The organism is Paraburkholderia sp. UCT70 (genome assembly GCF_050434085.1).
Lineage (GTDB): Bacteria > Pseudomonadota > Gammaproteobacteria > Burkholderiales > Burkholderiaceae > Paraburkholderia > Paraburkholderia tuberum.
In genome coordinates, this window is sequence record NZ_JBNPVZ010000002.1 from 799,940 (window position 1) to 1,029,500 (window position 229,561).

Sequence of the window (229,561 nt, forward strand, 5' to 3'; positions counted from 1 at the left end):
TCGATCGTGGCCCGCAATAGTTCTTCGCGGGTGCTGAAGTAGTGCTGCAAGGTCCTCAGTCGAATCCCTGCCTCGCTGGCAATGCGGCGTTGAGTGAAACCAGCGTTACCTTCGGATGCGAAGACCTCGATCGCCACTTCGATGATGGCGGGCACGCGGGTCGTTCTGTTCCCGCGCCGTTTGGGCCCGTCTGCTGCCGTGTTGCCGAGGTCTGCCGATGAGATGGTCATGTCTTTCATCTGTTGTGGTCTCCTTGGCGTCTGCTGTCCTCTCGCTTGTTGCCAGTCCGGGATGTGTATCTGCGGGCTATACCCGCCTGATACGAGCGGCGTTCGATCCTGATCGGGCAGCGCCGGCATTAATCTGATGATAGTCAGATGACGAATAAATATGTGTCTGCCGACTAATTAGCTTTTAGATAGAGTCTGATCCAGACACTCGCGACATCACATATCCTACACGAATAAAGGGCAGGTTTGTCCATACCAGCATTTCCCCTGGTGTCATCTGGGCTTGATAATGGGTCGGCTGACTACTATTATTTAGTCAACCGACACATTACGCCGGAACCCGACCATTCCCACCGTGTCGCAAGCCGAAGCAGCAGATTCGCAGGGTTTCGGGTTGGCCGGTTAGAGTCGCCAATTTGCGTTCGCGGTTGTGATGCCAGCAGCGCGCACAGGCCGTAGAAGGAGCTGGACATGAAGGTTGCGGAAGGTTCTTTGCGTTCGCTGATCGACAAGTGGATTGCGCCCACTGCAACCACCCCGGTGCACATCACCCGATGTACTTTCGCAAATTCAGGCCAGACGAAATGTGTACTTGCGCGGTCGTCCGCCGCTGAGAACGCTTTCGCGATATTCTTCTTTCGGCACGACGACGGGGCATGGCGCGTGTTCCCGCCTCCTCCCCGCAAACCAGAAAGGCACTTCTACGCAGCAACGGGATAAGGGATTCGTCTGATCGCGGTTCATGACCAGCCTATACAAAAGGACTGCCAAGGAAACTGATCCGATCGCACAAGCGTTTTCGGCTGCTTCCGCGATTCGTCCTGCTTTCGCGCCTGAATAGAAAGACGAAAGACCGGCTCATCGTGGCCTGTACTGGGTACCGGACTAAAGCCGAAGAATCCGGGCTCCGTCCGGCCTGCCTATCGATTCATCATCCGCTCTGACGGTTTTCCGAAAGCCATCCATGGTTTGCATCGCCAATCTGCGCAGTCGAAGCGGACACCTCGCAAATGGAAGCGTCACCACTGTCTCGTCAGCGTCACGCACTCTGCACGCATTGGGCACCGGTGCGATTCTGGCCATGCGCGGACCGCTTCGAGTTCATCACCGAACTCAAATCCACGTTTACCCCGCATTTAGAAAGTCGTTCGGAAAATTGCATCACTTAGGGGTGAGCGAGCGTTGACAGTCGAGTTTCGAGCGTTTATCTTTCCGAACAGCATTCGCATTCTGGTGACGCGGTTGGAAGGATCTGAGGCGATGCTGACGAGGTAGGGAGGCCGGTTTCGCTTCATTGCAAAAGTCTGCGGCAGTCCAACGGCCTGGGCCTTTTCTGCGGCAGCTCGACAAAGACAAGAGGAGACGCATGAAACAGAAGAGTCTAAAGCCAAGTGCGATCAGCCTTGGCGTGCACGCGACCTGCATCGCTGCAGCGTGCGGGTTGTGGAGCGCGAACGCCAACGCCTTCCACTTCGATGTGCCGAACCCGGACATCGACATGGAATGGGACAACACGGTGCGTGCGGACTACGGCATCCGGCTTCAGAACCCGAGCCACTTCTACACGAACAGCCCGACCTACGACGAAGGCGATCTATCGACGCCGAAGTTCAGCACGATCCAGTCGATGCTGAACCTCTACAGCGAATTCGATTTCAAGTACAAGGACACGTCCGGCTTCCGCATCAGTATGGACGCGTGGTACGACCCGACGTTCAAGAATCACAATACGAGCAATCCTGCATTTCCTCCGAACTATCCGAACAACGAGTACACCAGCTACATCAAGAAGTACTACCAGGGGCCGAGCGCCGAGCTGCGTGATGCGTTCGTGTTTCACACTTTTGACCTCGGTGGTCACTCTGTCAACGTCAAGCTCGGCCGGACGGCAGTCACCTGGGGGCAGTCGGCGTTTGCTACGCTGGGTGGCGCGAACTCGGTGGCCATCGGTCAGCAGCCGCTCGACCTGATGAAACTGACGCAGAGCCCGAGCGCTTCGCTCAAGGAAATCGTGTTGCCGACGGCTCAGGCCAACGTGACGACGAACATTACCGACACGTTCTCCCTCGGCGCGCAATACACGTTCGAATGGAATCACGATCGGCTGCCTGAAGGCGGCACATATTTCGGCGGTGCCGATCCTATTCTTTACGGCCCTCCAATCGCCAGCTACCAAAACATTCCGGGGCTGGGCACATTCGCGATTCCGCGCATCGCGCCGACGAAAGGCCAGATCGGCGATATCGGCGTCAACGGCAAGTGGCGCGTCGATTCGCTCGCAACGACCTATGAATTCACGTACCGCCACTTCGCCATGAAGATGCCATGGGCGGCGGTGCTACTCCCGGGTGCCGGACCGGAACTCTTCCCAGGCACCAACCTTCCTGGTGTTACGGCGAAGTACGGCAACGACGTGAACCTGATCGGCGCTGGCTTCAACAGTGCGATCGGCAGCGCGGCAGTGGCAGGCGAGCTGTCATATCGCTGGAACATGCCACTCAATGCCGTCAACACGACGACGGTCAACGATGCGCCGACGGGTCGCACGCTGCACGGTCTGCTGAACGTCACGCAGTCGTTCGGCAAGACGCCCTTGTGGGACAACATGTTCCTGCAGGCGGAATTCGCGTTCAACCAGCTGCTAAGCGTGCAATCGAATGCGCGGAATTTTGCCAACTCCAGTTATGACACCACGGGCCAATGCTCGGCATCGGGCAACTCCGCGTTTAACAACTGCTCGACGCGCTTCTGGGCCGGGATCGGCATTGGTGCGAGCCCGCAGTGGTATCAGGTATTCCCTGGGGTTGATTTGACGATGCCGCTGTTCGTTAATCTGAATCTGAAGGGCTACTCATCTGTCATCGCGCCAGCGGCCGAATCACAGGGGCAGAACACCTTCGTGATCGGGCTTGATTTCACGATCTACAACAAGCATGAGGTGGACATTACCTACACCTACTACCTGAACAAGAAGGGGTACTCAACGGCGGGAGCCGCGACGGCGCTCGGTGCACCGTACAGCGACAAGTCGTGGATCGGCATCACCTATCAGACAACGTTTTGATGACGGAGGCACGTGTGAAAAGATTCCCAAAGCTTCTTAAGGCGCTGGCGATACTCGCCGCGGTTTGGGCCTCGCCGTATACGCTGGCAATCGAGAGTGGGATCACCCCGTTCGGCGCGGAAATTGCCGGCAACAAGGACGGCACGATTCCGGCATACACGGGGGGCATCAAGGACTTTCCGACCGGGTTCAAGGCCGACTCCGGTAAATGGGCGGACCCGTTTCCTGGTGAAAAGCCTGTTCTGCAAATCACCGCTCAGAACTATCAGCAATATACCGACAAACTGAGCGCCGCCTCGATCGAGCTGTTCAAGCGCTATCCGACTTACCGGATGGACGTTTACCCGACGCACCGCTCGGCTTCGTATCCGGACTGGTACCTTCAGAACTCGGAAAAGAACGCGGAAAGTGCCAAGCTCGATAAAAACGGCCTTTATATCGATGGGGCGTTCGGCGGCAAGCCGTTCCCGGTGCCGAAAAACGGTCAGGAGGCGCTGTGGGACTGGGAAATACGCTACGTCGGAACGGCCCAGAAAAACAACGTGAAGACGTGGCTCGTCGATTCGAGCGGCACGCCGATTCTTGCTGCGCAGTTCAAGAGTTCGCTGCTCTATCCGTATTTCGAGCCGAAGTACGAAGCGGAGTTTCGCAAGAAGGGTCCCCTCGCGATCTGGTATCAGGTATATAACGACTACGCGGCACCGGCCCGCCTGATTGGCGACACGTCGCTCTTCTGGTACTTCACGGATTCGGCCGATCACGATCAGCAATCGTGGGAATACAACCCGGGCCAACGCCGCGTGCGCGTGGCGCCCGATCTCGCCTACGACACGCCGAACCCCGGCTATTCCGGCGCGATCACGATGGACGACATCCAGTTGTTTTACGGCAAGATCGATCGCTGGAACGCGAAGCTGGTCGGCAAGAAGGAAATGTACATTCCGTACAACGACTACAAGCAGCAGTACGACACGCCGGCCAGCAAGATCACCACGCCGCATTTCGTGAATCCCGATTATGTCCGGTGGGAGCTGCACCGCGTATGGGTCGTGGAGCTGACGCTCAAGCAGGGTGCGCGTCACATCTACAGCAAGAAGACGCTGTACTTCGACGAGGATGGCGGCGGGGGAATGATGGATGCCTACGACCAGTCCGGCAAGCTCTATCGCGCCGGCTTTGAGACCACGGTTCCCGCGTACGACTACAAGGTGCCGTATTCGCTCGGTAACTGGTTCTACGACTTCAACAGCGGCATTTATATCTTCGGCAGCCATCCGGCGGACTCGCCCGGGATTTTCTTCAACGTGAACTTCCCAAATGACTACTTCACGCCGGAGCGTATGCAATCCGCGGGTGTGCGCTAGTTGCGCGCCGAGTTGAGGATGAGGTATTGAGCGATGCGTCCTGCCCGGCTTGCCTGGCGGGACGCATCACCAGCAGAACGCGAAGCTCGAACAGAATGGCCTGTTCGTTTCCGGCGGATTCGGCGGCAAGCCGTTCCCGGTGCCGAAGGACGGTCAGGAAGCGTTGTGGGATTGGGAACTGCGCTACGTGGGTACGGCGCAGCGCAATAATGTGAAGACGTGGCTGGTTGACTCGAGCGGCACGCCGATCGTCGCTGCCCAATTCAGGAGTTCACTATACTGCTGGCCCAGGCACAAGGAAGGGCGTAGCACGTGCGCCGTGCCGGCTATGGCATGGCGCACAAGGAAGTTTTCATAAAAAGCTCAGGACTGTTCGCGTGATCGATCGCCAGTTACTGTGAAGGAGACACAATGCGCAAGACCCTGTTTCGTTGGCTGGCAATCGTCGCCGCGGCATGCGCCGCGAGCGGGTCGGTCTATGCCGAATTCGCCGACCCGATGCGCTCGCCCGCCGTCATCAACCCGCATGCCGCGTATGAACCGCTGATGGCGCTGGCGCAGGCCGGACAGCGCCTGGTCGCGGTAGGTCCGCGCGGAGCAATTCTCGTATCGGACGACGCCGCCGTGCACTGGCGCCAGGTACCGGTGCCGGTGAGTTCCGATCTGGTGGCCGTTACGTTCAAGTCGGCCGCGCAGGGCTGGGCGGTCGGACACGACGGCGAGGTGCTCCATACCACCGACGGTGGCAATAGCTGGACGCGACAGCTCGACGGCCAGCAGGCGGCCAGGCTGATGAGCGAGTACTACGCGAAGCAACAGGGCGATTCACCTGATCTCAAGGCGTCGCGCGAAGAGGCCGAGCGCTTTGAAGCAGACCAGGGAGGCCGTCCGTTTCTCGACGTCTGGTTCGATGACGAGCGTTCCGGCTGGGTCATCGGTTCGTTCAACATCATTTTTCATACCGACGACGGCGGCAAGAGCTGGGTGCCCTGGTTCGACCGCGTCGACAATCCCAACGCACTGAATCTACATGCGATGCGCCGCATCAACGGGACGCTTTATGTCGCGGGCGAGCAGGGCTTGCTGCTCAGGCTCGATCCCGACAAGCAGCGTTTCGTCGCGGTGCCGACGCCTTCGAAGGGCAGCTTTTTCGGTCTCGCTTCGTCGGGCGACGCGCTGATCGCCTACGGGATGCTCGGCAGCGCCTATCGCTCCACCGACGGCGGCGCGACGTGGGACAAGCTGACGCTGCCAACCGGCGCCAGCGTTCTGGCTTCGGGCGAACTGCCGAACGGTCATCTGATTCTCGCGACGCAGGCGGGCGAACTGCTCGAGAGCGCGGACCACGGAGCAAGCTTTCATACACTTGGCGCGAGCCAGCCAGGCGGCATCTTCGCCATGGCGCTGCGCGGCGACACCGCGGTGCTGGTCGGTGCGGCCGGCCTGTCGCGGATCGCATTGTCGAAGTCGCACTAAGGGGGAGCAGACATGGCTGGCGGCAACAATGCCCAATTCGACAAGATGCCCGTGGTGGCGGATCTTGCCGAGTTCGATACGCGCTCGGGTAACGCGCTCGAGCGGTTGATCTTCAACCGGCGTCCGTGGCTCATCGTCATCTGCGCGATCATCACGGCGGTGCTGGGATTTCAGGCGCTGCGGCTCGATGTGAATGCGAGCTTCGAGAAGATGATTCCGCTGTCGCATCCGTACATCAAAAACTACCTCGCCAACAAGGCGGATCTGAAAGGACTCGGCAATTCGCTGCGGATCGTCGTCGAGAATCCGTCGGGTGACATCTACGATCCGAAATATCTCGCGGCGCTGCGGCGTATCAACGACGCGTTGTTCCTGATTCCGGGCGTCGACCGGCCTGGCGTGAAGTCGCTCTGGATGCCGATCGTGCGCTGGAACGTGGTCACGGAGCGCGGCTTCGCAGGGGGACCGGTGATGCCGGACGGCTTCGACGCGTCCGCGCAGGCAGTCGAACAGCTGCGCACCAACGTTGCGCGCGCCAACATCGTGGGCAGCCTCGTGTCGAACGATCTGCATTCGAGCATGATCCAGCTGCCGCTGCTCGATCATTACGCCGATACCGGCAAGCCGCTCGACTACGCGAAGCTCTCGCACCGGATCGACGAGGTCATCAAAGCGGAGGGCCGCGGCGAGGTGCAGGTTCACGTGGTGGGCTTCGCGAAACTGATCGGCGACCTGATCGACGGACTCAAGCTGGTAGCGATGTACTTCGGCGTGGCCGCGGGGATCGCCCTCGTCGTGATCTTTCTCTATACGCGCTGCTATCGCAGCACGCTGCTGGTGGTGGCGTGTTCGCTGATTGCGGTGGTCTGGCAGCTCGGCATCATTCGCACGCTCGGCTATGTGCTAGACCCGTACTCGGTGCTCGTACCGTTTCTCGTTTTCGCGATCGGCGTCTCGCATGGCGCGCAGAAGATGAACGGGATCACGCAGGACATCGGGCGTGGCACGCATCGCTACGTGGCGGCGCGCTACACGTTCCGGCGGCTTTTCCTCGCCGGTCTCACGGCGTTGCTCGCGGACGTTGTTGGCTTCGCTGTGCTGATGGTGATCGACATTCCGGTAATCAGGGATCTGGCATTTACCGCGAGCGTTGGCGTGGGCGTGCTGGTCTTCACCAACCTGCTGCTGCTGCCGGTACTACTGTCATACATTGGTGTGAGTCCGTCGGCTGCACGACGCAGCGTGCGTGGCGAGCAGAACGACGCACGCGGCACCTCGTCGGCGGGCGCGTTGTGGAATCTGCTTGATCGCTTCACCGAGCGCCGCTGGGCTGTCGGTGCGATCGTTTGTGCGGCGGCGCTAACGGTGTTCGGCTTGTCGATCAGTCAGCACCTGCAGATCGGCGACCTCGATTCGGGCGCGCCGGAACTCAGGCCGGAGTCGCGTTATAACCTCGACAACGCGTACACCAACGCGCACTACGGTCTGTCGAGCGACCTGTTCGTCGTGATCGGCAAGTCGTCGCACGGCACCTGCGACGCCAACAACTTCCCGCTGGTGCTCGAGGCGGACCGGCTCGAAACCGCACTGCGGGGCGTGCCGGGGGTGCAGACCACCACCTCGGTCGGCGGTCTCGCGCGCTGGGTGACGTCCGGGTTCTACGAGGGCTACCCGAAGTGGTACACGATCGACCGCGTGCCTTCGATCGTGAACAAGACGGTGTGGCAGATCCTGCTCGATCATCCTGATCTGCTGAGCCAGACCTGCGGCACCGCACCGGTCATCGCCTATCTGACCGATCACAAAGCGGCGACGCTGTCGCGCGTGATGGAGGCTGCAGAGGCATTCGCGAAAACCCATAGCGACGCCGATCATCAGTTCCTGATGGTCGCCGGGTCGGCGGGCATCGACGCGGTGACGAACGTCGTTGTTGCCAAGGCGAACCGCACGATGCTGTTGATGGTGTATGCAGCGGTGATCCTGCTGTGTTTCATCACGTTCCGCAGCTGGCGCGCGGTCGTGGTGGCGGTCGTGCCGCTCGGGATCACGTCGGTGCTGTGCGAGGCGCTGATGGTCAAGCTCGGCATCGGCGTGAAGGTGGCAACGCTGCCGGTGATCGCGCTGGGCGTGGGCATCGGCGTCGACTATGCGCTCTATCTGCTGAGTGTGCAGCTCGCGTATCAGCGCGCTGGGCAGCCGCTGCGTGTAGCCTATCGGCACGCGGTGCAGTTCACCGGGAAGGTCGTGGCGCTGGTCGGTGTGACGTTGGCTGCCGGCGTCATAACGTGGGCGTTCTCGCCGATCAAGTTCCAGGCCAATATGGGCATCCTGCTCACGTTCATGTTCCTGTGGAACATGATCGGCGCGCTGATCCTCATTCCGGCGCTGTCGCATTTCCTGCTGCAAGGCATTTCGCGCAAAGCAGTGGCGAAGGGCGGCGCCGCCGGTTCCACGAAGGTCGAGGCCTGTAGCGGTGAGGCAACGCTGCGGTCGTAACTGCGGAACGGGTGCCGCTCTTCGCGCGGCACCCTGGCAGGACAAAAGAATTGGCCCACTATCCGTGGAGATAGCGGGCCGGTTTGCCTGCAGGTCACGCGGCGCGTTGGGGCGAACCACTCGTTGCGCTACACCACGGACATCGAGAAGCTCAGGATCTCCGAGACCCCGCCGTCGACCATCAGCATTTGCCCATTCATGTAGGAGCTCGCTTCGGAGGCGAGAAAAACCGCGACGCCGCCGAGTTCCTCGGGGTTCCCCCAGCGTCCCACCGAGATATGCGAGCGCACGATTTCCTTCATCCGCGGGTTGGACGTGACAGGCTCGGCCATTTCGGTGAGGAAGTAGCCGGGGCAGATGCCGTTGCAACGAATGCCGTGTCGGCCCAGTTCCGCGCCGAGCGACTTCGTCAGTCCGGCAATCGCGTGCTTGCTGGCCACGTATGCCTGCAGCTTCTCGCGACCGAGCACCGACACATAAGACCCGACGTTGATGATGCGTCCGTGTCCGCGTTCGATCATCGGGCGCGCAACTTCCTGCGCGAGCACGTAGGCGGCCGTGACGTTGGTATCCATCGTTCTTTGCCACATGTCGAGGTTCGACTGCAGAAAATCACTCCACTCGCAAATGCCGGCATTGTTGAGCAGGACATCGATGCGTCCGTGGCGTGCAAGGACGTTGCGAACGCCGTTTCTGATTGCGCCCTGATCGGTGAGGTCGAACGGTTCGATATCGACGTCGCCGCCCGCTTTACGAATCGATTCCGCAGCGGTTTCGAGGCTCGCGCGCGAACGCGCGCACAGTATCACCGTCGCACCCGCTGCCGCCAGCGCGTTAGCCATGGCGAAGCCGAGGCCGCGCGACGCGCCGGTGACGAGCGCAATCTGTCCTTCCAGTGAAAAGAGTTTCATAGTCTGACTCAGTGGAATCATGCGAAGGCTGGTTACTGGTGGCGAATGACGATCTTGCCGAAATGCTGCTGGCTTTCGAGATGCCGCAGCGCATCCGGTACCCCCGCAAAGTCATAAACCGAGTCGATGACGGGCTTGAGCTTGTGCAGTCCGATCGCGCGGTTCATCGCTTCGAAATCCTGACGGGAGCCGACGCGGATCGGCGCGATCGACAGTCCGCGCGCGAAGAATCCTTCGCCGGGAGAAGGGGCGCCGGTCAGCAGTCCGACCACGCTGATGCGCCCGCTGTCGCGAGTGGCGGCAACGGACTTGCCGAAGGTTTGGGCGCCGCCCACCTCGACGACCAGATCGACCCCAAAGCCATCGGTCAGGCGCAGCACGGCGTCATCCCAATTCGGCGTGTCGCGGTAGTTGATCGTGGCGTCGGCGCCGAGTTCGGCAAGCCGTTTGAGCTTCGCTTCGCTCGACGAAGTCGCGATCACGCGCGCGCCGAACAGACGGGCGAGCTGCAGAGCGAACAGCGATACCCCGCCAGAGCCCTGTACGAGCACGGTTTGGCCCGGCAGCAGCGGCGCATGCTGGCACAGTGCGTTCCACGCGGTGACCGCGGCGCAAGGCAGCGTTGCGGCCTCCTCGTCGGAAAGATGATCCGGAACGCTAACCAGCTCTTCCTCGCTCAGCACCGCCTTGTCGCGCAGCATGCCTTCGACGATAGCGCCGCGGCCCAGCGTATCCGCGTGTTGCGGGCGGGTGCCGCCGTGCCAGTTCTGCGCGAAATTGGCCATCACCCGGTCGCCGGGTCGGAAGCGCCGCACGCCTGGGCCGACGGCAAGCACGACGCCCGCGCCGTCCGAGGCCGGAATGAAGTTAGGCGCCATCCAGTCGCGATACGCACCGTTGATCAGCAGCAACTCGCGGAAATTCAACGAACTCGCATTGACCTGTACCAGTACCTGATGAGCGCCGGGCGGCGCCGGATCGGGTTCCTCGCGCAATGCCAGACCCGCAATACCTTCAAACCGTTCACATCTATAGAGCTTCATTGGTCGTCTCCATGGTGTCGAACGAGGGCGTCGAATTGAGCGACAAGCGACGTTCTCCTCATTCTTCTCGTTGACAGCTACAAAAAGATTAGTTCAGAATATAGAACATTGTTCAACAAAGCGTTCGGAGCGTCAAATTGAAAATACTGGTCGCGGTAAAGCGCGTGATCGACTACAACGTGAAACCCCGGGTGAAATCCGATGGTTCGGGCGTCGATCTGGCCAACGTGAAAATGGCCATGAACCCGTTCGATGAGATCGCGGTGGAGGAGGCGGTGCGCCTCAAGGAAGCGGGCGTGGCGAGTGAAGTCGTCGTGGTGTCGGCGGGAACCGCGCAATCGCAGGAGGTGCTGCGTACGGCGCTCGCGATGGGGGCTGATCGCGCGGTGCTGGTGGAAAGCGATGCGGATCTGCAACCGCTCGCGGTCGCCAAGCTGCTGGCCGCCGTGGCCGCGCGGGAAACTCCGCAACTGGTGCTGCTCGGCAAGCAGGCCATCGACAACGACGCGGGACAAACCGGCCAGAAGCTCGCCGCGTTGCTCGGTTGGCCGCAAGCCACGTTCGCGTTCAAGACGGAGGTGGACGGTCAACAACTACTCGTCACGCGTGAGATCGATGGCGGACTCGAACGTGTCGCGCTCGATCTGCCGGCGGTGGTCACGACGGACTTGCGTCTGAACAGTCCGCGCTACGTGACGCTGCCCAACATCATGAAAGCGAAGAAGAAGCCGCTGGAGACGCTGAGCCCCGACGCGCTGGGGGTCGACGTTGCACCTCGTCTGAAGGTTCTCGAAGTGACCGAGCCGCCGGCGCGTAAGGGCGGCGTGATGGTTCCCGATGTTGCAGCACTGATTGAAAAGCTTCGTAACGAAGCGAAGGTGATCTGATCATGACTATTCTCGTAATCGCCGAACACGACAACGCAAGCCTCAAGCGCGCCACGCTCAACGCCATCACGGCGGCGGGCGCTGCGGGCGGCGACATTCATGTACTGGTCGCAGGCCACGGCGCGTCGGCGGTGGTAGAGCAGGCCGCGAACGTTGCCGGCGTCGCCGAAGTGCTCGTCGCGGATGCACCCGAATACGCGCATGGGCTGCCGGAAAATCTGGCCGCACTCGTCGTTTCGCTGGCTAGCGGTTATACGCACGTGATCGCGGCCTCCACGGCCGTGGGCAAGAACTTCATGCCACGGGTGGCCGCGCTGCTCGACAGTGCGCAGATTTCCGACGTGATCGCTTTCAAGGCCCCCGATGTGTTCGTGCGTCCGATCTACGCCGGCAATGCACTCGCCACGGTCCAATCGTCCGACGCAATCAAGGTCGTCACGATTCGTCCGACCGCCTTCGATGCGGCCGCTACCGGTTCGGCCGCCGCGCCGTCGCGCGCAGTCGCATCGGCAGCGGCTTTCGACAAGGCCCGTTTCGTCGGCCAGGAACTGACGAAATCGAGCCGGCCGGAGCTTGCGGCAGCCAACATCGTGGTGTCGGGCGGCCGAGGCATGCAGAACGGCGACAACTTCAAACTGCTCGACGCGCTCGCGGACAAGCTTGGCGCCGCGGTCGGCGCGTCGCGCGCCGCGGTCGACGCCGGCTTCGTGCCGAACGACTATCAGGTCGGCCAGACCGGCAAGATCGTCGCGCCTCAGTTGTATATCGCGGTGGGTATCTCGGGCGCGATTCAGCATCTCGCCGGTATGAAGGACTCGAAAGTCATCGTCGCGATCAACAAGGACAGCGAGGCGCCGATCTTTCAGGTGGCCGACTACGGTCTGAGCGCCGACCTCTTCGAGGCCGTGCCGGCACTGACCGCGGCGCTCGATTGACGTTCGCCCGGATTGACACTGGCCAGAACGCTGCTCAAGATAATTGAACTGATAGTTGCAATAGGGCCGTCGACTGCGCGGCCGCCACATAAAAAGCCGGAACCGGTGCCTACGCCGGCCATATGACGAAGGAGATAACAATGGGTAACACCAGTCCCGATTCGGGTGAGCACACTGTCCGCCTCGATTTTGTCCCGAAGGACAGTTACCTGTCGAAGCAGTTTCTCGAGCGCGAGAACGAGCGCCTCTGGCCGCGAATCTGGCAGGTCGCCTGCCGTCTGGAAGAGATTCCCAACGTGGGCGACTTCGTGACCTTCGACGTGGCCGGCGAATCGATCATCGTGGTGCGAACCGCGGGAGATCAGATCAAGGCCATCTTCAACGTCTGCCAGCACCGTGGCCGGCGCCTGACCAATGGCTGTGGCAAGGCCGCGAAATTTCACTGCGCCTATCACGGCTGGCAGTGGAATCTGGATGGCAGTCTTGCGCGTGTGCTCGACCGGCAAGATTGGGAAGGTTGCCCGGAAATGGCTGACGGGGACCTTCGTCTCAAGGACGTGCTGGTCGATACGTGGGGCGGGTTCGTGTTCATCAATATGGATCCGGATGCAGAACCGCTCGCGAAATTTCTCGACCCGGTGCCGGAGATCACGAACTGCTTCGAGTTCGAAAAGATGCGCTACCGCTGGTACAAGTCGATTCGTCTGCCGTGCAACTGGAAGGTTGCACTCGAAGCGTTCAACGAGGGTTATCACGTAGCGGCAACCCATCCGCAACTGCTCGACGTCGCCGGCGATGACGTGACGCGCAGTTTCTCCTATGGCCGCCATGGGATGTTTGGTTATTCGACGGCTACGCGGATGATCGGCGCGCCCTCGCCGCGAACCGGCAAGCCGATGCCGGAAGACGTACGCCAGGGGCTCGTGAACTTTTTCCGGGTAATGGAAGAGACTCTGAAGGCGATCAATACCGCGCGCGATTACGAAGCCGCGAAGCGCCTGATGACCGAAATGTCGCCGTCGGGTAACCAGTTCGAAGTCCTCGGGAAGGCGATGGAATTTCAGCGCGAGGCGGCCATCGCCGAGGGTGCGGGCTGGCCCGAGATCTCTTTCGAACAACTGGGTCGCGCGGGAGCGGACTGGCACGTGTTTCCGAATCTGGTGTTCCTGCCGTACCCGGACGGCGCATTGTTCTATCGCGCGCGGCCGGATGGCGACAACCCGGATTCGTGCATCTACGACATCTGGTCGCTGCAGCGCTTCGCGCCTGGGGCGGAGCCGCCGTTGAAGCGCGAGTTCTATTACGGCGTGGACGACTGGAAGGAGAACGCGCAGGAGAACTTCGGCCTGATCCTGTGGCAGGACTTCCAGAACATGACCAACGTTCAGCAGGGCATGAAGTCGCGCGGCTTCAAGGGTTTGCGCACCAATCCGCTGCAGGAATCGTCGGTTTCGAACTTCCATCGCGCGCTGCGCGAATTCATCGCGCGGGATGAGTGATGTCGACAAACTGGGACGCAACCTACGACTTCGTGGTGGTCGGCAGCGGCGGGGGTTCGATGTGTGCGGCGCTTGCCTGCAAGTCGGTGGGCAAAGAAGCACTGATCATCGAGAAGCAGGCGAAGGTCGGTGGCTCGACCGGATATTCGGGCGGGGTCTGGTGGCTTCCGAACAATCATGTGATGAAGCGTCACGGCGTCAGCGATTCCTATGAACGCGCGCGCCAGTACTTCGATGCGGCGGTTACTTATCAAGGGCCGGGGACTTCTGACGCGCGACGCGAGGCTTACTTGCGCACCGGCCCGAAGATGGCCGAGTTTCTCGAGCAGCAGGGGATGCAGTTCGTGTACGCGGACGGCTGGTCCGATTACTACGACACGCTGCCCGGCGGCGAGCCGCGTGGCCGGTCGCTGCTGGCCAGGTTGTTCGACGTGAAGGAACTGGGCGAATGGGCGCCGCGTCTGTCGCGCTACAAGGGCCCGTCGATGCCGGCCAACTCGGACGAGTATCCGCAACTGTTTCTGATGAAGCGGACGTGGGGCGGCAAGCGCAAGGCGATGCAACTGGGTGGCCGGATGCTCTATCAGAAGATCACCGGCAAGGAGCTCGTGGCCAACGGCGCGGCGATTCAAGGGCGCATGCTGCAGATGGCGCTGCGCGCGAACGTGCCGATCTGGACGGACACGCCGGTGCGCGAGTTCATCGTCGAGGACGGACGCGTGACCGGCATCGTCGCGGTACGCAGCGGCCGCGAGTTGCGCGTGCGCGCTCGCGAAGGCGTCCTGATGAATACCGGCGGCTTTTCACACAACGCGGAAATGCGCCGCAGGTACCAGCCACAGCCGTCGTCCGCGGACTGGACCAATGCGAATCCGGGCGATACCGGTGAAATCCTGCAAGCCGCGATTGCGCTCGGCGGCGCAGTGGACTGCATGGAGGAAGCGTGGTGGGTCGTGACGTCGCTCGGTCCCAACGAGGAACTGCCCGAAGGTGCACGCGCGCCGGATGGCTCGCCGCTGCCGTTCATGCATCACCTCGACCTGTCGCTGCCGTTTTCGATCATGGTCGATCAGGACGGCGAGCGCTTTTGCGACGAAGCGGGAGCGTACATGGAAATCGGTCAACGCATGTACCAGCGCCACAAGCAGACGGGTAAGGCCGTTCCCGCGTGGGTCGTGATGGACAGCCGGCAGCGTAAGTACTACCCGTGGGGCACGGCGATGCCGGGCCAGATTCCGCAGAAGTGGCTCGACAGTGGGTACATGATCAAGGCTGACACGCTCGAAGAACTGGCCGCGAAATGCAGTATCGACCGTGCTGGGCTGCTCGAGACCGTCAAGCGCTTCAACGGCTTCTGCGAAACGGGCGTCGACGAAGATTACGGTCGCGGCTCGCGCGCATTCGATCGCTGTCATGGAGACCCGACCATCAAACCGAACCCCAATCTCGGGCCGATCGAGGACGGGCCGTTCTACGCCGTGCGCATGTATCCAGGGGATGTGGGCACGGCAGGCGGTCTCGTGACCGACGAGTTTGGACGTGTGCTGAAGGACGACGGCTCGCAAATCCCTGGACTGTACGCCACCGGCAACTGCACGGCATCCGTGGTTGGCCGGTGTTATCCGGGCGCCGGCAGCAGCATCGGCGCATCGTTCGTGTTCGGTTACATCGCGGCGCTGCATGCGAGCGGCGCGCAAAAGATCTGGTGACACAGGAGAGTGACGAATGAATGCCTATCAGCCGCCCAGCAGCGAAGTCCTGGTCGACATCTACAGGCGCATGGCTCTCATCAAGCAGAACGATGAGCGCTTTCGTGCCGTTATCAAGGCCGGCAAGCTGGTGATGCCGTACTACTCGCCGCGCGGGCAGGAAGTGATTCCGTCGGCGATGTCGGTGTGTCTCACCGACGACGACTACATCTGCACGATCTACCGCGGCGTCCACGACATGATCGCCAAAGGTGTGCCGCTCAAGGAACTCTGGGCCGAGCTCGGAGGGCGAGTGACGGGCACGTGCAAAGGCAAGGGCGGCCCGATGCACGTCACGCATCCCGCGTCGGGCGTCATGGTGACGACCGGAATTGTCGGCAGTTCGATGCCGATCGCAAATGGGCTTGCGCTCGCCGCGCAGATTCGTGGTGAATCGCGCGTGGCCGTGGCCTACTTCGGTGACGGCGCATCAAACATTGGCGCCTTCCACGAGTCGCTGAACATGGCGTCCGTGTGGAAGTTGCCGGTGATTTTCGTCTGCCAGAACAACGGCTATGCCGAGCACACCAAATACGCGTATGGCACGTCCGTGCCGAACATCGCCCAGCGCGCCGTCGCGTACCAGATGCCGGGAATCACGGTGAACGGCAACGATCCGATTCAGATGCACAGGGCGGCGCGTGAAGCGGTCGAGCGCGCGCGCAACGGCGGCGGCCCGACGCTGATCGAAGCGAACACGTTCCGCTTTCAGGGGCACGTGTTCGGCGACCCGGACGCCTATATGGACAAGCACGAAAAGGCCGCCTGGCTCGCGAAGGATCCGGTGCCGCTGTTCCGTCAGTGGCTCATCGATGCGAAGCATGCGACCGAGGAGCAACTGGTTGCGATGGAAGCCGAACACGAGGCGCAGATCGACGCTGCGGTCGAATTCACGCTGTCGAGCGAATATCCCGATGTCGCGGAGCTTCGGCGCGACATCTTCAAGGACGAGGTGCTTGCATGAGCCAGCAGCCAACCAACATCAACACCATCCAGGCGGTCAACTTCGCGCTCGACGACGCGATGGCCGCCGACGCCAACGTAATCGTGCTGGGTGAAGACGTTGCCGACGGCCAGGAGGGTGGCATTGTCGGCGTAACGAAGGGACTGTCGTCGAAATACGGCACGTCGCGGGTGCGTTCGACGCCGATTTCGGAGCAGGCCATCATCGGTGCGGCAATCGGCGCTTCGATGGTCGGGATGCGTCCTGTGGCGGAAATCATGCTGATGAACTTCACGACCGTCGCGATGGACATGATCGTGAATCACGCCGCGAAGCTGCGGTTCATGTCGGGCGGACAGACCAATGTGCCGCTCGTCATCCGCACCATGACGGGCGCGGGCTTCGGCACGGGAGGTCAGCACGCCGACTACCTCGAGGCCTGGTTTGCGCACGTTGCCGGCATCAAGGTCGTCACACCGTCGAATCCTGCCGATGCGTATGGCTTGATGCTGTCCTGCATCCGTGATGACGACCCTTGCCTTTTCATCGAGAACATGCCGACCTACTGGAATCCGGGCAGTGCGCCGGAGCGGGGCGTGGCGATCCCGCTTGGCAAAGCCAACGTGATTCGCGCGGGTACCGACGTGACGGTGATCAGCTACAGCCGCCGCGTGCAGGAAGCCATGGCTGCTGCCGAAGTGCTGGCGAAAGATGGTGTCGCCTGCGAAGTGATCGATTTGCGCACCGTCTCTCCGTTGGACACCGAAACTATCCTGACTTCGGTTGCAAAAACCGGGCGCGCCGTTGTCGTGCACGAAGCCGTCAAACCGTTCGGCGTGGGTGCGGAAATCGCATCCCGTATCTACGAAGCCCTGTTTCGCGAGCTCAAGGCGCCCGTGCAGCGCGTAGGCGCGCAATTCTGCCCCGTGCCGTTCTCCAAGCCACTCGAAGACGCGTTCGTACCGGGCGTGGCCGAAATCGAATCGGCGGTTCGCGCGACGCTGAAATGACAAGCACGAACACCCGGAATTCCATCATCAATAGAGCAAGGTCATGACCACACAAGTTCTGCTTCCCAAACTGGGCTTTTCCATGAACGAAGGCACGCTAGCCGAATGGCTGGCGGACGACGGCGCAACCGTGAGCGAAGGGCAGATTCTCTATGCGCTCGAGAGCGACAAATCGATTCAGGAAGTCGAGTCGCCCGCGTCGGGCACGCTGCGCATCGTTGCCCAGGTTGGCGAGGTGTATCCCGTCGGCACGGTGCTGGCGGAAATCGTCTGATTGGCCGCAGGCCGTCACGCTGTCCAACAGTCGTTCGAAGAGGGATCCGCGATGAGTGTCGAATCCGTTACTACGCGAGCGCAGTCCAATGTGAATACCGGCCCCGGCGAGGCTGCAGTCCCCGCTTTCGGCGCGAATCTGCCGCCTTGGCCGCAGGTCGATTTCGCCGAATTCGGCGAGGTGGAAGTCAAGCCGGTGTCGCGCATCCAGAAGCTCACAGGAGCCTTCCTGTCGCGCAACTGGCTGACGATCCCACATGTGACCCACCACGACGACGCTGATATTACGTCGCTCGAAATCTATCGCAAGGCCCGTAACGAGGCGGGCACGGCGGTTAAGCTGACGCCGCTCGTCTTCCTTATCAAAGCCGTGGTGCGGGCTTTGCAGGAGTTCCCGCAATTCAACGCGTCGCTCGACGGTGACGGCAAAAACATCGTTCTGAAGAAGTACTTCCACATCGGGGTCGCCGTGGACACGCGCTTCGGATTGCTCGTGCCGGTGCTGCGCGATTGCGACAGGAAGAGCGTCGAAGAACTCTCGGTGGAACTTGCAGCAATTTCGCAGAAGGCTCGCGAAAAGGGTTTATCGATGGCAGAGATGTCGGGCGGTTGCTTTTCGATCAGTTCGCTCGGCGGCTTTGGCGGTACTGGTTTTACGCCTATCGTCAATGCGCCGGAGGTGGCGATTCTCGGCGTGACTAAAACGCGGCTGGCGGCCGCGCCGGCGGATGACGGCGGCGTCAGTTGGCGCAACATGCTGCCCCTGTCGCTCAGCTACGACCATCGCGTGATCAACGGAGCCGACGCGGCGCGCTTCGCCGCATTCATTGGAACCGTGCTGGCCGATCCGCAGACGCTCGCTGGCTAACAGTCGATCTGACAAAACAACGACGGGATTGAGATGAGAACCCTTGGCGAGATGATCGAGCGAAACGCCCGCTTGCATGCCGATCACACGGCGCTCGTGTACGCCGACCGGCGTCTGACGCACAGTCAGTTGGCGGAGCGTGCACGCCGCTTTTCGGGAGCGCTATATCAGCGCGGCCTGCGGCGCCAGGACCGGGTTGCGATCCTCGCGATGAATTGCGCGGAGTACTACGAGAGTTACCGTGCATGCGAATGGGCCGGCTTCATTCTGGCAACCGTCAATTTCAGGCTGGCCCCCGCGGAGATTCTTTATATTCTTAAGGACGCGGCCCCTAAGGCGCTCGTATTCGAGGCTCAGTATGCCGATGTCGTGAACGGACTGCGTTCGCAACTGCCCGAAATCGAGCAGTACATCTGCATTGGCGACGCACCGGATTGGGCCGTTTCGTTCGAGGCGGTGATGAAAGCCGGCCCAGTGGAAGGGCCGCCGATCCGTTCGAAACCGGAAGACTACGCGTACCTGATGTACACGAGCGGCACCACGGGGCGTCCCAAGGGCGTCGTGCGCACGCACCATGCCATGTGCGTCACCGCGGAAAGCTGCGCGCTGGTGACGGAGTTTTCGGGCAATACCCGCGTGCTACAGACGACGCCGGCGTTCCACGTCGGCGGGATTGGCTTCGTTAATTCGGTGGCCTGGATGGGCGGCACGACGGTCGTGCATCGCGCCTTCGAGCCGAAGCAAATGCTCGAGACGATCGCCGAAGAACGGATCACCTTCACGTTCATGGTTGCCGCAATGCTTCAGGCGGTCCTCGACGTGCCCGAACTGTCGAGCTATGACGTGTCCAGCATCGAAAACATCGTCACGGCGGCAGCCCCGGTGCCTGCACCGCTGCTGTCGCGCGGCATTCAGGCGCTCGGCCCGGTGTTTTCGGTCCAATACGGCATGACCGAGAGCAACGCCTGCTGGTTGCCCGCGCATGAGGTCAAGCCGCTCGGGTCTCCGGAACAGGTGCGGCGTCTCGCATCGGTGGGGCGCCCGTGCCCCGGCATCGACCTGCGCATCGTCGACGATCAAGGCAACGATCTGCCGCAAGGCCAGACCGGCGAGGTCTGGCTGCGCTCGCAGACGCAGTTGAGTGGCTACTGGAACAACAGCGTGGCGACGGTGGAAGCACTGCGCGATGGCTGGTATCGCTCGGGCGACATGGGCTACCAGGACGAGGACGGCTACATTTTCCTCGTCGACCGCAAGAAGGACATGATCATTTCCGGCGGCGAGAACATCTACAGCCGTGAAGTCGAAGATGCGCTGCTACAGCATCCGGCAGTCATCGACGTGGCGGTGATCGGCGTGCCGCACGAGAAGTGGGGAGAGTGCGTCAAGGCGATCGTCGTTTTGCGCCGTGGCGAGCAAGCGGGCGAAGCCGAATTGATCGAATTCTGTCGCGGCTTGATCGCGAGCTACAAATGTCCGAAAGCCATTGCATTCGTCGACGAATTGCCGAGGCTGCCGACGGGCAAGATCAGCAAGGTGAGTCTGCGCAGGCAGTTTGCCCAGTGAGCGGCAATCGCCTCAATTGGAGAGAATCGACCATGGCCAAATGGCTGAAAACTTCGGAATGCGTGAAGTTTGAAGTGGCGGAACGCATTGCGCGTATCACGCTGAGTCGTCCGGACAAGCGCAACGCCATCAACAATCCGCTTCTGGAGGAACTCAAGGCGGCGTTGCTCGAAGCCGACGACCTCAAATCGGTGAACGTGATCGTGCTGTCGGGAGCTGGCCGCGATTTCTGCGCAGGCTACGATCTAGTGACGACGTATTCGGATCGGGCCGCGGACGCCGCTGATCCGGGGGACTATCGCGGAACGATTCGCAGCTTCGACGACGACTGCTGGTCGATGGAGCGGCAGTCGGAGACGGTCAATCTGATGGCCGATATCCACAAGCCGATCATCGCGCAGGTGCATGGCAACTGTCTTGCGGGCGGCACGGATCTCGCGCTGGCGTGCGACATGGTGATCGCCGCCGACAACGCAAGGATCGGCTTTCCCGCCACGCGCGCGAATGGCTCGCCGCCTGCGCATATGTGGTTCTATCACGTCGGCCCGCAGTGGGCGAAGCGCCTGCTGCTGTCTGGCGACTCGCTGACGGGCCGCGATGCCGCGAAGATCGGGCTCGTCATGGATGCGGTGCCGGCAGAGCAGCTCGAAGCGGAGGTGGGCGAGTTGGCACGCCGACTGTCGTTTGTCGATGCCGATCTGCTTGCGGCCAACAAGCGCATTGTCAACATCGGGCTGGAGCTGGCCGGTTCGCGCACGCTTCAGCGGCTCGCGGTGGAAAACGACTCGCGGGCTCACCAGAGCCTGGGGCCGCGCCGCGCGCAGTTCAAGGCGGACATGGAAGCGGTTGGCCTGAAGGAAGCGCTCAAACGCCGCGACGAGCCGTTCGGCGACGGGATGATCCGCCTGCATGCTCGCGGCAGTTGACCAGACCGTCGAACGGACGAACCAAACTCAAACGAAGATCCGAACATCATGGATGTTGAACTCACATTGAACGGCGCGGTTGCGACGCTGTGTCTGAACCGCCCCGAGAAGCTCAACGCGCTGACGCCGGAAATGCTTGATCTGATTCTCGGCCACCTCGATCGCATCGAAAAGGATCCGGAGATTCGCGCGGTGATTCTCACGGGCGCAGGCCGCGCATTTTGCGCCGGTGCCGACATCAAGGGCAGCGGCGCCGCGCCACCGCAGATGAGTGTGGCGCACGCGCGCGCATCGATGGCGGTGTATCAGAAGATCGCGCTTCGGTTGTACAACCTGAACAAGCCAATGGTCGCGGCGGTACGAGGCGTTGCCGTGGGAATTGCCTGGAGCTTTGCGCTGTGCGCGGACCAGCTCATCGTTTCCGATACGGCGCAGTTCATTCCCGCCTTCCTGATGCGCGCCACCTTGCCTGAAGGCGGCATGGTGCATCTGCTTGCGCGTCATTGCGGCGAGTTTCGCGCCAAGGAAATCATGTATCTGAATCGCCGGCTGAGCGGCAAGGACGCACTCGATATGGGTCTTGCGAGTCATCTCGCAGAGGATGGCGAGCTCGACGCGGCCGCCGAAAAGCTGGCTGGCGAGCTGGCGGCCGGCCCGACTTTCTCGCTCGGGCTGACCAAGCAGTTGTTCAGGTTGAACACCGGTGGCATGGAAGAGTTTCTTGCGCAGGAACTGAACGCGGTGGCGCTCGCGGTGAACTCCGAGGACGCCGCGGAGGGTCGGCTCGCCGCGAGAGAAAAACGCGCCCCAGCTTTCAGAGGCCGCTAGGCGGAGCACCCGCACGAGCTCGGCGCAGTGGCGCGACAGAGCAGACAAACGAGGGCGCAAGAGATTCAGGAGTCAGGCATGCATTTCGGCTATAGCGAGGAAGACGAATCATTTCGTCGGGAAGTCAGAACGTTTTTCAGTGGACATGCGCCGGCCGACATTTCACGCCGCTGGCGTGTCGGCGTGCATCCGCCTGCGCGCGATGACATCCGCAGATGGCAGCGCATTCTGTACGAGCGCGGCTGGGGTGCGCCCCATTGGCCCGTCGAACATGGCGGCACCGGCTGGAGCGCGCTGCGCAAGCATATCTTCATGGAAGAGCTGTACAACGCCGATGCCATGGACTATGGCTGGCAGTCGACGCAGATGGTGGCACCCGTCATCATCGCGTTCGGCTCGGACTGGCAGAGGGAGCGTTTTCTCGGGCCTATTCTGCGTGGCGACGAGTTCTGGTGCCAGGGCTTTTCGGAGCCGAACGCGGGCTCGGATCTGGCTGGACTGAAGACCACGGCCGTGCTCAACGGTGACGAGTACGTGATCAACGGCCAGAAGATCTGGACCAGCGACGCAACGATTGCCGATTGGGGCTTCTTCCTCGTCAAGACCGATACGAGCGTCAAGCCGCAACGAGGCATTTCCTTCCTGCTGGTCAAAATGGACACACCGGGCATCACGGTGCGTCCGATCGTTTCGATCGAGGGCGGCAAGGGCCTGAATGAAGTGTTCCTCGAAAACGTGCGTGTGCCGAAGTCGCATCTCGTGGGCGAGGCCGGCATGGGATGGACCTATGCGAAGTACCTCCTCGAGAAGGAGCGCACGGCGAGCGCGTTCCTGTACTTCAACAAACGCGAGCTGCAACGCGCGAAAGACATCGCGGGGCAGGAGCGGGAGGACGGCGTGCGGCTCATCGATACACCCGGGTTCGCGCGCAAGGTCGCGGAGGTCGAAGCGGACCTGTTGGCGCTCGAATGGTCGGTGCTCCGCATCCTTGCGGAAGAGAAGAGCGAGCGCAATCTCGATGCGGTCGTCTCTGCGCTGAAGATCAGCGGGTCGGAGATGCAACAACGCGTGACGCAGCTGCAAATGGACGCACTCGGTCCCCGCGCGATGCGTTTCGATGACCACGGCGAGCCGCAGGGTGATCTGGCGGTCGACGAAAACTGGCCGGACTACATCGGCGGCCGCACGTCGGGCTATCTGATCGCTCGCGCATCCACGATCTATGGCGGCGCGCGCGAAGTACAGAAGAACATCATTGCCAAGCTGGTTTTTGGACTGTAGCCATGGACTTCAACTTCTCTGAAGAACAATTGATGCTGAAAGACGGCGCGGAGCGCTACGTTCAGCAGGAATATGGATTCGAGGCGCGCACGCGCATCGCGGCGGAGCAAGAGGGCTTCAGCCGCGAACATTGGCGCGCCTATGCCGAACTTGGCTGGCTGGGGCTGACGATGCCGGAAGACGTCGGCGGTCTCGGGTGCTCGTTCGTTGAAACGGCGATCGTGATGGAGGCGCTCGGCCGCGGTATGGCGCTCGAGCCGGTCGTGCAGACGGCGCTGCTTTGCGCCACGATCATCGAACGAGGCGATGCGCGGCGCCGGCGTGAGACGCTGCTGCCCGCCGTCATCGACGGCACGCTGCTGCTGTCGCTCGCGGACAGCGAAGCGGGCAGCCGGTACAAGCTGGGATGCCACGCGCAAACGCACGCGCTCAAGAGCGCCTCGGGTTACCTGATCAGCGGCGCGAAGACACTGGTGATCGCCGGCGCGTCGGCGGACCAGTTGCTCGTGACCGCGCGAGTCGAAGGCGCGTCGCAAGGCGTGGGCGTTTTTATTGTCGATCGCCGGGCCGCGGGCGTGACGTGCCGGTCGTACCGCTTGCTCGATGGATCGCGTGCCGCGGATATCGACCTGCATAACGTCGAGCTCAGTGAAGATGCATTGATCGTCGGACCCGAACGCTCGCTGCAGGTGCTCATGCAGGCAACGGAACTCGCGAGTCTCGCGAGCGTGGCCGAGAGCCTTGGCATGATGGAAGCCGTGATGGCGATCACCTCGGAGTACATCAAGGGACGCTCGCAGTTCGGCCAACCTATCGGCAAGTTCCAGGCGTTGCAGCATCGCATGGCTGAGATGTTCGTCGCCACGCAGGAAGCGCGCTCGATGCTGTACTGCGGGATCGCGCACCTGAACGGCCCGGCGGCCGAACGCAGCCGCGTCATCTCGGCGGCCAAAGCCGTTGCCGCGCGCGCCAATCGCTTCGTTTGCGCGCAGGGCATCCAGTTGCACGGAGGCATGGGGCTCACCGAGGAATATCCGGTAGGGCACTACTTCCGCAAGATGACGATGATGGAGAAGATGTTCGGCGATATCGACTTTCATCTCGACCGCGTTGCAGCAGGCGGCCGGACACCGATAACGGCGTGAGACGGGGAGCAGATCATGCAACGCGTGAAGCAAAAGATTGCCATCGTGACCGGGGCCGCATCCGGTATCGGCGCTGCCTGTGCCGCCAGGCTCGCGCAGGAGGGCGCCTTGCTCGTCGTGGCGGACCTGAATCTCGAAGGCGCGCAGGAACAGGTTCGTCGTATTAACGAAGCGGGGGGCCACGCGGTCCCGGCGCAGGTCGATATCGGCGACGAAAGTTCGATCGATGCATTGTTCGATCTGACGCTCAAGACTTGGGGCGGGCTCGATATCCTGCATAACAACGCCGCGGCCACATCGCTTTCCAGTACTGCCGATGCGGCAGTCGAGGCACTCGACGTCGGGGTCTGGGACGACACGATGCGCATCAATCTTCGCGGCACCATGCTGGCTTCGCGGTGCGCGCTGCCGCTGATGCGCGCACGAGGCGGCGGTTCGATTATCAATACCTCTTCCGGTGCCGCTCAGGCGGGCGCGCTGGGGTACAGCGCGTACGGTGTCTGCAAGGCCGGTATCGAGGCGCTGACGCGCTACGTCGCCGCGCAGCACGGCAAGGAGGGGATACGCTGCAACGCGATCGCTCCGGGCCTGATCGTCACGCCGGTGACCCAGGCGTACTACGCGGGGGAGACCGGAGAGATGATGCTGAGCCACCATCTCACGCCTCGCCTCGGGCAGCCCGAAGACATTGCACACGCGGTGGTGTACCTCGCTTCGGATGAGGCGGCGTTCGTCACGGGCCAGGTGTTCAACGTCGATGGCGGACTTCTTTCACACCAGCCTTACTATGCCGACGAAATCCGCGCGCGCCCGGCCGCGATGGCCAACGCTACGAAGGGGAAGGCATGACGACGGAATCAGCGCTGCTCGCGCGTATCGAGCGCATTGAGGCGCAGCTCGCCATCCAGCAGTTGCCGGTCCGATACGCGCTCGCGGTCGATTCGCGCGATCTGGACAGCCTTGTGCAACTGTTCGCCGAAGACGTCGATTGCGGCCGATGGGGCGTAGGGCGCGCGGCATTGAAGACGTTCTACGGGTCCGAGCATATCCTGCGCGGCTTTTATCGCAGCATTCACCAGATCTGCGGCCACGTCGTCGATTTCATCGATGCCGACCATGCGACGGGAAGCGTCTATTGTCGCGCGGAGCACGAGGACAACGGAGCGTGGGTGGTGATGGCGATCTGCTACTTCGATCACTATGTGCGGCGCGGCGGGCAGTGGTGCTTCGAGCGTCGCGACGAACAGCATTGGTATTCGACGGACTGGCTCGCTCGCCCCGGTGCGCCGCGCTTGCAGAACTGGCCCGGCAAGTATGAAGGCGATCGGTATCAGCCGCGCCTTCCGCAAGGATTTCCCACGTGGGCGGCGTTCTGGAGCGACAGCGAACAGCATGCGATCGACGCGTTGACGAAAGCGCCGTAAGCGCGGTCTCGCCTTCGGCTCCTGGCCCGCCACGTAGCCATTCGTGGGACTGGCGAGGTATGCAAGGAGTGAGGTCCGCGCAAACTTCCGCATCGTGGAGATCGACGCCGATCCCCTGTTCGCCGAGCGTCGTCAGATACCGCGCCAGCCGCGCCGATGCCTGAGGCAGCGTCGGTGATCGGCGTCGTGCGGCAGGCCTCCGTGCTCCTCGCGCTTACGCCGTCAGATCGGGCAGACGCACCACCAGCCCGTCCAGTTCCGGCGTCATGAAGATCTGGCATGTCAGACGGCTGTTTTCGCGCACGTCCATCGCGCAGGTGAGCATGTCGACTTCATAGGATTCCGCCGCTGGCATGTGGTTCCTCCAGGTGTCGTCGACATACGCGTGACAGGTTGCGCAGCTGCAGCTGCCCCCGCAATCGCCGAGAATGCCTGGGATCTGATTGTTCACAGCTGTTTGCATGACTGAATCGCCAACGTTGGCGCTTACGGCGGCCTCGCTGCCGTCCGGCTGGATGAATCGAATGAGCGGCATGGCTTCTGAACCTCTGAAAAATGAATTGGACTAGGGAAGCAGACTTTTCAACGGGATCGATTCGTTGGCGAGATCGGCGGCGCGGACCGGAATTTTCTCGGCAACGAAACGCTTGGCCAGCACGAATTCGGGTACACGGCTGACCGTATCGGCCGCGAGCATGACGCCGTCCTTAAGATAAAACGCCGAAAAAGAGCGGGCTTTGGGATCGCCGCGCAGGACGAACTCGTCGTAGCCGAGGGACAAGCCGACCATCTTGAGCTTCAGATCGTATTGGTCGGACCAGAACCACGGCACGCTGTTGTAGACACGCTCCTTGCCGCACAACGACGCAGCGGCGGTGCGGGCCTGCTCCAGCGCGTTAGGGACCGACTCGAGACGCAGGCGGCGTCCAAGGGAAGGGTTGGGGTGGTTGGTGCAATCCCCGACCGCAAAAATGTCCGGGTCGGACGTGCGCGTGTGTTCGTCGACCATGATGCCGTTGTCGACTGCAAGGCCGGCCGCTTGCGCGAGTTCGGTGGCGGGCTCCAGTCCCACGCCGACGATGACGAGATCCGCGGCGACGCGCGTGCCGTCCGCGCAGCACACGGCGGCAACGGCGTCGCCGGATGCGTCGAGTTCGAAGCCACTCACGATCGCGTTGGTACGGATGTCGACTCCGGCTTCGCGGTGAACTTCCTCGTAGAACCGGGAAAGCTCGGGAGCCGTGACGCGCGCGAGGACGCGCGGCAACGCCTCGAGCACGGTGACGCGCAAGCCGCGCTTCACGGCTACCGCAGCCACTTCCAGCCCGACATATCCACCGCCGATGATCACGAGGCGCGAGCCGGCATGAAACTGGTTTCGAATGCGCGCGACGTGATCGAGCGTGCGAAGGTAGTGAAAATTCTGCAGCTTCTCGGTCGCTTCGATACCCGGCAACGCGAGGCGCCGCGCGCGGCCGCCGGTGGCCAGAACCAGTTTCGTATAGCTGATTTCGCTGCCGTTGGACAGCGTGACCCGTTTCGCGTCACGGTCGATGCGCTGCGCGCGCGTGTTCGGGATGAACTCGACACGCGCTTTGTCGTACGTCGACAGCGGTTTCAGGTACAGCTGCTCGGCGGTCGATTCGCCCGACAGGAATGCCTTGGAGAGCGGCGGCCGTTGGTAGGGCAAATGCGGTTCTTCTCCCACCATCACGATGCGTCCCGTCCATCCCTGTTCGCGGATCGCGGTCGCGCATTCTCCTGCTGCGTGACCCGCCCCGACGATCAGCGCGATGTTCTCTGCGTCTCCAGCTGTCATGAGGCTAACTCCATCTCGCACGGCCGCAGGCTCGCTGCGGCCACAGTAAGTCTGAATAATGTTCTAAATTGTGAACGACGGTCGCTGCGACTGTCAATGCTCATGAACCCCGTTGGGCCGAGGCGGAGCTGACCATCGCCTCGATGCCGCCAACCGCGAAGCGAATCAGATAGGTGCGCATGCGCTCGATATGTGCTGTCGTGAGTGCCTTGGCTCCGGAGCGCGCTTCCTGCGCGTAAAGCTCGTTGAGCACGAGATGAAACACGGACTCGACGAAATGCTGCACCAGTTCGACGGTCTCCCGCGTGACGCGGGGAAGTGCCTTGGCGAAGGCGTCACGGTAGTGCGCGGCCGCAGGCGCGTATTGGTCATAAAACGGCGCCGTGAGATCGGGGCGCTCCAGAAGACAGCCAATCTGGGTTAGCAGGCGCAAGTAATTTCGCCACCCCGGATCGCCGCTCTTCAGATGCGCGAAGGCCGGTGCGGAAAGTGCAGTCACGATTGCTTCCACGTCGGGGCGCTCGCCTTGCAGGGGTGCCAGTTCGACCTCGAGCGATTCGATGACCTGCCGGCTGATCACCGCGGCGCGACGGCCGATCGCCTGCTGAAATAGCGCGTCTTTGCTGCCGAAGTGGTACCGCGCGAGGCTCAGCTCCATGCCACAGCTCTGCATGATGTCGCGAATCGACGTGCCGAAGTAGCCGTGCATCGCGAACAGCCGCTCGGCCGTGTCGAGAATGCGCTCTGGCGTCGTGCTGCGCGCCGTGGCACGCGGCTCATTGATGGCAGTCGCCCGTCTGCTGGCGGCGTGCGTGGTGCTGGACGGCATGGTTTCCCTTTGATTGCGGGCGCGAGCCAGAAAGCGCGCAACATCCCCTTCCGCGAATGATAAATCGATCTTGCACACTTGTGCAAAATAGAACATAGTTCAACTATTGGTACCTCGCGCAAAAGCAGAGGTGCCTGCAAACAAACGATTAATGGAGACAGGAACCATGGCCGGCGCGCTGCGACTTGAGGACTTCGACGATCCTAAGTTCAACCCCTTTTTCGAGGATTCACTCGCTTACGGTGCCGATGCGGACCCTTATCCACGCATTGCGGAACTGAGGGAAAAGGCTGCGGTTCAGGAAGGTGACTACCGTGTGCTGATGGGCGGCGCGGCGGACCTGACCATGTCCGATGTCGCGCACTATTCCGTATTCGGATACGACGAGGTCTCGAAGGTGCTTGGCGACCCGGCAACGTTTTCGAACAAGTCGTACGAGCGCAATCTCGGCATCAGCTTCGGGCGCAGTATCTCGACGATGGATGCGCCCGAGCACCCGCGCTACCGCCGCATCTTCCAGAAGGCCTTTTTGCCGCACACCGTCGCGGCATGGGGCAATACGCTGGTCGACCCAGTGGTGAGCGAGCTGATGTCGAAGTTCATGGATCGCGGACATGCGGATCTCGTCAACGAGTTCACGCTTCACTACCCGTTCAACATCATCTATCGGCAACTGGCATTGCCGCCGGAAGATGTGAAGATCTTTCACAAGCTCGCAATCGCACAGACGCTGGTTTCGATCGATGTCGAGCATGGCGTGGAGGCATCAACGAAGCTGGGCACCTATTTCGCGCGGCTCGTCGACGAGCGCCGCAGTAATCCCGGCGACGATCTGGTGAGCTCGCTGGCCACCGCGGAGGTGGACGGCGAGCGGCTACCGGACGAGGTCGTCATTTCGTTTCTTCGCCAGCTGGTGAATGCGGGCGGCGACACGACCTATCGCGCGACCAGCGTACTGTTGCTTGCGTTGTTGCGCGATCCGGTACAGCTCGAAGCGGTGCGCCAGGATCGCACGCTGGTCGCGGCGGCGATCGAGGAGGCTCTGCGCTGGGACGGCCCCGTGCTGATGCAGTCGCGTATGGCGACGCGTGATGTCACGCTCGGCGGTGTCGAGATTCCTGCCGGCGCATTTCTCGACGTGGTGGCGGGCAGCGCCAATCGCGACCCCAGCCGTTTCGCCGATCCGGACAGGTTCGACATCTATCGCAAGGCGGGTCACCGGCACTTTGCATTCGCCTATGGCCCGCACGTGTGCATCGGCCAGCACCTGGCGCGCGTGGAAATGACGCGCGCGCTCGACGCGATTCTCGATCGCCTGCCCAATCTTCGGCTCGATCCGGCCGCGCCAGCGCCACCGATCAACGGGATCATGATGCGCGTTCCGCATTCGATTCCCGTCATCTTCGGCTAACAGGAACAACGCCGACCTCGCGTGCTATGGATGGGGCTGGCCGACAAGGCACGGACGGTGGAGAACGCATAGATGACCGAGTTTGACTTTATCGTGATTGGCGCGGGTGCGGCGGGTTGCGTGCTAGCCAATCGTCTTTCGGAGAGCGGGCACCATACCGTGCTACTCATCGAGGCAGGTCCAGAAGATCGCAATCCGTTGATCCGGATGCCAAAAGGCTTTGGCAAGCTGCTGGGCGACCCGGCTCATGCCTGGTTCATTCAGGTGCAGCCCGATCATGGCAACGGGCATCGCAACGAAATCTGGCTTCGCGGCAAGATGCTCGGCGGTTCCAGCAGCATCAACGGCATGGTGTATATGCGAGGTCATCCCGAGGACTACGACGGATGGGCCGAATTCGGTGTCGAGGGCTGGAGCTGGCAGAACCTGGCGCCCTGCTTCCGGCGCATCGAAGATCACGCGCTCGGCGCCGATGAGCTGCGAGGAGAGGGCGGCCCGCTGAAAGTGTCACCGTACGCGCAGCGCAATCGTATTGGCGACGCCGTACTCGAGGCGTGCCGGTCGCTCGGCGTGCGGCGCGTGGAAGATATCAACAGGCTCGATCATGAGGGCGTGGCCTATCTGATCTATACGATACGCAACGGTCGTCGGCAAAGCTCGGCCGAAGCCTTTCTGAAGCCTGCGAGGGCGCGCAAGAACCTCACAGTCGCTACCGGCACGCAAGCCGCGCGAATCGTGTTTGACGGCACGCGCGCCGTCGGCGTGCAGTGCGAAAGCGCGGGGCAGCAGATCGCTTACCGTGCGCGTCGCGAGGTCGTGCTCTCGGCGGGCGCGATCGAGTCGCCGCGGCTTTTGCAGTTGTCGGGCGTTGGCGATCCCGGCCATCTGCAGTCGCTTGGCATTCCTGTCGTGGCGGCGAGTCCGGGGGTCGGACGGAACATGCGGGAGCACTATCTATATATGCTGCAGGCCCGCCTGCGGCACTGGCGCGATTCGCAGAACCGGCAGTTCAGCGGCATGCGCTTATGGCGCAACGCGATGCAGTATCTGCTGTTCCGCCGTGGCGTGATGTCGCTCGGCTCGTACCAGGTGGGCGGCTTCGTCAAGACCGCGGCGGATGCGATGCGTCCCGATGTTCAACTGATGATGGCGCCGTACTCGATGGATTTCGGCGCGGCCGGTTACGCGTTCGAGTCGTTCCCAGGCATGCAGCTCTTCAGCTACCCGCTGCGCCCGCGCAGCGAAGGGCACGTCAGGATCCAGTCCGCGGACCCCCGCGTGCCGCCCGAAGTCGTCGCGAACTACCTTGCCGATCCGTACGACCGGCAGATGGCTGTCAACGCATTCCGGTTCATGCGCAGCGTGCTGGCCGCCGAGCCGCTTGCCAGCCTGCTGGCAGGGGAGACACGTCCAGGCCCCGCCGTCCAGACCGATGACGAGATTCTCGACCTCTACCGGCGTGAAGGCCAATCCGGCTATCACGCTTGCGGCACCTGCAAGATGGGATCGGACACGCTTGCCGTGCTCGATTCGCGGCTGCGCGTGCGCGGTGTCGAACGCCTGCGCGTGATGGATCTCTCCATAACACCCACGATGATCTCCGGCAACACGAATGGCCCCATGATGGCGATGGCATGGCGCGCCGCCGGCCTGATCCTGGAGGACGCGCGATGAGCCGCCTTGAAGCCTACAGCGGGCGCTTTACGAACATCGACTTCGAGCGACGCGACGGTGTTTTGCAAGTGCGCCTGCATACCGATGGCGGCCCGCTCAAGTGGGGCGCGCTCGATCGCAGCATTCACAGCCAGCTAGGCGAGGCGTTCTACCAGATCGCACGCGACCTCGATAATCGCGTAGTCATCCTGACCGGCACCGGCGATTCGTTCTGCGACGCGATGAATTACGCCGAGTTGCCGACGGAGCCGCTTGCGAAAGGCTGGCCGCGCCTGCAGCGTGAAGGGCAGGACCTGCTGATGCAACTGCTGGACATTCCGGTTCCGGTTATCGGCGCGATCAACGGGCCGGCACTCATTCATGCCGAGTTGCTCGTGCTGTCGGATATCGTGCTGGCCTCCAGTCGCGCCGAAATCTCGGACCAGGCGCACTTTGTTCACGGCGTCGTGCCGGCGGACGGCGTGCAGATCGTCTGGCCGATGCTGATTGGTCACAACCGCGCCCGCTACTTTCTTCTCAGCGGCGAGCGCATCACGGCGCAGCGCGCGTGGGAGCTTGGCGTCGTCGGCGAAGTCGTCGCGCACGACACCTTGCTCGAACGTGCGTGGCAAATGGCGCACGAACTCGCGGCGAAGCCGATCGAAACGCTGCGATACACGCGCGCGGTCTTCACGCAGCCGTTCAAGCGCCGCATGCTCGACGAACTGGGCTACGGGCTCGCGCTAGAAGGGCTCGCCGGTATTGCCGCGCAGTCCGGCAAGACGTAGTCGGTCAACGCGAATGTTCACGAATGGGAGACACGATATGACCTTGGTAGTGCAAGCATCAACGGAGCGCAACGCGATCGTTCAGCAGGCGCTCGACCGCGCCACACGGGAAGGCGGTGAGATCGGCGTGCAGGTGGCGGCCTATCTGAACGGCAAGCTCATGATCGACGCATGGAGCGGCGTGGCCGATCCGTCCACCGGCCGTCTGGTCGACGGCGAAACGCTGTTCAATGTGTATTCGGTGACGAAGGCGGTTGCTGCAACCGCGTTGCATATCCTGGCCGACCGCGGGCTCATCGAATACGACGCGCCGGTAATGCGCTACTGGCCAGAGTACGGTGCCCGCGGCAAGCAGAAAACGACGGTGCGCGATGTGCTGACTCATCGCGCGTGTGTGCCGCAAATGCCCGAAGGCGTCACGCCGGAGCTGATGTGTGACTGGCAGTGGATGACCAGCGCCATTGCCAACCTTGAGCCGCTTGCGGAGCCGGGGACGAAGACGCTGTACCTCTCGATGACGTTCGGCTGGATCGTTGGCGAGCTGGTGCGGCGCGCCGATCCGAAGAAGCGCTCGCTGGGCCGTTTTGTCCGCGAGGAGATTGCAATGCCACTCGGCATCGACGATCTGTGGATCGGCATTCCCGACGAAGTCGAGCCGCGCATCGCACGTCTCACCGATGCAATGGTGCCGGTTCCCGCGGAATACCTGCCGCCGCTGTTCCTGCGCTCGATGCCGCAACAGGTCGCATTGGCGCCACAAGTGTTCGAGCGCCCGGACGTGCGGCGCGCGGAAGTCGCGGGCGTTGGCGGGATCTTCAACGCGCGCAGCGAGGCGCGCTTCTGGGCAATGCTGGCATGCGGCGGCGAGTTGAACGGCGTGAGGATCCTCTCCAAGGAGCTCGTCGCCACGCTGAACACGCCACGCGCCAATAGCGAGGAGCCCGACCCGGTGATGTTCGGCTTTCCGATTCCAATCACGATCGGTGGCTTCTGGTTCGGCGGCAACCATCCGCCGGTGACGGCGGCACGTTCACCGCGCGCTTTGTGCCATCCGGGGCAGGGCAATTCGATCGGCTGGGCGGACCCGGATACCGGGCTCGCCGTCGCGATCTGCCACAACAAGCTGTTCAACCCGACCACGCCGGAAGAAGATCCGCTGCTTCCGATCGCTGCGGCAATTCGCGACGCACTGGATCTGAAGTGATTGGCACGATGCGCATGGATATCGAGTATCTGCAGCAATGGACTGGGCGCACTGAGGAAGTGCAGGACCAGGTCACCTCCACGCCGATGGCGGCCCTCAGCGCCATGCTTGACCACGATGACGCGCCTTCAGCACGTGGCGATGACTTGCCGCCGTTGTGGCACTGGCTTTATTTTCTGCCGGTTCATCGCCAGTCGATGGTGGGGACGGACGGTCATCCGAAACGCGGCGGCTTTCTGCCGCCAGTCGATTTGCCTCGCCGCATGTGGGCGGGCAGTCAACTCGAGTTTCTACGGCCGCTGAAAGCGGGTAGCGCGATCACGCGTCTTTCATGCATCGAGAGTGTTGCGCACAAGCATGGACGTACCGGCGATCTCGTGTTCGTGAAGGTCAAGCACGAGGTCAGCGACGCTGCTGGCCTTGCCATCGTCGAACGCCAGGATATCGTGTATCGCGGTCATCCGGCTGCCAGCGAAAAGCCTGCAGCACTACAGGCCGCGACCATGGGCGCTCAATGGACACGCGAGGTCAATCCCGATCCGGTGCTGCTGTTTCGCTACTCAGCGCTTACGTTGAATGGTCATCGCATTCACTACGACCGGCCTTACGCGATCGGCGCAGAGGGGTACGAGGGACTCGTCGTGCATGGCCCGCTGCTCGCCACGCTTCTGATGGACTCGCTCGGATCGGAGCTGCCGGGCGCGCGCGTCGGAGCGTTTTCGTTCCGCGCGATCAAACCGGTGGTGGACACTTCGCCTTTCTATGTTTGCGGAAAGCAACACGAATCGGACCAAAGCAAGGTGAGCTTGTGGATCGCCGGCAGCGACGGATCGTTGCGCATGGAAGCCACGGCTGTTCTGATCTGATCGTCGAGCCGGTCCGCTGGCGGGGTCGCCGTAGCCGGACCGGACGCTGGATGGGAGACTTTATGCGTTCGTTTCTTTTTGTGCCGGGCAGCAAGCCTGAACGATTCGCCAAGGCGCTCGCGGCAGGCGCGGATGCGGTGATCGTGGACCTCGAGGACGCTGTTGCAGATGCGGACAAAGCGTCGGCGCGTGCATATGTTGCCGACGCGGTACGTACATTTTTGGCATCGACGGTTCGGGTACTTTTGCGCATCAATGGCGCGGGGACGCAGTGGTTCCAGCGGGACCTCTCGCTCGCAGCGTTCGATGGTATCGATGGCGTGGTGTTGCCCAAGGCAGAGAATCCGGCTGCTTTGACCGCTGTCGCGGCGGCAACGGCGAAACCCATATTGCCGATCATCGAATCTGCCGAGGGCGTCTGGAATGCACTGGACGTGGCGCGCACGCCCGGCGTCGAGCGACTGATATTCGGCTCGGTTGACTTCGAACTCGATCTGGATTGTGACGGTTCATGGGACGCGTTGCTGCTCGCGCGTTCGCGTATCGTGCTGGCCTCCCGCGTAGCGGGCATTCAGTCTCCAGTGGATGGTGTTAGCGTGGCAATCGATGACGAACGACTGCTCGCGCACGACTCGTCGAAGGCGCGATCGCTGGGCTTTGGCGGGAAGCTGTGCATTCATCCGCGCCAGGTTGCAGCGGTCAATGCGGCGTTCAGCCCGAGCGCGAATGAAATTGCCAAGGCGCGGCGAATCGTCGACGCGTATGAGCGGGCAGAAGGCGGGGCGGTGTCCATAGATGGACGGATGGTGGACTTGCCGGTATTGCTCAAGGCAAGACGCATCGTTGGCATGTCTGAAAGCGTGCGAGGTTCAGAGGAAGGGTAAGTGGTGTGGCGGGTGAGCGCCGCACCGCCCGCGCCACCACCGCATCATGTGGCGCGGTCGTGACACGGTATCGCTTACACCGGATCCCAGGGCGTGAGCGCCATGGACGGCACGTTCGGGAAGAAGCTCGATTCGAACGCCGGCATGACCTGCTCGGCAATCGCTTCGGGCGTCCAGCCGCCGTCGCGATGCAGCGAGCGGATCATGCGGATCTGGTTGAAGAAGTAGATCTCGTTGGCGCGCACGCCGAAGATCTGACCCGAAACCTTTGCGGCCTGGTCGGACGCAAGGTAGACCGCGAGCGGCGCGATCTTGCGCGATTCCATGCGCTTGAGAATTTCGACGCGTGCTTTTTGCTCAGGCGTCTCCGAGGGGATCGAGGCCGTCATCGCGGTCCATGCCCACGGCGCGATGCAGTTCGAGCGCACGTTGAATTTCGCCATGTCGAGGGCAATCGACTTCGACAGACCGACGACCCCCATTTTGGCGGCGGAGTAGTTGGCCTGTCCGATGTTGCCGATCAGACCCGAGGTGGAGGTCATGTGAACGAAGCTGCCGCCGTTTTGTGCCTTGAAATGCGGAGCCGCCGCGCGTGCCACGAAAAACGACCCGTTCAGATGCACGTCGACTACGGCCTTCCACTCGTCGAGGCTCATGTTGAAGAACATGCGGTCACGCACGATGCCGGCGTTGTTGACCACACAGTCGATGCGGCCGAACGTGTCCAGCGCGGCCTGCACGATCTTCTGCGCGGAATCCCATTCAGCGACGCTATCCGTCGAGGCAAGCGCTTGCCCGCCGGCCTCCTTGATTTCTTCGACGACGCGCTCTGCGGCGAACTGGCCGGATTCGGCGTTGCGACCAAGGTCGTTGACGATGACCTTTGCGCCGTTCGCCGCGAATTGCAACGCAAAATCGCGCCCGATGCCGGCACCCGCACCCGTTACCACTACCACCTTGTCCTTGACGAAATCGCTCACTCTTGTCTCCGTTCGATAAGCGTTGATGTAAAAAAGCTCGCTTCGGTATAATATCAAAACTGAACGGCGTTGCATAATATGAACGCTGGCACGTTGATGCAAAGTGTGACGATTCATCCATTCGAAGACGACCAAATGATAGGAGACGCGAGATGAACCCTACGAAAGACTGGACCGTGCCGGACCATGTTCCGCGAGAACTCGTGGTCGATTTCGACTATATGAATCCGCCCGGTGCGCAAGACGACGTCCATCTGGCGTGGAAGAGGCTGCATGCCGGGCCCGATATCGTCTGGTCTCCGTACCATGGCGGCCACTGGATCGCCACGCGCGGCGAAGACATCGAGGCGATGCAGAAGGACCACACCCATTTTTCGCATCGCAGTGTCAACATCCCGCCGCTCAACGAAACGCAGCTCGTGCCGCTCGAGCTTGACCCGCCCGAACATACCGCGTACCGCAACCTGATCACGCCCGCTTTCCTGCCGCAAGCTATCTCCTCGCTGGAAAGCGACGTGCGCAGCCTCGCAATCGAGCTGATCGAAAAAATCGCTCCACGAGGCGAATGCGAGTTCGTCTCGGAGTTCTCGAAGATCCTGCCGATCGTGATTTTCCTGCGTCTTGCCGATCTTCCGTTGAGCGATCGAGGACAATTGCTCGAATGGGCGGAATGGGCCGTGCGCGGCAACTTCGAGCAGCGCAACGAATCCCAGCACCGGCTGATTGGCTATATCTCCACCTGGGTGGAGAAGCGCAAGGCAGAGGCGGGCGGCGATCTCGTCAGCCTCATCGCCAACGCGCAGATCGACGGCAAGCCGATCAGCCCCGAGCGCATGTTTGGGATGTTTATCGTCGTGCTGTTCGGAGGCCTCGATACCGTCGCGTCGATGATGGGTTTCATCGCGCGCTTTCTGGCGGAGAATCCGGCGCACCGGAGGCAGCTGATCGAGAATCCCGATCTGATGGTGTCGTCGGTCGATGAGATGATTCGTCGCTTTGGCGTGGCGAACACCGCGCGGCTCATCACGCAGGACATGGAATACAAGGGCATCCAGTTCAGGAAGGGCGACCAGATCCAGCTGCCGAACTCCCTGTTTGGCCTCGACGACCGCAAGTTCAGCGATCCGCTCGCCGTCGACCTGACGCGCAAGCCAGTGCTGCACGCAGCGTTCGGCAACGGCCCGCATCGCTGCCCGGGGTCGTTCCTTGCGCGTACGGAGATCAAGGTTTTCCTCCAGGAGTGGCTCAAACGCATTCCCGATTTTCGCATTCGCGAGGGCGACAAGCCCCGATGCGGCTCGGGCTCCGTCAACGGCATGCTCTATCTGCCGCTCGTCTGGGACGTAGCGCCCTGAAGTATTCCCACCCTCAACGACTCATCGACGATCATGAAAAAGTGGCAATGCATTTTTTGCGGTTTTTACTACGACGAAGCAACGGGACTTCCCGCGGAGGGCATCGCGCCTGGCACTCGCTGGGAAGACATCCCCGATGACTGGGCATGCCCCGAGTGCGGTGCGACCAAGGCCGACTTCGTGATGTTCGAAGTGGAGGCCTGAGCGCGGGCGCGCGCACGGCGCAAGGCCGTGCGCTTCATCGCTCAGGATCAGGCGCGCTCGAACACGGCGGCAATACCCTGGCCACCGCCAATGCACATGGTCTCGAGTGCATAACGTCCTTTCCGGCGCGTCAACTCGTGCAACAGCGTTGTCATGATGCGCACGCCCGTTGCGCCAATCGGGTGGCCCAGCGATATGCCAGAGCCGTTCACGTTGAGCCGGTCGGTATCGTGCCAGTTCCAGCCTTTGAGGACTGCCAGCACCTGACACGCGAATGCTTCGTTTACTTCGACAAGATCCATCTGCTCGAGCGTAAGCCCGATGCGCGTCATCAGCTTCCGCACTGCGGGCACGGGCCCAATGCCCATGCGTGATGGCTCGCATCCGGCTGCGGCCCAGCCGGTCAGCCAGGCCATGGGTTCGAGTCCGAGCGCTTCGAGGCGGTCTTCCGCGACGACGAGGCAGGCGGCAGCGGCATCGTTTTGCTGGCTGGAGTTGCCTGCGGTGACTGTGCCGCCCGGCATCAACGCGCGAAGCTTGCCGAGGCTTTCCATGCTGGCGTCGGCGCGGAATCCTTCATCTTTGGAAAACAGAAGCGGCTGGCCTTTTTTCTGAGGAACGCTGACCGCCACGACCTCTTCGGCCATATGGCCGGACTCCCATGCGGCGGCCGCGCGCTGATGGCTGCGCAGCGCGAACTCGTCGGCGGCTTCGCGGCTGATGCCATAGTCGGTGGCCAGATTTTCCGCGGTCTCGATCATGCCGGAGATAAAGCCGAAGCGCGATTCCGGCTGTGAGCGCTCGCGGCCCCGCGCGAGCCGGTCGTGAAACTGGACGGAGCCCGACCGGGCGCCCCAGCGCATGTCCGTGCTGTAGTACTCGATATTGCTCATACTTTCCACGCCGCCGGCCAACACCACGTCGGCGGCGCCGGTCTGCACCATCATCGCGGCGGTGACGAGCGCCTGCAGGCCGCCGCCGCAACGTCGGTCAAGCTGCATGCCCGGCACCTCCACGGGCAGGCCCGCCTGCAGCGCAATCCAGCGGCCCACGCAAGGTGTTTCGCTGTTGGCGTACGATTGCGCGAAGACGACGTCGTCGATGCGAGCGGGATCGAGTCCTGCGCGCCGGATCGTTTCATTCGCAACGAGCGCGCCGAGATCTTCGACGCAAACGCCGCGCAGGCTACCGCCAAAGGTGCCGACGGGCGTTCGTACAGGGGAGACAATTGCCGCGCGTTTCATCGGACGTTTCCTTGCAAAGTTTGAAAGTTCTGATTCGGCCGGGTTGCAATCAGCCGACGAGCGTCGCGCTTCTTAAGCGATTGGAAGGCGGGACGCCCGCCATCTGATCGAGAGCGCTGCGATGGTCCGGATGGGCGATTGCCAGCATGCGTTCGCGCCTTTGGCGCAGCGTCAGGCCGCGCAGATCGGCCACGCCGTATTCGGTCACCACGATGGCGGCGTCGCTGCGCGGCGTGCTGACCGGTCCGTTCAACGACGCGACGATGCGGGTCGCGCCCTTGCCCGCGGTGGACGGCAATGCGATGACAGGAACGCCGCCACGCGAGCGCCGCGCGCCGCGCAGGAAATCCAGTGCGCCGCCCACCGCGCCCACATACACGCCACCGGCAATTTCGGCGTTGATCTGGCCACTCAGATCGACCTCGACCGCCGAATTGATGGCGACGAAGCGGTCGATGCTTGCGAGCACGTTCGGATCGTGCGTGTAGCGGGTCGAACGAAACTGCACCGCGTCGTTTCGATGCGCGAACTCGTGTATGCGGCGGCCCCCCATCATCACGCCAGCAATGGTCTTGCCCGTGTCGATGGTCTTGCGCACATTGTTGATCACGCCGCTTTCCATCAGATCGGCGACTTTGTCGCCGATCGTGCCGGAATGGATGCCAAGGTCTCGCCGATCGCCGAGGCAAGCGAGGATCGCTTCTGGAATCGCGCCGAGGCCGAGTTGAATGGTGGCGCCGTCTTCGATCAAACCGGCCGTGTGCTGTGCAATCGCCAGCTCCGTCGGGCTGACTGCGCTGGGCGAACTCTCGGGCAAAGCGCGCGACGTCGGGACAATGAAGTCGATGTCGTCGTCGTGAAGATATCGCTCGCCGTAAGTCCAGGGTGCCTGTTCGTTGACTTCCGCAATGATGACGCGCGCGCGCTCGAGCGCCGGGATCAGATACTCATGCGCGACGGACAAGCTGTAGCGGCCGTGCGCGTCGGGTGGCGCCAACTGCAGTAGCAGGACGTCGATCGATAGCTGACCCAACTCCATCATCTCTGGCAACTGCGAATAATGGCAGGGCAGGATATCAAGCGCGCCAGCCTTGGCCAGTGCGCGGTTGGAGCCGCTCCCGCAGTACGAAACGAAATCGATGCAGTCCGCGTGCTCAGGCCGGCACGTGTCGTAGTTGCCGGCGCCGAGAAAGACCCGGAACGCGCCGATGCTGTGCCGCTGCTGAAGTAGAGTGCGCGTGAGCGCAAGGGGCTCGGCGTTCGATTGGCCCCATGCGACGGTATCGCCGGGGCGGATGATGGACGCGAAATCGACGGCGTCCGCCTCTAGCTGTAAGGGCATGGTGTTGTTTGCGTCAGGTGGCGGGTTGCGCAAGGGCCTGGGCTTCGTCGTGCTGCCCACGTACTGCGCCTGTCGCGACGAGTTCCGCAATCCGTTCGTCGCTGTAGCCGATGCTCCGCAGCACGAGTTCTGTGTGCTCGCCAAGGTGTGGAACGGCGAGCGGTGGCGACCCAGGCTCCAAACGGAAGTGAATCGGGCTTGCAACGTGGTTGCGTCCGGACGGATCCCTCTGGACCATCCCGCGCTCGTGCGCATGCGGATGGTCGAGCGCTTCGGCGAGCGAGAGCACCGGCGCCACACTGATGTTTCGGCCTTCGAACCAGCAGAGCCATTCATCGAGTGTGCGAGTCAGGAAGATTTGCGTCAGGAACGCCCGGACGCGTATCTGGCCTTCACCGGCTGGGCCGATCGCGTCGGCGACGAGATCCGGACGGCCGAGTGGTGTAAGCAGGTTGGCTGCGAAGCTGTGTTCCCGGCCGCCAACACAGAGCCACTTCGAATCGGCGGTCTCATAGGTGTCGAGCAACGCGAGCCCGCTGTCGCCTTCAGTCGGCCCTCGCAATTGGCTGTCAGGCGCGTTGAGCAAGCGGCCACTCAGATACGGCTGCGATGTGAGCGCCGCATCGAAAAGCGCCATGTCGATGTAGTCGCCGCGCCCCGTTTCCCGCGCGCGCAGCAGCGCCATCAACACGGCGGACAACGCCGTCAATGAACCGGCCAGCGCGGCGAGCGACGGTCCCGTGGCAATTGGGATTCCCCGGCCATCGCGCGGCAGCGTGCCTGCAAGCGATTGAACTACCGGATCGTGTGCGGGCAAATGAGAGAGCGGGCCGGTTTGGCCGAATGCGGTAATCGCACAATAAACGACTCCCGGGTTCGTCCGGCTGATCGTGTCGTAGTCGATGCCAAGCCGAGCGGCCACGCCCGGCCTCGACGATTCGATCACGACGTCGGCCTCGTTCATCAGCTTGAGCGCGACCTCGCGTGCGTCCGGATGTTTCAGATCGAGCGCGATGCTGCGCTTGCCGCGGTTGATCGCGGCGAAGAACGCGCCGTCGGTGCCGGGTGCGCCGCGGGTGGGGTCGCCGGTGACCGGTTCGATCTTGACGACGTGCGCGCCGTGCTCGGCGAGGTTGGCGGCGAGGAACGGACCCGGCATGAACTGCGACAGGTCCACGACGCGAAGGCCGGTCAGTTTCATGCCAGAGCAGCGCTGAAGCCGAGCTGGCGTTGCGCAATCGCGGCGGCTTCCTTCACGATGCGACCGATCAATTCCGCACAGGTCGGCAGGTCGTGAATGAGGCCGGTCACGATACCGGCGGGGAAGGCGCCGCCTTCCACTTCTCCTGTCACGAATGCGTCCATCCAGCGCTGTGCTCCGGTCAGCGCGTAGAGGTCCGAGCGCGTCACGTTGCCGGCGCGCTCGAGTTCGAGCGCGGCGAGACTCACGCTGTTCCTGACCACCCGGCTTGAATCGCCGATCGAGCGGCCAACCAGCACCGTATCGCGCTCGCTCGCTTCCAGCAGCCGTTGCTTGATCGCAGGGTGGACGGGGGACTCCTGCGTGAGCATGAATCGGGTTCCCATGTTGATGCCGTCCGCGCCGAGCGCGAGAGCCGCCATCAGCCCGCGCCCATCGGCAAAGCCGCCAGACGCGAGAATCGGCACCTTCAGCTTGTCGGCGGCGGCGGGAATCAGGATCAGTCCAGGGATGTCGTCTTCGCCAGGGTGCCCCGCGCATTCGAACCCGTCGATGCTGACGGCGTCCGCGCCGAGCGATTCGGCCTTCACCGCGTGGCGAACCGTCACACACTTGTGCACGACCTTGACGCCCTGCGCCTTGAACTCGGCGATGTATTTCGCCGGATTGCTGCCTGCTGTCTCGACGACCTGGACGCCTTGAGACACGATCGTGCGCACATACCCGTCATAGTCGAGACCGACATTGGCGCCGAGAACGGTCAGGTTGACTCCAAAGGGCTTGTCGGTGAGCGAACGCACCCTGTCGATTTCGCGCGCGAGTGCATCGGCGCTTGCATGGGTGTGCGCGGAGATGAAGCCGAGACCGCCCGCATTGGCCACGGCCGCCGCCAGTTCGGCTCGCGCCACCCAGCGCATGCCGCCTTGAATGATGGGATATTGAATGCCGAGTAATTCAGTAATGCGATTGACATACGGTTTCATCGCGCGCCTGTAGCCTGGATAGGAAGTATGGGTGCCAGAGAAATGCGCGTGACGCGCGTGACCTGGCGGGCTCTGTTCGCCACGACAGCGTGGCGCTTTTTAGCAATTCAACAATCGCGAAACTGGGGTTTGCGCTTTTCGGCGAAGGCTGCCATGCCTTCCTTTCGATCTTCTGTGGCGAAGGTCGAATACGCCATACGCCGCTCGAACAGGATGCCTTCTGCCAGGCTCGATTCGTAGGCGCGGTTGACGCACTCTTTGGCCATCGCTACGACTGGTTGCGAGTATCGCGCGATCTCATCGGCCGTTTTCAGCGCTTCCTCGACGAGCGTGTCGGCGGGCACGATGCGGCTCACGAGGCCGCATCGTTCGGCTTCAATGGCGTCCATCCTGCGGCCGGTGAGGATCATTTCCATCGCCTTCGATTTGCCGAGCGCGCGCGTAAGGCGCTGCGTGCCGCCAGCGCCGGGAATGGTCGCGAGCGTGATTTCGGGCAGGGCGAAACGGGCGTTGTCGGCGGCGAGAATGAAGTCGCACATCATGGCCAGTTCGCAGCCTCCGCCTAACGCAAGACCCGCGACCGCGGCGATGACCGGCTTGCGACAACGCGACGTGCGTTCCCAGTTCGACGTGATGAACTGATTGTTGTACACGTCCATGTACGTCCATTCGTTCATCATCTTGATGTCGGCGCCGGCGGCGAACGCCTTTTCGCTACCGGTCATCACGATGGCGCCGATGGCGGGGTCGGCGTCGAGGTCGTCGAGTGCCGCCGTCAGCTCGTCCATCAGCTGGTTGTTCAGCGCGTTGTAGGCTTGCGGACGGTGCAACTTGATCAAGCCGGTTTTCCCGTGCGTTTCGACGATGATCGTCTCGTAGGCCATGGTTCTTCCTTGAACGAATGAGGGTGAACACCTAGGCCCGGATGGGGCCTGCTCGCCGATGATTTGCGTGTCTGCGGTGCGCCGCTCGGCAGCGTCAGAGCGTATCGTGCGTTGCCAATTTTGTGAACGACGTTTATGATTCTGAATGTGCGACCCAGCTTTGTCAATTGAGCGCGGGGTCAGAATTGCTAACGGAAAACACCGCGAGGAGACACTGCATGACCACTCGTCACGAGGACGGACAGATTCGCGTTGAGCAGCGTGGGAACCTGCTCTTGATGGGCATTGACCGGCCGGAAAAGCGCAATGGTTTCACGCCGAAAATGTTCAGCGAGCTTGCCATGGCTTACACGCAACTCGAGAAGAGCGGCGATATTTTTTGCGGGCTGGTATACGCCGAAGGCGATCACTTTACGGCAGGGCTCGACATGCCAAAGGTCGCGCCGTTGCGCCGCGAAGGGAAACCGCTGCTTCCTGAAGGCGAGGTCGATCCGTTCAACTTGCGCGCGCCGCTGCGTACCAAGCCGGTCGTCATTGCGCTGAAGGGAATCTGCTTCACGGTCGCGGTCGAATTGATGCTTGCATCGGAAGTGGCTGTTGCGGCCGACAACTGCCGTTTCTCCCAGCTTGAAGTCAAGCGGGGAATCATGGCAGGTTGTGGTGCGACGTTCCGCATGGTGCAGCGAGCCGGCTGGGGCAACGCAATGAAGGTACTGCTTACCGGCGACGAATTCACCGCAGACGAGGCGCGGCACATGAACTTCGTGCAGGATGTCGTGCCTGCGGGGCAGGAGTTCGACCGGGCGCTCGCGATCGCCGAGCGAATCGCAGCGCAGGCACCGCTAGCCGTGCAGGCCACGATGCAGAACGCGCGCGTTTCGCTGGGACAAGGCTGGCAGGATGCTTACGCGACGATTCAGTCGACCCAGCAGTTTCTCTACAACACTGAAGACGCGAAGGAAGGCGTTCAGTCCTTCATCGAAAAACGTACGGCGAAGTTCGTCGGACGCTGATGCAAGGCTTCCGGCGCAGCCGGCGTGAATTCAAGGGGATCGTTTGCTATGACAAAAGGCGCGTTGGCGGGTGTTCGCGTACTCGACCTGAGCCGTATTCTCGCGGGGCCTTGGGGGGCTCAGATGCTGGCGGATCTCGGCGCGGAGGTCATCAAGGTCGAGCGTCCGGGCAAGGGCGACGATTCGCGGCAATTCGGCCCCCCGTTCCTGATGGATCGGGAGGGAAAGGCCACGCGCGAGTCGACGTTTTTTATCAGCGCGAACCGAGGCAAGAAGTCGATCACGTGCGATATCTCCACGGCCGAAGGCCAGGCGCTGATCCGCTCGTTGGCGGCGCACTGCGACGTGTTGCTCGAGAACTATAAGGTTGGCGACCTCAAGCGTTACGGGCTCGACTACGACAGCCTCAAGCTGGTCAATCCGCACCTGATCTACTGTTCGATAACCGGATTCGGTCAGACCGGACCGTATAGCCCGCGCCCCGGCTACGACTCGATTTTCCAGGCGATGGGTGGCCTGATGAGCGTGACCGGAAACGGCGACGACGTGCCGGGCGGCGGGCCAATGAAAACCGGGCCCAGTCTTGCGGACATCCTGTGTGGTCAGTACGCCGCTTCGGCGATCATCGCAGCGCTTTATCATCGCGACGCGGCGCAAGGCGGCACCGGGCAGGGACAGTACATCGACCTTGCATTGCTGGACGCGATGATTGCTGCCACATCGCACTATGCAAGCCAGTATCTCGTTTCCGGCCAGATTCCCGTCCGGCGCGGTACCGAGGGTAACGGTGGTATGCCGTCCCGCATGTTCCGCTGCGCCGATCGCGACATCATGATCGTGGCGGGCAACAACGAGCAATACGCGCGATTGTGTAACGTTCTGGGGCACCCCGAGCTCGCTAGCGATCCACGATTCAGCGAGATTGCGCTGCGCGTGAAGAATCGTCGCGCGCTGGGCGAAGTATTCGAGCCGCTGATCCTTCAATGGCGGAGCGATGAACTACTCGCAGCACTCGACGCCGCCGGGGTGCCGGCCGGACCGATCAACAATCTGGAGCAGGTGTTCGCAGATCCGCATGTGCAGGCACGCGCGATGTGCGTCGAAGTTGCGCACCCGCTCACGGATAAGGCGGTTCGGATGGTCGCCAACCCGGTCAAGATGTCGGGCACGCCTATCGATTCGTACGGGGCGCCGCCGATGCTCGGACAACATACGGACGACGTGCTGCGTAATGTGCTGAGTATGTCGCAGTCGGATATCGATATCCTGCGCGAAAAGAAAATTCTATAGAAAGGGCAAAGCCTGCGACGCGCAACCTGGCTGGACGCGCTTTTCGTTCGACGGTTGAATGATTGCCGCATCCCGTAGCGGCCTCGTCGGTATTTTCGTATCACGCTTATGTAATCAGAGGTTCTTTGATGCACATCGGAATACCCGCGGAAACGCGGGCGAACGAAAGCCGTGTGGCCGCGACGCCCGAGACAGTCAAGAAATACGTCGCCCAGGGCCACAGGGTGACGATCCAGGCCGGCGCGGGCGCCGGCGCGAGCTATCCCGACGACGCGTACACCGCCGTGGGCGCGCAACTCGCCAATGCGGCTGAAGCCTTTGGCACGGAGCTCGTGCTCAAGGTTCAGTCGCCAACGATGAGCGAATTGCCGCTCATGAAACGCGGCGCGGTGCTCGTCGGCATGCTCGACCCCTTTAATGCGGAGAACGCCGTCAGACTAGCCGAAGCGGGCGTGACTGCGTTCGCGCTAGAGGCCGCGCCGCGCACCACGCGCGCGCAGAGCCTCGATGTGCTGTCCTCGCAGGCCAACATCGCCGGTTACAAGGCGGTGCTCGTGGCCGCGAACCTCTATCCGCGCTTCATGCCGATGCTGATGACCGCCGCCGGCACCGTGAAGGCCGCGCGTATGCTGATTCTTGGCGCGGGCGTGGCGGGCCTGCAGGCCATCGCCACGGCGCGGCGCCTGGGCGCGGTGATCGAAGCTTCCGATGTCCGCCCTGCGGTCAAGGAGCAGATCGAGTCGCTCGGCGGGAAATTTCTCGACGTGCCCTACGAAAGCGATGAGGAACGCGAGGCAGCCAAAGGCGTGGGCGGCTACGCTCGCCCGATGCCGCCATCGTGGCTCGCGCGCCAGTCGGCGCTGGTGCACGAGCGCGCGAAGCAGGCCGACATCGTCATCTCGACCGCGCTGATTCCGGGCCGCGACGCGCCGACGCTGCTGCCTTCCGAAACCGTGCAGGCGATGAAGCCTGGCTCGGTCGTGATCGACCTCGCGGCAGGACGCGGTCCGGTCGCCGAGCAGGCCACGGGCCGGCGCGGCGGCAACTGCCCGCTCAGCGAGGCCGACAAGGTTGTGACGCATCATGGGGTGCAGATCTGCGGCTACACGAACCTTGCCTCGATGGTCGCCGCCGACGCTTCCGCGCTCTACGCGCGCAATCTATTCGACTTCCTGAAGCTGATCGTCACGAAGGAAGGCACGCTGAACATCGATCTCGCGGACGACATCGTCGCGGCCACGCTGCTGGCCCGCGATGGCCAGGTCACGCGCAAGGCATGACGAGGAGAAAAACAGGAATGGAAGTCATCAACCATACGGTGATCAACCTGATCATTTTCGTGCTGGCCGTGTACGTGGGCTATCACGTGGTCTGGAATGTCACGCCGGCGCTGCATACACCGCTGATGGCCGTGACCAATGCGATCTCGGCGATCGTGATCGTCGGTGCGATGCTCGCCACGGGCCTGACCGTGGGCGGCGCGGGCAAGTTCTTCGGCACGTTCGCCGTGCTGCTCGCGGCCGTCAACGTGTTCGGCGGTTTCCTGGTCACCCGGCGGATGCTGGAGATGTTCCGCAAGAAGGAGCCGAAGAAGCTCACCGGCAAGGAGGGCGCGTAAATGAGCCTGAACGTCGTTACGCTGCTTTATCTGGTCGCGTCGGTCTGCTTCATCCAGGCGCTCAAGGGGCTATCGAATCCGAAGAGCGCGCGCGCCGGCAACGTGTTCGGCATGGTCGGCATGGTTATCGCCATTCTCACCACCCTCATGCTGATCGTGAAAGAGTCCGGTCAGTTTGGCTCGAACCTCGGGCTTGGACTTGCGTTACTGTTCGCGGCGCTCGTGGTCGGCGGCGGTCTGGGCGCCTATGTCGCCGCGCGCGTCGAGATGACGAAGATGCCCGAACTCGTCGCGGCCATGCATTCGCTGATCGGTCTTGCCGCGGTGTGCATTGCGTACGCGGTAGTTTCCGAGCCCGCGGCGTTCGGGCTCGTTGCAGCAGACGCGCCGTATCCGGGCTTCCTGCCGTACGGCAACCGTATCGAGCTGTTCATCGGCACTTTCGTGGGGGCGATCACGTTCAGCGGTTCGGTGATCGCGTTCGGCAAGCTCTCCGGCAAGTACAGGTTCCGCCTGTTTCAGGGCGCGCCGGTGGTCTACCCCGGCCAGCACTTGATCAATCTGATGCTCGCGCTCGGCATGATCGGCTTCGGCATCCTGTTCTTCCTCACGCAGTCGTGGCCGCCGTTCATCATCATGACGCTGATCGCGTTCGCGCTGGGCGTGCTGATCATCATCCCGATCGGCGGCGCGGACATGCCGGTGGTCGTCTCGATGCTGAACTCGTACTCGGGCTGGGCGGCGGCGGGCATCGGCTTCTCGCTGAACAACGCCATGCTGATCATTGCGGGCTCGCTCGTGGGCTCTTCCGGCGCGATTCTGTCGTACATCATGTGCCACGCGATGAACCGCTCGTTCTTCAACGTGATCCTCGGCGGCTTCGGCAACGAGCCGGGCGCGGCCGCGGCGGCTGGTGGACAGGAGCAGCGTCCGGTGAAGCCGGGTTCGGCCGATGATGCCGCGTTCATGCTCGGCAATGCGGAAACGGTCGTGATCGTGCCGGGCTACGGGCTGGCGGTGGCGCGCGCGCAGCATGCTTTGAAAGAGCTGACGGACAAACTGGTCGAAAGGGGCGTGGACGTGCGTTATGCAATTCACCCCGTGGCCGGCCGCATGCCGGGCCACATGAACGTGCTGCTCGCCGAGGCTGAAGTGCCGTACGACATGGTCTACGAGATGGAGGACATCAACAGCGAGTTCGGCCAGACCGACGTGGTGCTGGTGCTCGGCGCGAACGACGTGGTGAATCCGGCCGCGAAGAACGATCCGAAGTCGCCGATCGCGGGCATGCCGATCATCGAGGCGTACAAGGCGCGCACCGTGATCGTCAACAAGCGCTCGATGGCGGCGGGCTACGCCGGGCTCGACAACGACCTGTTCTACATGGACAAGACGATGATGGTGTTCGGCGACGCGAAGAAGGTGATCGAGGAGATGGTGAAAAGTTGCAGCTAAGGGGAGTCATGACGACTGAGAGAAGCAACAGCCGTATCGTATGTACAGACCACGTAGAAGTGGGGTGTATCCACTCCGGTAGGGACGCCCCGAATATCTCGCGTCCGCATCAACGTTCGGACACGCCCGTGCGCAGCGGAAAGTCACCTCATTGGGCTTGGGCGAACTGCCGCAGCGAGTTCGACTGGATGGACGTCCACTTGCCGTTCTTCACGTCGGAATGGTTTTAAGAAATTTCTCAACAGACGCGATCGAGTCCCAAAGGTAACGGCGAAAAAACGCCTTGGCTCGGTATCCCGTAGCCAAGGCCAAACTCCACACGCTCTCGCGAAGTGTGTGAGAGGAGAAACAACTGATCGCTCTTCAAGCTTCGTGGTACGCGCCCGGCGGGAAGCTCACTCCTCGGATCGAGGCTCGCGATAATGCAACTGGACGTTTCATATATTGCACCGTGTTCAAAAAGACGCACTAAAGCATTGACTGTCCGCCGTCCACGCTGATAGTCTGCCCGGTTATGAAATTAGCGTCGTCACTACATAGAAATGCAACTGTTCGTCCAATATCGCGCTGAGGATCGCCGAAGCGGCCAAGCGCAATTTCAGAGAGATAGCGAGTGCGTTCCTGAGGATTGGCTTCGAGGTAGGCTTCGGCGGCAGGCGTGAGCGCTGCCGGGCAAATGACGTTGACGGTAATGCCGTAGACGCCCCATTCGCGCGCGGCAACACGCGAGAGCCCACGAATGCCCTCCTTGGTTGCGGCGTACGCGCCGAATCCCTTGAGGCCTTCGATGCCGGTGCGCGAGCCGAAGTTGATGATGGCGCCGCGGCCCTGCGACTTCATCCGCGGCAATGCGGCCTGCATGAAATACAGCGTGCCGTACAAGCCCGATTCGAGCGTGTTGCTCCAGTCATCGTCGGTAACGGACTCGAGCGGCACCCCCGGGCTGCTGCTTTGTGCATTGTTGATGAGTGCGTCCACACGTCCGAATCGCTCGACGGCAAGCTCGACTGTCCGCACGGCGTCGGCACGATTGCGCGTATCACCGGGCACGACCAGCACTTGCGAACCGAGGGCGCTCAATTCCTCAGCGGCCCGCGTGAGTTTGGCCTCCGTGCGACCAGTGAGGACCAGATTCGCCCCCTCGGTGGCAAGCGCAAGGGCGATGCCGAGTCCTACGCCTTGCCCGCCTCCGGTCACGATGGCGACCTTTTCTGCCAGTTTTTTCGTGTACATGAGTAAATCCAGAAGTGAAGGTTGATGTTGCTGTTCGACACGCGAGCGTATTGCGTAAATGGTCTGGAAGACGATACTTCTTCATTCCAGATTTTCGAACGACGTTCAAATATATCGCAAGCTGTGTGAGAGAGCGCCCTGGCGTATTCCCGAATTCGGGGGTGCAAAGATGTGCCAAACTACGATCGATGTAAAACTATGTGAATAGTTCCCGTATAATCGATACGGTCAATTCATGGGGAAAATCATGTTGAAAGAGACCTCAGCGCCGGCGGATCGGGACGTGAGCGGGCCACGCTCGCTGACCCGACTCCTCGGAATTTTCGATGTGCTGGCGAAGTCTCCGGACGGGATGTCGCTAGCAGAACTGAATGTCGCTCTCGAGTCACCGAAGAGCAGCCTGCTCAATCTGCTGCGACCTCTGGTGGCGGAAGGGTACTTGATGCACGACGTAGGCCGCTATCGCCTGGGGCCGTCGATCTTCCGGTTGTCGGCGGGCGTGATGGCCTCGTGGAATTTTTCGAAGGTGCTGCACCCATTCCTGGTGGATCTCTCGAAGAGCACCAATGAAACCGTGTATGTCGGTGTCCTTGACGCCGAACACAAAGAGATCACCTATGTCGACGTGATCGAGAGCGAGCAATCGGTGCGCTATTCAATGCACATCGGCTTGCGTCGCCCGCTCTACTGCACGGCTGCGGGCCGCGTGCTGCTGGCCCATGCACCGGACGCTTTCGTTACCGACTACATGAAGACGGTCAAATTCGAGCGCCGCACGCCGCAAACGATCGCAACGAAGAAGGCGTTGCGTGACGAACTCGATCACATCCTCGAAAGCGGCCTGTCGGTGAGTCGCGGTGAACTACTGCCGGATTCGGCCGGCGTGTCGTCGCCGATCTTCGGGCCGAATGGCAAGGTCATCGCGGCGATGGCAATTGGTGCGCCGCTCGAACGCTTCGACCGCGAACGTCACCGGCTCGAAGAGAACATGATCAGAGTCGCACAGCGGGCGTCTGCGTTGGGTCAGGCAGAAGAGGAGTGACTCGCCAGTCGGTCGGCGGCGCAGTGAAGCGGGTGCTTCAATGCGCCGCGGTCGCGGTGCGGTCGAAGAAGCGTTGCACCCGCGCGCAACGGATCGGTCGCAACGACCGTCAGTGTGTACGACGCTTCGGCAGCATGGAGGCGACCAGCAGTCCGGCGATCGAACTGCAGGCGATGTAGACGAATACCGAAACATAGCCACTATCGGCCGGAAACGATGCACCGTCGTGTCCCGCCGTCGCGCCGCGCAGCAGCGCAAATACCGCCTGGGCACCTACCGCGAAGAAACACGAGAAGAAAACGTAGAGCATGCCCGTTGCCTCGCCTGTCTGATGTGCAGGCGTCGCCTCCACGATCTGGTTGTACAGCGCCGTGCTTGCGAAGGCGAGGCCGAACGAGCACAGCACCGCACCTGGAAGAAAGAGCAGCAGGCTGCGATGAAGCACGATCAGCGAGGCCCAGCCCAAGGCCAGTATGAGCATGCCAATCAAGGCAGCGGGCCGGGCCTTGTAGCGGGCCGCAACCCGGCCGCTCCACGGGCTCGCGACCAGCGCGACGATGTTGATGCTGAACATCAGTAATCCGGCTGCCGTCGCGCTCAACCCGAATCCGGCGTGCGTGCCGGCAGGTTGCTGGGCGAGCAGCGAGAAGACCTGTCCTAGTTGCATGGCGCCTGCCGCGAGGAATGCCATGCATGCATTGGCCAACACGACTTCGCGCGTCTTCAGCAGACGCACATTGATGAGCGGATGACGCGCCCCGTGTTGATGGCGTGCCCAGAGTCCGAGCACGATCATCCCGCCAGCGATCAAGCCCCACAGCCGCGGATCGCCGAGCCCCCACGTGCGGATTTGCTGCACGGCGAAGAGGATGGCGCAAAGTGCTGGAGCGAACGCGAGACCTCGAATGTAGTCGATCCGTACGCCGGGATTCGGTGGCGACGGCGGTGCCCACGCGCGTACCGCCGCGACGGCCACGATGCAAAGCGCGACTTTGAACCAGAAGCCGCCCTGCCACGAATAGTGATCCACGACAACGCCCGCGCAGATGTAGATCAGCCCCGCCGACACCATGCCTGCCGCGCTGATCAACCCCACCGCGGCAGGCAGCCTGGCGGGTGGCAGATTCTCACGAACCAGACCGATGGAGAGTGGCGTAATGCCTGCCGCGATTGATTGCATCGCACACCCCGCGACGAGCATGCCGACATCGGTCGCGCATGCGGCCACGACTGCGCCCGCCGCAGCGACCGACATCACCACGAGCAGGATGCGGCGGTAGCCCAACAGGTCGCCGAGTCGCCCGCTCACCGCGGCAAAGACGGCCGAGCCGAGCCAGTACGCGGTGACGGTCCAGCTCACGGAGTTCGACGCAGGAAAAGCCTTGTAGAGCGTGACCAGCACGGTGTAGATGACGGTGATGCCGGACGAGGCCGCTACCGCGGCAAGCAGGATCGCCATCGTGAACCCGCGCGGAGGACCCGCCACGGGTTGCGCTCGGTGTGCCGGCTGGGAGAGTACTTCGGCTTGCATAAACGTCTCCGGTTGTGCGTCTTCGTTTCGATTATACTTATATACGAACGGCGTTCGCATTGTCGTTTATCAAAGATTGCGATGAAGGACAAAAGGATCGCGAGGCCACCGCCCGATATCAAATCGATATCGACGTTTTCGAGTTCGATATGAGAGTTTTTTGGTCGATGGCTTGAGCCGATACTTCTCTCAAGGGCGCGCACGTTCAGCAGCGCTCCGCACAATCAGGAGAGAGCTCATGCAAACATATCAAGGGAAGATCTACGACGCCGACACGCACTTCTACGAAGTCGAGGACGCGTTCAACCGTCATTTGCCCGAGAAGTTCAGGAAGGACTGGTCTTTTACCAGCCGCATCACGGCAGACGGCAACCGCTGCATGTATGTGGGCGACCGGAAGGTGGAAATCAGCGAGGGATACACATCGGCCGGGGGACACGTTCCGCCGCCGGGCAAGCTGCATGAATGGCTGCGCGCGATGAAGGATGGAAAGGATAACGTCGATATGCGGGTTTCGCCGACGCCAGACATGTTCAACCGCGACGCGCGCCTGAAGAAGATGGACGATTTCGGTGTTGAAGCCTGCACGATGTACATCGGCGAAATGGTCGCGTGTATTTCCTACCTCAACGAGCCCGTTGCGGCAAATGCGGTGTTGCATGCGTATAACCAGTGGATGCTTGACGACTGGGGCTTCAACTACAAGGATCGCATCTACACGACGCCGGTCGTCACGCTCGACGATCTCGATGCGGCTGTCGCCGAGGCCAGGTGGCTGGTTGCGAACGGTGTGCGGGTGATCCTGATGCCGATGGGGCCGTTCAATGGCCGTGCACCTGCGGATCCGTACTTCGATCCGTTCTGGTCGGTCCTCAACGAAGCGGGCGTGCGAGTCACCTTCCATGTGTCGGAAGCGATCTACATGAAGGATCATATGGCGGTGTGGGGCGAGCCCGTGCAGCAGTCGCGCCAGCGTCAGACCGCCTTTGTCTGGATGCACGGTTACGGCGAGCGGCCGGTCATGGAAACGCTGTCGTCGTTCATCTTCTACAATTTCTTCGAGCGTTTCCCGCGGGTCAAGCTGTGCAGCGCCGAAAACGGTGCCGAGTGGGTGCCTTCGCTGCTCGTCAAAATGGACAAGTGCCGGGGGATGGCGAAGAATGGCTACTGGCCGTGCGGTCAGCTGAAGAAACGCCCGAGCCAGATCTTCAAGGAAAATGTCTTCGTGGTCGCGTATCCGGAGGACGACATCGTCCAGATCATCGCTCAAACGGGATCGTCGGACTTCCTGTTGATGGGCTCCGACTATCCGCACGCGGAAGGCGTGCCCGAACCGAAGGACTTCGCGTCGGAAGCATGCAATGGGCTCTCGGAAGAAGACACGGGCAAGATCATGTACGACAACGGCCGCCGGTTCATTCCGCTGCACGTGTGATCGGCCTTGCACCGGTCGACGGCGGCAGACGGTCTGTCCGTCCCGCGCGATTTCTTCATTATGAACAGGTTAGCCATGAATATTTCGGACTATAAGGCGCTATTGCTCGAACGCGAAGGCGGCGTCTTAACCGTTACGCTCAACCGCCCGGAAACGTTGAACGCGTTCGATGAGCAAATGGACATTGAGATGTCGCGGCTTTTTCTCGATGTCGCCGAGGACGTTGAGACCCGTGTCGTGGTGTTGACGGGCGCAGGGCGGGCTTTTAGCGCGGGCGGCGATATCGAGCATATGCAGCAGGTCATCGACAACCCCACGCTGTTCCTCGAAGGCATGCAGCGTGCAAAGAAAATTGTCTTCTCGATGCTGGATTGTCCGAAGCCGGTCATCGCCAAGATCAACGGTCATGCAATTGGTCTCGGCGCGACGATCGCGCTGTTCTCGGATCTGAGCTACGCGGCCAATCATGCAAAGATTGGCGATCCGCACGTGAAAATCGGCTTCGTGGCGGGCGATGGCGGCGCGGTGATCTGGCCGCAGCTCGTGGGCTATGCGAAGGCCAAGGAATACCTGTTGACGGGGGATCTCGTGACCGCGGAAGAGGCGGCACGACTGGGTCTCATCAATCATGCCGTACCGGCCGACCAGCTGGATGCCGTGGTCGACGCGATGGCGAAGCGTCTCGCAAACGGCGCTTCGCGCGCCATCCAGTGGACCAAGGCGTCGATCAACATCGGCCTGAAGCAACTTGCGCATTCCATTCTCGACGCGTCGATTGCATACGAGGCGCTGTCGAACCTGACGGAAGATCATCAAGAGGCGGTCAACGCGTTTCGCGAGAAACGCGAGCCGGTGTTCAAGGGACGTTGAGCTTTTACAGTGTCCGGCGCTAGCGATACCCGCGGCGCCGGGCGCGGCGAGGGAGCGATGCACATGCAACGGGTAGTGGCGATAACGGGTGGATTCGGCACGCTTGGGCGCACGGTTGGTCGCGTGTTTGCTGAGAACGGCTGGAAGGTCGCGCTGATCGACAAGGCGCTCGAGCCGGAGAAGGCGAGCGCGGAGCAACTGCACGCTTCCTGGTGGCGAGGAGGCGTCGAGCTGACTGATCTCGATGCGGCGCGCTCGGCGCTCTCCGCGGTCGTCGAGCAGCTTGGCAAGCTCGATGCGATCGTTAATGTAGCGGGAGGCTTTCGCTGGGAAACGCTGGCGGACGGCAGTCTCGACACCTGGGATCTGATGTACCGGACGAACGTGCGCACGGCGGCGACTGCGTCGAAAGCGGCACTCGACCATATTGCCGACAGCGCGGAGGGCGGACGCATCATCAATATTGGAGCCGGCGCTGCGCTGAAGGCGGGCGCGGGCATGGGAGCGTATGCGGCCTCGAAGTCGGGGGTGATGCGTTTGACCGAGGCGCTGGCCGAAGAACTCAAAGGCCGTTCCATTACCGTCAACGCTATCTTGCCAGGCGTCATCGATACGCCACAGAACCGCGAGGATATGCCCGACGCTGACTTTTCCCGCTGGGTGCGGCCTGAAGAAATCGCCGAGGTGATTCTCTTTCTCGCGTCTGGCGCCGCGTCGGGGGTGACCGGTGCTTTGATTCCTGTCACCGGGCGTACGTAAAGATCCCGAACCGGAAATAGCAGTTGACGCCCGAGTCAACGGCGCCAACTGCAAATCGCGTTTCAGGTGAGGTGTGCGAGCGAGTCGTTGTTGAACCCGAGGAACGGCTCGCCAAGCCGTGCGCGCCGCGCCCAGTTCGGATCATGTAGGAGCGAGCGTCCCACGCCAACAAGATCGAACTCGCTGCGTGAGAAACGATCGAGCAGGGCGGTGAGGTCGGGCTGCGCCGCTGTCGCGGCCCCGGCCATTGAATCGTAGTAGCCCTTGTTAATGCCGATCCCACCAACAGTCATCGAAAGCTTGCCGGTTACCTTCTTCACCCAACCGGCGAGATTCATCTCTGAGCCCGCGAATTCCGCCCGGTTGAAATAGCGGGTGCTCGCCTCGAAGATGTCGACGCCAGCATCCGCGAGTGGCGCGAGAATGTGCTCGAGTTCGTGCGGGTCGTTGGCGAGACGCGCGCGGAAATCCTGCTGCTTCCACTGGGAGAAGCGGAACGTGATCGGCATCGTCGCGCCGATCGCTTCGCGGATGGCACGGACAACCTCGGCGGCAAAGCGGCTGCGCGCCGTAAGATCCTTGCCCCATCGATCCGTGCGTTGATTGGTTTCCGCCCACAGAAAAGCGTCGATCAGATAGCCGTGAGCTCCGTGAATCGCGATGCCATCGAAGCCGGCGGCCGTCGCATAGCGCGCGCTTCGACCATAGGCTGCAATGACGTCCGCGATCTCGGCATCGGTCATGGGGCGGGTTGGCGGCATGACGCGCTCCATGTAACCTGCGTTCAGCGATGTCGTTCGTCCTTCCGGTCCCCACAGTCCCGATGGGCGCAGTGGCGAGGCGGCCGGGAAGGGGCCCGTATTCGCCTCTTTCATGGGTCCCATATGCCACAACTGAGGAAAGATGATTCCGCCGCTAGCGTGAACTTCGTCCGTCACGCGTCGCCAAGCGGCAACTGATTCCTCTCCGGCGAGCACTGGAATCGAATTTTCTCCGAGTCCGGCTTCGCCGAGCGCCGCCGGGTGATCGACGCCGACGCCTTCCGTGATGATCAGGCCTGTCTCGCCCTGCGCACGCCGCTTGTAGTAGGCGGCGACGTCACTACCGGGCAATCCGTTCGGCGAAAAGCCGCGAGTCATGGGTGACATGACGATACGGTTGGCAAGCGTGACCCCGCGCACGGTGAGAGGCGAAAAGAGCGAAGTGGCATCCATTGGTCATTCGCATAGTTGACTTGTGTGCGGATAATGATACGCTATGTTCTATCGATGAAAAAGCACTATTGGCGCCGTCTCGCAGGCGGCGTTGAACAGGAGGATTGCATTGGAGCAAGCAGACTCATTGGCGGTAGACGCGCTCGAAGAGAGCGGCGCAAAGCTCATCCCGGAGGGCTTTGCATTGATGCCGGAGTTCGGTCCCTTCCATCGGATGTTCGGACCTACCTACTTTCGCAAGAGCGAACGCGGACACGTCGTCGGCATGTACGTTCGCGAAGCGCATCGCAACCTTGGCCAGATGATGCACGGGGGCGCTGTTTGCATGCTGGCAGACACCGCCATCACGTGGGCGAGCAAGTATTCGCGTCAACCGGCCGTCAGGGTGTTGACGACGGGCTTGACGGTCAATTTCATGGGAAACGCGGAGCCCGGCGACTGGGTGGAAGCACACGTCGACGTTCTACGTTCGGGAAAGCGGGTGATTTTCTCCGACTGCCAGATCTGGGCGAATGCGAAATGCATCGCCCAGGCGTCGGGGCAATTCCAGGTGATGGGTGAAATTGACAACTAGTGCGTCGGCGAGACCTGGATGGCCGCGCGAACGTTACGGCATTGACCGGGCTCGAACCTTATCCAGTGCCGCACGGTACCTCCACGCGGTCAACAGAAGCCGATGAATCCGCTCAGCCCGGCGTTTCCGTTCGGAACGGGTGGTCTGAACCGCGAGGTGCACTTCGGGCGCGCCTGTGACCAGTGTGAGAAGATCGCGCGCCGCGTTCGAGGGATCGTCGATGGCGATTACGCCGCTGACCGCGGCGGCTTCCAGAACGCCGGTTAGCGGCTCCAGCATCGTCACCACGAACCGCAGAAACTGCTTTGCGACATCGGGAAAGCGAATCGCTTCGCCAATGACCATGCGTGAAGTGTGCATGCTGTCCGGTATTGCCATGTGTTCGACAAGCGCATCGATAAGGGATGCCAGATTCGTCGAAAAATCGCGGCCCGGTTCCAGGTGCTCCGAGATCTTGCCGCGCAGATCGGCCATCCCGCGCCAGACGATGGAGCGAAAAAGCTCTTCTTTCGTGCCGAACTGGCGATACACGGTCGTTTTGCTGACGCCAGCCAGCGATGCGATTTCCTCGACCCTGGCGGCGCCGAAACCTTCTCTGATGAACACGGATTTGGCGGCGTCGAGCAGCCGCTCGCGCAACTGAACTGCATCGTCGTGGGTGGGCCGGCCAGCCGTTCGAGGTTTGTCCGCCGCAGCGAGCCGCGAGGCTCCGTTGGGAGCCTGAACTGACATAGGTTTGTACATCGGGGAGTGTTTGATGACGGAATCAGGAGATCAGTATACTCATGAGCCCCAGGGGGCGCCAGTAATGGCGCCCCCTGGGGCTCGGACCGCGCGCAGCAGGGTTCAAACGTTGATCATGCCACGTACATACGACTCCATCGTGCCGGCGCACGAGAGCTTGTCTTCGCCTTCTTCGAGATCGGCGTAGCGGCCGACTTGACGGACCAGCGGCCCTTGCAGGCCGTCGGTGTTCCCCGCCGGTGAAAAGTCGGCCACGACCTTGTCGCCGGTGATGAAACCACCCCAGTATCCTTCGGCCAGCAGGTCGAAAAACGCGAAGCGCCCCTCAACGACGCCCAGTCCATCCGCAGGATTCAGCAGTTGCTCTCCCGCCTTGTCGAGGACGAACGGGACGATCCACGGGCAGATTGCATAACCCTGCGCAACTTCCGACCAGGGGCCGGTTCCGATCATCTCGGACATGCCATAACTGTTCTGGACATTCTCGGCACGAATACCGTAGAAGCGGATGATTTGCTCCCGATAGTCGGCGGGGGCCGAGGTGCCCTTCAAGCCGCCACCGGTGGTGATTACCGTATCCGGATGGCAGATGCCATCGGCGATGCCGCGCTGACGGGCGCGCTCGACGAGCGTCCAGTGCAACGACCAGTTGCCCTGGACGAGCACCGGAACTTCGCGCTGCGCGGTTAGCTTGTCGAGAAACCGGTCGATCATCTTGCCGGTATGACGTTGGCGCGCCACCGCCTGCTCCTGAAACGCCGCGACCTCGCTCGGTTTCGCGGAGCCGTCGGCGATTGCGCGGCGCATGCGGCCCATCGAAATCGTTGCGGATGCGAGCACCGGTTCGTCGAACATCAGCGTGGTTTCCGCGCCGAGCCGTCGCGCTGCGTTCAGTACCGGTTCGATATGCCGATGCGCGCCGGCAGGCGGCATCATGAGGAAAGCCGGGCGCTTGCCGAAATCTCTTCGGATCATTGCATTGCCGTAGACGCCCAGCTTCACGCACGACTCGGTGACATTGTCGAGATCGGCTTGCGTCTGACTGATGAAGCTGCACTTGCCGGATGTGCCGCTCGAGCTGAAAACATGGTGTCCCGCTGTGCGCAGACGGTCCATCCATGCGTCGACGTTGCCCGCGCCGTCCAGATCGACTTCGGCTACCCGTTTGCTCGATAGCGTTTGCAGCCATGCCGAAAGATGCTTCCAGCGGCCGTTGTCGATGAATGACTCGGGGTAGCTCTTGTAGATCTGATGCGCGAACAGCAGGGGCACCATATCTTCATGGCGGGTCACCTCGTTGACGCCGACATCTTCCGCTCTGCGACGCAGTAGCCTGATCTGTTCACGGCGCTCGGCGAAGCGCTCTTTCATGGCAGCGAGCTGAAGCTCGCGAAGGTTCTCGGGGTGATTGCGAAACGGGTCGCTTTCACCGCGCAGCATTGCATAGAACGGGTCCAAAGCGGACATGTCGTCTCCAGGGCTATGAGTTGCCAGGCGTCAGTGGTCGAAGTTGGTGGAACTCGACACGTCGAGCCAGGCTTCGAGGTCGTGTTGCACGGACGAAAGTTTCTTCCGAACGATGTCGACGGCGTCCGGACCTAGCGGTAGCCGCAGCGGTGGGACGTCTGCGGAAACCGCGCGCACGATGGCGTCGGCAGCCTTTGCCGGATCGCCCGTTTGCGTGCCGTGGTAGCTGCTCATGTAACGACGCATCTTGCCCACGGTCTCCGTATAGACGGGTGATTCGACCTCGCTCCACTTCAGCGATCCGCCTGCGAAATTGGTGCGGAAGCCACCCGGCTCGACCACGGTCACACGAATCCCGAACGGGCTCAGTTCACGAGCGAGCGATTCCGAAAGCCCTTCGATCGCATGCTTCGAAGCGCAATAGAAACTGCAGCCCGCGATGCCGATCACGCCCGCGACCGACGAGAAGTTCACGATATGACCGCGGTTGCGCTCGCGAAAATGAGGCAGTACGGCGCGTATCACGTTGACCGTCCCAAACACGTTGGTATCGAACAGCTGACGTGCTTCCGCGTCGGAGACCTCTTCGAATGCGCCGAACAGACCGTAGCCGGCATTGTTGACGAGTACGTCGATGGCGCCCGCGCGCTCGATGGCGCGAGGCACCGCTGCCGCGTCGGTCACGTCAAGCAGCACGCCGTGCGCGCGTCCGGGTGCGAGATTTTCGAACGGCGTGATCTGTGCGTCATTCCGAACGGTCCCGACCACTTTGTCGCCACGGGCGAGGACCGCCTGCGCAAGGGAACGGCCGAAGCCGGACGAAACGCCGGTAATGAACCACACGGCTGGGCTTGTCTGTGTTTCAGTCATTGTCGATTGGCCTTCAGATGAGTAGCAAACATCGATTTAGTTGGCGGTGCGGGCCTCGGTCATGTCGGCGATCTCTCCGCGGACGTAGGCGTCGATCGTTCCCGCGCAGGACAGCTTGTCGTCGCCGCCGGGCAAATCCTTGTAGCGCACCACGTCGCGAATGATGGGCGTGCGTACGCCGTCGATGCCGTGACCGAACTCCACGGTGACCTTGTCGCCGCTGATCACGCCGCCCCAGCGCCCATCCGCGAGCAGGTCGATCATGGCGAGCCGTCCCTCGACGATGCCTTTCCCGTCCGCAGGATTAAGCAGTTGTTCGCCGGTCGAGTCGAGCACCAGCGGGACGAGCCAGGGCGGGACCGCCCACGCCTTCGCTTCGTGAAACCACGGGCAAAAGCCCGATACTTCGCCCATGCCGTAGCCGTCGTTGAAGTTGGTCGCGTTGAAGTTGAAGAAGCGCTCGCACTGTTGCTGGAAATCTTCTGGCAGGTTCGCACCTTTCTTGCCGCCGCCGATGCTAATGATCGTGTCGGGGTGAAAGTCGGCGTCGGGAATGCCACGCTGGCGTGCCGTGGCGACGATCTGATAAAGCATGCCCATCATGCCCATGATGAACATGCGCTCGTGACGCCGTTCGAGCAGTTGGTCGATGAACTGCCGGAAATCGGCTTGTACGCGTTCGCTGCGTTCTCGACTTTCGTTCTGGAAGGCTTCGATTCCACTCGGGAGCACGGTGCCGTCCGCGATGGCCCGTCGCATGCGCGCCATGCGCGTGGTGTGCGCGGCGCTTTGCGGTACATCCGACATGTAATGAAGGTCGCCCGGCATCGCAATCGATTCGGCGAATTTCGCCATGCGCTCCGTTCCGGTGTAAGAGCCGGAGGAGGGCGTCAGAAGGAACACGGGATAGCGACGCGACGGATCGCGCATGCCGCTCGCCGCCCAGCGAATGCCTTGGGAGAGGAGGCGCCAGCCGAGTTCGCGGTCGGCTTCGCTCTGGTAAATGAAGGACTGCTTGCCCGAGGTTCCGCTCGAGCTCATCACGTAGTGGCCGTTTCGACGCAGCGCATGGATCCAGTCGTCGAGATCGGCGATCGTGCCATAGTCGAGTCCGTCGATTCTGCGGGTTGTGAGCGTTTGAAGCCACGCCGTGAGGTGGCGCCATTTTCCCTGCTCGATGAACGAATCGGGATAGCTCTTGTAGACGGAGTCCGCAAAAAGCAATGGCACGGCGTCGCTCATGCTCTTCACTTCCGTCACTCCGGCCTCGCTGGCTCGCTTGTCGAGAATGCGAATCTGCTGCCGGCGCTGCGCGAAGCGCTCGCGCACGGCTTGCAGTTGCGCGGCATGGAGGCTTTCCGGCGCATTGCGGAAGGGGTCTCGAAGATCCGTGAGTTGAAGCAGCGTGGAAAGGGCTTGCATTATTGCGTCTCCTCCGGATTCGGGCCCGATTCCTCCGAGACCCATTTCATGAATCGATGGATCGGGAACATGCCGTCATGCGGATAGCCGCCAACCCCATCTGAAATCGACTCGCCCAGCGCCACGATGCGTTGGACGCCAGCGCACGCGAGCGCGTCGCGCACCTCTGTGACCCGGTGCGGCGGATAGATGCCGACCGTTTGCGTGGCGACGGTCGCATAGCGCGCACCGTCGCGCAGGCTTGCCACGGGAACGACGTTGACGGTCTTGCAAATGGGATGAAAATCGACCATTTCTTCCGAGCGAATGACGAGCCCCTTGCCGTCGTATCCGCCGAACACCCGGTAGAGCGGCTCCATCTCACGCAGCACATCAACCGCTTCGCGAATGTCGCTGGGCACCAGCGGGCCCTGGCCGTCGCCATAGCGAAAGTCCTGGCCGAGTGCCTGCGCCAGTTGCTCGGCGTAGCGGTCGGCGTCGTCTTCGTCGCCTTCGATGAATTGATACCGGCTCGCATTGCACGCGTCCTGGTTGAACGACAGCACATCGGCTGCGCCGGCACGCGCGACGTCGCGCAGCACCTCGTCGGATGCAAAGGCTTCACGGCCGACCAGCGAGATAGATACCTTCGGATCGAACGCGACCAGCTCGAGCCCGGGGCCGGCGTAGCGCATTACGTGCCGGACCGCGCTGTCGCCGCCCCATACGACAATCTTGTCGAAGTACTGCGGACGATAAAGAATCGACTCGACATTTTCGTCTCCACCGCGCCAATACGCAGCCGAAAACGACTGGGTGACGGGATGATCCGGGTCGATGTCGGCCATCGTGCGCAGAACCGCAGTGGCCGTGAAAAGATCGTTCGAAGGCAGCTTGAGCAGGTGGACGCCTTTCGTCAGCGCCGCGCGCATGACCGTCATGGCAGCCACCATCGGCGAGTTGCCGGCGAGCACATGTACGAGGCGCGGTGGAAACGCGCGCAGACGACTCGGGCGCCCGCGCAGCGTGCGTGCCACCCAACCGTCGACGAGGCGCGCGTCGCCAAGACTTACGCGCAACTCGTCCTCGATCACCTCGCGTGCGAAAAGATTGGGAATGTCGCGATAGCAGTTTTCGAGAATCCGTCGCCCGAGCGGACTCACTTTGATCATTGACTCGAGCGCGGCCTGCATCAGCGGATTGACGTCCAGATGCAAACGCGGCCCCAGCTCGACAAGAAAGTCGATAACCTTCGCAATCGGCATATCGAAGGCGGGGCCTGACTCAGCTCGCGGCCACACGAGGTCATCAAGGTCGATCCTGGGCGTGCAGAAACCTTGGCCAAGATCACGCGACACGTGCCTGATGGCGCTTCCGGTGACAGTGCGACCGCGGTATACGTGAGGAACCGGCAGCGGCACGAGGCTGGGCTCCTGCGTCGGGTTCCCGCGTTGCCTTTCTGTTGTTTCGGGGTGCTCCATAAAAGCTCCTTTTCAAATATCGATACGCGTTGACTTGGGGCGCAGACGCTGGTCCATTCCGAGCTTGCTATCGCTAGTCAGCTCAGATTGACGATCATCCGATCGAGTAAATGTTTGACGGTTCGGACTTCTTCGACCGTGAAGCCGCGAAGCTGCCGATTGCTTGCATCGACGATGTGCGGCAGGGTTCCGCGCAACAACTGGCGGCCGTTTGCAGTCAGTGTGAGCTCGACACAGCGTCGGTCGGAAGTGCTGCGAATTCGTTCAATCAATCCTCTTTTTTCAAGCGAATCGAGCTTGCGGGTCATGATGCTGCTGTCAGCGAGCAGCACCCGGCACAAGGCAGTAGGTGTGCGAGCACGTCGGTCGTACAGTGCTTTCAGGATTCCCCACTGTATTGCTGAAAGCTCGCTCGCAGCGAGCTTTCCGTCGATTTCCGCCCCAAGTAGAAGATGAACCAGGTTCATCTTGAACGCGACACTATCTTCAGTACGGTATTCCTCTGGCGCAAGTCTCTGTGCGAGTTCGGCGCCAGCCGGTTCTCGCTCGAGCGTGACGGAGTCGGGTAGATTCATCGATTTCCTGCCAAAAAAGTAGCTGCATTTGCAAGCAACTATATGCACGCCATTCGAAATATGCAACGATAGGCGAGGTGTGGTTTTCCCCATGTTGCGACGGGGAGCAGGTATGCGCGACGATGCGCACGCGTCTTTTTGTTTGCAATCTTCGGGAGGGACCATGTCGGAATCTGGTGTGGTAAGTGACATGGCGATGCCTGTCGCTGTTGAGGAAGTGACCGCAAAGTGGCTGACCTCCGCGATCGCGTTCCGATTTCCCGGCGCCGAAGTAACTTCGTGCAGGCACGTGGAGGTATTGCCGGGTACGTCGACCAAGGTACGCGTCGCACTCGAGTACAACGAGGCGGGACAGGCAATGGCGCTGCCGGCGCGCATGATCGTCAAGGGCGGTTTCGAGGATCACAGTCCTTCGATGAGAGACATGTACCGCAACGAAATGCGTTTTTATCGCGACGTCCTACCGTTCATTAATATGAACGCGCCTGGATGCTTTTTTGCAGGCACGGATCCTGACGCCTGGCAATCAGTCGTAGTGATGGAAGACCTGAGCGAGCGTAACGTTCAGTTTTGCCGTGCTCAGCAATCGCAGGGCTACGAACAAGTCGCCCTACGGTTGAGTGCGATGGCGCGCTATCACGCGCAAACATGGAACAGCCGGGAGTTCGACAAGGGCGGTCGGCTCGAATGGGTCGGAGAGCGTTTTTCGGACTGGTCGCTGGAATACCAGAACCGATACCTCGAACCGGACGTCTGGGCCCACTACATATCGCTGCCGAGAGGAGCGGCAGTAAGTCGGTATCTGCACGATCGGGACTGGATGATGGCATCTCTCGCGCGCATTGCGCGCGAACATAAGAGCAAACCGGTATGCCTCATTCACGGCGATACGCATCTGGGAAATCTGTACGTCGAAGCTGACGGGACGCCAGGTTTTTTCGATGCCCAGGTCAGTCGGGCGCCTTGGAGCCTCGAGGTCGCCTATCACATAGGGTGCGCACTCGATATCGAGGACCGTCGCTCATGGGAGCGGTCGCTGCTCGAACACTATCTTTCGCAGCTGGCGATTGGCGGGGTCGAGGCGCCCGATTTCGACGAAGCGTGGAACGACTATCGACGCGATCTCGCGTATGGATACTTCATCTTTGCGATTAACGAAACCCGCTTCCAGACCGAAGCAGTGAACACCGCGTATGCGGCACGCTTTGGCGCGGCGTTGGTGGATCACGGCACGGTGGGCGAATCGACATGATCTAAGCCAATAATGCAACCGTACGTTGCATTATTGGCTTCGGGAGACTAAGCTCGACCATCGGCAGCCTCCTGGCGAGTTATGGCTTGAACGTGAACGTGCAGGTGCTCGCTCGAACGTTCAAGATGACAATCGAATTTCATCAACCGATAACAGCATGCCTGTTTCCGAAAATCTTTCATCAACGTTTAAGCGGCAAGATCGCGATCGTGACCGGCGCAGGATCGCTCGGTCAGGGTTTTGGCACGGGCAAGGCCATTGCCTGTCTTTTTGCGGCGGAGGGCGCGTCCGTCTGTCTCGTCGATCAGCAGTACGAGCGGGCGGCGGAAACGCTCGCGCTGATCACGGGAGCGGGCGGCAGAGCGTTCGTATCGACCGGCGATATCACGGACGGCGCTGTCTGTGCGCGCATTGTCCAAGAGACCATTCAGCGGTATGGAGGTCTGGACATTCTCATCAACAACGTCGGTATCTCAGGCGCGCCGGGGAGATTGCAGGACGTCGACGAAGCGTCCTGGGACCGTGTGATCGACGTCAATCTGAAAAGTGCGTTTTTGATGAGCCGAAGTGCGGTGCCGAAGATCGTGGCGCGCGGGGGCGGGGCCATCGTCAACATCGGTTCGGTCGCAGGCATCCGCAGCCACGGGTCGGCCGCGTATGGCTCGTCAAAGGCGGGAATGGTCGGCTTTACGCGTGAACTCGCGGTGATGTACGGCCGCGATCAGGTTCGTGCCAACGCGATTGCTCCGGGGCATATTTTTACGCCAATGGTGGAAAGCATGCTTGACGATAAGGCTCGCGAACGTCGCCGCAAGATCGCGCCCCTCCCATTGGAGGGAGATGCATGGGACGTCGCGGCCGCCGCGCTGTTTCTCGCCAGCGACGAATCGCGATTCATTACTGGCACGTGCTTACCCGTGGACGGTGGCGTGACACAGATTGCGGCGCTTGCGGCGTACGATCTGGTCCAGCAATAGCCACCGTATCATTGCGGCCTGAGGTGCAGATCGTTGCTCACGGATTGCACCCCCGGCACGCCGCGCGTCACGGCAAGCGCTTTCTGAATCTGTGCCTCCGAATCCACGTATCCTGACAACTGCACGACGCCTCGGTACGTCGCGACGCTCATCGGCAAGGGTCTCAGTTCCGGGGTCGCGACGAGCGCCTGCTTCACCCGGGCGGCGAGCGCAGCGTCATCAGTGGCGATCTTCCCCGCCGCGGTCAAGGGCGGCGTCACCGTGGACTTACAGCCGCTGGTGAACACGAACGCTGGCAATGCGAACGCCGCGACGATCAGCAATCGGCTTTTGATGTATGGCGCGTTTCGCATGTCGGCTATGAAATCCTGATTCGATAAGCGCTAAATGGTCGGCTGAAAAGCGGGCCGAGTGGCGAAGGGATACGGCGCATCTCGGCTTACAAGCTACCTGTATTGGCAGGGCAACCCTTCGCGTCGATTTGGCGAGGCGAATCAGGCGTAGCAATTGCGCAGGTACGAGAGAACGAGTATCTGACTATCGCCATTGCAGTTTCCCACGAACTGCATACGTTAGCCGAGGACGGTATCTGAAGAAGTTTTCCCATGTCTGAGCCTGTCAATCCTCCCAATACCCGGGCGAGCGGGTTTCAAGGTGTCACGCGGACGGTGCTTGAACGCATACCAATGTCTGGCAGTGATCGCGAACTTGTGCTGTCCGAGGTGACCTATCCACCGGGTAGCGCAGCCCCGCTGAACCACCTGCGATCACACGCTCGGCAGGCTGAGCCGAATGACCGCAGCGCGTCAGGCTGCTTCGGGGCACGGGGTACCGCACTGTCATCGGTCCGCTGGTCAAAGCGCCGCACGGGGGCAACGAAGACCCTTGAAGCGCTCCACCAGAAGTCTGATGTCCCGGCATAAAGTTTATCTGCATGCCCATTTTCTAAAGAGATCGCGGAATCTGCCGATAAAGAGGTCATCGTACAACACCGGGTTGAAAAGCGGCATGAGAAACGTATCGGTTCGAAATAGTCTCCTGACTGTCTTCCTGATCTTTGCGGCGATGATTTTGCTGGGCGGCGTGATCGGTGTCGCCACGCTCAGCCGCGCGAATGCCAATCTCAACCGCATCCATCAGATTGCGACGCAGGAAATTCTCGTCAACGACGCATACAAGGACTCCACACGCACTCGAGCCGCGTTGACACGAGCCTACTCAGCTCTAAAGGAGCGCAACGACGAGACGACGCGAGACTCGGCATTGAAGAGCGCCGAAACGACGATGAACCGGGCGGCTGCGGAAACCGAGTCGTTTCGAAGCGCCGCCGTTTTTCGTGGCCAGGACGACGGGTTGAAGCAGCAGTTGATCGAATCGTCAGTCAACCTCGCCGCGATTCTGAAGAAAGCCTCCGATGCTCTGCGTGCCGGCGATACGAACGCCTACGCCGCTATCAACGATCACGACATTACGTCAACCGGTGTGGCGTATTCGGTGAATGTCGAGAAATTCCAGAGCATGGCTAACACGTTGTCGAACGATGCCATCGCGCAGGTCGATCGCGAATATACGTGGGTCGTCAGCCTGGTCATTTTCGGAGTGAGCGCGGCGTTGGTCCTGATCGTCGCTGCGCATTTCGCGCTGCGGCGCATCGTAACAACTCCGCTGAACGACGCCGCCAATCTGCTCGATCGAATCGCGGCGAATGATCTGACAGCGCGCATCCCCGAGGCGAGCGGCAACGAGATCGGTCAGCTATTCGCGGCGATGCAGCGGATGCAGCGTGGTTTGGCTCAGACAGTGGCGAACGTGCGCAACAGTTGCGAGGCCATTCACGGCGGCGCGCGCGAGATTGCCGCGGGCAATGTGGATCTGTCGAGCCGCACAGAGCAGCAATCAGCGGCACTGGAAGAAACCGCGGCCAGCATGGAGCAATTGACGTCCACCGTCAAACAGAACGCGGATAACGCGCAGCAGGCAAGTGCACAGGCTTCGAGCGCAGCCGATGTCGCCGAGCATGGCGGCGAAGTGGTCGAGCGCGCCATCCAGACAATGAATTCAATCAGCCAGAGTTCGCGGAGGATCGCCGAGATCACCGGGATGATCGACAGCATCGCGTTTCAGACCAATATCCTTGCGCTGAATGCGGCGGTCGAATCGGCACGGGCCGGTGAGCAGGGACGCGGCTTCGCCGTGGTCGCAAGCGAAGTTCGCAGTCTAGCTCTGCGCAGCGCGGACGCCGCCCGAGAGATCAAGGCCTTGATCGGCGCCTCGGTCGAGGACGTGGCTAACGGCAATAGTCTGGTCGCGCAGGCGGGTCAGTCGATGAAGGAGATTGTTAGCGCCGTGCGCGGCGTGGCCACCATCATGAATGAAATCAAGGCAGCAACGATCGAGCAGAGCACGGGCATCGAACAGGTCGGCCAGGCGGTTACGCAGATGGACCAGGTGACTCAACAGAATGCGGCACTCGTCGAAGAAGCCGCCGCTGCCGCGAGCGCGCTCGAACAGCAGGCGCAGTCAATGACGAATGCAGTCTCGGCATTCCGCCTCGCCGCGCAATAGAAGCTCCGATTGACCGACGCAAAACGCTGGTCGATTCAGACAATCTAAACCGTTTCTAGCTGGGGTATGAACATGAACGTTAAAGGCGTGCTGGGCGCCACCGCAATTCTGATTTTCGGTGCTTCCGTCTCCGGCATGTCACAGGCCGCGACGTATGCATATGTATCGAATGCAGATAGTCAGGATATCTCGGTTTTCAGTCTCGACAAGTCGAACGGCTCGCTTGCGCCCGTGGAGACTGTGTCTGTCGGTGCAACGGTGATGCCGATGGCGTTTTCGCCGGATCACCTTCGGCTCTACGCAGGACTGCGCTCGAAGCCTTATCGCGTGGTGAGCTTTGCGGTCAATCCGCTCGATGGCCGGCTGATCGAACTCGGCAGGGCGCCGCTTGCGGATAGCATGGCGTATATCTCGACGGACGCAAACGGCCGTTACCTCTTTTCCGCGTCATATGGCGGCAATCTTCTGGCGGTGAACCAGGTCGGCGCGGATGGTGTGGTCGGCAACGTACAGCAGACCGTCAAGACCGGCCCGATGGCTCATGCGATCCGCAACGCTCCGGACAACCGTTTCGTATTCGCGTCGGTTCTCGGCGCGGATGCCTGGCTTCGTCTCAAGTTCGACGCCTCGAATGGGCAGTTGACGGAGGACACCGCGCCCGCCTATTCGTTGCCGCCGAAATCGGGACCACGTCACTTCGTATTCTCGCCGGATCATCGCTTCACGTACCTGATTGATGAACTCGACGGCAAGCTGCACGTACTCGCCTTCGATAGCACCCGCGACACCGTCAAGCCGGTCGAAACAGTCTCGATCCTGCCGCCCGATTTTTCCGGCGGCAATCCGTGGGGGGCCGATCTCCACCTGACCCCGGACGGGCGATTCCTGTTTGCATCGGAGCGCACATCGAGCACGCTCGCGGCGTACCAGGTGAACGCTGCCTCTGGCAAGCTGACGCGTATCGGTACATATCAGACCGAAAAGCAACCGCGTGGATTCAATATCGATCCGTCCGGCAAGTACTTGCTGGCTGTCGGGCAATTATCGACGAGCCTTAGCGTTTACAACATCGATCGTAAGACTGGCAAGTTGAGTGCGATCGGACAGTATCCGGTCGGCAAGGGCGCGAACTGGGTTGAACTCGTGGAGTTTGATGGCACAAACGCCGATTGAGGGTTGATTCCCGGATCGCCGTGCGGTGAGCATGGCGTTCCTGATTCGGCTTTCACTGGGCGCCACAATTTGCGTTTTGTCGGCGGTGATGCGTCCGCGACGTTCCAAGAGCTTCGAGCTACAGCTGATTTCACAAAGCCCGGCAAAAATACGCATAACTTCGACGGCTCCGAAATTCGAGGGCTTTGATTAGCCGTCTGACGTCAGCTTCGATCGCGGTACCGGCTACGACAGACACCGCGATTATGCAAAGCATACGAGGCCAGTTAGTCGAACCGCCTCGGCAGATTTCGCGGCTTTCCGAGGCAACTTTGCATAATCACGAGCTTTGCATAGTCGGCCAATCCGGCCATTCGAGAAGCCATGATTTTGCGTGGCAGCGAACGGCCGCTATAGAGAAGGTCGACCCTCCACTTACGGCCACTCTGAACCACTCGAACCGGATTTGCCAGCGGTCTGCTTGCGGGCCGACAGGATGACAATCCGAGCCGTCCGGAATGGCTTGCCAGGACCATGACTGTGCCGCATGGTTCCGGGCGACGGGAGGGCATGCCCGCGATGAGGATCATTAGCCGCGGTCACGCACCACATCGCTGCGGTTCCACCATCCGCCGCCGACAGCCTGAAAGAGTGCGACGGTATCGGAATACCGGGTGGCCTGAGTCTGGACGAGGCTGATGCGGGCCTGCTGGTACGTCCGCTGCGCGTCGAGCAGCGCAAGATAGCTGATCGCGCCAACGTGGAACTCGCGCTGGGACACAGCGAGGCTGTCCGCCGCCACCCGCTCGGCTGCTGCCTCGGCCACCACTGCGTCCGCATCTGATTGCAGCGCTCGCAACGCATCAGCCACGTTCTGAAACGCCGAGATGACGGTGTTGCGATACTGCGCCGCTGCTGCATCGAAAGCGTCAATTGCGGCGCGGCGCCGGTGCAGCAACGTTCCACCTTCGAAGAGGGGCTGCGTGAGTCCCGCTCCCAGGTTCCAGATCGCGCTTCCCGGCGAAAACAGCGCATCGTTGGTCTCGCTGCCATAGGCGGCGCTGAGCGTGAGTTGCGGCAACATATTGGCGGTGGCGACGCCGATCTCTGCGCTTGCGGCGTGCAGTTGCGCTTTCGACGCGCGAATGTCCGGACGCTGCTCGACGAGTGTCGACGGCAGGCTGACCGGCAACGTGTCGGGCAACTGCAGCGACGCGAGATCAAACGTCTCGACCAGCTCGTCACTCGGGAAGCGGCCAAGATAGGCCGTGAGCTGATTGCGGGTCAGCGCCAGTTGCTTTTGCAGCGGCGGCAACTGCGCGCGTGTTTGCGCCAGCGTGGCCGCCTGCGCGAGTACCGCCGCATTGGCGACGGCGCCGATCGCGAATTGCCGTTTCAATCCCGCGAGTTGCTGCGTCTCGATGTCGACGATCTCCTCTGTGGCTGCAATCTGCGCCCGCAACGAAGCCTCCTGTACGGCGGCCGTGGCGACGTTCGACGTCAAGCTCAGATAGCTCGCCTCGAGTTCGAAGCGTTCGTACTCGGCTTGCGCGGCGAGCGATTCGATCTGCCGGCGCGTACCGCCCCAGATATCGAGCAGGTAGGTGACGCTCACCGAGGCGTTGTTGAGCCTGAAGACCGGCACCGTGGTCGAGATCCCGAACGGCGAGCCCGAAATCCTCTCGCGAGCAGTCGAGATGTCCGCACTCACCGTCGGGAACAGCGCCCCTTGTGCTGCGTAAAGCGCTTCGTTGGCCTCGCGAAGGGTGGCCTGCGCCGCCTGCAGGCTCGGGTTGGCCTCAAGCGCACGTTCTACGAGTGCGTTCAGCGCAGCCGAGTGGAATAGCGTCCACCATTGCCCCGGAATGTCGAGAGCTTGCACGAAACGCTGCGCCTCGCCGCCGTGGACGTCCGACGCGACGGTTCGCTCCGGCAGCGGCTCCCGCGTATAGCCGCTGACCTGCGGCGGCCCGGGTGGCGCGAAGTCAGGTCCGACTTCGCAGCCGCCAAGCAGCGTCGCCGCCGAAAGCGCCGCGCAGGCGGCGCTGCGGCAACATGCTGCCCGGGGGTGACGCGCAAAGCCGGGGTTCGATGTCATTGCTGCGCGCTCCTCATGTTACGGGCCGTTTACGAAGGCTTCGCCGCAACCGGTTTCACGGCCATGCCGGGGCTGAGCTTGAGGAGATTGCCGACAACGACCGAATCGTCCCGAACGACGCCCTTCCTGACCGCAACAAGTGGCCCGTAGTCCGAGCCGAGGGTCACGTAGCGCTGCTCGACCCGCTTGTCTGCGCCGACGACGTAGACGTATTTGCCAAGCTGGTTGGAGCCGACGGCCACTTGTGGCACCAGCAGCGTGTTGGGTGCGTCCGCGACGTGCAGGCGCACGCGGATGAATTGCCCCGGCAGCAACGTGTGATCCGGGTTCTCGACGGTCGCGCGCGCGGTGATGGTGCCGCTGCTGCGCCCCACGTTGTTGTCGAGAAACGTGAGCCTGCCACGGTACTGCGGGCTCGCGCCCTGACCGACGATGACCTCGGCCGCGATGGTCCCCTTCGCCTGATCCTGCTGGATAGTGGCGAGATCGGTGTCCGGCGGATTGAAGGTGGCATAGATCGGGTCGAGCTGCACGAGGGTGTTGAGCTGGGTCCCCGTGCTGCTGATGAGCGCACCTTCATGCACCTGACTCAGGCTGAGACGCCCGGAGAACGGCGCGCGGATCTTCGTAAAGTCGAGATTGAGCAGCGCCGTCTCGATGAGCGCACGATCCGCCGCGAGTGCGGCCAGGTCCTGATGCTCGGTGCTCGCGGACTGCTGCAGCGTATCGATCGACACGTCTCCCGTCTCGCTCATCAGCGTATTGCGGCGATGGCTGGCGATGGCATATTCGAGCGCCGCCGCATCCTTTGCCGCCTGCGCCCTCGCCTGATCGAGCGCCGCCTGATAACTGCGCGGATCGATCTCATACAGGAGTGTGCCCTTGCTCACGTCCGAGCCATCGGACACCCCCTGCTTCGCGAGGTAGCCGGTCACCTGCGCCTGAAGCGTGACGGTGCGGATCGCGTCCGTGGTGCCGACATATTCGAGGTAAACCGGCACGGTATGCTCGACCACCTGGGTTACGGGCACCTCGGTGGGGGCGGCCGGGTCCGGCGCGGGCGGGCTGCCGGTAGCCTGTCGCGCTCCCCCACCTGTGAACGACAGGACGCAGACGACTACGGCGATCGCCAGGCCTGTGGCTACAAGGCGAAGTTTGCCGACTCTCATTGCGCCGTTGCTCCCCGATCAATCCCCGGACGCCGCCTCGCCGCCATCGCGAGGCGCGCGACCGATACGTTTGAGCACGGCCTCACGCAAGTGCTCGATCACCGTGTAGAAGATCGGCACGAATCCCAGGCTGAGCAGGGTGGCGGCGAGCATGCCGCCTACCACCGTCGTCCCGATCGACCGGCGGCTCGCGGCGCCCGCGCCGGCGGCGATCATCAATGGGACGGCGCCAAAGATGAACGCGAACGCGGTCATGAGGATCGGGCGCAGACGCAGGCGGGCCGCCTCGGTCACCGCCGCGACGATATCGAGGCCGGCTTCGCGGCGCCGCTTGGCAAATTCGACGATCAGGATCGCGTTCTTCGCCGCCAGCCCGATCAGCAGGACGAAACCAATCTGCGCATAGATGTCGACCTGCATGTGGCGCAGCCACAGCAGCCCCAGCGCGCCGAACAGGGCTAGCGGCACCGTGAGGATGATGGTGAACGGCAACGTCCAGCTCTCGTATTGCGCGGCGAGGAACAGGAACACGAAGGACAGCGCGAGCGCGAAGACCATGCCCGCGACCGAGCCGGCCTGCAGCTCCTGATAGGTAATGCCCGTCCAGTCATAGCCGAAATCCGCCGGCAAAACGCGCGCCGCGCGCTCCATCGCCGCGATCGCCTGGCCCGAACTGTAGCCCGGCGCCGCACTGCCGGTGATCTCCGCGGCACCGTAGAGGTTGTAATGAGGCACCGTGTCCGGCCCCACCGTCGGTTCGAGCCGGCCGAGCGTGCCCAGCGGCACCATGCTTCCCGCGGCGTTGCGCACGTAGAGCCGTGACAGGTCGCTGCGGTTCCCGCGGGCGTTGTCGTCGGCCTCGAGCAACACCTCGAAGGTGCGGCCGAACAGCGTCACATTGTTCACGTACAGCGAGCCGAGATAGATCTGCATCGTATTGAACACATCGCTCAGGTTGAGCCCGAGCAGCTTCGCCTTCACGCGGTCGAGATTGAAATCGTATTGCGGCGTCGACGTGTTGTAGCTGGTGAGCAGGGTGCGCCGCTCGAGTTCAGGCTGTTGCCGCGCCTGGGCGAGAAAGGCCTGGGTCGCCTCGCCGAGTGCGGCACTGCCCCGGCCGCTCAGGTCCTCGATTTCGAAATCGAAGCCGCCGAAGGTGCCGAGGCCGGCAATAGTCGGTGGAATCAGTGCAAGCGCCACCGCCTCCGGAATCTGATTGAGCTTCGGCTGTACCGTGGCGATGAGGTTGGCGACGCTCTGCTTCGCACCTCGCTCGTCCCACGGCTTCAGGATCACGAACTGGGCCGCACTGTTCGACGTCGTGCTGCGAGTGATGAAATTCAGACCGCTGATGGACAGCACGTTCGCCACGCCGGGCGTCGCCCTCAGGATCGCGCGGGTCTTCTCCACCACGGCTTCGGTGCGTTGCAGCGAAGCGCCGTTCGGGAGTTGCGTAATCACATAGAAATAGCCGGGATCTTCAACCGGCAAAAAGGCGGAAGGGATCGTCGAATGGAGCAGCCAGGTCACACCCAGGCCACACGCGAAGACCGCCAGCGCGAGCCAGCGCAGCCGGATCAAGCCGCGCAGCGAATTCGCGTAGTGGTTGCGCGCCCAGTTAAAGCCTTGATTGAACTTGCGAAACAGGATGAACCGTGGCGGCCTGTCCCGTCGCAACAGCAACGCGCAGAGCGCCGGACTGAGCGTCAGGGAATTGAACGCCGAGAGCGCCACCGAAATGGCGATGGTCAACGCAAACTGATTGTAGAGACGGCCCGTCACGCCCGGCAGGAAGGCGATCGGCACGAACACGGCGCCGAGCACTGCCGAGGTGGCAACGATCGGCCCCGTCACTTCCCGCATCGCCGCCTTGGCCGCGGCCATGGGCGTAAGCCCGCTCTCGAGTTGGCGTTCGACATTCTCGACCACGACGATCGCATCGTCGACGACGAGGCCGATAGCGAGGACCATGCCGAGCAGGCTGACCGTGTTCAGCGAAAAGTCGAGCACCAGCATGATCGCGAGGGTGCCGATGAGCGCCACTGGAATGGCGATCATCGGAATGAACGTGGTCCGCCAGCTCTGCAGGAACAGGAACACGACGCCCAGCACCAGCAGCAGCGCAAAGGTCAGCGTCTTCATCACCTCGACCATCGAGGCGGACACGAACATGGTGGTGTCGTAGGTGATGCCCCACGCCATCCCTTTCGGGAAGCGCTTTGCAAGCGTCTGCATCGTGGCCTTGACACGCTGGTCGAGGTCGAGCGCATTAGCGCTCGGCAACTGGAAGACGGCGAGCAGCGCCGCCGGGTGTTCGTTCACAGAGGCGCTAGAGGTGTACTGAAGTGCGCCCAGATCGATGCGCGCCACGTCGCGCAGATACACAGTTGCGTCGCTCGCCGTGCCGGCGCGCAGCACGATATTGCCGAATTGCTGCGCGTCCGCCAACTGGCCGTGGGTGTTGATCTGGTATTGAAACGTCGTGCCCGACGGCGCCGGCGCCTCGCCGAACTTGCCTGCGGCGACCTGCACATTCTGCTCGGCGATCGCATGCTGGACATCGGTGGCTGTCATGCCGAGCGCGGCGAGCTTGTTGGGGTCGAGCCAGATGCGCATCGAGTAGCGGCGTTCGCCGAAGATCGTGACATCGCTCACGCCGGGCAGGCGCTTGAGCGAGTCGACGAGCTGGAGATAAGCGTAGTTGCTGAGGGTGACAGGATCGATCGAGCCGTCTGGCGAATAGAGATTCACCGCCAGAACAAAGTTCGGGTTCTGCTTCTGAATGGTGATGCCGGCCTGATTGACGATGCTGGGAAGTTGCGCTGTCGCCTGCGAGATGCGGTTCTGCACGTCGACCGCGCCGATGTCGACGTTGTAGCCGACGTTGAACGTGACGGTGATCGTGGACGTGCCATCGTTGGCACTCACCGACGACAGGTAGCTCATACCCGGCACGCCGTTGATCTGCTCTTCGAGCGGCGCGGTGACGGTGTCCGCCACGACCTGCGCGCTCGCACCCGTATAGGTCGACTTGACCAGAACCTGTGGCGGCGTGATCTGCGGAAACCGCTCCACCGGCAGGTTGAACCAGGCAATGAGCCCCGCGAGCACCATGATGATGGCGATCGACGATGCGAAGATCGGACGCTCGATAAAGAAATCGACCATTGACCTCGCCCCGAGTCCCAGGTAGCTTGACGGAAACGCGCCGGTATAGTTTCCGCCGTCGGTAGACATTGTCAATAGGCCTGGATCGTGACGCGCGAAACACAGACTCAACCTATCCGATCAGGCGGGCGTCCTACGCTGCGAGAGTCCGAAATTCGTCTGCAGCGCCTGCTCAATGTTGCGCAGCGCCATTTTCTTGCCGCTGGATATCGCGAGACCAGCCTTGAAGCCATCGCGCGAGAGGCGGGTATTGCAAAAAAAACGCTGTACGATCGATTCGGCAGCAAGGCAGGCCTGTTCAGCGCAATCGTCGAGACGCTGCGTCGTTCATGGATCACGCAGCTCGGCGATATCGTGCTCGATGCGCGCCGTCCAGAGCACGTCCTCGAGAAGGTCGCGCTCCATCTGCTGGATGTGTGCACGCGGCCTGACATGATCGCATTGCATCGCCTGCTTCTGATCGAGGCCTATCGTTTTCCCGAACTCATCAGCGGGTATTACAACAAGGCGGGTGGACTACGCGGCATGGAGCCGCTTTCGGACTATCTTCGTTCGGCAGTCGCCGATGGCGCATTGCAACTCGATGACGTTGCGCTGGCTACCGAGCAGTTTCTACACCTGGTACTCGGCGGGGTCCGCGCGCGACTGCTGCTTGGCGCCACCAGGAGGCGCCCCAGCGCATCGGAGCGCAACAGAATCGCGCGTGAGGCGGTCCGCATCTTCCTCGCTGGATGCAAGGTGCTCTGAGCGAGCGCGTTCCGGTCTTCGTCCGATTCTGCCCGGCCGATATTCGCCTGGAGCGGCCGCGGCCGGCGGGATGCCGGCCCAATTCCCGTCTGCTTCCGGGGCCGCGCAACCGGCCACCCGCTGCTGCATTGCGACAATCGGGCGTTCGTATTCCTGGTTGCCGTGCTGCGTGTGGTTGAGGCCGCGAGGAATTGGCCCCCCGTACGTGTTTCCCTTGCCTAAACTCAAGTTGGTACGCGCCGAACTCTGACGGCACAAGCGCGGTAGCGCTCGCGCGCGAACTCCGGCACGTATTTGAAATCTGAAAGAACATGGGGGGCGGACATGACGACGGCTGTCAGCTTTCATATCGGCTATACGCAATACCTTGGCCCCGATGGCGAGCCTGTCCAGTCATTGCCAGCCTTCGCACGTGACCCGGCGGCGCTGATTCCGCTCTATCGCGCGATGGTGCTGACACGGGCGTTCGACACGAAGGCGGTCGCCCTGCAGCGTACCGGCAAGCTCGGCACCTTTGCGTCGTCGGTTGGCCAGGAGGCGATCGGTGTCGGTGTCGCCAGCGCGATGCAGCCCGACGACGTGCTGTTCCCTTCGTATCGCGATCACGCCGCGCAATTGCTGCGCGGCGTCACGATGACGGAAAGTCTCCTGTATTGGGGCGGCGACGAGCGCGGCAGCGATTTCAGCGTGCCCCGTAACGATTTTCCGAACTGTGTGCCGATCGGCACACAGGTGTGCCATGCGGCCGGCGCAGCCTACGCGTTCCTGCTGCGTCACGAGCCGCGCGTTGCGGTGGCGATCTTCGGCGACGGCGGCACATCCAAGGGCGATTTCTACGAGGCGATGAACATGGCCGGCGTCTGGCAGGCGCCGCTTGTGCTCGTCGTCAATAACAACCAGTGGGCGATTTCGGTACCACGCAACCACCAGAGCGCTGCGCAAACGCTCGCGCAAAAAGCGATCGCTGCAGGAATAGAGGGGCTGCAGGTCGACGGCAACGACGTGATCGCCGTGCATCACGTTGTCCACGCGGCGCTCGCCAAGGCTCGCCGAGGCGATGGCCCGACGCTGATCGAGGCGCTCAGCTATCGCCTTGGTGATCACACGACGGCCGATGACGCGACGCGCTATCGCGACGCCGAGGTCATCGGCAAGCAATGGGAATACGAACCGCTGCTTCGTTTGCGCACCTACCTGATGCACGTGAACGTCTGGACCAAGGCGCATGACGAGGAACTCGGGAAGGCGTGCCGTGCGCAGGTCGAGCAGGCCGTCGACGCGTACCTTGCGATACCGCCTCCGGGCCCATCCGCGATGTTCGATCACCTGTATGAGGCGTTGCCCCCAGCGATGCGTGAGCAACTGGCGATGGCGCAACGTTTCGCGCCGGCTAAGGGGAGCGGCGATGGCTGACCTCAACATGGTCGACGCCCTCAATCAGGCGCTCGCATATGAACTGGCGCACGACCCTGCCGTTGTGCTGCTCGGAGAGGACATTGGCGTGAACGGCGGCGTATTTCGCGCGACCGTCGGGTTGCAGACGCGCTTTGGCGCTCAGCGGGTGATCGACACGCCGCTGGCCGAAACCGCCCTCGCCGGCTGCGCGATCGGCATGGCGGCGATGGGCGTTAAGCCCGTTGTGGAGATCCAGTTCGCCGGGTTTGTCTATCCGACCATCGATCACATCCTGAATCATGCGTCGCGTCTGCGGCATCGAACGCGCGGACGATTGACGTGTCCGCTCGTGATCCGTGCGCCATGCGGCGCAGGCATTCACGCACCAGAGCACCATTCCGAAAGCCCTGAAGCGCTGTTCACCCACATACCCGGGCTGCGCGTCGTGACGCCGTCGTCGCCAGCACGCGCGTACGGCTTGCTGCTGGCGGCGATCCGGGACCCGGACCCGGTGATCTTCTTCGAGCCGACGCGGCTGTACCGGCTCTTCAGGCAGCCGGTGGAGGATGACGGCGAAGCGCTGCCACTCGACAGTTGCTTTACGTTGCGCGATGGGGCAGACGTCACACTGGTGGGCTGGGGAGGCGCGTTGCAAGACGTGCAGGCCGCGGCCGATCTGCTCGCGCAGGAAGGCGTAATGGCCGAGGTGATCGACGTGGCGACGCTCAAGCCGCTCGACATGAACACCATTCTCGCGTCGGTGGCGAAAACCGGACGCTGCGTGATCGTGCATGAGGGCTCGCATGCCGGAGGGGTCGGCGCGGAGATCGCCGCCAACATCGCCGAGCGCGGACTGTACTCGCTGCTCGCACCGGTGCAGCGCGTCACCGGTTACGACGTGGTGGTGCCGCTGTACAGACTCGAGAATCAATACATGCCAGGCACTGAGCGCATCGTTGGCGCGGTCAGGCAGGCGCTGGAAGCGTAGGGATGCCATGAAAATCTTCAAACTGCCTGATCTCGGCGAAGGTTTGCAGGAAGCGGAGATCGTCGAGTGGCACGTCAGGAGCGGCGACGACATTCGCGCGGATCAACGGCTGCTGTCGGTGGAAACGGCGAAGGCAATCGTCGATATTCCGTCGCCTCAATCCGGCCGAGTCGCGAAGCTGTTCGGCCAGCCCGGCGATATCGTGCATCTGGGGGCGCCGCTCGTCGCATTCGAAGGAGCGGCCGACGAAGCCGATGCCGGTACCGTGGTCGGTCATATGGAGGTCGGCCAGCATGTGGTGCACGAAGCGCCGGCGGCGCTCGGCGGCAGCCCGGGCACGGGTGTCGGCACAATCAAGGCGATCCCGGCGGTGCGGGCGCTCGCGCGTAAGCTTGATGTCGATCTTGCGATGGTGACACCGTCGGGGGCGGAGGGTGTCATCACGGCGGCTGACGTGCAGCGCGTCGCGAAGATACTCGCTCAGCTCGGTCCGCCCGAAGTGCTGCGCGGCGTGCGGCGCGCGATGGCGCAGAACATGGCGCGCGCGCAGAGCGAAGTGGCGGCCGCGACCGTCATCGACGACGCCGACATTCATGAGTGGCCGCCACATACCGATGTGACGATCCGCCTGATCCGTGCGCTGGTAGCAGGATGCAGCGCCGAACCCGGGCTCAACGCATGGTTCGACGGACATGCGGGACGGCGCCACGTACTGGAAAAGATCGACCTCGGCATCGCCGTCGATCTACCGGATGGCCTCTTTGTACCGGTATTGCGCGACGTTGCGCACCGCAACGCAGCGGATCTGCGCGGCGGCCTCGACCGGATGCGTGTCGACATCCAGGCACGCAAGATTCCACCGGAGGAACTGCGCGGCAATACGATCACGTTGTCGAACTTCGGCATGATCGCCGGCAAATACGCAGCTCCCGTGGTCGTGCCGCCCACTGTCGCGATCCTCGGAGCGGGGCGCATTCACGAGCAGGTCGTGGCGGTAAGTGGCGTTCCGGCCGTGCATCGGATCTTGCCGCTTAGTCTGACGTTCGACCATCGGGTCGTCACGGGCGGCGAAGCAGCACGGTTTCTCGCCGCGGCGATCGTGGATCTGCAGATGGCGCAGTAGCTGTGACTGCGCGAATTCAAAAATTCAGAAGGTGTATGCGTTGTGTCCAGCTTGGGACGTTCGCAGATTTCTGCTGCCAAGCCGTAACGGGTGGGGGGGACAGGACAGCCCTTCAACGATAGCGCCTGTTCAATTTGCTCGGGAGCGTGTCTCGTGCTAACTGCGATTGCGACAACATGGCGTCCGTTCTGCATATGGAGCATGTCGGCCATACAGGCACAGCGAAATCGTATGCCAATCCGTAAATCGATCGAGGCGTGCCGGTTCGCAGCTTCGAGCAGCGCCCCCGGTCTTTGGATCGCTTCGTCTGCAAAACGGCCCCGCCTCGTGAAACAGTTACAAGATAAGTATTGACGCTGGTACCACTTGGCGGTTAGTGTGTCGCATGAAGTTCAAGAAGTTCGATTGCTGTTCATCAATTGCTCGCTCCTCAGCGGTATTCGTTGTCCTCTCCCTCCTTGACGCTTCATACGCTCTTCAACGGAGCACATTTTCCCGTTTTTTCTCAAGGATTCTTCATGGATACCGGTACCGTTAAGTGGTTCAACGATAGCAAAGGTTTTGGCTTCATCACCCCGGACAAGGGCGGTGACGACCTTTTCGCTCACTTCTCCGAAATCAGCGGCGACGGCTTCAAGACGCTGGCTGAAAATCAGAAGGTGAGCTTCGAAACGAAGCAAGGCCCGAAGGGTCTGCAGGCAGCTAACATCAAGCCGCTGTAAAGTTTGAAGAGCCCGGCGTTCCGCGACGGACGCCGGGTTGCAGGGACATCCTTACGGAGCGTTGTTTCCTGAAGTGGCGCGTTCCCTCCTGGCTGCATCGGTTTCGCCGGCAGCTTGCCAAGCGCCATACGTCTCATTGCGCTCATTTTCCCCTCTGGCATTAGCGCCACGTCTTCGCTTTCCGACTGCTTCAGATTCGGCCTGAGATGCCTTTGAATCGGCGTACCTGTGCACATTTCGCAAGGCGCGCGCGCACTCGACATTATTAAAACTAAAATGCAGAACAAACAAATTCAACAATACAACGGCTATGCCGTCCAGCCCTCGGCGCATCGTTTGCCCGACGGCAGTTTTTCCTCCAACCTGCTGCTAGAACGCGCCGATAGCGAGCGCGCGGACGGCCGATACCAGTTCTATTCGCTCGATTACTTCACGAGTGAGGAGCAGGCGTTGCAGCACTCGACACGCTGGGCACGCAACTGGGTCGACACGCGCGGTTAACGGAGACGCGCCAGTTCTGCACGCTCAACGCATCTTAGGTGTCAGGACGCGTGCAATTAGGCGCCCGCAACCATCACGCGCGATCGATCGGTTACCTTCCGGTTTGAGCCGGGCGCTCAGTGCGAACTTCTGGATTTTCTCTATCGACGTCTTCGGCATTCTACACACGGCATCGAAGTCGACGACGCTCTTGAGCTTTCAGAATGGGTCGAAGTGTGAACGCAGGCGCGGGCGGACGGCAATCACCCATCGGTCACTATGCGGCCGAGATGGAATGGACATGGTTTCCCTTCGGGCATGACGGTATCTACTTCGTGGTCGACGCCTGAGGAGGCGATGACCGGAACTGGCAGCAATGCGGTCGCACTGGCATAGCCTGCCGAGCATGTGGCGACTGACGATCAGAAGGTCAACTTCTTTATCACACACATTGTTGATGGCGTGCCGCTGGCGCGCGCGAACACGGGTACCTTCTGCATAGACTCGGGTTCTGGCTCTAGCGCTCAGGGGGATTCCAGGATGGCGCGATCAAAGCCGTCAGTATCAATCAGCATTTCGGCGTAGGCCACCGACGCGCGCCTTGCGTCGCCGGCATTCACGAAGGGCCTCTTGCCGGGCACACGGAATAAGCGACTTCGCGGGTTGTCCGTCATGGAATCCGGGTCGCTGATGCGAATCGACGCATCGAATCCTTCCTCGTAATTGTGACCATATCCTGGTTGAGTCGTGCGATGCGGATACACGAGTAAGGAAATATCGAGACCGCGATAATGGCGAATGGTTGTCATCAGGTCACTCCTTTTGGCCGCAGCAAGCAGCACGTTTTTGATCGTTGTGCAGGTTTGGCCGAAGGAGATACGCCCCCGAGCCACACCGACGAGGCGACCGGAACGAAGTTTCCTGGCTAGCTGTCCGGTACGCGGATACCCGAGCTTCGTGCTTAACATCCGCAAGCGTTCCTTCACCCGGCATTCCGCTCACGTTTGTCCGATCGGGCACCGCACTGTCCCGAACTCACGAAGTGGGTCGCTCCCGTATCCTTGGCCAGCCTCATCGCGCAGGGCAAGCAGACGCTGTTGAACCTGGTGTTCTTGAGGAGTTTGCAACGTAAGCGTGGAGGTGGAACTAGGCAGACAGCCGTCGCCGGCCATCTAAGCCAGCGCTATGACAATCCGGGCAGTGCCCCGCTTTGCCAACCCCGCGTTTCAAGGTACGCGCGACAGTACTATCGGTCAATACAATTCTGGTAACAGTCTCTGCGTCTGCGCCGCCCGATGTAACCCGTTCCAGCGTATAGTGAGCCATACCCTGTGGAGTGACCAACATGTCGACACACCCGATTCTTCTCTACAAGGGGTACGAACTTCATCCCCTTGTCTTTCCCCGCACATTCAGTCGCTTTGACGGACATTCCCGTTACGCGGAAGGTTACGAAATTGCGGTGCGGATATGTCGTCCGGCGGCGACAGCAATTCCCTCCGCAAGCCGGGTCTTCAGGCTGAACCAAACGCATACATTCTCTGACTTCGGTACGGCAAGGCGAGCCGCCCGGCAGCAGGGAAAGGACATCGTCGATGGAAAGGTGAGCGGCGCTTCGGTCATCGACATATGAAAACGCCGCTGACGGACAGCATTCATCGATGTGCTCGATCGTGCGACGAATTGCTGTCTGCCTGATGGCTGATCTGACCGTCGCTCCCACATAAAAGGCGGCCAGCGCCTCCAGCTTTTGGCGACCGGTATGGCCGCATTCCGCTGCGCAACGGACCCTTTACCCGGCGGTGAGCATACCTCATTGCCGGAATAGCGGGACAGGGCTGCGATCGACATGCTACTCGGGACGCTCGCCGGCGATCACCCTCCCGAACGATTCGCGATTTTGCCTTCCCCGAAGATTCGATGTGGCCGGCTGCAAAAACGTACCGCAGACCTGCAAGTCGAGCAGCCATTGGCGTCGCTGGCTCACGCCGTCTCGTCGCCCAATCGGGCCACGCGTTCCCGGCTGTTCCGCGACGAACACATACCCCCGAAATGAAGTCGGTCCGGATAGCCGTTGCGTGTCACGCTCGGCAATCGCGTGGTCACGGGTGCGTCCGCGTCGAGCCAGAGGCGCAAACACCGCATTGGTCTCCTCGCAGGCGGTCGGGTAACGCTGGAACTCCTTATGACCTGACGAAAGGGTGAATCGATTTCCGCCAAAAAGGGCGAACGGGGCTGCAATGCAGTTTCGCGCGCTTCGTTTCGCCGTCGTTGAATTGTTGACGTCGAGACTGCTTGCCGCGCATGTCGGAGGCGCACTCTGCGTCGCCACATGATGAACCGGAGAAGAGAGGCAGTCCGATGTGGATCTTCGGATCGCCGTCGCCTACCGGCGCTGCGGTACGTAAGTGCCGGGTTGACTTGCATGTTCCCTGTGCTTCTCTGACGGCGCCTGGAGCACGGGTTTTTCTGTACAAATCCATCAATGGGCGTAGCATGAAATCGTCACTCGACCTGCGACCGGTCCTCGCGTCCCTAAGTTGCTTACCCGACGGAACCGGAGATCCGCTTTCACCAAAACCGAAACGTGGCCGACTTCCTGAAGGGCAGCGGACGCAGTGGCACACGTCGCTACGCTCCGTCTTTTCCGCTACACAATGAGACAGCCTCAAAGGTACCGATCACGACCGGTTCCCGTCTCTACCGCAGGCTCGAACTTCATCCGCTGGTGGTTGACTCAGAGCCGTTGCAAACATTGGAGTTTGGTATGGAAAGAAACGACCTGCTGAAATGGATTCGGTGCAATGGTGATGACATCGTCGATCGGTTTCTGCCGCCCGGCGCGCAGGGCGAACTGGATAGCCTCATCCATGACCGCCGTCACGAGATCGATGCGGGCGCGTTTCTGATGTTCATGTCGATTCGTGCGCTTCTATGCGAACGCGGCATGGCAAGCTGCGATTCGGATCGCGAGGCCGGACAAATCATGGCCATGCTGAGCACCTAGGTCGCGCTTTTCAACGCCCCTCTGAGACAGTCGCAATCGAGCGATAACCCCAAAGGAACACCATGCGCTTCAATTCCACCCTGATCGTTATCGACCCCACCCCCCGGCGGGCCGACGGCGAGTACATGGCCCACGCACGCATCAGCGGCAGCCGTGCCGACGGCACCGGGTACGAGATTCATTCGAGTGGCGATCTGGCAGGCTTCGACGCACGCGAGGACGCGATCGCCTATGCGAAGAACTGGGCGCAGGACTGGTTGCACGCGTGCTTCGGGTGACAGACGTCTCACCTACGGACGCAACGAGAGAGGGATTGGCGTGCAGGCCGGCCATTCGCCATCAGAGGAAGATGCAGCGGGATGTTGGTCACGCGTTTCGATCCAATCGCTTGCCCATCGGTTCTGGTAAACCGGTGCCTCTGCTTGACGACCACAGTACCCGAGAGAGTAGAACTCGAATAGCAGGGGGCCGTACGGACATCGGATCACCTAAGCGTCAGGTCTAAAGAGAAAGAGCCGTCGGAAAGAGAGCGAGCACACAGCGTATCGGCGGGACTGCGTGGGCCGCATTGTCGGACGAGCACCCTTTGCGCGACATCGACCGAATCAGCTTCGCGTCGCGCATACGTGAGAGCCACCCCGGCCAGCAACGTCTTCTCCCGGTCGGTCAGGAGCTGCAGGTTGACGCCTAGGTCTCCTTTAGCAATTGATTGGTCTTCTCCAGGATGTCGTGTTCAAGCTGCAATTGGCGGATATCGCGTCGAAGCGATTCGACCTGCCGCTCCAGTTCTCCCCGCTCAGGGGCGTGCGGCGAATCGTTGTGGCGTTTCATGAAAGGCCGGACACGAACGCTCACCACTGTCCAGAAAATCCAGGCGGTTCATTACGAGTACATGGACTACCTCGAAGTAGTCCAAGACGGTGTAAACCCGATGGATCCCGCGACCAACTGGCGCGTAATATCGGTTCGGCTAAAAATCTCCTCAATTTCTTCGCCGGAGTAGGCATGCGACTGTCCGATTTTATCGTGCAGGAAATGGAGCCCATTCTGGCGCAGTGGGAGGCGTTTGCCGCCACGCTGCTGCCAGCCGCTGGCAACATGGGCTCCCTCGCGTTGCGCGACCACGCGCAGCAGATTCTGGAAGCAGTAGCCAGGGATTTGCAGACTTCGCAGACCAGGGAAGCGCAGCACGAAAAATCCTTGGGGAGGGCACCCCGGCTGACGGATGCGCCGGAGACAGCTGCGCAATCCCATGCGGTCCTGCGCGCTCGAGGCGGTTTCAACATCAACCAGCTGGCTGCGGAATACCGCGCTTTGCGTGCAAGCGTGCTGCGTTTGTGGATGGATGAGTGTCAGCCCGATGCGCCTCATCTGGATGACATCATCCGCTTCAACGAGGCCATCGATCAGGCGCTGGCCGAATCACTCGGTTTTTTCAGCACACAAGTCGATCAGGCTCGCAATCTGTTGCTTGGGATGCTCGGACACGACATGCGGAGCCCGCTGCAGACGATCCAGGTGACAGCTTCATATCTGTCCGCGCTCAATGCGGGGGAGCGCGTTTCAGAAGCTGCAGCCCGTCTGGTGCGCAGCGGCGCCCGGATGCAGGCACTTCTGGATGATCTGTGCGATTTCAACCGAACAAGGCTCGGGCTAGGTATTAACGTCATACCTGCTCCCGTTGATCTGACGAACGTGTTCACTGATGAGCTGGACCAGTTGCGCGCAGTCCATCCAGACCGGCAGATCGAGCTTGAGGTGCACGGTGACGTTCAGGGTGTCTGGGACGGTCCGCGTCTGCAGCAACTGCTCGGCAATCTCGTTCTGAATGCGCTCAGATATGGCGCGCGCGACGCGCCCGTTCGCGTCGTGGTGACTGGCGAGGAGGCCGAGGTGCGCTTCGAAGTCTGCAATAGCGGACCAGCCATCGAGGGACTGTTGCTGGAGCGCATCTTTGATCCTCTTCAGCGAGGTCCAGAGCGAAAAATCAACGAGGACGCGCAAGGCAGCCTTGGACTCGGGCTGTATATCGCGAGCGAAATCGCCAAGGCGCATCACGGCGCGATCGAGGCGCGGTCAGATAAAGAAGAGACCGCATTCGCCGTACGTCTGCCGCGCCGGGCGTAGCAGGCGAGCCAGGCTTGGTAACGGGCATGCCACGAATTATGTGGGGATCTGCTGGTGGTTTTACACCTGCCGAGACGCGCCTATTCCATCGCCGGTCCTCACAGACCGACCACGACCGCATGAAGCAAATCCGCAGCATCGTGGCAATAGCAAGGGTGCGCGCCCCGATTACCTATTCGGTTCGTGCTGCTCCATGCGCGCGATCAGCCGCGATCATTAAAACCCGGTCAGATCTCATCGAGAAAACGCGCTCGTGCACGCTTCGCCGTCATATCAGACCAGGATGGAGTTGCGCGGACGAACTCCGGCTCACGGCATTCGGCCTGGAAGTGCCCGACCGCGCAGCAAGGATCGCAACGGCTGAAGCGGGAAGACCAAGGTGTCAGTCGCCGCCAACGGGGTCTTGCGTCGCCATTATTGTTTCATCGCGCCAGTTGCGTTCGAGTTTGACGCGCCTTGAGGCGACATCGCGTGCTCACGCTTCTGCATCAATGTGCCACTGGCGGGCTTGCTGTTGCCGGCGTCCGCAGCACGGCCCATGCTCTGGCCAGCGGCACCCGGCTGCGCGTTTTGAGTATCACGGTGTGCTGGCGCAGCGTTGCCGGTGTTGGTCTGCGCAAATGCGCAAGTGCTAGCGATGATGGAAATTGCGCTGATTCCTGCCATTATCAACTTCATGATCGTCTCCCGTTCGGGACCTGCTTTTCCATCTCTGACCTGCGTGCAGCATGACGCATGCCCGGAGGAAGTGGCGAACAATAAGCGTGCGCTGTTGCCGCCCGCGAGAAGGGGATCGAAATCTCTTGCCGTCTTTTACCTTGTGTCAGCGTGCAGGCGCTGCTCTGTAGCGACGGTTCCTGTTCGGGCTCATTGCTGACGACGTGATGGGTCGCGACCGTTGCATCATTCCAGTCAGATCTGAAAAACCAGGTGGATGGCTCAACCCGGGTTTCAGCAATCTCGCCGCTTTGCAGGCCATCCGCCAAGAACGGGACCGGCCGTCCAGCAAACACCGCCTGGCTGCATGTGTAACCTGTGGCTTCGCATTCCGACAGCTTGGGCTTAGGGCCAGCATCGCGAATCGATGGCTCGCCAGCGCGCCGCGGCGGGGTACTCGGAGTCGCGTGGCGCCCGCGCATAGGTCAGGCGCGCTGCAATGAACCTGTCGACAGCGTCAAGCAACGCCGCTATCGAGACCGGCTTTCGCAGGAACGCTGTCCAGCAGCGAATCTCTTCCGTAGGTTCCGGCATAGCCGACAGCAGCACCACCGGTAAGCCGGAAAATACCGCCTGACACTTCAGACGCCGGCAAAGCTCCTTGCCGTCCATTTCCGGCATCTCCAAATCGGTGATAACGAGTTCCGGAAAATCCGTGTGGGCCTTCTGCAGTGCGTCCCATCCGTTCTCCGCGAGCACAACACGGTGTCCGCGACTCTCCAACGCCAGTTGCAGCGCGCATCGGTTTTCAAGGTCATCGTCGATGAGCAGTACGGTGGACATGACACGACATGGTGGAAGGATCCTACTGGGTTGCGCAAGCGGCATACCTAGGTAGCGCTCGCTGCCGGTTCGACTACCCTCTGCGTCCAACACGTGGGCGGGTCGGGCGACATGGTTGCGGCATTGCGCTCGCCCGCTTTGCTCTTACCAAAGCAGCAGCGCAAGTCCGCCGCACCCCGTTGGCTATATTGGATACGTCGACCGGTGAGAGTCATCGACTTGAACCGGATAATCATAAAACTTCCGTCTGGAAGTTAATCGATTTGGTGTTTTGGTGACGGCTTTGGTCATGTCAGCGATCACGGGAGTTCCTCGCTGCGAACGCGGATGCGCCGCCGACAAAATTCGCGGGACGGCCGATTAACCCAATCCGGCCGCTTTATGCCAAATGAATCGCGCCATTAAAACCGGCCAGTTGTTACTGGCCGGAACGATTGGCGAGTTCGAGTTTTTCTGCCGCCGCGGATCATTGAAAATGGAATTTCACTGACCTGGAATTTTGCGGTTACCCGATGGATATTCACTTGGTGAACAAAACGGCCGTTTTTTCTCGAATTAGTGTCGGATTCTTCCGTCGTTGTTCTGTCTATGCGGGTAGACCCACACAATCAGCGCACAGTTAATTAACGAAAAACCATAATCCTTGCAAGGCATGAATAACCACGATCGGTTATGAAAATTTGAAACCTCGGCTGGGTTGTGTAGGGGCGGCAAGCCTTGGACTTGCAGTCGGAAGGGACGCTGACACAGGCCGCGGGCGGTACCGGCAACGAAGGGGTGGGCCGCTCGGCGTGGGCGCGACTATTCGGCCAGCAGATCGACAATCGGTACCAGACCTTCACCGATGCGCGCGCTAACGGCCATGTGCTCGGCGTTCAGGCAGGCGTCGATCTCTGGCGCGGCAGCTTCATGTCCGGCCATCACGATGCAGCGGGCGTCTACTTCGCCTACGGCAACAGTAACGCCGACGTGGACGGCCTCGTCACCAATGCGGCTGCGACTGGCTATGTGCTGAATCACACCGGCTCGGTCAATCTCAATGGATATTCCGGCGGCGCGTACTGGACACATTACGGCCCGGGCGGATGGTATATCGACGCGGTACTGCAGGGCACCTATTACGACGGGGATGCGACGACACAGTACGCCCGGTTGCCCGTCTCGGGTTCGGGGTTCGCCACTTCGCTGGAAGCTGGCTATCCGTTCCCCTTGCCGCTTGGACCGGGCTTCGTGCTTGAACCTCAGATGCAGGTTATCTGGCAGCACGTCGGGTTGAACGAAGCCAATGACGGGCTGGGTCCGGTCGATCCCGGCTCCACGTCAGGCGTGACCGGGCGGCTCGGGCTGCGTGGTCAGTGGACCATCGAACGCGCCGGCGGAGACGTATGGCAGCCGTACGTGCGCACCAATCTCTGGCGGGACTGGGGGGCTCAGGCTGCGACGACATACTCCGGCGCCGAGCAGGTGCCACTCAGACAGCAGTTCACGCGTATGGACTTCGCCGCAGGCGTGACGGCGAAGCTCAACACGCGTATGAGCCTGTATGGACAGTTCGGCTATCAGTTCTCGATCAACGATTCGGTCAGTGGCAGCCAAAAGGGCGTCTGGGGCGACGTCGGTTTTCGCTACGCCTGGTGAGCTGCCGTTGACTGCAGGTCTCGCGCTGAGGGAGAGTAGGTACGGCAGCCTGTAACCGCAGGCGGGATGTTCGGCACGAATTCTGCAATTCTTCACGCAGCGACGATTCTTTCCTATGCTTGAAGCAACGGCGAGCCCGCCGGAGCTGCCATTGCCGAGTCGCAGGACCGAGGGCCGCACGCCTGCGCCGTGACATCGAATCAAAGCAGCCGTTCGCGCATGTTTCGATGATTCACCGGCTACCGGGCGGTCTGGATGGCAACGTTTGGGCTACCCAGCAAACGAACGGAGCGTGGCGATGAAGCGGAGCGGGTCACCCCAGCCGGTCACGATGCTCGAAGCACTGATACCGATCGCTGGCCTCGTCTTTCTCGTCAGTCTGTCCTTCTACCTGTTCGGCGATGGTGGTGCGAACGGGCCGAACCAGGTGGCACTCGTCGTGGCGACCATGCTGGCCGTATTTGTCGGTTGGCGTCGCGGTCATTCGCTCGCTTCGCTGGGCGAGGCCGCGAATGCCAGTGTCAGTTCCGGTATTGGCGCGATTCTCATCCTGTTCGCAGTCGGCGCGCTGATCGGCACGTGGGCGCTCAGCGGCACGATCGTCGCCATGGTGTATTACGGGCTGAAATTGCTGAGCCCGGACTACTTTTACGTCACGGCGGCTGGAATCTGCGCGGTGATCTCGTTCGCCATTGGGACCTCGTGGACTGTCGCGGGTACGATCGGAATCGGCCTGATGGGCATTGCGCACAGCATGGGCCTGAGCCCCGCCATAACGGCCGGTGCAGTGATTTCCGGCGCTTATTTCGGCGACAAGTCTTCGCCGCTCTCGGACACCGCGAATCTTGCGGCCGCTGCCGCGGGTGTCGATCTGTATCAACACGTGCGCGAGACGCTGCTGACATCACTCGTCGCGATTGTCATCACGCTGGCCGTGTTTTATCTGCTTGGCCGCCCGGGCGCCTTCGATGCGAGCGCGGAGGTTGCTGCAATGCAGAGCGCATTCTACATATCGCCCGTGCTGTTCCTGCCGCTCATTCTTGTCGTCGTGCTGACGCTGTTCCGGCTTCCACCATTTACCACCATCTTTCTTGGCGCATTGGCGGGTGGCGTGGTTGCCGTTTTCGTCGAGCCAGCGCGAGTCCTCGCATTTGCCGCCGCGCGAGAGGGCGTGCCGATCCCGATTGCGATGCTCAAAGGCGTATGGCTTGCGCTTGGGAGCGGCTACAAGTCCACGACTGGAAATCCAGTGCTTGATACGCTCCTCACTCGCGGCGGTATGGACAGCATGTTGAATACTATCTGGCTGATCATCACGGCACTGGCATTCGGAGGGGTGGTCGAGAAGTGCGGTGCGATAGAACGCCTCATTGCCCCAGTAGTCGATTGGGCCAGGAGCGGTGGGGCGCTGGTCGGCTCCCTGGTCCTGGCGACCATCGCGACGAACATCGTTACGGCAGACCAGTTCATCGCAGCCGTGCTGCCGGCCCGGATGTTCAGGAGTGCATTCGCGGCACGCGGCTACGCGCCCATCGTGTTATCGCGTTCCGTGGGTGATTCGGCCACGACGACAGGCGCGCTGATCCCCTGGAACAGTTGCGGCGCGTTTATGGCAGTGACCCTTGGCGTGCCGACGCTCAGCTACGCACCCTTTGCCGTATTTTGCGTGGTAAGTCCGCTGCTGACGGTGGCGATCGCCTACGCGGGTATCCGCATGCCACGCGTCCCTCCTGCCCAAGCCGGGACCTCAACGGCAGGCGGCCCCCCAACTCCGGTCCATGAAGACGCCAAACAGAATTGACGGGTATTCTTACTCGAATCGTGAGGCACCCTCGCTCGTGGCCGATACCCGGCGCGCATTGCGTTTCCAACCTATTGCAAGCGTTCTTCCGTCCGACGAACCGTCGGCAATACTGTAAGGAGCAGTCAAGATGAAAATGCAACGAAACGCTCCCCGGATCGCGTCCATGATGCTCGCCGCGGCGTTCACACTGGCTCAGGCAGGCGTCGCAGTGTCGCAGACGGCTGCTCCGCAGAGCGCCAGCGAGATCCATAGGACCGGCATGCCAGAGACGCAGCAGCAGGGCGACATATCGTTCGTGACCGGCGGAGTCGGTCGCGACGAGTCGACTGCGCTGCGGCAGGCACGAAGGCAGTGGCCGTTGTCTCTGCAGTTCACCGGTCCCGGGTCGAGCTATGTGGCCGACGTCCAGGTGAAGATTGCCAAAGCTGGCGGCGCGAGCGTGTTCGAGGCCACGTCGAAGGGGCCGTACATGCTCGTGCGGCTGCCTCAAGGGCGCTATACGGTCAACGCCACTTACGGCAGCGTGACCAGAAGGGAGACCGTGAACGTCCGCGGCAATGGCAGCGCACGTGCGACGTTCGCGTTTCCGTCCACCCACTGAACGCGGTCCCGACGCCGCGCCGAAGGTCGCGAGCGTCGCGTTCGTTTGACAAGGGGCCTGGACCCAGCCATAGGCTTATTTGGCTTTTACACACCAGTATCTGTACTTTTGCGGAACGAAAGCCTCATGCCTTGAGCACGTTCTTCCCCTTCGTCCCGAGCAACGGCAAGTCGCGGATCCGCACACCGGTCGCGTCGTCGATCGCATTCGCGAGCGCCGCGGCGGCCGGGCCTTGCGCCGCTTCTCCGACCCCGAGGAATGGCAGGCCCGGCCGGTCGATCAATAGCACGTCCACGCGTTTGGGTACGGACGAGAAGCGCATGATCGGATAAGTGCTCCAGTCATAGCTCGTGATGCGTTGCGGGTCGAAATGCGTTTCTTCATAGAGCGTCCAGCTCGTGGTTTGCAAAATGCCGCCTTCGATCTGGTTGCGCACGCCGTCCGGAGTCACGATCTGTCCGCAATCGACGGCTGCTACGACACGCTCGATGCTGAGCTCGCCGGTATCGCGCATGACCGTCACGTCCATCGCGACGGCAAGGTAGGCCATCAGGTTCTTGTATTGGGCAAAAGCAAAGCCGGTACCGTGCGAGCGCGGGCTCGAGTCGCCCGTTCGCGCGCTGCGGGCTCGCCAGCCGAATTGATCGACTACGGCGCCAATGACGCCATGCGCGCGCGGATCAACGAGATGTTTGAGGCGAAACGCCACGGGGTCGGCGTGCGCGGCTCTGGCGAGTTCGTCGATGAAGCTCTCGATCGCGAACACGTTCATGTGCGCGCCGAGCGAGCGCATGGCAGAGACGCGTATCGGCATCGTGGGCACGAAGTGATGCTGCACGTGCAGGCCGGGCACGCGGTAAAGCGGAATGCTGTTGCGGTCGCCTCCGCCTTCCGGCATCGGAATCGGCTTCGGCGGCGCGGGGGTGAACGGTTGCGCAAGGAGCTGCGCGGGCAACAGGCGGCCCGCATTCTCGATGCGGTTGTTATGCGTGTTGCTCCATAGCTCGTAACGCCAGTCGGCAATCTTGCCTGCCGAATCGAGCGTTGCATTCGCCTCGACTGTCATGGCCGGGCCGAACGGCTCCCACATGTGTTCCTGTTCGCGCATCAATTGCACGCGCACCGGGCGGCCAGGCAGCTCGCGTGCAACGAGGGCGGCGTCGGCCGCGACATCGTCCGCGCCGTTGTGTCCGTAGCAGCCCGAACCTTCCACATGCACGCAGCGCACCTTGTCGGGTGGCATCGCGAGCATTTCGGCGATGCCCGCACGCAGCGGATAGACGCCTTGCGTGTGCGTCCACACGGTCATCACATCGTTGTCGAGCTGCGCGACAGCGCACGATGGCCCAATCGAGCCATGCGTCAGATACGGCCTCGAATAGCGCGCCCGCAGCGTCGCCACAGGCGCGGCCGCGCCCGTCACTGCGCCCTGATCGGCCACCGCGATTTCCTGTGAAGGCAGACTCATCAGCAGCGCGTGAACGTTCGCCGGATCGGGCAGCGGCGGCCCGGCCTGCCATTGCGCGGCGAGCGCAAGCTCACGCATCGCGAGGATCGCGCGCCATTCGTCGTCGGCGACCACCGCGAGGTAGTTGCCGTTGCGCACGACCTTGATGACGCCGGGCAGCGCCTCGACGCGCCCTCTATCGACTGCGACGAGGCTCGCGCCATAAGACGGCGGCCGCACGACGCGGGCATGCAGCATGCCGTGCGGCCGGAGATCCTGGACATAGCTCGCGCCGCCCGTCACCTTGCCCGGTATATCCACGCGAGGCAGCATATGGCCAATCAGCGCGTAGGCCGATGGCGGCTTTTTCGGCGCGTCGGGCTGCGCGTTCTGATGGAGGTCCGCGTATCGCACGGCTTCGCCATAGCTCACGCGTCTTCCGTCGGCGGCAATGACGGCGCCGTCGCGGGTCGTGAGGGCCGCTGCGTCGACGCCCAGTTGCGACGCCGCGCTCGCGACCAGCAGCGCGCGTACCTGAGCGGCGGCGTTGAGGATCGCGGTGCCGCTGTCCGCCATCGTGTGACTGCCTGCGGTGTAGCCTTCGTTCGGCGTTGCGGCGGTGTCGGCGGTGATCAGCTCGATCGCATGAGGCGCGAGATCCAGCTCTTCCGCGGCGACCTGCAGCAGCGCGGTGCGAATGCCCGTGCCAAGCTCCGCCTTGCCCGTGAATACGCTCACCTGGCCGTCACGGGCGACCTTGATCCACGCATCGAGCAACGGCGTGCTCTTGAGACTGCCCGGCAGCTTCGGGGCGCTCGCGTTGAGGGTGCCCGCTTCGGTGGTGGTTTGCGCAAGCGCGGCCATGCCTGGCACGATCGCGAAGCTCACCATCAGCGAGCCGCCAACGAGGAAGCGGCGCCGCGCGGGGTCATCGGGGCCGCTGCCGTGAGCGACGGAGGACGGGTGGCCGTCGCTCACGACTGCGCTCCCTCGTCCGTTCGCGGCGAACCCGTCGCGGCTTGCCGGATCGCCGCGAGAATGCGCATGTGCGTGCCGCAGCGGCACAGGTTCGGCTGCATGTAGCGGCGGATCTGTTCATCGCCTGGGTGCGGGATTCGCTCCAGCAGCGTGTGCGCGCGCATGATCATGCCGGCGATGCAATAGCCGCATTGCGCGGCTTGCTCGTCAATGAAGGCTTGCTGAAGTGGTCCCGGATGTTCCGCGCTGCCAAGTCCTTCGACGGTTCGCACTGGCCGGTCGCCAACGGCCACGACCGGCATGAGGCACGAGAACACCGGTTCGCCGCCGACGCTGACCGTGCATGCGCCGCATTGACCGAGACCGCAGCCGAACTTCGCGCCATCGAGCTGCAACTGGTTGCGCAGCACGTAGAGCAGCGGCGTTGACGGGTCGACATCGACCGTATGACTGACTCCGTTGACGTTGAGCGTGATCATCGTGGCAGGCCGTCCTTGCGAAAATGAGCGACCGCGCCGGCGTCGAGCGAAGGCCACGCGTCGCGTGCGGTGAAGCGTTCGCGCGTGTAGTTGGCGAGCTCCGCTATCTGGGCATCCGTGAATGTGTTGGCGAATGATGGCATGAAGGGCGCGCTATCGCTTTCGTGCCAGTCGATTCCATCGAGGATGATACGGACCATGTTGCGCGGGCTGTCGGCGTTGACGGCCGTGGAAAGGGACAGCGACGGTCGAGCATCCCCGCTCGACATCGGCGCGCCTTCGGCATGGCACGATGCACAGGCCGCGGCGAATAGATTCGCGCCGCCGCCGGGCGCGGTGGACACGGGCGCGGCGGAAGCGGAGGGCGAGGCGACCGGATGCTCCGGCATGCCTGGGCCCCCGGACGTCAACGCCAGCAGATACGCGGCAATTGCCTCTACGTCGGAGGCGGATGCGTCGGCGAGCATGCGCGTGACGGGGCGCATCGGACCCGCCGCCGCCCCATGGGCGCTCGCGAGGCCCGTGCGCAGATAGCTGACGAGCTGTGCCTGCGTCCAGGGCGTGGGGCGTGAAGCGAGGTCCGTCAGCGCGGGCGCATCCCATCCGTCGATCGTGCCGCCTTGCAGCCTGCGGTCGCGGCGCTCGGCACCGAGGCGGTCGAGCGGCGTGTGGCACGCACCGCAATGACCGAGGCTTTCGACCAGGTAACGCCCGCGTGCGACGTCCGGCGCTTCGGGCAGGGCCGGCGCTGCTTCGGTACCGGTATGCAGGTAAAAAAGATTCCACACGGCGATGAGGGGCCTGAAGCCGAGCGGGAAGATCAGCTCGTTGTGCGGCGCAGGCGCCTTGACGGGAGCGCGGCTCATCAGCCACGCATACAGCGAGCCGATATCGGCAACGCTCATGTGCGTGAAGTGCGGATAGGGGAACGCGGGATAGAGCAGATGGCCGTCGCTGGACACGCCGCGCCGCATCGCGCGCGCGAACGCGTCGAGCGACCAGCCCCCGATACCCGTCTCGTTGTCGGGGGTGATGTTGGTCGAGTAAATGATGCCGAAGGGTGTATGCAGTGGCAGTCCGCCCGCGAGGGGCAGGCCGCCCGTCGCGGTGTGGCACGCGACGCAATTGCCAACGGCCGCGAGCTTCGCGCCGCGCGCCGCGGCCGCGGTATCGCTGCCGGCCGCGAAGGGAGCGGTCACGGCGGCCGGCGCGGGCTCCCCAGCATGCACGGTGGGTCCGCCGTATGCGGCCATGAGGGCAACCAGAACAACGGCCACGCCTGCACTCGCCACCCGTCCTTTCATCTAGCCTCCATCGCCGAGCCGTCCGCATCATGGTTCCAGACTACGTCGCGCGGCTCCAGGTGGCGCAAGCGGCGTTCCTGATATTCACGGAAGTCTGCGGCTGTCCGCCGCTCCGCGGTTGGCCGCTGTCTACGAGGACGGAAGCGTTAGGGTCGAACAGCGGCAGGTCGCGATAACGGTCTCGCCTAGCCGGCTGCGATCGCGATGGCGATCTGCACGAAAAGCACCTTGACGATGGTCATCGACGGAAAAATCATCGCGTACATGACGTCGGGCTGATCCGTCGGCGCGATGCGGTTGGCGAAGGCGAGAATCGCGGGATTGCCGGTGGCCCCGCAGATCACGCCGACCGATGTATCGAAAGACAGTCTGAAGACCCACAGGCAGCACACAGCCGTGACGCCGACGAGCACCAGCAGCGTGATCACGCCATAAAGCAGCAGCAGCGGTCCGGCGGTGCCGACGGTCGCGACGAACTTCGGTCCGCAAGACAGGCCCACCTGCGCGAGAAAAATCGTCAGCCCGAGATTGCGCAGCACGAGATTTGCAGAGAGCGGCATCACCCACACGAACGGTCCGTTGCGGCGCGCCTTGCCGAGGCACAGCGCGACCAGTAGCAACGCCGCGAGACCCAGGCTGAACGCGCCGAGACCGGGCGCGCGCAGCGGGATCGCGCCGACCAGCAGCCCCGCTGCCGCGCCGATGCCCAGACAGATGAAACTGAGGTCGGCCGTGCCCTTGATCGAATCGCCGAAAAACGCGCGGACCCTCGCGCGATGCGCGTTACTGACGAGCAGGCCGACGCGGTCGCCTGCTTCGAGAATGAGGTCTGGCGTCGACAGTAGATCGGCGTCGCCGCGCCGCACGTGCGCGACCGCGCAGTTCACGCCATCCGGAAAGCGCAGATTGCCGAGCGCCGTGCCGACGACTGACGGACTCGACGCGAACACGCGCATATAGTCCAGGTCTTCCCGATGACTCGAGATACGCCCGGGCTGTAGCTCGCCGCATAGCGCCGTTGCTTCGTCGAGCGGGCGGCGCTCGGTGGCGGTGGCAAGGAGGACGTCGTCGGCGCGCAGCGTGAAGTCGTCGCTGGGCAACTGATTGTGATGCGCGCGCCGCACGGCCGCGATCACTACGCCGGCCGGCAGGCGAGTCGAGAGCTCCGACAGCTTCAGACCGAACAGACTGGCATTGCGCAGCGCGATTTCGGCGGTCTCCAGCACCTTCGCGGGCGGTTTCGGTATTTTGGCTTTCAGGACCGAGTTCAGCACATAGAGGAATAGGATCGGCCCGGCCACGCCGAACGGATAGGTGACGCTATAAGCCACGGCGGCATTGCTGCTTTTCATCGATGCGATGGCAACCTGCAGGCTCGCCGTGCTGGTGCCGCTGCCGGCGAACATGCCGAGCGCATCGGCGAGCGTGATGCCGAAATGGATCAAGGCGCACGCCACGAGACCCGAAGCGATCACGCCCAGACATGCGGCCGCGTTGGCCTTCACGCCTTCCCGGCTCGTGAGTCCGCGGAAGAACTGCGCGCCGTACTGAATGCCGATGCCATACAGAAACAGCAGCAGACCGAGCGTGCCCAGCAACGCCGGCGGCGCGGATTTCGGCGCGAACGCGCCGAGCGCCAGTCCAACGAACAGGACGGCCCCCGAGCCTAGAGCCACGCCCTTGATAGTGATTTCGCCGACCAGGTAGCCGAGCGCGATGGTCAGAAAAAGCGCGAACAGCGGCTGAGTTTCGAGGAAAGTTCTGACTGCTTCCATGCCGCCCCCTATAGGTGGACAAAGCAACGCGACTGAGCGCTTCCACCGGGCAGGCCTCGCGTTCGACGCGCGGCAGTTGCTGACGATACTCGTTGCTGCTATCGCATTGCGCCTGCGAGGTTGCCCGAGCCGAGACCTACGATCAGATCGAGTGCGCCGTTCTTCAACGCTTGCGTCGCGACCACGCCCGCCGCTTTCAATGCGGCCGCGTCGATGCGCGACGCGTCCGATAGCTCGACACGCAACCGCGTGGCCGCCAGCGCGTCGAGCTTCCTGATGTTGGCCGCGCCGCCCAGCGCCGCACGAATCTTTTCCGCGCGCTCCGTTTCTTGCGGCGAGTTTTGCACCGAGGCGGCCACACCCGCTGGAGCCGCCGCCGCTGCGCCTTCCACACCAGGCACCCCGGCCGCCGGCAAATCCGCTTCGGCGCCCGCTGTCTTCAGATAGTCCTGCATGTCGGTTTTCATGTTCTCCGACAACGGCCCGAAGATTGCCTGCACGCCGTTGCCCACGCGCACCACACCCGCGGCACCGAGCGCCTTGAGCTTGTGTTCGTCAACGCGCGCCGGGTCCTTCACGGAGATGCGCAGGCGCGTGATGCAAGCGTCGAGACTCGTGATATTGGAGCGGCCGCCAAAGGCGAGCACGACTTCGCGCGAACGTCCTCCCGCGCCGCTCGCGGCAACCGCCGCTGTTTCCGCCGCATCGTCCTCGCGACCGGGTGTCTTGAGGTTGAAGCGCGTGATGACGAAGCGGAACACGCCGTAATAGATCACCGCGTAAATTGGACCAAGGATGAAAACGTACCACGCGTGCGTGGCCTTCCCGCCGATCAGGTTGAACATCAGAAAATCGATGCCGCCTTGCGAAAACGTGAAGCCCATGCGCATGCCCAGTGTGTTCGCCACGAACTGCGCCGACGCCGCGAGGCATGCGTGAATCAGGTAAAGCACCGGCGCGACGAACAGGAACGCGAATTCGATCGGCTCGGTGATGCCGGTGAGGAAAGAAGTCAGCGCGGCCGAAACCATCATGCCGCCGACGGCCACCTTCTTCTCCGGCTTCGCGCAATGCCAGATCGCGATTGCCGCGGCCGGCAGGCCGAACATCTTGAACAGGAACGCGCCCGCCAGGATGCCCGCGGTCCGGTCGCCTGCGAAATAACGGGTGATGTCGCCGTGAACCGTCTTGCCGGTCGTCGGGTCGAGGTAGCTGCCCATTTCGAAGAAGAACGGCACGTTCCAGATGTGATGCAGGCCGAACGGAATCAGCAGACGTTCTACGAAACCGTAGACCGTCGCGGCGGTGCGCGGGTCGGAAACCGCCGCCCAATGCGAAAAAGCCTTGATTGCGCTGCCGACCGGCGGCCACACGAAAGACAGGATCGCGCCGAGCACGATCGAGCCGATCGCGGTCACGATCGGCACGAAGCGCTTGCCGGCGAAGAAGCCGAGATAGGCCGGCAACGTGATCCGGTAGTAGCGGTTGAACATCCATGCCGCAAGACCACCGGCGAGGATGCCGCCGAACACGCCGGTCTGGATCGACGGTATGCCCATGATCGTGTCGGTTTCGACGCCCTGGAGCTTGCCGATCACACCCAACGTGGCCGTCATCACCAGATATCCGATCGTTGCGGCGATGCCCGAGACGCCATCGTTCTCGGTGAAGCCGAGCGCGACGCCGATCGCGAAGATCAGCGGCAGGTTGCCGAAGATCACGTCGCCCGCGTTCTTCATCAGCGCGAGCACGACGACCGGCACGTAACCGTGAAAGTCGGTGGCGCCGAGACCGAGCAGCAGGCCGGCCACCGGGAGCACGGCGACGGGCAGCATCAGCGATTTGCCGATCTTCTGCAAGACTCCGAAGGCATGCGAGAACATGGCTGATCTCCTGTTGATCCGCTCACTCGGCAAAGCGCGACAGATGCGCGCGGACTTCCGCGGCGGTGCCCAGACACAGCACCTCGGCGGCGAGCTTCCTGGCTTCTTCGGTCGTCACGCGTGCAAGCTGAGCCTTGATCGAACCGACCGCCGGAATGCTCACCGACAGCTCGTCAATGCCAAGGCCGACGAGCACCGGCACCGCCATCGCATCCGACGCGATGCCGCCGCAAATGCCGACCCATTTGCCATGCTTGTGCGCACCGTCGACCGTCATGCCGATCAGACGCAACACCGCCGGGTGCAGCGCGTCGGCCTGCTTCGCGAGTTGCGGATGGCCGCGGTCCATCGCGAGCGTGTATTGCGTGAGATCGTTCGTGCCGATCGAGAAGAAGTCGACTTCGCGTGCGAGCGGCTCGGCGATCAGCGCGGCCGCGGGGACTTCGATCATGACGCCGACTTTCACGCTCGCCGCGCGATCGCCGGCTTCTTCGAGCAGGATCTTGCGCGCTGCCCGCACCTCCTCGATCGCGGCGATCATCGGGAACATCACGTGCAGATGCCCAAGCGGCGCCGCGCGCAGGATCGCGCGCAGTTGCGTGCGGAAGATGTCGGGACGCTCCAGGCTCACGCGCACACCGCGCAGGCCGAGAAACGGGTTGTCTTCCTTCGGCAGCGGCAGATACGACAGCGGTTTGTCGCCGCCGACGTCGAGCGTGCGGACCACGAGCGGCCGCTCGCGGCCAAGCGCTTCGGCGACGGCGCAATATTCGGCGGCCTGTTCGTCTTCGGTTGGCGCGGTGTCTCGCGCGTCGAACAGGAACTCGGAGCGCAACAGGCCCACGCCTTCGGCGCCGGCCGCGACCGCGTCGCGTGCTTCCTGCGCATTCCGGATGTTCGCGACGACTTCGACGCGGTGGCCGTCGGCCGTCATTGCGAGTTTGGTTGCCGCGAGTTTTTCGTCTTCGCGTTTGGCGGCCTGGCGGCTGATGCGTTCGCGCGCCTTCTCGAGTTCCTCGGCGCTCGGGTTGCGCCGCAAGCTGCCGCGCGAACCGTCGAGCACGACGGGCGTGCCGTCGGCGAGTTGCAGCGCGCGCGCGTCGATACCGCAGATCGCCGGAATGCCGAGCGAGCGCGCGAGGATCGCGACATGGCTCGTCGCGCCGCCGCTCGTCGTGCAAAAGCCGAGCACCTTGCTGCGATCGAGCGACGTGGTGTCGGATGGCGAGAGCTCCTCGGCAATCAGGATCGATTCGTCCGGCACGTCGATCTGCGCCTGCTTCACGCCGGCGAGCAGCGCGAGTACACGGCGGCCGACGTCGCGGATATCGCCGGCGCGTTCGCGCAGCAGCGGATTGTCGAGCCTTTCGAGCGTGCTTGCCTGGTTCTGGAACGCATCGCGCCACGCGAACCCCGCGCCCTTTCCCGCGCTGATGCTGCTGATCGCGGCGTCGTTGAGGTCAGGATCGTCCAGCAGTTCGAGATGCGCGTCGAGAATCTGCGCTTTCGACGGATCGGTGAGCGTCGCCTTGAGCGCCTCGATCTGCTGACGCGCCTGATGCTGGGCCGCTTCGAGTTGCGCCCGTTCGCGTTGCGGCGACTCGCCCGCTTCGTTCACCTCGATGACCTGCTGGCGGAACTGCACGATCCTGCCGACCGAAAGCCCTGGCGAAGCGGATACGCCGATGAATTCGTTGGTGTCGGCGGGAGCCGCTTCGGTCGGCGCTGGCACCGGCGCAGCCGGTGCGGTTGGCGCAGCCGCCGCGGGTGCGGGCGCATCGCCGGGCTTTTCGCCCGATCCCTCGGCAAGCAGACGCGCGACGGTGCTGGCCGCCTCCGCCGCGTCGGGACCGCGGGCCTCGACGCGCAGCTTGTCGCCGAACTTCGTTGCGAGCCCCATGATCGCGACGACGGACTTGGCATTGGCGCTGGCATCGCCTCGCAGCAGCCGGATCTCGGACTTGAATTTCTTCGCCTCGACCGCGACGACCGCGGCGGGCCGTGCATGCAGGCCCACTGGATTCGGCAGCGTGATCTCGTCGGAGAGGATCGCGCCGGTGGCGCTCGCCGTGTCCTTGTCCTCCATGCTGCCGACCAGCTCGACGTACAGCGCGACGTCGGTGCCGGCGACGACGAGCCCTTTCGCGGGAACGTAGCGCGTGACGAGATCGCCATTGGCGATCACCATTTGCGTGAGCAGGCTGGTTGCTCTTGCGCCGACCGCGATTGGGTCGAAGCGGATCAGCGGCGTGCCCGTCGCGACGGCGTCGCCTTCCTTGACCAACGGCATGAAGCCCTCGCCGCGCAGCAACACGGTGTCGAGCCCGATGTGCAGCAGCACTTGCAGACCGTTGTCGCCGGTGATCGTCGTGGCGTGGCCAGAGCCATGGAGTTGCGTGACCTTGCCGGCAAGCGGCGACAGCAGTTCGTCCGAGGTCGGATCGATCGACACGCCATCGCCGACCATCTTCTGGGCGAAGACCGGATCGGGCACGCTCTCGAGAGGAACCAGTACGCCCGACAGTGGCGCCATCAACCCGATGCGCTGAGGACGCTGAGGAGCTTTCATCGCCAAGACTCCTTGTACATTGACGCTCGCCTGAGGTGGCTCGACTCGAGCCGCGTGAGCGCAACATTCACACGTGCGGTCGGCACCATTGCCGCTCACGCCGCTCACCCACTTGTGAGCGGCGCACGTTACAAAAGCGTCGGTGACAGAAACTCAGGAAAGCCAAATAAGGTCGCGCTCGTCACCGGTATGCGCAAAACGGGTTTAGTTGCGCGTGACATCTCGGCTCTCAAAATGGTGCCGCCCACACAGCATCGACCCGGGGTGAACGGAGAAACGTCAGGTGCGCTGCGACGGCGCTGTTTTGCTTTGTCGGACCGCCTCGCGCCTGTGGACGACCGTTTGCACCGTGGCCCCGGAAAAAGGACCTGAAAAGCGCTCTGACAAGGAGCATATGTTACTGAGCGCAGATTGCAAGACGAGACGATTTCGCAGATGAGCGTCTGAATTTTCCGATTTCTCGACACGAGACGGACATGGTCTTTACTAAATTGCTGTGACTTTTTCTCTGCAGCTGTGTTTTATTCGCTTAGCGAAAGTTGACGTCTGGATTGCATTGGCATGAGTACGGAACTTCCGCGCGGCCTCCGCGCCCGGCAATCTCAGGAGTGAGCGAAAAACGGCCCTGTACTTCACGCGGTCGTCGCAATGCCGCTGTCATGTTGGCCCGGAACATGCGAGGGTTTGCGCCGGGCGACGAAGTAGTTCATGGTCGAGTCTTGCGTGAATCCTCTTACTGCTTGCTACTCCATGCACGACACGATTACCCGACTGAGGAGGTCGACCATGCGTGATACCGTCGCCAGCACCGAGTCCCGCTCCCGCAGCAATTCCCACAGTTCGAGTTTCGCCCTCGTCGATCATTACGCGCGCGCCGCCCAGCGCAGGCTCAGCAACTTAAGCGTGCTGAACGTGCTGCGCACCTTCCCGCAGTTCATTCCGTACAGCGAAGGCAGCTAGAAGGCCCGATCGAAGCTCACGGTCCAAGCCATCAACGAGACGATTCCCCTGTTGAGCGAGCTGGCGGCCTCCGTCGGAAAGCCAAAGACGCCCGTCACGGAAATCGTCGACTTTCCGGCCAACGACGAACAACGGCAGGCCGCCAACGCGCTCAAGCAGCACTTCGACGCTCAAGGCAGCGACAAGTCGAACCACCACAGCTACCACCACCTGTACGGCGCGATCCTTGCGAATCGCGAAGCCATGCGCTCGGTGATCGAAATCGGCATCGGGACCCAACATTCCGACACCGTTTCGTATATGGTCGCGGGCAAGCCCGGCGGATCGCTCAGGGCGTTCAGGGACTTTCTGCCTTTCGCGCGGATCTATGGAGCGGACATCGACCGCCGGGTCCTCTTCAAGGAGGAGCGCATCGAGACGTTCTTCGTCGACCAGACCGAGCCCGCCACTTTCGAGCAGCTCGCACGATCGGTGGACGGCGAATGCGATCTGATCATCGACGACGGTCTGCATTCTCCGAATGCCAACATCCAGACGCTGATCTTCGGGCTGAAAAATGTGAGGCGCGGCGGTTGGGTCGTGGTGGAAGACATCGGGCATCATGCACTGCCCGTCTGGCAAGCCGTCAGCGCGTTGCTTCCCGAACGCTATCGGCGGCACATCGTCAACGAGGAGCACGGGCTCGTGTTCGCGGTGCAGCGCCTCGAATGATGCGCGCGGCTTCCCGCTTCGCTCAACGCTGATGGCGCGGCACGTTACCCGCGCCAACGCTCCTGGTGGCGACATGAATTGCTGAAGTCACGAGACGACGCGGCCGTGACCCTCTGCGCATTGTTCAGCCACGTTAGCTAGTCTTTTCAGCGGACGACTCTTTTTCCGACGTGAGACCCCGTCTAAAGTGTCAGACTTCAACCTGGCATCAGGGTCATCATGCACATCGATACACCTACTAATCCAGCATCCCTGGAAGCAAATTCAACGTCGGCGGCCCAGTGGCTATCCGTCATCGCTGTAGCGGTAAGCGCATTCGCCTTCGTCACGGCCGAGTTTTTGCCTGTCGGGCTGTTGCCACAAATCGCACACGACCTCGGCGTGTCGACCGGTGTCGCCGGCCTCATGGTCACCACGCCCGGCGTGATGGCCGCGATATTGGCGCCTACGCTGATAGTCAGCGCGGGCCGCATGGACCGCCGGTACGTTTTCCTGCTCCTCACTGCGGTACTGTTGATCGCGAACGTCGTGTGTGCGATCGCACCGAACCTCGCGATCATGCTCGTAGGACGGGCTCTGCTTGGCGGCGCGCTGGGTGGGTTCTGGACTCTGGCGACGGCGGCGGCTCCTCGACTCGTGCAAGCAAAGGATGCCGCCAAAGCGACCGCGACCATTCTGACCGGCGTGACCTGCGCAACCGTGATCGGCGTGCCGCTCGGGACGTTCATCGCGTCGTTTGCATCGTGGCGCATGGCGTTCGCCGCCACCGCGGGCCTCGTGTCGCTCGCCTTACTGGCGCAGGCGTTCCTCGTGCCTTCGTTGCCGTCGGCATCGGCGTTGCGGATCGCCGATTTCAAAACCCTGCTTGGCCGGCCTCATACGAGGTTGAGCATGGTGATGGTCGCGCTCGTCTTCGGCGCGCATTTCTCGACCTATACGTATATTGCGCCGCTGCTCGAACACGACTTCTCGTTGAGCGCCATCACGCTGCTGCTGTTCGGATTCGGTCTGATCGGCTTCTTCTCCAATGCGTTGACATCGATGGTGATTTCGGACCATCTAAAGAAATCCGTCGCCGCGATGGTTCTGCTCCTATTGGGCGCGATGTCGTCGATGTTGCTGCTCGAACATTCGCCGATCGGCGAGACCGCGGGGATGCTGCTGTGGGGAATCGCGTTCGGAGCGCTTCCGCTTTGCTTCAGCGTGTGGATTCAGCGCGGCACGACAGACCTGCCCGAAGCGGGGTCGGCCATGTTCGTCAGCATCATCCAGGTGGCGATTGCGGTGGGCTCGGCAGTGGGGGGCACCATTGTCGACCGTGCGGGCGTTCACGCTGACTTCACGCTGGGACTTGGACTCGCGCTACTGGGCCTCGTGACACTGCAACGGCTTGCTGTATTGGAACGACCGGCCACGGCGGCTTCTCTTGATTGCGCCTGCGATGCGTCGGTTGACTGACGCGTCGAGACAGTACGTCGCGTGACTGGAGCCCACCGCGCTAGCCAGCCGTGGCGACGGCCAGGCGACGGAATCCGTCAAACAGCCGTCTTCACGACTCTGGGTTGAAACGGGGCGTTGAGCGGCACGTCGCCAGCGGCCTCGTTGCGGGCGGCGCTCGTCGATAGATAGCGCAAACAGCACACGCGCAAAAAAGACGCGAAATTCAACGGCTCTTCGCCGCGCAAGGCGACCAGTTCGTCGTGAAGCTTCACGACGAACTGGGTCGTCGTCACGTTCTCGCGGTTGGCGATTTCCCGAAGCACGTCCCAGAAGAGATTTTCGAGCCTCACCGTGGTCACGACGCCATGAATGCGCAGCGCGCGCGTACGCGACTCGTAGAGGATCGGATCAGCGTTGACATAGACGTTGCACATACGTTCAGCCTTTCTCGCGAATGATGACGCAGGACGCGAAGCGCGCGGCGCGGGCGCTCATGCCGTCGTGATCGAGCGTAACACGGTTGGTCGCCCGCGATGCCGCGCCTCGGTCGAGGCGCGCTCCGTCAATGCGCGATGCGCGTGCCCAGCAGCGCAAGGAACTGCGCAAGCCAATTCACGTGCGAGGTCCATGCGGGCGCGGTGACGAAGTTCTCGTCCGTGATCGCGTCAGGCCAGTCGAGCGCCACGTACTCCGCGCCCGCGAGCTTCACTTCGGGCGCGCAGGCCGGATACGCCGAGATGCGCCGGCCTTCGATCACACCCGCCGCAGCCAGTAGTTGCGCGCCGTGGCAGACCGCGGCAATCGGCTTCTTCGCTTCGGCGAATTGGCGCACCCAGCCGATCACCTCGTCGTTGAGCCGCAGATATTCGGGGGCGCGGCCGCCGGGCACGAGCAGCGCGTCATATTGCGCGGGGTTCACCGACGCGAAATCGGCGTTCAGCGTGAAGTTATGGCCACGCTTTTCGGTGTAGGTCTGATCGCCTTCGAAGTCGTGGATTGCGGTGCGAATCGCGTCGCCCGCACGCTTGTCGGGCGCGACGACGTCCACCGAATGCCCGACTGCCGCCAGTGCCTGAAACGGCACCATCAGCTCATAATCTTCGACGAAATCGCCGGCGATGATAAGAATGCGCTTTGACATGCTTCGTCTCCTGTCAAATAGGGTGGGAAATGGCGAGGCGGACGCGCTATCGCGGTGTGGAGGCGGCGGCCGTTGAGAAGCAATATAGCGATCGACGCAGTGGGCCAGGTAATACGCGGCTAAATGCCGACCAGGGATTTCACTGAGCTGAACGGAATTCAGCCCGAATGCGGCAGACGATCGCGGTAGGTGGAGCGATCGGTGTCGCCATGATCTGGCCGAACAGCCTCGGCATCGCGGTTTTCACGGTGGTTGCGGCGCTGGCGGCCATCGTGATTCTGCGCTCGGTAAGGGAAACCAAAGGCCTGCGTCTCAGCGAGATCGACGCTGGCGGTCACTGAGTTTTTCCTACTTCCATCAGGCGAAAGAAAAAGAGTCGCGCTCCATTCGAGTGCGACTCTTTTGTCATTGGGAAGATCCATTCAACCGCGCAGATTCGACACGCATCGCTGCAGCACCTTGCGCAGCGTATCGACCGGGATCTCCGTTACTCCGTCCAGCATGGACGCTTCGAGCGCGTCGATCGCCGAATCGCATTCCTGCAGTACCCGACGCCCTTCGTCGGTCAGAAACAGATGAATCAGTCGACCGTGGGTAGGATGTCCCACGCGTCCGACCCAACCGTTGGCTTCCATCGTCTTGACAACTTCGTTGGCCGACTGCGGCGTGATGAACGAGCGTTCGGCGAGTTTCGCATTGGTCATCGCGCCGCTGGCGCTGATCACGGAGAGCGCGGTGAACTGAGGCAAGGTCAGCCCGAATTCACCCAGTACATCGATCAAACTGCGTTTGAGCAGGCGGTCGAGTTGGCCGACCACATAGGAAACGCGGGCAGGTGGCGCACCGGTTTTCGTTGAACCGGCCTGTTTGGCAAGGGGCGTTCGCCGCTTCTCCATTGTCTTGATCATTATCAGGTTTGCCTTAGGTGTTTCTACCAGGCATATCATATTCTACTTTCAATATCAGGCCTCCTGAGACTAGACTCATCATCAATTCCGGGGGCGCTGTGGGAAGGATTCTGATAAGTGGCGCGAGATCATTGTCAGAAATCTTCTCCTTCCTATGGCCGCTTCGTCGAAGAACGAAGCGTGGCTCGCCTCTGGCAATTCAATCAAAGGTGAAGGAGACGTCATGTCAAGTGTTGCTAATCGGTCGAGTGCGGTGGGCTCCAGTACTGCACTAACGTTGGCATTGTGCTTTCTCGTCGCGGTGCTGGAGGGTATCGACCTGCAGTCCACTGGCGTTGCGGCGCCTCGAATGGCGCACGAGTTCGGCTTGTCGGTCAGCCAGTTGGGGCTCGCTTTTAGCGCCGGCATGTTGGGGCTTTTGCCGGGCGCGATGATAGGTGGCAGACTCGCCGACCGGATCGGCCGCAAGCGCGTTCTGATGATCTCGATGGCGATATTCGGCATCTTCTCGATTGCGACCGCGCAAGTCTGGAGTTTCGAAAGTCTGCTGATTGCTCGCGTGCTGACGGGCATCGGGCTCGGCGGCGCGATGCCGAACCTGATCGCGTTGTCGTCCGAGGCGGTCGATCCGCGTCACCGCAACACCGCGGTTAGCGTCATGTATTGCGGTATGCCGCTCGGCGGCGCGCTTGCCGCACTGATCGCCGTACTGAGCGCGGGTGCTACCGCGTGGCGTCATATCTTCTACGTGGGCGGAGCCGGACCGCTGATCATCATTCCGCTGCTGATGGCATTGCTGCCTGAGTCGCGCGAATTCGCCGCCGAATCGCGAGAATTCACGACGGCGGACAAACCGCTCCTTTCGACGCGTGAAGTCCTGTTCGGCGAGGGGCGCGCCGCCGCGACGATCGGTATCTGGATCAGCTTCTTCTGCACGCTGATCGTTCTTTACTTCCTGCTGAACTGGCTGCCTTCATTGACCGTGGGGCGCGGCATGAGCCGTTCGCAGGCGGGGATTGCCCAGATCTTTTTCAACGTCGGCAGTGTGATCGGCGTACTCGGCATCGGTCTGCTGATGGACCGCTTCAGACAAGGCCTGTCAGTCACGGCAATCTATGCGTGCATCGTCGGTGCATTGGTCGCGCTTTCGCAAGTCGCCAGCATCGAGACGCTGTCCGTTGCCGTGCTGTTTGCCGGGATGGGCATCGTCGGTGCGCAGTCGATGCTGTATTCGCTGTCCGCCGCCAGCTATCCGACCAGCGTGCGTGGTACGGGAGTCGGCGCCGCGGTGGCGGTGGGACGCGTCGGCTCGATTGTCGGCCCCGTAGCCGCCGGGCAATTGCTTGCGATGGGAAAGAGCTCGGCGCTCGTCATCGGCGCGAGCGTGCCGGTGACGATCATCGCGGCGATTACAGCATTGCTCGTTATTCGCTCCAACGCCGCGAAACGCTAACTCTTCGTTGATGGACACAGCTGGCCCGGCGTTTTCGCGCCGGGCCATTTTCATGAGTCATTCGTGATTCGTCGTGCCTCGGGCCCGCAGATCAAGCAACCTGACGGCGTTCTCCTTCAGAACGAGCGGCTTTACTTCGGGCTTGATGTCGAGCGTATCGAAGTCTTCGAGCCAGCGGTCCGGGCGGATCAGTGGGAAGTCGGACGCGAACAGCACCTTGTTGCGCAACAGGGTGTTCGCATACTTGACCAGCTCGGGCGAAAAGTACTTCGGCGACCAGCCCGACAGATCGATATACACGTTCGGCTTGTGCAGCGCGATCGACAGCGCCTGCTCCTGCCATGGCCAGGAGGGATGCGCGATCACGATCTTCATGTCGGGGAAGTCGGCGGCGACATCGTCGAGGTAGATCGGCTCCGAATACTTGAGGCGCAAACCGCCGCCGCCGCGCATGCCCGAGCCCATGCCCGAGTGTCCACTGTGAAAAATCGCCGGCAGCCGGTACTCGGCAATCACTTCGTATAGCGGGTATGCCATGCGGTCGTTGGCGAAAAAACCCTGCATCGTGGGGTGAAACTTGAAACCGCGCACGCCGTGCTCCTCGATGAGCCGCCGCGCTTCGCGCGCGCCGAACTTGCCTTTGTGCGGATCGATGCTCGCGAACGCGATCATGATGTCGGAGTTTTTCTGCGCGAACTCCGCGACCTCTTCGTTCGAAATGCGACGGCGCCCGATGTTCGCTTCGCAGTCGACGGTAAACATCACGAAGCCGATATTGCGCTCCCGATAGTGTTCGATCGTTTCGGGAATGGTCGGGCGGCGCCCCTGTTTGAGCACGGTGCCGAAGTATTTGTCGGCGGCTTCGTCGAATTCTTTTGCAAACAGGTCCGGTGGTTGGCAGCACGACACCTCGGCATGCACGTGGGTGTCGATGGCCTTCAGTTGATCGATGTTCAATGGTGTCTCCTATGTGTAAATAAAGCTGATGCGTCAGGCTGCGCGAAGATTGCGCACGCACGTCGACAGCAGGTTTTTCAGCATCTGTGAACCGTGTTCATCGATTTCGCCTAGCATCGATTGCTCGACCCTGTCAGCGGCACCGTCGCACTGAGCCAGCAATGTTTCGCCGGCCTTCGTCAGCGACAGCAGCCCGACGCGACGGTTGATCGGATCGGCCACACGCGTCACCCATCCATTCGCTTCCATCGATTTGACGACCGCGCTGGCCGCTTGCGGCGTGATCAACGAGCGCTGCGCGAGCTGTGCGTTCGACGAACGTGCGCGCGCCCGCAGCACCGACAGCGCGGTGTATTGCGGCAACGTCAGACCATGCGAGGCAAGCGCTTCGGAAAGCTGCCGCGTGAGAATCTTGTCGAGCTGCCCGGCCAGGTAGCTGAGACGTACCGGAGCGGCAGCGTGCCTTCGATCGCGCAGGTTGCGCCGCGCCGCGGCGCGCGGTGTCGTTTCAGACCCTGACGGCTTACTCGTGATCGTCGGCATAGGCGGTTAGGGGTTTGTACCAAGACTTCAATATTGTACTTTACTTATCAGGGCACCTGATATTAAATTGAGCTCAGGCCGCGAGGGCGGCATTGATACGGAGAAGCAGATGAGTTACGAAGGACGCTGGAAAACGGTCAAGGTCGCGGTGGAAGGCGGAATCGCCTGGGTCACGTTCAATCGTCCGGACAAGCGCAACGCGATGAGCCCGACGCTGAACAAGGAAATGATCGACGTTCTCGAGACGCTCGAACTCGACGCCGAAGCCCAGGTTCTCGTGCTGACCGGCGAAGGCAGTGCATGGACGGCCGGCATGGACCTGAAGGAATATTTCCGCGAAGTGGACGCGGGCCCGGACGTGCTGCAGGAGCGGATTCGCCGCGACGCGAGCCGCTGGCAATGGCAATTGCTGCGCATGTACTCGAAGCCGACCATCGCCATGGTCAACGGCTGGTGCTTCGGCGGCGGCTTCTCTCCGCTCGTCGCCTGCGATCTCGCGATCGCCGCGGACGAAGCCGTGTTCGGCCTGTCCGAAATCAACTGGGGGATTCCGCCGGGCAACCTCGTGAGCAAGGCGATGGCAGATACCGTCGGTCATCGTGAAGCGCTGTACTACATCATGACGGGTGACACCTTCACGGGTCCGCAAGCCGCGAAGATGGGTCTGGTGAACAAAAGCGTGCCGCTCGCGCAACTGCGCGACGAAACGATCGCTCTCGCGGCGAAGCTGCTGAACAAGAACCCGGTCGTGCTGCGCAACGCGAAGCATGGCTTCAAGCGTTCGCGCGAACTCACGTGGGAGCAGAACGAAGACTACCTGTACGCGAAGCTCGACCAGGCGAACTATCGCGATCCGGAAGGCGGCCGGGAACAGGGCCTCAAGCAGTTCCTCGACGACAAGAGCATCAAGCCGGGCTTGCAGACCTATAAGCGCTAAGCGGCGCACTTCAGCGGGACGACCGAGGAGACGAACACATGCATCAAACGAACCTGTTGATTGGCGGCGCGAAACGTGCCGCGTCGAACGGCAAGACCTTCGAGCGCATCAATCCCGCGACGGGGGCGGTTGCCACCCGCGCCGCGGCGGCCACCGTCGAGGATGCCGATGCGGCCGTCGCCGCGGCGGCGCGCGCGTTCCCGGCATGGGCGGCGCTCACGCCCACGGAGCGCCGCAAACGCCTGCTCGCCGCCGCCGACCGCATGGACGCGCGTACCGCCGGATTCATCGAGATCGGCGCGGCCGAAACGGGTGCGATGGCGAACTGGTACGGCTTTAACGTCATGCTCGCGGCCAACATGCTGCGCGAAGCCGCGGCGATGACGACGCAGATCGACGGCGCGGTGATTCCGTCCGACGTGCCGGGCAGCCTCGCAATGGCCGTGCGCCAGCCGTGCGGCGTCGTGCTTGGCATGGCGCCGTGGAACGCGCCCGTGATTCTCGCGACGCGCGCGCTCGCCATGCCGCTCGCGTGTGGCAACACGGTCGTGCTGAAGGCATCGGAAGGTTGTCCCGGCGTGCATGCGCTGATCGGCGAAGCGCTGAACGACGCGGGTCTCGGCGAAGGCGTCGTCAACGTGCTCACGCATGCGCCGGAAGACGCGCCCGCGATCGTCGAGCGTCTGGTCGCGAATCCTGCCGTGAAGCGTGTGAATTTCACCGGTTCGACGCGTGTCGGCCGCATCGTCGCCGAGCTGTCCGCGCGCCATCTGAAACCCGCGTTGCTCGAACTGGGCGGCAAGGCGCCGGTGCTCGTGCTCGACGACGCGGACCTCGACGCTGCCGTCGAGGGCATCGCGTTCGGCGCGTTCTTCAATCAAGGGCAGATCTGCATGTCGACGGAACGCGTGATCGTCGATCGCAAGGTTGCCGATGCGTTCGTCGAAAAGCTCGTCGCGAAAGCGCGCACGCTGAAGGCAGGCGATCCGACACAGCCGGGCTCGATCCTCGGCACGCTCGAGAGCGAAGCCGCCGCGCGGCGCATTCGCGCGCTGGTCGAAGACGCCCGCGAAAAGGGTGCGAAGCTGCCGCTCGGTTGCGAGGTGAAAGGCGCGATCATGCAGCCGGTGATCGTCGAGAACGTGACGCGCGAGATGAAGCTTTATGCCGATGAATCGTTCGGCCCCGTGGTGACCGTGCAGCGCGTGGACGGCGACGAAGAGGCGCTGGCGGTCGCGAACGACAGCGAGTACGGACTTTCCGCGGCAGTGTTCAGCCGCGATATCGCGCGCGCGATGAACGTCGCGAAACGCATCGAGTCGGGCATCTGCCACATCAACGGCCCGACCGTGCACGACGAGGCGCAGATGCCGTTCGGCGGCGTGAAGGCGAGTGGTTATGGACGCTTCGGCAGCAAGGCGTCGATTCCCGAGTTCACCGAGTTGCGCTGGATCACGGTGCAGACGAGTCCGCGTCATTATCCGATCTAGGCGTCGGCTCCCGGCCGCAACGATTGCGGCCACCCCATCCTTGCATGAGAAAGCGACGCCGTTTCCCCTTGCTCCACAGCGCGGGAGAAAGGGAATACAAGCAACATGGGACCAGAGTAAGCGCTAAAGCGCTAACTCTGGTCGACACAGGAGACAGGTTTTGGAATCGGAGCACAGCCACGCAAGCTCTCTGGCGACCGGATACCGGAGCGTCGCCATCGGAGCGCCTTCAGCGCGGATCGAGAAACGCGGCGACTGCTGGTACCTCGAGACACTTGAACCTCTGGGTCCGTTTCCGGAGCGCTTTACGGACCGCCTGCTGAGCGGCGCACGCGCGCATCCCGACCGGCTGCTCGTCGCACGACGCGATGCCGCAGGCGCGTGGCAGGGCATCACGTATGCGCAGATGCTCGAGCGCGCACGTGCGATCGGGCAGGCGCTGCTCGATCGCGATCTCAGCGCGGAACGCCCGTTGGTGATCCTGTCGGGCAACAGCGTCGAACATATGCAGCTCGCGCTCGGCGCGATGTGGGCGGGTATCGCTTATGCACCCGTTTCGCCGGCCTATTCGTTGATGTCGGGCGATTACGGAAAGCTGCGCCATGTCCTCGAACTGCTCAAACCGGGTCTGGTCTACGCGGACGATATCGGCGCATACACAGCGGCGCTCGATGCCGCGCTGGGAAGCGACGTCGAACGTGTCAGCGCGGTGCCCGCGCCAAACGCGTCGAGAGTGACGCGCTTCGACGCATTGCTCGACACGGCCCCGCGCGACGTCGATGCTGCCAACGCGCGCGTGAACGGCGACACGATTGCGAAGTTCCTGTTCACGTCCGGCTCGACGAACCTGCCGAAAGCCGTGCCGACGACGCATCGCATGCTGGGCGCAAACCAGCAGATGCTGCTCGAAACCTTTCCGCAGTTCGGCATCGAGCCGCCGGTCCTCGTCGACTGGCTGCCGTGGAATCACACGTTCGGTGGCAGCCACAACGTCGGCATCGTGCTGTACAACGGCGGCACGCTCTATATCGACGACGGCAAACCCGTGGCCGGCAAATTCGACGAGACGCTGCGCAATCTGCGTGAGGTCGCGCCGACCATCTACTTCAACGTGCCGAAGGGTTGGGAAGAACTGACCATCGCGCTGGAAAAGGATGCGGCGCTGCGCGAGCGGTTTTTCTCGCGCGTGAAGATGTATTTCTTCGCGGGCGCTGGTCTGTCGCAGGCGGCGTGGGAGCGTCTCGAGCGCGTAACGCTCGAACATTGCGGAGAACGCATCCGCATCATGGCCGGGCTCGGCATGACCGAGACCGCGCCGTCGTGTCTGTTCACGACGGGACCAGTATCGTGCGCCGGCTATATCGGCTTGCCGCCGCCCGGGTGCCAGGCCAAGGTCGCGCCCGTCGATGGCAAATTCGAAGCGCGCTTTCGCGGCCCTCACGTGATGGGCGGTTACTGGCGAGCATCGCCGGCGCTTCAGAGCAGCGTGTTCGACGATGAAGGCTACTACCGCACAGGAGACGCCGTGCGTTTCGTCGACCCGCAACGTCCCGAACTGGGCCTGATGTTCGATGGCCGCATTGCGGAGGACTTCAAGCTTGCGTCGGGAACGTTCGTCAGCGTCGGGCCGATGCGCGCGCGCATCATCAGCCAAGGGGCGCCCTACGTTCAGGATGCCGTCATTACGGGGATGAATCGCGACGAAGTGGGCGCGATGATTTTTCCGCGCCTCGACGCGTGTCGCTCGTTGGCGGGCTCGCCCGCGGATGCGAGCGCCGAGGACGTGCTCAACACGGCCGCCGTGCGCGCTTTCTTCAGCGAGCTCGTCGCGCGGCTGAATCGGAGTGCGACGGGCAGTGCCTCGTTCATTGCCCGCATGCACCTGCTGAGCGTGCCACCGTCGCTCGACCTCGGCGAGATCACCGACAAAGGCTCGATCAATCAGCGCGCCGTGCTCCAGCACCGGGCCGCGCTCGTGGAAGCGATGCACGAAGCCGACGCCGCCGACGCGACCGTGATCCATGCGCGCAGAGGCAGGTAATCCAGGGACAGGAAGAAATGACGTTGACTTATAAGGCGCCGCTACGCGACATGCGCTTCGTGATGGACGAGTGGCTCGACGCCACTTCGTGGTGGCGCGACGTGCCCGACTGGCAAGACCTCGACTCGCAGACCGCGCAGCAGGTGCTGGAGGAAGCGGCGCGCTTCGTCGAGGAGCGCATCGCGCCGCTCAACGCGAGCGCCGATCTCGAAGGATGTCGTTTCGACACGGGCAAGGTGACGACGCCCGCGGGCTTTCGCGAGTCCTACGCGGAATTCGTCGAAGCGGGTTGGCCGACATTATCGCTCGACACCAGGCACGGCGGACAGGGCTTGCCCCAGCTTCTCGACGTCGCACTTCAGGAAATGCTCGCGGGCGCCAACCATGCATGGTTGATGTCGCCCGGGCTCACACACGGCGCGACGGCATGCTTGCAGACGTATGGCAGCGAACGCGTGAAAAAGGCATTGCTGCCGAAAGTCGCGAGTGGTGAGTGGCTATCGACGATGTGTCTGACCGAGCCCCAGGCCGGCAGCGATGTCGGCCTGATCCGTTCGCGCGCGACTGAAGCACCGGGCACCGACGGGTATTTCATCGACGGCAGCAAGATCTTTATCAGCGGCGGCGCGCACGATCTGACGGAGAACATCGTTCATCTGGTGCTCGCTCGAGTGCCCGATGCGCCGCCCGGCACGAAAGGGTTGTCGCTGTTCGTCGTGCCGGAATGGCTGGAAGACGGCGACGGTGGGCGCTCGTGCAATGGTGTCTATTGCGAAGGCATCGAAAAGAAAATGGGCCTGAAGGGCAGCCCGACCTGCACGATGCGCTTCGAACGCGCATTCGGTTGGCTCGTCGGTGAAGCGCATCGCGGTCTCGCGTGCCTGTTCGTGATGATGAACGCGGCGCGGCTGCAGGTTGCGATGCAGGGCCTCGGGCATGCGCACACCGCGTGGCAACGCGCGCACGCTTACGCGCAGGAACGCGCGCAGATGCGTGCAGTGAGCGTGCCGTCCGGTGCGAACGTCGCACCGGGGAAGGCTGCGCCGATTGCGTTTCATCCGGCCATGCGGCGGATTCTGATGGAGCTGCGCGCGATCGTCGAAGGCGAGCGCGCGATCGGTTACTGGACCGCGCATTGGCTCGACATCGCCGCACGTCATGCCGATGCCGCCGAACGGGAACAGGCGGCGCAGCTCGCATCGCTGTTGACTCCGATTGCAAAGGCGTTTTTTACCGCCAACGGTTTTGGCGCTGCATCGAACGCGCTGCAGGTGTTCGGCGGTTACGGCTACATCCACGAGTACGGCATTGAACAGACGTTGCGCGATAGTCGCGTGTCGATGTTGTACGAAGGCACCAACGAAATTCAGGCGATCGATCTGCTGATTCGGAAGGTGCTGCCCGATGGGGCGGTGGCGTTCGATGTGCTGCTTCGCCACGTGCGCGCGGAAGCGCGGCTGTGTCAGGAGTCCGATCCGCCGGTTCGTGCCGCCGGCGCGAAGCTCGCAGAGCTCGCACAGACAGTGGAGAGCACGACACGGTCGATCAAGGCACGCCACGCGCAAGACCCGGAGACGGCATACCGGGTCGCGGACGACTATCTGGCGATGCTTGGGTGGACGCTGCTGGCGTTCGCATGGGCGCGCACGCTGCGAATTGCGACGCCGCAATGCGAGGCGGAAACGTTCTATGTGGAGAAGCGGGAGACGGGCCGCTTCTTCTTCGACTACCCGCTCGCGGCCTTCGCTTATCGCCGCAGCCTAGTTGAAGCCGGGTGCGAGGCAACGCTGCCGTACGTTTGAAGCCAGCTCGAGCAACACCTGCCAGATCAATACCGCTCGGGCACGTATTTAAACGGATAGTCTGGTTCCTTATAACCGTCGGGCTTTTGCCGTTTCGGCAGTGAGACCTTCTTGCGGGCAGGCTGCTTGTACGGAATCCTCTGAAGCATGTCGCTGATGATGTTCAGTCGCGCGCGCCGCTTGTCGTTTGAATTCGCTATGAACCACGAAGCATAGTCGGTGTCCGACGCCGCGAGCATCTCATCGCGGGCACGCGAGTAGTCATACCATCGGCTATAGGATTTCAGGTCCATCTCGGTCAGTTTCCAGATCTTGCGACCGTCGTGGATGCGTGCCTCGAGACGCCGGGTCTGTTCCTCGGGGCTGACCTCGAGCCAGTACTTGAGCAGGATGATCCCGGATTCGACGATCGCCCGCTCGACGAGCGGCACGGCCTTGAAGAACGTCTGCACGTCCTCCTCGGAGCAGAAACCCATCACGCGCTCGACGCCCGCGCGGTTGTACCAGCTGCGGTCGAAAATGACGATCTCGCCCGCGGCCGGCAAGTGCGGCACGTAGCGCTGCACATACATCTGGCTTTTTTCACGTTCGCTAGGCGCGGGCAATGCAACGACGCGGAAGACGCGCGGACTGACGCGCTCGGTCATCGCCTTGATCGTGCCGCCTTTGCCCGCGCCGTCACGTCCCTCGAAGACGACGCAGACCTTGCTTCCCGTTTGCACGACCCATTCCTGCAGCTTGACGAGCTCGACATGCAGATCGAAAAGCGCCTTGCGATATTCCTTGTACGACAGCGCCCTGTCTTGCTCCGGCTGCTCGTTTTCCGACTTCGTTTTGGCCATTATCTTCTCCCCAGCGCGGACTGTTCCAGCGTACTCCGCAATGATCCATTCCCACGGTAGAGCGCGACGCGAAGCAGGGCCATACGACCTTGGTCCAATATCGTCGGTACAGGGCGCGCTGTATGCTGCGGGCGTCTGCTCGCGCCTGCCCGATCCGACTGTCCTCGTCGCACCTCATCCGTATGCCAGCAACGGGCGGGTTCGGTTCACGTCATCGCCATGGGAGGCCTCATGGATGCCACGGGTCACACGGAGCAGGAAAACTTCGGCGATAGGGAGCCGGTTCTCGATGTCGTCGATCGAGTGTGCGAGTTATGTTTCGGCCTCTTCATGGCGCTGACGTTCGTCGGAACCGTCTCGGCCGTCGGCGCGGGTGCCGACGCGGGGCACAAGATGTTCTACACGGCGCTCGGCTGCAATCTCGCATGGGGCCTCGCGGACGCGGTGATGTTCCTCGTGCGTACGCTGGTGGCTCGCGGCAGGCGTGTGACGCTTGCGCATTCCGTGCGAAGCCAGCCGAATGCGGCCGCGGGCGTTCGGACGCTTCGCGACGCAATGGCCGCGTGGCTCAGACCGTTGATCGGCGATACGGAGCTCGAGTCCATCCGCAGGCGTGTTGCGGCGCGGCCGGATCTGCCGCAGCAAGCAGTATTCGTGCGCGACGATTTCATCGCCGCCGCGGCTATCTTTGTGCTCGTAGTAGCCGCAACATTCCCGGTCGCGTTGCCCTTCGTGCTGTTCGCGAAACGTTCCGACGGCGCTGATCGTCTCCCGTGTCCTGACCATCGCGATGCTATTCTGCAGCGGCATGGCGCTGGGGCATTACGCGGGATTTCGCGGCTGGCAGGCCGGCCTTGCGATGGCGGCGGTCGGCGTCCTGCTCACCGTGGCGATCATCGCGCTCGGCGGATGATCGAGGCCGGCCCGGCCAATCAGCTTCGCTGGCTTCGCGTTTCGTTCATCATCGACACCGCGCTACCTGTAAGACCAAGGTCCGATTCCGCGGCGGTTTCAGCGTGACATCATGTATCTGCAAGCGTTGTAGTCGTCGCATCCGTATACCGAAGAAAATCGACGGGCGGCGATGGCATTGATGGTTCCTTGGGCGGCTATGCCGCTTCACGGCGGAGAAAAAAGATCGAGGCTTCCAGCCATCAGGACTGGCGACTCGGATCGTAACCAGAACGGAGTCGATAGTGAACAGACGGAACTTTGTGCACACGCTCGCGCTTACATCCATGGCCGCGAGTCTGGCTTTGGCGGGTTGCACGACGACCGGAGGCAGTGGCGAGAGCGCCACTACCGACGCCGCCAAACGGCAGGAGATCGACGCGGCCGTGAACGGTGCGCTGTCGAAATTGTTCGATACGGTGCAAGGCTCGCACGAACTCGTATCGAAGGCGCAGGGCGTGCTGGTGTTTCCTTCGGTGAGGAAGGCGGCGTTCATCGTCGGTGGCGAGTACGGTGAAGGGGCATTGCGCGTCGGCGGAGCGACGGTCGGCTTTTACAGCACCGCCGCGGCATCGTTCGGATTGCAGGCCGGCGCGCAGTCGACCGCCGTGTTCTTCCTGTTCATGACGAAAGATTCGCTCGAGAAATTCCGCAACGCGAAGGGCTGGTCGGTGGGCGCCGATGCTACGGTTTCACTGCTGAAAGTCGGAGCTACCGGCACGGTCGATACCTCGTCGGCGACCGCCGAGGTCGTCGCGATGGTCTTGACCAATACGGGCTTGATGGCCGACCTGTCGCTGGCCGGCACCAAGGTTACACCCATGAATCTGTAGCAGGGCGAGGCAAGCAGGGCATTCGATCGATTGTCATGGCGCTGTCACACGGTGGCGCGTCTATCGCGTGTTGCGCGGTTTCGTTACAGCGAGGCCGCGCGACACGCTACGCGTGCCTTGGCACGGCGACGCGCAGCGGATAGTTTTTGGCGGACTCACCCCTTAGCCTCCCTATCATCCCTCCCGTTGTTCCCACGAAACGCTGCGAGCCAGATTCGCTCGCGACTCGCAGCGACGCTGCCTGTAATCTGCACTGACCGTCCTGTTTATTCAATACCGGTAGAAAAGACGAAGCCGAAATACGCGTTCTCGCCGCGGTGCTGTGTTTAGTCATCTGCCTGGCATAATTTTATTTTTTGTGGTCGATGAATGCAAATGATTCGCACTGGAATAGCGGGCGATAAAAGCGTTGACTTGCGTTAAAAAACCGATCGCCGACCAATTAATTAAATTGGAGAAATAGCGTTGGGTATACCCGCTGACTCTGCGATTCGCAATGCATGAAAGCTTTACGGTTGGAAGTTTTCATCTGAAAGCGCTATCTCGCCGGGCTTCACGGGCTAGTGCAAATCCGTCACGGCGCAGGAGAACATTGCGGCTCCTAGTGCGACGTTGCCAGTTTGCTAACTTTCCTGTGCGTGCAAACGGACGGCACGGACACTGCCTCGCCCGGCAATAATTAACTGCCTAACAAACTCTGTCGCCATTTTCCGATTGATGGCGGACAACGCAGAACACTATTGAGTAGTTTCCCGAGTAAGCGGCATAAATTAAGGTAACCCTTCGGTAAGTGATTCTGGATAGCCTATACTGACTTCCAGCCACCAGACGTGCGAAGTAACGATTGTGAAGTCAATTATGTGGTTCGAAGCCCAAAGATAAAGACATCGCAGTTGTACGGAATCCGTTCGCACTGGACCCGGAGGTGCCAATGATTAATCTGATCGTGTACGGCAGACACCTGGCGATCGGGGTAGCAGGATTTCTCACGGCGCTGCACGCGCAACCGCGCCACATGGGTCAAAGCGTGCCGTCACAGATCGACAATGCGCGCAACGACGGTGCTCCACTATCCGGGCACGACCGTTCCAGACAGATTTCACCCAGGCATCACCGGTTTCAGCGCGCTCGCAGTATCTCCGGCGTGTCGAGCCGACAGAGTACCCGCGATACCCGCGAGCCGCCGTACGCGTTGCCGGCATGGCGGCGCCATGTCGCCGCTTGCGCGTCGTGGCTGCGAGGCGAAGGCGATAGCAGCACGCGGCGCATGCTCGACACGAGAATGCCGCTGTGCGAGACGCTCGAAATGTTGCCGGTTCCGATCGTCACGGTCGATCAGTGGGACCAGATCATCTTCGCGAACGCGCGGGCGGCGCAACTGTTCGGCTACACGAGGGAAGAGCTGATCGGCGCGCCCGCCGCCAAGCTGTTTCCGATCGACGGCATCAATGCCGATCGGTCGGGCCCAGGCAATCGCGGCGCGAAGATGCAAATCTCCGGCGTCACGACCACGCAGGTTCTGATCGCGCGGCGGCGCGATGGCGGTGGCTTTCACGCGGAGGCGGAAACCACGCGATGCCGCGTGCACAATCAGGAATTGCGGATCACCGCGATATCGGAATGCAGTGCGTGCGGCGAAGTCGATGGAAGTACGAGGGATCTCGCGCATCTCGCGCGCGTTTCTTCATTGGGCGAACTCGCCGGATCGCTCGCGCACGAGTTGAAGCAGCCGCTTACCGCGATCCTGTTCAACGCGCAAGCCGCACGCAAATTCATGGATGCGGAGACGACCAACGTAGTGGAGCTGCGCGAAGCGCTCGAAGACATCGTGGCCGACAATTGCCGCGCGAACGAGGTGCTGCAAAGGATTCGCGCATTGGTGCGCAAAGGCGATGTCCAGTTGCAGTTGCTGGACGTCGGCAACGTCGTGCGCGACATCGCGATCCTCGTGCACAGCGATGCGTTGACGCGCAGCGTGCGCACGAGCTTCGACATTCCGCAGAATCTGGCGCTGATTTGCGGCGACAAGGTTCAGCTTCAGCAGGTGATCCTGAACCTGCTGCTCAACGCTTTCGACGCGGTCAAGGATTGCCCTGCCGCGGACCGCCTCGTCGAAACGACAGCGCGTGAGGAATCGGACGGACTGATACGGATAACGGTAAAAGACCGCGGCCAGGGCCTCGACGTCGACAGCATGGAAAGGATTTTCCGGCCATTTTTCACCACCAAACCGCAGGGACTCGGACTGGGTCTTTCGATCAGCCGCACGATCGTCACGGCGCACCGCGGCCGGCTATGGGCGGAAAACAACGAGGGCAAAGGGGCATCGTTTCACGTCACGCTTCCCGTCGCGACCGATATCCGACAGAGACTCGTGCCCTGATCATCATGAACCAGACCAACACTCGCGTCTTCATCGTCGACGACGACGACAGCGTGCGCAGCGCGCTCGCCCGCTTGCTGCGCGCCTCCGGCTACCAGGTCGAATGCTTCGACAGTCCTGAGGCCTTTCTCGAACGAGCCGATTTGACGAGCATGCCAGCCTGCCTCGTTCTCGATCTGCAGATGCCGGGCATGACGGGACTCGAAGTGCAGCGCAAGCTCGACCAGCTGCTGCCGATCGTATTCCTGACCGGGCACGGCGACATCGGCTCGAGCGTCGACGCGATGAAAGGCGGAGCGGTCGACTTTCTGCCCAAACCGGTGCGCGACTCGCTGTTGCTCGCCGCGGTGGATCGCGCGCTCGCGCGCGCGTGTGTGGAAAGCAGGCGGCGCCACGAACGCGAGGAAATAGAAGAGCGGATGCGGCATCTGACCCGCCGCGAACGCGAAGTCATGGAACTCGTCGTGACTGGCCGCCTGAACAAACAGGTTGCGAGCGATCTGGGCGCGGCCGAAAAAACCATCAAGATTCATCGGGCCCGCGTGATGGAGAAGATGAAGGCCCGATCGATCGTCGACCTCGTTCATCTGGTGCGAAAGGGCGGCGTTTGTACGGCCGACGAAGAATAATCGCCCGAACCAGGCGCCGACTCCCGCGTTGCGCCGCTGCTTTCAGCGGTGCTGGCCGACACCGCTAGTGGACCAAAGTCTTATATCTCATCGGGGTTTCAACCAGTACGCTAAGGCATCAGTGGTCCACTTTCCGGAGCGACTGCGCGTTCGCGCTGTCATATGGTCAACCCTAACCAATTCGTTGCGGTGGTCGACGATGACCAGTCGGTGTGCCGAGCCATCAAGCGTTTGCTGCATTCCGAAGGTATCAGGGCGGAGACGTTTTGCAGCGGTGACGAGTTCTTGAATGCGCTTGTGGCAATTCCGTCGTATCGGCCTGCCTGCGTGATTCTGGATGTCCAGATGCCGGGAACCAACGGCCTGGAAGTCCAGCGTCAGCTCGCGCAAATGGGCGTGCCGGTCATCGTGATTACCGCCTATGACGATCTTTCCGTCCGCCAGACCGCGCTCGCGGCCGGTGCGGCCGCGTATCTGCGCAAGCCTTTCACCAGCGCGATTCTGTTCAAGGCGGTCGAGGTGGCCATCGGCGGTCCGCCGACACCCTGAACGCGCGTCTTCGCGCCGGATGATATGAGACCAAGGTCCGATTGTCGCCGTTTCTTCGGACCACCAAACTGAACTCAGTCAACGCGTCGAACCGAACGCCGGCTGCGCCGCACCGAACTCGAAACCGGACAGGTTGCGGCGCGTGCGTGCCTTTGCGCGTGCGATGCGCCGCGCGGAGTGCGGCAGCGTTCAAGGATAAAAGCGGGAGCGCACGTGATGAAATCAATTTCGGTTTGTCTCGCGATTCTTCTCGGTACCGCTGCGATGCAGGTGGGCGCGGCGGACTTCGACGGGAGCAAGCGGCTGATCTGCGCGACGATCGACGCGCACGCCTGCGATCCGGGCATCGCCTGCACGCGCGCGTTGCCCGCGGATCTCGGTCTGCCGAAATTCCTGACTCTCGACTTCGACAAACGCGCGGTCGTCGGTCCCGCGCGCACGACGCCGATGCTGTCGGTCACCAAGGAGGCGGATCAGCTCCTGATCCTCGGCAATGAGTTGGGCTTTGGCTGGACGCTGGTCGTCGATTCGACGGACGGCGAGATGACGCTGACGATTGCCAACAGAAATGATGCCTTCGTGCTGTTCGGCAATTGCACGCCTTTGTGATCAGACGGAGTGCGCGATGAAAACCGTACCCGTGTCCCTGGCCTCGCCGCGGCCACATTCTCGCGGCCCTCTCCCATTGCTCGCCATCATCGCGGCGCTGACGCTGCTCACGTGGCTCGCGTCGTGCAAGAAGGCGCCACCGCCGCCGGTCGTCGCCGCGCCGGAAGTGACCGTGATGACGGTGACGCAGCAGGACACGCCGGTCGACTTCGAATTTACCGCGCAAACGCAGAGTTCGCGTGAAGTCGAGATCCGCTCGCGGGTGGACGGCTTCCTCGACAAGCGCATGTACACCGAAGGCGCGTTGGTCAAGACGGGACAAACGATGTTCCAGATGGACCGTAAGCCATTCGAGGCCGCGCTGCGGACCGCGAAAGGGCAACTGGCCCAGCAGGAGGCGCGTCTCGAAGTCGCCAAGGCCAATCTCGGGCGCGTGCAGCCGCTGGCGGCGCAGAACGCGTTGAGCAAGAAGGATCTCGACGACGCGGTCGGCAACGAGAAGCAGAGCGCCGCCGCGGTGATCGCCGCCCAGGGCGAAGTCGACACCGCACTGCTGAACCTCGGCTACACGACGATCAAGTCTCCGCTGAACGGCCTGTCGAGCTTCGCGCGTCTACAGGATGGCAGCTACGTGACGGCCACCTCGAACGGCTTGCTGACCTACGTGTATCAGCTCGATCCGATGTGGGTGAACTTCAGCATCTCCGAGAACGAAATGCTGAAGTACCGCGACGACATCGCGGCAGGACTATTGAGGTTTCCCGCGCACAACGAATTCGTCGTGCATCTGATTCTCGCCGATGGCTCGCCCTATGCCGAGCAAGGCCAGATCGACTTCGCGAACCCGGCGTTCAATACCGAAACGGGAACCTTCCTCGTGCGCGCGACCTTCGAAAACCCGAAGGGCACGTTGCGCCCCGGCCAGTTCGTGCGGGCCCGCGTTTCCGGCGCGATCCGGCCCCATGCGACGCTCGTGCCGCAGCGCGCGGTGTTGCAGGGCGCGAAGAGCCACTTCGTGTGGGTCGTCGATAGCGACTCGAAGGCGCATCAGCGCGTCGTCGAAGTCGGCGACTGGCAGGGCGATAACTGGTTTGTTTCCGACGGACTCAAGGCGGGCGAGCGCATCGTCGTGGACGGCGCGCAGCGCGTTACCGCGGATTCGCAGCTGAAAATCATCAAAACCCTCGCGGCCGGCGGGAAAAGCCAGGCGGCGGTGGCGACGGCTGCATCGCAAGGCGCCGCGGCAGCGCCCGCCGCCGAGTGACGGGGCAGCCGCCATGAACATTTCGCGCTACTGCATCGACCGGCCGATTTTCGCGTCAGTCATTTCGATCGTCATCACGCTCGGCGGCGCATTGGCGATGTTCTCGCTGCCGATCGCGCAATACCCCGACATCACGCCGCCGCAGATCACGGTGTCCGCCACCTATCCGGGCGCCAGCGCCGAGGTCGTCGCGAACAACGTCGCCGCACCGATCGAGCAGCAGGTCAATGGCGCGGACAACATGATCTACATGAACTCGTCGAGTTCGTCGACCGGCAGTATGACGCTCAACGTGTACTTCCAGATCGGCACGAACCCCGAACTGGCCCAGGTCGACGTGCAGAACCGCGTGAATCTCGCGCTGCCGCAACTGCCGCAATCGGTACAGGCGCAGGGCATTCAGGTACAGAAAAAGTCGCAGGCGTTCATGATGGTGATCGCGATCTATTCGCCCACCAACCGCTACGATGCGACGTATATCGCGAACTTTACAAACATCTACGTGCTTGACGCGATCAAGCGGATTCCGGGCGCGAACCAGTCGAGTATCTTCGGCACGCCAGACTACGCGATGCGGATCTGGCTGAAGCCCGACCGGATGGCGCAGCTGGGCGTGACGGCCGCCGACGTGCAACGGGTCGTCGCGAACCAGAACCAGCAGTTCGCGGTGGGCAGTATCGGACAGTCGCCGACCAGCGGAGCGGTCCAGCAATCGTTCGCGGTCACGACCACGGGGCGCCTCGCCGAGCCTTCGCAGTTCGACAACATCATCGTGCGCGCCGCGAGCGGCGGCGCGGCGATCGTGCGGCTCAAGGACATCGGCCGCGCCGAGCTCGGCCAGAAAGACTACTCCATTCGCAGCCGCTTCCAGGGCAAGCCGGCCACCGTGCTCGCCGTGTATCAGCAGCCGGGCGCCAACGCGCTCGACGTGGCGAAGCAGGTGCGCACGACACTCGCGGAACTGAAAAAGTCGTTTCCGGAAGGCATGACCTACGAAATCGCGATGGACACGACCGAGTTCACGCGAGCGTCGATCTCGGACGTGATCCATACGTTCTTCGAAGCGCTGGTGCTCGTCGTGATCGTCGTGTTCGTATTCCTGCAAAGCCTTCGCGCGACGCTGATTCCGATCATCGCGGTGCCGGTGTCGATCGTCGGCACCTGCATGTTCATGCTGCCGCTGGGCTTTTCGATCAACATGCTGACCTTGTTCGGCATGGTGCTCGCGATCGGTATCGTCGTCGACGATGCGATCGTCGTGATTGAGAACGTTGAACGCAACATAACGGTGCACAAGCTCTCGCCGAAAGAGGCCTCGAAACGGGCGATGGACGAAGTCGCCGGGCCTGTCGTGGCGATCGTGCTGGTGTTGTGCGCGGTGTTCGTGCCGGTCGCGTTTCTCGGCGGCATCACCGGTCAGATGTACAAGCAGTTCGCGATCACGATTGCGATTTCGGTGGTGCTGTCCGGCATCGTCGCACTGACCTTGTCACCGGCGCTCGCCGCATTGCTGCTGAAAAGCGCGCACCACGAGAAGAAGGGTTTTTTCCGCTGGTTCGACAATCAGTTCGCCCGCATGACGTCGGGCTATTCACGCGCGGTCAAGCTCATCATCAAGCGCTTTGTCATGGGGCTCGTGTTCTTCGCGGCGATGATCGTGCTGGCGGTGCTGATGATGCGCTCGATTCCGTCGGCGTTCCTGCCGCCTGAAGACCAGGGTTATCTGCTCGGCGCGGTCATCATGCCGGACGCGGCTAGCCTCGACCGCACCGGCCAGGTGTCGCAAGTCATCACTGACTATTTCATGAAACAGGAGGCGGTCGGCAGTATCACCACGGTCGATGGTTTCAGCCTGCTCGACAGCCAGAACAAGAACAATGCCGGCACCTTCTTCGTCGGTCTGAAGAGCTTCGACGAACGCTATACGCGCGCCAACCGCGCGACGCAGAACGCGCGCCAGGTGCTGCTCGACGCGTATCGCCACTTCGCGAACGTCCAGGAAGGCATTATTGTGCCGGTCAACCCGCCGTCGATTCCGGGGCTCGGCACGACAGGCGGCACGGAGGTGTGGATTCAGAGCAAGGGGGACGCTTCCATCGCACAGCTCGCGGGCGTGGCCGACCAGTTCGTGCAGAAAGCGCGGGCGCGCAAGGAGCTGACCGGCGTCACGATGACCTTCAATGCGGCGTCGCGGCAACTGCTGGTCGACGTGGATCGCGACAAGTCGGAGACGCTCGGCGTGCCGGTCGAAGACGTCTATAGCTCGATGCAGACGATGTTCGGCTCGCTGTACGTATCGCAATTCAACCGCTCGAGCCGGCTGTGGCAGGTGATCCTGCAGGCGGACCCGCGGTATCGCCTGAAGCCTACTGATCTCGATCAGATCTTCGTGCGCAGCACGAACGGCACGATGGTGCCGATCAAGTCGGTGGCAAGCTACCGTTTTACGACGGGCCCAGACCTCGTCACGCGATTCAATAATTTCCCGGCCATCAAGGTCACGGCGAATGCCGCGCCGGGCTACAGCTCCGGACAGGTGATCTCGACGCTGGAACAGATCGCCGCGCAGATGCCGGAAGGCTACGACGTGGCATGGAGCGGCGAAGCATTCGAGGAACGGCAGTCGGGCGGCACGTCCGGGCTCGTCTTCGTATTCGGTCTCGTGATGGTGTTCCTGATCCTCGCCGCGCAGTACGAGAAGTGGACGCTGCCGTTCGGCGTGCTGATGGCGGTGCCGTTCGCGCTGTTCGGCGCGTTGCTCGCGATCATGCTGCGCGGCCTGTCCAACGACGTCTACTTCCAGATCGGGCTGACGATGCTGGTCGCGCTCGCCGCGAAGAACGCGATCCTGATCTTCGAATTCGCGGTGCTCAATCGCGAGACCGGCGCCTCGGTGTTCGACGCGACGATGACCGCGGCGGAAGAACGGCTGCGCCCGATCGTGATGACCTCGCTCGCGTTCATTCTGGGCTGCGTGCCGCTCGCGATCGCCACGGGCGCGTCGGCGAACAGCCGCCATTCGATCGGCACCGGTGTGATCGGCGGCATGTTGGGCGCGACGGCGATCGCCGTATTCTTCATCCCGATGTTCTATTACCTGCTCGAAACCATGTCGTCGCGCTCGAAAGGAGGCAAAAAGCCGACGCCGGGCGTGGAGCCCAGCGGTGGCGCAGGACGCGAACCCTCGGCGGTGCCGGGGCCCGGTGCGTCGAGCGAGGCGCCGTCCGCGCCGCGGGAAGGTGAATGACATGCACGGCACGGCACCGGCGCGTTTGCTCGCATCCGTCATGCTGCTCGCGCTGAGCGGATGCCTGCTAGGCCCCAACTATCAGCGCCCGGCGGTCGACGTGCCGGCCACTTATCGTTTCGCCCAGGGCGAGGCCGCGGGCATCGCCAACGCCGTGTGGTGGGAGCAGTTTCAGGACCCGGTGCTCGATCAGCTGATCGCCGCCGCGCTGCAGGACAATCGCGACGTGAAGATCGCGGCCGCGCGGGTCGACGAGTTTCGCGGGCAGTTCGTGACCACGCGCTCCGGGCTGTTCCCGCAGCTTTCGGCAGGGGCCGACGCGTCGCGTCAACGGGTCTCGCAGGACGAAGGCGTGCCGGTGCCGAAGGGCGTGAGCCCCGTCTACAACCAGTTCGACGCGACGCTGGCGGTGTCCTGGGAAGTCGATCTGTTCGGCAAGGTGCGCCGGCAAACCGAGGCGGCACGCGCGAATCTGCTCGCAAGCGAAGAGGGCCGCCACGCCACGATTCTGACGCTGGTGAGCTCGGTCGCGTCGGCCTACATCAATCTGCGCAGTCTGGACCGGCAGCTAGTGATCGCGAAGGAGACCGTGCAAAGCCGCGCGGAATCGGTGCGCGTGTTCGAGGCGCGCTTCCGCTACGGCGAGGTCTCGCAGATGGAACTCGCGCAAAGCCAGTCGGAGTATCAAGCCGCGCAAGTCACGATTCCGCAGCTCGAAGCGCAGATCGCCCAGCAGGAAGACGCGTTGTCCGTGTTGATCGGCAGGAATCCCGGCGCGATACTGCGCGGCCGTGAGCTGTCGCAGATGGGCACGCCGCCGATTCCCGAGGGGCTGCCGTCCGATCTGCTCGAACGCCGTCCCGACCTGCTGGAGGCCGAGCAGACGCTGGTCGCGCAAAATGCGCTGATCGGGGCGGCGCGCGCGCTGTACTTCCCGTCGATTTCGCTGACCGGGCTGTTCGGTTCGGTCAGCGCGCAGTTCTCGAATCTGTTCACCGGCCCGGCGCGCGTGTGGTCGTTTGCCGGTAGCGTCACGCAGCCGATCTTCACGGCGGGCAACATCACCGGCCAGGTGCACCAGGCCGAAGCGCGCCAGCAGGAATCGCTGTACTCGTACGAAAAGGCGATCCAGGTAGCGTTCCAGGAGGTCGAGGACGCGCTCATCTCCGTGCAGAAGACGCATCAGGCACTCGATGCGCAAAACCTCCAGGTCGAGGCGCTGCACACCTATGCGCACCTCGCGCGGCAGCGCTACGAAGGCGGCTATACGAGCTACATCGAAGTGCTCGATGCAGAGCGCAGCCTGTTCAACGCGCAACTGAACTATGCGCAAACTCAAGGCGCGGTGCTGACCTCGTACGTCACGCTCTACAAGGCGACGGGCGGTGGCTGGGTGGCCGAGGCGGAAAAACTGACGGCGCCGCCGCCCGCGCCGCAAAACTCGCCGGCGATCGCGCCGGTCTCGCAGAACGCGCCCGCGCCGGCTGGAACGTCGGGTGCAGTGGAGGCGAGATGACGGGCAACGAGCTGATGGCGTGCGAAGAGTGCGACCTGCTTCAGCTCGGCGCGCCGCCCGCCGCCGGCAATGCGTTGCGCTGCCAGCGTTGCCGCGCGGAGCTCAGGCGCGGACGCTCGAACGGGCCGGAGTATGCGCTCGCATTCTCGTGCGCGTCCGCGGTGCTGCTCGTGATTTCGAACGTGTTTCCGATCGTCGGTCTGTCGCTGAACGGCCATGTCGTGCAGACGACGCTCGCGGGTTCGGTGCGCATGCTGTACAGCCACGGCTCGTGGCCGCTCGCCTTGCTGGTCGGCCTTACGACGATCGTCACGCCGGTGCTGCAAACCGCGGCGATGCTGTGGCTGCTGCTGCCGCTGCGCTTCGGGCGCGTGCCGTGGCGGCCGGCCGAGTGCTTTCGTCTGTTTCAGCTCGCGCGGCCGTGGGGCATGACCGAGGTGCTGATCCTCGGCTTGCTGGTCGCGCTCGTCAAGCTCGCGCATATCGCCAAGGTGGTGCCGGGCACTGCGCTGTGGTCGTTCATCGCGCTAATGCTGCTGCTCGCGGCCGCGGCGGCGACGTTCGATCCGCGCGAGGTGTGGGCGCGCATCACGGCAGCGCGTGGCGCGCAGCCATGGCCATTACCGCCGATCCGCGCGCGCCGCGACGCCATCACGGCGTCTGCCTACGGGCTCGTGCTGTGCGAAGAATGCGGCCTGCTGCTCAAGCAGCCCAGCGGCGCGGTCAAGCACGTCTGTCCGCGCTGCAGGGCGCCGTTGCACCAGCGCAAGCCCGCGAGCCTGTCGCGCACGTGGGCGTATCTGGTGGCCGCGATGGTGCTCTACATCCCGGCCAACGTGCTGCCCGTGATGGACACGAGTTCGCTGTTCGGCACGCAGAAGGACACGATCCTGAGCGGCGTGGTGTATCTGTGGGTATCGGGCTCGTGGCCGCTCGCAGTGCTCGTATTCATCGCGAGCATCGTCGTGCCGATGCTGAAGATTCTCGGCATCGGGTATCTCGCGCTGTCGACCCAGCTTCGTTGGCAATGGCTGCCCGCGCAGCGCACGCGGATCTATCGCCTGATCGAGCTGATCGGTCGCTGGTCGATGCTCGACATCTACGTGATCACGATGCTGGTCGCGCTGGTGCAGTTCCAGGCGCTGGCGACGATCAAGGCGGGGCCGGCGGCGATCGCGTTCGGCGCGGTCGTCGTGCTGACCTTGCTCGCCGCGATGGCGTTCGATCCACGCCTGATGTGGGACGCTTTGGAGACCGAACGTGTCCACTCCGACTGAAGAGCCCGAGCTGCCCGCCGCGGAGCCGGTGCCGCGCTCGCGCTGGCGGATGCAACTGGTCTGGCTCGTGCCGATCGTGGCGATACTGATCGGCGGTTGGCTGGCGGTGAAGGCGGTGATGGAGCGCGGCGAGCAGATCAGCATCAGCTTCAAGACCGGTGACGGTCTCGAAGCGGGCAAGACGAAGCTCAAGTTCAAGGACGTCGATATCGGCGTGGTCGAAGCGGTTTCGCTGACGCCGGACCACAAGCGCGTGGTGGCCAAGGCCGAGGTGACGCGCGACGTGTCGGACCTGCTCGTCGACAACACGCGCTTCTGGGTCGTGCGTCCGCGCATTTCGGGCGGTACGGTGTCGGGGCTCGGCACGCTGCTGTCGGGCTCGTATATCGACGTCGACGTCGGCAATTCGCCAAAAGCGCGCCGCAGTTTCGTTGGCCTCGAGGAGCCTCCTGTGATCGCGAGCGACGTGCCGGGGCACGAGTACACGTTGCACGGCACGGAACTCGGCTCGCTCGACGTGGGTACGCCCGTGTTTTTCCGCAGAATTCAGGTGGGCCAGGTCGCGTCGTACCAGTTGGACCCGGACGGCCACGGCGTGACGGTGAAGGTGTTCGTCAACGAGCCGTATGACCGCTTCGTCAGAACCGACACGCGCTTCTGGCACGCCAGCGGTGTCGACATGGCGTTCGACAGCAGCGGCTTGCGCGTCGAAACGCAGTCGATCGTGTCGATCATCATCGGCGGGATCGCGTTCGAATCGCCGCCCGATTCGCGGGTAGAGACGAGCGCCGATACCAGCACCCGGTTCGAGCTGTACACCACGCGCGCCGACGCGATGAAGATGCACGATCGCATCGTCGTCAAATACGTGGTGGACTTCACGGATTCGGTGCGCGGTCTGGCAGTGGGCGCGCCCGTCGATTTCCGCGGCGTCGAGATCGGCGAAGTCACGGCGATCTACACGCGCTTTGACCCGCAGACGCGCCGCTTCAGCATTCCGGTCCAGATCAATATCTATCCGGAGCGGTTCACGTCGCGCTATCAGAACGACGGCGCCGGCGGACACCTCACCGACGACCCGCGCGCTCTCGCGAACTATCTGGTCGAGCACGGCTTCCGCTTCCAGTTGAGAAGCGGCAATCTGCTGACCGGCCAGCAGTATCTCGCGCTCGACTATTTCCCCGACGCGCCGAAGGCGTCGATCGACTGGAGCAAGACGCCGCCCGAAATGCCCGCGATTCCGCGCACGCTGCAATCGCTGCAGGAATCGGTCACGCGACTGCTCGCCAAGATCAACAACATACCGTTCGACGATATCGGCAAAGACGCGCGCTCGACGCTGCGCACCACCAACGCGATGCTCGGGCAGCTCAACACGCAGGTCGTGCCGAAAGCGCGCGACACGCTGCTGTCCGCGCAATCGACGCTCGATTCCGCGAATGCCGCGCTGCAGCCGGACTCGTCGCTGCAGCAATCCACGGAGGACGCAATGCGTGAATTGACTCGCACCGCTGCCTCGCTGCGCACGCTGGCCGACTATCTGGCGCAGCATCCGGAATCGCTCGTGCGCGGCAAGTCCGAGGACAAGAAGCCATGACAGATGCGATGGGCCGCTTCGCGGCCGGCCTGATGCTCGCGCTCGCCGGCGCTCTGCTCGGCGCCTGCAAGTCGCCGGCGACGAACTTCTACACGCTGAGCCCCGACGAGTCGTTGAGCAGCACCGGCGCGAGCCGGCCGATCGCGGCGGTGATCGGTCCGGTCACGATACCCGAGATCGTGGACCGGCCGCAGATCGTCACGCGGATCGCTAACAACGAGGTCGCGGTCAACGAATTCGACCGCTGGGCGCAGCCGCTCGGTGGCGACATCGGCCGCGTGATCGCGGCTGATCTCGGCGCGCTGCTGAACTCGCAGCAGATTTCGGTATTCGATGCGGTACGCGATCCGTCCGTCGTCTGGCGCGTGCGGATCGACGTGATGCGCTTCGAGTCCGTGCCGGGGCGCGACGTCACCGTCGACGTGCTGTGGGCCGTGCGGCCGCCCGGCAAGGTCCGCGCCGTCACCGGCCGCTCGGTCGCGCGCGAGAGCGTGTCCGGTCCCGGATTCGAGCCGATCATCGCCGCCCACGATCGCGCGCTCGCCTCGGTGAGCCGCGATATCGCCGCAGCGGTGCAGGCGAAACCCGATCAATGAGACGTCGCGCTGCGTCACGTCGACACGCGCCGCGCCCAAACCCGTGCGCTGCACCGGGTCGCGCGCATAATAAGACCTTGGTCCGATTGCTAGAGCTCTGGGTCAACTCCACGATTCAATCGATGCACGGCGCGTGCCTCGGCACCGATCGTGACGCGCACCTTTCAGGAGTCTCCCGATGGACGCTGAAACGTTGTTGTCACAAAGCCAGGACATTGCCTCGAAAATCACCCACGTGCTGCAGAAGCGCACGCAAATCGCCCAGCGGCATCTGAGTGAACGGGTCACCGAAACGCTGGGGCTCGATCACGATGGCGCGCCGATCGCAAGCGCGATGCCCGCGCCGTTCGATCCGCTCAGTGCGTGGCAATACACGGTAGATGCCGCGCAGCGCTCGCTGCTGTTCTGGGACACGCTGTACCGGCGCGGCAACGAGTTCGTCGAACGCAGCGTCAGCGGCCCCACGCCGGTGCTGCATTTCGAGTACGACATGGTGCTGGACGGCCGCAAGTTCGAGCGGCCGGTCAACTATGCGCTGCTGCAACTTCGTCCGCTCGAAGGCGTGGGCGTGGACGTGCGCAAACGTCCGTATCTGATCATCGATCCGCGCGCGGGGCACGGCCCCGGCATTGGCGGCTTCAAGGACGATTCGCAGGCGGGCATCGCGCTGCGCGCGGGCTATCCCGTCTACTTCGTGGTGTTCTTTCGCGACCCCGAGCCCGGTCAGACCCTGCTCGACGTGTGCAACGCCGAGCAGCTATTCGTGCGCAAGGTGCGCGCGCTGCATCCCGACAGTCCGAAGCCCGCGATCATCGGCAATTGCCAGGGCGGCTGGGCGGCCATGATGCTCGCCAGCTCCGACCCCGAGGAGACCGGCCCGATCGTCATCAACGGTGCGCCGATGTCTTACTGGAGCGCGGCCTGGAGCGAAGGCGAGGGCGACAACCCGATGCGTTACGCGGGCGGCATGCTGGGCGGCGCGTGGCTCGCGTCGTACGCGGCGGATCTCGGCAACGGCAAGTTCGACGGCGCGTATCTGGTGGAGAACTTCGAGAACCTGAATCCCGCCAACACGTTCTGGGACAAGTACTACCACCTGTTCTCGAACGTCGATACCGAGCCGCCACGCTTTCTGGAATTCGAGCGCTGGTGGGGCAGCTACTACCTGATGAATCGCGAGGAGATCGAATGGATCACGCGCAACCTGTTCGTCGGCAACAAGCTGTGGTCGGGCGGAGTGACGAACAGCAGCGGCCAGGCTTTCGATCTGCGTGAAATCCGCTCGCCGATCATCCTGTTCGCGTCGATGGGGGACAACATCACGCCGCCTCAACAGGCGTTCAACTGGGTGGCGGACCTGTACGGCAGCACCGAGGAGATCAAGGCGCGCGGCCAGGTGATCGTCGGTCTGACGCACCAGAACATCGGGCATCTGGGCATTTTCGTGTCCGGGAAAGTCGCGAAGAAAGAGCACAAGCAGATCATGTCCGTGCTCGAGACCATCGAAACCTTTCCGCCGGGACTCTACGGCATGACCATCAACGAGGCCAGGAACGCGGCCGGAGAGATCGAATACGAAGTCGAATTTCATGAGCGGCGGCTCGAGGAGATTTCCGCGCATTACAACCGCTTCGGCCGCATCGACGAAAAGCCGTTCGAAGCGGTCGCCGCGGTGTCCAATCTGAATCAGCGCATGTATGAACTGCTCGCGCAGCCGCTCGTGCAGGCGATGTCGAACGAAACGAGCGCCCGCCTGCTGCGCCAGTTTCATCCGCTGCGCTGGCAGCGCTGGGCCGTTTCCGCGATGAACCCGTGGCTCGGCTGGCTGCCGGCGGCCGCGCAATCGGTCCGTGAGAATCGCCAGCGGGCCGCCGCCGATAACCCGTGGAGCAAGCTCGAACACAACGGCTCGCAAATGATCAGCGCGTCGCTGGAGTATTACCGCGCGATGCGCGACGCGGCGACCGAGGCCAGCTTCTTCAGCGTGTACGCGAATCTGTATGCGACGTATCTGAGCAAGCCGGCCGCCGATGGCGTGGCCGCGCAAGCCGGTGCGGTCGATCCGCGCGAGCTGCCGTTCGTGCGCACGGCGTTGCAGGCGATCGGCGACGGCGGCTACACGGAGGCACTCGCGCGCGCGGCCTATCTGTTGTCGCGCAAGGGCGGGTCATTGCCGCTCGCGCGCCTGGAGATGCGCAAGGAGATCGCCGAAAGTTACGCGGAGTACCTGCCCGACATCAGCCCCGATCACTGGCGGCGGATCCGGGGCGAGCAGGAAATCATCGTCAGCTTCGAACCGGACGAGGCGATAGCCACGCTGCCGAAGCTGCTTTCCCACAGCGAGGACCGCGAGCGCTTTCTACAACTGCTCGACAAGCTGGCGAGCGACGAGCGCGTGTTGAACACCGCGCCCGACGCCGCGCAAAAGGAGGCGTTCGAACGCATCCGCGCGGTGCTGGATTCGCGCGTGAGCCGCAAGCGCAACGCACGTTTGCCTGACTCCGCTCGCACGTGAGCAACCGGCGCGATGCGCGGCACGACGCAAGTGTGGCGGAACCGTGTGCACGGCGCCCGTCAGCATGGCGTGCCACGCGTCACGAATCCAACGCACCGTACACACGAGGAATACGCCGATGGAAAAGCACGCGAAGTATCAACGTCTGATCGATTTCTGCCGGACGCTGCCGGCGATGCCGACAGCGGTCGCGCATCCGTGCGACCACAGTTCGCTGAATGGCGCGGTCGAAGCAGCCGGGATGGGACTGATGGCGCCGCTGCTGGTCGGGCCGCGCGCGCGCATCGAAGCGATTGCCGCCGAACACGGCATCGACATTTCGAACTTCACGATCGTCGATGCGCCGCATAGCCATGCCGCCGCGGCAGCAGCCGTGCAACTGGTGCGCGAAGGCAAGGCGGAGGCCCTGATGAAAGGCAGCCTGCATACGGACGAGCTGATGGCCGAGGTGATTCGCCGTGACACCGGCCTGCGCACCGAGCGGCGCATCAGCCATTGCTTCGTGATGGACGTGCCCGGGTACGAGAACGCGCTGATCATCACCGACGCCGCGATCAACATCTTGCCGACGCTCGAAGAGAAGGTCGACATCCTGCAGAACGCGATCGATCTCGGGCACGCGCTGAAATTTGACGAAGTCCGCGTGGCGATCCTGTCCGCGACCGAGAGCGTCAATCCGAAAATTCCATCGACGGTGGAAGCGGCGGCGCTGTGCAAGATGGTGGACCGCGGGCAGATCACCGGCGGGCTCGTCGACGGTCCGCTCGCACTCGACAACGCGATCAGCATCGAAGCCATGCGCATCAAGCAGATCGAGTCGCGGGTGGCCGGTCGCGCCAATGTATTGATGGTGCCGGACCTCGAGGCGGGCAACATGCTCGCGAAAAGCCTGTCGTTTCTCGCCGGCGCGGACGCGGCGGGCATCGTGCTCGGCGCGCGCGTGCCGATCATTCTGACGAGCCGCGCGGATTCGCTGTCGACGCGTCTCGCGTCGTGCGCGGTCGCCGCGTTGGTGGCCAAGGCACGGCGCGAGGCCGGCAAGGTGATCGGGTGACGTCATGGCGGATGTGATCCTCGTATTGAACGCAGGTTCGTCGAGCCTCAAGTTCAGCGCCTTCGACGCGCAACAAGCGCAACTCGAGCTCATTTTGCGCGGTCAGATCGAAGCGCTCTACACGAGCCCGCGTTTTCGCGTGACGGACCGCGACGGTAATGCCAGCTCGCACGAATGGGGCGATGGCCATCGGCTCGGCCATCAGGGCGCGATCGAATATCTGGGCGGTTTTTTGCGCGACCACGGCGGCGGCAATCAACTGAAGGCGGTCGGGCATCGCGTCGTGCACGGCGGGCAGCGCTTTACCGGCCCCGTCCTCGCGACCTCCGAGGTGATCGACCAGCTGGACAGCCTGAGCCCGCTCGCGCCGCTGCATCAGCCGCATAACCTGACCCCGATCCGCATCCTCGCGCAGCTGCGTCCCGACCTTCCACAGGTCGCGTGCTTCGACACCACGTTTCATCGCACGCAGACCGAGACCGCGCAGGCCTATGCGCTGCCCCCCTCGATTACCGACCACGGCGTGCGGCGCTACGGTTTTCACGGGCTCTCGTACGAATACATTGCGAGCGTGCTGCCGGAGATCGCGCCGGCCGCGGCGGCGGGGCGCACCGTCGTCGCGCATCTGGGCAACGGCGCGAGCATGTGCGCGATGGTAGCGGGCAAGAGCGTGGCGAGCACGATGGGCTTCACGGCGGTGGAAGGCCTGCCGATGGGCACGCGTTGCGGCAGCCTCGACCCCGGCGTAATGCTCTATCTGCTCGACGAGCTGAAGATGGATACGCAGTCGATCGCGGACCTCATTTACAAGGGCTCGGGGCTGCTCGGCATGTCGGGCATCTCGGGGGACATGCGCGTGCTGCTCGACAGCAACGACCCGCGTGCCCGCTTTGCGATCGACGTCTACATCTACCGCATCGGGCGCGAACTCGGCAGTCTCGCCGCGGCGATGCAAGGTCTCGACGCACTGGTGCTGACGGCCGGCATCGGCGAGCACGCCGTCGCGATCCGCGAGCGCATCGTGAGCGATGCCGCGTGGCTCGGCGCCGAACTCGACGAAGCGGCCAATCGGGCGGGCGGCCCGCTGATCACCCGCGCCTCGAGCAGGCTGCCGGTCTGGGTCGTGCCCACCAACGAGGAACTGATGATCGCCCGCCATACGCGCGCTGTCGCCCCATAGAGGAGTTTCACCATGTCTGTCGAGCAACCGCGTTTGATTCTGCGAGGAGCGAAGGCCCTCGTGACCGGCGTCGCCAACGAGCATTCGATTGCGTACGGATGCGCGAAGGCGTTTCACGACCTCGGCGCGAGCGTTGCGCTCACCTATGCCAACGCCAAGGCGGCTCCTTATGTGGAACCGATCGCCAAAGCACTCGATGCCGAGATCTTCATGCCGCTCGACGTAACGGGCGAGGACGAAATGGAGGCCGTGTTCGACCGGATCGAGAAGACATGGGGAAGCCTCGATATTCTCGTTCACGCCGTTGCATGGGCGCCGAAAGCGGATCTGCAGGGCGGCTTGCTGCAATCGTCGCGCGAGGGCTTCCTGAGCGCGATGGACATCTCCTGCCATTCGTTCGTGCGGATGGCGCGCCTTGCCGCGCCGCTAATGAAAGACGGCGGCACCATGCTGACGATGAGCTATTACGGCGCAAACAAGGTCGTGCCGAACTACAACCTGATGGGCCCCGTCAAGGCGGCGCTCGAAGCCTGCGCGCGCTATCTGGCGTTCGAGCTGGGACCGAGGGGCATCCGCGTGCACGCGATTTCTCCCGGGCCGCTGCAGACCCGCGCCGCTTCGGGCCTGAAGGATTTCGAGCTGCTGCTCAACCAGGCGGTGCAGCGCGCGCCGCTCGGCGAACTCGTCGACATCATGGATGTCGGCTATACCTGTGCGTTTCTGGCCACGCCGTATGCCCGGCGGGTGTCCGGTTCCACCTTGTATATCGACGGCGGATTGAACATCGTGGCCTAGTATCTGGAGGAGTAAGCATCATGGCTGAACTGTTTCTTGGAAACGTCGAGGAAAGCGTCTCCGACGAAGAGATCGGCGAGTTTCTGATTCGCTACGGGTTCCCGCGCTTCAGCTCGATCCAGCGGGTGCACGGCACGGGCTCGCGGCCAGGCGCGGTGGTCGTCTTCGACGACGTGCCCACGGACGGGCTGCGCATACTGCAAAACCGCGTCCATAACCTGTTCTGGAAGAACCACACGATCGTCGCGCAGTTGCTGCCGGAGCGCGACGAATCGTGACGGGCGACGGGAGCCGGGCATGGGTCTGCTGTCGCGGTGGCTGACCAGGCGCACCGCTTCCGAAGAGAGCGACGATCAGCAGACGAAGGAAATCGTCGAGCGGATCGTCGGGCTCTGTCCGTCGTTGCGGCTCGCGCGCAATTATGCGTCGCGCCTGCGGCCCGCCGTGCAACACACGACCGCCTATCTGCTCCGGCTCGCCGATGAAGTGCCGCCGACGCGCGAAGCGAACGCGGCGGCGTGGGCGACAGACCCGTATATCCACGCCTTTTTCGCCACACCCGACGACGTCTGCCCGGTCTTCAACCGCTCACACGAGCTGAACACGTTCTTTAGCGACCATCCCGCTGCCGATCAGGTATTCGCGGTGCTCGGCATGGCCATGGACGAGCGGCGTATTTTCGGCGTCGGGCAACACGGCGAGACGACGCAAACCGATCTCGCGCAGACGACCATCAACTTCAGCGATCACCAGGTGCGCGTGTGCGAAGAATCCGAAGCCGCGTTGCGGCGCCAAATCGTGTTGCGGATCGTCGATCAGCTCGTGCTCGAAGCCCTCGGCAAGATCGAGGCCGACACCTCGCGGCAGGACGAATTGCAACGCGAAAGGGCGCTGCTGAAAACGCGCCTGACGATTCTCGAACGGCAAGGGGCGGGCGTGCGCTCGCTGCTTGGTAGCGACGCGACGTCGAATTACGCGGAAGTGGCGAAGCTGCAGGCGCAGATCGAAGAGAACGATCAGGCTCTGGCGCAGTTGGGCCTGAAGACAGAGGCGCTGGAGCGGCATCTCGACGTGATGTGCGGTGTACTGGGGGCGCCGGATGCGCATTTCTACGTGCGCAAAAGCATGTACCGGCTCGACCGGATGAACGTCGTCCTGGAAGAGGGAGATACGCGGCCCGCGCACGAAATCGAGTTTCGCCTTGCGCGTCTGCCGGCGAGTCCCAATGCGATACGGGTTTTCTCGACGGTGCGTTTTCGACGCGCGGACTTTACGCCTCCCCTCAGCGGCCTCGCGCAAGCGCACCGCCTGATCTGACGCGAGCCATGCCCGCTATTTGCCGGCGACCGGCTCCACGGAGATGGCCACGGCCTCGGTATAGACCGCTTGCATCTGGTCGCCTTTTTTGATCCGCTTGAGCTGTTCGGGATCCTGCACGATCAGATCCACCGTATTGCCTTGCGGGCCTTTCAGCGTGACCACGCCGCTCTGGTGATTGACCGCGATGACGTTAGCCATGATCGTGACTTCGCGCGAGGCCGAGCCGCCGGGTTTCGCGCCCGCCGGTGTGCGATCGAGCGTCTGCGTTTCGTTGGCGGTCAGCGGCGCGTTGCCTTTTTTCAGCATGATGGTCAGAGCCTGCGAATACTCGGCCTTGACCACGTCGCCGACCTTGATCTGATCGAAGTTGCGCGCTTCCTCTCCGACCACGACCTGCACGACCTTGCCCTTCGGGTCCTTGAGCAAGACGGTGCGCGTTGCCGGCTCGATGCCGACGACCGTCGCGGTCGTTTTGACCGTGCCCGACACGGTGACTTTGCCGGGCTCGCTCTTGACCGTGACTTGTGGTGACTCCGTCTGAGCGAACCCCGTATTCGCGAGACACACGAGCGCCCCCGCGATGATCAGTTTGCGGTTAATCATGCTGCTCTCCTTCGCGATCAATTGACCGTGTAACCCCGCCCTGACATGCAGGCGGCGAAAGCGCGATTGAACGTGTCCATCGAGCCCTGCGTTTGCGACTGCGATTGTGCCGCGGCCGCGCGCCGGTTCTGCCGCGCGCGCGACCCGCCGACCATCGTGCCGGTCGCCGCGCCGATCGCCGCGCCCTTGCCGGCGTCGCCCGCAATCGCGCCGATGACCGCGCCGCCCGCCGCGCCGCGCGCGGCGCCCTGCACGCGCTCGCCGCCTCCCACCGCGGGGCCGGAAGGCGGGGGCGGGGCATTGGCGACCATGGTCGGGTCGATGCCAGTATTGCTCTTCGCCCACGAATAGCAGGCGCCTTCGTCCTGCTGCTGTTGCTGCGGGCTTTGCCCTTTGGCCGGATAGGCAATCGGCCTCGATTGCGCCAGGCCTTCCAGCGATAGCGACGCGCTCAACGCGGCGATAACGGCATATTTCGTAGACTTGTTCACGACAGCTCCTTGCGTGGGCACACGCGGGTGCGAGTCGCCGGCTGCCTGTTTGCTCAGGCGTGAGGGCGCAACCGGCACCCGTGAATGGGAATTCTGGTGGGACCGGTTGCCGCGCGGTGGATGCGCAGCAATGGCAGGTTCGCTTTCATCATGGTGTCGCGGGCCTGTCGCGCGCAATCGGACCAAGGTCGTATTTGCAATATCGTCCATGGTTTCCAAACTGTATCCATGCAACAGGTGCAGGTCGTTTTCATTGCTTCGGACAACTGTCTGTCAAAGATCATGGCCGTGGACTGCCGCCTGGCCATGCAGCCCGGGGCCGCTGACGAAGCGCAAGGGGAAGCATCGATGGACCGCGATTCGCGTGCTCGTACACGCATCATCCCGTTTGCAACGGCGCTCGACAGGCGCTGGCGCATGCCGGCGCTCGACGACGAGGCGAAGCGCGCGCGACGCGTCAGCCATGTACTGGGTGCCGCGCTTCTGGCGTGCTGCGGCGCGTTCTCCACTGCGGTGTCGCTGGCGCAGGCGCCGGCCGCGAACGCCCCGGCGAACGCGGCCCCGAACGCACCCGTTTCCGCGGCGACGCTCGACAAGCTCGTCGGACCGATCGCGCTATATCCGGACGACCTGATCGCGATCATTCTTCCGGCCTCAACCTATCCCGTGGAAGTCGTGCAGGCCGATCGCTTTCTCGATCAGTACAAAAACAACAAGTCGCTGAAGCTCAACGACGCGTGGCACGATCCGGTGAAGGCGCTGCTGAATTACCCCGACATCGTCAAGAACATGAGCACCGATCTCGACTGGACGATCGATCTCGGCGAGGCCGTCGTTGCCGATCAGGGCTCGGTGCTCGAAGCGATTCAGCGCTTCCGGCGGCAAACGCAGTCGGCGGGGCATCTGAAATCCGACGACAAGCAGGTCGTGGTCGTCGAGAAGGAAGTGATCAAGATCCAGCCGGCCGATCCGCAGGTGATCTACGTGCCGCAGTACAACCCGCAGACCATCGTGGTGGCCAGTGCGCCCGTGACCTACGCCTACGCGCCCACGCCATATCCGGCCTACTACTATCCGTACGCGCCCGGCGCCGCGCTCGCGACGGGGCTGATCTGGGGCGCGGCGATTACCGCCGCCTGGAACGGCGGGCACTATGAAACGAATTACGGAGGCGGCGGCAACAACAACATCAACATCAACCGCGAAAGAAACGTCGAGCGCGGCGATAGAAACGTCGAGCGGGGCGATAGAAACGTCGAGCGCGGCAATATCAACACGGGCGACATCAACCGCGGCGGTGGTCGCGGGCAGGGAGGGGGCACCTCCGCGTGGACCTCGGACAAGAAGCCGGGCCAGGTCAGCGGTATCTCGGATCGCTCGGCGCGCACGCAACGGGTCGGCGATCCGCCGTCGCGCGGCGGCGGCGCGGGTGCAGGCGCGGGCGGTGGGTTGGCGGGCGGCAACCGCGGCGGCGCGGGCGGCGGCGCAAACTATGCAGGTGGCGGCGCGGGTGGCGGCGCCGGCGCAAACTTCGCAGGCGGCGGTGCTGGCGCGCAAGGGCGGCCGCAGCCGTCCCAGCGTCCGACGGCGTCGGCGGGCACGCGAGACGTGAGTCAGCGCGCGGCGCCTGCGGGCGGCGGCGATGCGTTCAGCGGCTACGGCTCGGCGCGCGACGCGCAAGCCAATAGCGCGCGCGGCGCGGCGAGCCGCCAATCGACGCGTGGCGGCGGATACTCCGGTGGCGGCGGTGGTGGCGGATTTTCCGGCGGTGGCGGTGGTGGATTCTCGCCGCGGGCGGGCGGTGGCGGTGGCGGTGGCGGCCGCGGCGGCGGACGGCGATAAGGAGCAGCCATGAGCGGGCAAAGCATCACCGGAAAGCGCGCACGCGACGATTCGCGGCGACGTGTGGCCAGATCGCGCCGGCTGTGCGCGATGGTGCTCGCGCTGTCGGTTCCGTTGGCCGCGCTCGCCGCGGGGCAGCGCACTTTCGCCACCCCGGAAGACGCGGTCGCCGCGCTGTCCAGCGCACTAAAGACCGACGACGAAGCGTCGCTCGTGGCGATCTTCGGCGAAGCGCACAAGAGCCTCGTGGTATCGCCGGATCAGGCGGAGAACGAGGCGAACTGGGCCAAGGCGAGCAAGGAGCTCGAGGCCTATCACGTGCTCGACGACAGGGGACCGAACCGGCGGATTCTGCTGGTCGGCGACGAGGCGTGGCCGATGCCGATACCGATCGTCAAAGCGGACGGCACCTGGCGCTTCGCCACCGAGCAGGGCGAAGAAGAACTGATCAATCGACGGATCGGCGCCAACGAACTCGAAGCGATCAAGGTGCTGCACGCTTATATCGACGCGCAGCGTCAATACGCGTCGCGCGACCGGAACCACGACGGCCTGCTCGAATACGCGCAGAAGCTGGCCAGCACACCCGGCAAGCAGGACGGTCTCTACTGGCACTCCGACGAAAACAGCGCCGAAGAAGAGAGTCCGTTCGGCCCGCTCGTCGCCGCGAGTTCCGAATATCTGAAAGGCCACGCGGCGGGCGATCCTTACCGGGGCTACCATTTCCACATCCTGACGCGGCAGGGCAAGAACGCGCCGGGCGGCGCGTTCAGCTACGTGATCAACGGCCACATGATCGCCGGTTTCGCGATGGTCGCTTATCCGGCGCAGTACGGCACGAGCGGCGTGATGACCTTCGTGGTCAGCAACAACGGCGTCATCTACCAGAAGGACCGTGGCGCGCACGCGCCGCCTGTGACCGAATTCAATCCGGATCACACGTGGCAGCGCGTCAAGGATTCGCTCTGAGCCGCTCCGGGTTGGCTGAGGCGATGGCCGTACAGCGCCCCCGTGCTTCCGTCAGGTCCGCTTCCGTACTCGAGGCGCCAAGTTGAACCATCCACCCAGCGTCACCGGCCGCGCGTCTTCCACGCCACCCGCGCGCGGGTGGCGCTCCGCGTTTCCTCCCGCGCAGTGGCTGCGAAGCTATCAGCCTCGATGGCTCGCGAAGGACGCGGTCGCCGGCGTGACGCTCGCGGCTTATGGCATTCCGGTATCGCTCGCCTATGCGTCGCTCGCGGGCTTGCCGCCGCAATACGGCATCTACGGCTATCTGGTCGGCGGCCTCTGTTATGCGCTGTTCGGCTCGTCGCGCCAGCTCGCGATCGGCCCGACCTCGGCGATCTCGATGCTCGTCGGCATGACGCTCGTGCCGATGGCCGGGGGCGACCCGTCGCGCTGGGCTTCGATCGCGGCGCTCACGTCCGTGCTGATCGCGTGCATGTGCATGATCGGCTGGCTGCTGCGCTTGAGTTCGCTCGTCAGCTTCATCAGCGAGACGATCCTGCTCGGCTTCAAGGCGGGCGCCGCGCTGACGATCGCGATGACCCAGCTGCCGAAGCTGTTCGGGGTGAAAGGCGGCGGCGAATTCTTCTTCGAACGGATCGCCGTGCTGTGGGGGCAGCTTCCGCTGACCAACCTCGGCGTGCTCGGTTTCGGCCTCGTTTGCATCGCGTTGCTGCTGCTCGGCGAAAAGTTTTTGCCGGGGCGTCCGGTGGCGCTCGCCGTCGTCGCTGCCTCGATCGTCGTGTTGTCCGTCACGCCGCTGGCCAGCCGCGGCTTCACGCTCGTGGGCGCGCTGCCTCAGGGCTTGCCTGAATTCCGTCTGCCCGCGCTGCGGCTGCGCGATGTCGACGGCATCGTTCCGCTCGCGTTCGCGTGCCTGTTGCTGGCATACGTCGAGAGCGTTTCGGCCGCGCGCGCGCTCGCGCAGGCACATGGTTACGAGATCGACGCCCGCCAGGAATTGCTGGGTCTTGGCGCAGCCAATCTGGCCACGGGATTGTTCCAGGCCTTCCCGGTCGCGGGAGGGCTTTCGCAATCGTCGGTGAACGACAAGGCCGGCGCGAAAAGCGCGCTTGCGCTGGTATTCGCGTCGCTCGCGATCGGCTTCTGTCTGATGTTCCTCACCGGACTGCTCGCGAATCTGCCCAACGTCGTGCTGGCAGCGATCGTGCTCGTGGCCGTGAAGGGCCTCGTCGACGTCGGCGAACTGCGTCATGTGTGGCGCGTGAGCCGCTTCGAATTCGCGATTTCGATGGTGGCTCTCGCGGCGGTGCTGTTGTTGGGCATCCTGAAGGGCGTCATCGTCGCGGTGCTCGTGTCGATGCTGCTGATCATCCGCCGCGCCGCGCATCCGCACGTCGCGATGCTCGGGCGTATTCCCGGCACGCGCTATTTCTCGGATCTCGAACGTCATGCCGAGAACGAGACGATTGCGCATGTGCTGGCGGTGCGTGTCGAGGCGTCGTTGCTGTACTTCAACGTCGAGCACGTGCGCGAGACGATCTGGCGCATGATCCACACCGCACCCGAACCGGTCCGGCTCGTGATTTGCGATCTGTCCGCATCGGCGGTCGTCGATCTGGCGGGCGCGCGCATGCTCGAAGCGATGCACGGCGCGCTGAAGGCCGCGGGCGCCGCGATGAAGGTCGTCGGCGCGCACGCGGACGTGCGCGACATGCTGCGCGCCGAGGGGCTCGAAGTTCGTGTCGGCCATATCGGCCGGCGCGGTTCGGTGGCGGACGTCGTCGACGCGTTCCAGCAAAACGGCGATCTCGCGGACGACGCGGGGCGCAGATGAAATCGAGGAGATACCCATGTCATGCCAATTTCGTCCCGGCGCGCGTGCGCTCACGCGGTGGCTCGCGGCGGCGCTGCTAGCCGGCCCCGTTTTGGGTCATGCATCGAACCTGAACTTTCTGAAAGACACGCCCATTACGTACATGCGCGACGCCGACCGTAAAGCGCTCAACAATGCGGCGCAAAAGGCACTCGACACAAAAAAGGATGGCGAATCGCTCGACTGGAGCAATGCGGGGACCGGCAATCCCGTTTCGATCACGGGCACGGTGACGCCGCGGGATACGACGAAGGAAGGCGATCGAACCTGCCGGACCGCGACGCTCGTCGCGGTCGCGAAAGGGCAGACCCAGAGCTGGACGCCGGTCGCCTGCAAGACTGGCAATGGGCCGTGGAAGGTTCTCAAGAAATAAGGACGCGCGCGTAATCAGTGCGTAAATTTTCGTGAGACCAAGGTCGTATTGTTTTGCCTCGCCGGAAGAACCATTGTATTCACCGGAAGAGACGTATTCACCGGAAGAGACGTATTCACCGGAAGAGACGTATTCACCGGAAGAGACGTATTCACCGGAAGAGACGTATTCACCGGAAGAGACCGATTCCGGAGGTCGACTGACCTCTGAAGAAAACCGGGCGGCCGCTACCCATTTACGACACACCCGCTCTCACGTCGGTGTGCGCGGGCTCGAGAACGACGACCGCGGCGCTCGGCACGGTCTGCGATGCCGCGCAAAGCCAGGTCCCAGGACTCGGCTATACCGTGACCTACGCGGTGGGCAATACGCTGCTGACGATCTGGGGCATGGTCGTCGTGATGATGCTGGCTTGACCCCCGGGGCGTCGCTGCCGGCGATGCTCTATCGGCGAACTGCGCGCGGAACACGGCGCGCAAAACATGGTTCAGGAGGAGACATGAGCAAGCGGGACAAGCAGGACGCCGACAAGGCGAAGCTGGCGGCACTCAGTCCGTTCGAACTGAAAGACGAGTTGATCAAGGCGGCGGGCGGCGGTGCGGTCGAGCGGCCCGCGAACCTTGCGATGCTCAACGCCGGACGCGGCAATCCCAACTTCGTCGCGACGATCCCGCGCCACGGGTTCTGGCAACTCGGCCTCTTTGCGATGCGCGAATCCGAGCGCTCGTTTGCCTATATGCCCGAAGGCGTCGGCGGCTTTCCGAAGCGTGACGGGCTCGTCGAGAGGTTGGACCTGTTCCTGCGCGAGAACAAGGGCGTGCCGGGCATCGCCTTTCTCGCGAGCGCCGTCTCGTACGTGCGCGATCAGCTCGGGTTGTCCGCGAGCGACTTTCTGTACGAGATGTGCGAGGGCATTCTCGCGTCGAACTACCCGGTGCCCGACCGGATGCTGAAGCTGTCGGAAATCATCGTCGGGCAGTATTTGCGCCGCGAGATGGTCGGCAAGCATCCGTTCATCGGCGAGTTCGATATTTTCGCGGTCGAAGGCGGCACCGCCGCGATGACCTACATCTTCAACACGATGCGCCAGAACCACCTGATCAAGGCGGGCGATACGATCGCGCTTGGCATGCCGATCTTCACCCCCTACATCGAGATCCCGGCGCTGAACGACTACCAGCTCAAAGTCGTCGAGGTGAATGCCGACGTCGAAAATAACTGGCAGTACTCGAAGAAGGAACTCGACAAGCTGCGCGACCCGGCCGTGAAGGCGTTTTTCCTCGTCAATCCGAGCAATCCGCCTTCGGTGCGGATCAGCGACGAGAGCCTTGAGTATGTCGCCAAAATCGTGAAGGAGCGGCCCGATCTGATCCTGCTCACCGACGACGTGTATGGCACGTTCGCCGACGGTTTCGTGTCGCTATTCGCGCTGGCGCCGAAGAACACGATTCTCGTGTATTCGTATTCGAAGTACTTCGGCGCGACCGGCTGGCGTCTCGGCACGATCGCCACGCACCGCGACAATATCTTCGATCGGCTGATCGCCGAGTTGCCGAAGGACGTGAAGAAGGAACTGCATCACCGTTACGAGTCGATCACGACGGAGCCCGACAAGCTCAAGTTCATCGATCGGCTCGTGGCCGATAGCCGCAGCGTGGCGCTCAATCACACCGCAGGGCTCTCGACGCCGCAGCAGGTGCAGATGGTGCTGTTTTCGCTGTTCTCGCTGATGGATACGCCGGACGCGTACAAGAATGCGCTGAAGCGTCTGATTCGCAGCCGTAAGCGCGCTCTGTACGACGGGATGGGCGTTACGTTCGACGACATCGACATCAACCAGGTCGACTACTACACAATTCTGGACATGGAATATCTTGGCGAGCGCGCGTACGGACGCGATTTCGTCGAGTGGCTGCTGAAGAATACGGAGCCGTCCGAGCTGCTGTTCAGACTCGCGCGGGAAGCGCGCGTGGTCTTGCTGCCGGGACGCGGATTCGGCACGCAGCATCCGTCCGGCCGCGTATCGCTCGCGAATCTGAACGAGTCGGACTACCGCGCGATCGGCCAGGCGATCCGCGCACTGCTCGGCGATTACGTCGAACGCTACAACGCGGCGACCGGCAGCACCCTCGACAAGAACAAAGTCCTGTAGATCTCGAACCGGAGCCAGCCGGGCAATCACGCGAGCCACTCCGGCGTTCGCATGAAACGCCCGCGAACTGAGGAGCAGAAGATCACCACGTCAATCGAAAAGATTACGCCGTATGACGAGTTCAACTACGCAATTGCAGAAAACGAATTCCCCAAGGACGGAATGTCCGCGCGCGCGGCGGCCGCCATCGCGATCAGCTCGGAATGGACCGACGCCAATCCGATGCTGAACATGTCGTCGTTCGTCACGACGTGGGCCGAACCCGAAGCGGCGGAGACCGCGAAGCGCAACATCTTCAAGAACTATATCGACCATGACATATACCGGCAGGTGTTCGCGATGGAAGCGCGCATGGTCAAATGGCTGCATCAGCTATGGAACGGACCGCAAGGCGTCGAGCCGTATGGCACCGCGACGGTGGGTTCCTCGGAGGCCTGCATGCTGGCTGGTCTCGCGCACAAATGGAACTGGCGCAAGAACCGGGAAGCGCAGGGCAATGACGGCAGCAAACCGAACATGGTGACGGGCGGCAACGTGCAGATCGTATGGAAGAAATTCCTTCGTCATTTCGATGTCGAGCCGCGCATCGTGCCGTTGATGCCAGCGCAACTACCGGTTGACGGCCGAACATCTCGACAAGTACGTGGATGAAAACAAGATTGCCGTCGTGGCAATCGCGGGGCAAACGTTCACCGGTGAGGACGACGATATCCAGGGCATTCACGACTGGCTCGACGACTAGGAGAAGCGCACCCGCATTTCGATTCCGATGCATATCGACGGCGCATCGGGAGGATTCGTCAATCCGTTCCTTTATCCCGACTACAAATGGGATTTCCGGCTGCCGCGCGTGCAGTCCATCAACGCATCGGGGCATAAATACGGGCTCGTGCCGCCGGGCCTCGGCTGGGTCGTGTTTCGCGAACGCAAAGTGTTCAATGAAGAGCTGGTTTTCTACGTGAACTATCTGGGCGGCGAAATGCCGACCGCGACGTTGAACTTCAGCCGTAACGCGTTTCAGGTCGCCGTGCAGTACTACATGTTCCTCAGGCACGGTTTCGAAGGCTATCGAAGGATCATGCAGCACACGCTCGATAACGCGATCGCGTTGCGGGCGGTTCTCGTCGAAAGCGGATACTTCACGATGATGAACGAAACGCAGCGGATTCCGGTCGTGGCCGTGACGCTCGACAGCAAGATCAAAAATTTCAACGAGTTCGACGTTTCGAACAAGGTGCGCGAAAAAGGCTGGGTGCTCTCGGCCTATTCGATGCCGCCCGACGCGGAATCGGTCAACAGTCTGCGGGTCGTGGTGGGGCCGCACGTCAACCGGACCGTGGAAGGACTGCTTGCCAACGACATCGTCAGCGCGTGCCAATACCTCGAACAACATGGCGGCAACGCGACGCCGCCCGAGTTGCACAGGCATGCGGCGGGGCAGGAGACGCCGAGCAAGTGCTGAGCGTGACAGACGGGACGTCCGGGGCTATCGCGAAGACTGAGGTGGAAGGCAGCATCGTGCCCCGGCGGCGATTGCCGTGTTTGTTGCATTGAGTGGCACCCGCCAACGCATGCACGCCGTCATGCAATGGGCGTGGGCACATGGCCATATTGCGGCCAACACGGTTAGCGTGGTCGATCACATCCTGCCGAAGCTCCACACGCGTCACGATGTGCATTCCCACGCGGACAAATGTTGACATTTCGCTGATCGCAGCGAGACCCTAAAATCATCCATCGCCCATTCCATACCCCTGTGGTCGCCTGCTAGTTTGGCAGGCCCAACAGCTACAGAGGAGTTCGGAATGTCGTATCAACAGGATTCGGACGGCGTGCGCGTGGTGCTCAGTGCGCCGCAACTGGCGGCGGTACTCTCCCGCCAGTCGATCAGCCCCACCGAGATGCTTTCCAACCGGCTATGGGGCGGTTTGCAGGTTGTGGGCGGGGTGCTGGAAATGGTCGGGGCGGCGGCTCTATGTGTGCTGCCGGAACCGACGATGGCGAGCAAGGCCGGATGTGTCGTGTTCGGCGTGCATGGCTCAGATACGGCGTCGGCAGGTGTGCGTCAAATCTGGACGGGCCGGGATACGGCCACGCTGACCCAGCAAGGTACGACGAAACTGGCCGAGGCGATGAAGGCCAGTCCTGACATGGCGAACAATATCGGCCTGTCAGTTGATATGATCGTGCCGTTCGGCTTCGCTGGCTCGATCAAGGCTGCACGCGTGGCCAGCGTCACGATGGGCCGAATCAATCTGCAAATGCATGAGGCAAAGGCCATTAATCCAAGGCTTGGTGGGCATACGATTCTGAAACACGTTGAGAAGGATGAGGCATGGCTACGGGAGCGCCTCGAACGGGAACCCCAAAAAAGGGTTGCTTCATCGTTTCATAGTCTTCAGGTGGCAGAATTGGCGATATCTGATGTAATGAATTCAAATACTTTGAAAATTCAGAGCTGGGTACAATCTCCGAGAAACCGCATCCCTCTTACATTAGTCAAGAAAGTTTCTGGCGATATAAGGATACGGGGTAACAAGAAAAACCAATAAACTGACTAAGATGAACGAAGTAACCGTAATTCTGAAGTTTCAGGTATATAACAATATGCCGTACTACATATTGACCGCCCACGTCGGCTAAGGATAACCAATGTTATCAGAGCGCTACCCTAGAATGTACGAGCTTTTCGGCGCGTATTTCAATGAGGATTACGATTTGTGGGGAAACACGATCCCTGAAATTGTCTCATGCTATAAAAGTGTTATCCCACTGGAATATCGAAAAGAAATAATTGATGAAATAAATTCGTTCATCAATGAACATCCGTCCGACCTGGATTCTGCGTTCGAAAGAGATTACGGTTCAGGGTTTGATCCTAATCTGTGGGGCCACACTGCAGCCTCATTCCTTGACGAGTTGAAGCGCCTTCTGAGCGAGTAATCCCCTGGTCGCCGCGCGAGGGTGGTCCGATGCCACCCGGCGCATGCACGCCGCGGCGATGTTCGCGGAAAAGCTGGAACACAACGTGCGATGCAAGAGCAAGCTCAATTAGCTTGTCGGAGCGTTGCTCGTATTCGAGCTGGCGCAACAGGGCAAGGAAATGCACAGCTGCTATCGGCCAACGCGGGCCGCCGCATTAGTGAGTCGTGAGCGACGGCGCACTGCGAGCTGTCCCCGAAATGCCTGCCAGGTTGATGCATAATTGTCCAGCGTTTCGCGGCTCATGCACAAGGCAAACACATGGAAAACTCTTACGCTAACGACGATACCGGCAATCTGATCCTGCTCGAGCACGTGAACCTGAAGATTCCCAACCAGATACTCGCGACCGCCTTCTACGTCACCGGACTCGGGCTCACGCGCGACCCGTTCGTGATGACCGGTATCGACAATATGTGGATCAACATTGGCCGGTCGCAGATTCACCTGCCGCACGGGGTGGCGCAACGTCTGCGCGGCAGTGTCGGTCTTGTGGTGGGCGAACTCGAAGCGCTCGTGATGCGTCTGCGCTCGGTCGAGCCACTGCTGGCCGGCACCGGGTTCGGATGGACAGAGCGCGCCGGCAGCATAGAAGTCACCTGTCCGTGGGGCAACCGTTACGAGTGTCTCAATCCCTCCAGTCGATCCGCGTCGGACCCCTGGTCGGAAATCGATCTTGGCATCGCGTTCGTGAAGATCGATGTACCGGTCGGCAGCGCGTTGCCGATCGCGCGCTTCTACCGCGATATGTTCGATGCGACCGTCGACATCGAAGAGAAGCATGGATTGCACCGCGCGGTGATCGACATCGGCACGCATCAGCAGCTGCTGTATGCGGAAACGACCGAGCCCATTCCTGAATACGACGGACACCACATCGCCATTTACACCGCTGCTTTTTCGGAGCCGTTCAAGCGCCTCAACGCAAAAGGCCTCGTATATGGAGAAGAGCCACACCAATACCGGTTTGCCGACCTCGTCGATCTGTCGTCCGGAGAGCGTTGCTTCAGGCTCGAGCACGAAGTGCGGAGCCTGCATCATCCGCTCTATGCGCGAGCGCTGGTGAACCGGAATCCGGAACAGACCAACCGGTACTATCTGAAGGGTGCCGATTCGCGCGGCGGCCGTTTCTGATGTCGCCCGGCGCACTGCCGGGCCAGGCTTGATTCGCGGGCAACCTCGTGATGAACCCGCTGGTGCACGCTGGTCGATTCCCATTCCTTAACGATTTAATCTAGAAAATCCACAACACATCGCCTACCCTTAATCGAGCCGGTTTTCCGCGGACCCGTGCATTGCTTCTCCCCACTCTGCGAAGCCGACCCGTCCTGACAAAGCTAACAACGATTCGAAGTCGTACGCTTTTGTTGTCTGCGAGGGTTGCGCCATCGTGCTCTTTCACGCTGTCGTCCGCGTGGATCCATGTCGCACTCCAGCGCTGCAATTCATAGGAACAATAAAAAGCTAGGAGACGCTCATGCCATTCAACCGTATTCAGGGAATTGTCGGCCTGCCACTGCTCGCCATCGCGTTCGGCTTGCCTGCGGCTCATGCCGCCGACGAAGTACAGAACAGCTCGACCACCACCGCCGCGCCGGTGCCATCGACGCTTCAGCCCGTGACCCAGGATCAGCTCGATCGCGCCGGCAGCATGACGGCGGTCTGGCTCCATTCGAACGGCTCGTACGCGCAGACGCGCTATTACCCCGGCTCGCAGATCAACCGGACGAACGTCGCGAAGCTCAGGCCGGCGTTCATCTTCCAGACGGCCGTCAACGAGTCGATGGAAACGGCGCCGATCGTGAAGGACGGCGTGATGTTCCTGACCACGTCGTTCAATCACGTATACGCGATCGATGCGACGACGGGCAAAGAGTTCTGGCATTACAAGCACAAGATGGGTCCGGTCACGACGTTCTGTTGCGGGCCGAACAATCGTGGCGTCGCGATTTCGGGTGACCGGCTCTATATGGGCACGCTCGACTCCAAGCTCGTCGCGCTCGACGCCAAAACCGGCAACGTGCTGTGGCAAAGCCAGATCGCCAATCCCGACGAGGGCTACTCGGAAACGATGGCGCCGACGGTCGTCGACGGCAAGGTGCTGATCGGCACGAACGGCGGCGAGTACGGCATTCGCGGCTTCGTGAAGGCGTACGACGCGAATTCCGGCCAGTTGCTGTGGACCTTCTACACGATTCCGGAAACCGGCCAGGAAGGCGTGTGGGCCCCCAAAGACGCGACCGGCCGCGACGAGAAGCGCGACATCGACGCGGAGAAGAAGCAGTTGGCCGACAAGGGCGGCGACTTCTACAAGACGCTCGGCGGCGGTGTGTGGATGACGCCGGCGGTCGACCGGAAAACGCACACGGTGTACTTCGTGGTCGGCAACCCGTCGCCGGACCTGTATGGCGCGATCCGGCCGGGAGACAACCTCTATACGGATTCGCTCGTCGCGATCGATCTCGACACCGGCAAGTACAAATGGCACTACCAGTACGTGCCGCACGACGTCTGGGACCTCGACGCAGTGAGCCCGCCGGTGCTGATCGACGTGCGCGACAACGACGGCAAGATGATCCCCGGCATCGTGCATGCGGGCAAGACCGGTCACGTGTACGTGCATGATCGTGCGACCGGCCGTCTGATCCGCTTCTCGCAGGCGATGATTCCGCAGGAAAACATGTGGACCCTGCCGACAGCAGCCGGCGCGCGCATGCTGCCGGGCGCGAACGGCGGCGTCGAGTGGTCGCCGATCGCGTTCGATCCGCAAACGCGCCTCGTCTACGCGGCCAACCTGCATCAGCCGATGACGTACCAGGTCGAGGACGCCGCCTATCCGGGCGGCAGCAAGCTGTGGCTCGGCGGCGCCTTCAAGGTGATTCCGTCCGAGGCGCAATGGGGCAAGCTGTCGGCCGTCAACGTCGACACCGGCAAGGTCGCGTGGGACTACAAGACCGACCAGCCGCTGATCGGCGGCGTGCTCGCGACCGCGGGCGGTCTCGTGTTCAACGGCGAGGGCAACGGCCTGTTCCGCGCGTTCGATGCCGCCACCGGCAAGAAGCTGTGGGAGTTCCAGTGCGGCGCGGGCGTCAACGCGCCGGCCGTGTCGTACACGGTCAACGGCAAGCAGTACATCGCGGTCGCAGCGGGCGGCAACACCCAGATCGACTTCAAGCGCGGCAATAGCGTCGTCGTGTTCGCGGTGCCATGAGGCGGCCGGCGCTGCGGGGAGCGCCGGGTGGGGCGCGCGCTGCAAGGGTGGCGCTGCTGTGCGGCGGATTGATCGCCGCATGGCTGCCGTCGGGCGCGCGCGCCGACGCCGAGGCGGGCAAGACGAAAGCGCAGGTGTGCGTGGCCTGTCACGGGCCGATGGGCAATTCGACCAGTCCGGACTATCCGATTCTGGCCGGGCAAACCGCGCGCTATCTGTATCTGGAGCTGAAGGACTTCAAGCAGGGACGGCGCAGCGATCCGCGCATGTCGCCGATGGCGGCGAACCTGTCGAGCGAGGACATGCTGGACCTCGCCGACTACTTCGCCGCGCAGAAGCCCGTATCGGTGCCGTTCAACGCGGATGGCGCGAGCATCGAGGCGGGCAGCAAGAAGGCGGCCGAGGTGCTGTGCACGATGTGTCATCTGGGCGGCTTTTCCGGGCAGAACGAGATTCCGCGCGTCGCGGGCCAGCATTATCAGTACATCGTCAAGCAGTTGCAGGACTTTCGCTCGCACACGCGCACCAACGATGCGGGCAACATGACCAGCGTGACGCGTAATCTGACCGACGATGACATCCATCATCTGGCCGCTTATATCAACAATCTGCAGTAGCACGGGGAAGACACCATGACAGACATGTTCGCTCGGCCGCTTGCGGCCGCCGTTCTGCTCGCCACCGCATTCGGCGCGTGGGTGCCGGTGCTCGCGCAGGACCAGGGGGAAATCAACCGCCAACTGCTCGCGGCCGCGAAGGACGACGATCAGCAGTCGGTCGTCAAGGCGCTGCAGCGCGGCGCGTCGGTCGATGCGATGAACCGGATCGGCGACACCGCGCTCGTCACCGCGTGCAAGAAGGGCGATACGGCGATGGCGCGCACGCTGATCGAGCGCGGCGCGAACGTGCAGCATGCGAACGCACCGGGCGATACACCGCTGATGGCCGCTGCCTACGGCGGCTTCGACGAGATCGTCGCGCTGCTGCTCGCGCATGGCGCCGATCCGCTCGCGACCGATCGCGTCGGCAAGACCGCGATGGAATACGCAGCGGGCCAGGGACAAACGAAGGTCGTCGGTCAGTTGCTCGATGCGGGCGTCGACGTGAACCGGACCTACAAGAACGATCTGACCGCGCTGATGTGGGCGGCGGGATACGATCGCGCGGAGACCGCCCAGCTGTTGCTCGCGCGCGGCGCGAACCGGTCGTTGAAGGACAATCGCGGGATGACCGCGAAAGATATCGCGGTGCAGACGAAGTCGGAGCGCGTCGCGGGGTTGTTGTCGGCGGGTTAGCGGCTCGAATCACGCGCGCAATGCCGGCCGCGCTTGCGCCAGAATCGCCGGCAATGCCTCGAACGAATCGATCAGCGCGTCGCAGCGCGGCAGGTCGGCGCCGCTCGCGCTGCCATAGCCGTAGCTGACGATGAAGACCGGCAGACCGGCCGCGCGCGCCGCCGCGACATCGACCGATGAATCGCCGACCAGCACGCAACGTTCGGGCTCGACGTCGAGCAGCCGGCACGCGTGCCGAAGCGGCTCGGGCGACGGCTTCATGCTCGCCACGGTGTCGCCCCCGACCAGCACGTCCAGAAAAGCGGCAAGCCCAGTTTTGTCGAGCAGCGCCGCCGCCAGCGCCTGCGGCTTGTTGGTCACGCACGCGCAGCGGTACCCGTGCTGCCGCAACGCGCGCAGCCCGGTCATCACGCCAGGAAAAACCCGACCCAGCTCCGCGTTGGTCACCGCGTAATGCCGCTCGAACACGGCCTGCGCATGGTTCAGTTCGACGCGCTCGCGGAGGCCCGCCGCATCCAGCGAGCGCTGCACGAGCTTGCGCACGCCGTTGCCGATGAAGCCGGTCACCCTGTCGTAAGGCAGCGGCGTGGCGCCGAAGTCCGTCAGCATCAGGCCGGCAGCCGCGACGATGTCCGGCGCGGTATCGACCATCGTACCGTCGAGATCGATCAGGACAGCGTGGTAGTCGCGGTTCATTGCCATGACGCGCTCGCGTTCGCCTGGTCCGCGTTCAGTGCGCCGTGCGCGGCCGAATCGGGACGACGCGTGGCGTCTTGATGCCAGCGGCGCAGTGTCGCCAGGTCCACCCAGCGATGCCATTCGCCGCGCACCATCGGAACGATCGGCGCGTGCGGATCGCCGAGATGAGGCAGCACGGCCAGCGCGCCGTCGAAGTCCTCGTGCGCGGTAAAAGCGCTCGGCGTGACGACGACGGGCACGCGCGCGGCGCGCGCCGCCAGCAGGCCGTTGCGCGAGTCCTCGAAGGCGAGACAGGCCGCGGGCTGCAAGCCGAGCTGTTCGAGCACGTGGCGATAGACGTCGGGGGCGGGCTTTTTCGCCGGCGTGGTGCCGGCGTCGCCGATTGCCGCGAAGCGATGGCGCCAACTGGCGCCGAAATGCGCTTGCAGCAGCGCGTCAAGGTTGGCGGGAGTCGTGGTCGTCGCGATCGCCACGCGTAGACCGGCCTCGTTCGCCTCGTCGATCAGACGCGCGATGCCGGGTCGTAGCGGCACGCCGCGCTCGCGCATGCGCTCGGTGTAGTGGCGCGTCTTCAGCGCGTGCAGCGCGTCGACGGCCTCTCGCGCTCGCGGGCCCCCGGCTTCCTCGCACTCGACCGTGCGCCAGTAATGCAGCAGACGCTCCTTGCCGCCCGCCACTTTCAGCAAGCTGGAATAGAGCGCTTCGTCCCAGAACCAGTCGAGGCCCGCTTCCGCGAACGCGGCGTTGAATGCGTGCAGATGAGCAGTCTCGGTGTCGGCGAGCGTGCCGTCGACGTCGAAGATGAGGGCTTGCATCGTGCGGTCCTCGCGAGGGTGGGGTGCCGTTCAGACACGCACCACGATAGCCGAGCCGTCCGCCGATTCATATTCAGAGATTCTTTCGCCGCCGATAAGCGGGACTTTATGTGCCGGCACGCACCGAACACGCACGCCGCGCCGCGTCAGTTGCCCAACTGCGGATCGGTCACGAAGCCCAGCTTCGTCAGCCCGCCACGCTGCGCCGCCGACATCACGATCGCCACCCGCTCGTACGGCACCTTGCGATCGGCGCGCAAATGCAGCTCCGGCTGCGGCGTCGCGAGGGCGGCTTGCGCGATGCGCGCGCGCAAGGCGTCGTCGGTCACGGGCTGACCGTCCCACAGCACCGTGCCGTCCGCCTGCACCACGACGTCCACGTGCGCGGGCTTGAGCGCTTCCGGCTGACTGCTCGCGTGCGGCAGATCGATCCTGACCACGTGTTGCAGCGCCGGAATCGTGACGAGAAAAATGATCAGCAGCACCAGCATCACGTCGACGAGCGGCGTCATGTTGATCTCGCTCATCAGACCTTGTTCGTCGTCGTCGGAGAAAGGGCTCATTGCCATTCGAGGTCTCCGTCGCGCGTTGCGTTCGTCGCGTTGGTGCCGCGCGGCACCACGCGCATCTGCGGCCCGGCGCTCGAGGGCAACTGCGAGCCGGTCACGAAGTACGCGTGCAAGCCGTGCGCGAAGCGCTTCAGGCGCGCGACGATCGAGCGGTTCGCGCGCGTCAGACCGTTGTAGCCGAGCACGGCGGGAATTGCGACGAAGAGCCCGAACGCCGTCATGATCAGCGACTCGCCGACCGGGCCGGCGACATGATCGATCGAGGTCTGACCGGTCTCGCCGATCACGATCAGCGCATGGTAGATGCCCCAAACCGTGCCGAAGAGCCCGACGAAAGGCGCGGTGCTGCCGATCGACGCGAGAATCGCAAGGCCGCTTTGCAGGCGCGCGATCGTCTCGTCCATCGTGTCCTGCAGACGCCGGGTGATCCAGTCGGACACGTCGATACGGTCGTGCAGATGCTGCTGCGTCTGCCGATGGTGCGTCGCGGCTTCATGGCCCGCCAGCGCGAGCGCGAGCAGCGGGTTGTCGTGCGCGCCCGATTCCGGATGGCCGAGGCTGCGCAGCCCGTCGTCGAAGCGGTCCGCGCTCCAGAAGCGCGCGTCGCTCTGGCGGGTTGCGCGCCTGAGGCGGATCAGTTGCCACAGCTTCACGATGATCACCGTCCACGACAGCACCGACATGATCACGAGCACGCTCAGAATGCCGCGCGTGACGATATCACCTGAATCCCAGACGTTTGCGAGTCCGTAGTGTTGCATGGCGAGTTCCTTCGTTTGGTGTCCCTGGTCTGTTTGGCGGTGTGCTCACCCTGTTGCGTCACTCGGTCAGTCCGAACACGAACGACTGCGAGTACGCGGCGCGCACCGGCGTGCCGTTTTCGGTGTACGGCTGGCAGGCGCCCGCATGGACGGCGGCGAGCGCCGCGTCGTCGAGCCGCGCGGAGCCGCTGCTGGTTTGCAGTTGCGCCGTTTCGATATGCCCGCTCAGCCCGACGACGAAACGCACGATCGCTGTGCCATGCTCGCCACGCCGCTTCGCGATGTCCGGATAGTCGGGCTTCGGAATCGAGCAGTCGACGTGCGACACGTTGCGCGGCTCGGTCGACGCGGGCACCGCCGGACGGACGGCGGCAGCCGATGCCGCCGACGGCGCGGCGGCTGTTGGCACGGCGGCCTGCGGTGCCGCCGATGGCGCGGCGGCTTGCGTGACGGGCTGCGCGGTGCTTTCGCGTGTCGGAGGCGGTGTCGGCAGAGGCTTTTCCACCCTGCGCGGCACCTGCGCGCGAGGCTGCGGCGCCGGTTTGACGCGCACGGCGGGGTGCGTGACCGGCGGCGTTGGCGCCGTCGGAACGACAGCGGCGGGTGGGGGCGGCGCGGGAGGTGAAACAACCGGAGCGGGAGGCTCGGGGCTCAGCAGCGACGCGGTGATCGTGCGCGGCTCGACCGGACGCTCGACGATCCGGTTACGCGCGCTCAACGCGATGGCGAGCAGCACCAGATGCGCGACGATCACGGCGCCCAGCACGATGGCCGCGCGACGGTAGCCGGCCGCGGCATGGGTAGGACTTCTTGGGTTCGCCATGGCAACTTGCAGCATCATCGCCACCTCCGCGCTCATTGTCCCCCGCCGACCCCGCTTTTCAAACCCGCGACGGCGGGCGCGAAGCAATTCGGGAAAATCTCCCGCCGATCCGCGTTGTCAAACAATCGCCCGGTGGGCTACCTTGAAACGATGACGCGAACCATCGCGGCGCCGCCATATCAACCCGGAGTACAACGATGCTGGAGACATGGATTTTCCCCCGACCGCCACGCCGTTCCCTCGCGCTGGCCTGCGCGCTCGTGCTGGCCGCGAGCGCCGCGCATGCCGCGGCCGCGCCGCTCGCCTACGTGACGAGCGAGAAGGCCGGCGTCGGCGTGATAGATCTCGACCAGATGACGCTCACGCAGACCTTTCCGGTCGGCGCCGGTGGCCCGCGCGGCCTGAGCCTGAACGCCGACGGCACGCGTCTGCTGGTCGCCAACAAGAACACCAACGATCTCGCGGTGATCGACACCGCCACGGGCAAGGTCGTCCAGCGCGTGAAGATCGGCAAAAACCCTGAATATGTGCGGGTGCGCAACGGCTACGCGTACGTGACCTACGAGCCCGGCGAGGACGGCGGGCCGCCGGGAGCCAAACCCGACGCGAAGGGGGACAATAAGCCCGAAGCGAACGCGGGCAACAAGCCCGGCGCGGACGACGACGCGAACAAGCCGCCCGCCGAAATCGCGATCATCGATATGAAAAACTGGCACGTGATCCGTTCGGTCACGAGCGGCCACGAAACCGAAGGCATCGAATTCTCGCGCGACGGCCAGATGATGCTGGTCACCAACGAAGGCGACGATACGGTGTCGATCTATCACGCACGAACCGGCGCGCCGATCCGAACCGTGAAGCTCGCGGCGGGCGGGCGGCCGCGCGGCATCCGGCTGTCGCCTGACGGCAAGCATTATGTTGTCACGCTGGAGTCGCTCAGCAAGTTCGTCGTGATCGACGCGCACACGTTCGAGGTAGTCAACACCGTCGACACCAGGCTTGGCCCCTATGGCGTGGCGTTCGGCCCGAACGGTCAGCGGCTTTTCGTGGCCGCCGCGCGCGACAAGGTGGTGCAGGTGTTCGACGGCCACACGTACGAACATGTCGCCGATGTGCCGGTCGGCCAGCGCTGCTGGCATTTCAGCTTCACGCCGGACGGCTCGAAGCTGATGGTCGCGTGCGGTCGCTCCGACGCGGTCTACGTGCTCGACGCGAAGAGCTATCAGCCGCTCAAGCAGATCGGTGAGCTGCCGCTCGCGTGGGGCATCGTCACGTATCCGCACAGCGACGGCTCGATCGAATCGCATTGAGCGGGGCGGGCGAAGATGCTGTTGCAGATCCGGGGTCCGTTAGCTTTGCCGAGTTGCTATTAACTTCCTGTCTTGTACCGCTGTACAAGAATGGGCACAAAGAAGCCGCCTTGGAAGGGCGGCTTTCTCACGAATGCCGAGCATGCTCAACAGCTCGGTTCCTTCGTCTAGCCAGTTTGGGACAAGTCTGGAAGCGGGTTATAAGGAAACAAAAAGACTGCTAAAACGCGATTACTTCTCCACGACGCCCAGTAACGTCTGTCTGCCTCCAACATATTTGTACAGCGAAATTACGCCGTGCCGCAGATCGCCTTTCGAATCGAACTGCGTTTCACCGAGCACACCGTGGTAGTCGGTGGCCGGCATCGCGGCGAGAATCTTCGCGGAGTCGGTCGATTGCGCACGCTTCATCGCAGCGACGATAACGCCCACCGCGTCGTATGCGAACGGTGAGTTCAAGACCGGAGCATAGCCAAAACGCTTCTTGTAACGTTCGACAAAATCTGGTCCTTCGGCCATGTTCAGCAGCGGCGCGCCGGCAATCGAGCAGATCACGTTGTCGGATGCGTCGCCGGCAAGTTTCGCGAGATCGTCGGCACATAAGCCGTCGCCGGCCAGTACTTTCACCGTAATGCCGAGTTGCTTCGCCTGCTTCGCGAACGGGCCGCCCGTGCCGTCAAGTCCACCGTACATGATCGCGTCGGGCTTTTCGCCTTTAATTTTCGTGAGAATCGCGCGAAAATCGACCGCCTTGTCGGTGCTCGCGTCATGTGACAACACCGTGATGCCGTCCGCCTTCGCCTGCTTCTCGAATTCGACGGCAAGTCCCTGACCGTAGGCGGTCGAGTCGTCGACGATCGCAACCGTTTTCACCTTCAGCGTTTTTGCCGCGTAGTCGGCAAGCGTCGGACCTTGCTGAGCGTCCGTCGCGACGACACGATACGCAGTTTTGAATCCCTGCAGGGTGTACGCCGGATTCGTCGCGGATGGCGAGACCTGCACGATACCCGCATCGTTGTAGATCTTTGAAGCGGGAATGGTCGAGCCCGACTGCATGTGCCCGACCACCGCGACAACCTTGTCGTCCGCCAGTTTCTGGGCAACCTGAGTCGCCTGACGCGGGTCGCCGGCATCATCCTGTGCGTCGAACACCAGCGTCACCTTGCGTCCACCAATCATGAGGCCGCTCTGGTTGATTTCCTCGATCGCGAGGCGCGCGCCGTTTTCGGTGTCCTTGCCCAGGTACGAAGCCGGTCCGGTCACGGGCGCGGCTTCGCCGATTTTCACCATCTCGTCGGCACGGGCGACGCCCATTGCAGCGGCCGCCAACGTTCCCAGAATGCCGACAGTCGCCATGACGCGACCCAAGGCTGTGCTTTTGCTCATGCTTCACCCGAAAAAGTAGTTGTGGTTGGCCGGGACGAGCGGCCAGCGCCGTCCGTCGACCGGACGCACAAACCGCACGCGTCTCAATGCGGCCGGTATGCCTGCCTTCGCTGGAGCGAGCCGCACCTCGGGGCGCGGCGTCGTTCGTTAGCGGTTACAAATTTATGCAGCCAGAATGCCGCGGCATTGAATCGATCTGCCGGAAAATAGAAGAATTGCGGCAAGTGCCAGCCACACCGATTCGCAACCCGTCACCGTATAATCCGAACGAACCGCCCACGAGTTCGCGCATGCCGACTGCTGACCCTCCTTCTAGCGTTTCCCAGCCCCATACGCAGGCGGCTCACGAACTGGTCGAGCAGTTGGACGCGTTGCCGCGTACGCTCCAGAAACGCGCAAGCCGCTCCGAAGCGGAATTGAGCGTTGGCATCCTCTTATGGCCGCGCTTTCCCATGCTGTCGCTCGCCGGCCTGTGCGATGCGCTGCGCCATGCCGCGGATCGCGGCGACCAGAGCCGTCAGTTGCGCTGCCTGTGGACGATCGTCGGCGTGCAAGGCGAATCGGTCGAGGCGAGCTGCGGTATTCCGGTGCAGGTGCAGTCCGCGTTTCCCGACGTCGCGCAATTCGACTATCTGGTCGTGATAGGCGGCCTGCTGCCGCATCTCGATCACGTCGACCGTCGCTACTGGGACTATCTGAAACAGGCCGTCCACGCGGGCGTTCCGCTAGTCGGCATGTGCACCGGCAGCTTCGTGCTGGCGCGTGCGGGCCTGCTCGAAGATCGCGTCGCCTGTGTGCACAGCTTCCATCTCGACGACTACCGGCGCATGTTTCCGGCCTTGCGTGTCATCACGCACGCCGACTATCTGATTGACGGCGACCGCATCACCTGTGCGGGCGGGATTTCCGTGGTCGAACTGGCCGCGCGCCTGATCAGCCTGCACTGCGGGCCGGATCGCGCGTCGAAGGTGATTCATCAGATGACAGTGAGCCGTCAGGGCGGCTCCTCGTTTGTCGAGCGGCGCGCGGCGCTCGGCTACCTTTCCGTCGACGATGCCACGGTCCGTCACGCGGTGCTGCTGATGGAAGAGAACCTCGAAGCACCGCTGAACATTGCGGTCATCGCGAAGATGATCGGCACCAGCGTGCGCAATCTCGAACGCGCGTTCATGGCGGAGATGGACACATCGCCGAACGAGTTCTATCGGCGCATGCGCCTGCGCTACGCGCGCTGGATGCTCGTCAACACGGCACGCAAGATTACTGACATTGCGTACGAGTGCGGCTTCGCGGACTCCGCACATTTCATCCGCGTGTTCCGCGAGGCTTATGGCGTGACGCCGGGCAAGCTACGCGCGTCGCGGAGCGTCGCCACGGCCTGACCCTCGCGGGCCGCGCGCGGCGCATTTCGTCTCGTCCCTCAGGCATCTGTCGCGTTTCTTCTATTTTCCGGCAGATCGGTGCAATTCCTCTGCATCGATGCCACCGTACAGTGTAGTTATCGGGCAAGCCATGCATCGCGTGGCACACGCCCAACGCAAATCACCCCAGAGAGCGAGTACGACAGCATGCGGATATTGATCGTCGGTGCAGGCGTCATCGGCTTGTCGAGCGCGTATTACCTGAGTCGCGCGGGCCACGACGTGACGGTCGCCGACCGGCACGCGGACGTCGCGGGCGAGACCAGTTCCGGCAACGGCGGCCAACTGTCGTACAGCTATGTCGCGCCGCTCGCCGGCCCTGGCGTCGTCTCGAAGCTGCCGCGCTGGCTGACGCAGCGCGATTCGCCTGTGCGTCTGCGGCCCAAGCTGAGCCTCGAGCAATGGCGCTGGTGCTTCGAATTTCTCTCAGCATGCACTCGCGAACGCTGCGAACTGACGACACGAAGTCTGCTGTCGCTCTCGTTCCTGAGTCGAACGCTCATGCACGAGCTGATCGGCACAGAACCCACGCTCGACTTCGACTTCGTTCGCTCGGGCAAGCTCGTGGTGCACCGTGACGCGAACGCCATGCAAAATGCCCTGAGTCTGCTCGAATTCCAGCGCGCGCTCGGTTGTGAACAGCAGGCGCTGAGCGTTGACGCCTGCGTCGAACTCGAACCGGCGCTGTCACACGTCAAGCCGCTTCTCGCGGGCGGCATTCATACACCGAGCGAGGAAACCGCCGATTGTTTGCGCTTCTGCGAAGGCCTCGCGGCCGTGCTGCGCGAACGCGGCGTTCGCTTGCTGATGAATACGCCGATCGACACTTTGAGACTCAACGCGAACGGCGACGTGGAAGCTCTCCAGAAAGGCGCGCCGCTCGCGACGGATCATATCGTCGTCGCATCGGGCGCCGGGGCGGCCCACCTTCTGAAGGCGCTGCATATCCGTGTGCCGGTCTATCCGCTCAAGGGCTACAGCCTCACGTTCGATCTGCAACCGGAGACGGTCGCGCCGCGCCTCAGCGTCACGGATTTCAGCCGCAAAGTCGTTTATGCGCGACTGGGTGATCGATTACGCGTTGCGGGCATTGCCGACATTGAAGGCTATTCGCTCGAAGCCGATCCCATCCGGCTGGGGACACTGCATACCGAGACAGCCGCCTTGCTCCCTGATTTGACCGGGTCCATCACTGCCCGCGAATGGACCGGCCTACGCCCGGCTACCCCGCGCGGCACGCCGATTGTCGGACCGACACGTTACCGCAACCTGTGGCTCAACGTCGGCCACGGCGCGCTCGGATTCACGCTCGCGACGGGTTCCGCCGCGCTGCTCGCTGACTGGCTGGCAAGCAGTGCCGGCCACGAACTGCGTCGCACGTTCGCCCGTTCAAATTAATGCCGCGATGCGATGCGTTTCGCGAGCGCGTTCCCCTTACCCGATCGAATCCGCATGACAGCCAAGCCCAACATCCTGGTAATCGGCACCGGCGGCACCATTGCCGGCCAGGGCAAAGCCGCCGTCAACACGTCTGCCTACCTGTGCTCGGTGCTTGGCATCGACGAGGTTCTCGATACCATCCCTCATGCCCTGGCGCTGGCCAATCTGCGCTCGGAGCAGTTGCTGCAAACGGGCTCCGAGAACTTCAATAACGAACATCTGCTCGCAATCGGCAAGCGCGTTGACAATGTGCTTGCCCAGCAGGATGTGGACGGTGTGGTAATCACCCACGGCACCGACACGATCGAAGAAACCGCATATTTTCTGCATCTGACGCTCAAAAGCGTAAAACCGGTCGTCGTAGTCGGATCGATGCGTCCACCGTCGGCGATGAGTTCCGATGCGGCGCTTAATCTTTACGATGCAATCGCGGTCGCGGCGCACCCGTCGTCGCGCGGCATCGGCACGCTGGTCGTCGCCAATAGCGAAATACACACTGCGCGCGATGTCGTGAAGAGCAACAGCTTCAAGCTCGAAGCGTTTCGTTCGCCTTATGGTGCGCTTGGATATGTGATCGAAGGCGTGCCGCACTACTATCGCCGCCCATCGCGCGCGCATACGGTCGACACGCCGTGGTCGCTCGACAGGCTTGCCTGCCTGCCCAAAGTCGACATCGCCTACGGATACGGCGCACTCGAGTCCGATGCGCTCGCGTCAATCGCCGCGAACGCGCGCGGGCTGATCTTTGTAGGCACCGGCAACGGCAACGTCGCCAGCCATCTGCTCACGACACTTCGGGCAGCAGCACGGCGCGGCGTGCACGTGGTTCGGGCATCGCGCACCGGCAACGGCATCGTGCTGCGCAACGGCGCGCAACCCGACGACGAGTATGGCTGGCTGACCGTCGACGACCAGGTTCCGCAGAAAGCCCGACTGCTTCTCACGTTGGCACTCACGCAAGGCTGCGACACGAAGACGTTGCAGGCCGCGTTCGAGCGCTATTGAAACCGCCGTTCCTGACGACCAACTCTCATCTGAGCCGACACAACATCATGCATTTCATTACCGACGACCATGTGCGCCGTCTGATCACCATGCGCGACGCAATTGCCGAACTACGCCTTGCGCTGATCGAACACGGCGCGGGCCGTGCATCGGTTCAGCCGCGCGTCAGAACGAAGGGCGAGCATGTATCGATCAGTGCGATGGGTGCAATCCTGCCGAGCGCGGGTGTGTGCGGCGCGAAGATCTATTCGACGCATCGCGGCCGGTTCGATTTCGTCGTTCCGCTCTTCTCGAGCGAAGACGGACAATTGACGTCGATCGTCCACGGCGATGTCTGCTGATGGCCGCGCCGGGTGTTGTCGACTGGGACCGCGTCGTCGAACTCGGCGTGGTACTCACGAATCCCCAGATTGCGGATCGCGCACGAGGCGACGTGACAATATTTAAGTCGCTCGGCTTCGGTCTTGCGGACGTTGCGCTAGCCGGCCTGATCACACGCCGTATGACCCGCGAAGAGTAGTGGCACGCCTTCCAGATCATGTATTAACTCGACAACCCAGTACCGTACGAGCCATCTGCCGCCACAGCCAGTCCCTGCTGATCGAGGATTGTTCAATCAGTGCCGTATTGAGGTGACCGTGGCCCGTAAAGCAGCCCGTTCGGCGGCCCGGCATGCAGAAGCCGATAGCTCGTCACTCCGGCAATATCGTGCCCCCTGTCCGTCAGCGAATTCGCAACCTGCTTGATCGCCGCCATGACCAGCATGCCGATCAGGCCACCGCCAGCATTGTTGTTGCCCTCATTGCTGTTGGCGCTCGCACTGCCCTGCCATAGCACGTCACCGGTCTTGAGATCGACCAGCCTGGCGGACGCCGTTACTACTGTTGCACTGTCGACGATGTGGTACACGGAGCCGTACTGTGTGATCTTCGAATACAGGGCCGTGTCGGCACCGAAGATTTCGCGCAGCTTCGCGGGTGAGGTCGCCTCGATCTCGGCCGCCATCGTCAGGCCGTTCTGTTTGAACGTTTCGTCCATCACCGCGACCGGTACCACGTAGTAGCCGGATTCGGCGAGCGGCATCGTCATCTGCGAGAGCATGCTGTTGGTCGCCTGAACGTCCGCCGTTTCGTTGGTCGGCGGCAGCACGAGGATCGAGCGCGGCCGGCTGTTCTTGAATGCGGTGTAGTCGGCGTGCTTCACAGGTTGCGCGCACGCGGACAGCAGTGCAACAGTCGATAGCGCAAACCAGAGTTTGAAGGAAAGGATCTTGGACATGGCGGCTCGCTCAGGGCTGTTTCGGTTTCTTCATCAGGAAGTCCATGTAGGTCGAGGACTCCGGAAACAGCTGTTTCTCGGACTCGAACTCCTGCATGGCCTGGGTGTCGTTCCCGACACTCGCGTACAGCATGCCCAGTTGCGCATGAAATCCCGGCGGCGGCGTGTGCCCCTTGCCGCTGATGTCCTGGAGGGCCTTTTCCAGCGCATCGATCTGCTCCTGCGGAGCCTTTTCTCCCTGAGATAGTCGTACACGGCCGGCTGGTAGCCGGTCCACTGGTAAAGCGGCTGGGTGCGGTTCGCCGCGCATCCCGTGAGGAGCATGGCTGTCGCCATCACTGGCAGACAGAGTCCCCGCATCATGCGGCTATGATTCATCGTGAATCGCGTCATTATGTTTATTGCAGCTACGGTTGAAAGTGGATGGCCGCAATGGCCCGGCGCACTTACTGTGCGGCCTTGAGCGTGCCTGCATCGACCTGCTCGACCAGATGATTGACGGCCTCCTGGATCGCCAGATCGAGCACCTTGCCGTTCAGTGTCGAGTCGTAGCCGGCGGTGCCGCCAAAGCCGATGACTTCACGGTTCGAAAGACTGAACTCGCCCGCTCCCTGGCTCGACGCCACGACTTCCGATGTCATCGTGTCGACGACGTTCAGGCTGACCTTTGCGTAGGCCACCTGACTCTTGCCACGGCCGAGGATGCCAAATAGCTGCCGGTCGCCAACCTCCTTGCGACCGAACTCCGTTACGTCCCCGGTGATGACGAAGCGCGCCCCCTTGATCGATTGTGCTTTTTTGAGGAAGCCTGCTTCCTGGCGGATTTCGTCGAGGTTGTCGCGATCGAGCACATTGAAACGCCCTGTCTGCTGGATTGCCGTAATCAGGATGGTCTTGGACTGCCCACCGAGACGGTCAGCGCCATCCGAGAAGATGCCGCGCATATAGCTCGACCGGTTGTCGAACTTGCCGACTGAAATGCCGATGGGCTGGCTCACCGTTGGCTTCTGCGCACTGGCGACGGGGGGCACCGGCAGTGAGTGCGACGACTCAGTTGCACAGCCGCTCAGTGCCACGGCAACGGCAACAGCAACGGCTCCAAGCCCATAAGTTTTCGATAACTTCATTTTGTTTTCCTCTTTGTTGAAACGCCGAAAACCCGGATAGCGTCGACGGGGTGAATTTCAGAATTGAGCGGTCAACTGGAAACCGATCGTCACGCGCGCAGTGGGAAAATCTGACGGCTTGTAGATTGGCGTCCCGGCGAACAGGTCATAGGCGAGCGCGCCTGCCTTTGCTGATCCACTACCGCGCACACCGATCACCGTACCTGCCAGCTGTGTCCCGGCGAGATATGCGGCGTTCGGTCCGAATACGTGCCCGTAGTCGATGCCGGCGTAAAGTGACTGTCCCGTCGATCCAACCGGTAGCTGCAACTCGTTGCGCCAGAAGAAACCGCGCTCGGCCGCGAGCATCGTTTCGCCGTCGAAGCCGCGCACCGTGTAGCGGCTGCCGATGGTCAGGTCATCGATATAGTTCAGCGTGTTGTTCGTGAACTGGCCGTGCACGCTCGTCACGTAACGCAATGGCTGGCTTGCGACCTTGAACGGCACCGACAGGTTCGCGTCGAAGATGGCCATGCGGAAGCGGTAAGTCGGGCCATTCTCGTAGAAGTCTGGTGTCGCCCCTAGTCCGCCCACGCCCTGACGGTACGCGAGGCTGCCGTCGAACTGCGACGCGCCGAAGTAGTGGCGATCGGTAAGTCCCGCCTCGATGAACGTGTTGTTGCGCCGCTGCTGCGGGATAGCGGTGTCTTCAATGAAGCTTTCACCGAAGCGCTTCGTCAGGCGGAACTGCGCGCCAAGTACGTTGTTCTGGCTGCGCATCAGCACCCGTTGCAGTTTGAAGTCAACGGTCTGCGCGTTGCCACTCGACACGAACGTCTGATTCGCGCCCGCAATCTGCTGGTAGTACGTGTTCGTGTAGGCCGATAGCGTGCCGGTCCAGTAGCCCCATGGAACCGAATAGAAGCCGTTCCAGCCGTGCGAACCGAGACCTTTGTCGTCGAATTCGAGGTCCTGACTCACACCGACGTTGAAAATGTCGTTCAGCCCGAGCGGATTGTCTATGCCGAGGCTCAGGTTGCCTTGCAGCTTGCCGGTGGCCCGCGTGCCTGAGTTGTCCACCGAGGCGACCACCGTCCATGGCTTCGCGCGCTTTACCGTGACGACCACATCGCTTTCGCCGGGTACGTCAGTGGGTTCGATTTTCATGTCCACGTCCTGGCTGCTGACGCGCTTCATCTGTTCCAGTCCCTGTTCGAGGTCGCGCAGGTTCAGCATGTCACCCTCGCGGGTCGGGAAGGCCGTTTTCCATACGCCGCGCGTGGCGGGGTCGGCGAAGCGGATCGTTCGCAACACGCCCGGCACCAGTGCAAACTTCAGCGTGCCGGTTGACAGGTCCTGTTCGGGTAACAGTACGCGTGTGGTGATATAGCCGCGACCGAGAATAGCCTGCTGCAATCCCTTGGTGAGCGTGTCGAGTCCTGCCTTGCCGACGCATTGCCCCCGGTAATGGTCGAGCCATTCGCGGGCGAACGCGAAGCGGTCGAGCGGCAACGCGGATGCACCCTGTTTGCGCACGGCATCAGGTAACGTGGCAGGTACGTCGAGCAAAAACCATTCGATGTGAAAGCATGGCGTTTCAGCAGGCAGTTCCGGCCAGACGCTGGCCTTCGGCGCGCTCGAGCGTACCGAAGGCGCGTTGACGGTCTTCTCACGCTGCTGCGCGTCGCGTTGCTGCTGGAGCTGCTGGTTCTGTTCGGCATTGGCGCGCGCCGCTGCGGCTGTATCTGCCGGAGTTGGCGCCTGCTGCGCGAGTGAAGTCGAACTACCTGGCGCAAAGAGCGCTGCCGCCAACGGAAGGACAGACAGCGCCGCCCTGCTGACCTGCAGAGATTGTTGTTTTGTCATGCCGGCCTTGTAACTAACCACACACCACCAAGAATCACTACCGCGCCGACCAGCTGAGTCGGCTTTAACACCTGCTCATGCAGCGCCGTGAACGCCAGTACGACCAGGATCGAGACAGCGACCATCAACGGATAGGCGACGCCCAGACTGGCCTTGCGAAGCGCAAGCGCATAGAGAACAAATCCGACTCCGTAAGAGCCTATTGCGGCCACGCGGAGCAGAAGCGGCACCCATTCACCTACTGACGGTGTCGCCGCCCGAAGTGCGGCGAGCCGCAGCAGAACACTTGCCAGTCCGCTCAACATACCGCTGGCAATCATCGCGATCAACGACATGACTAGCCCGCCACGTTGGAACACACGCGCGTCTCAACGTGCGCCTGATCGCTTTCTGCGTTCGAGAAGATCTGCCCGAAACGGCTCGCGCCATTCAATGCGAGGAGCACGATCGCGGGGAAAGCAAGGGAAAGGTTGCGGATCTCGTCGGTATAGCCGAAGAGCACGAACAGAACGAGGAGCGGCAGGAACGCGGCAAGGAAGTATCGTCTGTCGCTCACACTGGTCTCCAGCCACGCACGGCGAAAGAACACAATCGTGGGCACAAGGATCAGCGGATTCTGAAGGCTCGGGGTCAGGATGCCCTTGGCAACCAGGTTATAGAAACGAACGTATGAAGCCGGGTTAAGCCAGAACAGCAGGTTTTCCTTCGCGTGAAACTCGATGAAACCGCCGCTGTTCGCTTCGTAGCCGTTCATGAGGAAATCCCGGCTGACGAAACAGCATACCAACTGGAGCGCCAGCCAGCCGAACCGGCTGCGCATCGGGACGTCCCGCTGGTGCAGGAAGAACAACGCAAGTGGCACAAGAAAGAACGTTTCCTTGTTGAACGAGAAAAACGCAATCGCCAGCGTGCAGGGGATCATCCAGCGCTTTAGCATGAAATAGCATGCGCTGAACACGCCCAGTATTTCGATGAAGTCGTAGTAGTACGCGCCCGCCTGGAACGTAAGTGGGTAGATGAAGCTGAAGCCAGCCAGAAACCCGAGTGCCTGCCCGAACGACAGGCCACGCATCCGCGCCAGCTTGTAGATCAGTAATAGCGCAAGCGCCATCGACAGCACCACGAAGAAATAGACGATGTGGTACGTGATGGCGACTATCGGCGTCCAGTACGTGTCCGGGACGCCGCTGAAGTAGCTATGGTGCAGCGAATCATAGCGACTGATGGACTTGAACAGTTTCTGCTGGAGCGCAGGGTTCAATTGCCCGGCCATGTACTTCGCCGCTTTGGCAAACGTGGAGCGGTAGACGTACGGCCGCGGAGCCGTCCCCTCGATCATGCTGACTGTTCGTGATGTTTCCTGCGCACACGAGCAGCAGGACGAATACGATCGAGAACCGGCAGAACGCCAGCATCCTGTTTCTGTTTTTCAAATTCATTTTGCCGGGACCTGTCAAAGCTGCACAAAGTGGGCCGTCATCATGGTGGCGACCATGATCAGAATGGTAAGGAGGCTGCCGTGATCTTCGATCAGATGGACTAACGGGTCGTCATCCATTACGCCGCGCACGGTCTTGATCCACAGGCGCGCGAACAGGGCGATCAGGCCGATTGCGACAAACCACAGCAGTCCGGGTACCGCATACCGGTCGATCGTCTCCGGCGCGTTGATAGAAAGGCCGAAGACAATCACTGCCGCGAAGGACGAGCCGATACCCAGCGGCCACAGCACTTCAAGATCCGCAACACGATAGTCGCGCCCCACCGTGACGGCGTCGGCGCTCATGCGCAGGGACACCAGTTCGGCGCAGCGCTTGACGAGCGCGAGACTCAGGAATGTCAAGACGGAAAACGCGAGTAGCCAGTGACTCGTGCTGATGTTTACCGCCACCGATCCCGCGAAGATTCGCAGCGTATACAGCAGTGAGAGCGCGATGACGTCGATCATCACGCGCCTTTTTAGAAACAGGCTGTAGGCGGTGGTCAAGATCAGGTAGAACAAGAGCATCACCGCAAACGCTGCCGATGTTGATAACGCCAGCGCGAGCGACGTGACGAGTAGCGCAACCGCACACAGGATGCCGCTCGATATCGATAGTGCCCCGCTCGCGAAGGGCCGCTGCCGCTTGCGGGGAGGCCGTCGGTCGCTATCCAGATCCCAGAGATCGTTCGCGATGTAGGTCGCTGATGCGCCCAGCGACATCGAGACAAATGCTAGCGCGAGCGTCACCAGCTTGCCTGTATCAAAGAAGGAAAATGCCGTCAGCAAGGGTACAAAAAGCAACAGGTTCTTGAGCCACTGGTGAACGCGCAGCGCCTTCAGCCAGAGCGAAAGGTCGGCTTTGCTGTTTGGGAACTCCCGCTCAACAGGGACATTCGTGCGAACCAGATTGGCAAGACGTGGCGAAACGCCAGCGAGAACGGCCGCCTGGGAACCGAGCCATACTGGCAGGTCAGCACGACTGTCGCCGGCGTAGACGAACCGCTCGCCGACGCATAGGCGCGCTTTCTCAAGCTTCGTCCGTCCTCTCAGGTTGGTGTCGCCCTCCGTGGCCAGCACCGCGTCGAAGAGTTCCAGATGCGCGGACACGCGTTCCGCAATCGAACTGTGCGCGGCAGTGGCGAGAACGATCTTACGGCCACGCTTTTTTTCGGCAATCAGATAGTCGACTAACGCTTTGCGATACGGCAGGTGCTCGGCTGCAATAGTGGAGCGGGCGGCAATCTCTCGCTTGAATGCCAAACGTCCTTTCAACAGCCATATTGGCAAACGGATGAGATTCAATGGATTCTGCTTCACGACCTTGATGACGGACTCAGCCAGCGTGTCGGTCAATGTCAGCGTTCCGTCCAGGTCTACAATCAGCGGAAAATCGGTATTCTTTTGCACAAACAACCCGTCCTATTCTGCAGTGCAGTTGAGCGCATGCCGGACGCGCGTACACCCTGGTCTTGCGTTCCAGTGCACTGCGCGCTACAGGTGCACCTGCTGGTTCTGTTCTGCGTTGGCGCGTGCCGCTGCTGCGGCGTCCGCTGGTGTTGGCGTCGGCGTTTGTTGCGCGAAGGCGAGCGATGCCAAGGACGTGAGGGGCAGGGCCACCAGCCTTTTTCTGATTTTCATACTTTCATACATCTATATTGTTTCGACTACTTACGTGTGCGTGAACGTTCGACGCGATCAGCGAACGCCGCCCCCAAGAGACACAGGCCAACCCCCGGTGCGAGAATCGTTAGGTCTGGCTGACGCGTTCCAAATATTCCGAATCCCATTACGACAATCGACATGAGTAGAACCATCGGACGAGCCAGCAGCTTTGCCAACTCATGCGGCATCGAGGGGCGACCAATCAAACATGCACAGATTACAAAGAATAACGACAAGCCAGCTTGGAATTCCGCCTTTGATGCATCCACGGAGTAGACGACGCAAAACGCGATCGCATAGATTACTGCAAGCTCGACCCAATAGACGACTAGGTGAAGGGCGCGTGGTTTCATTGTTTGCGTCCAAAAATGTCATTGATTGACGGAACAACGAACGTTGATGAAGTGGATTTCCCTGCGCCGATACCAGCACCGAAACCGACTCCATGGAACTTTCATTTTGGTTCAAGCGTGAATTCTGCTAGTCACATGGCGGCGAAAAGCTGGCTGACTTTGCGTTTCATTCATTATTCTTGTCGTGCTTCGTCTTGTAACTCGTGCGCGCCTTCTTGTAGCTGTTGTCAAAGGGCTTTAGACCTAACGCTTTCGCGCGTGAGGCGTATCCGCCTACCGCGGCAACTGGCAAGCCTAAGATCACCAATGCAAGGGCTATAACGCGTGGAAGAAAGTCAAGCGCAAGACCACAGGCAAACATTCCGATGCCCAAAACTATGAGGCTAATTCGTCCCCATTCCGCGATGTTTCCGTCGACGATCAATCTAATCTTGCTCACTGAAACTTCCCTTTTAGCTTAGACCACTGCGTATTCACCCAGTCCTGCGCGCTCTGTGCTTGTCCACTATTGCCGGTTATGTTGCCGAACTCGTTAATTACTGGCGCAGCTAACGGGTAACGTCCAGTCATTGCGCCGGTTACTTGGCCAATTGCCGTTGAAACCGCATAGTTCCCGAAGTTCGGGGAGGCCGCCTGCTGAATACCATTAAGCAACCATGAACCGACCGAGGCTCCGACTGCAATGCCTTCGGCCGGAATCGACAGGTAGGGAATCGACGAGCCCGCAGCCGCCAAGGTAGTCGCAATTGCCGACGTGCGGTCAAGTTGAGTTGCACCGAAACCAGCCATGGCGCCGGTCGTATCCCGCATAAATTGCGCATCCGATTGGTCGAACTTTGTAAACGGTCCCGTTATATTGACAGAGCTGCTACCGCTCTGTTGATAGCTGAATTGACTCGGCACGCCACCCGGCGACGCAGAGTTGTAGTTCGCAAGAATGTACGATTGCAATTGCGAATCTGCTTGCGCAGTCTTCTGCGTGAGAACCGTCTGTCCGTCACTCGTTGCGGGAGCCCCAATCCACTGAGCCCCCGAATCAGTGGGGACTTGCCCTACTAACGTGGTAGCTGTGCCCGTTTCGTAGGTACCATTTACCGTCACCCCCATGATACGCATCTGGTCTTCGATCTGCGCTTCGGTGTACTTACCGCCGCTCTTGTCCGCAAGCTGTTTGGCGAGAGTCTTTTCTTCAGGGTGCAGTTGCCGGTTAAACCGATCCACGTTGTACCCCGAGACTGCACCTGCATTTCCGCCCACCGCTGCGCCTGCGCCCGTGGCAATCGCATTGGCCACGATGTTCCCGAGAGCTTCATCCATTGCCGCATTGCCAGTCGGATTCGAACCGGCAATCGCATCGCTCAGGTTGTTCAACTGTCCGGCCGCAATCGACGCAATCGCAGCGCCGGCAGCGCCACCGATGGCATTGCCACCTGCCAGGCCGGTCACAAGGGCCGCGCCCGCCGCCTGCATCATCGCGCGATCTGTGCCACCTTCCTTCCACGCGTCCATGCCTGCCTGATCGCCTGCGGCGGCTGCCTCGTCATACTTCGTTTTCGCATAGTCGCCAATCCGCCGGGAAACGGCTTCGCCCGCTGCGCTCGCTGCCGCCATTATGTCGGACTGCCTGTCGAGAAGGTCGTTCACGTCCGGCAATTTCGTCACCGTGCCGTTCGTGTTCGATGTGCCCCGGTTCAGGCTTGCAATGTCCTGGGTCTGCTTCGCCGTATCGGTCGTGATGATCGTTCCCGCGCTGATCGCGCTTTTCGTCGTCGCGCTGTCGCTTCCGCTGTCGTTCTGGCTTAGCATCGGCGCGACGCCGCCCCCGTTGATGCCTGACGTGCTGCCGTGCGTGCTGTAGTTCGCGCCACCATCGCCCGCCGTGATGCCCCCGCCGATTCCGCTGGAATGTGCGTCATAGCTGGATGAATTCTGAACGTCAGAGAACGTCAGCGTACCTGTCGAAAGCGTGTTTTTCGACGGATCGGCCTCGCTGGCGATCAGGCCGCCCTTGAGTTCGGTGTTACCCACGACACTGATGTTGAATCCGCCGTCACCGGCCGAGATTCCAGCCTGTTCATTGACACCCGCATAGCTGCCGCTGGCGCTCGCGTCGGTGTGACTGAAGCTCGCACTGCCGCCGCCCTGGCTGATGCTGAATCCGCCGCCCGTACTTTCCTGATGCGCGGCGCTCGTCATCGTGTCCTGCACGCTTGCGATATTGAGATTACCGCCAACGCTGGCATTCACCTGCTGGCCGCTTACGTTGGACCCGATGATGTTCGTATCGCCGCCCGAAATGATTGTCGCCGTATTAGCGGCCGTCACATGCGTGTTGTTCTGCGTGGCCGCATCGGTATTGCCGTCGCCGTGCGCCTTCGACATGGCGGCATCGACGCCGAAACCGCTGCTGCCATAGGATATGCCGACGCTGCCGCTGCTCGACTGGTTCGTGCTGCGCGTCGAATCGGTGTCGGTCGTATTGACGAGATTCACCTGATTCTGCGCCGCGAGAATCACGTCGCTGGCATTCACGTTCGAACCGGCGATGGTCACGTTGCCGCTGCCGGGCGTGGCGTTACCCGTTGCGACAAACGCCGCTGTTCCGCCAGCCGTCACGTTCGACCCTACGTTTGTGGTGGAGTCCTCCGCGTAGGTGCTTTTCGAGCTACTGGAGCCGAAACTGAGTTCGACCTTCATCTGAGGCGTGGTGCCCGTCGCAAGATCGCTGGCCAGGCCGCCGGCGGCCATATTCGCGTCCCACGCGGCGCTCGCTGCCGCCATGCCGTGCAATGCCGCCGCCCGATCATCCTTGCTGTTGCTGGCCGCATGTGTCTGGTCAACCGCATTCGATATGGCATCGATGACCGGCGCTTTCACGGCAAGAGTGAACCCGCTCTGTTTGACCGCATGCGATTCGTCATAGTGCGTGGTGTCGGTGGCGGCGTCGATGATCACGTTCGTGCCCGTACCGGTGACGTTCTTCGCAGCAATGAGATCACTGCCTGTCACATGCAGATCATTGCCCGCGGCGATGCTCAGATTGCCCGCGAGCGAGCCAACTGTGCTGCCCGTGTTCGTCACCTGCGACGTGTTGGTGGTATCGGTCTGCGTCTTGCTGCCGACCGAGATACCGACGCCGCCGCTCGTACCGAATCCCGACTCATGTTTCTGGTAGTACGTGGACGTAGTCTGCGTATCCTGCGAGGTCGTAATGTTGATGTTGCCAGCCGCTGCGAGATTCACGTCGTTCGTGCCTGCCACCGTCGAGCCTTTCACGGTCAGGTCCTTGCCCGCGCTGATGTTGACGGTATCGCCTGCCACTATACTTGCCACGCCGATATTTGCCTGCGTGCTCTGTGTCGTGTCCGTGGTCGAGCCGTGAAACGCGCTACCGCGCTTCGATTCGGTCGCCACGTAGCTGTCATGTTCCTCGCGGGCTTCGTTCAGCGTGACGTCGCCGCTTGCGGCAATCGTCGCTGCCCCCGTACCCGCCGCGAGTGTCGATCCGGTCAGCGTCACATTGCCCTTGCCCGCGTCGGTGCTGACCGCGCCAAGCGTCGCATTGCCGCCCGCGGTAAAGGTCGTGCCGACCGCCCGCTCGTCGTACGTATCGTCAACCTCCTTGCGGGAGGGACCGTCGGTGGCAACGTTGTTGAAAGTGGCGGTGTCCGTCACCGTGGTAGCCGTCAGGTTGCCGCCCGCGACCACCGCCATGTCGGCGCCCGCCGCAACGGTCGCGCCCCTGAGCGTCGTGTCGTTGCCGCTCTGCATCGCAAGACTGCCGCCTGCCGTGATTGCACCCGTCTCATTGACGGTGCTGCTGGCCTCCCAATGGTGCTGCGGGTTCTGCATCCCGGACTGCGACGTTGTGGACTGCACCGCGTCAACTGTGATGTCATGTCCTGCCGTGATCTGCGCGTCACCGCCTGCGGTGATATTCGCGCCGTGCATGGTCAGGTCATTGCCCGCTGCAATCACCATGTCGCCGGTCGAGGCAATCGTGCCGTGTGCGCCAAGCAGCGTGGTGTTCATCCTGCTGTCGCTGGCCGCGTTGCTGACGCCCACCGTGTCGACCAGCGTCGTATTGATGATGTTGTTGCCCGCCAGCACCGCAACGCGGTTGCCGCCGATCATCCCAGACGCATTGACCACATCGTTCGTCGCGGCCACAACCGTGGTGCCGTTCGTTCCGCTGCTGCCGATGGTGCCGCCACGGTTCAGGATATCGGTGGCGCTGACGACCGTCTGCGTACCGCCTTTGATCACGCCGCTGTTCGTGGCGCTGCCGGTCGCATGAATCTCGACGTCATCGGCGGAAATCAGCGCGCCGGTCGGTTGCAGGTCGTTCGCATGGGTCTGCGCGAGATAGACAACGGGCGCAAGGACCTGCTGCGTGCTGCCATCCGGCAGTGTGACGGTCTGGTTGACCAGCCAGACAATATCGCTCGTCAGTGCATCCATCTGCGCGGCCGTGAGCGCGATACCGGGCTCAAGCCCGAACTGTTGCGCAACGTTTACGCCGTTCGTCATCAGCGCCTGATACTCGTCGAGGTTGTTCGTATAGCCCTGGAGGTACACGCGGCCCGTCAGTTGGGTGATCTGGTCGCGGACAAGCTGTTCCTCATACATGCCGTCGCCCAGGCGCTTCTCGACGCTCTGCGGATTCAGCCCCAACTGGCCGAGCATGTAGTCGCTTGAAATGAAGCTGGTGTAGCTGGTCAGGCGAGGGTCGGTCACCACCAGATACGATGCGCCGGGCGCGGTCTGATACGTGTAAAGACCACTCTTTGGCAACGTGACGTTCAGCGCGCCGGTGCTGCTCGCGACCGTCTGTGGGGCCTTGGCCTGCTGGCCCGTCAGCGCCTGATTCGCGCCGAGCGTGCCGCCTGTCGCGCCCGTGGCCGAATTCGCCGCTGCAACATTCGTATTGTTGATGTCGGTGCCGCTGATCTGGACAGCGTCATTCGCGATGATCGTGCCGCCCGTGCCTCCGATCGCCACAGGCGTCAGGACGATTGACGGTTCCGTCACCGTCTGCCGGTCCTGGCTGGTGTCCACGTTCCACGCATAGGTGGAAACGATGTCCTGACGCTGGTACTGGTACAGCGTCTGTCCAGTATTGTTCACCAGCGTGCCGCCGTAATTGCCGCTCCCGTTGGCAATCTCGCCGTCCTGCTGGCTGGAACCGATCTGGATCGAGCCGCCCGCTGCGATAGCACTATAGCTGTTGTTGAGCGTACCGACGTTCGCCAGCGTCATGTTGCCGCCCGCAAGCAGTTGCGCCTGCTGGCCCTGCGGACCGGTTACCTGGTCCCGCTGCGTGGTGGTCGTCGTGTCTCTCGCGACCTCGACGACCTGATAACCATTATGTCCACCGCTGAACGTCGGGTATTCGGTCGATGGCAGGTAGTTGATGTTCGGGTCGTAGTCGTCCCAGTAGTTGACGGTGACCGAACCGTCAGCGTTCTTCGTCAGCGTGTTGTACCAGATCGTCTGTTGCTGGCCGTTGACGTTGACGACCAGCACGTTGTCGGTCGCATTCGGCCCCGAGGTCTGTGACACGATCTGCGAGGCGCTGAACGTTGCGTCGAGCGGATTCTTGTAGCCATCGCTCCAGGTGGGATTGGAACAGGCCGGAATCGGACCACCGGTCGGACAGATGATGTACTTGCCGCGCTTGGTCTGGTGTTCAGTCTCAACATCGGTGGTCACTGTCTCGACCGTGGGCGCGGGCCGCGAGTTCGTCAGCGTCTGCGTCGCGACTTCGATATTGCCCTGCGCCTCGATGGTGGACTGGTCGTTGGTGACTGAATTACTACGGTTCGCGAGCAGGCCGTTACCGTCGCGCGTCGCATCGGCGGCGATGTTGATATCGCCCAGGCTGAACATGTTTGCGCCGCCCGTGTTCGAGATATCGCCGGGCGAGTGCAGGTTCAGTTGCGAAGCAGCGGCCATGATGGCGGCGGGGCCGGTGTTCACAATGGACTGGCTGGCGTTCGCCGTGACGGTATTGCCAATGATGGTGGCGGTGTTGGTCAGCGTGGCGCTATTCGTCGTAACGGTGTCGCCCTCGATGCGGCCTTCATTGGTGATCGCGTTCGCCGCGTTGACGGTGGTGCTGGCCGAATTGAGGTCCGCGCCCGCCTGGTTGTCCACGTTCGCCGCATTGACCGTCAGCGCGTTGACCGCGCCGAGCGTCCCCTGGTTCGTGAAGCTGCCTGCTGTGGTGAAGCTCAGATCGTGATTCGCCTGGATCAGGTTGGCGGTGTCGAGCGTGTAGTCGCCATTGATGGTTACTGCGCCGTCGCGGCCCGCCACGATGCGGCCGTCACCGGTCAGCTGGTTCGTCGCGACGCTCAGGTCCTGGTCGCTGCCGATTGCGCCGCCCTGATTTGCCAGCGTGCCAGCCGTGATGGCAACGCTGCCACCACTACCGTTGTCATTGCCGATCCGTCCCGACGTGTTGTCGAGCGTCGCCACGTTCAGACCGAGCGCACCGTTGGCGTGGATCGAACCATTCTGGTTCACCAGCGTCGCGCCTGCCTGGTCGAGCGTGAGGTTATTCGCACCCGAGAGTGTGCCGCCCGTGTTACTCACCGACTGCGTCGCGTCAAGCGTCAGGTCGTGACCTGACACAATCTGTGCGCCGTCTGTGTTCGACAGCGTCTGCGCGTTCACAGTCACGTCACCGTTGCCGCCGATCGTGCCGGCACCGCTCAAGCCGCCCGTGTTGGCGTTCGTGATGGTTGCCGCGCTGATGGTCGTCGCGCCTGTGCCGACATTGGCGATACGGCCATTCGTGTTGTCCACCGATGCGCCCGACACCTGCAATGTCGTAGCCGGGCCGTCCGATTCGATCTGGCCGCCGGTATTGACGAGCGCGCCGGATGCCGCGGCCGATACACTGCCGTTGCCCTGGATCAGACCCGCTGAATTGTCGAGCGTGCTGCCGGACTGGACAGTTGTCGCGGCGGACGCGGTGAGCGTGCCGCCCGCATTGTTGACGCTGCCTCCCGCGACGGACACGTCACCGTTGCCGCCGATCAGACCGTTGCCGGTGTTCGTGAGTGCACCGCTGGCGCTCACCGTCGTAGCCCCGGTGCCGCCGTTCGCTATCGTGCCGCCGTCGTTCGCAACGCTCTGCGCTGACACGTCAAGCACGTCGTCGGCCTGCACCGTGCCGCCCTCGTTGTTCAGTGTGCCCGTGCCGCTTATCGATACGTCGCGTGCGCCGACATAGCCGCCTGCGCTGTTATCGAGCGAGGCCACCTGAAACGTCGCGGACGATTGCCCCGCCAGCGTCCCGCCCCGGTTCGATACCACGCCCCCGTGGACATCCAGCGAGCCATTCGTGGCGATGGTGCCCGCGTTGTTCGACAGCGAACCGGTGGCAATGGACAGGGTGCCGGTCCCGGAATCCGTAATCCTGCCGCCGTCGTTGATGAGCGCAGCGGGCGTGAGCGTGAGGCTGGAACTGTTTGTCGCCAGCGATCCGTTCGTGTTGTCGAACGTACCGGATACATTGACGGTTGTCGGCCCGGTGCCGGTCTGCGTTAGCGTGCCGCCGTGGTTGGTGAGGTTCGCTGCCGCAAGAGATAGCTGCGTCGCGTTGAGCGTTGCCGCACTGGTGTCAAGCATCTGCGCGGCGGAAACAGTGAGCGCGCCGTTAGCAGCGCTCTGGCTGCCCGCAAGCGTTACGTTGTTGCCCTGAAGCGTGGCATTGCCACCCGCGATGTTCTGGCCGGTTGCGGAAAGGGTATCTGCCGCGCTCAGATTCAGATCGCCGCTCTGGCCAACGCTGCCATCCGCATTGATGCCCGCGCCGAGGGTGCCGGTTGACGTGACGTTCTCCGCACTGATGGTCAGGTTCTGCTGCGCGTAGGTCGAGCCGCCGTTGTCTACATCGCCCGCCGCTGACACCGCAAGATTGCCGCTCGCGGTTGTCTTGCCGGTGAGAACCAGCTTCCCCTGCGTCGTGAGCGTCAGGTCACCCGCCTGAGCGGCGATGACGCCCGCATTCGATACGCCGACACCGTTCTCGGTGCCCACCAGCAGGATACGGTTGGCGTACATGCCGCCAAGCTGGCTCACGTCGATGGACACACCTGGCGCTGCGCCGCGGCCTGCGATGGGCGTCGCGGCCAGCGTGTCGTGACTGACCTGATTTGCGCCGGCGATAACATTCAGGCCGTTGGCACGGATGGCCGCGTTAGCCTCCACCGCGCGGGAGATCAGGTCCACCTGATCAATATTGGTCGCATCCAGGCCCGCGCCCTGGACGGTAATCATGCCGCCAGTTACGTTAAAACCGCTCAGGTTGCCGCCCGCGTCGAGCATCGGCGTACCGGTGGTGAGAATGCCGCGCGTGGTATTGATGAAGCCGCCGCCATCGACCACGATCCCGGAACCGTTTGCCACGACGACTTCGGCCCTGTTGCCCGCCACTTCGAGATAGCCGCGCAACTGGCTGGGCGAATTGCTGTTGACCTGGTTGAGAATGATCCGCGCGGACTGGCCTGGCGAAAGATTCGGGTTACCACTCACCTGTCCTGCGAGTTGCGTGTTCGTGATAACGGGCGAGTTGTTCAGGATCGCGCCGTTCTTCTGCACATCGAACTGCGAATACGTATTGACCGAAACACCCGCATTCGACGCCTTGTTGATATCGACCTGCGGCAGGCCATTGCGCGTCTGGATGACATTCGGCGCGTGCGCGCCCGAGGGCACGATCTGCGCATCCGCGAGAACAGGTGCGAGCCCGCACAGAACCAGCGCGGCGAATGCTGCGTGACGCACGGCGAACAGTGTGATCGGGCGCCGTGAGGCCGATGAATGGGTCTCGCCCTGACTTGCGTTGCCGTGGGCAATGGCGGTTTCCGCAACAGCGACGAGCATACTCCGGCATCGGCTGAAAACCAGCCTGAACATGTTCTTATTCATTCTGCGAAGCGTATTTTTTTAACCTGCCGAAAAATACCTCATACCACCGCTCGGGTAAGTTAAATATTGTCAATGCAGTGCGAAGCAACAACAGAAATCAAAAACAGGAATTGTCTGATGGACGCAAAGCGCCACTATGCGAAGACGAGATATGCAAACGAATAAACGTCTGCTGCTCGCCGTGTAATTGAAAAAGGCGCCATCAAGCCACCTTCATTGGAATGCCGACAGAACCGGTTAGGGTTTTGTCGTGGTAAAGCCGGGAGTCACAAGTCTGTCATTTTTTTTAACGTTTATTGTCAATTTCTGTAAAAACGGATCTATCTTAAATTAAAACTGTTGACCGTGACTCCTTCGGATGGTTAATTCGTCGGGTGTTTTCTGGAAAATCATAAGAGGTCAAATGGAACAAAAGAAACAGGGCGGCACTGGGGACGAGGAAGAATGCCTGCTTTGCCGTATCACCTATTCGATCTACTCGAACTTTCCGCCAATGCCATCCGCAATGGCACTGAACGCCGAAACCGGCGAATGGTTTCCGTTCGATAGGTTGAAGTCGTATTCAAACGGTTACGAGATGGCCGTAGCCCTGGGCACCGCATGGGCGTGCGATTGTCGCGGGCGCTCACGACAAGCGGACGACGCGAGCATGGCAAGCTCGCTCTATGGCAGCAGCCCGCGCATGCCGGAGAATCTCGGCAATGCTCAGTCGTTCGTCTATCAGCCCGACATGCCGGACGGCGACGCTGTGCAGCTCGCCGGCGCCGATGGTCGTCCCGGTAACAATCAGGCGCAGAACAAGCAATTTAAGGCGGTGGTCAAAGCACTTGGACTAAGCAAGAATCAAGCACGCCGCCTTCACTACGATATTCAGATGGACGATCTTGAGTATCACGGCATGATGGAGCGCGCCCTGGACCTGTTTGGAGACAAATTGGAATGATCGATACGAAAGAGCAGGTAGGACTTCACCTTTCCGCCTTGATCGGGCTTGACGTTAGCGGAGTGGCGCACGCGGCCGACATGCTTACGTTGCAGTTCGGTCCGCTTCGGGAGGTAAAGACCAGCAGAGGAACCATCAAGTATCTGGGCGATTGGGCGCTCCATATTCAGTGCGACTGGCGCATCGAGCAGGGACACGCGATCGTTGCGTCCTATTCGGACTTCGCAGCGTCTGAAGAGAGTACGAGAGTGACAACGGAACGAATCCGCGATCTCCTTGTGGCACATGGCCCAACGGCTGTTTTGAATATCGAGGCGGGCGAGAACGGTGATGCCGTCATTTTGCTGGCGAGAGATATGCGACTAGTCATTCTTGCGGATGCGATACCTGATGATGAGGACTGGCGCCTATTCCCCTCGAATCCCGATGCGAAGCATTTCGTGATTGAGGGTGGCAAGGTCGATCCCTGGTCCTTGTCGTAAGGAGAGACTGGACATTGAGCGTCCCCTCATTACCGGTATTCCTGGTAATCGTCAGGTGATGCTCGACATGGCAGAGGTATCGACATTGAATAAATTTTGGAGGTGCTTCTTGCTAGTCATGGCGCTTTGTAGCTTTCGGTCGATATTTGCCGATGAGGTGATCAACGATTCAAATTGCATGCAGTACCTGGGCGGTGGCGGATTTGGAGATCTTGATTGCTATGAGCATCATGCAAAATCCCTTGAAGTCGACAACAGGAAATTGGCAAATTCAATTAAATCCGCACGTGGCATCAAAGGCGCGAGCAAGGCTGAGCTCGACCGGTACATGCGCGCACAAGATGAATCGGCAAAGGCTTGCGATCTAGCCCCTAAACTAGCTTACGATTGGAATATTGAAGAACCGCCAAAAACACATGTGGATATGTACGATGTCATGGGGGCGCGTTGCCATTATTCAATTCGCAAGCAGCAAAACGAATTCCTGCGCGACCTCTATTCGATCAAAACGGATTGAAGGTCATAGCTATGCACACACCAACCATGCCTCACTTCGGCGGGGCACCGCAAAGCCGGGTCACGAAGCGACCTGGCACCACCACGACTGAGCATAGGCCACGTCGCTCATGAACTCGATCCTGTGAGACGTCGGGCTTACGGGTGCCGCGACGAGGCGTACATATTCCTCAAAATCCGCGCCGCGTTCCCCGGCATTGCGCTCGTGACGAAGCCTCAGGCGGCGGAAAGAGCGAAGCCATGCGATCCGCCACGCCAGACGCCACTACTTCCACGCATACCTCATCCCCACCCAGAACCCCCTCGGCGCACCCGGCCCGACGAACTGTTCGTTGACCGGCGCCGCGCCGTTGAACGTATTGCCGGGTCCGGTAAAGAAGTTCTCCCCGAGCGCGCCGAAGCTCGCATAGCGCTTGTCGAGCAGGTTCGACACCGACGCGAACACCTGCAACTGTTTCGTCACCTGGTAGCTGGTGTCCATATCGATCAACAGATAGCCGGAGATCTTGCCGTTCACGTCCTGGTTGTTTTCGTCGCCCTGCGCGTAGATGCTGCCGCGCCACGTCAGATTCGTGCCGATTCGCCATTTCGCGGTGGCCGCGTAATCGAGCCGCAGCTTGACGGTCGTCGCCGGAATGCTCGGGATGTGGTCGCCGGGATGCACGGTGATGTTGCCGTTCGCGTCGGCGCTCGAGTTGCTGGGGCTGCTTTCGACCCATGTCGACTGGTAGGTCGCATTGACGTAGCTATAGCTGCCGGTCACCGTGAGCGGCCCATATTTCGTCTGCCCAGCCAGTTCGACGCCTTGCCGGCGCGTGCGCCCGACGTTCTGGAAAAAGCCCTGCGAGCTACCCGCGCCGTTGCTGCTGATGAACTCGATGTCGTTGTCGAGCGTCGTGCTGTAGGCAGCCGCGCTCCATGTCGTGTTGCCGCCGATCCTGCCGCGCGCGCCGACTTCATAGGTCTTCGAAATGACCGGCTGCAACGACGGATCGGAGATGAAGTTGTTCGGCAGCGAACACGGCGCGTTCGGATCGGCGCAGGCCAGCTCGATCGCGGTCGGCGAGCGCATGCCCTCGTTGTAGGTCGCGTAGGCGGTGAGCGCTGGCGTCGGATTCCAGTTGATGCCGACCGCCGGATTGAAGCGCGAGAACGTATGGTGGCCGTCGAGCTGCGGCTGCGTGCCGGATTCGTCGCCGATCGTCGCATCGGCCCAGTTGTAGCGGCCCGACAGCGTCAGCGACCACTGCGGCGTCAGCGAAAGCGTGTCGGTCAGGTAGATGCCGTAGTTCGTGTTGTGCGTGTTCGCGTTGGTCTGCTGTGCGAAATTCCCGATGCCGACCGTCGCGCGCGAATCGGTAAACGCCGCGTCCTGCGACGACTGCGTGAAGCGCGAGTCGGCGGCATCGACGGCCATGCCCGCGATGAACTGGTTCTGCATGCCGCCGAGCTTGCCGAGCAGCGTCAGTTGCAGGCTCGCGCCGTAGCTGTCGGTCGTCACGGTGGACTGTACGTTGGTCGCCTGCAACGTATCGACGGTGCCGTCGTCGCCGATCTTGCCGTAGTCGTTGTTGACGTTGCTGCTGGTGTTGGCATTGCGAAAGTGCCGGTAGTACGCGTTGCCGCTCAGTTCGACGTTGTCGTTGAAGTAATGATCGCCCGACAGCGTCAGGTAGCCGGCGCTGTTCTGATTCTGATCGGGATACGTGTACGGTTGCCTGGGGTTACCGAGGAACGAGCGCGGAATGGTTTGCGCGCCGTGCAGATCGTTGTCCGCGCCGCCGGCCGATAACGACAGCGTCGTGTCGGCGTCGGTATAGCGCAGCTTGCCGAACACCTGGCGGATGCGGCTCTCGTTCTGCTCGGCCCAGCCGTTGTCGTTCGCGGCGTTGGCGGTGAAGTAGTAGTCGAGGTTCTGGCCGATCGTGCCGCCCTGTTCGATCTGCGCGGCCTTGCGTCCCCACGAGCCGCCCTGTATTTCGGCCTCGCCGACCGGGTTGTCCTTGCCGTTTTTCGTCGTGATCGACAGCGCGCCGCCGAGCGTATTGAAGCCGAAAGTCGGATTGGAGCCGGGGATCAGCTGCATCGTGTCGATCGCCTGTTGCGGCAGCAGGTCCCAGTTCACGACGTCGCCGAACGGTTCGTTCACGCGCACGCCGTCGACGAATACCGACAAACCTTGCGGCGTGCCCAGCAGCGGCGACGCGGTGAAGCCGCGATAGAACAGGTTCATCTGATACGGGTTGCCCTGCGCGTCGGAGATCGTGACGCTAGGCAGATTCGCCGCGAGGTAGTCGCTAAGTGTCTGGCGGCCCTGCCGTTGGATATCGGCCGCGTGGACCGTCTGCACGTTGGCCGGCACCAGCGTGAGCGGTGTGCCGATGCCGAGCAGCGGCGTGGTGCCTACGACGACGATCGGCGCGAGGGTCGTGGTAGGTGTCGTGTTGCTGTTGGCGTTGCCGTCGGCTGTGCCGGAAGAGGCAGCGGAAGACGCCGAGGACGGCGCCGACGCCGCGACTGGCGGCTCCGCCTGCGCCCATACGCTCGTGGACAGACCGGCGAGCGCGCCGCCGACGCAGAAGGTGATGCCGGCACGCCGCTGAAGCCGGCGTTTGCGGCGTGCTTGTGATCGCATGCTCATCGTTATTGTCTCCTGCCGGCTTGATTTGTACGCGTGTCGCGCGTTGTTTGACGTTGGTGTAAAGCTTCGCATACGCGTCTGTAAGACGCGCGGGAGCTTTTCCCGATCTGCCGGGGAAGCGTTCCCAAACTCGCGCAAAACCCGCTGCGTGTGCCGGCGCTGAGTAGAATGCAAGCGTCATGTCAAGCGAACCGATCCATTCCTCTTCCGCTGACCGAGCGCCGCCATCGTCGCCGATATGGCGCGACCTCGGCTGGGTCGTCGCCGTGACCGTGCTCGCGGCGGTGCTCGGCGCCGCCTTCGATCTCAGCGAGAAGGTCTACCGGTTCACGCGTGGCATGGAGCGCTTCCAGCTCGACGAGTTGCCGGGCGCGCTGTTCGTGCTGTCGATCGCGCTCGCGTGGTTCGCGTGGCGCCGCTATCGCGATGCGCGCCGCGAACTGCGCCATCGCCGCATGCTCGAGGAACAGGCCGAACGACTGCTCGCCGACAACCGGCGCCTTGCCAGTCAGGCGCTGCAGGCGCAGGAACTGGAGCGTCGCCATATGGCGCGCGAGCTGCACGACGAGCTGGGTCAATACCTGAACGCGATCTCGCTCGACGCGGCGCGCATCCGCGATCTATCGGGCGAGCGCGAGCCGGAAATTCATCGCATCGCGCTTGGGCTGATGCAGAGCGCGACGCATGTGTACCGCGAGATCGGCGGCATGATCCGCCGCCTGCGGCCGATCGGTCTCGACGAATTCGGCTTGCCGACCGCGCTCGAACATTGCGTCGACGGCTGGCGCGAGCGCTTGCCCGAGGCGTCGTTCTCGATGACGATCGAAGGGGATTTCAGCGGCCTCAGCGATGCGTTGACGATCACGCTGTACCGGCTCGTGCAGGAAGGACTGACGAACGTGTCGAAGTTCGCGCGCCGCTCGCGCGTCGAACTGTTCATGGTGCGCGCGCCGCGCGAACACAACGGCACGCAGATCGACGAGATCGTCGTCACGATGGCCGACGACGGCCCCGGCACCGATCTGACCAGGCCGCGCAGCGGGCTCGGGCTCATCGGTATGCGCGAACGCGTCGAGGCGCTCGGCGGCGAATTTCACATCGCGAGCGAGCCGCAGCGCGGTTTTCTGTTCTGCGCGCGCGTGCCCGCTCAGGCGGGGCTGGCCGAGCCCGTGAACTGAAGCCCGAGGCGGCTTGCCATCTGCGCGAGCTGTACGCCGTTGTCGGCGCCGAACTTCTGCCGGATCACCGATTGGTGGTTGGCCACCGTTTTCTGACTCAAGCCCAGCTTTTCGGCGATGCTCGGCAGCGTATAGCCCTGCACGAGCAGCCGCAGCACCTCGAACTCGCGCGCCGACAACTGACGCCCCGGCGGCCCTTCGTTGAACGCGGTGCGCAGCGCGAGCGCCTGCGAGATGTCCGGGCTCAGGTAGCCGGCACGCCGTGCAATCGAGCGCACCGCTTCGACCAGCACGTCGGGCGCGCTTGCCTTGGTCACGTAGCCGAGCGCGCCCGCGTCGAGCGCGCGCCGCACGAAGATCGATTCCTCGTGCACGCTGAAGATCAGCACGCGCGCGTCCGGTTCGCGCGCGAGCATGCGCCGCATCGCTTCGATGCCGGCTTGCGCCCGGCAGCGACACATCCATCACGACCACGTCGGGCCGCAGCGCGCAAAAACGCTGGTAGGCCTGCGCGGCGTCGCCCGCTTCGCCGCACACCTCGACGTCGGCATTCAGTTCGAGCAGACGCCGGTAACCTTCGCGCACGACCGCATGGTCGTCGACGAGCAGAACGGAGATGGTGTCGGCACTCATGATTGGACTCCGGGTGACGCCCGGTTATCGCCGCCGGCGTCGGGCTCGCGGGCAGCGGCCGCGAACTTGCGTGAGTTGGCGTCGTTGCGGAACAGGATCGGCTGTTCGCGGGCCGCTGCTGTCGCCTCGGTCGCGGATGCCGCGTGCCGCACGATCTGGACGACGGTGTCGTGAAACGGCGACTTGTCGCAGACCGGGTCGGCGTTGGCCGCGTCGCCGGTCAGCAGGTAGGCCTGGCAGCGGCAGCCGCCGAGGTCGCGGTCCTTTTCATCGCAGCTGCGGCACGGCTCCTTCATCCACTGCAAACCCCGAAAGCGGTTGAACGCGTCGCTGTCGTACCAGATCTCGCGCAACGGCATGTCCTTCACGTTCGGCAGCGTCAGGCCGGGCAGGCCGCGCGCCGCGTGACACGGCAGCGCGGCGCCGTCGGGCGCGACGCCGAGGAACACCGCGCCCCAGCCGTTCATGCAGCGCTTCGGGCGGCGCTCGAAGTAGTCGGGCACGACGAAGAAGATCTTGCAGCGCTCGCCATGCGTGCGGCGATAGCGCGCGACCACCGCTTCGGCTTCTTCGAGCTGCTGTTGCGTCGGCATCAGTTGCGCCTGGTTCTCGCGCGCCCAGCCGTAGAACTGCGTGTTCGCCAGCTCCAGATATTCGGCGCCGAGAGCCAATGCCATCTCGATGATCTTGTCGACATGCGGCAGGTTGTAGCGATGCAGCACGCAGTTCATCACCATCGGAAAGCCGTGCCGCTTGAGCGCAACGGCGACGCGCTGCTTCAGCTCGAAGGTGCGCGTGCTGCTCAGGAAGTCGTTCAACTGCTGCGTCGAATCCTGGAAGGACAGCTGGATGTGATCGAGCCCGGCGGCCTTCAGATCGCCGAGGCGCTGATCGGTGAGACCGACGCCCGACGTGATCAGGTTCGTGTAGAAGCCGAGCCTGTGCGCTTCTTCGACCAGTACTTCGACGTCGTCGCGCACCAGCGGCTCGCCGCCCGAAAAGCCGAGCTGCACCGCGCCGAGCGCGCGCGCCTCGCGCAGCACGTCGAGCCATTGCCCGGTGGTCAGTTCGCGGTTGTGATCGGTGTAGTCGAGCGGGTTGTAGCAGAACGCGCAATGCAGCGGACAGCGATAGGTCAGCTCCGCGAGCAGCCACAGCGGCGGCGGCACGACGGCGGCCGCGTCGCTTTGCACTTGCGCGCCGGGTTGAGAGCCAGGTTGAGAAAGATCGGTCATCGCGCTACTCCAGCCAGCCGCGCCCATGCGCGTCGGCGATGAAGGCCCGCACCTCGCTGCCGATGCCGGTCGTGTTGAACGCCTGTTCGAGGTCGGCGATCAGCGTATCGATGTCGCGTGTGCCGTCGCAGCGCTTGAGGATTTCTCCCGCGCTTTGATTGAGCTTCACCATGCCCTCGGGGTACAGCAGCACGTGCGCGTTCTGCGCGGGCTCCCATTGCAGGCGAAATGGCTTCGCAATCGCGAGCGGCGTGGCGGGGTCGGCGCGTGTCGAGTCGTTCATTGCGGAAACGCCTTCTCGATCGCGTCGAGCATGGTCCACAGAATGTCGAGCTTGAACTGCAGGATGTCGAGCGCCCGTTCCTGCTGATCGCGTCGCGTGAAATGGGCAAGCGTGACCTCGAGTCCGTGCTGCACATCGCGCTGCGCGAGCGAAATGCGTGAGCGGAAGTACGCGAGGCCCTCGGGTTCGATCCACGGATAGTGCTCGGGCCAGCTCGCGAGCCGGTCGCGATGTACCTGCGGCGCGAACATTTCGGTCAGCGACGAGCACACCGCTTCCTGCCACGGCGCGCGGCGTGCGAAATTCACATACGCATCGACGGCGAAGCGCACGCCCGGCGTCACGTGTTCGAGCGACCACAGTTCGTCGCGTGTGAGGCCGACCGCATCCGCGAGACGCGCCCAGGTTTCGATGCCGCCTTGCGCGCCATCGTAGCCGTCGTGATCGAGAATGCGCAGCACCCAGCGGCGGCGCGTCTCGCGGTCCGGACAGTTCGACAGCACGGCCGCATCCTTCAGCGGAATGTTGATCTGGTAGTAGAAGCGGTTCGCGACCCAGCCGCGAATCTGTTCGCGCGAGCAGCCGCCGCTATTCATCTTCACGTTGAACGGATGGTGGATGTGATAGGCGGTGCCCTTCGCGCGCAACTGCGCTTCGAATTCTTCACGGCTCCAGGCGGGTCGGTCGATGCCTTGAGTTCCCGTTGTACTCGCGTCGCGTGTTGGTGTCGTGTCCTGAATGTCTTTCGCGTTCATGCCGTCTCCGTTTTATCGTCGTTCACAGCCGCGCCTCGTTACCGCATCGCTCCGTACTCTTCACTGCGCGCCTCAAAGCTCGAAGCTCATTCCGTCGTACGCGACCTCGATGCCATGCTCGACTAGCATGCGCCGCTCGGGGCCGTCTTCGATCAGGATCGGATTCGTGTTGTTGATATGGATCAGCACTTTGCGTTTCGCGCCGAGCGAATCGAGCGTTTCGATCATGCCGCCCGCGCCGCTCTGCGGCAGATGGCCCATATCCGCCGAGGTCTTCTTCGACAGGCCGAGGCGGATCATTTCGTCGCCGGTCCACAGCGTGCCGTCGACGAGTAGCAGATCGGCCTCGCGCATCGCCGCCAGCACGTGCGGCTCGATCGCGCCGAGCCCCGGCGCGTAGAACACGCGCCGGCCCGATTGCAGGTTCGTCAGCACGAGTCCGATGTTGTCGCCGCGCTCCGGCGCATCGCGATGCGGCGAGTACGGCGGCGCCTTGCTCGACAGCGGCAGCGCGTCGATGCGGATGCCGGGCAGCGCGTCGACGGCGAGCGGCGCGCCGTCGAGCGCGATACGGCGGTGCTCGACTCCGCAGTAGTGCGACAGGATCGGCGCGACCGGAAAGCCGGAGCGGAGGTCTTGCCAGACCGCATCGGTCGCGTATAGCGGCAGCGGGGTGTCGCGTTCGCGCAGCATCAAGAGGCCGGTCACGTGGTCGATCTGCGCGTCGATCACGAGCACCGCGGCGATGCCGCTGTCGCGCGCGCGCCGCGCTGGTTGAAGTTCGGGATGCGCGGCGATCTGCGCGAGCAGATCGGGCGATGCATTGACGAGCAGCCAGTCCTCGCCGTTCGCGCTGACCGCGATCGACGACTGCGTGCGGCGCGTCGCCTTCACCGTGTCGCGACGCACTCCGTCGCAATTGCGGCAATTGCAGTTCCACTGCGGAAAGCCGCCGCCCGCCGACGAGCCGAGTACCTTGATCTTCATGCCGCGCGACGCATGCTGCTGCGCCCCTCTTCGACGGTGGGAGTGAACATCGCGGCGAGCACGTGCGCGACGCATGCATGCAGCGCGGGGTCGCTCGTCAGATGACCCGCCGCACTGACAGACTCGACGCGCGCCGACGGAACCGCGCGCGACAGACGTCGCAGATTGCCGAGCGGACACACCGGATCGCGCCCACCATGCACGGCCGCAATCGATACCCCGGCCGCCGCCGCGCGGCGCGCGAGCGACAGCAAACGCGTCTCGCCGAGCCAGCAGCGATGCGCGAGGTAGTGCGCCTGAATCCGGTATTTGCCGATCAGCTTGCGCGCGTGGCGTTGGGGTTCGCGTGGGTTTCGCAGGTTCGCACGTCGTTGTGCGGCGCCTCGCGGCGATGCGCTCGCGAGCACCGCGTTTTCATAGCCGCGCCAGGCCAGCGCGAGCGCGCGTTGCCGCGCTTTATTCGCGCCGTATTGCAAGGTGTCGCCGCAACGCGCGGCCAGTGTCGCGGGCTGCTCGCAGCGAGCAGCGGCACGCAGTCTCGACCACGCACGCGGCGCACGCTTGCGTGACCCGATGAACAAACCGTGCACTTCGCGCGCGGACGTCAGGAACAGGCCGCGCAGCACGACGCCCGTCACCGACCGCGGACACCGCCCCGCATACGCGAGCGCGAGCGCCGCGCCCCACGATCCGCCGAGCACGCCCCAGCGCGCGAAGCCGAGCCGCGCGCGAATCGCTTCGAGATCGGCGATCAGATAGTCGGTGCGGTTGTGGCGCACGCTGCCGTGCGGCGTCGAGGCACCGGTGCCGCGCTGGTCGATCAGCACGACGCGAAAGCGCTGCAGATCGAACAGCCGCAGCACGCCGGGCTGACTGCCGCTGCCCGGGCCGCCGTGCAGCACCGCGACCGGCACGCCGTCGCGCGCGCCGGCGAGCGCGTACCACACGCGATGGCCGTCGCGCGTGCGCAGCGTATGGACTTCGAGTGCGGCGGCCGCCTGTGTGTGGCGCGATAAGCTTCGCATCGTCATGGCAGCATCCTCGCGAGCAGGTTGTCGCGATCGATCCACTGATGCTTGAACGCGCCCGCCACGTGCAGCACGATCAGCACGATCAGCGCGAAGCCGATGGCGTGGTGAAGGCCGAAGAACAGCGCGCGCAGATGCGCGTCGTCCCAGCCCCACTTCGGCAGCAGGATGCCCCAGAAGCGCGTGCCGTAGGTGTTGAACGACGAGCCGAGATACCCGGCAAGGGGCATCGCCACCATGCCGACATATAAAAGACCCTGCGTAGTGCGCGCGGCGGCGCGTTGCCACGGTGGCATCGGCGGCAGCGGAGGCCGGTGAAGGACCATCCGCGCGCCGATGCGCAAAAGCACCAGCAGGAAAACCGTCAGTCCGAGCGACTTGTGCAGATTGATCAGCGTCGCCTTGACGGGCAAGCCTTTCGGCAAGCCGACCATATAAAGCCCGAGCGCGAGCAGCCCGACGATGCCGAGCGCGATCAGCCAGTGCAGCGCGATCAGCAGCCCGGCATAGCGCGGGCCGCCGGCGCTGGCATTTGCGTTGACGTCGATATCAGGCTTCGCGTTTGCAGAATCCGCTGTCGTCATGCCCTGTCTCCATGCAACATCGTTGCGGGACGTTTCTTTTTGCCGAACACCGTTTCAGTCCTGGCTGACATAGCGCTGCGTCAGCCGACGATCAGTATTTCACCGCGGCCGTCGACCGCGAGGTCGCCCGTGAAGCGGACCGGCAGACGGTCCGCGCGCCACTGCGAAAACGGCGCGATTTCGGCCGCGAGACTGCGTATGAGCAATGACCAGAATACGTCGAAACCGTGTCCGCCGCCGGTGAAAGTAGGGGGCGGCAGTGGCTCTGGCCGTTGCGCGAGCAGCAGCGTGCCACGCCTCATTGCATAGGCATAATGCGCGCCCAGTTGCCCCGCCACGCCGACGGTCCCCGCCACCAGCCGCGACGCCGCGAAGTCGCCCGCGTTGCCGCCGACCAGCACGAGGCCGCGGCGCATCCGGTCGGCGAGCCGCGCGCCGGCGTTGCCGTGGATCGTCAGCGCGCCGCCGCTCATGCCTTCCATATCGCCCGTCAGTGCGCCGGCGGCGAAGTCGCCGCTGTCGCCGCGCACCGTCACGCGTCCGCCGCGCATTTCGCAGCCGGTGAAGTGCCCCGCGTCGCCGTCGATTTCAAGCAAGCCGCCGCTCATTCTGAAGCCGCTGTAGTCGCCGACCGAGCCGCGCGCGACGAGCCGTCCGCCATCCATCTGCGCGCCGAGCCGGTCGAGCCACCGCGCGGCGTCGTCGATCAGCAGCGTGGCCATGTCGTCGCCGGACGCAGGCGCGTCGTCGCGCGAAACCTCGAAGACGTCGCCGACCACGCAGCGCTCGTTGCCGGCCGGCAGCACGATGCGCTCGATCTCGGCCACGCTCATGCTGGCCAGCGCCGAGGGTGACAGCGCTGCGGCATCGACGCGAAAGCCTGGTGGTGTCTTCACGCGCAACGTGGTCGTGCTCATGCGTGACTCCCGTTGAGCCCCGCCGCCAGTTCGTGCAGATGAAAGTGGTACGGCCCGAGCTTGCCGCCGTAGTTGCCCGCCGAAATGCGCAGCACGCCGGCCGCGCGGCCGAGTCCGGCGGCCGCGCCGATCCCGGCCGTCATCGCCGCGCCGACGTCGGCGTCGGTCAGACCGTCGATGACGATCTCCAGCACGCAGCCAACGTCCGCGCTCAACTCGCTGCGCCGCGCGAGGCCGATCAGGCTCGGGCAGAACGCGTCGTTGGTCGACGCGGTCGCGCCCGCATACTTCGAGCCGATCTTCGAGCCCGAGCGCACGATGCCGCCGGGAAACGGCATGATCACGTTCGGCAGCCGGCGCATCGCGTCGACCGCGGCTTCGGCGGCCGCGAGCGCGGCGCCCAGGTCGCGCGCGAGCAGCAGCAGGTTGCCGCCGCCGACGGCCTTGACCGTCGCCGCCGTGTCTTCGCAGACGAACTCGCCGTCCATCACCGGCACGCGCCAGTAACGGGTGGGTCCGTTCCCCGCGTCGATCATCTTCGCGATCTGCCAGCCGTCGCCGAAAAAGCGCAGCCCGCTGCCAAGCGGCGCCGGCTCCGACAGCGGCGCGCGGCTCGTGGCCGGATCGATGCCGCCGTAGACGGCCGTGCTCGGACAGGTGAGCACGCACTGTCCGACGCGCCGCCCGATCTGCTTCGCGAGCTCCTTCGACGACACCGCGAACAACAGCACCGCGACGCCGGGCCGGCCGTCGGGCGTGGCATCGGGCGCGAGCGTGCGCTCGACGCCCGCCTCGCAGCCGCAACCGATCACCGAGGTCGCGAAGCCCGCCAGCGAGTTCGCCGCGTGCATCGCCCACGTCGCCGTGTGCGCGGTGATCACGAGCCGGGTCGCCTTCATCGGAAAGGCTTCGGCGAAGGTCGCGTCGATCGCGGTGCCGTTGATGTCGAGCGGGGCGGGAGCGTTCATCGTGGACGCGTCAGGTTAGACATTCGACGGGCAATAGTCGTCCGCCGCGGCAGCAGCGGCAGGCTTCGTCGTCGCTGATCGCGGCATGCGCGAAGTTGCTCGCGAGGTTCGCGTCGCTATACGCGCGCAGCGTTGTCTCGATGCCGCGATCGAATTGCGGCGCGACGAAATGGATGCCGCCCGTCGGCGTCGCGACCAGCGTACCGTCGCGCGCGACCAGTTCGCCGTCCTTGAACACATAGGCCGGCGACGTGAACATCCGCTCGCGGTCCGGCTCGTCGCGATAGACGGCGATGTCCGCCGCCGCGCCCGCGCCGAGATGGCCGCGATCGCGCAGACCGAGCAGCCGCGCGGGACCGGCGCGCGTGATGATCGCGATCTCGTACAGCGAGAATTCGCGTTTGAGTTCCGGCAGCGCGCTGGCGACCTGCGCCTCGGGATGCAGCTTCGCAAGCTGCTCATCGCGAAACGGCTTGTCCATCAGCAGGCGAATCAGATGCGGATAGCTCGTGAACGGGCCGCCGTTCGGATGATCGGTGGTCATCGCGACGCGCCACGGGTCGTCGACGAGCAGGAAGATTTCGAGGCCGATGATCCATTGCAGCGCGTTCACGTAGCTCTGTTCGCGATAACGGAACGGCAGCACGCCGCAGCCCGCGTCGCACTCGATATCGCCCACCACCCACTTGTGCGGCCGCGCGAGCGGCGCGTTGCGGAACTGCATCATCGTGTCACCGGAGGCCGTGACGGTCTGTCCGAAGATGATCTGGCCGACGTCGATCGACACGTTCGGCCGCGCGTTCACGGCCTCGGCAATCTGCCGCGCGCCCGACGAAAACTTGCGCGAACCCTCGGTGCCATAGCTGTGAAACTGAATATGCGTCAGATGGATCGGCAGGCCGTCGGCGGCGTCCATCGTCGCGATGGTCGAGGCGAGGTTGCCGGGCACGCCGAGGTTGCTCGTGTGCACGTGCAGCGGATGCGGCACGCGCAGCTCGGTCAGCGCGCGCGTCAGCGTGCGCAGCACGTCGCGCGGCGTGATGCCGTAGTGCGCGTGCGGCTCGTCGACGTTTAGCGAGCGCTGGTTGAACTTGAACGCCGAGATGCCGCCGGGGTTCACCACCTTGACGCCGAGCGCCTTGCTCGCGTCGATCGTCCAGCCGACGTAGTCGCGCAGACGTTCGAAGTCGTCGCGCGCGGCGAGCATCCGCAGGAACAGCTCGTCGTTGCCGAGCATCACGTACGCGCCGTGATCGATGATCGGCGTGTCGCCCATTTCGAGGTGCGTGTGGCGCGCGTTGGACGGCATCATCGCCGGCTCGAACGCGGCCGTGTAGCCCATTTCGGCGTAGCGGTAGCCGGTCGCGAGCGTGCCCGGCGTGCAGACGCCGCACGACGGCAGGCGCAGGTAGCGGCCGTTGCCGTCGCGCGCGGCTTCGTAGGCGGCCTCGCGCGGCGCATCGGCGCGATGGTCCTCGGGCAGCAGCAGGCGCGACAGATTGGTCTTGCCGCCGCCGATATGCGAATGCAGGTCGATGCCGCCCGCCATCACGATCATGCCGGTCGCGTCGTATTCACGATCGACGGGCGTGGTGGCGGGCACGTCGACGATGCGGCCGTCGCGGAACGTCAGGTCGCGGCGCTCGCCGTTGACGTTGTGGATCGGGTCGAACAACGTGCCGCCCTTGAGCCGGACGAGAGTCATGGCTGATCCTCGCGCATACTCAAGCGTTCGCTCAATCGCCCGCTCAACTTCGCGGCAATCGACGCCACCGACTCCAGCGCGGCACCACGCGCGGCGGTGAGCTGCATCACGACCGTGCCGTCGATGCGAAACAGATGCCCGCCGCTATCGACGCCAGGTGTCGCGACCGGCACGAACACGGTGTTCGCGCCGCGTGCCCTGGCGGCATCGGCGAGCGCCGGATGACCGAGCACGATCAGGGGAAGCGCGGGATCGAGCGACGCGGGCCACGCGTGCGGCGCGAAGCCCGCGATCCACAGCAGCGCATCGACTTCGCGTTCGGCGAGCAGCCGAGCCGTCCGATAGCGGTACGGATCGTGATCGAGCGGCGCGGTGCCCGCGGCGTCCGCCGGCATCGACACGCGCGTGCGCAGCGGCAAGCCGGACAGCCACGTGACGGTCTGATTGACCGTCAACGCGCCGTCGTCGCCGCCGAGCGCGAGACATGCCGCGCGCGTCGTGCGATTCACGGCCTTCACGATCCGGTTCAGCGCTTCGATCAGCAGCGCCGCGTGCGGCGCGGGCAGTGCGGCCGGTTCGTAGACGACCACCGTATAGCGCGCGCCGGCGATCCGTGCGTGCAACGACGCGAGCGCGGTTGCCACGTTGGCTGCGCTGCCATCGCCGTGGCTCAGCGCGGCGGCGTCGCGTCCTTCCGCGAGCGCTGACCACAGCGCGAGCGTGTCGTACGGATCGGTGTCCGGCAGAAGCGTGTCGATGCGCGTTTGCGCGAAGCCGGCTGCGGCCGGGTCCGCTTCGCAGCCGACGAAGACCAGCTCGCGCGCGAGTTCGGTGCCCGCCAGCGCGCGCGTGAAAAAGCGCGGATAGCGCCGCGACGGCTGACAGTCGAAGAACACCAGCAGGTCAGCGCGGGCGCGCACTTCGGAGAGCGTCGTAAAGAACGAGCCGCGGTCTTGCAAAGCGAGCGTCGCGGGCGTCAGCGCATCGCCGTGCAGATGATCGAGGATCGCGCCGCAGGCGGCGGCAAGCGGATACAGCGCGCGGATGCCGGCGACATCGGTGGCGAGGCCGCCGAATAACGGGCGGCGCGCGTTCGCGAGCAACTGCGCGGCGCTCGCCAGCGCGGCATCCTTGTCCACTTCGTTGCCATCGACGGTGCAAGCGCATTGCGCGTCCGTCACGCCGTACTGCGCGAGCGCGTGAGCGAGCCGCGAACATTCGGTGTCCGGCACATCGAGCGTGCCGTCGTCGTGGGCAGCGGCGACCAGGTCGTCGCACAACAAAGGGCAGAACGGACAGATCCAGTCGCGTGTGAGCGCCGCGGCGCGCGTTGCGCTCGGGCTGGGGGTCGATGGATCGATGGAGGGGCTATGCATGGGGCAGGTTTAGCAAGCTCCATGCCGATCTTTCGACACGCCTCGGCGGGCAAGCGCCGCGTTGAAGCGGGCCGCGCCTACGGGCGTACTGCTTTGCATTCAGCGGATGAACCTGCGCGGGGTCCCTGCGGCAAGCGTGCCTGATCCTGCGTCGGCGCGCGCGTCAAAGGCCCACTGCGCCATACAAAATGTGTGCCGTTCTGGAGCAGAGTGTCAAGCAGAGTGTCACACGCGAACAGTCCGGCTTGCGTTGCGTTTACCGACAGCGCTGTCGGAACGCGTGGCATGGAAATTGTATGGAAGGCCTACGCGGAATCGGAATGCGCGTAGTCGATCTGTCGATCGTGCAGCGCGGACGCCACCAGCCAGGCGCTTGCGCCGGTGCCGGCCGCGGCGGCCAGATCGTCGCGATTGCGGATGCCGCCCGCGCCGATCAGCGTGGTGTGCACGGCGGCCTCCGCGCGCACGCGCTCGAACGTCGCGAGATCGGGGCCGGCGTAGCTGCCGACCTGGTCGAGCGTCATCGCGATCACGCGCGACGGCCACCACGCCGACGAGCGGTCGAGCGCGGCCGCGGCGAGCAGTTCGCCCGCGCGATGATCGAGCGACAGGATCGGCGCGAGACCGGCGCGCTGAGCCGCGTGCAGTGCGTGGATATCGCGCAGCGTCTCCGAGCCGAAGACAGGCACGAGAGTCGCGAGATGGGAAGCGGCAGCAGGGCTGTCGTGTTGATCGATGGCGTCGTCGATGCGCTCGAATAGCGCGCGCATTGACGCGTAGTCCGCGAAACCCGCGTCGAGCCACAGTTCGATGCCGGGCAGCGCGGCCCGCAATGCGGCGAGCGTCGAAGCATGCGCGCCGCGCTGCAGGATGGCGCCGAGATCGGCGATATAGAGCGTGCGCGCGCCGCTGGCTTCGAGCAGCGCGCGGGCGGTGGCAAGTGGGTCGCTCGTCGCGACGAGGCGGGACTGGATGGGCCGATAGGCGCTCCGCTCGCCGCGCACCGCGCGTACGACCTGGCCGTTGAGCAGATCGAGAACAGGTATCACCTGCATAGGGGCGCTTTCCTTTGACCAGAATCTTTGTCTACGAGTATCTCACCGGCGGCGGCATCGACCCCCAGCTCGCCGGCCCGGGCAGTCTCGCCGATTTGAGCGCGCTGATCGTCGAAGGACGCGTGATGCGCGACGCGCTGGTCGGCGCTCTGCGTGAACTCGACGGCGTGCAGGTCACGTTTGCGACCTCGCGCTTCGAAACGCCAGGGGCGGGCGAGGCCCATTGTATGGCCGCGCCCGGCGAATCGATGACGGCGTTCGTCGCGCGCGCGGCGCGTGAGCACGATTACGCGTGGGTCGTCGCGCCGGAATGCGACGGGCTGCTGCTGCGCTTTCACGATGCGGTCGGTACCGCGCGCTGGCTCGGCTGCGCGAAGGAAGCGATCCGCGTCGCGTCGAGCAAGAGCGCGACAGCGGCGTGTCTTGCCGCGCATGGCATTGCGACCACGCCGGCGCTCGAACCCGGCGATTCAGCCGCGCAGCAGGACGGCCGGTGGGTGGTCAAACCGGACGACGGCGCGGGCGGCCTCGACACGATCGTGTACGAGCGCTTCGCCGATGCCTGCGCCGAGTACGAGGCGCGCGCGGCGGCGGCGCGCAATCCGGTGCTGCAGGCGTGGGTCGATGGCGAGCCGTTGAGCCTGTCGCTGATCTGCCGCGGCGACGCTACCAAGCTCCTCAGCATCAACCGTCAGCAGATCGGGCTGAGCGGCGGCGACGCGTCGGGTGATGTTGCGCGGATCGTCGAGTTCGACGGCGTGCTGGTCGATCAGATCGACCAGCACAGCGACATGGGCCGCGCGCTCGACACGCTCGCGCATCGCGTCGCGCGGGCCATCCCGGGTTTGCGCGGCTTCGTCGGCATCGATGTCGTGTGGCATCCGCAACTCGGGCCGGTCGTGATCGAAGTGAATCCGCGTTTGACGGTCGCTTATGCGGGGCTGTCGGCGGCGCGCGGCAGCGGCCTGACGCGCGCGCTGCTGGCCGCGCATGGCGTGCGCATCGAGCGCTGCGGCGCGGCGCGCGCCATTTCGCCGACGTACGAGGTGCGCCCTTGAGCCCGGCCCGTTCGAACCCGGCGGCGCGGTTCGGCTGGGACGTCGGCGGCGCGCACGTGAAGGTGTCGCTCGTCGACGGCAGCGACGCCGTGCTGGACGTCGTGCAATGGCCGTGTCCGCTTTGGCAGGGGCTCGACCATCTGCACCGCACGATCGACCTCGTCTTCGAGCGCTGGCCGCAGGCCCGCACGGACGCCGCGCAGCATGCGGTGACGATGACCGGCGAGATGGTCGACCTGTTCGCGGATCGCGCCGAAGGCGTGCGCGCGATCGTGGCCGCGCTCGCGCAGCGGCTCGGCCCATCACTGCGTTTCTACGCCGGCGACGCCGGCTGGCTCGCCGCCGCCGACTGCGCGGCCGGCTGGCGTCACGTCGCGTCGGCGAACTGGCTCGCGACCGCGGGCTGGGTCGCTACCTGCATCGCGAACGCGCTGCTGATCGACATCGGCAGCACCACCACCGACATCATTCCGATCGTCGACGGCCGCGTCGTCGCGCGTGCCGCGACCGATGCGGGCCGGCTCGCGACCGGCGAACTCGTGTATCACGGCGTCGTGCGCACGCCGTTGTGCGGCGTCGCGCATCGGATCGAATTCGGCGGCGCCATGCTGAACGTGATGAACGAATGGTTTGCGACGACCGCCGACGTCTACCGGCTGACGGGCGAACTGGACCCGCTGCACGACGTGCAGCCGAGCGCCGACCAGGGGCCGAAGACACAGGCGGCGAGCCGCGCGCGGCTCGCGCGCATGATCGGGCACGACGCGCACGATGCGTCGGACGTCGAATGGCTGCACTTTGCGCGGCGCTGGCGCGCGCTGCAGGTGCGCGAAATCGGCGCGAACCTGATGCGGGTGGTCGCCGCGCAGCCGGCGCTCGCGGCCGCGCCGCTGGTGGGCGCCGGCTGCGGCCGCTTCCTCGTCGCCGCATTGGCGCGCGACGAGGCGCGCGGCTATATCGACTTCGGCGCGCTGGCGGGCGTGCCCGATGCTTGCGCGGCATGGGCGGCGACCTGCGCGCCGAGCGTGGCGGTCGCGCTGCTCGCGGCGCGCGAGCCGGGCGCCCAACGGCGCGGCGCGCGTGGTATCGCGGCGCGCGCGGCATGAGTTGAGAGGCGCGGCGCGCAATCCGGGGACGCGGCGCGCCGGCGCACGAGTAGCGCAAAGAGGGGCAGGGGACACGATAAGGCGAGCGGGACAAGTTCGGTGATGAACGAGGTTGCGAAACGACGCGACCCGGCCGGGCACTCAACTGGACGCGAGGGCAACAGTCATGTGGGTGGTCAAGATCGGAGGCAGCCTGAGTCACGACCCGGCACTGCGCCACTGGCTCAGTGAGCTATGCGAAGTCGGCGGCGGACGGGTCGTGATCGTGCCCGGCGGCGGCGATTTCGCGGACAAGGTCCGCCAGTACCAGGGTGAGTGGAACTTCGACGATCTGGCCGCGCACAACATGTGTCTGCTCGCGATGACGCAATATGCGCTGCTGATGCAAGGCGTTTCGCCCGAACTGGTGATCGCGTCGAGCGAGGCGAAGATTCGCCGCACCCTGCGTGACGGTCATGTCGCCGTGTGGGCGCCGACCGCGCTGATGCGTGATACGCCCGACGCGATGAGCAACTGGGACACGACCTCGGACAGCCTCGCCGCCTGGCTATCGACGATGCTCAACGCGGAGCGGCTGGTCGTCGTCAAATCCTGTCCGATCGCCGTCGACGATCCGCTCGAAACGCTGGCCGCGTCGGGGGTGATCGACCGCAAGTTCGTCGACTACGTGAACGATGCGAACTATGTGGTCGAATTGCTCGACAAGAGCAACGTCGCGCTGATGCGCGACCGTTTGCTGAATATTCCGGTGATGTGATCGGCTGCTACAGCCGCGTCGCGTTGGTCGAGCCCGGCAACGGCGCCGCGCCATCGACGCGAATCTCTCCAGCCGGCCGATGCAATGCGCTCGCCCATTGCGCGACGCGCTCGGGGTCGAGCCGCGAGCGGCGCCCGTCGGCGCACAGCGCGGTGCGAAAACCGGCCACGTCGGGCGCCAGCGCGCGGATCTGCGGCAGTTGCGCCCAGCAAAGCGCACCGGCGATGCCCGCCATCGCGCCGCGCTGACGCGCGAGCCGCAACCAGCGCGCGAGCGAGTCGACATCGACGTGATCGAACAGCGTGCCGCCGTCCTTGCTCGCGGTATCGAACATCAAGCCGGCGAAGCCGAGCGCCGCGGTGTGGCTGACCAGTTCGTCGTCCATGCCGCCGTCGCATAGCAGCACCGGCACGACGCTAGCCGGCAGATTCGCGAGCTGCTCGATGCAGCGGCGCGCGGCCGGTCCGCGCGCGACGCCGACCTTCACATAGTCGACGCCGGCATCGCTGACGTCGATCACGCGCGCGGCGATCTCGTCGAACGCGTCGGCCGGCACGTCGCCGATCGCCGCGCTGATCGGCTTGACCGGGTAGCGCGCGCGAAGTTGTTGCGCGATGTTCGTGATGGCGCCGATCGACAGGCCGCCGAGCGCGCCGTCGTCCGGCTCTTTCAGGTCGATCAGCTCGGCGCCGGCGCGGGAGGCGTCGAATGCTTCGTCAGCCGAGCGGACGCTCGCGAGCAATGCGGTCATCGGGGTTCTCCGCGGAGGAAAGGGTTTTCAGTGATGGGCCGAAGCGGCGGCCTGATGCGCCGCGTCTTCGAGGCTCGCGCGATATCGCGCGATCGCGGCGACGAGCCAGCTCCATGCGGTGCGCTCGTTGTCGCCGGCGGTTTTGTCGATCGCGATCTGCAGATACGCCATTTCTCGATCGACCTTGTCGGCCGGCAGCATGAAGAGCCGGCTCACCAGAATCGCGCCTTCCACGACCGCCGACTGCGCGCGATTGAAGCCCGCGAACGGCGCGTGGTTTTCACGGTGCACGCATTTCATCACCAGCACCGGGCGCTCGGCGTCGTCGCGCAGCTCGTCGAGTTCGAGCTCGGCGTGGGCCAGCGACTCGGCCAGACGTACGCTCGGCACGCGGCTCGCGGCCACGGTCGGCCAATCGGTTGCGCAGTGCGTGACGCAGCCCGCGAAGATACGCACGTCGGTGGTGAAGTTCAGCACCGCCGCGCGCGTCGCGATCACGTTGTCGAGCGTGACCGACGGGCGGAAAGGCGCGAGGATGATGCGCTCGCCCTCGTAGCGCGCGCCCATCGGCGCGATGTGTGGACGGCCATCGCACGCTGCCGTGGTGACGATCGTTTCGTGGATCATGGCTGGGAACGTGTGTCCCGACAGCGCCGGAAGGCCGGCCGTCAGCAGAAGTCAAACACAAACGGGAACCGCAAAGGGGCCGCGGCGTGCGGCCCGGTTGCGGGCTTAACGCGTAGCGACATACATCACGATTTCAAAACCGAGGCGTACGTCGGTGTAGCTCGGAGTCGTCCATTGCATACGTGCTTTCTCCTTCGGTTGAAACAGCGGGTGGAACAGCGTTGCGCCGCCGGCCCCGCGTAATGCCCGGTGTCGACGGCAGCCGGCATCACGCAAGCTTTATGCCTGTTCGGGTACCGGCCGGTCAGGCGGGCGTGCGTTCGTTCGAGGGCTAATACAGCGCTCGGCGAATTGCGCCACGCCGTGGCGCTCGCGCGGGTTGCAAGACGCAAAGAGCCGCGCGGTGTGGCGAAAACGAAGCAAAGTGTGCCATCGCGATTCCCTGGTTCGATTGCGCTGTCACGCCGCGCCCGCCTCGCTCACCAACACATTCTGCTCCCATTCGCGTCGCACGGCTCGAAAATGAACCCCACGATGTGGTAGCGATAACCGATCCGTTAAGTCTGCCAAATAAAATCGTGAATTCACCTTGGGCGTGTCCGTGCCTACAGTGCAACTCAAGCGCTTCGTTCTTCCGGCAGTGCGCTTGCCACCTTCGAGGACACGTCATGAACGATTTCAGTCAACCGCCGATCCAGCCCGAACCTCAAGCGCGCGATCCGCACAATCCGCGCGAGCGGTACGCGGCGGGCGTGATGAAATACCGCGAGATGGGGTACTGGCAACCGGACTACGAACCGAAAGACACCGACGTGATCGCGCTGTTTCGCATCACGCCGCAACCCGGTGTCGAACCCGAGGAAGCGGCCGCCGCGGTGGCCGGCGAATCGTCGACCGCGACGTGGACGGTGGTGTGGACCGACCGGCTCACTGCCTGCGACATGTATCGCGCGAAGGCGTATCGCGTCGAGCCGGTGCCGGTGTCTCGCGCCGACGAGCCGCAGTACTTCGCGTATATCGCTTATGAACTCGATCTGTTCGAAGAGGGCTCGGTCGCGAACCTGACCGCGTCGATCATCGGCAACGTGTTCGGCTTCAAGCCGCTGAAGGCATTGCGGCTCGAAGACATGCGCATCCCCGTCGCGTATCTGAAGACGTTTCAGGGGCCGCCGACCGGTATCGTCGTCGAGCGCGAACGGCTCGACAAGTATGGTCGGCCGTTGCTCGGCGCCACGGTCAAGCCGAAGCTCGGTCTGTCGGGCAAAAACTATGGGCGGGTGGTCTACGAAGGCCTGCGCGGCGGCCTCGATTTCCTGAAGGACGACGAGAACATCAACTCCCAGGCGTTCATGCATTGGCGCGACCGCTTCCTGTTCGCGATGGAGGCGGTGAGCCGCGCCCAGGCGGAGACCGGCGAGCTCAAGGGTCACTACCTGAACGTGACGGCCGGCACGATGGAGGACATGTACGAGCGAGCCGAATTCGCGAAGGAGCTCGGCTCGTGCATCGTGATGATCGACCTCGTGATCGGCTGGACCGCGATCCAGTCGATGTCGCGCTGGGCCCGCAGGCACGACATGATCCTGCATCTGCATCGCGCGGGGCATGGCACCTACACGCGGCAACGCAGCCACGGCATCTCGTTTCGCGTGATCGCCAAATGGCTGCGCATGGCGGGCGTCGATCACGCGCATGCGGGCACCGCGGTCGGCAAGCTCGAAGGCGATCCGCTGTCGGTGCAGGGCTACTACAACGTGTGCCGCGACGCGCACAACGCGGTCGATCTGTCTCGCGGCATTTTCTTCGACCAGCCGTGGGCCGGCTTGCGCAAGGTGATGCCGGTCGCCTCGGGCGGGATTCACGCGGGGCAGATGCATCAGCTGCTCGATCTGTTCGGCGACGACGCGATCCTGCAGTTCGGCGGTGGCACGATCGGCCATCCGGCCGGCATCCAGGCCGGCGCGACCGCGAACCGCGTCGCACTCGAAGCGATGGTGAAGGCGCGCAACGAGGGCCGCGACCTTCTGCGCGAAGGGCCCGACGTGCTCGAAGCCGCCGCGCGCTGGTGCACGCCGCTCAAGCAGGCGCTCGATACGTGGCGCGACGTGAGCTTCAACTACGCATCGACCGATACGCCCGATTTCGCCGCCACGCCGACGGCGGCCTAGCAACGCCGAGCTTTTTCCGCGAGCGCCTCACGAGCGCATCCGCAACGCGGTGCAACGGCACCGCGCGGGGCACCGTTGACGCCGTTCCGAACGCGACATCCATCCACGAGGTTCGTCATGCGTATTACTCAAGGAACGTTTTCTTTTCTGCCCGAGCTGACCGACGAGGAAATCGGCCTGCAGATCGACTACGCGCTGCGCCAGGGCTGGGCCTGTTCGGTCGAATTCACCGACGACCCGCATCCGCGCAACACCTACTGGGAAATGTGGGGTCTGCCGATGTTCGACCTGCACGACGCGGCCGGCGTGTTGCAGGAGGTCAGGGCTTGCCGCGAGGCGCGGCCGCAGCACTACATCAAGGTCAACGCGTTCGATTCGGTGCGTAGCTTCGAGACGATGCGCCTGTCGTTCATCGTCAACCGGCCGGACGTGGAGCCGGGCTTCCGGCTGTTGCGGCAGGACGCGCAGGGGCGCACGCAGCGCTACAGCATGACGGGCTACGCGGGCGACCGGCCAGCGGGCGAGCGTTATGGCGCGGCGGGCTGACGCCGCTGATCGCGCAACAACGCGCACGACGACCCGCAGCGAGGAGGAACCATGACAGACGCCGCCATCGTGGACGCACTGCCCGCGTCCACCGCGCACAGCGACGCCGCCGCGCCCCATATCGACCTCGCGGCGCTCTACCGCGACTCCGGCATCGGCGACGTGCTCGGCGAACTCGATCGCGATCTGGTCGGGCTCGCGCCCGTGAAAACCCGCATTCGCGAAGTCGCCGCACATCTGCTGGTCGAGCGCGCGCGGGCTTCGCTGGGTCTCGCGGGCGGCGCGCCGACCTTGCATATGTGCTTCTCCGGCAACCCCGGCACCGGCAAGACGACGGTTGCGCTGCGCATGGCGGAAGTGTTGCACCGGCTCGGCTACATTCGCCGCAATCATCTGGTGTCGGTCACACGCGACGATCTGGTCGGCCAGTACATCGGCCACACTGCGCCGAAAACGCGCGATGTGCTCAAGCGCGCGATGGGCGGCGTGCTGTTCATCGACGAAGCGTATTACCTGTATCGCCCGGAGAACGAGCGCGACTACGGGCAGGAAGCGATCGAAATTCTGTTGCAGACGATGGAGAACCAGCGCAGCGACCTGGTCGTGATTCTGGCCGGCTACGCGTCGCGAATGGAAGTGTTCTTCGAGAGCAATCCGGGTTTCCGCTCGCGCATCGCGCATCACATTACGTTTCCCGATTACGAGGAAACGGAGTTGCTCGAAATCGCCGAACGGATGCTCGGCACCATGCATTACCGCTTCGATGCCGCGTCGCGCCGCGCGTTCGCCGACTATCTGGCGCGCCGCATCCGCCAGCCGAATTTCGCCAACGCGCGCTCGGTGCGCAACGCGCTTGACCGCGCGCGGCTGCGCCAGGCGAACCGCCTGTTCGCGAGCGCCTTGCAAGGCGGCGAGCCGATCGACGCCGCCACGCTGACGCTGATCGATGCCGCCGACGTGCGCGCGAGCCGCGTGTTCGACGAGCCGCCGCAGTCCTCGCAATCGCCTTCCAACGCGCGCGCCGTCACGGCGCCGCCGGGCTGAATCACGACACCATCGACGGAGAACGCCATGCAGGACGGACGCACGACACTTTCGAAGTTCCTGATCGACACGCTCGATCGCCCGCCGTGTACGGACGACACGCGCGACACTGCAGGACTCTCCGCGCTGCTGATCGACGTAGCGGCGGCCATCAAGTCGATCTCGGCGATGCTGACCAAGGGCGCGCTAGGCGGCAACTACGGTTCCGCGCAAACGCTCAACACGCACGGCGAGCAACAGAAGAAGCTCGACGTCTCGACCAACGAGATCTTCGTGCAGCAATGCGAGTGGGACGGCTTGCTGGCCGCGATGGTGTCCGAGGAAATGGAGCACGTCTACGCGATTCCGCTGGACTATCCGCGCGGCGAGTATCTGCTCGCGTTCGATCCACTCGACGGCTCGTCGAATATCGACATCAACGGCGTGGTCGGCTCGATCTTCTCGGTGCTGCGCACGCGCGACCCGGCAGAGGATGCAACCAGCGAAGCCGCGTTCCTGCGGCCGGGCTGCGAACAGGTCGCGGCCGGCTATGCCGTGTATGGACCGTCGACGATGCTGGTGCTGTCGGTCGGCAATGGCACGCATGGCTTCACACTGGAGCGCGACATCGGCAACTTCGTGCTCACGCATTCGAACATCCGGATTCCGGAGGAAACCGGCGAGTTCGCGATCAACGCATCGAACGAGCGCTTCTGGGAGCCGCCCGTGCGCCGCTACGTGCAGGAGTGCAAGGACGGCCGCAGCGGTTGCCGCGCGCGCGACTTCAACATGCGCTGGATCGCGTCGATGGTCGCGGAAGTGCATCGCATCCTGATGCGCGGCGGCGTGTTCATGTATCCGCGCGACTCGAAAACCGCCGGCGATGGAAGGGCGCCTGCGCCTGCTCTACGAAGCGAACCCGATGAGCTTCCTGGTCGAGCAGGCGGGCGGCCTCGCGATCACCGGCCGCGAACGCATTCTCGACGTCGCGCCGCGCGCGCTGCATGGCCGCGTGCCGGTGATTCTCGGCTCGAAGAACGAGGTCGAGCGCATTGCGCGCTATCACGGCGAATACGACCGCGGCGAGGACAAGCCGTTCACGTCGCCGCTGTTCGGCACGCGCTCGTTGTTCCTGCCGGATTTCACTGCGTGATCAGCGACTGACGGCGCGCTCAGCGCACAGAACACAGTCATCCGGAGACAAACACATGTCAGTCAAACATCCGATCATCGCGGTGACCGGCTCGAGCGGCGCCGGCACCACCACCGTCATGAAGAGTTTCACGCATATCTTCAGACGCGAGCACATCAATGCGCAGATCGTCGAAGGCGACGCGTTCCATCGCTACGACCGCAACGGCATGCGCGCGGCGATGCAGGAGCGCGAACGCGACGGTGTGCCGAATTTCAGCCACTTCGGGCCGGAAGCGAATCTGCTCGAAGAACTCGAAACGCTGTTCACGCGCTACGGCGAAAACGGCAGCGGGCAGTTTCGCCACTACGTGCACGACGCGGGCGAAGCGCAACTGTACAAGCAGGACGGCGGCACCTTCACGCCGTGGGAGGAGGTCGCGCCCAATACCGACCTGATGTTCTACGAAGGGCTGCATGGCGCGGCGGTGACCGAGAAGGTCGATATCGCGCGGCATGCGGATCTGCTGATCGGCGTCGTGCCGATCATCAACCTCGAATGGATCCAGAAGCTGCACCGCGATCAGACGATGCGCGGCTACACGCACGAAGCGGTGGTCGACACGATCCTGCGGCGCATGCCCGACTACGTGAACTACATCTGCCCGCAGTTCTCGCGCACGCATGTGAACTTCCAGCGCGTGCCGACCGTGGACACGTCGAATCCGTTTACCGCCCGCGAGATTCCGCAACCGGACGAGAGCTTCGTCGTGATCCGCTTCGCGCGGCCGAAGGGTATCGATTTCCAGTATCTGCTGACGATGCTGCACGACTCGTTCATGTCGCGCCCGAACGTGATCGTCGTGCCGGGCGGCAAGATGGGACTCGCGATGCAGCTGATCTTCACGCCGATGATCCTGCAACTGATCGACCGACGGTCGCGCGCCTGAGCGGTACCAGACGGATACCGAGGTTCATTTCGCAAGGAGAGATTCGATGAGTGCAGTCGCGCAACCGCTTGACGCATCCGCCACGCGCTCGATGGCCGACGCGCTGCGCATGCTCGCGATCGATGCGATCGCGCCGCTCGCGGCCGCCGGTATTGCCGCGCGCGTCGTATCGATGCCATCGACCACCGCGTTCGATCGGCAACCGCGCGCCTGGCGCGACGTCGTGCTGCCGCCGGGCGTGCCGCGTGTCGCGATCGAGGCGGGCGTGCGCGCGTTCTGGCGGCAATACGTCGGGCTCGAGGGTGGCGTGGTCGGCATCGATACGTTCGGCGAATCGGCCCCGGCCGCCGCGTTGTTCGAGCATTTCGGGCTGAACGCGCAGACGGTGATCGACGAAGCGCGGCGCGTCGCGGACCGCGCGCGTTGAGCCCGCCGTTCGCCAGGATTTCATTTCATATCGAGGAGCACGCAATGGCCTTCATCACCCTGCGGCAACTGCTGGATCACGCGGCCGAACATGACTACGGCGTGCCCGCGTTCAACGTCAACAACATGGAGCAGATTCACGCGATCATGCGCGCGGCCGAGGCCACCGATAGCCCGGTGATCCTGCAGGCGTCGGCCGGCGCGCGCAAGTACGCGGGCGAGCCGTATCTGCGCCATCTGGTGCTCGCCGCGCTCGAAGCGCACCCGGACATTCCGCTCGTGCTGCATCAGGATCACGGCGCGAGCCCCGCGGTGTGTCAGCAGGCGATCCGCTCGGGCTTCACGTCGGTGATGATGGACGGCTCGCTGCTGCCCGATCAGAAAACCCCCGCCGCGTACGACTACAACGTCGAGGTGAGCCGGCGCGTGGTGGACGCCGCGCATGCGGTCGGCGTGTCGGTGGAAGGCGAGCTCGGCTGTCTCGGTTCGCTCGAAACCGGCACGGCAGGCGAAGAGGACGGCGTCGGCGCACAAGGCAAGCTCACACGCGAGCACCTGCTGACCGATCCGGACGAAGCGCGGCGCTTCGTCGACGCGACCGGCGTCGATGCGCTCGCGATCGCGATCGGGACTTCGCACGGCGCGTACAAGTTCAGCCGCGAGCCGACCGGCGACATCCTCGCGATCGACCGGATCGCCGATATCCATGCGCGCATTCCGAACACGCATCTGGTGATGCACGGTTCGTCGTCGGTGCCGCAGGAATGGCTCGCGGTGATCCGCGAATATGGCGGCGAGATTCCGACCACCTACGGCGTGCCCGTCGACGAAATCCGCCGCGGCATCGCCCAGGGCGTGCGCAAGGTCAACATCGACACCGACATCCGTCTCGCGATGAGCGGCGCGATGCGCAAGTCGCTCGCCAATGCCCGCGCGGAGTTCGATCCGCGCGCGGCATTGAAGGCCGCCACCGCCGCGGCGAGCGCGATCTGCGTCGAGCGATTCGAGGCGTTCGGTTGCGCGGGGCAGGCGGCGCGCATCAAGCCGCTGCCGCTCGACGCGATGGCGAGCCGCTACCACTAACGCCACTGGACGGAGAACGCAATGCGCGAATTCCTGATTGCGCCGTCGCTGTTGTCGGCGGATTTCGCCCGGCTCGCCGACGAGATTCGCGACGTGACGGCGGCCGGCGCGGACTGGATTCATCTGGACGTGATGGACAACCACTACGTGCCGAACCTGACGGTCGGCCCACTCGTGTGCTCGGCGATCCGGCCGTACACGACGCTGCCGTTCGACGTGCATCTGATGACCACGCCCGTCGATCCGCTGGTGTCGGCGTTTGCCGAGGCCGGCGCGAACCTGATCAGTTTTCATCCGGAGGCGACGCTGCACGTGCATCGGACCATCGAACTGATCCGCTCGCACGGTGCGCGCGCGGGGCTGGCGCTGAATCCGGCCACGCCGCTCGCGGCGCTCGATCACGTGCTGGAGATGCTCGACGTAGTGCTGGTGATGTCGGTGAATCCAGGCTTCGGCGGCCAGGCATTCATCGCCGAAACGCTCGACAAGTTGCGGCTGCTGCGCGAGCGTGTCGACACGACGATGCAGCGCACCGGGCGGCCCTTGCTGATCGAAGTGGACGGCGGCGTGAAGGCGTCGAACATCGCGCGTGTCGCCACGGCGGGCGCGGACGTGTTCGTTGCCGGGTCGGCCGTGTTCGGTGCGGGCGATCGCGCGCAGGCGATCCGCGGCATGCGCGGCGAACTGGCTACTGTCGACGAACACGCGCGGGTGGCCGCCATGCAGTGATGGCGCTGCTGTTTCAGCGCTTTTTCATCGTCTCGCCCGGCGCGCACCATGCGCTGAGATCTTCTTCAGGCCGGTCGACCGCGCAGCCCCAGTCGAGCGGCTGGTCCTGATCGAAGCGCTTGCCGAGCCGCCATGCAATCTCGGCGCGCGCAAGCTGCACGCCCATATAGAACGCGTGGCCGCCGTCTGTTTCGAGGTTCAATTGCGGGTACAGCGCGAACGGATCGTCGCCGCGACGATGGCCGTCGCGGTTGTACACGTGAATGCCATCGGCGCTGATCTGCACGCGGAAATTCGGGTCACGCACGCCGCGCGCGAATTCGTCGATTTCTTCGGCGCTGTACGGAAACGGCCGTTTCGCGTGGACCGTCGCGAGTTCGGTGCTGATGCCCTTCGGCAGCACCTGAGCATCGCGCGCGGCATGCATCACGCGGCGCGCGACATCGGCTTCGCGCAACGCGCGCCGCGCATGCTGGCTCACCGACGTCGCCAGCACCGCGCCAACGCGCAATTCAGCCGCCATGCCAAGCAGCACCGCGTTGATGCCGCTCGTGTCGGCCTCGGTGAGTTCGGTCACGTTGCCGATGCCCATCATGATCGCGATGTCGGGATAGCGCTCGCGCAAGCGCACATAGCGCGCAATCGACGCGGCCAGCCCGAACGGAATCGGATCGAGAATCGGATCGGCGAGAAACGCGCGGTTGCGCGCGGACAGCGCGTCGATCGCGGCGTCGAGCGAAGCGGGGTCGGCCGGTTCGCGCGCGACGAGGATCGGCGTCGACGGCACTTCGTCGGCGATCCATAGCGTATCGAGGTTCAGGCTCATCAGATAGTCGGCGCCCGCGCGGCCGCCGCGCAGCAGTTCGTCGTTGCGCATCGAATCGACGCTGACGCGATAGCCTTCGGCCTTCAGCCGCCGCACCGCGTCTTCGAGATGCGGAAACGGCGTGTCCGGCAGACAGCCGATGTCGATCACGTCCGCGCCTTGGGCCTCATACTCGCGCGCCCTTGCCGCGATGCCGTCGAGGTCGAGGCGCGGCGCATCGACGATCTCCGCGAAAATCTCCGTGTCGTAGCGGCTCAGATCGAACGGCTTCGCCTTGCGGCCGAAAAATTGCGGCAAGTCCTTGACCTCCTCGGGACCGCGTTCGAACGGCACGCCGTAGTGCGCGCTCAGCGCGTCGAGATCGCCACGGCAGCGGCCCGGCACGATCACGCGCTGCGCGGCGAGCGGCGCGCTCACGCGGCGCTGGATCAGGTCGGCGGTCATCAACGCGGCCACTTGCAGGCCGATTTCGCGCACCTCCCAACTGAACGGCGTCGGCGCCATGCCGTCGAGCACGCGCCGCAGGCTCGGTTCGGCAAGCCGGCCGGTCAGGAAGAGGAGGTGGTCCATGCGAGGTCGAGGGTCGCGAGGCGTTGGGTGAGCGCCGCTTCGAGTTCGTCGAGCGAGCGCGCGAGCGTCGTGTATTCGAAGCGCGCCAGACGCTCGACGTTGTCGAGTTCGATCGCCCGTGGCCGCAGTTCGACCCATTCGTCCGGGCTATGCGTGATCACGCTCGATTCGGTGTCGCACGCAAAGACGATGCCGGGGATGCATTGCTTGCCGGCCTGCGCGTACATATTGGTCGGCAGCGTATCCGAGATGCCGTAAGCACATTTGGCGACCGTGTTGCTGGTGGCGGGTGCGATCACGACCGTGTGATAGACGCCGTGATACAGCATGCCGACCGGCACGCCGCTCGCGCTGTTGTCGCGCAGTACGCGAAAGTGTTCGCGCAGCTTGTCGAGCGACCAGCCATAGAGCGGCAGCACTTCCTCGGCCGCCGCGGACAGAAACAGATCGACGCGCGGCAAGCGCCGCGCGAGCGCGATCGATTCTTCCAGCATATGACCGGAGCCGGTCACGCACCACGCGAAGTGCGCATCCGGCTTGAAGTCGGCGAGATCGCGGGCGCCCTTGCGAGCAGACTCGCTGGGGGACCTGAGGGACGACCCGGTCATGCGTCGAGATCGAACGGCATGCCGTCGGGCGGCGAGCCTTCATGCGACAGCCGGATGTGCAGCCGGCGCATCTTGCGATACAGCGTATTGCGGCTGATGCCGAGCGCCTTCGCGACGTTGCTGACGTTCCAGCGGTGTTCGTCGAGCAGCGACAGCACCGTTTCGCGCTCGTTCAGCTGGATCGCGTTCAGCGAAGAAATGTCTGCTTCGTCGGCGAGATGCCCGTCCATGTCCGCGTTCGCGAGGCGCAGCGCGATCGGCAGGTCGACCGCCGACGTGCGTTGCGTGACCTCGGGCGGCAGATGCTCGCAGCGGATCGGCTCGCCGTCGGACAGCGCGATGGCCATCTGCAACACGTGACGTAGCTGACGGATGTTGCCGGGCCACGCGTAGGTGAGCAGCGCGTGTTCGGCTTCCGGCGTCAGATCGGGCGGATCGTCGGTTTCGTTCGCGAGCAGATGATGGATCAGCGGCAGCTTGTCGACGCGCTCGCGCAGCGCCGGCAGATTCAGCTCGACGCCCTTGAGCCGGTAGTACAGATCCTCGCGGAATTGCCCGCTTTGCACGAGTTCGAGCAGATTGCGGTGGCTCGCGCTGATCAGCTGGAAATTGACCTTGACGGTGGTCTCGGCGCCGAGCGGCGTGACCTCGTGTTCCTCGATCACGCGCAGCAGGCGAGCCTGCAACACGAGCGGCATGTCGCCGATCTCGTCGAGAAACAGCGTACCGCCGTTGGCCTGCACGATCTTGCCGCGCCGTCCTTCGCGCTGCGCGCCGGTAAACGCGCCCGCGCGGTAGCCGAACAGCTCGCTCTCGATCAGGTTCTCCGGCAGCGACGCGCAGTTGACCGGCACGAACAGACCGTCGGCGTGCGGGCTGATGCTATGCAACGCCTGCGCGAAGACTTCCTTGCCGGTGCCGGTCTGGCCGCGCAGCACGATCGGGATCTTGCGCTGGATCACGCGCGCGGCCAACTGGATCTGCGAGGCCATGCGCGGGTCGCCGAATTCGAGGTGCGCGATCTCGTCGAGCTTCGGCACCGGCGGATGTTTCTGGTGTTTTTCGGAGGCGTTGGCGCGCATGGCGGAGTCGGGGACGAGCACGCGCGTCACGCGCCCCGTGGCGTTTTGCGGCGTCTGCGCGACGAGGAAAAAGCGGTTCGTCGCGTTTGCGCTGTAGACGGTGACCGGATGGAACGAGCCGCGAATGCTGCGCGCGATCATGTCTTCGAGCGACGCGTTGAATGCTTCCTCGATGCGCCGGCCGCGCAGCTCGCTCAGCGAGCGGAAGCCCAGCTGGAACAGCGCGCTGCGATTCGCGGCGAGCACGGTGCTGTCGTCGCCGACCGCGAGCTTGCCGCCGTGCAGCGTGCCGACGAATTCCGGGCGGCTGTGGAAATGGATCATGTTGGCGTGCCGGTAGCGCGCATCGAGCAGACGGTTTTCGATCATCTGACGCGACATGCCGACCAGCACCAGCGAGTGCTGCTGCAGCAGCTTCGAGCGGCTCGTGACGTCGAGCACGCCGGCGATTTCGCCGCCGTCGTCGAAGATCGGTGCGGCTGAGCACGTCAGCGACGTATAACGCGGATAGAAATGCTCGTGCTGACAGACGGCGATGCAGTCGCGCTCCGCGAGGCAGGTGCCCATGCCGTTGGTGCCGGCTTCGCGTTCGCTCCACAGCGCGCCGACGCGAAAGCCGTCGACGGCGACCGCCTCGGCGAACGGCACGGACGACACCTGATGCACGATCACGCCGCCAGAATCGACGAGCACGACCGCGAGCTCGGGATCGGCCAGTTGCTGATAGAGCGTCGTCATCTCGAGCTTCGAACACGCGATCAGATCGCCGAGCGCCTCACGGCGCGCGCTGAGTTCGTACTCGGTGAGCACCGGCGGCGGCACGAAACGCGCGGGGTCCAGCTGGAATTCGTTGATGCAGCGCGTCCACGACTGAGCGACGGGTTCGCTTGTCGGGCGCGTGGTCAACTGATGGTTGACCACCTTCAGAACTTCCCGGACGTGCGTACTGCTGTCAGCGAGCAACGACATGGGATTTGTCTCCGTTGCGTCATTTCGGAAGCGTGACTGCTTCGCACGCCGCGAATGCCGCTTTATCAAGCCTGCCTGCCCCTGACGCGGCGGAATCTCGGTTCGCCTGCGCCCTCGCGACCGGCCCTACTACGAGGCGGGTGTTTAAAACTGTACGCCCGATGCAGGATTGGTTCAACAGAAAGTCACACTGGGTTTACCTCACTGTGCCCGGAATTTGCTTTTCTCGATGCGCGACGCGTTAAACGGTTTGCAGGTTGCATGCCTGTCGCAGCTTCGGCACAGAGTGTGCCGCGCGTCGTTCAGTTCTACTGTTCTACTGTTGCATCGTTTCGCTCGTCATCACTGGCTGTTCAATCCTGGGCCGCGCCGCGGCGGAGAGCAAATCATGGATCGTTTCGATACTATTCGCCTTGCCGCATTTTCCAGCCTCGGCGCCAATCCCGGCCCGCAAGTCGGCGCGTTGCCCGAGCGCCTCGACATCGTATTCATCGAGAATTTCATCGGCCAGACGGTCATCGGTATCGATAGCAGTGAGTTGCATGTTGCGCAACCGGTGCGTGTGAACCTGGCTATCGGCGTGCCAGCGATCCGCGCCTGCGCGACGGACCGGATCGAAGATACGGTCAACTACGCGGCCGTGCGCGGGGCGCTGCTCGAGCTGTTCGCGTCGCATCGCGTGCGGCTGCTGGAGGCGCTTGCCGAGACGATCGCGCAACTGCTGATCGCCGACTTCGGCGCGCACTGGGTGCGCGTGTCACTCGCGAAGCCGGCCAAGTTCGCCGACCTCGCGGCCGTCGGCGTGCAGATCGAGCGGCGTCGCGGCGATGGCTCGGCGGCGGCCGTGGGTCTCGCGCGGTACGCGTCGCTGGGCGAGGGGCTGGTGCCGAATTGAGGGGCGCGCCGAGCGGGGGGCACCGAGCCGGGCGCGCCGAGCGGGGGGCGCCGAGCCGGGCGCGCCGAGCGGGGCGCGCAGAACGCCCGGCGCGTTTCAGGCCGTGGTCATTTCGCCACGGTCGACGTTTTCTGCGGACCGAGTCCGCACGCCTGATATGCGCTGGTTTGCAGCGCGCGGAAGTGCTTGGTTTGCGCCTTAGCGTGGTCGACGCGGAATTCCGCGCCGCCTTCGCCGCCTAGCGTCGCGTACTTCGAGAAGGTCGACTGGTCGACGAATTCGTCGTACGGCAACGACGCGGCCATCTTGTCGATCACGCACGAGCACTTGTAGACGTTCGCGAAATCGTGGCCGTTATCGTCCATGCAGCTGAGCACGTATTCGACGCGACCCTCGGTCGGATAGTTGTAGCCGCCCGCCCACGCGAGCGGCGCGACGAGCAGGAGCGAGGTAAAGGCGAGAAGCGCGCGACATCTATTGGTCATTGAATGCCTCTGCGAGAGCATTGAACCTGCTTCGCGAACCGCTGCGCGAGATGCGTGCCTTGCGGCCGCGAGGCGACGGGATGCGCGAGGAGGCGGGGACGGCAACGGCGCCGCGTCTCCTGCGCTTGCATGCGCCGTCAGTTCGGCGCGAACGGATGCGCGACGCTGCCCTTCTTCGCCATCACTTCAGCCGCGCTCGGGTCGCCGCTGACCGCGCGCTTGATGGCCTCGCGCGTCGCCTGATAGTTGAACTGCTGGATCTTCTTGTCGTCCTCGGCCTGCCAGTGAATGAACACGCCGACGCAGAGGAACAGATCGTCGGCTTCTTCCTGCGGGATCGTGCCGTCCTCGACACTGTCGGCCACCGCGAGCGCGACCGCGTGCTGCGCCGGGCCGAACATCTGCACGGCCTGCTTGGCGCCTTTGATCGTCACCTTGTTGAACAGGATCGTATTGGGCTTCGTGATGAGATTGGGCGCGACGACGGCGAGCAGCGACGTGAAGCCGTCCTTGTTGTTGGTGAGGGCGTTGCAGAACGCGGTTTCCGCAGCCGAACCTCGCGGTCCGATCAGCAAGTCGATGTGCGCGACCTCGTTGCCGTCGCCGACGAGCGATTCACCGATCATGACGCGGTTGATCTTGGCCATTCTGTTCCTCCAATGAGTAGGTATGGACCTGCTGACGAGGCGCCGCCCGCGATCGTCCAGATCAGCATCGCGAGAGCGGTGCGGGAATGCACGGCGGTACTAACTAACAGGTTCCGTGCCAGTTGTCGCTAAGGGCCTGCTGACGCGGCTGTTCGGGTCTTCTTCAGTCCAGACGATTCAGGGTTAACCGCGCCCTTCGACGCAGCGCGCAAGAAACAGCGTGGCCACCGCGAGGTCCGCGCTGGTGCCGGGATTGATCGCGCGGGCCTTCAATTCGGCATCCCAGGCATCGAGTTGCGGATCGCCCGCCGGGCGGCGCGCGGCGGGTTGCGCCTGGCGCCAGCGCGCGTGCTGTTCGCGTGCCACGAGCGTGACACTCTGCGCCAGCGCGAGGCCGTGCTTGCGCACAATGTGAGAGTCGGGCCAGCCGCCGAGGAACGTGAGAAACACGTTGAGCATCGCGATTTCGCCTGGTTCGGCGGGCGCGGGTTCGGGCGTTGGTCTCGAGGCTTCGAAGTAAGCGGCGAGGCCGGTGTCGAACAGGTCGGCGAAACCGTTCGCGTACTGCCGCGCGATGCTGTCGCGCTGGCTGGCAAGCCGCATCGCGTCGCGCAGGCCGATCGTCGGCGGTGCGTGGACCGATTGCTCGGGCGCGTCGCCGAGGCCGCCGGGATTGGCGAGCGCGATCGCGCGGTAAGCAAGCCGAGCGTCTTCGACGTCGAGCCGGCTCAGCACGTCGCCAACGGCCGCGCGCCACGCTTGCGCCGACACCGGCGGTTCGCCGGTTTCGTCGAGGGCCGCGGCGAGCGGCGCGACCAGCAGCACGATGCCGAGATTCGTATTGCAGCCGACGGCCGCGCGCGTGCGCGTGACCGCGTCGAGAATGCGCTGTCCGACGCGCTCGCCGCGCGCGAATAGCGCGTCGACCGACGCGTCCGCGCTGGCGAGGAACTGGGCCGCGTGCATGCCGTGGCCAGGGCTTTGGGTGCTGACGTTGCCGGGTTTCGGCGTGGTGACGTCGAGCGCGCAGGCTTCGAGGAAGGCCGCGCGCGCGTGCTCGACGGGAATCGCATGAGTGTCGGGCATCGCGCTCAAGCCCGGCGCTGCGCAGACTGCTCAGGCAACCCGGCGCTAGCGGCTTGCTCGGCCAGCCTGCGATCCAGCAGATCGTCGACGAGCGCCGCCGCGACATCGAGCGGCACGACCGACTGCAAACCGCGCCACGCGGCCACGCCGTTGACTTCGAGCACGAGGGGCAGCGCGGCGTCGTCGGCATTCGGGATCAGGTCCACGCCCGCGTAGTCGAGCCCGAGCGCGGCGGTTGCGCGCACTGCCGTCTGCGCGAGCGGGACCGTCAGCTCTGCGGGCTCGCAGCGCGCGCCTTGCGCGACGTTGTGAATCCAGCCCTTGCCGCCGCTGCGCCGCATCGCCGCGATCGCCTTGCCGCCGATCACCAGCACGCGCCAGTCGAAACCGGGCCGGTTGCTCGCGACGAAGCGCTGCAGATAAGCGACCTGCCGATAACGCGCGAGCGACGGCAACGGCGCGAGCAGCCCGCCGCGCACGCCGAGCCGTTTGAGCCCGTGGCCTTGCGAGCCGAACAGCGGCTTGAGCACGACCTGACGGCCGGCGGCCGCTTCGCGCATCAGTACGCGTTGCGCGAACGCGGCGGATTCGCCGGCCCAGGTGGCCGGTGTCGGCACGCCCGCGCGATGCAGCAGGAAGCTCGTCATCGACTTGTCGACGCTGCGCTCGATCGCGCGCGCGTCGTTGTACACCGGCACGCCCGATTCGCGCAGCGCGTGCAGGATGCCGAGCCGCAGCGTCACCTGCTCGAAGCTGCCGCCGGCGATGCCGCGTACGAACACCGCGTCCGGCAGCGTGCGGCCGAAGCCCGGGATCGCGAGGCCGTGCGGCAGCCACGTGGTGTCGATGCGGCAATCGGCGAGATCGACGCAACGCGCTTCGGCGCCGCGCGCGCGGAACGCCTTTTTCAGCCGGCCGGTGTGCCAGCCGGTTTCGTCGGTCATGATCGCGATGCGCACGCCTGATGTGATCATCATCGCGCGACGGACTCGCCGCCCCACTGTTTGCGCAGCAGGCCGCCGTCGAGCCGGCCGCCATGATAGGTCGCGCCGCTTTCGAGGCTGCTGACCCACACCTCGGCGGGCGCGAACAGCGCGGGATCGATCTGATAGAAGTCGAAGTTGACGGCCGTGAAGACGTCCGCGAACGGCCGGCCGTAGTCGCGCGAATTGGCGGAGGGGAGGGTGTCGGCGAGACGTTGCGCGATCTCGTCGTGCTGGACGGTCAGGTGCACGCGGCCGCCGTACAGGATCGCGTCGTTGGTGCGGCCCATCGCCTGAATGCCGTCGGGCGCGGGCGGCGGCAGCGGCGCCGAGCCCGTCCCCGCGACGATCTCATCGAGCGGTACGCCGAGCACGTGCACCTTGTGCAGCGCAACTTCGACGACGCGGGCGACGACCTGTACCGTTCCCGCGACAGAGTGTGTCGGCGTGACGATCAGCGTCAGGTGTTCGGGCGCGAGGCCGCAATCGTGCAGCACCTTGTCGATCACGACCTGCGGCGGCAGGCGGTCCACTTCGAGCACCAGCGCGCCGCGCTCGTGGCGGTCGCGATAGCCGAGTTCGTCGAATAGCGGCTCCTTGACCGCGAGCGCGCGCGCGGGCCCCGAGCCGAGCGAAAAGAATTTCTTGCCGCCGGTTTGCTCGCTGGTCGCTGACAGGCTCCAGCCCGCGTACTGGCTGCCGAGACAGGCGAGCACCGGCGACGACGTGCTGACCTCGAGCATCGTCGGCCACAGCGGCCCAGCGTCGAAGTTCGCGCGTACCGCGACGCGGCCGAGACCGCCCATGCAGATGCGCGCGATCAGCACGCCGGCGTCGATGCCGCCGCGCGCGTCGACGCCGGCGTCGGCGATCACGGTGCCATCGCGCGTGCGCGTCAGTGCGACGCCGAGCTGTGCCGCTTGATCGACGAGCCGTGCTACGAGGCGCTCTGAAAGCGCGTTCACGCTCGGCAACGCGGCGGACGGGGAAGTCTCAGCTGTGGGCGTGGAGGCAGGCATGGTCGGGTTCATCGCAGGTTTCGATTCGTTGGACGACGCGTTCGTGCTGCGCGTCGAGCGCGGTGAGCACCGCGTCCACCGATGCCGCTCGCGCGTGCAGCGTGCAGACCGGCTGCCCTGCGTCGATGCGGGTGCCCGGCATCGGCACGTCGCGGCATTGCGGATCGCGCAGGCAGGCGTCCGAGAACGCGGCCGAGACGCTGAACGGCCGCTGCGCGAACAGCACGCGCTGACCGGCGCGCCAGCGCGGCGCGCGGGCGAGCGCGAGGCTCGCGGCCGACGGCGCGCGGCCGTGGCGGCACGCGTCGAGGTGGCAGGCGAGCAGGCCGGCCGGCCATGCATCGGGCGACGCGGTTTCGTAGAGCGCCATCGTCGACGAAGGGCGCGGGTTGATTTCGAGCACGTCGAACGAGGTGCCGTCCGACAGGAAGTCGCAGCTGTTGATGCCGACGAGGCCGGTGTTTGCGCACAGCGCGTCGAGCGCTTGCTGCACGCGCGCGATGAACGCTGGCGGCAAGGCGATCGGCCCGATCGAGCCCGCATGCACGAAGCGCAGATCGCCGATCGCGCAGGTGAATTGCTCGGCGAAACCGATCAGATGCGCGCTGCCGTGCGCGCCGATGAAAAGCGCCGACAGCGAGCGGCCTTGGCCAATGCGCTGGAAGTAGCCGTGCGCGGAGTCGGTCGTTAAATGGAACGAGTCGGCCGTCTCGATATGCGTACCGCCACAACCATCCGCCTGCTTGAACAGCCAGCCCTCGGCCGTCGCGGGCCGCTCGAACGATACAGCCGGATGCGCAATCCGCAACGCGTCGAGCAGCGCGAAGAAACGCCGCGGCTCGCGCACGGCCGCGATCGCCTCGGCAGCGTTGCCGAGAAAGCGCGGCAAGCCGGATTCGCGGCACAACTGAGGCATCAAAGGTTCGAGCCCGCTGCCGCCGATCCAGCCAAGCAAACCCGGCAAGCGCGCGAGACGCGCAAGCGCATCGACGAGCCGCGCCCGGTCGATCCCGAGCGCGCCATCACCACGGCCGATGTCGAACCATAACTCGGCGGCCTCGCGCGTGTCGCGGTCGCCGAAGATATCGAGCGCGGCGACATGCAGGCCGGCGCGCGCCGCGGACTGCGCGAGCAAGCGCGCGGACTGCCCGACGACCGCGACCAACGGCGCATGCATGAGCGGGCGGTGCGACTTCATGACGACCGCGCTCAGCCGAGACCGGCCGCGACCGCGCGGGCCTCGTCGTAGGCTTCAGGGAAGCCCAGGTAGACCGGCTTACCACCCGTGCGCATGCGCATGAAGAGGCGATGCTCGACCTGATATTTGACGTTGCCGATCGCCAGCGCGCCGATGCCGACCGCGCCCGCGTTCGGCACGCCGTCGATCGGCTTGCCGTCGTTCATCACGTTCACGCCGGCGATCCCTTCGGGCGGCACCGCGTTGACGTCGGCGGCGACGAGTAGGCGCTTCGCATGCACGAGGTCGTCCCTGCCGACCACCTGCGCACCCGCGACGGCGGTGGCGAGCACGATTTCCGCGTCGGCGAGCGCGCCGCGCAGTTCGTCGGGCGTCGTGGCGCCGATGCCGTTCGTGAAGATGCCGAAGCGCTTGTTGACTTCGGCCGAGGCCCCGAGCGCGCGATTGCGGTCGTGGTGGCTCGCGATCGTCACGTCGGCGCCGCGCGACGCGGCGATCGCCGCCGCGATGCGCCCGACCGCGCCCGTTCCGCCGAGAATCAGCACGCGCTTGCCGCCCAGCTCCACGCCGTGCTGTTTGCCCAGATGCCGCTCGACCAGCGCGACGAGCGCGGCCGCGGTCGTGTACGAACCGCTCGGATCGGCGAACACCGAGACCTCGAACGGCGGGACCATCGCGCGGCGCGCGGTGTCGAGCATGTCGGCGGCCTGCATCACGTCCCGTCCGCCGATGAAGATGCCGGTGCGAGACACCCCTTTCGGGCCGCGCGAGAAGATCGCGTCCTGCGTCAGATTCGCGACCATGCCCGCTTCGACGTTGCAATACGGCACGATGACCTGATAGCCGGCGTCGGCGGCCATGTTGACGTCGAACGGACTCATCTGCGGCGTGGCCGTGAACATGTGCAGGATGTAGGGCCTTTCAATGGTTTCTGACATGGCAGGGCTCGTTTTAGTGGCAATCTCGGGGACGGCGCAAGACAAAGCCGCGCCGCTCGTGGCAGCGCCTTACGTAAGCGGCGGCCTGAGCGGTGCAGCGCATCATGCGGCGTCGATGTGCGGCGCGCGCGCCTCGGCGCCGCTGATCGCCGCGCCGCTGTTGCGGCCCGCGGCGACGCTGCATTCAATATGCGGCAGCGCGCTCGCGACGGCGCGCGCGGTCGCGAGCGCGCGGTCGGCCTCGCGCGCGCTCGCGAGCACCGCGAAGCCAGTCGGGCCCCACGAGGTTTGGCCGATGCCGGCGGTGCGTTCGGCGGCGACCGCGCGCAGCACGCGCTCGACGTCGGGACTCGCGAACACGCCGCCTTGCGCGCTCGCGAAATATTCGCCGATGGTCTGCTGCAGCTCGGTGAGGCCGTGCGCGAACGGCGCGAAGTTATGTTCGGCGGCGCCGGGCAGGATCTGCATCAGCACCAGATGGCACAGATGCGCGGCGAGCCGCTGCGGAAACGGCGCGAGCGATGCGAGCGCGCTGCGTTCCTCGGTACCGTGCAAGCCCTCGCGGCTGTTGTCGCTGACGAGCAGCACGCGCCACGGCTGCGGAAACGGCTGGCGCGACAGCAGCGGCGGCATGCTCTGGCGCAGATCGCGGGGCGGGCCGCCATCGAGCAGCAGGCCGCCGCACTCGAAGCCGAGTATGCCGATGCCGGAGCGGGCGCCGCGACCGAGCAGACTCGCGAGCTCGGCGCTCCTCGCCGGCTGGCCGACGAGGCGCGCGAACGCGGTGCCGACCGCCAGCGCCAGCTGCGTGCCGGAGCCGAGGCCGGTGTGTGCGCGTGGCGCCTCCAGCACGTCGATCGCGAGTGTCGCCGGTCCATAGGCAGCCTGCAGCCGCGCGAGACTCAGCGCGATGCGCTCGCGCTCGGCCTCGCTGGCCACGCCGCCGATCTGCTCGCGTTCGGCGAGCCGAGCTTCGATCCGCGTGCCGTGCGTATCGATGACGAGCCCCAGGCTGCCGAACGCACGCCCGAGCGACGCGTTCGGATCGAGAAAGCCCAGATGCAGCCGCGCGGGCGCATCGATCGTGATGGGGGCGCGTGGCGGCAGGCGGCGGAGCTGAAGCGGCATCTCGAGTGTCCTCAGGTGTCCTTGCGGGTGCACAAGACCGGGTTCGGCCGCGAGGCGTCCGCAACGCGTCGCGGGTTCCAGCGATAGTGCGCCCGGCGACGTCAAGCGAAAGCCGTACCAGGCACGCGCAACGGCGCCGCCGCGGGTTCGGCCCATTGGAACCTCTAAACGGGCACGCCTCGCCCCACGCGGTTTCGCCGCCGCATGGACGCTGTGTGACGCCGAAGGCGCACTGTGTCACGCGCTGTTTCATCCGGCGACAGGAACGCGTGTCAACTGCCTTGTGCGGGTTTGGGCGCGTCGTACTTGATATAGCGGAAGCGCTGATCGTCGGCGGGCGTGCCTTCGAGCGGGCCGTCCTCGAGCCCGGGCTGCCAGTGGACCACCGATTCGATCTTCGTCGCGAGCGCGAAGTCCTTGTCGGTGATGCCCTTGGCGCTGTGCGTCTTCAGCTTCACGGTCACGAATGCGTACGAGACCGTCAGATCGGGGTGGTGCCAGGCGGCTTCCGCGAGGTGGCCGACGGTGTTGACCACCATCAGCGTTCCCTTCCAGCCCTCGGTGCGGTATTTGCGCCGCAGCCAGCCATCTTCCAGATACCAGTGCTGCAGCGGACCGACGAGGCGCTGCTGGATCTCTTCGTCGGTATAGACGTGCTCGGTGTTTGCCATGGCTGTTGCTCCTCGAATGCGCGAATCGATCGCCGAACGAAGCATCGTTGCAAGTGACAGGCCCGTGCCGCGGCGTGTGATTCGCAAAGGACACGATTCGTATCACGCAAGTGACACAGTATGTGCCGCATCGCGTGACGCAGGGCCCTTCAGCTTACCGCCATGCAAGCATCGGCGTGCAACGCCCGAGTGCCGCGACACGTCGCGCGTGCCGAGTCGCCGGGCCAGCGCAGCCAATAGCGGCGAACGTTGCCGCTATTCCGGCATGGAATATGCGTCGGCCGTTCATGCGTCGCGAAGCCCGACATCGAATCGGGATAGCGCGTTAATCGTTACCTGCACTCGAGAAGGCGCGCACGATGCGATGAGGTAGCGTGGGTCATTCGTGAGTTGAACAGCAGGACAATTCTGGAGGGGACATGAACTTACGCACTGTAGTTCTTGGGCTCGCGATCCTCGCATCCGCAGCCTTTGGCTCTCTGGCTGCGCAGGCCGATTCGCAGCTCGACGGACTGATGAAAAACCCAGCCAACTGGGCGACCCAGGCGGGCGATTATGCGAATCACCGCTACAGCCCGCTCAAGCAGATCAACGAGAACAACGTCGGCAAACTGCAGGTCGCATGGACCATGTCGACCGGCGTGCTGCGCGGCCATGAAGGCGCGCCGCTCGTGATCGGCGACACGATGTATATCCACTCCCCGTTTCCGAACAAGGTTATTGCGGTCAACCTGAAGGATCAGACATTCCTCTGGCAGTATCAGCCGAAGCAGGATGAACAGGTCGTCTCCGTGATGTGCTGCGACACCGTCAATCGCGGTCTCGCATATGGCGACGGCAAGATCTTCCTGCAGCAGGCCGACACCAAGCTCGTCGCGCTGAACGCGAAGACGGGCGAGGTGGTGTGGAGCGCGCAGAACGGCAATCCGAAAGCCGGTGAAACCAACACCAACGCGCCGCACGTATTCGGCGACAAGGTGCTGACCGGCATCTCGGGCGGCGAGTTCGGCGTGCGTGGACGTCTGATCGCGTACGACATCAAGACCGGCAAACCGGTCTGGACCGCGTACAGCACGGGCCCCGACAACGACATGCTGCTCGACCCGCAAAAGACGATGACGTACTCCAATGGCCAGATGGTGCCGGTGGGCGCGGATTCGTCGGTGAAGTCGTGGAAGGGGGACCAGTGGAAGCTTGGCGGCGGCACCACGTGGGGCTGGTATGCGTGGGATCCGAAACTCAACCTTGTCTACTACGGTACTGGCAATCCGGGCACATGGAACCCGACGCAACGTCCGGGCGACAACAAATGGTCGATGTCGATCTTCGCGCGCGACCTGAATACCGGCACGGCTAAATGGGTCTACCAGATGACGCCGCACGACGAATGGGACTATGACGGCGTCAACGAAATGATCCTGTCCGATCTGACGATCAATGGCAAGCAGGTGCCCGCGATCGTGCACTTCGACCGGAACGGCTTCGGCTATACGCTCAATCGCGTAACCGGAGAGCTGCTGGTCGCGCAGAAGTACGACCCGGCGGTGAACTGGGCCGACCGTGTCGATCTGAAAAGCGGCCTGCCGATCCGCAACGCGGCGTACTCGACGCAGGCGGCCGGGTCCGATCACAACGTGAAGGGCATCTGCCCGGCGGCACTCGGTTCGAAGGACCAGCAACCGGCGGCGTACGATCCGAACTCGCACCTGTTTCTCGTGCCGACCAACCACGTCTGTATGGACTATGAGCCGTTCGATGTCGACTACGTGTCGGGACAGCCGTATGTCGGCGCCACGCTGTCGATGTATCCGGGCCCGAACGAGGGCAACTCGATGGGCAACTTCATCGCGTGGGATGCGAGCAAGGGCAAGATCGTCTACTCGAAGCCGGAGAGGTTCTCGGTGTGGTCGGGTGTGCTGGCGACCGCGGGCGGCATCGCGTTCTACGGCACGCTGGAAGGCTACCTGAAGGCGGTGCGCATCAAGGACGGCAAGGAATTGTGGCGCTTCAAGACGCCGTCGGGAATCATCGGCAACGTCTTCACGTATGAGTATCAGGGCAAGCAGTACGTCGGCGTGTATTCGGGCATCGGCGGCTGGGCCGGCATCGGCATGGCGGCAGGTCTGGAGAAGCCGACCGAAGGTCTGGGTGCGGTCGGCGGCTACAAAGATCTCGCGAAGTACACCGCGCTCGGCGGCACGCTGTTCGTGTTCGCGATTCCTGGCGAAAAGAGCTGAACGAACGGCTGAAATGAAAGGCTGAACGAGCGGGGCGGCTTGAACAGGCACGGCCGCCCCGTCAGCCTCGCGCAAGCATTGAATCACCCCCAGATCGCGCCCGTTGATGGATGCGTCGATGACACGCATCGGGGCGCGGCTTATTCCCAGATGGAGACATGTGCATGAAAGGCCGATCTATCCTGTTGCTCACCGTGTTGCCCGCAGCGCTCGTCGCGCTGCCCGTCGGATACGCGCAGAACAATCCTTCGATTGCGCAGGTCGCGTACAAGGTGGTCGACGGCACCAAGGTGGACAGTAATACGCTGCAGGGCTGGAAGACGTGGCGAGCGCTCGCTTGCGAACGCTGCCACGGCGCGCAGCAGCAGGGCATGGTCGGGCCGTCGCTGATCGACGCGTTCAAGACGCTGGACAAGACCGAGTTTCATCGCACGGTGTTCGGCGGCCGGGTGGACAAGGGCATGCCCGATTTCAGCACGAGCCAGATGATGCAGAAGAACTGGGAAAACCTCTACGCGTACCTGAAAGGGCGCTCCGATGGACAGATCAAGCCGGGCGATCTGCAGGCCATCGACGCCAAATAACGCCGTGTCGTCATTCTTCCGGAGGCTCACGATGCGTGATAAGAGAAGCATGTCCGTGCATGTCAGCGTGATCGCGGCCGCGTTGTGTGGCGCGGCGCTCGCGAGCGCCGCGGTCCGGGCGGACGGCCCCGCGCTGCCGAACAACGACGGCGCGGACGGCGTGCTCAGGGTGTGCGCGGACCCGAACAACATGCCGTTGTCGAACGACAAGGGCGAGGGCTACGAGAACCGCATCGCGGCCCAGATGGCGAGCGACTTCGGCTACAAGCTCGAATACACGTACTTTCCGCAGCGCATGGGCTTCGTGCGCCACACACTGCGCGAGAAGGAGGACGGCAGCGAGCGCTATCGCTGCGACCTGATCATCGGCGTGCCGAAGGGCTATGACATGACGTCGACGACGCAGCCGTATCTGCGCTCGACCTACGCAATGGTGCTGCCGAACCGCCCCGAGTTCGCGAGCATCAAGACGCCCGACGACCTGCTGAAGCTGCCGCCCGATCAACTGCACAAGCTGCGCTTCGGCATCTTTTCGCAAACCCCCGCGGTGGACTGGCTGCTCGGCCACAACCTGATCGACCAGGCGGTGTCGTACCAGGTGCAAAGCGGCGATCCGGCCGTGTACCCGGGCCAGATGATCGAACACGACCTGCACGCGGGCA

The 229,561-nt window shown here is 63.2% G+C and carries 198 protein-coding genes and 10 pseudogenes (2 of these 208 cut by a window edge); 121 read left to right on the forward strand and 87 right to left on the reverse strand.

Annotated features, from left to right (window positions below; genetic code table 11):
* Nucleotides 1-239 carry the 5' portion of a TetR/AcrR family transcriptional regulator gene (locus tag OKW41_RS05950; protein ID WP_429571851.1) on the reverse strand. The gene continues 421 nt to the left of window position 1, outside the view, so only the first 239 of its 660 coding nucleotides appear in the window; it begins with the start codon at nt 237-239; its stop codon lies off the left edge, out of view.
* A 1,357-nt stretch (nt 240-1,596) separates the two neighbouring features.
* On the opposite strand from OKW41_RS05950, the gene OKW41_RS05955 reads away from it, so the two are divergent.
* The 5 genes from OKW41_RS05955 to OKW41_RS05975 are packed head-to-tail and all read left to right on the forward strand — an operon-like array spanning nt 1,597 to nt 8,630.
* A complete protein-coding gene (locus tag OKW41_RS05955) occupies nt 1,597-3,294 on the forward strand; it encodes a DUF1302 domain-containing protein (RefSeq protein WP_429571852.1) in 1,698 nt (565 codons plus the stop codon).
* A gap of 14 nt (nt 3,295-3,308) precedes the next feature.
* On the forward strand, nt 3,309-4,658 hold the full coding sequence (locus OKW41_RS05960) for a DUF1329 domain-containing protein (RefSeq protein ID WP_429571853.1): 1,350 nt from the start codon (nt 3,309-3,311) through the stop codon (nt 4,656-4,658).
* Nucleotides 4,659-4,707: 49 nt separating this feature from the next.
* On the forward strand, nt 4,708-5,016 hold the full coding sequence (locus OKW41_RS05965; RefSeq protein ID WP_429571854.1) for a DUF1329 domain-containing protein: 309 nt from the start codon (nt 4,708-4,710) through the stop codon (nt 5,014-5,016).
* A gap of 53 nt (nt 5,017-5,069) precedes the next feature.
* The gene (locus tag OKW41_RS05970) at nt 5,070-6,134 is read left to right on the forward strand and encodes a WD40/YVTN/BNR-like repeat-containing protein (protein WP_429571855.1); all 1,065 of its coding nucleotides are present in this window, start codon (nt 5,070-5,072) and stop codon (nt 6,132-6,134) included.
* Between the two features lie 12 nt (nt 6,135-6,146).
* Nucleotides 6,147-8,630, forward strand: a complete 2,484-nt coding sequence (locus tag OKW41_RS05975; protein ID WP_429571856.1) for an efflux RND transporter permease subunit — start codon at nt 6,147-6,149, stop codon at nt 8,628-8,630.
* A gap of 128 nt (nt 8,631-8,758) precedes the next feature.
* Here OKW41_RS05975 and OKW41_RS05980 read toward each other — a convergent pair whose 3' ends face one another.
* Both OKW41_RS05980 and OKW41_RS05985 read right to left on the reverse strand, forming a co-directional pair.
* Complete coding sequence (locus OKW41_RS05980) at nt 8,759-9,541, reverse strand: SDR family oxidoreductase (protein WP_018425505.1); 783 nt, start codon at nt 9,539-9,541, stop codon at nt 8,759-8,761.
* 32 nt (nt 9,542-9,573) lie between these two features.
* Nucleotides 9,574-10,584: a zinc-dependent alcohol dehydrogenase family protein gene (locus OKW41_RS05985; protein WP_429571857.1), complete on the reverse strand. Its 1,011-nt coding sequence runs from the start codon at nt 10,582-10,584 to the stop codon at nt 9,574-9,576.
* 137 nt (nt 10,585-10,721) lie between these two features.
* Between OKW41_RS05985 and OKW41_RS05990 the strand changes: the two genes are divergently transcribed.
* The 15 genes from OKW41_RS05990 (at nt 10,722) to OKW41_RS06060 (ending at nt 25,917) form a co-directional block, all read left to right on the forward strand.
* Nucleotides 10,722-11,471 (forward strand): electron transfer flavoprotein subunit beta/FixA family protein, encoded by a 750-nt coding sequence (locus OKW41_RS05990; RefSeq protein ID WP_184050247.1) that lies wholly within the window; start codon nt 10,722-10,724, stop codon nt 11,469-11,471.
* Nucleotides 11,472-11,473: 2 nt separating this feature from the next.
* Nucleotides 11,474-12,406: an electron transfer flavoprotein subunit alpha/FixB family protein gene (locus OKW41_RS05995; RefSeq protein ID WP_429445429.1), complete on the forward strand. Its 933-nt coding sequence runs from the start codon at nt 11,474-11,476 to the stop codon at nt 12,404-12,406.
* A 140-nt stretch (nt 12,407-12,546) separates the two neighbouring features.
* Complete coding sequence (locus tag OKW41_RS06000; protein WP_429571858.1) at nt 12,547-13,905, forward strand: aromatic ring-hydroxylating oxygenase subunit alpha; 1,359 nt, start codon at nt 12,547-12,549, stop codon at nt 13,903-13,905.
* Nucleotides 13,905-15,614 carry an FAD-binding protein gene (locus OKW41_RS06005; RefSeq protein ID WP_429571859.1) on the forward strand — a complete coding sequence of 570 codons (1,710 nt, stop codon included), beginning with the start codon at nt 13,905-13,907 and terminating at the stop codon, nt 15,612-15,614. Before OKW41_RS06000 ends, OKW41_RS06005 begins: the two co-directional genes overlap by 1 nt.
* Nucleotides 15,615-15,630: 16 nt before the next feature.
* Nucleotides 15,631-16,617, forward strand: a complete 987-nt coding sequence (locus OKW41_RS06010; protein WP_429445434.1) for a thiamine pyrophosphate-dependent dehydrogenase E1 component subunit alpha — start codon at nt 15,631-15,633, stop codon at nt 16,615-16,617.
* Nucleotides 16,614-17,606 (forward strand): alpha-ketoacid dehydrogenase subunit beta, encoded by a 993-nt coding sequence (locus OKW41_RS06015; protein WP_429571860.1) that lies wholly within the window; start codon nt 16,614-16,616, stop codon nt 17,604-17,606. Before OKW41_RS06010 ends, OKW41_RS06015 begins: the two co-directional genes overlap by 4 nt.
* A 43-nt stretch (nt 17,607-17,649) precedes the next feature.
* Nucleotides 17,650-17,880 carry a biotin/lipoyl-containing protein gene (locus OKW41_RS06020; protein ID WP_018425497.1) on the forward strand — a complete coding sequence of 77 codons (231 nt, stop codon included), beginning with the start codon at nt 17,650-17,652 and terminating at the stop codon, nt 17,878-17,880.
* 180 nt (nt 17,881-18,060) lie between these two features.
* Nucleotides 18,061-18,747, forward strand: coding sequence for a 2-oxo acid dehydrogenase subunit E2 (locus OKW41_RS06025; RefSeq protein WP_429571861.1), 687 nt, complete (start codon nt 18,061-18,063; stop codon nt 18,745-18,747).
* A 33-nt stretch (nt 18,748-18,780) separates the two neighbouring features.
* The gene (locus OKW41_RS06030) at nt 18,781-20,313 is read left to right on the forward strand and encodes a class I adenylate-forming enzyme family protein (protein WP_429571862.1); all 1,533 of its coding nucleotides are present in this window, start codon (nt 18,781-18,783) and stop codon (nt 20,311-20,313) included.
* Between the two features lie 32 nt (nt 20,314-20,345).
* Nucleotides 20,346-21,239: a crotonase/enoyl-CoA hydratase family protein gene (locus OKW41_RS06035; protein WP_429571863.1), complete on the forward strand. Its 894-nt coding sequence runs from the start codon at nt 20,346-20,348 to the stop codon at nt 21,237-21,239.
* Between the two features lie 48 nt (nt 21,240-21,287).
* Nucleotides 21,288-22,067: an enoyl-CoA hydratase/isomerase family protein gene (locus OKW41_RS06040; protein WP_429571864.1), complete on the forward strand. Its 780-nt coding sequence runs from the start codon at nt 21,288-21,290 to the stop codon at nt 22,065-22,067.
* 78 nt (nt 22,068-22,145) lie between these two features.
* Nucleotides 22,146-23,348, forward strand: coding sequence for an acyl-CoA dehydrogenase family protein (locus OKW41_RS06045; RefSeq protein ID WP_429571865.1), 1,203 nt, complete (start codon nt 22,146-22,148; stop codon nt 23,346-23,348).
* A 2-nt stretch (nt 23,349-23,350) separates the two neighbouring features.
* On the forward strand, nt 23,351-24,493 hold the full coding sequence (locus OKW41_RS06050) for an acyl-CoA dehydrogenase family protein (RefSeq protein ID WP_429571866.1): 1,143 nt from the start codon (nt 23,351-23,353) through the stop codon (nt 24,491-24,493).
* A 15-nt stretch (nt 24,494-24,508) separates the two neighbouring features.
* Nucleotides 24,509-25,342, forward strand: coding sequence for an SDR family oxidoreductase (locus tag OKW41_RS06055; RefSeq protein ID WP_429292152.1), 834 nt, complete (start codon nt 24,509-24,511; stop codon nt 25,340-25,342).
* On the forward strand, nt 25,339-25,917 hold the full coding sequence (locus tag OKW41_RS06060; RefSeq protein ID WP_429571867.1) for a nuclear transport factor 2 family protein: 579 nt from the start codon (nt 25,339-25,341) through the stop codon (nt 25,915-25,917). The genes OKW41_RS06055 and OKW41_RS06060 overlap by 4 nt, the downstream gene beginning before the upstream one ends.
* A 214-nt stretch (nt 25,918-26,131) precedes the next feature.
* Here OKW41_RS06060 and OKW41_RS06065 read toward each other — a convergent pair whose 3' ends face one another.
* From OKW41_RS06065 to OKW41_RS06075, 3 genes are all read right to left on the reverse strand, one after another.
* The gene (locus OKW41_RS06065) at nt 26,132-26,452 is read right to left on the reverse strand and encodes a 2Fe-2S iron-sulfur cluster-binding protein (protein WP_429571868.1); all 321 of its coding nucleotides are present in this window, start codon (nt 26,450-26,452) and stop codon (nt 26,132-26,134) included.
* Nucleotides 26,453-26,482: 30 nt separating this feature from the next.
* The gene (locus tag OKW41_RS06070; protein ID WP_429571869.1) at nt 26,483-27,736 is read right to left on the reverse strand and encodes an NAD(P)/FAD-dependent oxidoreductase; all 1,254 of its coding nucleotides are present in this window, start codon (nt 27,734-27,736) and stop codon (nt 26,483-26,485) included.
* Nucleotides 27,737-27,836: 100 nt separating this feature from the next.
* Nucleotides 27,837-28,643, reverse strand: a complete 807-nt coding sequence (locus tag OKW41_RS06075; RefSeq protein WP_429571870.1) for a TetR/AcrR family transcriptional regulator — start codon at nt 28,641-28,643, stop codon at nt 27,837-27,839.
* An 88-nt stretch (nt 28,644-28,731) separates the two neighbouring features.
* Between OKW41_RS06075 and OKW41_RS06080 the strand changes: the two genes are divergently transcribed.
* From OKW41_RS06080 to OKW41_RS06105, 6 genes are all read left to right on the forward strand, one after another.
* Entirely contained in the window at nt 28,732-29,976 is a 1,245-nt protein-coding gene (locus tag OKW41_RS06080) for a cytochrome P450 (RefSeq protein ID WP_429571871.1), read from the forward strand.
* A gap of 72 nt (nt 29,977-30,048) precedes the next feature.
* Entirely contained in the window at nt 30,049-31,650 is a 1,602-nt protein-coding gene (locus OKW41_RS06085) for a GMC family oxidoreductase (RefSeq protein WP_429571872.1), read from the forward strand.
* A complete protein-coding gene (locus tag OKW41_RS06090) occupies nt 31,647-32,417 on the forward strand; it encodes an enoyl-CoA hydratase/isomerase family protein (protein ID WP_429445455.1) in 771 nt (256 codons plus the stop codon). Before OKW41_RS06085 ends, OKW41_RS06090 begins: the two co-directional genes overlap by 4 nt.
* Before the next feature lie 37 nt (nt 32,418-32,454).
* Nucleotides 32,455-33,621 carry a serine hydrolase domain-containing protein gene (locus OKW41_RS06095; RefSeq protein WP_429445457.1) on the forward strand — a complete coding sequence of 389 codons (1,167 nt, stop codon included), beginning with the start codon at nt 32,455-32,457 and terminating at the stop codon, nt 33,619-33,621.
* An 8-nt stretch (nt 33,622-33,629) separates the two neighbouring features.
* Nucleotides 33,630-34,487: an FAS1-like dehydratase domain-containing protein gene (locus tag OKW41_RS06100; RefSeq protein WP_429573356.1), complete on the forward strand. Its 858-nt coding sequence runs from the start codon at nt 33,630-33,632 to the stop codon at nt 34,485-34,487.
* A gap of 62 nt (nt 34,488-34,549) precedes the next feature.
* The gene (locus OKW41_RS06105) at nt 34,550-35,371 is read left to right on the forward strand and encodes an HpcH/HpaI aldolase/citrate lyase family protein (protein ID WP_429571873.1); all 822 of its coding nucleotides are present in this window, start codon (nt 34,550-34,552) and stop codon (nt 35,369-35,371) included.
* Nucleotides 35,372-35,445: 74 nt separating this feature from the next.
* Here the strand turns inward: OKW41_RS06105 and OKW41_RS06110 are convergent, their stop codons facing one another.
* Nucleotides 35,446-36,351, reverse strand: a complete 906-nt coding sequence (locus tag OKW41_RS06110; RefSeq protein ID WP_429571874.1) for an SDR family NAD(P)-dependent oxidoreductase — start codon at nt 36,349-36,351, stop codon at nt 35,446-35,448.
* A gap of 152 nt (nt 36,352-36,503) precedes the next feature.
* Here OKW41_RS06110 and OKW41_RS06115 point away from each other — a divergent pair, with 152 nt between their 5' ends.
* A complete protein-coding gene (locus OKW41_RS06115) occupies nt 36,504-37,706 on the forward strand; it encodes a cytochrome P450 (RefSeq protein WP_429571875.1) in 1,203 nt (400 codons plus the stop codon).
* 33 nt (nt 37,707-37,739) lie between these two features.
* On the forward strand, nt 37,740-37,910 hold the full coding sequence (locus OKW41_RS06120) for a rubredoxin (RefSeq protein ID WP_429445465.1): 171 nt from the start codon (nt 37,740-37,742) through the stop codon (nt 37,908-37,910).
* A gap of 47 nt (nt 37,911-37,957) precedes the next feature.
* Here OKW41_RS06120 and OKW41_RS06125 read toward each other — a convergent pair whose 3' ends face one another.
* The 5 genes from OKW41_RS06125 to OKW41_RS06145 all read right to left on the reverse strand — a co-directional run bounded on the left by OKW41_RS06125 (nt 37,958) and on the right by OKW41_RS06145 (nt 43,564).
* Nucleotides 37,958-39,154: an acetyl-CoA C-acetyltransferase gene (locus tag OKW41_RS06125; RefSeq protein ID WP_090808853.1), complete on the reverse strand. Its 1,197-nt coding sequence runs from the start codon at nt 39,152-39,154 to the stop codon at nt 37,958-37,960.
* 49 nt (nt 39,155-39,203) lie between these two features.
* Nucleotides 39,204-40,496 (reverse strand): acetyl-CoA hydrolase/transferase family protein, encoded by a 1,293-nt coding sequence (locus tag OKW41_RS06130; RefSeq protein ID WP_429571876.1) that lies wholly within the window; start codon nt 40,494-40,496, stop codon nt 39,204-39,206.
* A gap of 13 nt (nt 40,497-40,509) precedes the next feature.
* Nucleotides 40,510-41,697, reverse strand: coding sequence for a CaiB/BaiF CoA transferase family protein (locus OKW41_RS06135; protein WP_429571877.1), 1,188 nt, complete (start codon nt 41,695-41,697; stop codon nt 40,510-40,512).
* Complete coding sequence (locus OKW41_RS06140; RefSeq protein ID WP_429571878.1) at nt 41,694-42,680, reverse strand: NAD(P)H-dependent flavin oxidoreductase; 987 nt, start codon at nt 42,678-42,680, stop codon at nt 41,694-41,696. Before OKW41_RS06140 ends, OKW41_RS06135 begins: the two co-directional genes overlap by 4 nt.
* Before the next feature lie 107 nt (nt 42,681-42,787).
* Nucleotides 42,788-43,564 (reverse strand): enoyl-CoA hydratase, encoded by a 777-nt coding sequence (locus OKW41_RS06145; RefSeq protein WP_429445470.1) that lies wholly within the window; start codon nt 43,562-43,564, stop codon nt 42,788-42,790.
* 218 nt (nt 43,565-43,782) lie between these two features.
* Here OKW41_RS06145 and OKW41_RS06150 point away from each other — a divergent pair, with 218 nt between their 5' ends.
* From OKW41_RS06150 to OKW41_RS06170, 5 genes are all read left to right on the forward strand, one after another.
* Nucleotides 43,783-44,577: a crotonase/enoyl-CoA hydratase family protein gene (locus OKW41_RS06150; RefSeq protein ID WP_429573357.1), complete on the forward strand. Its 795-nt coding sequence runs from the start codon at nt 43,783-43,785 to the stop codon at nt 44,575-44,577.
* Nucleotides 44,578-44,625: 48 nt separating this feature from the next.
* Nucleotides 44,626-45,867: a CaiB/BaiF CoA transferase family protein gene (locus tag OKW41_RS06155; protein ID WP_429571879.1), complete on the forward strand. Its 1,242-nt coding sequence runs from the start codon at nt 44,626-44,628 to the stop codon at nt 45,865-45,867.
* A 128-nt stretch (nt 45,868-45,995) separates the two neighbouring features.
* Nucleotides 45,996-47,147: a Re/Si-specific NAD(P)(+) transhydrogenase subunit alpha gene (locus OKW41_RS06160; protein ID WP_429571880.1), complete on the forward strand. Its 1,152-nt coding sequence runs from the start codon at nt 45,996-45,998 to the stop codon at nt 47,145-47,147.
* 17 nt (nt 47,148-47,164) lie between these two features.
* Complete coding sequence (locus OKW41_RS06165) at nt 47,165-47,485, forward strand: NAD(P) transhydrogenase subunit alpha (RefSeq protein WP_018436118.1); 321 nt, start codon at nt 47,165-47,167, stop codon at nt 47,483-47,485.
* Nucleotides 47,486-48,940 (forward strand): NAD(P)(+) transhydrogenase (Re/Si-specific) subunit beta, encoded by a 1,455-nt coding sequence (locus tag OKW41_RS06170; RefSeq protein ID WP_429571881.1) that lies wholly within the window; start codon nt 47,486-47,488, stop codon nt 48,938-48,940.
* Nucleotides 48,941-49,408: 468 nt separating this feature from the next.
* Here the strand turns inward: OKW41_RS06170 and OKW41_RS06175 are convergent, their stop codons facing one another.
* Nucleotides 49,409-50,173, reverse strand: a complete 765-nt coding sequence (locus OKW41_RS06175; protein ID WP_429571882.1) for an SDR family NAD(P)-dependent oxidoreductase — start codon at nt 50,171-50,173, stop codon at nt 49,409-49,411.
* A 247-nt stretch (nt 50,174-50,420) separates the two neighbouring features.
* On the opposite strand from OKW41_RS06175, the gene OKW41_RS06180 reads away from it, so the two are divergent.
* A complete protein-coding gene (locus OKW41_RS06180) occupies nt 50,421-51,215 on the forward strand; it encodes an IclR family transcriptional regulator (RefSeq protein WP_429445482.1) in 795 nt (264 codons plus the stop codon).
* 109 nt (nt 51,216-51,324) lie between these two features.
* Here the strand turns inward: OKW41_RS06180 and OKW41_RS06185 are convergent, their stop codons facing one another.
* Entirely contained in the window at nt 51,325-52,746 is a 1,422-nt protein-coding gene (locus OKW41_RS06185; RefSeq protein WP_429571883.1) for an MFS transporter, read from the reverse strand.
* A 238-nt stretch (nt 52,747-52,984) separates the two neighbouring features.
* Here OKW41_RS06185 and OKW41_RS06190 point away from each other — a divergent pair, with 238 nt between their 5' ends.
* The 3 genes from OKW41_RS06190 to OKW41_RS06200 all read left to right on the forward strand — a co-directional run bounded on the left by OKW41_RS06190 (nt 52,985) and on the right by OKW41_RS06200 (nt 55,810).
* Complete coding sequence (locus tag OKW41_RS06190) at nt 52,985-54,181, forward strand: amidohydrolase family protein (protein ID WP_429571884.1); 1,197 nt, start codon at nt 52,985-52,987, stop codon at nt 54,179-54,181.
* Between the two features lie 75 nt (nt 54,182-54,256).
* Nucleotides 54,257-55,051 carry an enoyl-CoA hydratase/isomerase family protein gene (locus OKW41_RS06195; RefSeq protein ID WP_429445488.1) on the forward strand — a complete coding sequence of 265 codons (795 nt, stop codon included), beginning with the start codon at nt 54,257-54,259 and terminating at the stop codon, nt 55,049-55,051.
* A gap of 63 nt (nt 55,052-55,114) precedes the next feature.
* Nucleotides 55,115-55,810, forward strand: coding sequence for an SDR family NAD(P)-dependent oxidoreductase (locus OKW41_RS06200; RefSeq protein ID WP_429571885.1), 696 nt, complete (start codon nt 55,115-55,117; stop codon nt 55,808-55,810).
* A gap of 62 nt (nt 55,811-55,872) precedes the next feature.
* On the opposite strand, the gene OKW41_RS06205 is transcribed toward OKW41_RS06200, so the two are convergent.
* Nucleotides 55,873-57,024: an NADH:flavin oxidoreductase gene (locus OKW41_RS06205; protein ID WP_429445492.1), complete on the reverse strand. Its 1,152-nt coding sequence runs from the start codon at nt 57,022-57,024 to the stop codon at nt 55,873-55,875.
* Between the two features lie 109 nt (nt 57,025-57,133).
* Between OKW41_RS06205 and OKW41_RS06210 the strand changes: the two genes are divergently transcribed.
* Nucleotides 57,134-57,598 (forward strand): PaaI family thioesterase, encoded by a 465-nt coding sequence (locus tag OKW41_RS06210; RefSeq protein WP_429445495.1) that lies wholly within the window; start codon nt 57,134-57,136, stop codon nt 57,596-57,598.
* A 33-nt stretch (nt 57,599-57,631) separates the two neighbouring features.
* Here the strand turns inward: OKW41_RS06210 and OKW41_RS06215 are convergent, their stop codons facing one another.
* From OKW41_RS06215 to OKW41_RS06240, 6 genes are all read right to left on the reverse strand, one after another.
* Nucleotides 57,632-58,237 (reverse strand): TetR/AcrR family transcriptional regulator, encoded by a 606-nt coding sequence (locus tag OKW41_RS06215; protein ID WP_429571886.1) that lies wholly within the window; start codon nt 58,235-58,237, stop codon nt 57,632-57,634.
* 207 nt (nt 58,238-58,444) lie between these two features.
* Nucleotides 58,445-59,809 (reverse strand): hypothetical protein, encoded by a 1,365-nt coding sequence (locus tag OKW41_RS06220; protein ID WP_429571887.1) that lies wholly within the window; start codon nt 59,807-59,809, stop codon nt 58,445-58,447.
* Between the two features lie 30 nt (nt 59,810-59,839).
* Nucleotides 59,840-60,679 (reverse strand): oxidoreductase, encoded by an 840-nt coding sequence (locus OKW41_RS06225; RefSeq protein ID WP_429571888.1) that lies wholly within the window; start codon nt 60,677-60,679, stop codon nt 59,840-59,842.
* Between the two features lie 36 nt (nt 60,680-60,715).
* Nucleotides 60,716-62,101 (reverse strand): hypothetical protein, encoded by a 1,386-nt coding sequence (locus OKW41_RS06230; RefSeq protein ID WP_429571889.1) that lies wholly within the window; start codon nt 62,099-62,101, stop codon nt 60,716-60,718.
* A complete protein-coding gene (locus OKW41_RS06235) occupies nt 62,101-63,345 on the reverse strand; it encodes an acyl-CoA reductase (protein ID WP_429571890.1) in 1,245 nt (414 codons plus the stop codon). Before OKW41_RS06235 ends, OKW41_RS06230 begins: the two co-directional genes overlap by 1 nt.
* 293 nt (nt 63,346-63,638) lie before the next feature.
* Nucleotides 63,639-64,136 carry a MarR family winged helix-turn-helix transcriptional regulator gene (locus tag OKW41_RS06240; RefSeq protein ID WP_429571891.1) on the reverse strand — a complete coding sequence of 166 codons (498 nt, stop codon included), beginning with the start codon at nt 64,134-64,136 and terminating at the stop codon, nt 63,639-63,641.
* Between the two features lie 112 nt (nt 64,137-64,248).
* Here OKW41_RS06240 and OKW41_RS06245 point away from each other — a divergent pair, with 112 nt between their 5' ends.
* A complete protein-coding gene (locus OKW41_RS06245; RefSeq protein WP_429445509.1) occupies nt 64,249-65,388 on the forward strand; it encodes a phosphotransferase in 1,140 nt (379 codons plus the stop codon).
* A 92-nt stretch (nt 65,389-65,480) separates the two neighbouring features.
* The gene (locus OKW41_RS06250) at nt 65,481-66,365 is read left to right on the forward strand and encodes an SDR family NAD(P)-dependent oxidoreductase (protein ID WP_429571892.1); all 885 of its coding nucleotides are present in this window, start codon (nt 65,481-65,483) and stop codon (nt 66,363-66,365) included.
* 8 nt (nt 66,366-66,373) lie between these two features.
* Here OKW41_RS06250 and OKW41_RS06255 read toward each other — a convergent pair whose 3' ends face one another.
* Nucleotides 66,374-66,718: a BON domain-containing protein gene (locus OKW41_RS06255; RefSeq protein ID WP_429571893.1), complete on the reverse strand. Its 345-nt coding sequence runs from the start codon at nt 66,716-66,718 to the stop codon at nt 66,374-66,376.
* 655 nt (nt 66,719-67,373) lie between these two features.
* Here OKW41_RS06255 and OKW41_RS06260 point away from each other — a divergent pair.
* Complete coding sequence (locus tag OKW41_RS06260; RefSeq protein ID WP_429445514.1) at nt 67,374-68,930, forward strand: methyl-accepting chemotaxis protein; 1,557 nt, start codon at nt 67,374-67,376, stop codon at nt 68,928-68,930.
* Between the two features lie 72 nt (nt 68,931-69,002).
* Nucleotides 69,003-70,103, forward strand: a complete 1,101-nt coding sequence (locus OKW41_RS06265; RefSeq protein ID WP_429571894.1) for a lactonase family protein — start codon at nt 69,003-69,005, stop codon at nt 70,101-70,103.
* Nucleotides 70,104-70,671: 568 nt separating this feature from the next.
* Here the strand turns inward: OKW41_RS06265 and OKW41_RS06270 are convergent.
* Genes OKW41_RS06270 through OKW41_RS06280 form a run of 3 tightly spaced genes read right to left on the reverse strand, consistent with a single transcriptional unit; the run spans nt 70,672 to nt 76,517 of the window.
* The gene (locus OKW41_RS06270) at nt 70,672-72,180 is read right to left on the reverse strand and encodes an efflux transporter outer membrane subunit (protein ID WP_429571895.1); all 1,509 of its coding nucleotides are present in this window, start codon (nt 72,178-72,180) and stop codon (nt 70,672-70,674) included.
* A gap of 29 nt (nt 72,181-72,209) precedes the next feature.
* Nucleotides 72,210-73,349 (reverse strand): efflux RND transporter periplasmic adaptor subunit, encoded by a 1,140-nt coding sequence (locus OKW41_RS06275; RefSeq protein ID WP_429571896.1) that lies wholly within the window; start codon nt 73,347-73,349, stop codon nt 72,210-72,212.
* 18 nt (nt 73,350-73,367) lie between these two features.
* Nucleotides 73,368-76,517 carry an efflux RND transporter permease subunit gene (locus tag OKW41_RS06280; RefSeq protein WP_429571897.1) on the reverse strand — a complete coding sequence of 1,050 codons (3,150 nt, stop codon included), beginning with the start codon at nt 76,515-76,517 and terminating at the stop codon, nt 73,368-73,370.
* Nucleotides 76,518-76,604: 87 nt separating this feature from the next.
* On the opposite strand from OKW41_RS06280, the gene OKW41_RS06285 reads away from it, so the two are divergent.
* The 6 genes from OKW41_RS06285 (at nt 76,605) to OKW41_RS06310 (ending at nt 81,993) form a co-directional block, all read left to right on the forward strand.
* Nucleotides 76,605-77,264 carry a TetR/AcrR family transcriptional regulator gene (locus OKW41_RS06285; RefSeq protein WP_429571898.1) on the forward strand — a complete coding sequence of 220 codons (660 nt, stop codon included), beginning with the start codon at nt 76,605-76,607 and terminating at the stop codon, nt 77,262-77,264.
* Between the two features lie 324 nt (nt 77,265-77,588).
* On the forward strand, nt 77,589-78,677 hold the full coding sequence (gene pdhA / locus OKW41_RS06290) for a pyruvate dehydrogenase (acetyl-transferring) E1 component subunit alpha (RefSeq protein ID WP_429571899.1): 1,089 nt from the start codon (nt 77,589-77,591) through the stop codon (nt 78,675-78,677).
* Complete coding sequence (locus OKW41_RS06295) at nt 78,670-79,647, forward strand: alpha-ketoacid dehydrogenase subunit beta (protein WP_429571900.1); 978 nt, start codon at nt 78,670-78,672, stop codon at nt 79,645-79,647. Before pdhA ends, OKW41_RS06295 begins: the two co-directional genes overlap by 8 nt.
* A gap of 7 nt (nt 79,648-79,654) precedes the next feature.
* Nucleotides 79,655-80,770, forward strand: a complete 1,116-nt coding sequence (locus tag OKW41_RS06300) for a dihydrolipoamide acetyltransferase family protein (RefSeq protein WP_429571901.1) — start codon at nt 79,655-79,657, stop codon at nt 80,768-80,770.
* 518 nt (nt 80,771-81,288) lie between these two features.
* Entirely contained in the window at nt 81,289-81,492 is a 204-nt protein-coding gene (locus OKW41_RS06305) for a cold-shock protein (protein WP_012428559.1), read from the forward strand.
* Between the two features lie 276 nt (nt 81,493-81,768).
* Entirely contained in the window at nt 81,769-81,993 is a 225-nt protein-coding gene (locus OKW41_RS06310; RefSeq protein WP_184032310.1) for a hypothetical protein, read from the forward strand.
* 503 nt (nt 81,994-82,496) lie between these two features.
* Here the strand turns inward: OKW41_RS06310 and OKW41_RS06315 are convergent.
* Nucleotides 82,497-82,781, reverse strand: coding sequence for a hypothetical protein (locus OKW41_RS06315; RefSeq protein WP_090810391.1), 285 nt, complete (start codon nt 82,779-82,781; stop codon nt 82,497-82,499).
* A 536-nt stretch (nt 82,782-83,317) separates the two neighbouring features.
* On the opposite strand from OKW41_RS06315, the gene OKW41_RS06320 reads away from it, so the two are divergent.
* The 4 genes and pseudogenes from OKW41_RS06320 to OKW41_RS06335 all read left to right on the forward strand — a co-directional run bounded on the left by OKW41_RS06320 (nt 83,318) and on the right by OKW41_RS06335 (nt 85,257).
* On the forward strand, nt 83,318-83,605 hold the full coding sequence (locus OKW41_RS06320; protein WP_090810393.1) for a hypothetical protein: 288 nt from the start codon (nt 83,318-83,320) through the stop codon (nt 83,603-83,605).
* Between the two features lie 370 nt (nt 83,606-83,975).
* Nucleotides 83,976-84,247, forward strand: a pseudogene (locus OKW41_RS06325) (translation initiation factor IF-1).
* 312 nt (nt 84,248-84,559) lie between these two features.
* Nucleotides 84,560-84,979 carry a hypothetical protein gene (locus tag OKW41_RS06330; protein ID WP_429571902.1) on the forward strand — a complete coding sequence of 140 codons (420 nt, stop codon included), beginning with the start codon at nt 84,560-84,562 and terminating at the stop codon, nt 84,977-84,979.
* 62 nt (nt 84,980-85,041) lie between these two features.
* The gene (locus OKW41_RS06335) at nt 85,042-85,257 is read left to right on the forward strand and encodes a hypothetical protein (RefSeq protein ID WP_429445532.1); all 216 of its coding nucleotides are present in this window, start codon (nt 85,042-85,044) and stop codon (nt 85,255-85,257) included.
* A gap of 365 nt (nt 85,258-85,622) precedes the next feature.
* Here the strand turns inward: OKW41_RS06335 and OKW41_RS06340 are convergent.
* Nucleotides 85,623-85,810 (reverse strand): annotated as a pseudogene (locus OKW41_RS06340) (IS3 family transposase); the annotation flags it as partial.
* A gap of 174 nt (nt 85,811-85,984) precedes the next feature.
* On the opposite strand from OKW41_RS06340, the gene OKW41_RS06345 reads away from it, so the two are divergent.
* Complete coding sequence (locus tag OKW41_RS06345) at nt 85,985-87,106, forward strand: sensor histidine kinase (protein WP_429571903.1); 1,122 nt, start codon at nt 85,985-85,987, stop codon at nt 87,104-87,106.
* Between the two features lie 414 nt (nt 87,107-87,520).
* On the opposite strand, the gene OKW41_RS06350 is transcribed toward OKW41_RS06345, so the two are convergent.
* Complete coding sequence (locus tag OKW41_RS06350; protein ID WP_429571904.1) at nt 87,521-87,772, reverse strand: hypothetical protein; 252 nt, start codon at nt 87,770-87,772, stop codon at nt 87,521-87,523.
* A gap of 396 nt (nt 87,773-88,168) precedes the next feature.
* The gene (locus OKW41_RS06355; protein ID WP_429571905.1) at nt 88,169-88,606 is read right to left on the reverse strand and encodes a response regulator; all 438 of its coding nucleotides are present in this window, start codon (nt 88,604-88,606) and stop codon (nt 88,169-88,171) included.
* Nucleotides 88,607-89,323: 717 nt separating this feature from the next.
* On the opposite strand from OKW41_RS06355, the gene OKW41_RS06360 reads away from it, so the two are divergent.
* The 3 genes from OKW41_RS06360 to OKW41_RS06370 all read left to right on the forward strand — a co-directional run bounded on the left by OKW41_RS06360 (nt 89,324) and on the right by OKW41_RS06370 (nt 92,649).
* Complete coding sequence (locus tag OKW41_RS06360; protein WP_429571906.1) at nt 89,324-90,244, forward strand: autotransporter domain-containing protein; 921 nt, start codon at nt 89,324-89,326, stop codon at nt 90,242-90,244.
* A gap of 331 nt (nt 90,245-90,575) precedes the next feature.
* Nucleotides 90,576-92,045: a Na+/H+ antiporter NhaC family protein gene (locus OKW41_RS06365; protein WP_429571907.1), complete on the forward strand. Its 1,470-nt coding sequence runs from the start codon at nt 90,576-90,578 to the stop codon at nt 92,043-92,045.
* A gap of 130 nt (nt 92,046-92,175) precedes the next feature.
* Nucleotides 92,176-92,649, forward strand: coding sequence for a carboxypeptidase regulatory-like domain-containing protein (locus tag OKW41_RS06370; RefSeq protein ID WP_429445543.1), 474 nt, complete (start codon nt 92,176-92,178; stop codon nt 92,647-92,649).
* A 124-nt stretch (nt 92,650-92,773) separates the two neighbouring features.
* Here the strand turns inward: OKW41_RS06370 and OKW41_RS06375 are convergent, their stop codons facing one another.
* The 6 genes from OKW41_RS06375 to ptsP form a co-directional block, all read right to left on the reverse strand.
* A complete protein-coding gene (locus OKW41_RS06375) occupies nt 92,774-95,074 on the reverse strand; it encodes a molybdopterin cofactor-binding domain-containing protein (protein WP_429571908.1) in 2,301 nt (766 codons plus the stop codon).
* On the reverse strand, nt 95,071-95,553 hold the full coding sequence (locus tag OKW41_RS06380; protein WP_090808921.1) for a (2Fe-2S)-binding protein: 483 nt from the start codon (nt 95,551-95,553) through the stop codon (nt 95,071-95,073). The genes OKW41_RS06375 and OKW41_RS06380 overlap by 4 nt, the downstream gene beginning before the upstream one ends.
* Nucleotides 95,550-96,857, reverse strand: coding sequence for a c-type cytochrome (locus OKW41_RS06385; protein ID WP_429571909.1), 1,308 nt, complete (start codon nt 96,855-96,857; stop codon nt 95,550-95,552). Before OKW41_RS06385 ends, OKW41_RS06380 begins: the two co-directional genes overlap by 4 nt.
* A 185-nt stretch (nt 96,858-97,042) precedes the next feature.
* Nucleotides 97,043-98,632, reverse strand: a complete 1,590-nt coding sequence (locus OKW41_RS06390; protein ID WP_429571910.1) for an aspartate:alanine exchanger family transporter — start codon at nt 98,630-98,632, stop codon at nt 97,043-97,045.
* A 98-nt stretch (nt 98,633-98,730) separates the two neighbouring features.
* A complete protein-coding gene (gene ptsG, locus OKW41_RS06395) occupies nt 98,731-100,515 on the reverse strand; it encodes a PTS glucose transporter subunit IIBC (RefSeq protein ID WP_429571911.1) in 1,785 nt (594 codons plus the stop codon).
* Between the two features lie 22 nt (nt 100,516-100,537).
* A complete protein-coding gene (gene ptsP, locus OKW41_RS06400) occupies nt 100,538-103,084 on the reverse strand; it encodes a phosphoenolpyruvate--protein phosphotransferase (RefSeq protein WP_429571912.1) in 2,547 nt (848 codons plus the stop codon).
* A 786-nt stretch (nt 103,085-103,870) separates the two neighbouring features.
* On the opposite strand from ptsP, the gene OKW41_RS06405 reads away from it, so the two are divergent.
* From OKW41_RS06405 to OKW41_RS06415, 3 genes are all read left to right on the forward strand, one after another.
* Nucleotides 103,871-104,044 (forward strand): hypothetical protein, encoded by a 174-nt coding sequence (locus OKW41_RS06405; protein ID WP_429571913.1) that lies wholly within the window; start codon nt 103,871-103,873, stop codon nt 104,042-104,044.
* Between the two features lie 51 nt (nt 104,045-104,095).
* A complete protein-coding gene (locus OKW41_RS06410) occupies nt 104,096-104,755 on the forward strand; it encodes a hypothetical protein (protein ID WP_429571914.1) in 660 nt (219 codons plus the stop codon).
* 219 nt (nt 104,756-104,974) lie between these two features.
* Nucleotides 104,975-106,213 (forward strand): MFS transporter, encoded by a 1,239-nt coding sequence (locus OKW41_RS06415; RefSeq protein ID WP_429571915.1) that lies wholly within the window; start codon nt 104,975-104,977, stop codon nt 106,211-106,213.
* 77 nt (nt 106,214-106,290) lie between these two features.
* On the opposite strand, the gene OKW41_RS06420 is transcribed toward OKW41_RS06415, so the two are convergent.
* Together OKW41_RS06420 and OKW41_RS06425 are read right to left on the reverse strand one after the other, a co-directional pair.
* Nucleotides 106,291-106,629 (reverse strand): ribbon-helix-helix domain-containing protein, encoded by a 339-nt coding sequence (locus tag OKW41_RS06420; RefSeq protein WP_018424506.1) that lies wholly within the window; start codon nt 106,627-106,629, stop codon nt 106,291-106,293.
* 128 nt (nt 106,630-106,757) lie between these two features.
* The gene (locus tag OKW41_RS06425) at nt 106,758-107,336 is read right to left on the reverse strand and encodes a DJ-1/PfpI family protein (RefSeq protein WP_429445560.1); all 579 of its coding nucleotides are present in this window, start codon (nt 107,334-107,336) and stop codon (nt 106,758-106,760) included.
* Between the two features lie 167 nt (nt 107,337-107,503).
* Between OKW41_RS06425 and OKW41_RS06430 the strand changes: the two genes are divergently transcribed.
* The gene (locus OKW41_RS06430) at nt 107,504-107,677 is read left to right on the forward strand and encodes a hypothetical protein (protein WP_429445562.1); all 174 of its coding nucleotides are present in this window, start codon (nt 107,504-107,506) and stop codon (nt 107,675-107,677) included.
* An 81-nt stretch (nt 107,678-107,758) separates the two neighbouring features.
* Here OKW41_RS06430 and OKW41_RS06435 read toward each other — a convergent pair whose 3' ends face one another.
* Nucleotides 107,759-108,244 (reverse strand): MarR family winged helix-turn-helix transcriptional regulator, encoded by a 486-nt coding sequence (locus tag OKW41_RS06435; protein WP_429571916.1) that lies wholly within the window; start codon nt 108,242-108,244, stop codon nt 107,759-107,761.
* Between the two features lie 223 nt (nt 108,245-108,467).
* On the opposite strand from OKW41_RS06435, the gene mhpT reads away from it, so the two are divergent.
* A complete protein-coding gene (mhpT, locus tag OKW41_RS06440) occupies nt 108,468-109,697 on the forward strand; it encodes a 3-(3-hydroxy-phenyl)propionate transporter MhpT (RefSeq protein ID WP_429571917.1) in 1,230 nt (409 codons plus the stop codon).
* 57 nt (nt 109,698-109,754) lie between these two features.
* On the opposite strand, the gene OKW41_RS06445 is transcribed toward mhpT, so the two are convergent.
* Nucleotides 109,755-110,654 (reverse strand): amidohydrolase family protein, encoded by a 900-nt coding sequence (locus OKW41_RS06445; RefSeq protein ID WP_429571918.1) that lies wholly within the window; start codon nt 110,652-110,654, stop codon nt 109,755-109,757.
* 33 nt (nt 110,655-110,687) lie between these two features.
* Nucleotides 110,688-111,197 (reverse strand): MarR family winged helix-turn-helix transcriptional regulator, encoded by a 510-nt coding sequence (locus tag OKW41_RS06450; protein ID WP_429571919.1) that lies wholly within the window; start codon nt 111,195-111,197, stop codon nt 110,688-110,690.
* Nucleotides 111,198-111,306: 109 nt separating this feature from the next.
* On the opposite strand from OKW41_RS06450, the gene OKW41_RS06455 reads away from it, so the two are divergent.
* From OKW41_RS06455 to OKW41_RS06470, 4 genes are all read left to right on the forward strand, one after another.
* Nucleotides 111,307-112,134 carry a p-hydroxycinnamoyl CoA hydratase/lyase gene (locus OKW41_RS06455; protein ID WP_090810398.1) on the forward strand — a complete coding sequence of 276 codons (828 nt, stop codon included), beginning with the start codon at nt 111,307-111,309 and terminating at the stop codon, nt 112,132-112,134.
* A gap of 38 nt (nt 112,135-112,172) precedes the next feature.
* Entirely contained in the window at nt 112,173-113,624 is a 1,452-nt protein-coding gene (locus OKW41_RS06460; RefSeq protein WP_429571920.1) for an aldehyde dehydrogenase, read from the forward strand.
* 160 nt (nt 113,625-113,784) lie between these two features.
* Complete coding sequence (locus tag OKW41_RS06465) at nt 113,785-115,665, forward strand: feruloyl-CoA synthase (protein ID WP_429571921.1); 1,881 nt, start codon at nt 113,785-113,787, stop codon at nt 115,663-115,665.
* A gap of 17 nt (nt 115,666-115,682) precedes the next feature.
* On the forward strand, nt 115,683-117,467 hold the full coding sequence (locus OKW41_RS06470; protein WP_429571922.1) for an acyl-CoA dehydrogenase family protein: 1,785 nt from the start codon (nt 115,683-115,685) through the stop codon (nt 117,465-117,467).
* Nucleotides 117,468-117,493: 26 nt separating this feature from the next.
* Here the strand turns inward: OKW41_RS06470 and ppk2 are convergent, their stop codons facing one another.
* On the reverse strand, nt 117,494-118,309 hold the full coding sequence (gene ppk2 / locus OKW41_RS06475) for a polyphosphate kinase 2 (protein ID WP_429571923.1): 816 nt from the start codon (nt 118,307-118,309) through the stop codon (nt 117,494-117,496).
* A 231-nt stretch (nt 118,310-118,540) separates the two neighbouring features.
* Here ppk2 and OKW41_RS06480 point away from each other — a divergent pair.
* The 18 genes and pseudogenes from OKW41_RS06480 to OKW41_RS06565 all read left to right on the forward strand — a co-directional run bounded on the left by OKW41_RS06480 (nt 118,541) and on the right by OKW41_RS06565 (nt 140,621).
* Nucleotides 118,541-119,222: pseudogene (locus OKW41_RS06480) on the forward strand (hypothetical protein).
* A 283-nt stretch (nt 119,223-119,505) separates the two neighbouring features.
* Nucleotides 119,506-120,093, forward strand: coding sequence for a BPSL1445 family SYLF domain-containing lipoprotein (locus tag OKW41_RS06485; protein ID WP_429571924.1), 588 nt, complete (start codon nt 119,506-119,508; stop codon nt 120,091-120,093).
* Between the two features lie 931 nt (nt 120,094-121,024).
* On the forward strand, nt 121,025-122,476 hold the full coding sequence (locus tag OKW41_RS06490) for a PAS domain-containing sensor histidine kinase (RefSeq protein WP_429571925.1): 1,452 nt from the start codon (nt 121,025-121,027) through the stop codon (nt 122,474-122,476).
* 5 nt (nt 122,477-122,481) lie between these two features.
* Nucleotides 122,482-123,105: a response regulator transcription factor gene (locus OKW41_RS06495; RefSeq protein ID WP_018424532.1), complete on the forward strand. Its 624-nt coding sequence runs from the start codon at nt 122,482-122,484 to the stop codon at nt 123,103-123,105.
* Between the two features lie 162 nt (nt 123,106-123,267).
* The gene (locus tag OKW41_RS06500) at nt 123,268-123,654 is read left to right on the forward strand and encodes a response regulator transcription factor (RefSeq protein WP_429445586.1); all 387 of its coding nucleotides are present in this window, start codon (nt 123,268-123,270) and stop codon (nt 123,652-123,654) included.
* A 216-nt stretch (nt 123,655-123,870) separates the two neighbouring features.
* Nucleotides 123,871-124,263, forward strand: a complete 393-nt coding sequence (locus tag OKW41_RS06505; protein ID WP_090808966.1) for a hypothetical protein — start codon at nt 123,871-123,873, stop codon at nt 124,261-124,263.
* 16 nt (nt 124,264-124,279) lie between these two features.
* Nucleotides 124,280-125,527, forward strand: a complete 1,248-nt coding sequence (locus tag OKW41_RS06510) for an efflux RND transporter periplasmic adaptor subunit (RefSeq protein ID WP_429571926.1) — start codon at nt 124,280-124,282, stop codon at nt 125,525-125,527.
* A gap of 13 nt (nt 125,528-125,540) precedes the next feature.
* Nucleotides 125,541-128,774, forward strand: a complete 3,234-nt coding sequence (locus tag OKW41_RS06515; RefSeq protein WP_429571927.1) for an efflux RND transporter permease subunit — start codon at nt 125,541-125,543, stop codon at nt 128,772-128,774.
* 1 nt (nt 128,775) lies between these two features.
* The gene (locus tag OKW41_RS06520) at nt 128,776-130,290 is read left to right on the forward strand and encodes an efflux transporter outer membrane subunit (RefSeq protein ID WP_429571928.1); all 1,515 of its coding nucleotides are present in this window, start codon (nt 128,776-128,778) and stop codon (nt 130,288-130,290) included.
* The gene (locus OKW41_RS06525) at nt 130,287-131,567 is read left to right on the forward strand and encodes a paraquat-inducible protein A (RefSeq protein WP_429571929.1); all 1,281 of its coding nucleotides are present in this window, start codon (nt 130,287-130,289) and stop codon (nt 131,565-131,567) included. Before OKW41_RS06520 ends, OKW41_RS06525 begins: the two co-directional genes overlap by 4 nt.
* Nucleotides 131,551-133,164, forward strand: a complete 1,614-nt coding sequence (locus tag OKW41_RS06530) for an intermembrane transport protein PqiB (RefSeq protein WP_429571930.1) — start codon at nt 131,551-131,553, stop codon at nt 133,162-133,164. The genes OKW41_RS06525 and OKW41_RS06530 overlap by 17 nt, the downstream gene beginning before the upstream one ends.
* Nucleotides 133,161-133,760 (forward strand): PqiC family protein, encoded by a 600-nt coding sequence (locus tag OKW41_RS06535; RefSeq protein WP_429445598.1) that lies wholly within the window; start codon nt 133,161-133,163, stop codon nt 133,758-133,760. The genes OKW41_RS06530 and OKW41_RS06535 overlap by 4 nt, the downstream gene beginning before the upstream one ends.
* A 178-nt stretch (nt 133,761-133,938) precedes the next feature.
* A complete protein-coding gene (locus OKW41_RS06540) occupies nt 133,939-136,275 on the forward strand; it encodes a DUF3141 domain-containing protein (protein ID WP_429571931.1) in 2,337 nt (778 codons plus the stop codon).
* The gene (locus OKW41_RS06545) at nt 136,256-137,329 is read left to right on the forward strand and encodes a phosphate acetyltransferase (RefSeq protein ID WP_429573358.1); all 1,074 of its coding nucleotides are present in this window, start codon (nt 136,256-136,258) and stop codon (nt 137,327-137,329) included. The genes OKW41_RS06540 and OKW41_RS06545 overlap by 20 nt, the downstream gene beginning before the upstream one ends.
* Nucleotides 137,330-137,333: 4 nt before the next feature.
* Entirely contained in the window at nt 137,334-138,509 is a 1,176-nt protein-coding gene (locus OKW41_RS06550; protein ID WP_429571932.1) for an acetate/propionate family kinase, read from the forward strand.
* Between the two features lie 12 nt (nt 138,510-138,521).
* Entirely contained in the window at nt 138,522-139,304 is a 783-nt protein-coding gene (gene fabI, locus OKW41_RS06555) for an enoyl-ACP reductase FabI (protein ID WP_429571933.1), read from the forward strand.
* 20 nt (nt 139,305-139,324) lie between these two features.
* Nucleotides 139,325-139,582, forward strand: coding sequence for an RNA-binding protein (locus OKW41_RS06560; RefSeq protein WP_184006824.1), 258 nt, complete (start codon nt 139,325-139,327; stop codon nt 139,580-139,582).
* A gap of 19 nt (nt 139,583-139,601) precedes the next feature.
* Nucleotides 139,602-140,621 carry a hypothetical protein gene (locus OKW41_RS06565; protein ID WP_429571934.1) on the forward strand — a complete coding sequence of 340 codons (1,020 nt, stop codon included), beginning with the start codon at nt 139,602-139,604 and terminating at the stop codon, nt 140,619-140,621.
* 15 nt (nt 140,622-140,636) lie between these two features.
* On the opposite strand, the gene OKW41_RS06570 is transcribed toward OKW41_RS06565, so the two are convergent.
* The gene (locus OKW41_RS06570; RefSeq protein ID WP_429571935.1) at nt 140,637-141,227 is read right to left on the reverse strand and encodes a hypothetical protein; all 591 of its coding nucleotides are present in this window, start codon (nt 141,225-141,227) and stop codon (nt 140,637-140,639) included.
* Between the two features lie 17 nt (nt 141,228-141,244).
* Nucleotides 141,245-141,718: a glycine zipper family protein gene (locus tag OKW41_RS06575; protein ID WP_184006818.1), complete on the reverse strand. Its 474-nt coding sequence runs from the start codon at nt 141,716-141,718 to the stop codon at nt 141,245-141,247.
* Nucleotides 141,719-142,066: 348 nt separating this feature from the next.
* Here OKW41_RS06575 and OKW41_RS06580 point away from each other — a divergent pair, with 348 nt between their 5' ends.
* From OKW41_RS06580 to OKW41_RS06640, 13 genes and pseudogenes are all read left to right on the forward strand, one after another.
* Nucleotides 142,067-143,560, forward strand: coding sequence for a DUF3300 domain-containing protein (locus OKW41_RS06580; protein WP_429571936.1), 1,494 nt, complete (start codon nt 142,067-142,069; stop codon nt 143,558-143,560).
* Between the two features lie 9 nt (nt 143,561-143,569).
* Nucleotides 143,570-144,529 carry a DUF2950 domain-containing protein gene (locus tag OKW41_RS06585; protein WP_429571937.1) on the forward strand — a complete coding sequence of 320 codons (960 nt, stop codon included), beginning with the start codon at nt 143,570-143,572 and terminating at the stop codon, nt 144,527-144,529.
* Between the two features lie 82 nt (nt 144,530-144,611).
* Complete coding sequence (locus OKW41_RS06590) at nt 144,612-146,363, forward strand: SulP family inorganic anion transporter (protein WP_429571938.1); 1,752 nt, start codon at nt 144,612-144,614, stop codon at nt 146,361-146,363.
* Nucleotides 146,364-146,379: 16 nt separating this feature from the next.
* Entirely contained in the window at nt 146,380-146,775 is a 396-nt protein-coding gene (locus OKW41_RS06595; protein WP_429445614.1) for an RT0821/Lpp0805 family surface protein, read from the forward strand.
* A gap of 245 nt (nt 146,776-147,020) precedes the next feature.
* A pseudogene (locus OKW41_RS06600) lies at nt 147,021-147,191 on the forward strand (hypothetical protein); the annotation flags it as partial.
* 83 nt (nt 147,192-147,274) lie between these two features.
* Nucleotides 147,275-148,927: a bifunctional aspartate transaminase/aspartate 4-decarboxylase gene (locus OKW41_RS06605; protein ID WP_429571939.1), complete on the forward strand. Its 1,653-nt coding sequence runs from the start codon at nt 147,275-147,277 to the stop codon at nt 148,925-148,927.
* Between the two features lie 81 nt (nt 148,928-149,008).
* Nucleotides 149,009-150,389, forward strand: a pseudogene (locus tag OKW41_RS06610) (glutamate decarboxylase).
* Nucleotides 150,390-150,732: 343 nt separating this feature from the next.
* Nucleotides 150,733-151,570, forward strand: a pseudogene (locus OKW41_RS06615) (RNase A-like domain-containing protein).
* Nucleotides 151,571-151,603: 33 nt separating this feature from the next.
* Nucleotides 151,604-151,870, forward strand: coding sequence for a contact-dependent growth inhibition system immunity protein (locus OKW41_RS06620; protein ID WP_429446927.1), 267 nt, complete (start codon nt 151,604-151,606; stop codon nt 151,868-151,870).
* Between the two features lie 300 nt (nt 151,871-152,170).
* Nucleotides 152,171-153,043 (forward strand): VOC family protein, encoded by an 873-nt coding sequence (locus OKW41_RS06625; protein ID WP_429571940.1) that lies wholly within the window; start codon nt 152,171-152,173, stop codon nt 153,041-153,043.
* A 343-nt stretch (nt 153,044-153,386) separates the two neighbouring features.
* Nucleotides 153,387-155,120, forward strand: a complete 1,734-nt coding sequence (locus tag OKW41_RS06630; protein ID WP_429571941.1) for a pyrroloquinoline quinone-dependent dehydrogenase — start codon at nt 153,387-153,389, stop codon at nt 155,118-155,120.
* On the forward strand, nt 155,117-155,737 hold the full coding sequence (locus tag OKW41_RS06635; RefSeq protein WP_429571942.1) for a c-type cytochrome: 621 nt from the start codon (nt 155,117-155,119) through the stop codon (nt 155,735-155,737). Before OKW41_RS06630 ends, OKW41_RS06635 begins: the two co-directional genes overlap by 4 nt.
* Nucleotides 155,738-155,752: 15 nt before the next feature.
* A complete protein-coding gene (locus OKW41_RS06640) occupies nt 155,753-156,415 on the forward strand; it encodes an ankyrin repeat domain-containing protein (RefSeq protein WP_429571943.1) in 663 nt (220 codons plus the stop codon).
* 9 nt (nt 156,416-156,424) lie between these two features.
* On the opposite strand, the gene gph is transcribed toward OKW41_RS06640, so the two are convergent.
* The 5 genes from gph to OKW41_RS06665 form a co-directional block, all read right to left on the reverse strand.
* A complete protein-coding gene (gene gph, locus OKW41_RS06645; RefSeq protein ID WP_429571944.1) occupies nt 156,425-157,117 on the reverse strand; it encodes a phosphoglycolate phosphatase in 693 nt (230 codons plus the stop codon).
* Nucleotides 157,108-157,929 (reverse strand): HAD family hydrolase, encoded by an 822-nt coding sequence (locus tag OKW41_RS06650; protein ID WP_187630488.1) that lies wholly within the window; start codon nt 157,927-157,929, stop codon nt 157,108-157,110. The genes gph and OKW41_RS06650 overlap by 10 nt, the downstream gene beginning before the upstream one ends.
* A gap of 146 nt (nt 157,930-158,075) precedes the next feature.
* Complete coding sequence (locus OKW41_RS06655) at nt 158,076-158,498, reverse strand: ExbD/TolR family protein (protein WP_429571945.1); 423 nt, start codon at nt 158,496-158,498, stop codon at nt 158,076-158,078.
* Nucleotides 158,489-159,259 (reverse strand): MotA/TolQ/ExbB proton channel family protein, encoded by a 771-nt coding sequence (locus OKW41_RS06660; protein WP_429571946.1) that lies wholly within the window; start codon nt 159,257-159,259, stop codon nt 158,489-158,491. Before OKW41_RS06660 ends, OKW41_RS06655 begins: the two co-directional genes overlap by 10 nt.
* Nucleotides 159,260-159,317: 58 nt before the next feature.
* Nucleotides 159,318-160,100 (reverse strand): TonB family protein, encoded by a 783-nt coding sequence (locus tag OKW41_RS06665; RefSeq protein WP_429571947.1) that lies wholly within the window; start codon nt 160,098-160,100, stop codon nt 159,318-159,320.
* Nucleotides 160,101-160,279: 179 nt separating this feature from the next.
* On the opposite strand from OKW41_RS06665, the gene OKW41_RS06670 reads away from it, so the two are divergent.
* A complete protein-coding gene (locus tag OKW41_RS06670) occupies nt 160,280-161,392 on the forward strand; it encodes a beta-propeller fold lactonase family protein (protein WP_429571948.1) in 1,113 nt (370 codons plus the stop codon).
* 231 nt (nt 161,393-161,623) lie between these two features.
* Here the strand turns inward: OKW41_RS06670 and OKW41_RS06675 are convergent, their stop codons facing one another.
* The gene (locus OKW41_RS06675; protein WP_429573359.1) at nt 161,624-162,748 is read right to left on the reverse strand and encodes a branched-chain amino acid ABC transporter substrate-binding protein; all 1,125 of its coding nucleotides are present in this window, start codon (nt 162,746-162,748) and stop codon (nt 161,624-161,626) included.
* Nucleotides 162,749-163,068: 320 nt separating this feature from the next.
* Here OKW41_RS06675 and OKW41_RS06680 point away from each other — a divergent pair, with 320 nt between their 5' ends.
* The 5 genes from OKW41_RS06680 to OKW41_RS06700 all read left to right on the forward strand — a co-directional run bounded on the left by OKW41_RS06680 (nt 163,069) and on the right by OKW41_RS06700 (nt 167,164).
* Nucleotides 163,069-164,160 (forward strand): GlxA family transcriptional regulator, encoded by a 1,092-nt coding sequence (locus OKW41_RS06680; RefSeq protein ID WP_429571949.1) that lies wholly within the window; start codon nt 163,069-163,071, stop codon nt 164,158-164,160.
* Between the two features lie 186 nt (nt 164,161-164,346).
* Nucleotides 164,347-165,597, forward strand: coding sequence for a D-amino acid dehydrogenase (locus OKW41_RS06685; protein WP_429571950.1), 1,251 nt, complete (start codon nt 164,347-164,349; stop codon nt 165,595-165,597).
* A 54-nt stretch (nt 165,598-165,651) separates the two neighbouring features.
* A complete protein-coding gene (locus OKW41_RS06690) occupies nt 165,652-166,644 on the forward strand; it encodes an asparaginase (RefSeq protein ID WP_429445644.1) in 993 nt (330 codons plus the stop codon).
* Complete coding sequence (locus OKW41_RS06695; protein WP_429571951.1) at nt 166,641-166,985, forward strand: hypothetical protein; 345 nt, start codon at nt 166,641-166,643, stop codon at nt 166,983-166,985. Before OKW41_RS06690 ends, OKW41_RS06695 begins: the two co-directional genes overlap by 4 nt.
* Nucleotides 166,985-167,164, forward strand: a complete 180-nt coding sequence (locus OKW41_RS06700; protein WP_429571952.1) for a hypothetical protein — start codon at nt 166,985-166,987, stop codon at nt 167,162-167,164. Before OKW41_RS06695 ends, OKW41_RS06700 begins: the two co-directional genes overlap by 1 nt.
* Before the next feature lie 92 nt (nt 167,165-167,256).
* On the opposite strand, the gene OKW41_RS06705 is transcribed toward OKW41_RS06700, so the two are convergent.
* The 10 genes and pseudogenes from OKW41_RS06705 to OKW41_RS06750 form a co-directional block, all read right to left on the reverse strand.
* On the reverse strand, nt 167,257-167,922 hold the full coding sequence (locus tag OKW41_RS06705; RefSeq protein ID WP_429445293.1) for a DUF799 domain-containing protein: 666 nt from the start codon (nt 167,920-167,922) through the stop codon (nt 167,257-167,259).
* 10 nt (nt 167,923-167,932) lie between these two features.
* Nucleotides 167,933-168,285: pseudogene (locus tag OKW41_RS06710) on the reverse strand (DUF4810 domain-containing protein).
* A gap of 83 nt (nt 168,286-168,368) precedes the next feature.
* A complete protein-coding gene (locus OKW41_RS06715; protein ID WP_429571953.1) occupies nt 168,369-169,049 on the reverse strand; it encodes a CsgG/HfaB family protein in 681 nt (226 codons plus the stop codon).
* Between the two features lie 57 nt (nt 169,050-169,106).
* Nucleotides 169,107-170,894, reverse strand: coding sequence for a ShlB/FhaC/HecB family hemolysin secretion/activation protein (locus tag OKW41_RS06720; protein ID WP_429571954.1), 1,788 nt, complete (start codon nt 170,892-170,894; stop codon nt 169,107-169,109).
* A complete protein-coding gene (locus tag OKW41_RS06725) occupies nt 170,891-171,229 on the reverse strand; it encodes a small multidrug resistance protein (RefSeq protein WP_429571955.1) in 339 nt (112 codons plus the stop codon). The genes OKW41_RS06720 and OKW41_RS06725 overlap by 4 nt, the downstream gene beginning before the upstream one ends.
* Nucleotides 171,230-171,231: 2 nt before the next feature.
* On the reverse strand, nt 171,232-172,233 hold the full coding sequence (locus OKW41_RS06730; RefSeq protein ID WP_429571956.1) for a hypothetical protein: 1,002 nt from the start codon (nt 172,231-172,233) through the stop codon (nt 171,232-171,234).
* 114 nt (nt 172,234-172,347) lie between these two features.
* Nucleotides 172,348-173,784, reverse strand: coding sequence for a UbiA family prenyltransferase (locus OKW41_RS06735; RefSeq protein ID WP_429571957.1), 1,437 nt, complete (start codon nt 173,782-173,784; stop codon nt 172,348-172,350).
* A gap of 84 nt (nt 173,785-173,868) precedes the next feature.
* Nucleotides 173,869-174,015: a hypothetical protein gene (locus OKW41_RS06740; protein ID WP_429571958.1), complete on the reverse strand. Its 147-nt coding sequence runs from the start codon at nt 174,013-174,015 to the stop codon at nt 173,869-173,871.
* Nucleotides 174,016-174,558: 543 nt separating this feature from the next.
* A complete protein-coding gene (locus OKW41_RS06745) occupies nt 174,559-174,831 on the reverse strand; it encodes a hypothetical protein (RefSeq protein WP_429571959.1) in 273 nt (90 codons plus the stop codon).
* A complete protein-coding gene (locus OKW41_RS06750) occupies nt 174,828-183,332 on the reverse strand; it encodes a hemagglutinin repeat-containing protein (protein WP_429571960.1) in 8,505 nt (2,834 codons plus the stop codon). The genes OKW41_RS06745 and OKW41_RS06750 overlap by 4 nt, the downstream gene beginning before the upstream one ends.
* A 403-nt stretch (nt 183,333-183,735) precedes the next feature.
* On the opposite strand from OKW41_RS06750, the gene OKW41_RS06755 reads away from it, so the two are divergent.
* From OKW41_RS06755 to OKW41_RS06765, 3 genes are all read left to right on the forward strand, one after another.
* The gene (locus OKW41_RS06755) at nt 183,736-184,275 is read left to right on the forward strand and encodes a hypothetical protein (protein ID WP_429571961.1); all 540 of its coding nucleotides are present in this window, start codon (nt 183,736-183,738) and stop codon (nt 184,273-184,275) included.
* Entirely contained in the window at nt 184,272-184,757 is a 486-nt protein-coding gene (locus OKW41_RS06760) for a hypothetical protein (RefSeq protein ID WP_429571962.1), read from the forward strand. Before OKW41_RS06755 ends, OKW41_RS06760 begins: the two co-directional genes overlap by 4 nt.
* A gap of 109 nt (nt 184,758-184,866) precedes the next feature.
* A complete protein-coding gene (locus tag OKW41_RS06765; RefSeq protein WP_429571963.1) occupies nt 184,867-185,274 on the forward strand; it encodes a hypothetical protein in 408 nt (135 codons plus the stop codon).
* Between the two features lie 264 nt (nt 185,275-185,538).
* Here the strand turns inward: OKW41_RS06765 and OKW41_RS06770 are convergent, their stop codons facing one another.
* A complete protein-coding gene (locus OKW41_RS06770) occupies nt 185,539-187,914 on the reverse strand; it encodes a TonB-dependent receptor (protein WP_429571964.1) in 2,376 nt (791 codons plus the stop codon).
* Nucleotides 187,915-188,093: 179 nt separating this feature from the next.
* Between OKW41_RS06770 and OKW41_RS06775 the strand changes: the two genes are divergently transcribed.
* Complete coding sequence (locus OKW41_RS06775; protein ID WP_429571965.1) at nt 188,094-189,092, forward strand: histidine kinase; 999 nt, start codon at nt 188,094-188,096, stop codon at nt 189,090-189,092.
* On the opposite strand, the pseudogene OKW41_RS06780 reads toward OKW41_RS06775, so the two are convergent.
* The 12 genes and pseudogenes from OKW41_RS06780 to OKW41_RS06835 all read right to left on the reverse strand — a co-directional run bounded on the left by OKW41_RS06780 (nt 189,062) and on the right by OKW41_RS06835 (nt 200,618).
* A pseudogene (locus OKW41_RS06780) lies at nt 189,062-189,725 on the reverse strand (response regulator). The gene OKW41_RS06775 and the pseudogene OKW41_RS06780 overlap by 31 nt on opposite strands.
* The gene (pqqE, locus tag OKW41_RS06785; RefSeq protein WP_429571966.1) at nt 189,722-190,960 is read right to left on the reverse strand and encodes a pyrroloquinoline quinone biosynthesis protein PqqE; all 1,239 of its coding nucleotides are present in this window, start codon (nt 190,958-190,960) and stop codon (nt 189,722-189,724) included. The pseudogene OKW41_RS06780 and the gene pqqE overlap by 4 nt, the downstream one beginning before the upstream one ends.
* A 4-nt stretch (nt 190,961-190,964) precedes the next feature.
* Nucleotides 190,965-191,243, reverse strand: coding sequence for a pyrroloquinoline quinone biosynthesis peptide chaperone PqqD (gene pqqD / locus OKW41_RS06790; RefSeq protein WP_090809033.1), 279 nt, complete (start codon nt 191,241-191,243; stop codon nt 190,965-190,967).
* A complete protein-coding gene (gene pqqC, locus OKW41_RS06795; RefSeq protein WP_429445680.1) occupies nt 191,240-191,998 on the reverse strand; it encodes a pyrroloquinoline-quinone synthase PqqC in 759 nt (252 codons plus the stop codon). Before pqqC ends, pqqD begins: the two co-directional genes overlap by 4 nt.
* 72 nt (nt 191,999-192,070) lie before the next feature.
* The gene (gene pqqB / locus OKW41_RS06800; RefSeq protein WP_429571967.1) at nt 192,071-192,985 is read right to left on the reverse strand and encodes a pyrroloquinoline quinone biosynthesis protein PqqB; all 915 of its coding nucleotides are present in this window, start codon (nt 192,983-192,985) and stop codon (nt 192,071-192,073) included.
* Nucleotides 192,982-194,016 carry an alpha/beta fold hydrolase gene (locus OKW41_RS06805; protein ID WP_429571968.1) on the reverse strand — a complete coding sequence of 345 codons (1,035 nt, stop codon included), beginning with the start codon at nt 194,014-194,016 and terminating at the stop codon, nt 192,982-192,984. The genes pqqB and OKW41_RS06805 overlap by 4 nt, the downstream gene beginning before the upstream one ends.
* Complete coding sequence (locus OKW41_RS06810) at nt 194,013-194,597, reverse strand: cytochrome b (protein ID WP_429445686.1); 585 nt, start codon at nt 194,595-194,597, stop codon at nt 194,013-194,015. The genes OKW41_RS06805 and OKW41_RS06810 overlap by 4 nt, the downstream gene beginning before the upstream one ends.
* A gap of 80 nt (nt 194,598-194,677) precedes the next feature.
* On the reverse strand, nt 194,678-195,514 hold the full coding sequence (locus OKW41_RS06815; RefSeq protein ID WP_429571969.1) for a formylmethanofuran dehydrogenase subunit C: 837 nt from the start codon (nt 195,512-195,514) through the stop codon (nt 194,678-194,680).
* A complete protein-coding gene (gene fhcD, locus OKW41_RS06820; protein WP_429571970.1) occupies nt 195,511-196,482 on the reverse strand; it encodes a formylmethanofuran--tetrahydromethanopterin N-formyltransferase in 972 nt (323 codons plus the stop codon). The genes OKW41_RS06815 and fhcD overlap by 4 nt, the downstream gene beginning before the upstream one ends.
* Nucleotides 196,483-196,492: 10 nt before the next feature.
* Nucleotides 196,493-198,187, reverse strand: coding sequence for a formylmethanofuran dehydrogenase subunit A (locus OKW41_RS06825; RefSeq protein WP_429571971.1), 1,695 nt, complete (start codon nt 198,185-198,187; stop codon nt 196,493-196,495).
* Complete coding sequence (locus tag OKW41_RS06830) at nt 198,184-199,563, reverse strand: formylmethanofuran dehydrogenase (protein ID WP_429571972.1); 1,380 nt, start codon at nt 199,561-199,563, stop codon at nt 198,184-198,186. Before OKW41_RS06830 ends, OKW41_RS06825 begins: the two co-directional genes overlap by 4 nt.
* A 305-nt stretch (nt 199,564-199,868) precedes the next feature.
* Nucleotides 199,869-200,618 carry a HisA/HisF-related TIM barrel protein gene (locus tag OKW41_RS06835; protein ID WP_429571973.1) on the reverse strand — a complete coding sequence of 250 codons (750 nt, stop codon included), beginning with the start codon at nt 200,616-200,618 and terminating at the stop codon, nt 199,869-199,871.
* A 14-nt stretch (nt 200,619-200,632) separates the two neighbouring features.
* Between OKW41_RS06835 and OKW41_RS06840 the strand changes: the two genes are divergently transcribed.
* The 3 genes from OKW41_RS06840 to OKW41_RS06850 all read left to right on the forward strand — a co-directional run bounded on the left by OKW41_RS06840 (nt 200,633) and on the right by OKW41_RS06850 (nt 203,539).
* On the forward strand, nt 200,633-201,676 hold the full coding sequence (locus OKW41_RS06840) for an ATP-grasp domain-containing protein (protein ID WP_429571974.1): 1,044 nt from the start codon (nt 200,633-200,635) through the stop codon (nt 201,674-201,676).
* Nucleotides 201,673-202,782, forward strand: a complete 1,110-nt coding sequence (locus OKW41_RS06845) for a hydantoinase/oxoprolinase family protein (protein ID WP_429571975.1) — start codon at nt 201,673-201,675, stop codon at nt 202,780-202,782. Before OKW41_RS06840 ends, OKW41_RS06845 begins: the two co-directional genes overlap by 4 nt.
* A gap of 166 nt (nt 202,783-202,948) precedes the next feature.
* Nucleotides 202,949-203,539 (forward strand): aspartate/glutamate/uridylate kinase, encoded by a 591-nt coding sequence (locus OKW41_RS06850; RefSeq protein ID WP_018424588.1) that lies wholly within the window; start codon nt 202,949-202,951, stop codon nt 203,537-203,539.
* Nucleotides 203,540-203,546: 7 nt separating this feature from the next.
* On the opposite strand, the gene OKW41_RS06855 is transcribed toward OKW41_RS06850, so the two are convergent.
* The 3 genes from OKW41_RS06855 to pqqA all read right to left on the reverse strand — a co-directional run bounded on the left by OKW41_RS06855 (nt 203,547) and on the right by pqqA (nt 205,097).
* On the reverse strand, nt 203,547-204,290 hold the full coding sequence (locus tag OKW41_RS06855; protein ID WP_429571976.1) for a (5-formylfuran-3-yl)methyl phosphate synthase: 744 nt from the start codon (nt 204,288-204,290) through the stop codon (nt 203,547-203,549).
* 27 nt (nt 204,291-204,317) lie between these two features.
* Nucleotides 204,318-204,917, reverse strand: a complete 600-nt coding sequence (locus OKW41_RS06860) for a DUF447 domain-containing protein (protein WP_018424590.1) — start codon at nt 204,915-204,917, stop codon at nt 204,318-204,320.
* A 105-nt stretch (nt 204,918-205,022) separates the two neighbouring features.
* Nucleotides 205,023-205,097 (reverse strand): pyrroloquinoline quinone precursor peptide PqqA, encoded by a 75-nt coding sequence (pqqA, locus tag OKW41_RS06865; RefSeq protein WP_113062024.1) that lies wholly within the window; start codon nt 205,095-205,097, stop codon nt 205,023-205,025.
* A 488-nt stretch (nt 205,098-205,585) separates the two neighbouring features.
* Between pqqA and OKW41_RS06870 the strand changes: the two genes are divergently transcribed.
* The 8 genes and pseudogenes from OKW41_RS06870 to rpe all read left to right on the forward strand — a co-directional run bounded on the left by OKW41_RS06870 (nt 205,586) and on the right by rpe (nt 212,973).
* The gene (locus OKW41_RS06870) at nt 205,586-207,085 is read left to right on the forward strand and encodes a form I ribulose bisphosphate carboxylase large subunit (protein WP_429571977.1); all 1,500 of its coding nucleotides are present in this window, start codon (nt 205,586-205,588) and stop codon (nt 207,083-207,085) included.
* Between the two features lie 117 nt (nt 207,086-207,202).
* Nucleotides 207,203-207,631, forward strand: coding sequence for a ribulose bisphosphate carboxylase small subunit (locus OKW41_RS06875; RefSeq protein ID WP_184064690.1), 429 nt, complete (start codon nt 207,203-207,205; stop codon nt 207,629-207,631).
* Nucleotides 207,632-207,682: 51 nt separating this feature from the next.
* Nucleotides 207,683-208,675, forward strand: coding sequence for a CbbX protein (gene cbbX, locus OKW41_RS06880; RefSeq protein WP_429571978.1), 993 nt, complete (start codon nt 207,683-207,685; stop codon nt 208,673-208,675).
* A gap of 27 nt (nt 208,676-208,702) precedes the next feature.
* A pseudogene (locus OKW41_RS06885) lies at nt 208,703-209,807 on the forward strand (class 1 fructose-bisphosphatase).
* A 55-nt stretch (nt 209,808-209,862) separates the two neighbouring features.
* On the forward strand, nt 209,863-210,735 hold the full coding sequence (locus OKW41_RS06890) for a phosphoribulokinase (RefSeq protein ID WP_090809070.1): 873 nt from the start codon (nt 209,863-209,865) through the stop codon (nt 210,733-210,735).
* Between the two features lie 112 nt (nt 210,736-210,847).
* Nucleotides 210,848-211,162, forward strand: a pseudogene (locus tag OKW41_RS06895) (transketolase-like TK C-terminal-containing protein); the annotation flags it as partial.
* Nucleotides 211,163-211,206: 44 nt separating this feature from the next.
* On the forward strand, nt 211,207-212,244 hold the full coding sequence (gene fba / locus OKW41_RS06900) for a class II fructose-bisphosphate aldolase (RefSeq protein ID WP_429571979.1): 1,038 nt from the start codon (nt 211,207-211,209) through the stop codon (nt 212,242-212,244).
* A 21-nt stretch (nt 212,245-212,265) separates the two neighbouring features.
* Nucleotides 212,266-212,973, forward strand: a complete 708-nt coding sequence (rpe, locus tag OKW41_RS06905; protein WP_429571980.1) for a ribulose-phosphate 3-epimerase — start codon at nt 212,266-212,268, stop codon at nt 212,971-212,973.
* 13 nt (nt 212,974-212,986) lie between these two features.
* Here the strand turns inward: rpe and OKW41_RS06910 are convergent, their stop codons facing one another.
* From OKW41_RS06910 to OKW41_RS06920, 3 genes are read right to left on the reverse strand one after another with little or no spacing between them, the layout of a single operon-like run.
* Nucleotides 212,987-214,369: a DUF6513 domain-containing protein gene (locus tag OKW41_RS06910; RefSeq protein ID WP_429571981.1), complete on the reverse strand. Its 1,383-nt coding sequence runs from the start codon at nt 214,367-214,369 to the stop codon at nt 212,987-212,989.
* Nucleotides 214,348-214,977, reverse strand: coding sequence for a flavoprotein (locus OKW41_RS06915; protein WP_429571982.1), 630 nt, complete (start codon nt 214,975-214,977; stop codon nt 214,348-214,350). The genes OKW41_RS06910 and OKW41_RS06915 overlap by 22 nt, the downstream gene beginning before the upstream one ends.
* Nucleotides 214,974-217,028, reverse strand: coding sequence for a sigma-54-dependent Fis family transcriptional regulator (locus OKW41_RS06920; RefSeq protein ID WP_429571983.1), 2,055 nt, complete (start codon nt 217,026-217,028; stop codon nt 214,974-214,976). Before OKW41_RS06920 ends, OKW41_RS06915 begins: the two co-directional genes overlap by 4 nt.
* Before the next feature lie 388 nt (nt 217,029-217,416).
* Between OKW41_RS06920 and OKW41_RS06925 the strand changes: the two genes are divergently transcribed.
* The gene (locus tag OKW41_RS06925) at nt 217,417-217,923 is read left to right on the forward strand and encodes a dihydroneopterin aldolase (RefSeq protein ID WP_429493456.1); all 507 of its coding nucleotides are present in this window, start codon (nt 217,417-217,419) and stop codon (nt 217,921-217,923) included.
* Nucleotides 217,924-218,030: 107 nt separating this feature from the next.
* Here OKW41_RS06925 and OKW41_RS06930 read toward each other — a convergent pair whose 3' ends face one another.
* The 9 genes from OKW41_RS06930 to OKW41_RS06970 all read right to left on the reverse strand — a co-directional run bounded on the left by OKW41_RS06930 (nt 218,031) and on the right by OKW41_RS06970 (nt 226,078).
* Entirely contained in the window at nt 218,031-218,408 is a 378-nt protein-coding gene (locus OKW41_RS06930) for a hypothetical protein (RefSeq protein ID WP_429571984.1), read from the reverse strand.
* Nucleotides 218,409-218,545: 137 nt separating this feature from the next.
* The gene (fae, locus tag OKW41_RS06935) at nt 218,546-219,055 is read right to left on the reverse strand and encodes a formaldehyde-activating enzyme (RefSeq protein WP_184067342.1); all 510 of its coding nucleotides are present in this window, start codon (nt 219,053-219,055) and stop codon (nt 218,546-218,548) included.
* 183 nt (nt 219,056-219,238) lie between these two features.
* Nucleotides 219,239-220,141: a triphosphoribosyl-dephospho-CoA synthase gene (locus tag OKW41_RS06940; RefSeq protein ID WP_429571985.1), complete on the reverse strand. Its 903-nt coding sequence runs from the start codon at nt 220,139-220,141 to the stop codon at nt 219,239-219,241.
* 5 nt (nt 220,142-220,146) lie between these two features.
* Nucleotides 220,147-221,118 (reverse strand): ATP-grasp domain-containing protein, encoded by a 972-nt coding sequence (locus OKW41_RS06945; RefSeq protein ID WP_429571986.1) that lies wholly within the window; start codon nt 221,116-221,118, stop codon nt 220,147-220,149.
* A complete protein-coding gene (mch, locus tag OKW41_RS06950; protein WP_429571987.1) occupies nt 221,115-222,155 on the reverse strand; it encodes a methenyltetrahydromethanopterin cyclohydrolase in 1,041 nt (346 codons plus the stop codon). Before mch ends, OKW41_RS06945 begins: the two co-directional genes overlap by 4 nt.
* Nucleotides 222,118-223,341 (reverse strand): ATP-grasp domain-containing protein, encoded by a 1,224-nt coding sequence (locus OKW41_RS06955; protein ID WP_429571988.1) that lies wholly within the window; start codon nt 223,339-223,341, stop codon nt 222,118-222,120. The genes mch and OKW41_RS06955 overlap by 38 nt, the downstream gene beginning before the upstream one ends.
* A gap of 11 nt (nt 223,342-223,352) precedes the next feature.
* Complete coding sequence (locus tag OKW41_RS06960; protein ID WP_429571989.1) at nt 223,353-224,279, reverse strand: NAD(P)-dependent methylenetetrahydromethanopterin dehydrogenase; 927 nt, start codon at nt 224,277-224,279, stop codon at nt 223,353-223,355.
* Between the two features lie 102 nt (nt 224,280-224,381).
* Nucleotides 224,382-225,407 carry a beta-ribofuranosylaminobenzene 5'-phosphate synthase family protein gene (locus tag OKW41_RS06965; protein WP_429571990.1) on the reverse strand — a complete coding sequence of 342 codons (1,026 nt, stop codon included), beginning with the start codon at nt 225,405-225,407 and terminating at the stop codon, nt 224,382-224,384.
* Nucleotides 225,408-225,679: 272 nt separating this feature from the next.
* Complete coding sequence (locus tag OKW41_RS06970; protein WP_090809095.1) at nt 225,680-226,078, reverse strand: 4a-hydroxytetrahydrobiopterin dehydratase; 399 nt, start codon at nt 226,076-226,078, stop codon at nt 225,680-225,682.
* A 419-nt stretch (nt 226,079-226,497) separates the two neighbouring features.
* On the opposite strand from OKW41_RS06970, the gene OKW41_RS06975 reads away from it, so the two are divergent.
* The 3 genes from OKW41_RS06975 to OKW41_RS06985 form a co-directional block, all read left to right on the forward strand.
* The gene (locus OKW41_RS06975) at nt 226,498-228,315 is read left to right on the forward strand and encodes a methanol/ethanol family PQQ-dependent dehydrogenase (protein ID WP_429571991.1); all 1,818 of its coding nucleotides are present in this window, start codon (nt 226,498-226,500) and stop codon (nt 228,313-228,315) included.
* A gap of 164 nt (nt 228,316-228,479) precedes the next feature.
* A complete protein-coding gene (locus OKW41_RS06980; protein ID WP_429445736.1) occupies nt 228,480-228,899 on the forward strand; it encodes a c-type cytochrome in 420 nt (139 codons plus the stop codon).
* A 31-nt stretch (nt 228,900-228,930) separates the two neighbouring features.
* A protein-coding gene (locus tag OKW41_RS06985) for a substrate-binding domain-containing protein (protein ID WP_429445738.1) crosses the window boundary here: on the forward strand, nt 228,931-229,561 show its 5' portion. It continues 281 nt past the right edge of the window; the window shows 631 of its 912 coding nt (coding positions 1-631); it begins with the start codon at nt 228,931-228,933; its stop codon lies beyond the right edge, outside the window.

What these genes read in the sequence shown, in the direction of transcription:
- OKW41_RS05995 (WP_429445429.1), top strand. Translation starts at nt 11,474, where the DNA reads ATGACTATTCTCGTAATCGCCGAACACGACAACGCAAGCCTCAAGCGC.
- OKW41_RS06460 (WP_429571920.1), top strand. Translation starts at nt 112,173, where the DNA reads ATGCATCAAACGAACCTGTTGATTGGCGGCGCGAAACGTGCCGCGTCG.
- OKW41_RS06535 (WP_429445598.1), top strand. Translation starts at nt 133,161, where the DNA reads ATGACAGATGCGATGGGCCGCTTCGCGGCCGGCCTGATGCTCGCGCTC.
- OKW41_RS06835 (WP_429571973.1), bottom strand. Translation starts at nt 200,618, where the DNA reads ATGCAGGTGATACCTGTTCTCGATCTGCTCAACGGCCAGGTCGTACGC.
- rpe (WP_429571980.1), top strand. Translation starts at nt 212,266, where the DNA reads ATGCGCGAATTCCTGATTGCGCCGTCGCTGTTGTCGGCGGATTTCGCC.
- OKW41_RS06310 (WP_184032310.1), top strand. Translation starts at nt 81,769, where the DNA reads ATGCAGAACAAACAAATTCAACAATACAACGGCTATGCCGTCCAGCCC.
- OKW41_RS06190 (WP_429571884.1), top strand. Translation starts at nt 52,985, where the DNA reads ATGCAAACATATCAAGGGAAGATCTACGACGCCGACACGCACTTCTAC.
- OKW41_RS06255 (WP_429571893.1), bottom strand. Translation starts at nt 66,718, where the DNA reads ATGCGAAACGCGCCATACATCAAAAGCCGATTGCTGATCGTCGCGGCG.
- OKW41_RS06700 (WP_429571952.1), top strand. Translation starts at nt 166,985, where the DNA reads ATGGCCGCGCCGGGTGTTGTCGACTGGGACCGCGTCGTCGAACTCGGC.
- OKW41_RS06300 (WP_429571901.1), top strand. Translation starts at nt 79,655, where the DNA reads ATGAAAATCTTCAAACTGCCTGATCTCGGCGAAGGTTTGCAGGAAGCG.
- OKW41_RS06100 (WP_429573356.1), top strand. Translation starts at nt 33,630, where the DNA reads ATGCGCATGGATATCGAGTATCTGCAGCAATGGACTGGGCGCACTGAG.
- OKW41_RS06055 (WP_429292152.1), top strand. Translation starts at nt 24,509, where the DNA reads ATGCAACGCGTGAAGCAAAAGATTGCCATCGTGACCGGGGCCGCATCC.
- OKW41_RS06270 (WP_429571895.1), bottom strand. Translation starts at nt 72,180, where the DNA reads ATGACATCGAACCCCGGCTTTGCGCGTCACCCCCGGGCAGCATGTTGC.
- OKW41_RS06760 (WP_429571962.1), top strand. Translation starts at nt 184,272, where the DNA reads ATGATCGATACGAAAGAGCAGGTAGGACTTCACCTTTCCGCCTTGATC.
- OKW41_RS06230 (WP_429571889.1), bottom strand. Translation starts at nt 62,101, where the DNA reads ATGCAAGCCCTTTCCACGCTGCTTCAACTCACGGATCTTCGAGACCCC.
- OKW41_RS06180 (WP_429445482.1), top strand. Translation starts at nt 50,421, where the DNA reads ATGTTGAAAGAGACCTCAGCGCCGGCGGATCGGGACGTGAGCGGGCCA.
- OKW41_RS06365 (WP_429571907.1), top strand. Translation starts at nt 90,576, where the DNA reads ATGCTCGAAGCACTGATACCGATCGCTGGCCTCGTCTTTCTCGTCAGT.
- OKW41_RS06385 (WP_429571909.1), bottom strand. Translation starts at nt 96,857, where the DNA reads ATGAAAGGACGGGTGGCGAGTGCAGGCGTGGCCGTTGTTCTGGTTGCC.
- OKW41_RS06585 (WP_429571937.1), top strand. Translation starts at nt 143,570, where the DNA reads ATGAGCGGGCAAAGCATCACCGGAAAGCGCGCACGCGACGATTCGCGG.
- OKW41_RS06890 (WP_090809070.1), top strand. Translation starts at nt 209,863, where the DNA reads ATGTCAGTCAAACATCCGATCATCGCGGTGACCGGCTCGAGCGGCGCC.
- OKW41_RS06035 (WP_429571863.1), top strand. Translation starts at nt 20,346, where the DNA reads ATGGCCAAATGGCTGAAAACTTCGGAATGCGTGAAGTTTGAAGTGGCG.
- OKW41_RS06030 (WP_429571862.1), top strand. Translation starts at nt 18,781, where the DNA reads ATGAGAACCCTTGGCGAGATGATCGAGCGAAACGCCCGCTTGCATGCC.
- OKW41_RS06720 (WP_429571954.1), bottom strand. Translation starts at nt 170,894, where the DNA reads ATGACAAAACAACAATCTCTGCAGGTCAGCAGGGCGGCGCTGTCTGTC.
- OKW41_RS06595 (WP_429445614.1), top strand. Translation starts at nt 146,380, where the DNA reads ATGTCATGCCAATTTCGTCCCGGCGCGCGTGCGCTCACGCGGTGGCTC.
- OKW41_RS06450 (WP_429571919.1), bottom strand. Translation starts at nt 111,197, where the DNA reads ATGCCGACGATCACGAGTAAGCCGTCAGGGTCTGAAACGACACCGCGC.
- OKW41_RS06005 (WP_429571859.1), top strand. Translation starts at nt 13,905, where the DNA reads ATGTCGACAAACTGGGACGCAACCTACGACTTCGTGGTGGTCGGCAGC.
- OKW41_RS06580 (WP_429571936.1), top strand. Translation starts at nt 142,067, where the DNA reads ATGGACCGCGATTCGCGTGCTCGTACACGCATCATCCCGTTTGCAACG.
- OKW41_RS06805 (WP_429571968.1), bottom strand. Translation starts at nt 194,016, where the DNA reads ATGACGATGCGAAGCTTATCGCGCCACACACAGGCGGCCGCCGCACTC.
- OKW41_RS06605 (WP_429571939.1), top strand. Translation starts at nt 147,275, where the DNA reads ATGAGCAAGCGGGACAAGCAGGACGCCGACAAGGCGAAGCTGGCGGCA.
- OKW41_RS06405 (WP_429571913.1), top strand. Translation starts at nt 103,871, where the DNA reads ATGCGTGATACCGTCGCCAGCACCGAGTCCCGCTCCCGCAGCAATTCC.
- OKW41_RS06685 (WP_429571950.1), top strand. Translation starts at nt 164,347, where the DNA reads ATGCGGATATTGATCGTCGGTGCAGGCGTCATCGGCTTGTCGAGCGCG.
- OKW41_RS06815 (WP_429571969.1), bottom strand. Translation starts at nt 195,514, where the DNA reads ATGAGCACGACCACGTTGCGCGTGAAGACACCACCAGGCTTTCGCGTC.
- OKW41_RS06965 (WP_429571990.1), bottom strand. Translation starts at nt 225,407, where the DNA reads ATGCCGCTTCAGCTCCGCCGCCTGCCGCCACGCGCCCCCATCACGATC.
- OKW41_RS06955 (WP_429571988.1), bottom strand. Translation starts at nt 223,341, where the DNA reads ATGAAGTCGCACCGCCCGCTCATGCATGCGCCGTTGGTCGCGGTCGTC.
- OKW41_RS06140 (WP_429571878.1), bottom strand. Translation starts at nt 42,680, where the DNA reads ATGAAACCGTATGTCAATCGCATTACTGAATTACTCGGCATTCAATAT.
- OKW41_RS06435 (WP_429571916.1), bottom strand. Translation starts at nt 108,244, where the DNA reads ATGATCAAGACAATGGAGAAGCGGCGAACGCCCCTTGCCAAACAGGCC.
- OKW41_RS06870 (WP_429571977.1), top strand. Translation starts at nt 205,586, where the DNA reads ATGAACGATTTCAGTCAACCGCCGATCCAGCCCGAACCTCAAGCGCGC.
- OKW41_RS06915 (WP_429571982.1), bottom strand. Translation starts at nt 214,977, where the DNA reads ATGACCGGGTCGTCCCTCAGGTCCCCCAGCGAGTCTGCTCGCAAGGGC.
- OKW41_RS06265 (WP_429571894.1), top strand. Translation starts at nt 69,003, where the DNA reads ATGAACGTTAAAGGCGTGCTGGGCGCCACCGCAATTCTGATTTTCGGT.
- OKW41_RS06655 (WP_429571945.1), bottom strand. Translation starts at nt 158,498, where the DNA reads ATGGCAATGAGCCCTTTCTCCGACGACGACGAACAAGGTCTGATGAGC.
- OKW41_RS06725 (WP_429571955.1), bottom strand. Translation starts at nt 171,229, where the DNA reads ATGTCGTTGATCGCGATGATTGCCAGCGGTATGTTGAGCGGACTGGCA.
- pqqC (WP_429445680.1), bottom strand. Translation starts at nt 191,998, where the DNA reads ATGAACGCGAAAGACATTCAGGACACGACACCAACACGCGACGCGAGT.
- OKW41_RS06085 (WP_429571872.1), top strand. Translation starts at nt 30,049, where the DNA reads ATGACCGAGTTTGACTTTATCGTGATTGGCGCGGGTGCGGCGGGTTGC.
- OKW41_RS06080 (WP_429571871.1), top strand. Translation starts at nt 28,732, where the DNA reads ATGGCCGGCGCGCTGCGACTTGAGGACTTCGACGATCCTAAGTTCAAC.
- OKW41_RS06470 (WP_429571922.1), top strand. Translation starts at nt 115,683, where the DNA reads ATGACGTTGACTTATAAGGCGCCGCTACGCGACATGCGCTTCGTGATG.
- OKW41_RS06690 (WP_429445644.1), top strand. Translation starts at nt 165,652, where the DNA reads ATGACAGCCAAGCCCAACATCCTGGTAATCGGCACCGGCGGCACCATT.
- OKW41_RS06160 (WP_429571880.1), top strand. Translation starts at nt 45,996, where the DNA reads ATGCACATCGGAATACCCGCGGAAACGCGGGCGAACGAAAGCCGTGTG.
- OKW41_RS06195 (WP_429445488.1), top strand. Translation starts at nt 54,257, where the DNA reads ATGAATATTTCGGACTATAAGGCGCTATTGCTCGAACGCGAAGGCGGC.
- OKW41_RS06875 (WP_184064690.1), top strand. Translation starts at nt 207,203, where the DNA reads ATGCGTATTACTCAAGGAACGTTTTCTTTTCTGCCCGAGCTGACCGAC.
- pqqE (WP_429571966.1), bottom strand. Translation starts at nt 190,960, where the DNA reads ATGACCGATCTTTCTCAACCTGGCTCTCAACCCGGCGCGCAAGTGCAA.
- OKW41_RS06205 (WP_429445492.1), bottom strand. Translation starts at nt 57,024, where the DNA reads ATGGATGCCACTTCGCTCTTTTCGCCTCTCACCGTGCGCGGGGTCACG.
- OKW41_RS06115 (WP_429571875.1), top strand. Translation starts at nt 36,504, where the DNA reads ATGAACCCTACGAAAGACTGGACCGTGCCGGACCATGTTCCGCGAGAA.
- OKW41_RS06850 (WP_018424588.1), top strand. Translation starts at nt 202,949, where the DNA reads ATGTGGGTGGTCAAGATCGGAGGCAGCCTGAGTCACGACCCGGCACTG.
- gph (WP_429571944.1), bottom strand. Translation starts at nt 157,117, where the DNA reads ATGGCAATGAACCGCGACTACCACGCTGTCCTGATCGATCTCGACGGT.
- OKW41_RS06150 (WP_429573357.1), top strand. Translation starts at nt 43,783, where the DNA reads ATGACCACTCGTCACGAGGACGGACAGATTCGCGTTGAGCAGCGTGGG.
- OKW41_RS06560 (WP_184006824.1), top strand. Translation starts at nt 139,325, where the DNA reads ATGGCTGAACTGTTTCTTGGAAACGTCGAGGAAAGCGTCTCCGACGAA.
- OKW41_RS06750 (WP_429571960.1), bottom strand. Translation starts at nt 183,332, where the DNA reads ATGAATAAGAACATGTTCAGGCTGGTTTTCAGCCGATGCCGGAGTATG.
- OKW41_RS06050 (WP_429571866.1), top strand. Translation starts at nt 23,351, where the DNA reads ATGGACTTCAACTTCTCTGAAGAACAATTGATGCTGAAAGACGGCGCG.
- OKW41_RS06975 (WP_429571991.1), top strand. Translation starts at nt 226,498, where the DNA reads ATGAACTTACGCACTGTAGTTCTTGGGCTCGCGATCCTCGCATCCGCA.
- OKW41_RS06565 (WP_429571934.1), top strand. Translation starts at nt 139,602, where the DNA reads ATGGGTCTGCTGTCGCGGTGGCTGACCAGGCGCACCGCTTCCGAAGAG.
- OKW41_RS06970 (WP_090809095.1), bottom strand. Translation starts at nt 226,078, where the DNA reads ATGGCAAACACCGAGCACGTCTATACCGACGAAGAGATCCAGCAGCGC.
- OKW41_RS06380 (WP_090808921.1), bottom strand. Translation starts at nt 95,553, where the DNA reads ATGATCACGCTCAACGTCAACGGAGTCAGTCATACGGTCGATGTCGAC.
- OKW41_RS06390 (WP_429571910.1), bottom strand. Translation starts at nt 98,632, where the DNA reads ATGGAAGCAGTCAGAACTTTCCTCGAAACTCAGCCGCTGTTCGCGCTT.
- OKW41_RS06705 (WP_429445293.1), bottom strand. Translation starts at nt 167,922, where the DNA reads ATGTCCAAGATCCTTTCCTTCAAACTCTGGTTTGCGCTATCGACTGTT.
- fba (WP_429571979.1), top strand. Translation starts at nt 211,207, where the DNA reads ATGGCCTTCATCACCCTGCGGCAACTGCTGGATCACGCGGCCGAACAT.
- OKW41_RS06740 (WP_429571958.1), bottom strand. Translation starts at nt 174,015, where the DNA reads ATGAAAATCAGAAAAAGGCTGGTGGCCCTGCCCCTCACGTCCTTGGCA.
- OKW41_RS06280 (WP_429571897.1), bottom strand. Translation starts at nt 76,517, where the DNA reads ATGGTCGATTTCTTTATCGAGCGTCCGATCTTCGCATCGTCGATCGCC.
- OKW41_RS06105 (WP_429571873.1), top strand. Translation starts at nt 34,550, where the DNA reads ATGCGTTCGTTTCTTTTTGTGCCGGGCAGCAAGCCTGAACGATTCGCC.
- OKW41_RS06155 (WP_429571879.1), top strand. Translation starts at nt 44,626, where the DNA reads ATGACAAAAGGCGCGTTGGCGGGTGTTCGCGTACTCGACCTGAGCCGT.
- pqqB (WP_429571967.1), bottom strand. Translation starts at nt 192,985, where the DNA reads ATGAAGATCAAGGTACTCGGCTCGTCGGCGGGCGGCGGCTTTCCGCAG.
- OKW41_RS06650 (WP_187630488.1), bottom strand. Translation starts at nt 157,929, where the DNA reads ATGCAAGCCCTCATCTTCGACGTCGACGGCACGCTCGCCGACACCGAG.
- OKW41_RS06090 (WP_429445455.1), top strand. Translation starts at nt 31,647, where the DNA reads ATGAGCCGCCTTGAAGCCTACAGCGGGCGCTTTACGAACATCGACTTC.
- OKW41_RS06455 (WP_090810398.1), top strand. Translation starts at nt 111,307, where the DNA reads ATGAGTTACGAAGGACGCTGGAAAACGGTCAAGGTCGCGGTGGAAGGC.
- OKW41_RS06920 (WP_429571983.1), bottom strand. Translation starts at nt 217,028, where the DNA reads ATGTCGTTGCTCGCTGACAGCAGTACGCACGTCCGGGAAGTTCTGAAG.
- OKW41_RS06315 (WP_090810391.1), bottom strand. Translation starts at nt 82,781, where the DNA reads ATGACAACCATTCGCCATTATCGCGGTCTCGATATTTCCTTACTCGTG.
- OKW41_RS06135 (WP_429571877.1), bottom strand. Translation starts at nt 41,697, where the DNA reads ATGAAACTGACCGGCCTTCGCGTCGTGGACCTGTCGCAGTTCATGCCG.
- OKW41_RS06675 (WP_429573359.1), bottom strand. Translation starts at nt 162,748, where the DNA reads ATGGCGACTGTCGGCATTCTGGGAACGTTGGCGGCCGCTGCAATGGGC.
- OKW41_RS06510 (WP_429571926.1), top strand. Translation starts at nt 124,280, where the DNA reads ATGAAAACCGTACCCGTGTCCCTGGCCTCGCCGCGGCCACATTCTCGC.
- OKW41_RS06775 (WP_429571965.1), top strand. Translation starts at nt 188,094, where the DNA reads ATGTCAAGCGAACCGATCCATTCCTCTTCCGCTGACCGAGCGCCGCCA.
- OKW41_RS06860 (WP_018424590.1), bottom strand. Translation starts at nt 204,917, where the DNA reads ATGATCCACGAAACGATCGTCACCACGGCAGCGTGCGATGGCCGTCCA.
- OKW41_RS06910 (WP_429571981.1), bottom strand. Translation starts at nt 214,369, where the DNA reads ATGGACCACCTCCTCTTCCTGACCGGCCGGCTTGCCGAACCGAGCCTG.
- OKW41_RS05955 (WP_429571852.1), top strand. Translation starts at nt 1,597, where the DNA reads ATGAAACAGAAGAGTCTAAAGCCAAGTGCGATCAGCCTTGGCGTGCAC.
- OKW41_RS06305 (WP_012428559.1), top strand. Translation starts at nt 81,289, where the DNA reads ATGGATACCGGTACCGTTAAGTGGTTCAACGATAGCAAAGGTTTTGGC.
- OKW41_RS06925 (WP_429493456.1), top strand. Translation starts at nt 217,417, where the DNA reads ATGGATCGTTTCGATACTATTCGCCTTGCCGCATTTTCCAGCCTCGGC.
- OKW41_RS06425 (WP_429445560.1), bottom strand. Translation starts at nt 107,336, where the DNA reads ATGTCAAAGCGCATTCTTATCATCGCCGGCGATTTCGTCGAAGATTAT.
- OKW41_RS06130 (WP_429571876.1), bottom strand. Translation starts at nt 40,496, where the DNA reads ATGCCCTTACAGCTAGAGGCGGACGCCGTCGATTTCGCGTCCATCATC.
- OKW41_RS06550 (WP_429571932.1), top strand. Translation starts at nt 137,334, where the DNA reads ATGGCGGATGTGATCCTCGTATTGAACGCAGGTTCGTCGAGCCTCAAG.
- pqqD (WP_090809033.1), bottom strand. Translation starts at nt 191,243, where the DNA reads ATGAACGACTCGACACGCGCCGACCCCGCCACGCCGCTCGCGATTGCG.
- OKW41_RS06260 (WP_429445514.1), top strand. Translation starts at nt 67,374, where the DNA reads ATGAGAAACGTATCGGTTCGAAATAGTCTCCTGACTGTCTTCCTGATC.
- OKW41_RS06420 (WP_018424506.1), bottom strand. Translation starts at nt 106,629, where the DNA reads ATGTGCAACGTCTATGTCAACGCTGATCCGATCCTCTACGAGTCGCGT.
- OKW41_RS06680 (WP_429571949.1), top strand. Translation starts at nt 163,069, where the DNA reads ATGCCGACTGCTGACCCTCCTTCTAGCGTTTCCCAGCCCCATACGCAG.
- OKW41_RS06245 (WP_429445509.1), top strand. Translation starts at nt 64,249, where the DNA reads ATGCGCGACGATGCGCACGCGTCTTTTTGTTTGCAATCTTCGGGAGGG.
- OKW41_RS05980 (WP_018425505.1), bottom strand. Translation starts at nt 9,541, where the DNA reads ATGAAACTCTTTTCACTGGAAGGACAGATTGCGCTCGTCACCGGCGCG.
- OKW41_RS06235 (WP_429571890.1), bottom strand. Translation starts at nt 63,345, where the DNA reads ATGCCGATTGCGAAGGTTATCGACTTTCTTGTCGAGCTGGGGCCGCGT.
- OKW41_RS06415 (WP_429571915.1), top strand. Translation starts at nt 104,975, where the DNA reads ATGCACATCGATACACCTACTAATCCAGCATCCCTGGAAGCAAATTCA.
- OKW41_RS06620 (WP_429446927.1), top strand. Translation starts at nt 151,604, where the DNA reads ATGTACGAGCTTTTCGGCGCGTATTTCAATGAGGATTACGATTTGTGG.
- OKW41_RS06670 (WP_429571948.1), top strand. Translation starts at nt 160,280, where the DNA reads ATGCTGGAGACATGGATTTTCCCCCGACCGCCACGCCGTTCCCTCGCG.
- OKW41_RS06855 (WP_429571976.1), bottom strand. Translation starts at nt 204,290, where the DNA reads ATGACCGCATTGCTCGCGAGCGTCCGCTCGGCTGACGAAGCATTCGAC.
- OKW41_RS06185 (WP_429571883.1), bottom strand. Translation starts at nt 52,746, where the DNA reads ATGCAAGCCGAAGTACTCTCCCAGCCGGCACACCGAGCGCAACCCGTG.
- OKW41_RS06145 (WP_429445470.1), bottom strand. Translation starts at nt 43,564, where the DNA reads ATGGCCTACGAGACGATCATCGTCGAAACGCACGGGAAAACCGGCTTG.
- OKW41_RS06930 (WP_429571984.1), bottom strand. Translation starts at nt 218,408, where the DNA reads ATGACCAATAGATGTCGCGCGCTTCTCGCCTTTACCTCGCTCCTGCTC.
- fhcD (WP_429571970.1), bottom strand. Translation starts at nt 196,482, where the DNA reads ATGAACGCTCCCGCCCCGCTCGACATCAACGGCACCGCGATCGACGCG.
- OKW41_RS06515 (WP_429571927.1), top strand. Translation starts at nt 125,541, where the DNA reads ATGAACATTTCGCGCTACTGCATCGACCGGCCGATTTTCGCGTCAGTC.
- OKW41_RS06430 (WP_429445562.1), top strand. Translation starts at nt 107,504, where the DNA reads ATGCGGCAGACGATCGCGGTAGGTGGAGCGATCGGTGTCGCCATGATC.
- mch (WP_429571987.1), bottom strand. Translation starts at nt 222,155, where the DNA reads ATGAACCCGACCATGCCTGCCTCCACGCCCACAGCTGAGACTTCCCCG.
- OKW41_RS06220 (WP_429571887.1), bottom strand. Translation starts at nt 59,809, where the DNA reads ATGTCCGCTTTGGACCCGTTCTATGCAATGCTGCGCGGTGAAAGCGAC.
- OKW41_RS06355 (WP_429571905.1), bottom strand. Translation starts at nt 88,606, where the DNA reads ATGTCCACCGTACTGCTCATCGACGATGACCTTGAAAACCGATGCGCG.
- OKW41_RS06175 (WP_429571882.1), bottom strand. Translation starts at nt 50,173, where the DNA reads ATGTACACGAAAAAACTGGCAGAAAAGGTCGCCATCGTGACCGGAGGC.
- OKW41_RS06120 (WP_429445465.1), top strand. Translation starts at nt 37,740, where the DNA reads ATGAAAAAGTGGCAATGCATTTTTTGCGGTTTTTACTACGACGAAGCA.
- OKW41_RS06240 (WP_429571891.1), bottom strand. Translation starts at nt 64,136, where the DNA reads ATGAATCTACCCGACTCCGTCACGCTCGAGCGAGAACCGGCTGGCGCC.
- OKW41_RS06960 (WP_429571989.1), bottom strand. Translation starts at nt 224,279, where the DNA reads ATGTCAGAAACCATTGAAAGGCCCTACATCCTGCACATGTTCACGGCC.
- OKW41_RS06520 (WP_429571928.1), top strand. Translation starts at nt 128,776, where the DNA reads ATGCACGGCACGGCACCGGCGCGTTTGCTCGCATCCGTCATGCTGCTC.
- OKW41_RS06665 (WP_429571947.1), bottom strand. Translation starts at nt 160,100, where the DNA reads ATGATGCTGCAAGTTGCCATGGCGAACCCAAGAAGTCCTACCCATGCC.
- OKW41_RS06010 (WP_429445434.1), top strand. Translation starts at nt 15,631, where the DNA reads ATGAATGCCTATCAGCCGCCCAGCAGCGAAGTCCTGGTCGACATCTAC.
- OKW41_RS06295 (WP_429571900.1), top strand. Translation starts at nt 78,670, where the DNA reads ATGGCTGACCTCAACATGGTCGACGCCCTCAATCAGGCGCTCGCATAT.
- OKW41_RS06170 (WP_429571881.1), top strand. Translation starts at nt 47,486, where the DNA reads ATGAGCCTGAACGTCGTTACGCTGCTTTATCTGGTCGCGTCGGTCTGC.
- fae (WP_184067342.1), bottom strand. Translation starts at nt 219,055, where the DNA reads ATGGCCAAGATCAACCGCGTCATGATCGGTGAATCGCTCGTCGGCGAC.
- OKW41_RS06020 (WP_018425497.1), top strand. Translation starts at nt 17,650, where the DNA reads ATGACCACACAAGTTCTGCTTCCCAAACTGGGCTTTTCCATGAACGAA.
- OKW41_RS05975 (WP_429571856.1), top strand. Translation starts at nt 6,147, where the DNA reads ATGGCTGGCGGCAACAATGCCCAATTCGACAAGATGCCCGTGGTGGCG.
- OKW41_RS06945 (WP_429571986.1), bottom strand. Translation starts at nt 221,118, where the DNA reads ATGATGATCACATCAGGCGTGCGCATCGCGATCATGACCGACGAAACC.
- OKW41_RS06630 (WP_429571941.1), top strand. Translation starts at nt 153,387, where the DNA reads ATGCCATTCAACCGTATTCAGGGAATTGTCGGCCTGCCACTGCTCGCC.
- OKW41_RS06730 (WP_429571956.1), bottom strand. Translation starts at nt 172,233, where the DNA reads ATGATCGAGGGGACGGCTCCGCGGCCGTACGTCTACCGCTCCACGTTT.
- OKW41_RS06000 (WP_429571858.1), top strand. Translation starts at nt 12,547, where the DNA reads ATGGGTAACACCAGTCCCGATTCGGGTGAGCACACTGTCCGCCTCGAT.
- ptsG (WP_429571911.1), bottom strand. Translation starts at nt 100,515, where the DNA reads ATGTTCTCGCATGCCTTCGGAGTCTTGCAGAAGATCGGCAAATCGCTG.
- OKW41_RS06345 (WP_429571903.1), top strand. Translation starts at nt 85,985, where the DNA reads ATGCGACTGTCCGATTTTATCGTGCAGGAAATGGAGCCCATTCTGGCG.
- ppk2 (WP_429571923.1), bottom strand. Translation starts at nt 118,309, where the DNA reads ATGGCCAAAACGAAGTCGGAAAACGAGCAGCCGGAGCAAGACAGGGCG.
- OKW41_RS06320 (WP_090810393.1), top strand. Translation starts at nt 83,318, where the DNA reads ATGTCGACACACCCGATTCTTCTCTACAAGGGGTACGAACTTCATCCC.
- OKW41_RS06495 (WP_018424532.1), top strand. Translation starts at nt 122,482, where the DNA reads ATGAACCAGACCAACACTCGCGTCTTCATCGTCGACGACGACGACAGC.
- OKW41_RS06770 (WP_429571964.1), bottom strand. Translation starts at nt 187,914, where the DNA reads ATGAGCATGCGATCACAAGCACGCCGCAAACGCCGGCTTCAGCGGCGT.
- OKW41_RS06125 (WP_090808853.1), bottom strand. Translation starts at nt 39,154, where the DNA reads ATGAAACGCGCGGCAATTGTCTCCCCTGTACGAACGCCCGTCGGCACC.
- OKW41_RS06490 (WP_429571925.1), top strand. Translation starts at nt 121,025, where the DNA reads ATGATTAATCTGATCGTGTACGGCAGACACCTGGCGATCGGGGTAGCA.
- OKW41_RS06830 (WP_429571972.1), bottom strand. Translation starts at nt 199,563, where the DNA reads ATGCATAGCCCCTCCATCGATCCATCGACCCCCAGCCCGAGCGCAACG.
- OKW41_RS06505 (WP_090808966.1), top strand. Translation starts at nt 123,871, where the DNA reads ATGAAATCAATTTCGGTTTGTCTCGCGATTCTTCTCGGTACCGCTGCG.
- OKW41_RS06060 (WP_429571867.1), top strand. Translation starts at nt 25,339, where the DNA reads ATGACGACGGAATCAGCGCTGCTCGCGCGTATCGAGCGCATTGAGGCG.
- OKW41_RS06095 (WP_429445457.1), top strand. Translation starts at nt 32,455, where the DNA reads ATGACCTTGGTAGTGCAAGCATCAACGGAGCGCAACGCGATCGTTCAG.
- OKW41_RS06335 (WP_429445532.1), top strand. Translation starts at nt 85,042, where the DNA reads ATGCGCTTCAATTCCACCCTGATCGTTATCGACCCCACCCCCCGGCGG.
- pdhA (WP_429571899.1), top strand. Translation starts at nt 77,589, where the DNA reads ATGACGACGGCTGTCAGCTTTCATATCGGCTATACGCAATACCTTGGC.
- OKW41_RS06500 (WP_429445586.1), top strand. Translation starts at nt 123,268, where the DNA reads ATGGTCAACCCTAACCAATTCGTTGCGGTGGTCGACGATGACCAGTCG.
- OKW41_RS06640 (WP_429571943.1), top strand. Translation starts at nt 155,753, where the DNA reads ATGACAGACATGTTCGCTCGGCCGCTTGCGGCCGCCGTTCTGCTCGCC.
- OKW41_RS06065 (WP_429571868.1), bottom strand. Translation starts at nt 26,452, where the DNA reads ATGCCGCTCATTCGATTCATCCAGCCGGACGGCAGCGAGGCCGCCGTA.
- OKW41_RS06715 (WP_429571953.1), bottom strand. Translation starts at nt 169,049, where the DNA reads ATGAAGTTATCGAAAACTTATGGGCTTGGAGCCGTTGCTGTTGCCGTT.
- OKW41_RS06370 (WP_429445543.1), top strand. Translation starts at nt 92,176, where the DNA reads ATGAAAATGCAACGAAACGCTCCCCGGATCGCGTCCATGATGCTCGCC.
- OKW41_RS06540 (WP_429571931.1), top strand. Translation starts at nt 133,939, where the DNA reads ATGGACGCTGAAACGTTGTTGTCACAAAGCCAGGACATTGCCTCGAAA.
- OKW41_RS06015 (WP_429571860.1), top strand. Translation starts at nt 16,614, where the DNA reads ATGAGCCAGCAGCCAACCAACATCAACACCATCCAGGCGGTCAACTTC.
- mhpT (WP_429571917.1), top strand. Translation starts at nt 108,468, where the DNA reads ATGTCAAGTGTTGCTAATCGGTCGAGTGCGGTGGGCTCCAGTACTGCA.
- OKW41_RS06040 (WP_429571864.1), top strand. Translation starts at nt 21,288, where the DNA reads ATGGATGTTGAACTCACATTGAACGGCGCGGTTGCGACGCTGTGTCTG.
- OKW41_RS06525 (WP_429571929.1), top strand. Translation starts at nt 130,287, where the DNA reads ATGACGGGCAACGAGCTGATGGCGTGCGAAGAGTGCGACCTGCTTCAG.
- OKW41_RS06810 (WP_429445686.1), bottom strand. Translation starts at nt 194,597, where the DNA reads ATGACGACAGCGGATTCTGCAAACGCGAAGCCTGATATCGACGTCAAC.
- OKW41_RS06825 (WP_429571971.1), bottom strand. Translation starts at nt 198,187, where the DNA reads ATGACTCTCGTCCGGCTCAAGGGCGGCACGTTGTTCGACCCGATCCAC.
- cbbX (WP_429571978.1), top strand. Translation starts at nt 207,683, where the DNA reads ATGACAGACGCCGCCATCGTGGACGCACTGCCCGCGTCCACCGCGCAC.
- OKW41_RS06200 (WP_429571885.1), top strand. Translation starts at nt 55,115, where the DNA reads ATGCAACGGGTAGTGGCGATAACGGGTGGATTCGGCACGCTTGGGCGC.
- OKW41_RS06625 (WP_429571940.1), top strand. Translation starts at nt 152,171, where the DNA reads ATGGAAAACTCTTACGCTAACGACGATACCGGCAATCTGATCCTGCTC.
- OKW41_RS06570 (WP_429571935.1), bottom strand. Translation starts at nt 141,227, where the DNA reads ATGATTAACCGCAAACTGATCATCGCGGGGGCGCTCGTGTGTCTCGCG.
- OKW41_RS06275 (WP_429571896.1), bottom strand. Translation starts at nt 73,349, where the DNA reads ATGAGAGTCGGCAAACTTCGCCTTGTAGCCACAGGCCTGGCGATCGCC.
- fabI (WP_429571933.1), top strand. Translation starts at nt 138,522, where the DNA reads ATGTCTGTCGAGCAACCGCGTTTGATTCTGCGAGGAGCGAAGGCCCTC.
- OKW41_RS06165 (WP_018436118.1), top strand. Translation starts at nt 47,165, where the DNA reads ATGGAAGTCATCAACCATACGGTGATCAACCTGATCATTTTCGTGCTG.
- OKW41_RS06070 (WP_429571869.1), bottom strand. Translation starts at nt 27,736, where the DNA reads ATGACAGCTGGAGACGCAGAGAACATCGCGCTGATCGTCGGGGCGGGT.
- OKW41_RS05970 (WP_429571855.1), top strand. Translation starts at nt 5,070, where the DNA reads ATGCGCAAGACCCTGTTTCGTTGGCTGGCAATCGTCGCCGCGGCATGC.
- OKW41_RS06045 (WP_429571865.1), top strand. Translation starts at nt 22,146, where the DNA reads ATGCATTTCGGCTATAGCGAGGAAGACGAATCATTTCGTCGGGAAGTC.
- OKW41_RS06635 (WP_429571942.1), top strand. Translation starts at nt 155,117, where the DNA reads ATGAGGCGGCCGGCGCTGCGGGGAGCGCCGGGTGGGGCGCGCGCTGCA.
- ptsP (WP_429571912.1), bottom strand. Translation starts at nt 103,084, where the DNA reads ATGAAAGCTCCTCAGCGTCCTCAGCGCATCGGGTTGATGGCGCCACTG.
- OKW41_RS06225 (WP_429571888.1), bottom strand. Translation starts at nt 60,679, where the DNA reads ATGACTGAAACACAGACAAGCCCAGCCGTGTGGTTCATTACCGGCGTT.
- OKW41_RS06940 (WP_429571985.1), bottom strand. Translation starts at nt 220,141, where the DNA reads ATGCCCGACACTCATGCGATTCCCGTCGAGCACGCGCGCGCGGCCTTC.
- OKW41_RS06755 (WP_429571961.1), top strand. Translation starts at nt 183,736, where the DNA reads ATGGAACAAAAGAAACAGGGCGGCACTGGGGACGAGGAAGAATGCCTG.
- OKW41_RS06980 (WP_429445736.1), top strand. Translation starts at nt 228,480, where the DNA reads ATGAAAGGCCGATCTATCCTGTTGCTCACCGTGTTGCCCGCAGCGCTC.
- OKW41_RS05985 (WP_429571857.1), bottom strand. Translation starts at nt 10,584, where the DNA reads ATGAAGCTCTATAGATGTGAACGGTTTGAAGGTATTGCGGGTCTGGCA.
- OKW41_RS06660 (WP_429571946.1), bottom strand. Translation starts at nt 159,259, where the DNA reads ATGCAACACTACGGACTCGCAAACGTCTGGGATTCAGGTGATATCGTC.
- OKW41_RS06350 (WP_429571904.1), bottom strand. Translation starts at nt 87,772, where the DNA reads ATGGCAGGAATCAGCGCAATTTCCATCATCGCTAGCACTTGCGCATTT.